General features: G+C 71.7%; 194 protein-coding genes, 5 tRNA genes, 1 pseudogene and 1 riboswitch (1 of these 201 only partly in view). Of the genes and pseudogenes, 99 read left to right on the top strand and 101 right to left on the bottom strand.

All coding sequences use genetic code 11. The features are described 5' to 3' along the window. A pseudogene (locus tag PSH03_RS28885) lies at positions 1-608 on the bottom strand (SDR family NAD(P)-dependent oxidoreductase); the annotation flags it as partial. Between the two features lie 202 nt (positions 609-810). Here PSH03_RS28885 and PSH03_RS28880 point away from each other — a divergent pair. From PSH03_RS28880 to PSH03_RS28870, 3 genes are all read left to right on the top strand, one after another. Continuing rightward, positions 811-1,803 (top strand): helix-turn-helix transcriptional regulator, encoded by a 993-nt coding sequence (locus PSH03_RS28880; RefSeq protein ID WP_238690973.1) that lies wholly within the window; start codon positions 811-813, stop codon positions 1,801-1,803. Between the two features lie 7 nt (positions 1,804-1,810). Beyond that, positions 1,811-2,266, top strand: coding sequence for an RrF2 family transcriptional regulator (locus PSH03_RS28875; protein WP_210785538.1), 456 nt, complete (start codon positions 1,811-1,813; stop codon positions 2,264-2,266). 474 nt (positions 2,267-2,740) lie between these two features. Beyond that, a complete protein-coding gene (locus tag PSH03_RS28870) occupies positions 2,741-2,920 on the top strand; it encodes a DUF4236 domain-containing protein (protein WP_030333600.1) in 180 nt (59 codons plus the stop codon). A 198-nt stretch (positions 2,921-3,118) separates the two neighbouring features. Here PSH03_RS28870 and PSH03_RS28865 read toward each other — a convergent pair whose 3' ends face one another. Then, complete coding sequence (locus PSH03_RS28865; protein WP_210787617.1) at positions 3,119-4,003, bottom strand: hypothetical protein; 885 nt, start codon at positions 4,001-4,003, stop codon at positions 3,119-3,121. Positions 4,004-4,027: 24 nt separating this feature from the next. Continuing rightward, a complete protein-coding gene (locus tag PSH03_RS28860; RefSeq protein ID WP_210787616.1) occupies positions 4,028-4,549 on the bottom strand; it encodes a VOC family protein in 522 nt (173 codons plus the stop codon). A gap of 49 nt (positions 4,550-4,598) precedes the next feature. Here PSH03_RS28860 and PSH03_RS28855 point away from each other — a divergent pair, with 49 nt between their 5' ends. Together PSH03_RS28855 and PSH03_RS28850 are read left to right on the top strand one after the other, a co-directional pair. Beyond that, positions 4,599-5,060: a MarR family winged helix-turn-helix transcriptional regulator gene (locus PSH03_RS28855; protein WP_030333595.1), complete on the top strand. Its 462-nt coding sequence runs from the start codon at positions 4,599-4,601 to the stop codon at positions 5,058-5,060. A 57-nt stretch (positions 5,061-5,117) separates the two neighbouring features. Then, positions 5,118-6,782, top strand: coding sequence for a tetratricopeptide repeat protein (locus tag PSH03_RS28850; RefSeq protein ID WP_238690972.1), 1,665 nt, complete (start codon positions 5,118-5,120; stop codon positions 6,780-6,782). 376 nt (positions 6,783-7,158) lie between these two features. Here the strand turns inward: PSH03_RS28850 and PSH03_RS28845 are convergent, their stop codons facing one another. Further along, positions 7,159-8,532 carry a sensor histidine kinase gene (locus PSH03_RS28845; RefSeq protein ID WP_238690985.1) on the bottom strand — a complete coding sequence of 458 codons (1,374 nt, stop codon included), beginning with the start codon at positions 8,530-8,532 and terminating at the stop codon, positions 7,159-7,161. 74 nt (positions 8,533-8,606) lie between these two features. Continuing rightward, complete coding sequence (locus PSH03_RS28840; protein ID WP_112585109.1) at positions 8,607-9,263, bottom strand: response regulator transcription factor; 657 nt, start codon at positions 9,261-9,263, stop codon at positions 8,607-8,609. 95 nt (positions 9,264-9,358) lie between these two features. Between PSH03_RS28840 and PSH03_RS28835 the strand changes: the two genes are divergently transcribed. Continuing rightward, positions 9,359-10,486 (top strand): LolA family protein, encoded by a 1,128-nt coding sequence (locus tag PSH03_RS28835; RefSeq protein WP_238690971.1) that lies wholly within the window; start codon positions 9,359-9,361, stop codon positions 10,484-10,486. 68 nt (positions 10,487-10,554) lie between these two features. Here the strand turns inward: PSH03_RS28835 and PSH03_RS28830 are convergent, their stop codons facing one another. Continuing rightward, a complete protein-coding gene (locus tag PSH03_RS28830) occupies positions 10,555-11,181 on the bottom strand; it encodes an SGNH/GDSL hydrolase family protein (protein WP_210787038.1) in 627 nt (208 codons plus the stop codon). Positions 11,182-11,327: 146 nt separating this feature from the next. On the opposite strand from PSH03_RS28830, the gene PSH03_RS28825 reads away from it, so the two are divergent. Then, complete coding sequence (locus PSH03_RS28825; RefSeq protein ID WP_502361702.1) at positions 11,328-13,622, top strand: HelD family protein; 2,295 nt, start codon at positions 11,328-11,330, stop codon at positions 13,620-13,622. Between the two features lie 56 nt (positions 13,623-13,678). Here the strand turns inward: PSH03_RS28825 and PSH03_RS28820 are convergent, their stop codons facing one another. After that, positions 13,679-14,098, bottom strand: a complete 420-nt coding sequence (locus PSH03_RS28820; RefSeq protein WP_210787040.1) for a hypothetical protein — start codon at positions 14,096-14,098, stop codon at positions 13,679-13,681. Positions 14,099-14,289: 191 nt separating this feature from the next. Between PSH03_RS28820 and PSH03_RS28815 the strand changes: the two genes are divergently transcribed. Beyond that, the gene (locus tag PSH03_RS28815; protein ID WP_238690970.1) at positions 14,290-16,332 is read left to right on the top strand and encodes a glycerophosphodiester phosphodiesterase family protein; all 2,043 of its coding nucleotides are present in this window, start codon (positions 14,290-14,292) and stop codon (positions 16,330-16,332) included. Positions 16,333-16,510: 178 nt separating this feature from the next. Continuing rightward, the gene (locus PSH03_RS28810; protein ID WP_210787042.1) at positions 16,511-16,888 is read left to right on the top strand and encodes a hypothetical protein; all 378 of its coding nucleotides are present in this window, start codon (positions 16,511-16,513) and stop codon (positions 16,886-16,888) included. Between the two features lie 66 nt (positions 16,889-16,954). On the opposite strand, the gene PSH03_RS28805 is transcribed toward PSH03_RS28810, so the two are convergent. Both PSH03_RS28805 and PSH03_RS28800 read right to left on the bottom strand, forming a co-directional pair. Then, on the bottom strand, positions 16,955-17,902 hold the full coding sequence (locus PSH03_RS28805) for a sporulation protein (RefSeq protein WP_210787043.1): 948 nt from the start codon (positions 17,900-17,902) through the stop codon (positions 16,955-16,957). Positions 17,903-18,049: 147 nt separating this feature from the next. Further along, entirely contained in the window at positions 18,050-19,201 is a 1,152-nt protein-coding gene (locus PSH03_RS28800) for a glycosyltransferase (protein WP_238690969.1), read from the bottom strand. Between the two features lie 46 nt (positions 19,202-19,247). Between PSH03_RS28800 and PSH03_RS28795 the strand changes: the two genes are divergently transcribed. Further along, positions 19,248-19,865 (top strand): TetR/AcrR family transcriptional regulator, encoded by a 618-nt coding sequence (locus PSH03_RS28795; protein WP_238690968.1) that lies wholly within the window; start codon positions 19,248-19,250, stop codon positions 19,863-19,865. Here PSH03_RS28795 and PSH03_RS28790 read toward each other — a convergent pair. Together PSH03_RS28790 and PSH03_RS28785 are read right to left on the bottom strand one after the other, a co-directional pair. After that, a complete protein-coding gene (locus tag PSH03_RS28790) occupies positions 19,862-20,071 on the bottom strand; it encodes a DUF397 domain-containing protein (protein WP_238690967.1) in 210 nt (69 codons plus the stop codon). The two genes, PSH03_RS28795 and PSH03_RS28790, sit on opposite strands and share 4 nt — an antisense overlap. Further along, positions 20,068-20,931 carry a helix-turn-helix domain-containing protein gene (locus PSH03_RS28785; protein WP_238690966.1) on the bottom strand — a complete coding sequence of 288 codons (864 nt, stop codon included), beginning with the start codon at positions 20,929-20,931 and terminating at the stop codon, positions 20,068-20,070. Before PSH03_RS28785 ends, PSH03_RS28790 begins: the two co-directional genes overlap by 4 nt. A gap of 329 nt (positions 20,932-21,260) precedes the next feature. On the opposite strand from PSH03_RS28785, the gene PSH03_RS28780 reads away from it, so the two are divergent. After that, complete coding sequence (locus PSH03_RS28780) at positions 21,261-21,530, top strand: DivIVA domain-containing protein (protein WP_210787059.1); 270 nt, start codon at positions 21,261-21,263, stop codon at positions 21,528-21,530. Positions 21,531-21,604: 74 nt separating this feature from the next. After that, a complete protein-coding gene (locus PSH03_RS28775; RefSeq protein ID WP_210787067.1) occupies positions 21,605-21,853 on the top strand; it encodes a hypothetical protein in 249 nt (82 codons plus the stop codon). A gap of 155 nt (positions 21,854-22,008) precedes the next feature. On the opposite strand, the gene PSH03_RS28770 is transcribed toward PSH03_RS28775, so the two are convergent. Beyond that, a complete protein-coding gene (locus PSH03_RS28770; protein WP_238690965.1) occupies positions 22,009-22,785 on the bottom strand; it encodes a DeoR/GlpR family DNA-binding transcription regulator in 777 nt (258 codons plus the stop codon). A gap of 37 nt (positions 22,786-22,822) precedes the next feature. Beyond that, complete coding sequence (locus PSH03_RS28765; RefSeq protein ID WP_238690964.1) at positions 22,823-24,814, bottom strand: beta-galactosidase; 1,992 nt, start codon at positions 24,812-24,814, stop codon at positions 22,823-22,825. A gap of 284 nt (positions 24,815-25,098) precedes the next feature. Here PSH03_RS28765 and PSH03_RS28760 point away from each other — a divergent pair, with 284 nt between their 5' ends. The 6 genes from PSH03_RS28760 to PSH03_RS28735 all read left to right on the top strand — a co-directional run bounded on the left by PSH03_RS28760 (position 25,099) and on the right by PSH03_RS28735 (position 32,220). Continuing rightward, complete coding sequence (locus tag PSH03_RS28760; protein WP_238690963.1) at positions 25,099-26,427, top strand: ABC transporter substrate-binding protein; 1,329 nt, start codon at positions 25,099-25,101, stop codon at positions 26,425-26,427. 21 nt (positions 26,428-26,448) lie between these two features. Beyond that, positions 26,449-27,405, top strand: coding sequence for a carbohydrate ABC transporter permease (locus tag PSH03_RS28755; RefSeq protein ID WP_238690962.1), 957 nt, complete (start codon positions 26,449-26,451; stop codon positions 27,403-27,405). Beyond that, entirely contained in the window at positions 27,402-28,316 is a 915-nt protein-coding gene (locus tag PSH03_RS28750) for a carbohydrate ABC transporter permease (RefSeq protein ID WP_238690961.1), read from the top strand. Before PSH03_RS28755 ends, PSH03_RS28750 begins: the two co-directional genes overlap by 4 nt. Further along, positions 28,313-30,448: an alpha-galactosidase gene (locus tag PSH03_RS28745; protein ID WP_238690960.1), complete on the top strand. Its 2,136-nt coding sequence runs from the start codon at positions 28,313-28,315 to the stop codon at positions 30,446-30,448. The genes PSH03_RS28750 and PSH03_RS28745 overlap by 4 nt, the downstream gene beginning before the upstream one ends. 104 nt (positions 30,449-30,552) lie before the next feature. Beyond that, the gene (locus PSH03_RS28740; protein WP_238690959.1) at positions 30,553-30,954 is read left to right on the top strand and encodes a YciI family protein; all 402 of its coding nucleotides are present in this window, start codon (positions 30,553-30,555) and stop codon (positions 30,952-30,954) included. Positions 30,955-30,957: 3 nt separating this feature from the next. Beyond that, a complete protein-coding gene (locus PSH03_RS28735) occupies positions 30,958-32,220 on the top strand; it encodes an RNA polymerase sigma factor (RefSeq protein ID WP_255751213.1) in 1,263 nt (420 codons plus the stop codon). 591 nt (positions 32,221-32,811) lie between these two features. On the opposite strand, the gene PSH03_RS28730 is transcribed toward PSH03_RS28735, so the two are convergent. Continuing rightward, complete coding sequence (locus PSH03_RS28730; protein ID WP_238690957.1) at positions 32,812-34,173, bottom strand: cellulase family glycosylhydrolase; 1,362 nt, start codon at positions 34,171-34,173, stop codon at positions 32,812-32,814. 373 nt (positions 34,174-34,546) lie between these two features. Between PSH03_RS28730 and PSH03_RS28725 the strand changes: the two genes are divergently transcribed. Both PSH03_RS28725 and PSH03_RS28720 read left to right on the top strand, forming a co-directional pair. Continuing rightward, positions 34,547-35,509: a TIGR03557 family F420-dependent LLM class oxidoreductase gene (locus PSH03_RS28725; RefSeq protein ID WP_210786659.1), complete on the top strand. Its 963-nt coding sequence runs from the start codon at positions 34,547-34,549 to the stop codon at positions 35,507-35,509. Beyond that, on the top strand, positions 35,506-36,381 hold the full coding sequence (locus PSH03_RS28720) for an alpha/beta fold hydrolase (RefSeq protein WP_238690956.1): 876 nt from the start codon (positions 35,506-35,508) through the stop codon (positions 36,379-36,381). Before PSH03_RS28725 ends, PSH03_RS28720 begins: the two co-directional genes overlap by 4 nt. A 137-nt stretch (positions 36,382-36,518) precedes the next feature. Here the strand turns inward: PSH03_RS28720 and PSH03_RS28715 are convergent, their stop codons facing one another. From PSH03_RS28715 to PSH03_RS28690, 6 genes are all read right to left on the bottom strand, one after another. Then, entirely contained in the window at positions 36,519-37,328 is an 810-nt protein-coding gene (locus tag PSH03_RS28715) for an endonuclease/exonuclease/phosphatase family protein (RefSeq protein ID WP_238690955.1), read from the bottom strand. 11 nt (positions 37,329-37,339) lie between these two features. After that, a complete protein-coding gene (locus PSH03_RS28710) occupies positions 37,340-38,830 on the bottom strand; it encodes a phosphatase PAP2 family protein (RefSeq protein ID WP_210786662.1) in 1,491 nt (496 codons plus the stop codon). Positions 38,831-38,899: 69 nt separating this feature from the next. After that, the gene (locus tag PSH03_RS28705) at positions 38,900-39,901 is read right to left on the bottom strand and encodes a YihY/virulence factor BrkB family protein (RefSeq protein WP_210786664.1); all 1,002 of its coding nucleotides are present in this window, start codon (positions 39,899-39,901) and stop codon (positions 38,900-38,902) included. Further along, complete coding sequence (locus PSH03_RS28700; RefSeq protein ID WP_238690954.1) at positions 39,894-40,898, bottom strand: diacylglycerol/lipid kinase family protein; 1,005 nt, start codon at positions 40,896-40,898, stop codon at positions 39,894-39,896. Before PSH03_RS28700 ends, PSH03_RS28705 begins: the two co-directional genes overlap by 8 nt. Before the next feature lie 93 nt (positions 40,899-40,991). Further along, on the bottom strand, positions 40,992-41,570 hold the full coding sequence (locus tag PSH03_RS28695; RefSeq protein WP_210786666.1) for a Clp protease N-terminal domain-containing protein: 579 nt from the start codon (positions 41,568-41,570) through the stop codon (positions 40,992-40,994). After that, entirely contained in the window at positions 41,570-41,806 is a 237-nt protein-coding gene (locus tag PSH03_RS28690) for an HTH domain-containing protein (protein ID WP_030336062.1), read from the bottom strand. Before PSH03_RS28690 ends, PSH03_RS28695 begins: the two co-directional genes overlap by 1 nt. Before the next feature lie 145 nt (positions 41,807-41,951). Between PSH03_RS28690 and PSH03_RS28685 the strand changes: the two genes are divergently transcribed. From PSH03_RS28685 to PSH03_RS28660, 6 genes are all read left to right on the top strand, one after another. Beyond that, entirely contained in the window at positions 41,952-42,491 is a 540-nt protein-coding gene (locus PSH03_RS28685; RefSeq protein ID WP_238690953.1) for a PadR family transcriptional regulator, read from the top strand. Further along, positions 42,488-43,216, top strand: a complete 729-nt coding sequence (locus PSH03_RS28680) for an ABC transporter ATP-binding protein (protein WP_238690952.1) — start codon at positions 42,488-42,490, stop codon at positions 43,214-43,216. Before PSH03_RS28685 ends, PSH03_RS28680 begins: the two co-directional genes overlap by 4 nt. Position 43,217: 1 nt before the next feature. Then, positions 43,218-44,981 carry an FtsX-like permease family protein gene (locus tag PSH03_RS28675; RefSeq protein WP_238690951.1) on the top strand — a complete coding sequence of 588 codons (1,764 nt, stop codon included), beginning with the start codon at positions 43,218-43,220 and terminating at the stop codon, positions 44,979-44,981. A gap of 103 nt (positions 44,982-45,084) precedes the next feature. Continuing rightward, positions 45,085-45,945 carry a universal stress protein gene (locus tag PSH03_RS28670; protein ID WP_210786680.1) on the top strand — a complete coding sequence of 287 codons (861 nt, stop codon included), beginning with the start codon at positions 45,085-45,087 and terminating at the stop codon, positions 45,943-45,945. A 66-nt stretch (positions 45,946-46,011) separates the two neighbouring features. After that, positions 46,012-48,405, top strand: a complete 2,394-nt coding sequence (locus PSH03_RS28665) for a phosphoketolase family protein (protein WP_238690983.1) — start codon at positions 46,012-46,014, stop codon at positions 48,403-48,405. Between the two features lie 11 nt (positions 48,406-48,416). Continuing rightward, positions 48,417-49,274: a universal stress protein gene (locus tag PSH03_RS28660; RefSeq protein WP_238690950.1), complete on the top strand. Its 858-nt coding sequence runs from the start codon at positions 48,417-48,419 to the stop codon at positions 49,272-49,274. A 237-nt stretch (positions 49,275-49,511) separates the two neighbouring features. Here the strand turns inward: PSH03_RS28660 and PSH03_RS28655 are convergent, their stop codons facing one another. The 4 genes from PSH03_RS28655 to PSH03_RS28640 form a co-directional block, all read right to left on the bottom strand. Continuing rightward, the gene (locus tag PSH03_RS28655) at positions 49,512-49,925 is read right to left on the bottom strand and encodes a hypothetical protein (RefSeq protein WP_210786684.1); all 414 of its coding nucleotides are present in this window, start codon (positions 49,923-49,925) and stop codon (positions 49,512-49,514) included. A gap of 20 nt (positions 49,926-49,945) precedes the next feature. Beyond that, complete coding sequence (locus tag PSH03_RS28650) at positions 49,946-56,878, bottom strand: polymorphic toxin-type HINT domain-containing protein (protein WP_238690949.1); 6,933 nt, start codon at positions 56,876-56,878, stop codon at positions 49,946-49,948. Between the two features lie 108 nt (positions 56,879-56,986). Next, a complete protein-coding gene (locus tag PSH03_RS28645) occupies positions 56,987-60,709 on the bottom strand; it encodes a LamG domain-containing protein (RefSeq protein ID WP_238690948.1) in 3,723 nt (1,240 codons plus the stop codon). Positions 60,710-60,826: 117 nt separating this feature from the next. Further along, on the bottom strand, positions 60,827-61,846 hold the full coding sequence (locus PSH03_RS28640; protein ID WP_238690947.1) for an NAD-dependent epimerase/dehydratase family protein: 1,020 nt from the start codon (positions 61,844-61,846) through the stop codon (positions 60,827-60,829). Between the two features lie 219 nt (positions 61,847-62,065). Here PSH03_RS28640 and PSH03_RS28635 point away from each other — a divergent pair, with 219 nt between their 5' ends. The 4 genes from PSH03_RS28635 to PSH03_RS28620 are packed head-to-tail and all read left to right on the top strand — an operon-like array spanning position 62,066 to position 69,633. After that, positions 62,066-62,998 (top strand): ABC transporter ATP-binding protein, encoded by a 933-nt coding sequence (locus PSH03_RS28635; RefSeq protein WP_210786692.1) that lies wholly within the window; start codon positions 62,066-62,068, stop codon positions 62,996-62,998. Next, on the top strand, positions 62,995-63,705 hold the full coding sequence (locus PSH03_RS28630; protein WP_238690946.1) for an ABC transporter ATP-binding protein: 711 nt from the start codon (positions 62,995-62,997) through the stop codon (positions 63,703-63,705). The genes PSH03_RS28635 and PSH03_RS28630 overlap by 4 nt, the downstream gene beginning before the upstream one ends. Before the next feature lie 7 nt (positions 63,706-63,712). Beyond that, positions 63,713-66,877, top strand: coding sequence for a permease (locus PSH03_RS28625; RefSeq protein ID WP_238690945.1), 3,165 nt, complete (start codon positions 63,713-63,715; stop codon positions 66,875-66,877). Beyond that, positions 66,874-69,633 (top strand): FtsX-like permease family protein, encoded by a 2,760-nt coding sequence (locus PSH03_RS28620; protein ID WP_238690944.1) that lies wholly within the window; start codon positions 66,874-66,876, stop codon positions 69,631-69,633. Before PSH03_RS28625 ends, PSH03_RS28620 begins: the two co-directional genes overlap by 4 nt. Before the next feature lie 88 nt (positions 69,634-69,721). Here PSH03_RS28620 and PSH03_RS28615 read toward each other — a convergent pair. Beyond that, positions 69,722-69,796, bottom strand: a tRNA-Val gene (locus tag PSH03_RS28615). A gap of 26 nt (positions 69,797-69,822) precedes the next feature. Continuing rightward, positions 69,823-69,895 (bottom strand) — tRNA-Gly (locus PSH03_RS28610). A gap of 147 nt (positions 69,896-70,042) precedes the next feature. On the opposite strand from PSH03_RS28610, the gene PSH03_RS28605 reads away from it, so the two are divergent. Then, positions 70,043-70,285 (top strand): DUF6458 family protein, encoded by a 243-nt coding sequence (locus tag PSH03_RS28605; protein ID WP_091400768.1) that lies wholly within the window; start codon positions 70,043-70,045, stop codon positions 70,283-70,285. 158 nt (positions 70,286-70,443) lie between these two features. On the opposite strand, the gene PSH03_RS28600 is transcribed toward PSH03_RS28605, so the two are convergent. Continuing rightward, positions 70,444-71,400, bottom strand: a complete 957-nt coding sequence (locus PSH03_RS28600; protein ID WP_238690943.1) for an NADP-dependent oxidoreductase — start codon at positions 71,398-71,400, stop codon at positions 70,444-70,446. A gap of 46 nt (positions 71,401-71,446) precedes the next feature. Further along, positions 71,447-72,028: a TetR/AcrR family transcriptional regulator gene (locus tag PSH03_RS28595; protein ID WP_112585044.1), complete on the bottom strand. Its 582-nt coding sequence runs from the start codon at positions 72,026-72,028 to the stop codon at positions 71,447-71,449. Between the two features lie 115 nt (positions 72,029-72,143). On the opposite strand from PSH03_RS28595, the gene PSH03_RS28590 reads away from it, so the two are divergent. Further along, positions 72,144-72,878, top strand: a complete 735-nt coding sequence (locus PSH03_RS28590) for a GNAT family N-acetyltransferase (protein WP_238690942.1) — start codon at positions 72,144-72,146, stop codon at positions 72,876-72,878. A gap of 160 nt (positions 72,879-73,038) precedes the next feature. Continuing rightward, positions 73,039-73,524 (top strand): winged helix-turn-helix domain-containing protein, encoded by a 486-nt coding sequence (locus tag PSH03_RS28585; protein ID WP_238690982.1) that lies wholly within the window; start codon positions 73,039-73,041, stop codon positions 73,522-73,524. A 63-nt stretch (positions 73,525-73,587) separates the two neighbouring features. On the opposite strand, the gene PSH03_RS28580 is transcribed toward PSH03_RS28585, so the two are convergent. The 3 genes from PSH03_RS28580 to PSH03_RS28570 all read right to left on the bottom strand — a co-directional run bounded on the left by PSH03_RS28580 (position 73,588) and on the right by PSH03_RS28570 (position 73,853). Further along, positions 73,588-73,662 (bottom strand) — tRNA-Val (locus tag PSH03_RS28580). 13 nt (positions 73,663-73,675) lie between these two features. Beyond that, a tRNA-Cys gene (locus tag PSH03_RS28575) sits at positions 73,676-73,746 on the bottom strand. Between the two features lie 34 nt (positions 73,747-73,780). Further along, positions 73,781-73,853: transfer RNA gene (locus tag PSH03_RS28570), tRNA-Gly, on the bottom strand. A 387-nt stretch (positions 73,854-74,240) separates the two neighbouring features. Here PSH03_RS28570 and PSH03_RS28565 point away from each other — a divergent pair. From PSH03_RS28565 to PSH03_RS28555, 3 genes are all read left to right on the top strand, one after another. Continuing rightward, entirely contained in the window at positions 74,241-74,843 is a 603-nt protein-coding gene (locus PSH03_RS28565) for a TetR/AcrR family transcriptional regulator (RefSeq protein ID WP_210783237.1), read from the top strand. Between the two features lie 83 nt (positions 74,844-74,926). Then, positions 74,927-75,508, top strand: a complete 582-nt coding sequence (locus PSH03_RS28560; protein ID WP_210783235.1) for a TIGR03086 family metal-binding protein — start codon at positions 74,927-74,929, stop codon at positions 75,506-75,508. A gap of 140 nt (positions 75,509-75,648) precedes the next feature. Then, positions 75,649-78,579: a M36 family metallopeptidase gene (locus PSH03_RS28555; protein WP_210783232.1), complete on the top strand. Its 2,931-nt coding sequence runs from the start codon at positions 75,649-75,651 to the stop codon at positions 78,577-78,579. Between the two features lie 43 nt (positions 78,580-78,622). On the opposite strand, the gene PSH03_RS28550 is transcribed toward PSH03_RS28555, so the two are convergent. Beyond that, positions 78,623-79,516 (bottom strand): hypothetical protein, encoded by an 894-nt coding sequence (locus PSH03_RS28550; protein WP_238690941.1) that lies wholly within the window; start codon positions 79,514-79,516, stop codon positions 78,623-78,625. 150 nt (positions 79,517-79,666) lie between these two features. On the opposite strand from PSH03_RS28550, the gene PSH03_RS28545 reads away from it, so the two are divergent. From PSH03_RS28545 to PSH03_RS28525, 5 genes are all read left to right on the top strand, one after another. Continuing rightward, positions 79,667-80,335: a class I SAM-dependent methyltransferase gene (locus PSH03_RS28545; RefSeq protein ID WP_210783230.1), complete on the top strand. Its 669-nt coding sequence runs from the start codon at positions 79,667-79,669 to the stop codon at positions 80,333-80,335. Between the two features lie 9 nt (positions 80,336-80,344). Then, positions 80,345-81,535, top strand: a complete 1,191-nt coding sequence (locus PSH03_RS28540) for a cytochrome P450 (protein ID WP_210783226.1) — start codon at positions 80,345-80,347, stop codon at positions 81,533-81,535. Positions 81,536-81,559: 24 nt separating this feature from the next. Further along, a complete protein-coding gene (locus tag PSH03_RS28535; protein WP_238690940.1) occupies positions 81,560-82,408 on the top strand; it encodes a polysaccharide deacetylase family protein in 849 nt (282 codons plus the stop codon). Positions 82,409-82,497: 89 nt separating this feature from the next. Beyond that, positions 82,498-83,430 carry an ABC transporter ATP-binding protein gene (locus tag PSH03_RS28530; RefSeq protein WP_238690939.1) on the top strand — a complete coding sequence of 311 codons (933 nt, stop codon included), beginning with the start codon at positions 82,498-82,500 and terminating at the stop codon, positions 83,428-83,430. After that, entirely contained in the window at positions 83,427-84,248 is an 822-nt protein-coding gene (locus PSH03_RS28525; protein ID WP_238690938.1) for an ABC transporter permease subunit, read from the top strand. The genes PSH03_RS28530 and PSH03_RS28525 overlap by 4 nt, the downstream gene beginning before the upstream one ends. Before the next feature lie 36 nt (positions 84,249-84,284). Here PSH03_RS28525 and PSH03_RS28520 read toward each other — a convergent pair whose 3' ends face one another. The 4 genes from PSH03_RS28520 to PSH03_RS28505 form a co-directional block, all read right to left on the bottom strand. Then, positions 84,285-84,962, bottom strand: coding sequence for a response regulator (locus tag PSH03_RS28520; protein WP_210783217.1), 678 nt, complete (start codon positions 84,960-84,962; stop codon positions 84,285-84,287). Further along, positions 84,962-86,533 (bottom strand): sensor histidine kinase, encoded by a 1,572-nt coding sequence (locus PSH03_RS28515; RefSeq protein WP_238690937.1) that lies wholly within the window; start codon positions 86,531-86,533, stop codon positions 84,962-84,964. The genes PSH03_RS28520 and PSH03_RS28515 overlap by 1 nt, the downstream gene beginning before the upstream one ends. Before the next feature lie 54 nt (positions 86,534-86,587). Beyond that, positions 86,588-87,292 carry a dethiobiotin synthase gene (gene bioD / locus PSH03_RS28510; protein WP_112585576.1) on the bottom strand — a complete coding sequence of 235 codons (705 nt, stop codon included), beginning with the start codon at positions 87,290-87,292 and terminating at the stop codon, positions 86,588-86,590. Positions 87,293-87,368: 76 nt separating this feature from the next. Beyond that, positions 87,369-88,505: an 8-amino-7-oxononanoate synthase gene (locus PSH03_RS28505; RefSeq protein ID WP_210783213.1), complete on the bottom strand. Its 1,137-nt coding sequence runs from the start codon at positions 88,503-88,505 to the stop codon at positions 87,369-87,371. 320 nt (positions 88,506-88,825) lie between these two features. Between PSH03_RS28505 and bioB the strand changes: the two genes are divergently transcribed. Genes bioB through PSH03_RS28490 form a run of 3 tightly spaced genes read left to right on the top strand, consistent with a single transcriptional unit; the run spans position 88,826 to position 90,529 of the window. Then, on the top strand, positions 88,826-89,821 hold the full coding sequence (gene bioB / locus PSH03_RS28500) for a biotin synthase BioB (protein WP_238690936.1): 996 nt from the start codon (positions 88,826-88,828) through the stop codon (positions 89,819-89,821). A gap of 5 nt (positions 89,822-89,826) precedes the next feature. Then, positions 89,827-90,018 carry a biotin synthase auxiliary protein BsaP gene (gene bsaP / locus PSH03_RS28495; protein WP_238690935.1) on the top strand — a complete coding sequence of 64 codons (192 nt, stop codon included), beginning with the start codon at positions 89,827-89,829 and terminating at the stop codon, positions 90,016-90,018. Positions 90,019-90,022: 4 nt separating this feature from the next. Then, positions 90,023-90,529 carry a GNAT family N-acetyltransferase gene (locus tag PSH03_RS28490; protein ID WP_210783207.1) on the top strand — a complete coding sequence of 169 codons (507 nt, stop codon included), beginning with the start codon at positions 90,023-90,025 and terminating at the stop codon, positions 90,527-90,529. A 1-nt stretch (position 90,530) separates the two neighbouring features. Here PSH03_RS28490 and PSH03_RS28485 read toward each other — a convergent pair whose 3' ends face one another. After that, entirely contained in the window at positions 90,531-91,058 is a 528-nt protein-coding gene (locus tag PSH03_RS28485) for a DUF488 domain-containing protein (protein WP_238690934.1), read from the bottom strand. Between the two features lie 128 nt (positions 91,059-91,186). Beyond that, a complete protein-coding gene (locus PSH03_RS28480) occupies positions 91,187-94,090 on the bottom strand; it encodes a glycoside hydrolase family 9 protein (protein ID WP_238690933.1) in 2,904 nt (967 codons plus the stop codon). 433 nt (positions 94,091-94,523) lie between these two features. Between PSH03_RS28480 and PSH03_RS28475 the strand changes: the two genes are divergently transcribed. Continuing rightward, positions 94,524-96,089 carry an aldehyde dehydrogenase family protein gene (locus PSH03_RS28475; protein WP_238690932.1) on the top strand — a complete coding sequence of 522 codons (1,566 nt, stop codon included), beginning with the start codon at positions 94,524-94,526 and terminating at the stop codon, positions 96,087-96,089. A gap of 62 nt (positions 96,090-96,151) precedes the next feature. On the opposite strand, the gene PSH03_RS28470 is transcribed toward PSH03_RS28475, so the two are convergent. Both PSH03_RS28470 and PSH03_RS28465 read right to left on the bottom strand, forming a co-directional pair. Continuing rightward, positions 96,152-97,228 (bottom strand): GNAT family N-acetyltransferase, encoded by a 1,077-nt coding sequence (locus PSH03_RS28470; RefSeq protein ID WP_238690931.1) that lies wholly within the window; start codon positions 97,226-97,228, stop codon positions 96,152-96,154. Positions 97,229-97,317: 89 nt separating this feature from the next. Then, entirely contained in the window at positions 97,318-98,019 is a 702-nt protein-coding gene (locus tag PSH03_RS28465) for an ACT domain-containing protein (RefSeq protein ID WP_238678849.1), read from the bottom strand. 151 nt (positions 98,020-98,170) lie between these two features. On the opposite strand from PSH03_RS28465, the gene PSH03_RS28460 reads away from it, so the two are divergent. Both PSH03_RS28460 and PSH03_RS28455 read left to right on the top strand, forming a co-directional pair. Beyond that, entirely contained in the window at positions 98,171-99,250 is a 1,080-nt protein-coding gene (locus PSH03_RS28460) for a phosphotransferase family protein (RefSeq protein ID WP_210783195.1), read from the top strand. Further along, entirely contained in the window at positions 99,250-100,461 is a 1,212-nt protein-coding gene (locus PSH03_RS28455; protein WP_238690930.1) for an acyl-CoA dehydrogenase family protein, read from the top strand. Before PSH03_RS28460 ends, PSH03_RS28455 begins: the two co-directional genes overlap by 1 nt. 29 nt (positions 100,462-100,490) lie before the next feature. On the opposite strand, the gene PSH03_RS28450 is transcribed toward PSH03_RS28455, so the two are convergent. From PSH03_RS28450 to PSH03_RS28425, 6 genes are all read right to left on the bottom strand, one after another. Next, positions 100,491-101,537, bottom strand: a complete 1,047-nt coding sequence (locus tag PSH03_RS28450; protein WP_210783191.1) for a LacI family DNA-binding transcriptional regulator — start codon at positions 101,535-101,537, stop codon at positions 100,491-100,493. Positions 101,538-101,619: 82 nt separating this feature from the next. Beyond that, positions 101,620-103,041, bottom strand: a complete 1,422-nt coding sequence (locus PSH03_RS28445; RefSeq protein WP_238690929.1) for a GH1 family beta-glucosidase — start codon at positions 103,039-103,041, stop codon at positions 101,620-101,622. Continuing rightward, on the bottom strand, positions 103,038-103,880 hold the full coding sequence (locus PSH03_RS28440; RefSeq protein WP_210783187.1) for a carbohydrate ABC transporter permease: 843 nt from the start codon (positions 103,878-103,880) through the stop codon (positions 103,038-103,040). The genes PSH03_RS28445 and PSH03_RS28440 overlap by 4 nt, the downstream gene beginning before the upstream one ends. 10 nt (positions 103,881-103,890) lie before the next feature. Beyond that, positions 103,891-104,862 carry a carbohydrate ABC transporter permease gene (locus PSH03_RS28435; RefSeq protein ID WP_210783186.1) on the bottom strand — a complete coding sequence of 324 codons (972 nt, stop codon included), beginning with the start codon at positions 104,860-104,862 and terminating at the stop codon, positions 103,891-103,893. A gap of 109 nt (positions 104,863-104,971) precedes the next feature. After that, a complete protein-coding gene (locus PSH03_RS28430; protein ID WP_238690928.1) occupies positions 104,972-106,261 on the bottom strand; it encodes an ABC transporter substrate-binding protein in 1,290 nt (429 codons plus the stop codon). 314 nt (positions 106,262-106,575) lie between these two features. Continuing rightward, a complete protein-coding gene (locus PSH03_RS28425; RefSeq protein WP_210783183.1) occupies positions 106,576-107,139 on the bottom strand; it encodes a plasmid pRiA4b ORF-3 family protein in 564 nt (187 codons plus the stop codon). Between the two features lie 150 nt (positions 107,140-107,289). Here PSH03_RS28425 and PSH03_RS28420 point away from each other — a divergent pair, with 150 nt between their 5' ends. The 10 genes from PSH03_RS28420 to PSH03_RS28375 all read left to right on the top strand — a co-directional run bounded on the left by PSH03_RS28420 (position 107,290) and on the right by PSH03_RS28375 (position 119,017). Further along, positions 107,290-108,036, top strand: a complete 747-nt coding sequence (locus PSH03_RS28420; RefSeq protein WP_238690927.1) for a pyrimidine reductase family protein — start codon at positions 107,290-107,292, stop codon at positions 108,034-108,036. A gap of 148 nt (positions 108,037-108,184) precedes the next feature. Next, on the top strand, positions 108,185-109,936 hold the full coding sequence (locus tag PSH03_RS28415; protein ID WP_238690926.1) for an ATP-binding protein: 1,752 nt from the start codon (positions 108,185-108,187) through the stop codon (positions 109,934-109,936). Between the two features lie 18 nt (positions 109,937-109,954). Continuing rightward, a complete protein-coding gene (locus PSH03_RS28410) occupies positions 109,955-111,103 on the top strand; it encodes an exonuclease SbcCD subunit D (protein WP_112675573.1) in 1,149 nt (382 codons plus the stop codon). Further along, positions 111,103-113,577, top strand: coding sequence for an AAA family ATPase (locus PSH03_RS28405; RefSeq protein ID WP_238690925.1), 2,475 nt, complete (start codon positions 111,103-111,105; stop codon positions 113,575-113,577). The genes PSH03_RS28410 and PSH03_RS28405 overlap by 1 nt, the downstream gene beginning before the upstream one ends. Before the next feature lie 96 nt (positions 113,578-113,673). Further along, a complete protein-coding gene (locus tag PSH03_RS28400; RefSeq protein WP_238690924.1) occupies positions 113,674-114,633 on the top strand; it encodes a hypothetical protein in 960 nt (319 codons plus the stop codon). Between the two features lie 18 nt (positions 114,634-114,651). After that, complete coding sequence (locus PSH03_RS28395; protein WP_210783176.1) at positions 114,652-115,509, top strand: spermidine synthase; 858 nt, start codon at positions 114,652-114,654, stop codon at positions 115,507-115,509. Between the two features lie 125 nt (positions 115,510-115,634). Beyond that, positions 115,635-116,327 carry a sigma-70 family RNA polymerase sigma factor gene (locus tag PSH03_RS28390; protein ID WP_091400696.1) on the top strand — a complete coding sequence of 231 codons (693 nt, stop codon included), beginning with the start codon at positions 115,635-115,637 and terminating at the stop codon, positions 116,325-116,327. Beyond that, on the top strand, positions 116,324-117,106 hold the full coding sequence (locus PSH03_RS28385; protein ID WP_238690923.1) for an anti-sigma factor family protein: 783 nt from the start codon (positions 116,324-116,326) through the stop codon (positions 117,104-117,106). Before PSH03_RS28390 ends, PSH03_RS28385 begins: the two co-directional genes overlap by 4 nt. Before the next feature lie 203 nt (positions 117,107-117,309). Further along, positions 117,310-117,957, top strand: coding sequence for a hypothetical protein (locus tag PSH03_RS28380; protein WP_238690922.1), 648 nt, complete (start codon positions 117,310-117,312; stop codon positions 117,955-117,957). Positions 117,958-118,096: 139 nt separating this feature from the next. Continuing rightward, complete coding sequence (locus PSH03_RS28375; protein ID WP_238690921.1) at positions 118,097-119,017, top strand: DNA-3-methyladenine glycosylase family protein; 921 nt, start codon at positions 118,097-118,099, stop codon at positions 119,015-119,017. Between the two features lie 20 nt (positions 119,018-119,037). Here PSH03_RS28375 and PSH03_RS28370 read toward each other — a convergent pair whose 3' ends face one another. The 3 genes from PSH03_RS28370 to PSH03_RS28360 all read right to left on the bottom strand — a co-directional run bounded on the left by PSH03_RS28370 (position 119,038) and on the right by PSH03_RS28360 (position 120,390). Further along, the gene (locus PSH03_RS28370) at positions 119,038-119,541 is read right to left on the bottom strand and encodes a DUF1990 domain-containing protein (protein ID WP_238690920.1); all 504 of its coding nucleotides are present in this window, start codon (positions 119,539-119,541) and stop codon (positions 119,038-119,040) included. Positions 119,542-119,592: 51 nt separating this feature from the next. After that, positions 119,593-120,015, bottom strand: a complete 423-nt coding sequence (locus tag PSH03_RS28365; RefSeq protein ID WP_210783166.1) for an SRPBCC family protein — start codon at positions 120,013-120,015, stop codon at positions 119,593-119,595. 162 nt (positions 120,016-120,177) lie between these two features. Further along, complete coding sequence (locus tag PSH03_RS28360; protein ID WP_124858806.1) at positions 120,178-120,390, bottom strand: hypothetical protein; 213 nt, start codon at positions 120,388-120,390, stop codon at positions 120,178-120,180. 135 nt (positions 120,391-120,525) lie between these two features. Between PSH03_RS28360 and PSH03_RS28355 the strand changes: the two genes are divergently transcribed. Further along, the gene (locus PSH03_RS28355) at positions 120,526-121,641 is read left to right on the top strand and encodes an ATP-dependent DNA ligase (RefSeq protein WP_238690919.1); all 1,116 of its coding nucleotides are present in this window, start codon (positions 120,526-120,528) and stop codon (positions 121,639-121,641) included. Between the two features lie 58 nt (positions 121,642-121,699). Continuing rightward, entirely contained in the window at positions 121,700-123,271 is a 1,572-nt protein-coding gene (locus tag PSH03_RS28350; protein ID WP_238690980.1) for an alpha/beta hydrolase, read from the top strand. Here the strand turns inward: PSH03_RS28350 and PSH03_RS28345 are convergent. Beyond that, positions 123,198-123,710, bottom strand: a complete 513-nt coding sequence (locus tag PSH03_RS28345) for an ion channel (protein ID WP_238690918.1) — start codon at positions 123,708-123,710, stop codon at positions 123,198-123,200. The two genes, PSH03_RS28350 and PSH03_RS28345, sit on opposite strands and share 74 nt — an antisense overlap. Positions 123,711-123,784: 74 nt before the next feature. Between PSH03_RS28345 and PSH03_RS28340 the strand changes: the two genes are divergently transcribed. After that, entirely contained in the window at positions 123,785-124,237 is a 453-nt protein-coding gene (locus PSH03_RS28340) for a GNAT family N-acetyltransferase (RefSeq protein WP_238690917.1), read from the top strand. A 227-nt stretch (positions 124,238-124,464) separates the two neighbouring features. On the opposite strand, the gene PSH03_RS28335 is transcribed toward PSH03_RS28340, so the two are convergent. From PSH03_RS28335 to ligD, 9 genes are all read right to left on the bottom strand, one after another. Beyond that, entirely contained in the window at positions 124,465-125,190 is a 726-nt protein-coding gene (locus tag PSH03_RS28335; protein ID WP_210783249.1) for an ABC transporter ATP-binding protein, read from the bottom strand. 11 nt (positions 125,191-125,201) lie between these two features. After that, on the bottom strand, positions 125,202-126,197 hold the full coding sequence (locus PSH03_RS28330; RefSeq protein WP_210783117.1) for an ABC transporter ATP-binding protein: 996 nt from the start codon (positions 126,195-126,197) through the stop codon (positions 125,202-125,204). A 1-nt stretch (position 126,198) separates the two neighbouring features. Then, complete coding sequence (locus PSH03_RS28325) at positions 126,199-128,907, bottom strand: FtsX-like permease family protein (RefSeq protein ID WP_238690916.1); 2,709 nt, start codon at positions 128,905-128,907, stop codon at positions 126,199-126,201. Further along, positions 128,904-132,089: an FtsX-like permease family protein gene (locus PSH03_RS28320; protein WP_238690915.1), complete on the bottom strand. Its 3,186-nt coding sequence runs from the start codon at positions 132,087-132,089 to the stop codon at positions 128,904-128,906. Before PSH03_RS28320 ends, PSH03_RS28325 begins: the two co-directional genes overlap by 4 nt. A 130-nt stretch (positions 132,090-132,219) precedes the next feature. Further along, positions 132,220-132,384: a hypothetical protein gene (locus PSH03_RS28315; protein WP_210787459.1), complete on the bottom strand. Its 165-nt coding sequence runs from the start codon at positions 132,382-132,384 to the stop codon at positions 132,220-132,222. Beyond that, a complete protein-coding gene (locus tag PSH03_RS28310; RefSeq protein ID WP_030336216.1) occupies positions 132,381-132,596 on the bottom strand; it encodes a helix-turn-helix domain-containing protein in 216 nt (71 codons plus the stop codon). Before PSH03_RS28310 ends, PSH03_RS28315 begins: the two co-directional genes overlap by 4 nt. After that, positions 132,596-133,030 (bottom strand): DUF2975 domain-containing protein, encoded by a 435-nt coding sequence (locus tag PSH03_RS28305; RefSeq protein ID WP_238690914.1) that lies wholly within the window; start codon positions 133,028-133,030, stop codon positions 132,596-132,598. The genes PSH03_RS28310 and PSH03_RS28305 overlap by 1 nt, the downstream gene beginning before the upstream one ends. A 106-nt stretch (positions 133,031-133,136) precedes the next feature. Next, positions 133,137-133,751: a YdeI/OmpD-associated family protein gene (locus tag PSH03_RS28300; protein WP_210787457.1), complete on the bottom strand. Its 615-nt coding sequence runs from the start codon at positions 133,749-133,751 to the stop codon at positions 133,137-133,139. Positions 133,752-133,913: 162 nt separating this feature from the next. Continuing rightward, positions 133,914-134,951: a non-homologous end-joining DNA ligase gene (ligD, locus tag PSH03_RS28295; protein WP_238690913.1), complete on the bottom strand. Its 1,038-nt coding sequence runs from the start codon at positions 134,949-134,951 to the stop codon at positions 133,914-133,916. A gap of 47 nt (positions 134,952-134,998) precedes the next feature. Here ligD and msrB point away from each other — a divergent pair, with 47 nt between their 5' ends. After that, entirely contained in the window at positions 134,999-135,403 is a 405-nt protein-coding gene (gene msrB, locus PSH03_RS28290; RefSeq protein ID WP_091400676.1) for a peptide-methionine (R)-S-oxide reductase MsrB, read from the top strand. A gap of 23 nt (positions 135,404-135,426) precedes the next feature. Here the strand turns inward: msrB and PSH03_RS28285 are convergent, their stop codons facing one another. The 3 genes from PSH03_RS28285 to PSH03_RS28275 form a co-directional block, all read right to left on the bottom strand. Then, positions 135,427-136,053: a DUF305 domain-containing protein gene (locus PSH03_RS28285; RefSeq protein ID WP_210787455.1), complete on the bottom strand. Its 627-nt coding sequence runs from the start codon at positions 136,051-136,053 to the stop codon at positions 135,427-135,429. A 64-nt stretch (positions 136,054-136,117) separates the two neighbouring features. After that, positions 136,118-136,858 (bottom strand): lytic polysaccharide monooxygenase, encoded by a 741-nt coding sequence (locus PSH03_RS28280; RefSeq protein WP_238690912.1) that lies wholly within the window; start codon positions 136,856-136,858, stop codon positions 136,118-136,120. A gap of 108 nt (positions 136,859-136,966) precedes the next feature. Continuing rightward, complete coding sequence (locus tag PSH03_RS28275; protein WP_210787453.1) at positions 136,967-137,242, bottom strand: isoamylase early set domain-containing protein; 276 nt, start codon at positions 137,240-137,242, stop codon at positions 136,967-136,969. Between the two features lie 157 nt (positions 137,243-137,399). On the opposite strand from PSH03_RS28275, the gene PSH03_RS28270 reads away from it, so the two are divergent. The 3 genes from PSH03_RS28270 (at position 137,400) to PSH03_RS28260 (ending at position 139,399) form a co-directional block, all read left to right on the top strand. Beyond that, positions 137,400-137,660, top strand: coding sequence for a metallothionein (locus PSH03_RS28270; RefSeq protein ID WP_091400670.1), 261 nt, complete (start codon positions 137,400-137,402; stop codon positions 137,658-137,660). Between the two features lie 82 nt (positions 137,661-137,742). Beyond that, positions 137,743-138,198, top strand: coding sequence for a GNAT family N-acetyltransferase (locus PSH03_RS28265; RefSeq protein ID WP_210787452.1), 456 nt, complete (start codon positions 137,743-137,745; stop codon positions 138,196-138,198). A 118-nt stretch (positions 138,199-138,316) separates the two neighbouring features. Continuing rightward, positions 138,317-139,399, top strand: coding sequence for a lytic polysaccharide monooxygenase auxiliary activity family 9 protein (locus PSH03_RS28260; protein WP_372494897.1), 1,083 nt, complete (start codon positions 138,317-138,319; stop codon positions 139,397-139,399). A 51-nt stretch (positions 139,400-139,450) separates the two neighbouring features. Here PSH03_RS28260 and hemQ read toward each other — a convergent pair whose 3' ends face one another. Genes hemQ through hemE form a run of 3 tightly spaced genes read right to left on the bottom strand, consistent with a single transcriptional unit; the run spans position 139,451 to position 142,767 of the window. Next, entirely contained in the window at positions 139,451-140,152 is a 702-nt protein-coding gene (gene hemQ / locus PSH03_RS28255) for a hydrogen peroxide-dependent heme synthase (RefSeq protein ID WP_196921722.1), read from the bottom strand. After that, on the bottom strand, positions 140,149-141,609 hold the full coding sequence (gene hemG / locus PSH03_RS28250; protein ID WP_238690911.1) for a protoporphyrinogen oxidase: 1,461 nt from the start codon (positions 141,607-141,609) through the stop codon (positions 140,149-140,151). Before hemG ends, hemQ begins: the two co-directional genes overlap by 4 nt. Before the next feature lie 6 nt (positions 141,610-141,615). Then, positions 141,616-142,767 (bottom strand): uroporphyrinogen decarboxylase, encoded by a 1,152-nt coding sequence (hemE, locus tag PSH03_RS28245; RefSeq protein ID WP_238690910.1) that lies wholly within the window; start codon positions 142,765-142,767, stop codon positions 141,616-141,618. Between the two features lie 138 nt (positions 142,768-142,905). On the opposite strand from hemE, the gene PSH03_RS28240 reads away from it, so the two are divergent. The 8 genes from PSH03_RS28240 (at position 142,906) to PSH03_RS28205 (ending at position 150,977) form a co-directional block, all read left to right on the top strand. Further along, positions 142,906-143,478 (top strand): DUF3000 domain-containing protein, encoded by a 573-nt coding sequence (locus tag PSH03_RS28240; protein WP_091400652.1) that lies wholly within the window; start codon positions 142,906-142,908, stop codon positions 143,476-143,478. A 95-nt stretch (positions 143,479-143,573) separates the two neighbouring features. Continuing rightward, positions 143,574-144,905 carry a ribonuclease D gene (locus PSH03_RS28235; protein WP_238690909.1) on the top strand — a complete coding sequence of 444 codons (1,332 nt, stop codon included), beginning with the start codon at positions 143,574-143,576 and terminating at the stop codon, positions 144,903-144,905. A 232-nt stretch (positions 144,906-145,137) separates the two neighbouring features. Continuing rightward, positions 145,138-146,334: a thiolase family protein gene (locus tag PSH03_RS28230; protein WP_238690908.1), complete on the top strand. Its 1,197-nt coding sequence runs from the start codon at positions 145,138-145,140 to the stop codon at positions 146,332-146,334. Continuing rightward, the gene (locus tag PSH03_RS28225) at positions 146,331-148,391 is read left to right on the top strand and encodes a 3-hydroxyacyl-CoA dehydrogenase NAD-binding domain-containing protein (protein ID WP_210785187.1); all 2,061 of its coding nucleotides are present in this window, start codon (positions 146,331-146,333) and stop codon (positions 148,389-148,391) included. Before PSH03_RS28230 ends, PSH03_RS28225 begins: the two co-directional genes overlap by 4 nt. A gap of 171 nt (positions 148,392-148,562) precedes the next feature. Continuing rightward, complete coding sequence (locus PSH03_RS28220) at positions 148,563-149,381, top strand: hypothetical protein (protein ID WP_210785186.1); 819 nt, start codon at positions 148,563-148,565, stop codon at positions 149,379-149,381. A 191-nt stretch (positions 149,382-149,572) separates the two neighbouring features. Beyond that, a complete protein-coding gene (locus PSH03_RS28215; protein WP_238690907.1) occupies positions 149,573-149,881 on the top strand; it encodes an ArsR/SmtB family transcription factor in 309 nt (102 codons plus the stop codon). Beyond that, positions 149,878-150,354, top strand: coding sequence for an SRPBCC domain-containing protein (locus tag PSH03_RS28210; protein WP_210785185.1), 477 nt, complete (start codon positions 149,878-149,880; stop codon positions 150,352-150,354). Before PSH03_RS28215 ends, PSH03_RS28210 begins: the two co-directional genes overlap by 4 nt. After that, positions 150,351-150,977, top strand: coding sequence for a dihydrofolate reductase family protein (locus PSH03_RS28205; protein WP_238690906.1), 627 nt, complete (start codon positions 150,351-150,353; stop codon positions 150,975-150,977). The genes PSH03_RS28210 and PSH03_RS28205 overlap by 4 nt, the downstream gene beginning before the upstream one ends. 123 nt (positions 150,978-151,100) lie before the next feature. Here the strand turns inward: PSH03_RS28205 and PSH03_RS28200 are convergent, their stop codons facing one another. The 4 genes from PSH03_RS28200 to PSH03_RS28185 all read right to left on the bottom strand — a co-directional run bounded on the left by PSH03_RS28200 (position 151,101) and on the right by PSH03_RS28185 (position 153,923). Next, complete coding sequence (locus tag PSH03_RS28200; protein WP_238690905.1) at positions 151,101-151,520, bottom strand: VOC family protein; 420 nt, start codon at positions 151,518-151,520, stop codon at positions 151,101-151,103. Next, positions 151,517-151,921 carry a VOC family protein gene (locus PSH03_RS28195; protein WP_210785182.1) on the bottom strand — a complete coding sequence of 135 codons (405 nt, stop codon included), beginning with the start codon at positions 151,919-151,921 and terminating at the stop codon, positions 151,517-151,519. The genes PSH03_RS28200 and PSH03_RS28195 overlap by 4 nt, the downstream gene beginning before the upstream one ends. A 161-nt stretch (positions 151,922-152,082) precedes the next feature. After that, on the bottom strand, positions 152,083-153,258 hold the full coding sequence (locus tag PSH03_RS28190) for a sensor histidine kinase (protein ID WP_210785181.1): 1,176 nt from the start codon (positions 153,256-153,258) through the stop codon (positions 152,083-152,085). Beyond that, positions 153,255-153,923, bottom strand: a complete 669-nt coding sequence (locus tag PSH03_RS28185) for a response regulator transcription factor (protein ID WP_210785180.1) — start codon at positions 153,921-153,923, stop codon at positions 153,255-153,257. The genes PSH03_RS28190 and PSH03_RS28185 overlap by 4 nt, the downstream gene beginning before the upstream one ends. A 142-nt stretch (positions 153,924-154,065) precedes the next feature. Here PSH03_RS28185 and PSH03_RS28180 point away from each other — a divergent pair, with 142 nt between their 5' ends. Further along, positions 154,066-155,223: a C39 family peptidase gene (locus PSH03_RS28180; RefSeq protein WP_238690904.1), complete on the top strand. Its 1,158-nt coding sequence runs from the start codon at positions 154,066-154,068 to the stop codon at positions 155,221-155,223. Here the strand turns inward: PSH03_RS28180 and PSH03_RS28175 are convergent, their stop codons facing one another. Together PSH03_RS28175 and PSH03_RS28170 are read right to left on the bottom strand one after the other, a co-directional pair. Continuing rightward, positions 155,224-156,507 (bottom strand): outer membrane protein assembly factor BamB family protein, encoded by a 1,284-nt coding sequence (locus PSH03_RS28175; RefSeq protein ID WP_238690902.1) that lies wholly within the window; start codon positions 156,505-156,507, stop codon positions 155,224-155,226. Next, complete coding sequence (locus PSH03_RS28170) at positions 156,504-157,493, bottom strand: outer membrane protein assembly factor BamB family protein (RefSeq protein ID WP_238690900.1); 990 nt, start codon at positions 157,491-157,493, stop codon at positions 156,504-156,506. The genes PSH03_RS28175 and PSH03_RS28170 overlap by 4 nt, the downstream gene beginning before the upstream one ends. Positions 157,494-157,902: 409 nt before the next feature. On the opposite strand from PSH03_RS28170, the gene PSH03_RS28165 reads away from it, so the two are divergent. Further along, positions 157,903-159,789, top strand: a complete 1,887-nt coding sequence (locus tag PSH03_RS28165) for a DUF6311 domain-containing protein (RefSeq protein WP_238690978.1) — start codon at positions 157,903-157,905, stop codon at positions 159,787-159,789. Here PSH03_RS28165 and PSH03_RS28160 read toward each other — a convergent pair whose 3' ends face one another. Next, complete coding sequence (locus PSH03_RS28160) at positions 159,790-161,586, bottom strand: DUF6311 domain-containing protein (protein WP_238690898.1); 1,797 nt, start codon at positions 161,584-161,586, stop codon at positions 159,790-159,792. Further along, positions 161,586-163,460: a DUF6311 domain-containing protein gene (locus PSH03_RS28155; protein ID WP_372494905.1), complete on the bottom strand. Its 1,875-nt coding sequence runs from the start codon at positions 163,458-163,460 to the stop codon at positions 161,586-161,588. Before PSH03_RS28155 ends, PSH03_RS28160 begins: the two co-directional genes overlap by 1 nt. 269 nt (positions 163,461-163,729) lie before the next feature. Here PSH03_RS28155 and PSH03_RS28150 point away from each other — a divergent pair, with 269 nt between their 5' ends. Next, on the top strand, positions 163,730-164,923 hold the full coding sequence (locus tag PSH03_RS28150) for a hypothetical protein (protein WP_372494895.1): 1,194 nt from the start codon (positions 163,730-163,732) through the stop codon (positions 164,921-164,923). 209 nt (positions 164,924-165,132) lie between these two features. Here the strand turns inward: PSH03_RS28150 and dxs are convergent, their stop codons facing one another. The 3 genes from dxs to PSH03_RS28135 form a co-directional block, all read right to left on the bottom strand. Continuing rightward, positions 165,133-167,079 carry a 1-deoxy-D-xylulose-5-phosphate synthase gene (gene dxs / locus PSH03_RS28145; RefSeq protein ID WP_238690896.1) on the bottom strand — a complete coding sequence of 649 codons (1,947 nt, stop codon included), beginning with the start codon at positions 167,077-167,079 and terminating at the stop codon, positions 165,133-165,135. Between the two features lie 115 nt (positions 167,080-167,194). After that, complete coding sequence (locus PSH03_RS28140; RefSeq protein ID WP_210785193.1) at positions 167,195-168,415, bottom strand: class I SAM-dependent RNA methyltransferase; 1,221 nt, start codon at positions 168,413-168,415, stop codon at positions 167,195-167,197. 70 nt (positions 168,416-168,485) lie between these two features. Continuing rightward, positions 168,486-170,570 (bottom strand): APC family permease, encoded by a 2,085-nt coding sequence (locus PSH03_RS28135; protein ID WP_210785174.1) that lies wholly within the window; start codon positions 170,568-170,570, stop codon positions 168,486-168,488. A gap of 163 nt (positions 170,571-170,733) precedes the next feature. Here PSH03_RS28135 and PSH03_RS28130 point away from each other — a divergent pair, with 163 nt between their 5' ends. Next, positions 170,734-171,399 carry a potassium channel family protein gene (locus PSH03_RS28130; RefSeq protein ID WP_210785173.1) on the top strand — a complete coding sequence of 222 codons (666 nt, stop codon included), beginning with the start codon at positions 170,734-170,736 and terminating at the stop codon, positions 171,397-171,399. A gap of 3 nt (positions 171,400-171,402) precedes the next feature. After that, positions 171,403-172,092, top strand: a complete 690-nt coding sequence (locus PSH03_RS28125; RefSeq protein WP_210785172.1) for a potassium channel family protein — start codon at positions 171,403-171,405, stop codon at positions 172,090-172,092. A gap of 43 nt (positions 172,093-172,135) precedes the next feature. Here the strand turns inward: PSH03_RS28125 and PSH03_RS28120 are convergent, their stop codons facing one another. From PSH03_RS28120 to dut, 4 genes are all read right to left on the bottom strand, one after another. Continuing rightward, positions 172,136-172,819 carry a DUF3159 domain-containing protein gene (locus tag PSH03_RS28120; RefSeq protein WP_210785171.1) on the bottom strand — a complete coding sequence of 228 codons (684 nt, stop codon included), beginning with the start codon at positions 172,817-172,819 and terminating at the stop codon, positions 172,136-172,138. Positions 172,820-172,844: 25 nt separating this feature from the next. Continuing rightward, the gene (locus PSH03_RS28115) at positions 172,845-173,225 is read right to left on the bottom strand and encodes an OB-fold nucleic acid binding domain-containing protein (protein ID WP_124816055.1); all 381 of its coding nucleotides are present in this window, start codon (positions 173,223-173,225) and stop codon (positions 172,845-172,847) included. Between the two features lie 114 nt (positions 173,226-173,339). After that, complete coding sequence (locus PSH03_RS28110) at positions 173,340-174,002, bottom strand: DUF3710 domain-containing protein (protein WP_238690894.1); 663 nt, start codon at positions 174,000-174,002, stop codon at positions 173,340-173,342. Between the two features lie 25 nt (positions 174,003-174,027). Continuing rightward, a complete protein-coding gene (gene dut / locus PSH03_RS28105) occupies positions 174,028-174,564 on the bottom strand; it encodes a dUTP diphosphatase (RefSeq protein WP_210785169.1) in 537 nt (178 codons plus the stop codon). Positions 174,565-174,648: 84 nt separating this feature from the next. On the opposite strand from dut, the gene PSH03_RS28100 reads away from it, so the two are divergent. Continuing rightward, on the top strand, positions 174,649-175,182 hold the full coding sequence (locus PSH03_RS28100; RefSeq protein ID WP_372494893.1) for a DUF3093 domain-containing protein: 534 nt from the start codon (positions 174,649-174,651) through the stop codon (positions 175,180-175,182). Positions 175,183-175,201: 19 nt separating this feature from the next. On the opposite strand, the gene PSH03_RS28095 is transcribed toward PSH03_RS28100, so the two are convergent. Both PSH03_RS28095 and PSH03_RS28090 read right to left on the bottom strand, forming a co-directional pair. Next, positions 175,202-176,026 (bottom strand): hypothetical protein, encoded by an 825-nt coding sequence (locus tag PSH03_RS28095; RefSeq protein WP_210785167.1) that lies wholly within the window; start codon positions 176,024-176,026, stop codon positions 175,202-175,204. A 119-nt stretch (positions 176,027-176,145) separates the two neighbouring features. Beyond that, positions 176,146-176,442 carry a DUF4193 domain-containing protein gene (locus tag PSH03_RS28090; protein ID WP_007075406.1) on the bottom strand — a complete coding sequence of 99 codons (297 nt, stop codon included), beginning with the start codon at positions 176,440-176,442 and terminating at the stop codon, positions 176,146-176,148. A gap of 432 nt (positions 176,443-176,874) precedes the next feature. Between PSH03_RS28090 and PSH03_RS28085 the strand changes: the two genes are divergently transcribed. Further along, positions 176,875-177,387 (top strand): LytR C-terminal domain-containing protein, encoded by a 513-nt coding sequence (locus PSH03_RS28085; protein WP_210785192.1) that lies wholly within the window; start codon positions 176,875-176,877, stop codon positions 177,385-177,387. Between the two features lie 123 nt (positions 177,388-177,510). Here the strand turns inward: PSH03_RS28085 and PSH03_RS28080 are convergent, their stop codons facing one another. Continuing rightward, positions 177,511-178,329, bottom strand: coding sequence for an inositol monophosphatase family protein (locus PSH03_RS28080; protein ID WP_210785166.1), 819 nt, complete (start codon positions 178,327-178,329; stop codon positions 177,511-177,513). A 655-nt stretch (positions 178,330-178,984) separates the two neighbouring features. Here PSH03_RS28080 and PSH03_RS28075 point away from each other — a divergent pair. Together PSH03_RS28075 and PSH03_RS28070 are read left to right on the top strand one after the other, a co-directional pair. Next, positions 178,985-180,595, top strand: coding sequence for an RNA polymerase sigma factor (locus PSH03_RS28075; protein ID WP_238690892.1), 1,611 nt, complete (start codon positions 178,985-178,987; stop codon positions 180,593-180,595). 245 nt (positions 180,596-180,840) lie between these two features. Continuing rightward, positions 180,841-181,074: a DUF7455 domain-containing protein gene (locus PSH03_RS28070; protein WP_030489368.1), complete on the top strand. Its 234-nt coding sequence runs from the start codon at positions 180,841-180,843 to the stop codon at positions 181,072-181,074. 145 nt (positions 181,075-181,219) lie between these two features. On the opposite strand, the gene PSH03_RS28065 is transcribed toward PSH03_RS28070, so the two are convergent. From PSH03_RS28065 to PSH03_RS28055, 3 genes are all read right to left on the bottom strand, one after another. Next, positions 181,220-182,953, bottom strand: coding sequence for a DEAD/DEAH box helicase (locus tag PSH03_RS28065; protein WP_238690890.1), 1,734 nt, complete (start codon positions 182,951-182,953; stop codon positions 181,220-181,222). A 191-nt stretch (positions 182,954-183,144) separates the two neighbouring features. After that, positions 183,145-183,807 (bottom strand): trimeric intracellular cation channel family protein, encoded by a 663-nt coding sequence (locus PSH03_RS28060; protein WP_210785165.1) that lies wholly within the window; start codon positions 183,805-183,807, stop codon positions 183,145-183,147. A 40-nt stretch (positions 183,808-183,847) separates the two neighbouring features. Then, positions 183,848-184,066 carry a DUF3039 domain-containing protein gene (locus tag PSH03_RS28055; protein WP_007456912.1) on the bottom strand — a complete coding sequence of 73 codons (219 nt, stop codon included), beginning with the start codon at positions 184,064-184,066 and terminating at the stop codon, positions 183,848-183,850. A gap of 88 nt (positions 184,067-184,154) precedes the next feature. Between PSH03_RS28055 and PSH03_RS28050 the strand changes: the two genes are divergently transcribed. Next, a complete protein-coding gene (locus PSH03_RS28050) occupies positions 184,155-185,090 on the top strand; it encodes a pseudouridine-5'-phosphate glycosidase (RefSeq protein ID WP_210785164.1) in 936 nt (311 codons plus the stop codon). Beyond that, complete coding sequence (locus PSH03_RS28045) at positions 185,087-185,986, top strand: carbohydrate kinase family protein (protein ID WP_210785163.1); 900 nt, start codon at positions 185,087-185,089, stop codon at positions 185,984-185,986. The genes PSH03_RS28050 and PSH03_RS28045 overlap by 4 nt, the downstream gene beginning before the upstream one ends. Positions 185,987-186,039: 53 nt before the next feature. Here PSH03_RS28045 and PSH03_RS28040 read toward each other — a convergent pair whose 3' ends face one another. Beyond that, on the bottom strand, positions 186,040-186,399 hold the full coding sequence (locus tag PSH03_RS28040; protein ID WP_030337423.1) for a DUF3099 domain-containing protein: 360 nt from the start codon (positions 186,397-186,399) through the stop codon (positions 186,040-186,042). 104 nt (positions 186,400-186,503) lie between these two features. Here PSH03_RS28040 and PSH03_RS28035 point away from each other — a divergent pair, with 104 nt between their 5' ends. Continuing rightward, entirely contained in the window at positions 186,504-186,788 is a 285-nt protein-coding gene (locus PSH03_RS28035) for a hypothetical protein (RefSeq protein WP_030489374.1), read from the top strand. Between the two features lie 17 nt (positions 186,789-186,805). Then, the gene (locus PSH03_RS28030) at positions 186,806-187,117 is read left to right on the top strand and encodes a YlcI/YnfO family protein (RefSeq protein ID WP_124858894.1); all 312 of its coding nucleotides are present in this window, start codon (positions 186,806-186,808) and stop codon (positions 187,115-187,117) included. Positions 187,118-187,145: 28 nt separating this feature from the next. Here PSH03_RS28030 and PSH03_RS28025 read toward each other — a convergent pair whose 3' ends face one another. Continuing rightward, positions 187,146-187,736: an HhH-GPD-type base excision DNA repair protein gene (locus PSH03_RS28025; RefSeq protein ID WP_210785161.1), complete on the bottom strand. Its 591-nt coding sequence runs from the start codon at positions 187,734-187,736 to the stop codon at positions 187,146-187,148. 122 nt (positions 187,737-187,858) lie between these two features. Between PSH03_RS28025 and PSH03_RS28020 the strand changes: the two genes are divergently transcribed. The 4 genes from PSH03_RS28020 to dtd are packed head-to-tail and all read left to right on the top strand — an operon-like array spanning position 187,859 to position 192,592. After that, entirely contained in the window at positions 187,859-189,448 is a 1,590-nt protein-coding gene (locus PSH03_RS28020; protein ID WP_238690888.1) for a DUF262 domain-containing protein, read from the top strand. Position 189,449: 1 nt separating this feature from the next. Then, entirely contained in the window at positions 189,450-190,649 is a 1,200-nt protein-coding gene (locus PSH03_RS28015) for a type II toxin-antitoxin system HipA family toxin (protein ID WP_210785159.1), read from the top strand. Positions 190,650-190,685: 36 nt separating this feature from the next. After that, the gene (locus tag PSH03_RS28010; protein WP_238690887.1) at positions 190,686-192,170 is read left to right on the top strand and encodes a DUF7782 domain-containing protein; all 1,485 of its coding nucleotides are present in this window, start codon (positions 190,686-190,688) and stop codon (positions 192,168-192,170) included. Continuing rightward, a complete protein-coding gene (gene dtd / locus PSH03_RS28005) occupies positions 192,170-192,592 on the top strand; it encodes a D-aminoacyl-tRNA deacylase (protein ID WP_238690886.1) in 423 nt (140 codons plus the stop codon). Before PSH03_RS28010 ends, dtd begins: the two co-directional genes overlap by 1 nt. Positions 192,593-192,734: 142 nt before the next feature. On the opposite strand, the gene PSH03_RS28000 is transcribed toward dtd, so the two are convergent. Beyond that, a complete protein-coding gene (locus PSH03_RS28000; RefSeq protein ID WP_210786356.1) occupies positions 192,735-193,523 on the bottom strand; it encodes a sporulation protein in 789 nt (262 codons plus the stop codon). Positions 193,524-193,755: 232 nt separating this feature from the next. Between PSH03_RS28000 and sigB the strand changes: the two genes are divergently transcribed. Together sigB and PSH03_RS27990 are read left to right on the top strand one after the other, a co-directional pair. Then, the gene (gene sigB / locus PSH03_RS27995; protein WP_372494892.1) at positions 193,756-194,772 is read left to right on the top strand and encodes an RNA polymerase sigma factor SigB; all 1,017 of its coding nucleotides are present in this window, start codon (positions 193,756-193,758) and stop codon (positions 194,770-194,772) included. Positions 194,773-194,880: 108 nt separating this feature from the next. Then, entirely contained in the window at positions 194,881-195,288 is a 408-nt protein-coding gene (locus PSH03_RS27990) for a VOC family protein (RefSeq protein ID WP_210786358.1), read from the top strand. A gap of 10 nt (positions 195,289-195,298) precedes the next feature. Here the strand turns inward: PSH03_RS27990 and PSH03_RS27985 are convergent, their stop codons facing one another. Genes PSH03_RS27985 through PSH03_RS27975 form a run of 3 tightly spaced genes read right to left on the bottom strand, consistent with a single transcriptional unit; the run spans position 195,299 to position 199,969 of the window. Beyond that, on the bottom strand, positions 195,299-197,854 hold the full coding sequence (locus PSH03_RS27985) for a bifunctional acetate--CoA ligase family protein/GNAT family N-acetyltransferase (RefSeq protein WP_238690885.1): 2,556 nt from the start codon (positions 197,852-197,854) through the stop codon (positions 195,299-195,301). Between the two features lie 24 nt (positions 197,855-197,878). Further along, positions 197,879-199,060 carry an acetoin utilization protein AcuC gene (locus PSH03_RS27980; protein ID WP_238690883.1) on the bottom strand — a complete coding sequence of 394 codons (1,182 nt, stop codon included), beginning with the start codon at positions 199,058-199,060 and terminating at the stop codon, positions 197,879-197,881. Between the two features lie 48 nt (positions 199,061-199,108). Continuing rightward, complete coding sequence (locus PSH03_RS27975; RefSeq protein ID WP_238690882.1) at positions 199,109-199,969, bottom strand: sulfurtransferase; 861 nt, start codon at positions 199,967-199,969, stop codon at positions 199,109-199,111. Positions 199,970-200,069: 100 nt separating this feature from the next. Between PSH03_RS27975 and PSH03_RS27970 the strand changes: the two genes are divergently transcribed. Next, complete coding sequence (locus PSH03_RS27970) at positions 200,070-200,759, top strand: iron-dependent transcriptional repressor DtxR (RefSeq protein WP_091400569.1); 690 nt, start codon at positions 200,070-200,072, stop codon at positions 200,757-200,759. 32 nt (positions 200,760-200,791) lie between these two features. Here the strand turns inward: PSH03_RS27970 and PSH03_RS27965 are convergent, their stop codons facing one another. Both PSH03_RS27965 and PSH03_RS27960 read right to left on the bottom strand, forming a co-directional pair. Further along, positions 200,792-201,340 (bottom strand): hypothetical protein, encoded by a 549-nt coding sequence (locus PSH03_RS27965; protein ID WP_210786362.1) that lies wholly within the window; start codon positions 201,338-201,340, stop codon positions 200,792-200,794. A 92-nt stretch (positions 201,341-201,432) separates the two neighbouring features. Beyond that, positions 201,433-201,693, bottom strand: coding sequence for a DUF5522 domain-containing protein (locus PSH03_RS27960; protein WP_210786363.1), 261 nt, complete (start codon positions 201,691-201,693; stop codon positions 201,433-201,435). A 148-nt stretch (positions 201,694-201,841) separates the two neighbouring features. Between PSH03_RS27960 and PSH03_RS27955 the strand changes: the two genes are divergently transcribed. Both PSH03_RS27955 and PSH03_RS27950 read left to right on the top strand, forming a co-directional pair. Next, entirely contained in the window at positions 201,842-202,405 is a 564-nt protein-coding gene (locus PSH03_RS27955) for a dihydrofolate reductase family protein (RefSeq protein ID WP_210786364.1), read from the top strand. A 54-nt stretch (positions 202,406-202,459) separates the two neighbouring features. After that, the gene (locus PSH03_RS27950; RefSeq protein WP_238690880.1) at positions 202,460-203,401 is read left to right on the top strand and encodes a MerR family transcriptional regulator; all 942 of its coding nucleotides are present in this window, start codon (positions 202,460-202,462) and stop codon (positions 203,399-203,401) included. Positions 203,402-203,445: 44 nt separating this feature from the next. On the opposite strand, the gene PSH03_RS27945 is transcribed toward PSH03_RS27950, so the two are convergent. Continuing rightward, positions 203,446-204,381 (bottom strand): DUF2332 domain-containing protein, encoded by a 936-nt coding sequence (locus PSH03_RS27945; protein WP_210786366.1) that lies wholly within the window; start codon positions 204,379-204,381, stop codon positions 203,446-203,448. Between the two features lie 144 nt (positions 204,382-204,525). Between PSH03_RS27945 and PSH03_RS27940 the strand changes: the two genes are divergently transcribed. From PSH03_RS27940 to PSH03_RS27930, 3 genes are all read left to right on the top strand, one after another. Then, entirely contained in the window at positions 204,526-205,650 is a 1,125-nt protein-coding gene (locus PSH03_RS27940; protein ID WP_238690879.1) for an FAD-dependent monooxygenase, read from the top strand. 220 nt (positions 205,651-205,870) lie between these two features. After that, a complete protein-coding gene (locus PSH03_RS27935) occupies positions 205,871-207,331 on the top strand; it encodes a glycerophosphodiester phosphodiesterase family protein (RefSeq protein WP_238690975.1) in 1,461 nt (486 codons plus the stop codon). A gap of 97 nt (positions 207,332-207,428) precedes the next feature. Beyond that, positions 207,429-207,510, top strand: a riboswitch (ZMP/ZTP riboswitch). A gap of 13 nt (positions 207,511-207,523) precedes the next feature. Beyond that, positions 207,524-208,423, top strand: a complete 900-nt coding sequence (locus PSH03_RS27930) for a bifunctional 5,10-methylenetetrahydrofolate dehydrogenase/5,10-methenyltetrahydrofolate cyclohydrolase (protein ID WP_238690877.1) — start codon at positions 207,524-207,526, stop codon at positions 208,421-208,423. A gap of 852 nt (positions 208,424-209,275) precedes the next feature. On the opposite strand, the gene PSH03_RS27925 is transcribed toward PSH03_RS27930, so the two are convergent. Both PSH03_RS27925 and nrdR read right to left on the bottom strand, forming a co-directional pair. Continuing rightward, positions 209,276-212,149, bottom strand: a complete 2,874-nt coding sequence (locus PSH03_RS27925) for a vitamin B12-dependent ribonucleotide reductase (protein WP_372494891.1) — start codon at positions 212,147-212,149, stop codon at positions 209,276-209,278. Between the two features lie 67 nt (positions 212,150-212,216). Continuing rightward, on the bottom strand, positions 212,217-212,717 hold the full coding sequence (gene nrdR, locus PSH03_RS27920; protein WP_210786368.1) for a transcriptional regulator NrdR: 501 nt from the start codon (positions 212,715-212,717) through the stop codon (positions 212,217-212,219). Positions 212,718-213,256: 539 nt separating this feature from the next. Here nrdR and lexA point away from each other — a divergent pair. Beyond that, complete coding sequence (gene lexA, locus PSH03_RS27915) at positions 213,257-214,042, top strand: transcriptional repressor LexA (RefSeq protein WP_210786369.1); 786 nt, start codon at positions 213,257-213,259, stop codon at positions 214,040-214,042. Between the two features lie 73 nt (positions 214,043-214,115). Here the strand turns inward: lexA and PSH03_RS27910 are convergent, their stop codons facing one another. Together PSH03_RS27910 and hflX are read right to left on the bottom strand one after the other, a co-directional pair. After that, positions 214,116-215,858 carry a hypothetical protein gene (locus PSH03_RS27910; protein ID WP_238690876.1) on the bottom strand — a complete coding sequence of 581 codons (1,743 nt, stop codon included), beginning with the start codon at positions 215,856-215,858 and terminating at the stop codon, positions 214,116-214,118. 50 nt (positions 215,859-215,908) lie between these two features. Continuing rightward, complete coding sequence (hflX, locus tag PSH03_RS27905; RefSeq protein ID WP_210786371.1) at positions 215,909-217,363, bottom strand: GTPase HflX; 1,455 nt, start codon at positions 217,361-217,363, stop codon at positions 215,909-215,911. A gap of 183 nt (positions 217,364-217,546) precedes the next feature. Between hflX and PSH03_RS27900 the strand changes: the two genes are divergently transcribed. Then, entirely contained in the window at positions 217,547-219,013 is a 1,467-nt protein-coding gene (locus PSH03_RS27900; protein WP_210786372.1) for an NAD-dependent malic enzyme, read from the top strand. Between the two features lie 134 nt (positions 219,014-219,147). Here PSH03_RS27900 and dapF read toward each other — a convergent pair whose 3' ends face one another. Together dapF and miaA are read right to left on the bottom strand one after the other, a co-directional pair. Further along, positions 219,148-219,993, bottom strand: coding sequence for a diaminopimelate epimerase (gene dapF / locus PSH03_RS27895; protein ID WP_238690875.1), 846 nt, complete (start codon positions 219,991-219,993; stop codon positions 219,148-219,150). Positions 219,994-220,000: 7 nt separating this feature from the next. Continuing rightward, positions 220,001-220,565, bottom strand: partial view of a tRNA (adenosine(37)-N6)-dimethylallyltransferase MiaA gene (gene miaA, locus PSH03_RS27890; RefSeq protein WP_372494903.1) — the 3' portion only. It continues 359 nt past the right edge of the window; 565 of the gene's 924 nt are visible here — the last part of the coding sequence; the start codon falls outside the window, past its right edge — the gene reads right to left on this strand; it ends in the stop codon at positions 220,001-220,003.

The raw sequence follows: 220,565 nt of genomic DNA, 5'->3' as shown, positions 1-220,565 counted from the left end.
GGGACGCGAGCAGGTTGGTCTGCGGGCTGGCGGGGCAGATGTCGTTGACGGGGGGGTGTGCACCGGCGGGCTGGGGGGCTGGGGTGGGGGGTGGGCATGTGCACGGCCGCCTGGGTGGCCGAGTACGCGTACACCTCCATCATCGGCACCCGGATGCCGTCGATCGACCCGATGTTGATCACGCGGGTCGGGTCGTCGGCGCTGGCGGCGGCGCGCAGCGCCGGCAGCAGCGCGGTGGTGAGCCGGAAGACGGCCTTGACGTTCACCGCCCAGAGCTTGTCGAACGCGGCCTCGGGGTAGTCCTCCAGCGGTGCGCCCCACGTCGCGCCGGCGTTGTTGACCAGCACGTCGAGGTGGCCGAAGCGCTCGCGTACGGCGGCGGCCAGCGACTCGGCGCCGGCGTCGTCGCTGAGGTCGGCGGGGATTGCCTCGCAGCGCCCCTCGGCGGACAGGGTGGTGGCGACCGCCTCGCAGACGTCCGCCTTGCGGGACGAGATGATCACGTGTGCGCCGGCCCGGACGAAGCCCTGGGCGATCATCAGCCCGATCCCCCGCGAGCCGCCGGTGACCAGAACCGTCTTACCTTCGACCGAGAACAGCTGCGTCATGCCCATCCCATCGCGAGTCGGCGGGTGCCGCCGGCCGGTCGGGTGGCCGGCGGATACCGGTGGATCGCCGACCGACGGCGCTACCGCCGGGTAACGTAGCCCGGCCGTCGGGACCGGGACAAGCCCACAGCTTGCCGCGGATTCCCGCTGCGAACGTCGATCGGGATGCGGTGACCTGCGGTTCGGGCTACCGTCGCAGGCGATGGTCTCCACCGATCCCTCCCCCGCGCCATCGATCGGAACGGCGTCTCCCGTCACCGACGAGATAGCCACGTTCGCGCTGGCCGATCTTGCCGGCGCCCCGGGCTGGCGTCGGCCGGTGATCGTCGAGCGCGAGCTGTTGATTCTCACCACGCGTGGGCACGGCGACGCGGAACTCGACTTTCATCTGCTGCCGTGCCGGCCCGGCACACTGCTGCGGGTCCGCCCCGACCAGGTGCTGCGCTGCGCCGGCCCCCAGTTCGACGCCACAGTGGTCGCCTGGGATGCCGAGACGCTGCGCGGCTTCGACGTCGACCTGACCACGACAGCGACCTGGCGGCAGTTGGCCGGTGAGGACGAGGACGCGGTGATCAGCGAGGTGAGCCAGTTGGCGGTGGACTGCCGGCGGCACCCCGACGGCCCCACCGCCCGCGCGCTGCTCCGGCATCAACTGGCAGTGCTGCTGCTGCGGCTTGCCGTGGCCCACGACGACCGGTCACCGGCCCGCCCCGAGGACGAGACGTTCCACCGGTTCCGCCGCGAGGTGGAACACGGCTACCCGTACACCCGGCGGGTGGAGGACTACGCGGTCGAGCTCGGCTGCTCGGTACGGACCCTGACCCGGGCCTGCCTGGCCGTCACCGGTCGCAGCGCCAAACAGGTCATCGACGAGCGGGTCGCGCTGCAGGCCGGCCGGTTACTGGCCGCGACGGATCAGCCGATCGCCCAGATCGGCCGGCGGCTCGGCTTCTCCGAACCCACGAACTTCGGGCGCTTCTTCACCCGCGAGGTCGGCGTCAGCCCCGGCGCATTCCGGGCCGCCCGGGATCAACCGGTGGCCGGCCGGGTGGTCCGACCTCGACCGCCGGCCGAGTCGACGGGCGTCAACGGCGGCTGGTTCCGCCCCGGCACCCCGGGCGAACCCGCAAACGGCGGGCACGCCACGAGACCCGGGCCGCCCACCGGAGGGCCGGGCGGCACCGGGCGGGCATGATGGCATTGTGCAGATCTCCGCGCGCGGCGACTACGCGGTACGGGCGGCGTTGAGCCTCGCCACCGCGTACCCCTCGCTGCTGTCCACCCAGGCCATCGCCGCGGAGCAGGACATGCCCCGCAAGTTCCTGGAGGCGGTCCTGGCGGATCTGCGCCGGGCCGGCGTTGTCCGCGCCCAGCGCGGCGCCGAGGGCGGCTACACACTGGCCCGTCCACCACGCGAGGTGACCGTCGGCGCGGTGCTGCGCGCCGTCGAGGGCCCACTGGCCGGGGTACGCGGGCTGCGCCCCGAGGAGACCCGGTACGAGGGCTCGGCGGAGAACCTGCCCGGCCTGTGGGTGGCGGTGCGCGCCGCCGTGCGGCGGGTCGTCGACGAGGTGAGCCTCGCCGAGATCGTCAGCGGTCGACTGCCCGCGCACGTCCGCAAGCTCACCGCGCTGCCCGACGCGTGGGAGCCGCGCTGACCTCGGGTCGGCTCACAGCGTCCACACCACCTCCTCGGTGTTGAGCCGGGGCAGCCGCCGCTCCCAGGCGTCCGGGCCGGGCGGCCCAGGTTGAGCAGCAGCAGCGCCTCGTGCCGGCTACCGGGGAAGAACTCGCGGGTCAACCCGGCCGCGTCGAACCCGGCCATCGGGCCGGCGGCCAGCCCGGCTGCGCGTACGCCCACCAGCAGGTGACCGATCTGGAGGGTCGCGCTGAAGCGGGCCTGCCCGGCGCGGGACGGACTGTCGCTCAGCCAGTGGCGGACCTGCGTGTGGTCGCCGGCCGGGAGCGCCCCGACCAGTGTTTACCGTGCCGCAGCACCTATCTGGTGGATAGAGATTGCGGTGCCCGGTGGACGACCGTCCAGGGCGGACAGCGGGAGGGTTTCAAAAGTTGTCGGTTCGGGCATGTTCGATCTCGACACGGCAGGGAACGGTGACGAGGGGAGACCTCCGATGGGCCTCATGTTTCGCAAGCGCAAGAAGTACGGTCCGATCATCCTGAACTTCACCGAGAACGGCTTCTCCTCGTGGAGCATCAAGATCGGTCGCTGGTCCTGGAACTCCAAGGCCCGTGCGCACCGGGTCGACCTGCCGGGTCCGCTGAGCTGGAAGCAGGACAAGTCCCGGTCGTAAGCATCCCGGGAGTCGAGCGGGGTGCCGGTGATTCACCGGCACCCCGCTCGGCGTCTGCCCCCGCCCGCCCGGCCCCGCCCCGCCCGGCCCCGCCTCGGCGATCTTGCAGTTTCTGTCGCTGTTTTGCGTGGAATAACCCTTATGCCGGAGCAGAAAGTGCAAGATCGCGTGGGGCGAGGGTGGGACGGGGGTGGGCGCTCAGCGCGTCAGGGTGATGATCTCGTCGCCGGCCAGCCGCCCGGACTCGCGATCGCGTCGCACGGCGCCGGCGTCGACAAGGTCGGCGAGCGCCTGGTTGGCATCGGCGGCACGGTAGACGGTCGCGGTGAGGGTGTGCCGGCGCAGCTCGGTCACCGGCCGCGCCCCGCCCGCCCGCAACTCGGCCAGCAGCTCGTGGGCCAACGGTTCGAGGTCGGGTTCGCCGACCACGTCGACAGTCGTACCGGTCGGGTCGAGCGGGTCGCGGTAGCGCACGTCGAGGTCCGCGCCGACCGCCCACAGCGCGTCACGGACCGCCTCCAGGCTCCGGTCGGAGCGGCTGCCGAACGCGATCACCCCGGCGGCCTCGCCACCGGGCAGCACCGGTGCCACCTCGGCGACCAGGGGAAACCCGGCGGAGACGAGCACGTCTCGGGCGCTGTCGGTGGTGTGCAGCAGCAGCTCTCCGGTCCGGCCGTTGGTCGTGGCGGTGAGCAGCTTCGGCGTCACCGCGCCGGGCAGGTCCACGAAGGAGAACAGCGGCGCGCCGGCCGCCCCGGCGGCCTTCACCGCGACCGGCAGCCGGTACGGCTCGCCGGCCAGCAGGTGCACCGTGACCTCGGCGGGCAACTCCGCCTCGATCGGGCCGAGTCGGGCCGGCAGGTCGGCGGCGGCGTCGGCCAGCACCAGCACCGTCACCTGCCGGCCGCGCACCTGGTCGCCGTGCGTGGCGACCAGGCGTAGCGCGGCCTCCGCGCTGCCCGCGTCGGCGCCCGCGAGGGCTATGGTGGCCCGCCGGGAGCGGTGCAGGGCCGCGGGCAGCCAGGTCGTCAACTGGCGGACCAGCAGCTCGCGGAGGAAATCATTGGTCCGGTCGGTCGGCATCGGTCCGTTCTACCGTACGGGCGGTCAGGCCGGGACGGAGATCCCCACCCCGCCCCGGGTCTGCCCGCCGTAACGCTGCCGCTCGGCGTCCAGGTCGAGCCGACCAATCTGCTTGCGGGCGGCCAGCGCGGTGTCGTCGAGCAGGTCGGCCGGGATCAGCCAGACCACCTCGAACTCCAGGCCGTCCGGGTCCTTGCCGTAGAGGCTCTTGGTCGTGCCGTGGTCGGAGGTGCCGACCAGTGCGCCGGCTGCGGCGAGCCGCTCGGCGGTGGCGGCCAGCTCGTCGAGCGTGTCCACCTCCCAGGCGAGGTGGTAGAGGCCGACGGTGGACCGGCCGGCGGTCGACCGCCCGGCGCCCGCGCCGATCTCGAAGAGGCCGAGGTCGTGGTCGTTGGTGGAGTCGGGGGCCTGGAGGAAGGTGGCGCCCCGGAAGCCGTCCGGGGTCATCGCCACCGGGCGGAAGCCCAGCACGTCGCTGTAGAACGCGACGCTGCGGGCGAGGTCACTGACGTAGAGGACCGCGTGGTTGAGCCGGTGGATACCCATGGCCCGACACTAGCGCGCTTTAGTTGAACATTCAACCATCGGGAGTATGATGGCGGTCATGACCCGCTGGTTGGACCCTGACGAGCAGCGCACCTGGCGCGCGTACCTCACCGCCTCCCGGGTGCTGATGGACACTCTCGACCGTGAGCTGCAACGCGACGCGGGCATGCCGCACGCGTACTACGAGATCCTGGTCCAGCTCTCCGAGGCCCCCGGTCGGCAACTGCGCATGAGCCAGTTGGCGCAGGCCGCGGGGTCGTCGCGCAGCCGGCTCTCGCACGCAGTGGCCCGGCTGGAGGCCGCCGGCTGGGTGCGCCGCGAGGACTGCCCCACCGACCGGCGGGGGCAGATCGCGCTACTCACCGACGAGGGTTTCGCCACCCTCGCGGCCGCCGCACCCGGCCACGTCGAGGGGGTACGCCGACACCTGTTCGACGCGTTGAGCCCCGCCCAGGTCGACCAGCTACGCCGGATCAGCGAGACCCTGGCCGAGCACCTGACCGGATCCTGACCAATCGACACCGGCGCGGGTCTTGTACTTACCGTCGTCGGATGAGCACGATGGGGCGTGTCTTCCGGCTTCGGTGAACTGACTGATCAGGCGCACCACCTCGTGTCCTCCGGCGATCTTGCCGGCGCACAGCAACTGCTGTCCGACGCGCTCACCGACGCCGACCCCCGCCCGGCCAACGCCACCCCCGAGCTGGCCGAGGCGGCCAGCCTCCAGGCGCGGGTGCTGATCGCTCTCGGTGAGCCGCACTCCGCCCGCGGGTGGGCCGCCTTCGCGTACGCGGCCAGCACCCGCCTGCACGGCCGCGCCGACCCGCGCACGGTGGCCGCCGCGGCGACCCTGGCCGCGGTGCTGCACCGGGTCGGCAGCCACTCCCGGGCGGCGCGGCTCTACCAGGAAGTCATCATCGAGCTGACCGCACAGGACGGCCCGGAGTCACTGCGGGTGCTCGCCGCGCACGCCGACCTGGCCACCGTCGAGTACGCGCGCGGCCAGTGCACTGTGGCCCGCGACCGCCTCCAGGACGCCTGGGAGCTGCACCGCGAGGTGTACGGCGACGGGCACCCCAGCGGCATCAAGATGCTGGCGCGGCTCGGAGCGATGCAGCGCGACTGCGGGCAGTTCGCCGAGGCACACGACAACCTGGCGCTCGCCCGCGAGCTGTGCCGACAGCACCTGCCCGCCGACGACCCGCTGGCCACCCAGGTGGCGGCCCTGGCCCGGGCAGCGGCCAGTCCCGACCACGCCTGTGCCGACGACCCGCCCACGGCTCGGGACACGCCGGTCGTGCCGGCCGCCCGCGTCCCACCGCACGGCGACGGGCCGGCCGAATCCGGCTACCACCCGCAGGCAGCCGCGACCCACCACGCCGGGGCGGTGCCGAACCCCCGGCTGCCCTCCGACGAGGCGGTCGGGTCGTCGGGCAGCAGATGGTCGACCGAAGCGGCGGACGAGCCGTCGCCCCAGCCCACCGACCCTCCGGTGCCCCCGTCGGTGGTCGGGCTGGCCGGCGGCACGCAGGAGCAGCCCGGGGTGTACCGGCTGCACCGACCCGCCGACCCGTACGCGTCGCCCAACCCGAACCCGCCGCCCGAGCAGCACCAACCGTCCGACCCGTACGCCCGGCCAGACCCGGACCACTCATCCGACCCGTACGCCCGGCCCGATCCGTACGCGCAGGTCGAGCCGTACACGCCGTCGCGGCTGCTGCCGGTGCCCGTGCACCGCGCGCCGCCGGAGCAGCGCAACCGGCTGGTGCCGGTGCTGGTGGCCGGCGTCGTCGTGGTGCTCCTCGGCGCGGCAGCGGTGATCGCCGGGGTGGCCCGGGTCGACGGCGACGACGAACCGACCCCGCCGCCGGCCAGCGCCTCTCCCACCGCCGGCGCGCCGGCCAGCACCGCGCCCGCCCCGGGCGGCACGGCACCCACGTCGGCTGCTGCAGCGGCCCCGCCCGGCACCCCACCCAGCGCGGTGACCCTGCGCGACACCCGGGACAGCATCGCGCTGAACTGGACCTATCCGGCCGGCGGCGAGGGCCCGGTGGTCATCGCGGGCGGCCGCACGGGGCAGGCCCACAACATCTTCGCGACGCTGCCCGCCGGCACCACCAGCTTCGTCATCTACGCGCTCAACCGCACCAACGACTTCTGCTTCACCGTCGCCGTCGCCTGGTCCACCGACACCGTGGCCCGTTCCAAGCAGGTCTGCACCCGCCGCCGCTGACCCGCCAGCCGCTGTTCCGCCAGCCACTGCCCCGCCAGCTTTGCCCCCGCCCGCCACTGCCCCGCCACCCACTGCCCTTGCCCGCTACGCCCCGCCCCACCGCTTTGCCGCTACCCCCGCAGACCTCACTCAGCGTGGGCCTACCCGTTGACGAACCTGCCGTGACAAGCCGTCACACCCGGCGCCCCCGCCCACACTCACCCCCAGGCTTTGCTCTGCTTATCTATACGCACCACCTCGGCTGACCAGCTGAAACGTCGTGGCCGTCGCTTCGACACGCGCCGGCGAGCATCACGTTGGGTAGCTGTCGCGTCCGCGGGTGCAGAGCAAAGGGGGCATCGGTGGTCGGTGGGGGGAGGTCGCCGTCACGGCCCGTCTATCTTGGGGGGTCCTCGGCCGGCAACGCCGGCAGCAGCAGGCACACCCGTAGCCCTCGCTGCTCCGGCGCGTCGGTCAGGGTGATGCTGCCGCCCGCGCGTCGAACCAACTCCCGGACGATGGCCAGCCCCAGGCCGGCTCCCCCGTCGTCGCGGGCCCGTCCGTCATCCAGCCGGGTGAACCGGTCGAAGACCCGCTCCCGGTCCGCCACCGCGATCCCCGGGCCGTCGTCGGTCACCGTCACCAGGTGGTACGCCCCGACGCCAGGCCCGACTCTAGAGCCCACCGTCGGTGCCCCCGTCGACGCCGCGAGCACGACACTGCCGTGCGCGTGGCGTACCGCGTTGTCGACCAGGTTGGCCAGCACGCGACGCAACTCCTCGACGGTGCCGATCGTCCAGAGCGGGCCCGCCGGCGGCGTCACCCGCACCGGCGGTGACGGGTAGCGGGCGGCGACCTCGGTCAGCAACGCGCCCAGCTCCACCGGGCCGGTCCCCCGGGCCGGCGGAGTCTCGTCCAGGCGGGCCAGCAGCAGGAGATCGTCGACCAGGCGGCTCAGCCGGTCGGTGTCGGCGAGCAGGTTGGCGGTCACCGCCGTCCAGTCCGTCCGGTCGGCGAGGCGCTGGGCCACCTCCAGCTCGGTCCGGATGTTGGTCAACGGGCTGCGCAACTCGTGCGCGGCGTCGGAGACGAAGGCTCGCTGCCGGACGCGGGCGGACTCCAGCCGGCCGAGCATGCCGTTGAGGGTGACCGCCAGACGGTGGATCTCGTCGGCCGACGCCGGCACCGGCAGCCGGCCGGCTCCGGCCCTCCCGGTGATCTCCTCGGCGCCTCGACGTAACGCCTCGACCGGCCGCAGGGTCGCGCCCACCACCCGCCACGCCACCCCGGCCAGCACGGCCACCAGCAACGGGAAGGCCACCAGCAGGATGGTCCGGACCACATGGGTGCTGTGCCGCACGTCGGCCATCGAGCGGGCGACCAGCACGGTGAGCGGGTCGGCCGCGGTGCCGGCGGGTACGGCGACCACCCGGACCGGGCCGACGAGCCCGACCCGCTCGGCCGGCACCTCAAGCCGCTGCCGACCGTCGCGGTTCAGCCGCTCGGGGCGGACCATCGGCACCAGACGGTCGGCGTCGATCGAGGCCGCCCGGATTCGTCCCTGCCCGTCGACGACCTGCACGCGGACCTGCCCGCCGGCCACCGGCAGCGGGTCGGGCAGCGCGTCCTCGGCGGCGAGCAGGGCGACCGCGTCGGCGGTGCGGAACGCCTCGGTGTCGACAGTGCGTTGGAGCACGAAGCCGAGCGCGCCGAGCAGCACCACCCCGCCCAGGGCCAGCCCGATGGTGAGACCGACCACACCGATCGCCATGAGCCGCCCGCGTAGCCCGAGGACCGGCATCCGGCCGGGCTTGCCCCGACGGGTGGCGGCCGGACCGTCGGCGGTCACGTCGCCAGCCGGTAGCCGGCGCCCCGGACCGTCTCCAGCCGGTCCCGGCCGAGCTTGCGGCGCAGGTAGCCGACGTACACCTCGACGGCGTTCGGCGCGGTCTCCAGGCTCGCGTCCCAGACGTGGTCCAACAACTCGACCTTGGAGATCACCTGGCCCGGCCGGCGCATCAGGTAGTCCAGCAACGCGAACTCCCGCGCGGTCAGCGCCACCTCAGCGTCCGCCCGGGTCACCCGTCGGCGGGCCGGGTCCAACCGCAGGTCACCGACCGCCAGCACGGTCGGGCGCTCCGGCGCGCCCCGACGCAGCAGCGCCCGCAGCCGGGCCAGCAGCACCACGTACGAGAAGGGTTTGGTCAGGTAGTCGTCGGCGCCGCAGTCGAGGCCGTCGGCCTGGTCGTACTCGCCGTCCTTGGCGGAGAGCATCAGCACCGGCAACCAGTGCTGCTCCGCGCGCAGCCGCCGGACCAACTCGTACCCGGAGAGGCCGGGCAGCATCACGTCGAGGATCATGGCGTCGTACCCGCCGTGCCGGGCCGCGTCCAGGCCCGCCGGGCCGGTTGCCGCCACGTCCACCGCGAACCCCTCCGCCTGGAGACCGCGTTGTAGGGCGGCCGCCAACCGGGCCTCGTCCTCCACCACCAGCACCCGCACAGCTCAAGGGTGCCACCCGGGTCAATCGGCGCGGTTCGGTGTCCTCAGCGCGCTCACAGCACGGACGAGGCAAGATGGCCGCAGGAGGTGCCACCATGTCCGTCCTGAGAAGCCGTCCCGTCCTTCGCTGGTTGGTTCCGGCCACCGCGGCCGTCGCCGTCATCGGCGGCGGCGCGGCGATCGGCACGTTCGCCGCCGAGGCCGAGCCGAGCCTGCCGCCCCGAACCGCCGCTCAGCTCCTGGTCGACCTGCAGACATCCCGGCTGGAGGGGTTGTCCGGGACCGTCGTGCAACGCGCCGACCTCGGCCTGCCGCCACTCGTCGGTCTGGTTCCCGGTAACGAGCTGACCACCCTGCTGACCGGCACCCACACCCTGCGGGTCTGGTATTCCGGGCCGGACCAGCAGCGGGTCGCGCTGATGGACACGCTGGGCGAGCAGGACATCATCCGCAACGGCCGGGACCTGTGGACGTGGCAGAGCCGCAGCAACACCGCCACCCACCGCACACTGGGCGGCGACGCCGGGGCCTGGAAGCCCGCCCCCGAACCGGCAGCGAACCTGCCGGCCACCCCGCAGGAGGCCGCCGACCTGGCGTTGGGCGCGATCGACCCGAGCACCGAGGTCAGCGTGGGCCGGTCGGCCACCGTCGCCGGCCGGGACGCGTACGAGTTGGTGCTCCAGCCACGCGACCAGGACTCCCTGGTGCACCAGCTGCGGATCGCCATCGACGCCAAGCAGCACGTGCCGCTGCGCTTCGAGGTGCTCGCGAAGGGCAGCGACCGGCCGGCGTTCGAGGTGGCCTTCACCCAGGTCGACTACCGCCGCCCGGACGCCGACCAGTTCCGCTTCAACCCGCCGCCCGGCGTGACAGTCAACGAGGAGAAGGCCGAGCGCCCGACGGGCAAGCCCGGTCACGTCGAGCCGGCGGGCGACCCGCAGGTCCGCGCGGTGGGCGACGGCTGGACGACAGTGCTGGTCGGCCGCCTCGACGGGGCCGGTGTCGGCCGGAAGCCCGCCACGAAGCCGGCCGCTCCCCCGGCCGGCACCGCACCGGACCTGGACATGTCGAAGCTGCTCGGCGGGCTGCCGGCGGTCAGTGGCGACTGGGGCAGCGGTCGGCTGTTCACCAGCAAGCTGTTCAGCGTGCTGCTCACCGACGACGGCCGGGTGCTCGCCGGAGCGGTGACGCCGGAGCGGCTCTACCAGGCCGCGCGCGGCTGATCTCCGCAGTGTTCGCGCCGGGTCGACCTGACGGTCGGCCCGGCGCTTCGCTGTGGGTAAGACCGAGGTCAGGAGACGCCGAGGGCGCTGAGGTACGCGTCGGCGAGGACCGCGTGGCCGGGCAGGTACGGGTGGACCCGGTCGTCGGCCCAACGCGTCGCCGGACTCACCGCCAGCACCCGGTCGAACGCCGCCTGGTTGGGCACGTGCACCGCGTCGAACTCGGTGGCCAACCCCGCCACGACCGCCGCGTACCGGTCGGTGTCGGCGCGTTGCGGGACGCTCCGGTCGGCCTCGATGAAGAACGGGTCACCGAGGATCAGTCGGCAGCCGGTGGCGTCGACCGCCCGACGGAGCAGGTCGCGCAGGGTGCGCTCGTACTCCTCGATGCCGACGGCCTCATCCGGCCGGTCACCGTAGTGCCGCCAGATGTCGTTGATGCCGATCAGCACCGCGAGCCAGTCGGGGTGCTCGGCGATGGCGTCGTCGTCCCAGCGGGCGGCCAGGTCGCGCACCGTGTCGCCGCCCACACCCCGGTTGACCCACTCCAGCTCCAACTCGGGGTGCCGGGCGTCGACCAGGGCGCGCACGAGACTCACATATCCGCTGCCGTAGGGCGCGGCGACGTCGCGTCGACCACAATCGGTGATGCTGTCCCCGATGAAGACCACCCGTTGCCCGGTCCGCAGGATCATCCGCCGCCACCTCGCGATCACCGGCGCGCCGGACCGCCGGGCTTGGTGAGAACCGGCGGAACGCGCTATCTTCAACAGTTCGAAGGCACAAAAAAGAACGGCTAAAAGCCGTTCCTGCAAAGGAATCTAATCTTTAGGGAGACGGCTTGTCAAGGCACTCCGGCGGTTCCGGCGAATTGCCGCTCGACGACGAGATCGGTCGCGAGCAGGAGTACGTCTCGATGCTCTACAACCGGCTGGACCAACTGCGTGAGCAGGCCGCCCACCGGCTCACCGCCGAGCTGCACAACACCGGCGGCACCCTCCAGGACCGCTCGCAGCGCGACAGCTCGGTAGCGATGTACGCCGATCAGGTCGAACAGTTCTCCGCCGTGGAGAACGGGCTCTGCTTCGGCCGTCTCGACGGCGACGACGACTCCCGCCGCTACATCGGCCGGATCGGCATCTTCGACACCAGTGGTGACTACGACCCGCTGCTGATGGACTGGCGGGCACCCGCCGCCCGCCCGTTCTACCTCGCCACCGCCGCGAACCCGCAGGGCGTACGCCGTCGTCGGCACCTGCGTACCCGGCAGCGCAAGGTGACCGGGCTCAACGACGAGGTGCTCGACATCGACACCGCCTCCCCCGGCGCCCACGAGGAGCTGACCGGTGAGGCGTCGTTGCTCGCCGCGCTCAACGCGGGCCGTACCGGCCGGATGCGCGACATCGTCGAGACCATCCAGGCCGAGCAGGACGAGGTCATCCGCGCGGAACTCCCGGGTGTGATGGTCGTCCAGGGCGGCCCCGGCACCGGCAAGACCGCTGTCGCGCTGCACCGGGCGGCGTACCTGCTCTACACGCACCGCCGGGAACTCTCCAGCCGTGGCGTGCTGCTGGTCGGCCCGAACGCGACCTTCCTGCGCTACATCTCCCAGGTGCTGCCGACGCTGGCCGAGACCGGCGTGCTGCTGCGTACCCAGGGTGATCTCTTTCCCGGAGTGAGCGCCCAACGGACCGAGCCGGCCGGAACCGCGGCGCTCAAGGGCCGGGCGGTGCTGGCGGAGGTGTTGGCGCTGGCCGTCCGGGACCGGCAGTGGGTGCCGGACGAGCCGCTGGAGATCGAGGTCGAGCGGGAGACGCTGACCCTCGACCCGGAGATCGTGCGGGCGGCCCGGGATCGGGTCCGCCGCGCCGAACGACCACACAACCTGGCCCGCGCGTTGTTCGACGTGGAGATCGTGCACGCGCTCGCCGACGAGGTGGCCGAGCGGATCGGCGCCGACCCGCTCGGCGGGGACAACCTCCTCGACGAGGCGGACCGGGCCGAGATCCGCCGCGAGTTGCGCGAGGAGACGGAGGTCCAGGCCGCCCTGGACCGCCTGTGGCCGGTGCTCACCCCACAGCGGCTGCTCGCCGACCTGTACGCCGACCCGGACCGGATCGCCGCCGCCGCGCCGATGCTCAGCGAGGACGAGCGGGCGCTGCTGCGCCGCGAGCCGGGTGGCTGGACGCCGGCCGACGTCCCGCTGCTGGACGAGGCCGCCGAACTGCTCGGCGAGGACGAACGCGCCGCCGCCGCCCGGCGGGACCGCATCCGGATGATGGAACGGGAGTACGCCGAGGGCGTGCTGGAGATCGCCCGGGGTTCCCGCTCGATCGACGTCGAGGACGAGGCCGAGGGCGGTGAGATCCTGGGCGTGACCGACCTCATCGACGCGGATCGGCTGCTGGAGCGGCAGGAGGAGGCCGACCGGCTGACCACCGCGCAGCGGGCCGCCGCCGACCGCACCTGGGCGTTCGGCCACGTGATCGTGGACGAGGCGCAGGAGCTCTCGCCGATGGCCTGGCGACTGCTGATGCGCCGCTGCCCGAGCCGGTCGATGACGATCGTCGGGGACGTGGCACAGACCGGCGCGCTGAGCGGCACGCCGTCCTGGGCGGACGCCCTCGCTCCGTACGTCGAGCAGCGGTGGCGGCTCACCGAGCTGACGGTCAGCTACCGCACTCCCGCCGAGATCATGGCGGTCGCCGCCGAGGTACTGGCCGAGATCGACCCGGCACTGCGGCCGCCGCGCTCGGTGCGGGAGAGCGGCGTACCGCCGTGGGACCGGACGGTGCCCGACGACCGGTTGGCGGCGGAGTTGGTCGCCGAGGCCACCCGGGAGGCGGCCGGGCTGACCCAGGGGCGGCTCGGGGTGCTCGTGCCGGCCGGCCGGGTGGGCGAGCTGGGTGCGGCGGTGACCGCCGCCCTGCCGGAGGCCGCCGTCGGTGAGCATCCGGAGCTGGAGAGCCGAGTGGTGGTGTTGACCGTCGCGCAGGCCAAGGGGTTGGAGTTCGACTCCGTGCTGGTGGTCGACCCGGACCGGATGGTGGCCGAGTCCCCCCGCGGACGAAGCGACCTGTACGTAGCCCTGACCCGCGCCACCCAACGCCTGGGTGTCCTCCGCCCGGCGAGCTGACCACTAAACCCGCCGTCCCCACCGAGTTGCCACTCGGCGGGGGCGGCGGGTGCGGGTTAGTCGTTCGATTTGTCCCTGATGGACTTTGCCGGGCCGGTCGCCGACGTTGACTGGTCGCTGGTGCCGCCGCCCATCGGGGTGCTGAGGCCACCGGTGGTGGCATCACCGGTGGTGGTCGGCGCGACGGTGCCCGGGTGTCGCTCCGGCTGTCGGGCCACCCGGCGTACGCTCGCCGGCCCGGCGGTGCCACCGGTGGTGGTCACCGCGCCCTGCCCGCCGACGGGGCCGCCGTCACGCAGCACCTGCGGGTCGATCCGTTCCTTCGCCGGATCGAACGGGTCGTCGCGCTGGATCTGACTCTCCACATCGGTGCGGGGCACAGTCACCTCGTCGAGGGCGCCCTTGCCGTACACGCCGCCGGCGATCCGATCCTCGGCCTCGCGGGCGGCATCCTGCCGCATGTCGTCCTCACGCACGTCCATCACCTCGCAGAAGCTGTGGAACTGACTGCGTGCCCTGCCACCGGCCGACCAAACCCGGCGTGACCGGAAGGTCGTCCACGGCGGTTCACCAGCACGCCGCCCGCCGGCCGTCCTCCCGCAGCCCGAGATGTCCATGCTGTCCCGCGACCGGTGGGAGATGCCCGCCGGCAGGAGGGGATGACAGCGTGCGCACAGTACGCCGTACCGCCGTCGCGGCCCTGGTGGCCGCGATGGTGACGACCGGGCTCGCGGTGCCCGCCCAGGCGAAGCCACGACCGGACCGGACATTCGACGTGCAGGCCCACCGGGGTGGCCTCGGGCTGCGGGTGGAGAACACTCTCGCCTCCTTCGGCAACGCCCTCCAGCTCGGGGTGACCACCCTCGAACTGGACGTGCAGATCACCGAGGACGGCCAGGCCGTCGTCACCCACGACCGCAAGGTCACCGGGACCAAGTGCGTCGACACCACAGCGGTGACGCCCGGCGACCCGGAGTTCCCGTACGTCGGGAAGTACATCAACACGCTCAGCCTGGCCCAGGTGCGCTCGCTCGACTGCGGCTCAAAGACGCTGCCGGACAAGCCCGGCCAGCTCGCCGTCCCCGGTGCCCGGATGCCGCTGCTGCGTGAGGTCTTCGCCCTGGTCAACCGCTACCGGGCGAAGGACGTGAAGCTCAACGTCGAGACCAAGGTCGAGGCTGGCGCGCCGACCGAGACCGCCCCCCGCGAGCAGTTCGTCCGGGTCACCGCCGCCGAGATCCGCGCCGCCGGGTTGCTCAAGCAGGTCACCATCCAGAGCTTCGACTGGGGCGCGCTGATGCGGATGCGTCAGGTCGAGCCGAAGCTGCCGCTGGTCGCCCTGACCAACTACGACTTCCTCCAGACCGGTCAGCCGGGTGCCTCGCCGTGGCTGGGTGGGCTGGACATCGACGACTTCGGCGGCGACCCGATCAAGGCGATCCGCAGCTTCGGCGTCAGCGCCTTCTCGCCGGTGCACGGGTCCCCGCAGAACGGCACTGTCACCGACCCGGGCTACAAGCCGTACGTCACGAAGGAGATGGTCGCCCAGGCGCACCGCTACGGGATCAAGGTGATCCCGTGGACTGTCGACGACGTGCCGACCATGACCAAGCTGATCGACGACGGCGTGGACGGCATCATCACCGACTACCCGGACCGGCTGCGTGGCCTGCTGGCGCAGCGCGGTTACCGGTTGCCGAAGGCGTACACCGCGCCGTTCGACATCCAGGCACACCGGGGCGGTCGGGCCACCCGACCGGAGAACACCCTGCCGGCGTTCGCGAACGCGCTGTCCAACCGGGCCATCTCCACCCTGGAGCTGGACACCAACGTGACGGCCGACGGCAAGCTCGTGGTGCTGCACGACCGCACCGTCAACGGGTCGCACTGCGTCGACACCGCCCCGGTGCGCCCGGGAGACCGGAAGTTCCCGTACGTGGGCAAGCCGGTGCACGAGTTGACACTGGCGCAGCTCAAGACCGTTGACTGCGGCACGAAGACGCTGCCCGAGCTGCCCGCCCAGGTGCCCGCGCCCGGTGCCCGGATTCCGACCCTGGACGAGGTGTTCGCCCTGGTGAAGGCGAGTGGCCGCACCGACATCGGAATGAACATCGAAACGAAGATCAGCCCGGTGGTGAACGACACCGAGCCGTACCGCAGCTTCACCCGCAAGCTCGTCGACGCGATCCAGCGGGCCGGCTTCACCAGCCGGGCCACCATCCAGTCGTTCGACTGGCGCACCATCACGTACGCCCGGCAGCTCGACCGGCGGATCGGCACTGTCGGCCTGGTCTGGCAGTACGGCCCGGCCGAGTGCGCGACCCTCGCCGACGAGTGCTCGCTGCAGGCGGTCTACGGCAACCCGTCGGTGAAGAGCCCGTGGACCGGTGGGCTGGACTGGTGGAAGTACCAGGACCTGGGCAAGCTGACCCGGGCCGCGGGCGCTGGCACGGTGTCCGCCAACTGGCAGGTGCACGACCCGAAGCAGGGCACTGTCGCCTCGACCGACTGGTACCTGCGGGAGAACCCGGCGTACTTCCACGGACCGGACGTTCGGACCCTGCAGACGCGCTACGACCTGAAGGTGATCCCGTACACCGTTGATGACGCGGCGGTGATGCAGCGGGTCATCGACCTGGGCGTCGACGGCATCATCACCGACGACCCCGACCTTCTGGTGAGCGTGGCGACCCGCAACGGCCTGCGCTGACCCGTCGACCACCCGATCGCCGGCCGGACTTTTCCGGCCGGCGATCGGTGTTACCTGCTCCGTGGCCTCGGGTAGTCGGGGGTTGTCCCCGCCACGAAAGCGAACCGTGCCGTGGCCGAAACGCGGTAGCGGGGCGAGGGAATGCAGGTACGACTCATCGCATCCTGAGGAGGACCAGATGAGCACGCAGGCTGCTTCCACCCGGCCGATGAACCGGCCCATGAACGACCCGCAGAATCCCGCTCAGATGCGGGACATGCAGACCCAGCAGATGCCGGTCATGCATGACGGGCGCCGCAACGACATGCAGGCACCCGGTACGGAGACCAAGCAGGCGTTCAAGACCACCGAGTTCTGGATCTACCTGATCGCGGTGGCCGCCGTACTGGGCGCGTCGCAGGTCGTCGGTAAGAACTCCGCCGGGGTGGACATCTTCCGGGCCGACAACGCCTGGTTCCTGATCACCCTGCTGACGCTTGGCTACCTCGGTAGCCGTGGCCTCTCGAAGGCCGGCAGCAACTGGCGCAGCGGCGAGGAGCGCAAGGCCCGGCACTGACCGGTTCACAGTGCACGGTGGCCTCCGGGAGATCCTCCCGGAGGCCACCGTCATGTTCGTAACGGGCTACTCGTCGCCACCGAAGTCGCCGAAGTCACCCTCGAACGATTCCTCGATCATCTCGCCGGCGATCATGCCGCCGGCGACACCCAGCGCGGCGCCGGCCACCATGCCGCCCATGCCGTGCCCACGGCTGTGACCGTGGCCGTGGCTCGGGCCGTACTGGGAGCGCAGGCTGCCGTAGCGGGACGTGGTCTCGCGCAGCCAGCCGTCGACGACCTGCGCCCAGTCCACCCGGTCAACGTCGGTGTGCGACACCTGGTAGCGGCCGAACGCGTCGTGCCCGGCGCTGAGGAACCCGCCGCGCTTGTCGCACTCCAGGATGACCTCCACACCACGCTGGCTGGTCACGAAGGTCAGCTCGACCTCACGGATGGTGCTCGCGTACTGCGGAGACGCGAAGAACTCGATCTCCTGGTAGAACGGCAGCGTCTGCTGCACGCCCCGGATGTGACCACGCTCCAGGTCGGCGTGCTTGAACCGGAAGCCGAGCCGCTGGAACGCCTCCAGGATCCGCTCGTGCACCGGCAGCGGGTGCACCGCCACCTGGTCCAGGTCGCTCTTGTCGACCGCTCGGGCGATCGCCAACTCGGTACGCAGACCCATCGTCATACCGTGCAGGCGCTGGCCGTACACGTCGGTGATCGGGGTCTCCCACGGCACCGGCAGCTGGAACGGGATCGAGAGCTGCTGCTTCGGGGCGAGTACGAGCGACCCGCTGACCGCCATGCGGTGGAACTCCATCGTGCCCGCGTACTCGGTGTCGTGCCCCTCGACCTCGACCCGGGTGACCAGGCCGATCACCACCTGCTCGATGGCCGCCTCAGCGTCGCCACCGACGAGGTTGACCTGCCCGTCGAGGGTCAGGCCGGGCCGGGTGTTGGGGTTGGTCAGCACGGTGTCCACGCTGGGACCGCCCACACCGAACGCGCTCAACATCTTCTTGAAGACCATCGGAACTCCTGTGCGACGCCGACCGCTCCAGGCTGGAGTCGGACGTGACTCGGACGGCACCCTATCCATCACCCCTGTGAGGTGGCTGTGAAGCGCCGCGCTGCCGCCACGTTCGTTGGCCACGCGATCAGCCCCAGCAGCGGGGCCTTAATAGATGACTTCGGCGCGCAGCCGCTCGGCGACCTGGTCGGGCGACGGCATGGCGACGATCTCGGCGCTGATCCGGCGTGCCCCCTCGGCGAACGTCGGCTCGTCGAGCACCCGGCGCAGGGCCGCCGCGATGGCCGCCGGGTCGGCCTGGCCGGGCATCAGCGCGAGGCCCGCACCGGACGCCGCGACCCGGTCGGCCTGGAAGAACTGGTCAGCGCCCTGGGGTACGACCACCATGGGGATGCCGCGGGCCAGCGTGCCGAGGGTGGTGCCGGCGCCGCCGTGGGTGATGACCGCGTCGGCGTTCTCCAGCAGCTGCGCCAACGGCACGAACGGGCTGAACTCGACCCGGTCGGAGTCGAGCTGGTAGTCCTCCGGCTTGCCGTCGAGGCCGAGCGTTGCCAGCACATCGACGTCGACGTCGGTGAGGGCCCCCAGAAGCGGACCGACGACGGCGGGGTCGGCGAAGACCGTACCGAAGCTCACCAGGACCCGGGGCCGGCCGCCGGCCGCCGGGGTGCCGCCACCGCTCGGGGCGTCGGGCGCCTGGTGGGGTTCGGGTCGCAGCGCGATCCGCTCCATTCCCGACGGTACGGCGAAGTTCTCGAACTGGAGACCGGGCGGGCAGGTGTCCAGCAGCCAACGACCGGCGGGGGTGCGCTCGGGTGCGGGCAGCCCGCGCTCCTCGTAGCGGGAGCGGACGACGGCGGTGAGCGCGTCGGTGAACTCGGCCGGCACCGACGGCCCGAAGGCGAGGGTGGCCAGCGGTACGCCGAGGCTGGTGGCGACCAGTGGTCCCACGAAGTCGACCATCTCGCTGACGATCAGGTCGGGTCGCCAGCTTCTCGCCTGCGCCAACGCCTCGTCGGCGGTCAGGTCGACCCGCACGCCGGCGAAGAACTCGGCGACCGCCTCGGGGGTGGGCTCGGTCGCCGGGTTGAGGCCGAGCTTGCGCCCCACCTCGGCGAAGAGCACGTCCGGCATGGGACCGGCCGGCAGCAGCTCGATCCCCTCGGGGGCGATGAGCGGAGTCATGCCTGCGGCGGTGATCACGGCGACGTCGTGACCCTGGCGACGAAACGCGCGGGCCAGCGGCAGCAGAGGGAGGAAGTGCCCAAAAGCGGGCACGTTTGAGAAGAGGAGTCGCATGATCATCAGAATACTATTCTGATGAGTGCCGCCGTATAGTGCCCTGATGACCGCAGCTCACCCCCGCGCCAGCCGGCGTCAGGAGAGCGCCGAACAGACCCGGCAATTGATCTTGGAGTCGGCCCAGCACCTGTTCCTCGCCCAGGGGTACGCCACGACAACAATCAACGACATCGCCGCGCGCGCCCGAGTAGCCGTGGCGACCGTCTACACAAGCGTCGGCGGCAAGCCGACCCTGCTGCGAGCATTGATCGAGTCGGGCGTCAACGACCCCGAGACCACCCGCAACGTGGCGGCCGTCGCGGTCGCCACCAACCCCCGGGAGGTCCTGCGCCTGATCGGCGCCGGGACCCGGTACGGTCACCAGAACCACCACCAGCAGGTAGCCCTCATGAAGGCGGCCGCCGGCATGACCCCGAGCGCGGCAACCGTGGCGCGGGACGCGGCGGCGGCCTACCGGCAGGCCCTGCGGGTCGGCGCGGTCCGCCTCGACGAGCTGTCGGCCCTGCGGCCGGGCCTCACCGTCGAACAGGCAACCCAGGTGCTCTGGTTCTACTTCGGGCTGCACTCCTGGCCGCAGCTCGTCGACGAGGGCGGCTGGTCGTACGACGAGGCCGAGCGGTGGCTGGTCGAACGGGCCGCCGAGGCACTGCTCAACTCCTAGCCGAACTCGCCCACCTTGACGCCGAGGACGAACGCGGTCCACCCCTCGGCGGGGTAGACGAGTGTTGCCGCCGCACGATCCTTGCTGTCCCGTACCGCCACTCGACCGGAACCGTCCAGGACAGGCCCCGCCTCGACACAGCTACCACCGTTGCTGTCACTCCTGCTGCTGATGTGCCAAGCAACTTCGGACATGCTCTCGCTCATGACAAATCCTCCGCGATGCTCGTGATCAACTTCGTTGACTCGCTCTCGCTGAGCGCAGAATCCAACAGACGACCATAAGCGCGAACGAAGCGCTCGGCCTTCGGCGACTCCAGGTAGAGCCGCCCTCCCAAGGACTCCACGTAGGCAACCGCAGGATACGGCTCTGGCAGACGGAATATCCAGAACGTACCGTCGAGCCCTTGGTGCAGGGCCATGCCGAACGGCATGACTCTGATTGCCACGTTGCCCAGTCGCTGCGCCTGCGAGAGGTGCTGCAGCTGTCGGCGCCACACCTCCGGCCCGCCCACCATCCTACGCAGCGCAGCTTCGTCGATGACCGTAGAAATCATGAGTGGGCGGCGTCGCCTCAGTACCTCTTGGCGGGTCATCCGAAGCGCCACCCAGCGATTGATCGTCGCTTCGGTAACCCCCGGTTCTGCCGCATTGCGAATCACGGCCTCGGCGTATTCACGGGTCTGAAGCAGCCCCGGCACCAGGGTGAGGTGAAAGCAGCAGACCTGCTCCGCGCGACCTTCCAGCCAGGGATATTCGATGAAGGACGCGTCCACGACGTCGCCGTAGTCCTCGTCCCACCGGTCGGTGCGCCAGACCTCCTCGGCAAGCGCCAGCAGGCGAGCCCGCTCGGCCGCGTGGTGAAATCCGTAGAGATCCAGCAGCGCGATCACATCACCCTTGCGGATCGGCCAGTCCGCGCGTTCGTACCGACCAAGCGCGGACATGTCGCGTTGCAGATGCTCGGCGACCAACTTCAAGGTCATCCCCCGTTCCTCCCGCAGTATCCGCAGTTGCTGACCCAGCCATTGCGCACGCAGGGTCCGGATGAACGGCTTGTGCGGCATGGTTCACCTCTCAATTCGTTGGCGACGCCCGCGTAGGAACCATTGCTCCAGTTCCGAGCGACTGGAAACGTGGTCTTCGGGTGAGGGTGATCGCCGGCCCCCGGGGACGCCCGGTGCAAACACGGCAACCGCGGCTGTGCCAACAGCCGAGAAGGTGACGAGAGACGGCCTCGCGAGTGGCAGGCGCATACCGGCTCTCGTCGGGTCTCAACTAGAGCGTCGGGATGTGCGAATCCCGGCTCCGAACCGACTTGACGAATAACTACCACGGCAAAGGGCCCCTTCGCGACCCTGACCCGCCCATCTGTCGACGACACGCGAGGTGATGAATGACCCGAGGCACTCTCTACGACGGCACGCTCCACGGCGGTCGGCTGGCTCGGCTGCACCCGAGCCAGGTCCGGGACCGGCAGTTCACCGTCGTCGGTTTCGGCCGACGAGGCCTGGACCCCGGGGAGGTACGACGGTTCCTGCACCGCGTCGCGCTCGACCTGGCGACGCTGCACCACGATGTGGCTCGGCTCAGCGAGGAGAACGCCCGTGTCAAGCGCGCGCTGCGCGATTGGCAGAGCGCCTGGTCCGACCGGCGTCAGCCGTGAGCCCGGGATGGGAGCACCAGTACAGCGGTCTTTTCACGCCGTTGCCGCGGTTCGCCGTCGGGGCGCACGCGGAGATGCCTCGGTATGTGATCCACCTGCCGGTGGCGGTCACCGACCTGGCCGGAGCGCTGGACCTGGCCCGTACTCTCGCCCGGTCGCTGGCCTCGACGCCACAGGTCGACGTCGCCGGCATCACAGTGTCGGCCGAGGACGCGCAGCACGTACGACATTGGGTCTTCTGCGACCGGATCATGCCCGATCGCCGCCGCTGCGCGCGGCAGGCCGACCACGTGGGTGCCTGCCTACCCAACAACGGCCCCTAAGCCGAACCGCCGCCTTCCGCGATCTTGCACTTTCTGTCCCGACCTAAGGGGCGATCCACGCATTTCGGCAACCGAAACCGCAAGATCGGCGCGGAGAGCGCGGGGGCGCGGGGGCGCGGGGGAGCACGGGGGCGCGGGGGCGCGGGGGCGCGGCATCAGTCGGGGTCCACGATCACCAGTTCGCCGACCTGTTCGCCGATCGTGGTGCGTGCCTCCGGCGGCAGCCCCCGGTCGGTGATCAGCACGTCGGCGGCCTCCAGCGGGGCGATGGTGGCGATGCCGATCGTCTCCCACTTGGTGTGGTCGGCGAGCACCACGAGCCGGCGGGCCGCGCCGATGAGGCAGCGGTTGACGCCGGCCTCCAGCAGGTTGGGCGTGGTGAACCCGGTCCGTGGGCTGAGGCCGTGCACACCGAGGAACAGCAGGTCGACGTTGAGCGCGCTGATCGCCGCCTCGGCCACCGGCCCGGTCAACGCGTCCGACGGGGTGCGGATGCCACCGGTCAACACGACGGTCTGGTCGGCGCGCGGGTTCTGGTAGAGCGCGTCGGCCACCGGGATCGAGTTGGTCACCACGGTCAGCCCGCGTACGTCGGAGAGCAGCGTGGCCAGCGCGGCGGTGGTGGTGCCGGCGGAGAGCGCGATGGCCATCCCCGGCTCCACCATCGTCGCGGCCCGCTCGGCGATGGCCCGCTTCTCCGCCTGCTGGCGGATCGACTTCGCGGCGAAGCCGGGTTCCTCGGCCGAGCCGGGCCCGGCGAGGGTCGCGCCGCCGTGCACCTTGTCGACCAGGCCGCGCTCGGCCAACACCTCCAGGTCGCGCCTAATCGTCATGTCGGACACGCCGAATCGACTGACCAGCTGACTCACCCGCACCCCGCCGCGTTGGCGGATCAGATCGAGGATGGCGGTCTGCCTCTGCTGGGCGAGCATGTGGGGAACCTCCTTCGCGCCGTGACCGTCGTCAGAATCAGGTCCGATCCTCACGGACCACCGCCACCTCACCGGCCGGCAGTGCCAGCTCACCGGCGCAGTGTCCTCCGGTCAACAGCTCGACGCCGTGCGCCGGCAGGCGTACCTCGGTGTCGGTGTGGTTGATCGCGAACAGCCAGGTCCGGTCGCCGTCGCGGCGGCGGACCACCTCCACTCCCGACGGCGCCGACGCCGCCGGGCGGACGTCGGCCTCGGCGAGCAGCCGGGTCATCAGCCGGTCGGTGGCCGGCTCGTCCAGCCGGGTGCCGACATACCAGGCGGCGCCGTCGCCCACCCGGTGGCGGGTCAGCGCCGGCACGCCCGGCAAGGGCCCATCGGTGTACGAGGCGAGCACCTCGGCGCCGTCGGGGTGCACCCACTCGGTCCACACGTCGGCGGTGCTGCCGTCGTCGAGGTTTACCTGCTCGCCCTCGCGCAGCGGGAAGAACTCCTCGGTCCGGACGCCGAGCAACTCCCGGAACGCGCCCGGGTAGCCGCCCAGCCGGATGTGGTCGTTGGCGTCGACGATGCCGCTGAAGTAGGTGACCGCCGCCGTGCCCCCGGCCTCGACGTACCGGTGCAGTGCGGCGACGTCGGCGTCCCGGACCAGGTAGAGGGTCGGCACCAGGACCAGCCGGTAGCCGCTGAGGTCGGTCGACGGGTGGACGATGTCGGCGGTCACGCCGGCCCGCCAGAGCGAGCCGTACAGGGCGTTCAGCCGGTCGGCGTAGGTGACGTCGACGCTGGGGTGCGAATCCAACTCGACACCCCACCACGCCTCCCAGTCGAACAGGATCGCCACGTCGGCGTCCACCCGACTGCCGCGTACCTCCGCGAGGGCCTTGAGGTCCGCGCCGAGCTGGCAGACCTCGCGGAACACCTTGGTGTCCGGCCCGGCGTGCGGCACCAGCGCGGAGTGGAACTTCTCCGCGCCGGCCCGGGAGGCACGCCACTGGAAGAAGAGCACCCCGTCGGCGCCGCGGGCGACGTGCGCGAGGCTGTTGCGGCGCAGTTGCCCGGGCAGCTTGGCCGCGTTGCGCGGCTGCCACTGGACGGCGCTGGTGGAGTGCTCCATCAGCAGCCACGGGTCGCCGCCGGCGACGCCCCGGGTGTGATCGGCGGCGAGCGCCAGCCCGAGGTGCGCCTGCGGGTCGGCCGCGGTCAGGTAGTGGTCGTTGGAGACCAGGTCCACATCGTTCGCCCAGGACTGGTAGTCCATGTGCTTGACGCCCATGCCGATCATGAAATTGGTGGTGATCGGCTGGTGGACAAGCGCCTTCAGTACCTCGCGCTCGGCGCGCAGTTGGGCGCGCAGCTCGTCGGAGGAGAAGCGCAGGAAGTCCAACTGCTGCGTCGGGTTGGCGAAGGTCAGCGCGGTGCGCGGCGGGTTGATCTCGGCCCAGTCGCCGTAGCGCTGACTCCAGAACGCGGTGCCCCAGGCGTCGTTGAGCCGGTCCAGGTCGCCGTAGCGCTCCCGCAGCCAGCCGCGGAACGCCTCGGCGCTGACGTCGCAGTAGCAGTGCGCGTTGTGGCAGCCCAGCTCGTTGGAGACGTGCCACATGACCACGGCGGGATGCTCGGCGTACCGGCCGGCGACCGCGCGTACCAACTCCAGCGACCGCTGGCGGAACACCGGTGAGCTGGGGCAGTACGCCTGTCGTCCCCCCGGCCAGAGGATCGCGCCGTCGGCCCGGCGGGGCAGCGTCTCCGGGTGCTCGTGGGCCAACCACGGCGGTGGGCTGGCCGTGGCGGTGGCCAGGTCGACCTGGATGCCACCGTCGTGCAGCAGGTCCAGCACCCGATCCAGCCAGCCGAACTCGAACCGCCCCGGGGTGGGCTCCAGCAACGCCCAGGAGAAGATGCCGACGGAGACCAGGTTGACCCCGGCCTGGCGCATCAGGTCGACGTCCTCGGACCAGGTTTCCTCGGGCCACTGCTCGGGGTTGTAGTCGCCGCCGAAATAGATGCTGTCACCCTGCCATCGCCGCATGACAGCTGAGGGTGCACCCGCTGGTCCACCGAAGTCAACAGGTTCCAACATCGAGCTTCTTTCCAACGTTTACCAGGTAACGGCCGTGTCACGACTGGGTTATCAGAGGCGAACTGCCCTCTTGACAGCGCACGACCGCAGGGTAGCTTGAGGCCCCAATGGCCGTTCGTGTTCGCCAATGTGGATTCTCGGTGGATCTCAATGTGTGATCACGGCGCTGGACCTGCCTTCACCACCCCCTGAGGCCCTTGGGCGTAGCTCCTTCTCATCCGCAGGAGGCACAGATGTCCCGTCCCCAATCCCAAGCCGAGTACCTGGCTCGGCTCGTACCGCCCTCAGTCGCCGGCATCAACCGACGATCGTTGCTGGCCGGCGCGGCCGGCACGGGCGCGCTGCTCGGCACCGGCCTGCTCGCCGGCTGCGGCGACGACTCCGGCTCCGGGGGGGCCAGCAAGGACGTGTCGCTCGGCTCGAACCAGTCCGACCCGAAACCCAAGGACGTCCTGGTCAAGGTCACCGACGGCTTCAAGACCTCGTCCGGCGTGCAGGTCGCGGTCAATACGGTCGACCACAACACGTTCCAGGAGAACATCAACAATTACCTACAGGGCAAGCCGGACGACGTGTTCACCTGGTTCGCCGGCTACCGGATGCGCTTCTTCGCGCAGAAGGGCCTGGCCAGCGACATCAGTGACGTGTGGGGCAAGCTCTCCGGCTACTCCGACGCCTTCAAGAAGGCATCGACCGGCGACGACGGCAAACAGTACTTCGTACCGGCGTCGTACTACCCCTGGGCGATGTTCTACCGCAAGTCGGTGTGGCAGCAGTACGGCTACCAGGTGCCCACCACCCTGGACCAGCTCACCGCGCTCACCGCGCAGATGAAGAGGGACGGCCTCACCCCCATCGCCTTCGCCGACAAGGACGGCTGGCCGGCGATGGGCACCTTCGACATCCTCAACCTGCGCATCAACGGCTACCAGTTCCACATCGACCTGATGGCCGGCAAGGAGGCCTGGACCTCCGACAAGGTCAAGAAGGTCTTCGACACCTGGGCCGGCCTGCTCCCCGCGCACCAGCCGGACAGCCTCGGCCGCACCTGGCAGGAGGCCGCGCAGTCGTTGCAGCAGAAGAAGAGCGGCATGTACCTGCTCGGCCTCTTCGTCGGTCAGCAGTTCAGCAACGAGGAGCAGAGCGACCTCGACTTCTTCACCTTCCCCGAGATCGACCCGGCCATCGGCGCCAAGGCGCTCGACGCGCCGATCGACGGCTACATGATGGCCCGCAAGCCCAAGAACGAGGACAACGCCCGCAAGCTGCTGGAGTACTTCGGTGGCAAGGAAGCCGGCGACATCACTGTCAAGAACGACCCGGCCACCCTGGTCGCCAACGGCAGCGCCGACGTCAGCGGCTACACCGCATTGCAGAAGAAGGCCGCCGAACTGGTCGGGTCGGCCACCGAGATCGCCCAGTTCCTCGACCGGGACACCCGGCCGGACTTCGCCTCGACGGTGATCATCCCGGCGCTCCAGCAGTTCATCAAGGACCCCAAGGACATCGGCGGGCTCACGTCGTCCATCGAAAACCAGAAAAAGTCGATCTTCACTGACTGACGGCGGAAGGGGGAGGACATCGTGTCCGACCTGCCCCTGATCCAAGCGGATCGCGCCGTGCCGCCGCCGGCCACGACCACCTCCACTGGTGGTCGTCGTCGGCGGCTACGGCTCCTGTCCCGCACCGACCGCGTGGTCATCACGCTGATGGTGCTCGTCCCGCTGCTGCTCGTCACCGGGTTCGTCTGGATGCCGGCGGCGGCGACCGTGCTGCTCTCCGGCACCAACTGGGACGGCATCGGCCCCCTCAACGAGATCGAGTTCGTCGGCGCGCGCAACTACAGCGACGTGGTGAACATCTACCCGCCGTTCGTGCCGGCGGTCCAGCACAACCTGCTCTGGCTGGCGGCGCTGTTCGTGGTCGCCACCCCGTTCGGCATGTTCCTGGCCGTGCTGTTGGACAAGGAGTTGCGGGGCAGCCGCTTCTACCAGACCGCGCTCTACCTGCCGGTGGTGCTCTCGCTGGCGCTCATCGGCTTCGTCTGGCAACTGCTCTACTCCCGGGACCAGGGGCTGATCAACGCCGTCTTCGGCAGCAGCATCGACTGGTACGGCGACTCGAACGTCAACATCTGGGCGGTGATGGTCGCCTCCGGGTGGCGGCACGTCGGGTACATCATGCTGCTCTACCTGGCCGGCCTGAAGGGCGTCGATCCATCGCTGCGCGAGGCCGCGGCGGTCGACGGCGCCTCGGAGAGCCGGACCTTCTTCCGGGTCGTGTTCCCGGTCATGCGGCCCATCAACATCATCGTGCTGGTGGTGACCGTGATCGAGTCGCTGCGCGCGTTCGACCTGGTCTGGGTGGTCAACAAGGGCCGCAACGGGTTGGAGCTGATCTCCGCGCTGGTCACCCAGAACGTGGTGGGTGAGGCGAGCCGGATCGGCTTCGGCTCCGCACTGGCAACGATCATGCTGGTCGTCTCGCTGGTCTTCATCACCATCTACCTGGCGACCGTGATGAGGGAGAACCGGGAATGAGCACCGCGACCGCCACCCGGCGTACCGAGGGCGAGGCCGACGCGCCGCCGCGCCGCCGCAAGCTGACCCCGTTACGGATCCTGCTGCACGGCTTCCTCATCGTCGTCTCGCTGGCCTGGCTCTTCCCGATCGCCTGGGCGGTGCTGACCTCGCTGCGCTCGTACGACTACACCGCCGCGAACGGCTACGTCTCCTTCGGCGGCTGGACCTTCGACAACTACGTCACCGCCTGGCGGACGGCGGAGTTCGGGCAGCACTTCATCAACTCGGTGTACATCACCGTGCCGGCGGTGCTGCTGACCCTCTTCCTCGCCTCCTGCGTGGCGTTCGTCATCGCCCGGTTCAGTTGGAAGCTCAACCTCGTCCTACTCGGGATCTTCACCGCGGCCAACCTGCTGCCCCAGCAGGCGCTGCTCATCCCACTGTTCCGGCTGTTCACCGAGGTGCCACTGCCGGAGTTCATGAGTGACTCGGAACTGCTCTACGACAGCTACTGGGGCCTGATCCTGATCAACGTGGCCTTCCAGTGCGGCTTCTGTGTCTTCGTGCTCAGCAACTACATGAAGGCGCTGCCCCGTGACCTGTACGAGGCGGCGATGGTTGACGGGGCGAGCATCTGGCGACAGTACTGGCAGGTCACCATGCCGCTGTGCCGGCCGGCCCTGGCCGCGCTGGCGACGCTGGAGGTGACCTGGATCTACAACGAGTTCTTCTGGGCCACCGTCCTCATGCGCACCGGCGACAAGTTCCCGGTGACCAGCTCGCTCAACAACCTGCGCGGTGAGTTCTTCACCGACAACAACCTGGTCTCGGCGGGCAGCGTGCTCGTCGCGATCCCCACCCTGGTGATCTTCTTTATGCTCCAGCGGCACTTCGTTCGGGGCCTGACCTTGGGAGCCTCCAAAGGATGACGATCCTGCACCTGCGCCGCGCGCGGACCAGCCTGGTGCTCGACGCGCGCGGCCCGGGGCTGCCCCGGATCGTGCACTGGGGCGGCGACGTCGGCGACCTCGACGACGACGGCCTGCGCCAACTCACCGACGCGACAGTACCGCCGGTGGTGCCGAGCAGCTTCGACGAGCCGACAGTGCTGTCGGTGCTGCCGGAGGCGAGCGCCGGCTGGAGCGGACGGCCGGGCCTGGCCGGGCACCGCGACGGGGCCGACTGGTCCACGGCGTTCCGGCTGGACGGTCTCGACGTCGACCAGCCCGCCGACGGACCGGCGCGGGTGACCGTCCGGGCGTCGGACCCGGCCGCCGGGCTGACGGTGACCATCGAGATCACGCTCGACCCGTACGGCCTGCTGACCGTTCGGCACCGGCTGCGCAACGACGGCGACGGCGCGTACGAGCTGCGGGAGCTGACGCCGGTGCTGCCGGTGCCGGCGGTCGCCACCGAGCTGCTCGACCTGACCGGCCGGTGGTGTCGGGAACGGTCCCCGCAGCGGCACCCGTGGCAGCACGGCGCCTGGGTCCGCGAGGGCCGGCACGGCCGTACCGGGCACGACGCCACTCTGCTGTTGGTGGCCGGCACCACCGGGTTCGGTTTCGGCCACGGCGAGGTCTGGGCGGTGCACACCGCCTGGAGCGGCGACCACGTCACGTTCGCCGAACGTCGGCCCACCGGCGAGTCCACCCTCGGTGGCGGCGAGCTGCTGGCCCCCGGCGAGGTCCGGCTCGACCCCGGCGAGTCGTACGAGACTCCCCTGCTCTACGCGGTCTGGTCCGACGCCGGGCTGGACGGGCTCAGCGACGTGCTGCACACCCACCTCCGGGCCCGCCCCGGGCACCCGCGCTCCCCCCGCCCGGTGACCCTCAACGTCTGGGAGGCGGTCTACTTCGACCACGACCTGGATCGGCTGCGGGCGCTCGCCGACCGGGCCGCGCAGATCGGCGTGGAGCGGTTCGTGCTCGACGACGGCTGGTTCCGCGGCCGGCGCGATGACACCGCCGGCCTCGGCGACTGGTACGTCGACGACGCCGTCTGGCCGGACGGCCTGCAACCGCTGATCGACCACGTCACCGGCCGGGGCCTCCAGTTCGGCCTCTGGGTCGAGCCGGAGATGGTCAACCCCGACTCGGACCTGTTCCGCGCGCACCCCGACTGGGTGCTCGCCGTGCCGGGGCGGCTACCGCCGGCCTGGCGTCACCAGCAGGTGCTCGACCTGGGCCGCCCCGAGGCGTACGACCATGTGCTGGAACGTCTCGACACGCTGCTCACCGACCACCCCGGCATCCGGTACCTCAAGTGGGACCAGAACCGGGACCTCACCGAGGCCGGGCATCACGGCCGCCCGGGGGTGCACGGGCAGACGCTGGCGGTCTACCGGCTCTTCGACGAGTTGCGCGGTCGGCACCCGGGTGTGGAGATCGAGAGCTGCTCGTCCGGCGGTGCCCGGGTGGATCTGGCCATCCTGGCGCGCACCGACCGGGTCTGGGCCAGCGACTGCAACGACGCCCTGGAGCGACTCAGCGTCCAACGCTGGACGGGGCTGCTGCTGCCACCGGAGCTGATCGGCACCCACGTCGGCCCGGAACGCTCGCACACCACCAACCGCGTACACGACCTGGGTTTCCGGGCGGCGACGGCGCTCTTCGGCCACCACGGCATCGAGTGGGACATCGCCTCGATCAGCGCCGCCGAACAGACCGAGCTGGCCGCCTGGGTGGCGCTGCACAAGCGGCTGCGCCCGCTGCTGCACGCTGGTCGGGTGGTCCGGGTCGATCACCCGGATCCGGCCGTCTGGGCGCACGGCGTGGTCGATCACGACAACACCCGAGCGGTGTACGCGGTGGCCCGGCTGACCACCTCGGTGACGCAGGCGCCCGGCGCGGTGCGGCTGCCCGGCCTCGACCCGGGCCGGCGGTACCGGGTGCGACAGGTGTCGGACGTACCGGCTCCGGCGAGCATCGACCTGTCCCCGCCCACCTGGCTGGCGGGTGGTCTCACCCTCAGCGGGGCGGCGCTGGCCCGGGTGGGTGTGCAGCTGCCCGCCCTGCACCCGGAGCAGAGCCTGGTGCTGGAGGTCGACGCCGTCGACTGAAAAGATTCTGGAGAATCTTCGGCTGGGGTGTCGAGAACGGCGGGGCCTGCCTCTACCTCACTGTGAGAGCACCGACGACGGTGCGCAGGCGTGAGGAGCCAACCATGAAGTACATGCTGCTGATGCAGTTCAGCGCCGCCGGGACCGACTTCCCGAGCATCGACACCTGGACGCAGGACGAGGTCCGGGCGCACATCGCGTTCATGGGCGAGGTAAACGCCAAGCTCACCGCCGCCGGCGAGTGGGTCGACGGGCAGGGCCTCGGCGGCCCGCAGCAGGCCCGGATCGTCCGCGCCGGCGAGGGTGGGGCGCCGGTGGTCACCGAGGGACCGTTCGCCGAGACGAAGGAGTTCCTGGCGGGCTTCTGGATCGTCGACTGCGAGAGCCCGCAGCGGGCCGTGGAGCTGGCCGCGCACATCTCCACGGCGCCCGGCCCCGACGGCCGGCCGCTGAACATGCCGATCGAGGTGCACCCGGTGATGTCCGCCCCGGCACAGGAGCTGTGAGGGCTGAACACCGATCCCCGCATCGAGGACCTGCTGCGCGAGTTGGCGCCGCAGGTCCTCGGCGTGCTGAGCCGCCGCTTCGGTGACTTCGCCACCGCGGAGGACGCGGTGCAGGAGGCACTGCTGGCCGCCGCCACCCAGTGGCCGACCGAGGGGCTACCGGCGAACCCCCGTGGCTGGCTGATCCAGGTCGGCTACCGGCGGATGATCGAGCTGGTCCGCGGTGAGCAGGCCAGACGCCGCCGGGAGGACCTGGTCGCCCGCCAGGATCCGGACGACCAGCGGTACGCGCCAGCCCCGGACGAGGAGTTGACCGCCGAGCGGGACGACACGCTGGTCCTGCTCTTCCTCTGCTGCCACCCGGCGCTCGCGCCGACGTCGGCGGTGGCGCTGACCCTGCGCGCCGTCGGTGGGTTGAGCACCGCCGAGATCGCCCGCGCGTTCCTGGTGCCCGAGGCGACGATGGCGCAGCGGATCAGCCGGGCCAAGCAGCGCATCAGGGCATCCGGGCTGCCGTTCCGGATGCCCGAGCCGGCGGAGCGGGCGGACCGGTTGGTCGCCGTACGACAGGTGCTCTACCTGGTCTTCACCGAGGGACACACCAGCACCACCGGCCCGGACCTGCGCCGCGTCGACCTCGCGGCGGAGGCGATCCGGCTGACCCGCGCACTGCACACGCTGCTGCCGAACGACAGCGAATCGGCCGGGCTGCTGGCGTTGATGCTGCTCACCGAGGCACGCGGCCCGGCGCGGACCGGGTCCTCCGGCGAGCTGATCTCGCTGGCCGATCAGGACCGTAGCCGCTGGGACGCGACGGCGATCGCCGAGGGCGTGGCACTGGTCACCCGGGCCCTGCCGCGCGGGCCGGTCGGTCCGTACCAGGTACAGGCCGCCATCGCCGCCCTGCACGCCGAGGCGTCGAGCACCGAGCAGACCGACTGGCCGCAGATCCTGGCGCTGTACGAGGTGCTGGAACGCTTGGCCGGCAGCCCGGTGGTGGCCCTCAACCGGGCCGTGGCGACGGCCATGGTGCACGGACCGGCCGCCGGCCTGGCCGCCCTCGACGCGTTGGCCCACGACCCGCAGTTGGCCGGACACCACCGGCTGGCCGCCGCCCGCGCCCATCTGCACGAGATGGCCGGTGACCAGGCCCAGGCGATCGTCGACTACCGCATCGCCGCCGCCCGCACGAGCAGCCGTCCCGAACAGCTCTACCTGACCATGCGAGCTGCCCGGCTGGCCGCCGAGCCCGCAGATCTCCCGTGAAGACAGGAACCAGCTGGTCCCGCGCGGCGCGACCCCGGCAGCTTCACCCCTGCGGACCTCTCCCGGGCCACTACCGGGGGCGGCAGCACGGGGAACAGCGGCGCGACCCGCCGCGGCGGCGTGGGTGGGTGGGTGTGCTGGGCCGGCTTTGGAGCTGATGCCGTAAACGATTCATCCACTGGTCCGGGCGCCGGGCGCACGGCCAGTCCGATGGCGAAGTCTGGTTCGTCAACGGGGGTCTGATTCGTGGCGAAGTCCGCTTCGTCGCCACAACCGATTCGTTTGTGACATCAGCTCCAAAGGCGTTCTGTGATAGCTGCCGAGGTCGTACGGACGCCACTTCACGGGCCGTACGGACGCCACGCGACGGGTCAGCTCGACGTCGATCGGACGTGGGCGGGCCGGCCGGGCGGGGGCGTCGCCGGCACTAGCCCGGAGCGGTGTTCCTGGGTGAGTCGGTGGGGCTCGCCAAGCTCACCGGCATCGCACTGATCATCGCCGGGGTGGTCATCGTGAACCTGGCCGGGGAGCACTGACCACTACGGTGTCCGGTGGCCGGGTCCGGCGCGGACCCGACCACCGGTCCGACGGTCAGCTCGCCGTGCAGCTCACCACCGGCAGGCTGTTGGTGCCGGTCCAACTGCCGAGGAAGCCGAAGCTGGCGCTGGCACCGGCGGCCAGCCGTCCGTTGTAGTCGGTGTTGCGGGCGGTCACCGTGGTTCCGCTGCTGGTGAGGGCCACATTCCAGGACTGGGTGACGCGCTGGCCGTTGGCGAAGGTCCACCCGGCGGTCCAGCCGGTGATCGCCCTCGCGCCGGCGGTCACCCGTACCTCACCCTGGAAGCCGCCCTGCCACTGGTTGGTCACCGTGAACGTCGCCGTGCAGCCACCGTTCGGCGGGGGCGTCGTCGGTGGCGACGTCGTCGGGGGTGGGGTGGTCGGCGGAGGCGTCGTCGGCGGTGGGGTGCCGCCGAAGACGCTGGCCTCGCGGGAGGTCTGCCGGATGCCGTTGACTCCGTTGAAGAGGCGCTGGCCCCAGTCGCTCAGGCTCGCCGGATTGAAGTTGGTGGCCAGGTCGAGATACTCGACGCCGCCGCCGTTGCCGCTCCACGACCAGCCCAGCCAGCCGATCCCGTTGGCCTGGCTGTAGGCGAGGATGGCGTCCTCGTCCGGGTTGCCGTCGGAGTGGTTGAAGCCGAACTCACCGACCACGATGGGCAGCCCGGCGGTACGGAACCGGCCCAGGTAGTCGCTGATCTCCGCGGCGGTGTCGAACACCCCGTACATGTGGATGGAGAACACGGTGTTGCGGGCCGGGTCGGCGGCGAAGACCGACGCGGCGTTGTCGCGCATGGTGAACGACCAGTCCTGCCCCCAGTTCGGCGCGTCCACCATGATCGTGTGGGTCAACCCGCCGGCCCGCAGGCGCTTGATGGCATTGGCGCTGTCGGTGGCCCACGAGGCGTAGTTCTGGTTGCCGTACGGCTCGTTGCCGATGTTGACGATGACGTACCTCTCCTGGCCGGCGAGGACGTCGGCGAGGCTGAGCCAGTAGTCGACGGCGCGGTCGAGGGTGATCGCGCCGCTCTGCTCGCCGTACCCGGTGGTGTCGTGCACCTCCAGCACGCAGATCAGCCGGTTGGCCTTGCAGAGCGAGATGACGTTGGCGACGTCGGCGTTGGTGTTGCGGGTCCACCGGTCGCCGCTGGAGAGCACCACCCGCACGGTGTTCGCGCCGAGGGCCTTGACGTCGGCGAAGGAGCTGGTCTGCTGCGGGTACCAGGTGTGCGCGTGGTTGACGCCGCGCATGATGAATTCGGCGCCGTTGGCGTCGTACAACTTGCCGCCAGCGACGGAGAAACCAGCCGCGGCGTGCGCCGGCTGGCCGAACGCCAGCACTGTGACGAGCAACGCGAGAAGTGTCGCGCCGGCGGCGGAGAGTCGAGTCTTCATGGCCTTCCTCAGGGAGGACCCCCGGTGCCCGACAGGGGTGGGACGTGACAGGGGAAGGCGGCTGCAGCCCGGCAGCCGCGCCCGGCTCCGGCGCAGGCATCAGCGTAGGACGATGGATTGGTCCCCGCAACCGGTTCAGTAGACGGGCCCGCAGCCCGGACAGCCGCAACGGCCCACGCGGACGCAGGCCGTCACGGGGCGGTCATCCCCACCACAGGATGTGCGCCACACCCGGCTCTTAACCGGTTAAGAGCGACGGTAGGCAGGCGGCCGGGATCCGTCAAGCACTACGGCAGCCGAACCGGACGGGAGGGTTGACCGCCGTGCACCGGGGTATCCCGGGAACGATCCGTCAGCGAGAGGGGATACCAGGATGGTCAGCGTCGGCTACACCCTGATGAGCGAGCAGGCCGGGCCCAAGCAGCTGGTGGACCATGCCGTACGCGCCGAGGCGGCTGGTTTCGACCAACTGGTGATGTCCGACCACTACTACCCCTGGCTGGACTCCCAGGGCCACTCCCCGTACGCCTGGTCGGTGCTCGGCGCGGTCGCCCATGCCACCTCCCGCGCGGAGCTGATGTCGTTCGTGACCTGCCCGATCCGCCGCTACCACCCGGCCGTGGTCGCGCAGAAGGCCAGCACCATCGGGGCGCTCTCGGACGGCCGTTTCACCCTCGGCCTGGGCGCCGGGGAGAACCTGAACGAGCACGTGGTCGGCGGCTGGCCACACGTCCAGCAGCGGCACGAGATGTTCGAGGAGGCGTTGCAGATCATCCGCCCGTTGCTCAACGGGGAGACGCTGACCTTCTCCGGCAACCACTTCGACGTGCCCGACGCGTACGTCTGGGACCGCCCGGAACGGCCGGTGCCGATGGCCATCGCCGCGTCCGGTCGACAGTCCGCGACGCTGGCCGCCGAGTACGGCAACGGCCTCATCTCCACCGAACCCGACCGGCACATCATCGAGATGTACGACGACGCCGGGGGCGCCGGCCAGCCGCGCTACGGCCAGGTGGCCATCTGCTACGGCCCCGACGAGGCGGAGTGCCGCAAGATCGTGCACGACCAGTTCCGCTGGTTCGGAATGGGTTGGAAGGTCAACGCCGACCTGCCCGGCCCGGAGTCCTTCGCCGCCGCCACCCAGTTCGTCCGCGAGGAGGACGTCGCCGAGGGCATCTCCTGCGGTCCGGAGGTGGACGCGCACGTCGAGGCGTTCCGCAAGTTCGTCGACGCCGGCTTCACGCACGTGGCGATCATCCAGGTCGGTGGGGAGACCCAGCCGATGTTCCTGGACTGGGCGCAGGAGCAACTGCTGCCCCGGCTGCGCGAGCTGTGAACCGAGGTGCGGCACCTCGGCCGCCCGGATCGACCCGCAGCAGCGCCGTCGGCCGGTTCGGGCCGGCCGAGCTGCGGCTCGCCATGGCCGCGCCCCGGCCGGCCGGCGGGCTGACCAGCGAGTGGCGGGTCGTCGACGGACTACGCACCCACACCCGCCGCAGCGCCGACCCGGGGACCGGGGCGCCGCCAGTGGTGCTCGTACACGGCCTGGCGGTCTCGCACCGGTATCTCACCCCGCTGGCCGTCGCGCTCGCCGCCACCCATCAGGCGTACGTGCCGGACCTGCCCGGCTTCGGGCTCACCGAACACCCCCGGGGCGCGTACGACGTCCGCCGGCACGCCGACCACCTGGCCGCCTGGCTGGCCGCGTACCGGTTGCCGCCGGTCTGCCTGCTCGGGCACTCGTTCGGCGCGGAGGTGGCCGCCGCGGTCGCCGCGACCCGCCCCGACGCGGTACGCGCGCTGGTGTTGGCCGGGCCGACCAGCGACCCGGCGGCCCGGTCCCGATGGGACCAGTTCGGTCGTTGGCTGGTGGACAGCCTGCGCGAGGCGCCGCTACAGGCCCCGATCCTGGTACGGGACGTCTGGAACGCCCGGCCCTGGCGGGTCCTCGCCACGCTGTCGCACTCGGTCCGCAACGCCATCGAGGTGGACCTCGTCCGGGTCAGCGCGCCGACCGTCGTCGTGACCGGCGGCCGCGACCCGGTCGTGCCGCGACGGTGGCGGGACGAGGCGACGCGGCTGGTGCCGCAGGCGGCCCTGGTGGTCGTTCCCGGTGCCGCGCACAACGTGGTCACGACCGCCCCGACTGCGGTCGCGGACGCGATCCGGCACCTGCTCGCCCCTCATCCCGCACTCACGGACAGGTGAACGTCATGCGCTTCGGCAACACGGAGATCCGCCCGCTCGGCGGGGGCCTCGGCTGCCTCCTGATGATCCTCTTCTCGATCGTGGCCTCGGTGGTGCTGACCGTCCTGCTGAATCTGGTGCTCTGAGCCCCGCGCGTCTCAGCCGGGAGACAGCTCCAGCGTGGCGAGCAGTGGATAGTGGTCGGAGGCGGTGGCCGCCGCGCCGTCGCGGATCACCCGACAGTCGTGCGTGCGTCGCGCCACCGCCGGGCTGCCGAGCAGATAATCCAACCGCATCCCGGCGAACTCGGTCCCGCCGAGCCGGGTGGGCACGGTGTGACCGGCGACCTCCGGTGCGTCGACATTGCCCGACGGCCACAGGTCGACAAGGCCGGCGGCGAGCAGCCGGCCGATCGCGCGGGTGTCCACGGCGCCACCGGAGCGACGCAGGTGCCGCCGCCGGTACAGGGTGGGCATGCCGGCCAGGCGGGCGGTGTGGTCGACGGTCGGGTCGAGCGAGTTGAGGTCACCGGTGACCAGCGTCAGCGGCCCCTGGTCACGGCGCATCGCGGCGACCAACCAGTCGACCTCCATCCGCCGCCGACCCCCGGAGTACGGGTAGAGGTGGGTGCCCAGCACTGTGAACGGGCCGGCGGACGTGTCCACCACGACGCGGGCGGCGGCGTGGTGGAACGGACGACGCACCGATCCCGCGTCGACGACCCGGTACGGCGGCCGGACCAGCACCGCCACCGGCTGCCCGAAGCAGGACCGGGCCAGGTGGGGAATCATTCCCACCCGGCCCGCCACGCTGGCCATCAGCCCGTCCCGGTCGAAGCCGCGCAACTCCTGCAGGGCCAACACGTCCGGCGCCTGCTCGTCGACGACCTGGACCACCTGATCCAACCGGTCGAGTCCGCCGCGATCCCGCCCGCCGGTGCGGATGTTCCAGGTCATCACCCGCAGCACGACGGCGGCGCCTAGTCGGCTCGGCCGGCCCGCGCCAGCTCGTCGTCGAGGGTGTCCACGTCCTCCGACTCGATGGCCGGCCGGTTGCCTTCCTTCAGGTCCTCGTTGGGGCGGATCACCAGGTAGAGCAAGCCGATCCAGAGCGCGGAGAGCAGGATCGCGCCCATGAAGTCGGTCGGGTGGTGCATCCCCCGGTACATCCGGGACGTGGCCACCCCGACCGGCATGAGCACTGCCAGCGCCACGAAGATCCAACGCCACCACCGGTCGGTACGCGGGAAGACGATGAGGGTGATCGCCAGCCAGACGCAGATCGTGGCCGCGATGTGCCCGGACGGGAACGACGAGGTGGGCATCTGCCCGTCCAGGTTCTCCACCGGCGGACGCGGCCGGTCGATCGCGCGGGCAGACGCCAGGAAGAGGGTCAACTCCCCCACCATCGCCAGCGCCACGAAGAGCACCGGGCGCCAGCGCCGCCACACCGCCAGCACCAGCGGGCAGAACACCAGCGAGATCAGCAGGATGGCATGGGTGTCACCGAACTTGCTCCACCACCAGCTGACGTCGGTCAGCACCTCGGTGTGCCGCTCGGCGAACCACTGCGGCACCTTCGTGTCGAGGGTGTCGAAGAAGGTGCCCTTGGCGTGGTAGCTGACGTACGTGCCGAAGCCGTACAGCGCCCCGAACACGATCACCCAGCCGACCAGCAGCTCGGCCACCGCCGAGCGGGGATGGGCCAGCACGTGTTCCTCGGCCGGGGCGGGGGCGATGTCGTGCCCCGCCTCCGGCTCCAGGCCCTCGGTCAGCGGCGGCACCGGCCGCCCCCGCTCCCGCCGCCACAGTCGGAAGGCGTACGCGGTGACGCCCAGCCAGGCGGCCCCGAGCAGCCAGGCGGCCAGCACGTCGGAGACGAAGTGCACGCCCAGCGCGATCCGGGTCAGCCCGACCAGTGCCACCAGCACACCGACGCCGACGATGGCCGGCTTGCGCCAGCGGGGCGCCATCGCCGGCAGGAACACCAGCAGCAGCGCTCCATACGCGACGAACGAGCCGAGCGCGTGCCCGCTCGGGAAGCTGTTGCCGGGCGCGCTGGCGATCGGCACGTCCACTACCGGGCGGAGCCGGCCGACAAGCGTCTTCAGTGACGGGTCCAGGATCAGGCCACCGACCCCCGTGATGATCAGATAGACGGCGAGTCGGGGCTGCCGCCGGATCAGCAACCCGACCACGGCGATGGTGACCAACCAGATGAGGATCGGTCGGCCGCCCAGGTCCGTCACCGCCTGAAGGACGGTGACCAGCGCGTGGTGCGGGGCGACGAGCCCGTTGAACCACTCGGCGAGCCCGTGGTCGACATCCTGCAACGGGCTCCACTGCACCCGGACGAGCAACAACAGCAGCCCGAAGGCCACCCCGGCACCGGTGACGGCCACCAGACCGGCAATGCTCCGTTCGGCGAAATGACCGATCGGACGGTGCGCCACCTCTTTGACCGCGGTCACCCCGCACCTCCCTTGTGTGTCTGGCGAGGCGCTTTACCCGATCCGCGTCCGTCGTACACGCCGGTGCTGCTAGAGCGCCGACATGTCCCCGGTGTCGTACAGCTCGGCGCGGTCCGGGTCGGGCTCCCACAGATCCGGTTGGGCGGGCTCGCGCGCACCGATGCGCAGCGCCTCCAGTTGGGCGGCGAAGGACAGCCCGCCGAAGAGCGCCATCCCGGTCAGGTTGGCCCAGAGCAGCAGCGCCATCATGCCGGTCAGGGCGCCGTAGGTCTGCCCGAAACCGTCACTGAACCGCACGTACGCGGCGAGCAGCAGGCTGGCCAGCCACCACAGCGCCGTGGCGATGCCGGCACCGAACAACAGCCAGGACAGGCCGGGCTGGTTGCGGCGCGGCGCGTGTCGGAACAGCACGGCCACGGCGACCACGGTCAGCCCGAGACTCAGCGGGAAGCGGATCACGTCCCAGATGCCGTGGGCGAGTTCGCCCCACTCGTAGTGTTCGCGGACCGAGTCGCCCATCGCGCCGCCGCCGACCAGGATCAGGAAGCCGGCGAGCGCGGGCAGGCCGGCGGTGACGGCCAGCACGGCGGCTCGCAGGTACTTGCGCAGCGCCGGGCGGTCCCGCTCGACGCCGTAGATGCGGTTGGCGCCCCGCTCGATCTGGGCCATCGTGGTGGTGAGCGCGAACAGGCCGGTGAGCAGACCGAGGGTGAGCGCCAGCTCCCCGGCGTCCTCGACACGCTCGCCCTCGCCGAGCAGCTCGCCGACCATCTGCGAACTCTGGCCCGGGGTGAGCGCCAGGACGGTGTCGGCGACCACCTGGCCGCCCTCCTCGACGCCCAGCTCGCTGATCAGGCCGGTGAGGGCGATCAGGAACGGCACCACGGCGAGGCAGAGTTGCAGCGCGAAGGCCCGGGAGTGGCTGAACCCGTCGCCGTAGCGGAACCGGATGAACGCGTCCCGCAGCAGGTGCCAACCGCCCTGTCCGCGCAGTGTGTGCCAGGCGTCGTCGGCGGACAGCTCCTCGTCGGCCATCAGCCGGGTCTCCGGCACGATCCGGGTACTACTCACTGCGGGCTTCCTCGATCAGCTGCTCGCCCCGCTCCCCGGCACCTTGCGCGTCGACGGCCAGGTCGGGGGCGTCCTCGGGCTGGGGGACGCAGAGCCAGAGCGCCTGCGGCCGAACCTCCGCCCGCAACTGCCGGCCCGGGGAGATCAGGTCGCCGTCCAACTCCCGAGGTTGCGCCCGGTTGCTGGTGACCACCACCCGCCGGCCCCGGAAGATCTCGAGCTGCGGCACCTGGCCGCTGCGGCGGACCACCGCCCAGCCGAGCGCGAGCCAGTGCCGCAGGTTGCGCGGGGTGAGCACGGCGACATCGAGCCAGCCGTCGTCCGGCTCGGCCTCGGTCAACAGGGTCACGCCGCCCTGCAGCCGGCCGACGTTGGCGATCAGGACCGAACGGGCCCGGCGGCGTAGCGGAGGCCGGTCGTCGATGCGGATCTGCACCCGCATCGGCCGGTCCCGTAGGTGGCGGGCGGCACCCATCACGTACGCCGGCCAGCCGATGCGGGCCTTGGTGGTCTCGTTTGTGGCTTCGAGCATCTGGGCGTCGAAGCCCATGCCGGCCATCACTGTGAAGTACCTGTCCTCGACGGCGCCGACGTCGAGCAGCCGTCGGCCGCGTTCGACGGCGACCTGCAACCCGGCGGCGAGGTCGGTGGAGAGCCCCAGGTTGGCGGCGAGCAGGTTGCCGGTGCCCTGCGGCAGCACGGCGAGGGCCACGTCGGTGCCGACCAACCCGCTGACGCAGGACATCACTGTGCCGTCGCCCCCGCAGGCGAAGACCAGGTCGACGCCGGCCTTGACGGCCTGCTCGGTCTGGCCACGCCCCGGGTCGTCGACTGTCGTCTCGTACCACTGAGGCGCGGGCCAGCCGGCCGCGGTCAGGGCGTCGTCGACGGTACGGCGCAACTCGTCGAGATCGTCGACCTTGACCGGGTTGACCACCACAGCGGAGCGCAACCCGCCGTCGCCGCCCGAGGGCCGCCTGTCCTGTCCAGCATCCACGGCGCCAGTGTGCAGCACCCGGACGGCTTCAGCGACCCGGCGACCGGCGCACGTCGGAAGTGCCACAGACACGTTTCAACCCGGCCCCACCCGTCAGGCCGCCGCCCGCAGTGCAAGCTCCACCCGCCGGCGCAGATCGTCGAGGTCGACACCGGACTCGGTGAGCACCAACGCGCCCAGCCCGTTGCCCTCCCGGAGCACCCCGAGCAGGATGTGCTCGGTGCCGATGTGCCGGTGGCGCAGCCGCAGGGCCTCACGCAGGGACAGCTCCAGCACCTTCTTCGAGCGGGGCGAGAACGGGCCGCCGAGGTACCGCCTACGCCCCCAGCGGCGGCGTGGCGCCGGCACCGCCTCCCGTAGCGCGTCCGGGCCGAAGGACTGCTCGATGCGGGCCACGATCGCGGCCAGGTCGATGCCGATCTCCCGCAGCGCTGCGGCGTCCGCGTCGCCGAGGCCCGCGCCGCCGCTGGCGGTGTGCCGGCGGACGCGTTCGCGCAGGTCGTCGGCGCGTACCCCGGCGTCGGCGAGCACCCGGCTGGCCAGCCCGGCCTCGTCGGCGAGCAGGGCGAGCAGCAGGTGCTCGGTGCCCACCGGCCGCTGGCCCTCGACCCGTGCCTCCTCCAGCGCCCGCCGCACCACGTCGCGCGCCCGGTCGGTGAACCGTTCGAACATCACGCCTCCCAGGATGAGTTGACCGCCGGTCGCCCGGCGTGCTTCTTGTGCACTGCCTGCCGGCTGACCTCGAGCGTGTCGGCGATCTCCTGCCAGGACCAACCCTGTCGTCGGGCGTTGTCCACCTGGACCACCTCGAGCCGCTCGAGCAGCCGGCGTAGCGCGCGGACGGCGCGCAGCCCGACCCGGGGGTCGGTGCTGCCGGCTGCCGCCGCGAGTTCTGTCGCCTGACTCATGCCGTCAACATACGTTGACAGCGCGTCTCGTGTCAACCCTGGTTGACGAACGCTTGCCTGTTCCGTCCGCCGCACCCCACCCACCGACTTGACAGCGCTATAGCTAGCCGTTATCCATTAACGATCTAGACGAAGGATGTGCTCCGTGCAGGACGTGGTGCTGGCCATGCTGGCCAAGGAGCCGGCGCACGGATACCAGCTGCGCAGCCGGCTGCGTGCCGCGCTGGGCCCGCTGGGCGAGGCGATGAACGCCGGGCAGATCTACGTGACGCTGACCCGCCTCGGCAAGGCAGGGCTGGTGACCTCGCAGCGGGCCGAGGGCCTACCGGACCGGCCCGAACGCCGGGTGTACGCGCTGACCCCGGAGGGGCAGCAGCGAGTCGCCACCTGGCTGGCCGAAGTGAACTGGCCGAAGCCGGACCTCGCGGAGTTTCACCTCAAGCTGGTCGCTGCCGCGACAGCCCGGCTGGCCGATCCGGTGGCCCTGGTTGACGCCCAGCGGCGTGAGGTGCTGCGCCGGCTGCGCGACGCCCAACGGGCCGCGTTGGAGCGATCGGTGGATCCGGTTGCCGGGCTGCTGCTGGAGGGTGTCGTGCTGCGGCTGCGGGCCGACCTGGAATGGCTGGAGGCGTGCGAACGCCTATGGGCTGAACTTGATCCGACCGGACGGAAGGCGGGGGCGTGACCGGGTCGACGGTATTGCAGGCGCATGGCCTGAGCATGCTTTACGGCGACGAGCACGCGCTGGTCCGCGCGGTCGACGAGGTCGACCTGAACGTGCCGGCCGGGCAGTCGCTGGCGGTGATGGGGCCCAGCGGCTGCGGCAAGTCCACCCTGCTGTACCTGCTCGGCGGGCTGCAACGCCCGACCGGCGGTGAGGTGTGGCTGGCCGACCGTCGGATCGACACGATGAGCGAACGGGCCCTGGCCCGGCTGCGGCGTGACAGCCTCGGGTTCGTCTTCCAGTCGTTCCACCTCATGGACGAGCTCACCGCGGTCGAGAATGTGGAGCTGGCCGCGCTGCTGGCCGGCCATTCACCAGGCAGGGCCCGCAAGCGGGCGATGTATCTGCTGGACCGGGTGGGGCTGGCCGACCGCGCCACGCACCTGCCCTCGGCACTGTCCGGTGGGCAGCGCCAGCGGGTCGCCATCGCCCGCGCGTTGAGCAACGAGCCGCTGGTCGTGCTGGCCGACGAACCCACCGGCAACCTGGACAGCGCCGCCACCCTGGACGTGCTGCGGCTGTTCGAGGAGCTACGCACCGCAGGACAGACCCTCGTGGTGGTCACCCACGACCCCCGCATCGCCGCGGTCGCCGACCGGGTGATCGCCATGCGTGACGGCGCGTTCGTCGACGACAACCGACTTGCCAGCACCGCCACCGGCACCCTCTACGGCGGGCGGAGCTGACATGGCCGGCCGCCTCCTGCTCGTCTGCCGGCTACTGATGCGCGACCTGCGCCGTCGCCGAACCGAAACCGTCCTGCTTCTGACCGCGATCACCGCCGCCACCGCCACACTGACCGTCGGCCTCACCCTCAACGAACTCGCGGACCGGCCGTACCAACAGACCCGGACGGCCACCGCCGGCCCGGACGTGATCGTGACACCCCGGGCCACCGGCCAGGCCGCACTGGACGAACTCGCATCGCTTAGCACCGGGGCCGGCGTCACCGATCACAGCGGCCCCTTCCCGATCGCCTACCTGACGATGACGGCCCACGGCAAGTCCGCGCACACCGTCGTGGCGGGCCGGGACACCGCACCCGCATCGATCGACCGGCCCGCCGTGACCGACGGCACCTGGGTACGCCCCGGCGGCGTGGTCGTCGAGCGCGCCTTCGCCGACGCCCTCGGCATCCGCATCGGCGACACGGTCAACATCGGCGGCCATCCGCTGCGCGTGATCGGGACCGCGGTCACCGCCGCGAGAGCGACGTACCCGTACGCCGGGTGGCACTATCCCGGCAGCGTCCTGGTCGAGCGCGGCGGCCTGGTCTGGGTCGACCACAGCAACATCGCCACGCTCGCCGGCAGCCAGCCCCTGTCGTACACCCTCAACCTCAAACTCGCCGACCCGGCGGCCAGCAGCACATACCCCATCGGCGACCAGCTCACCACCTGGCAGGCGATCAGCTACCTCAACGGTCGGCTGTACAGCGACGCGCAGATCGCCCTGCTCGTCGGCAGCTGGCTGCTCAACGGCCTTGCGCTGGCCGGCGTCGCCGGCATCGTCGCGGGCCGGATCATCGGCCAACGTCGCCGGGTGGGGCTGCTCAAGGCCGTCGGCGCCGGCCCGGCCATGATCGCCGCCGTCCACCTCGCCGAGTACCTCGTGATCGGGCTTGCGGCCGCCGCCGCGGGCTTGGCCGCGGGCTGGTTCGCCGCACCCGCGCTGATCCGCCCCAGCGCCGGGCTCATCGGCTCCGTCAACGCCCAGCCACCTGCGCTACGCATGGTGGTCGCCGTCGTGGTCCTTGCCCTCGCGATCGCTGTGGCGGCGACTCTGGTGCCGGTGTTGCGCGCCGCCACCACCAGCACCGTTCACGCGCTCGCCGACGCCGCAACACCACCGCGGCGTCGGCGGTGGCGCATCTGGCTGTCACGGCGGCTGCCCACCCCCCTGCTGATCGGGGTACGCATCAACGCGCGCCGGCCGCGCCGCGCCCGGCTGGTCACCGTGAACGCCCTGATCACCACAACCACGCTCGTCGGCGTTTTCATGGTCAACAGCCAGGCGGTGCACTTCGACCTCGGCTACACCGAACTCGCCAACCCCCGGGTGGAACGGGGCGAGCAGGCCACGCTCGTGCTCACCGTCGTGCTGTGCATTCTCGCGCTCATCAACGCCGTCGTGAGCGCCTTGGGCGCGGTCCTCGACGCCCGGCAGCCACTGGCCGTCGCGCGGACGCTCGGTGCGACGCCCGCGCAGGCAGGCCTGGGGCTGGCGGTAGCGCAACTGCTTCCAGCCATACCCGGCGTCGCAGTGGGGATCCCGGCCGGCGTCGGGCTCGTTACGTTGGTCAGCACCGGCGAAGTCCAGTACCCACCCGGTTCCTCCCTGCTCGCCACCGCGCTCGGAGTCCTGCTCGCCATCGCCGCGCTCACCGCCATCCCCGCGATGGTTGCCGCACGGCGTCCGGTTGTGGACACACTCAGGTCCGCACCGACCTGACCGGCCGAGCCATCCGATCCCGCCCGCCGCCACGCTCATCCGACTACCCTCGGTCAGGGACAGCTTGGTCGTGCCGGGCGCGACGCCCGGGAGGTGATATCGGATGGCCGCACCCGCCGACGCAGCGGTGCTGGTCGGCCTCGGGTCGGAACTCGACCTCCCGGTCGTCGAACAGGCCGCGCAGGAGGCCGCCGGACACGGCCGGCCGCTGCACCTGCTGCACACCTTCGACTGGCGCGCGGCCTTCGCCGCGGACACCGTCGCCGCACCCCGCGACCAGGCCGAAGAGCTGATCACCCGCGCCGCCCAGCTCGCCCACCAGACCGAGCCGGGGCTGACCGTACGCGGGGAGATCGTCGAGAGCGCCATGCTGCCCACCCTCATCCGCCGCTCGGAGGGCACCTTCCTGCTGGCCGTCGGCGACAGCGGCATGGCGGGCAGCGGCCAGTGCGTTCCGGCCGAGACGACCGCCGTGCAGTTGGCCGCACGCGCCGGCTGCCCCCTGTTGGTGGTCCGACGTGAGCCGCCGCCGCAGGGCCCGGTGCTGGTGGGCGTCGACGGCTCGCCCAGCTCCCACCTCGCCCTCCAGTGGGCCGTGCAGTGTGCGGCCCGCCGGGGCGCTCGACTGCTGGCGCTGCGGGTGGTCGAGTACGACGAGGACACCGACGCGGTCGCCGAGCAGCTCACCGAGGCACTGGCCCGGCACACCGGCCGCGACAGCACAGTGCCGACCGAGTGTCGCGTGGTACGCGGCGACCCCGCCGAGGTGCTGATCGACACCTCCCGCAACACGCAGGTGGCGCTGGTCGCCGCCCGCGGCGACGAACCGGGGCGGGCCATGCTGGGCGCGGTCGCCCAGTCCCTGCTCTACCACTCCCCGGCCCCGGTGGTAGTGGTCCGCGGTCTGGCCGAGGCGCCGCTGACCGGGCCCGACGCCCACCCGGCGCGAGACCAACGGCCCTGACCCGGGGCGTCCGCAGCGGCCAGGCTGGACACCGGACGCCCACTCCTACCCGCGAGAGGCAGCATGATGGAGACCGCTCTCGACGTGCACCGCGCCCTCACCGACGACGAGCTGCGCCGGCTGGACGCCTACTGGCGCGCCGCGAACTACCTCACCGTCGGGCAGATCTACCTGCTGGACAATCCGCTGCTACGCGAGCCGCTGACCCCCGACGACATCAAACCCCGACTGCTCGGGCACTGGGGCACCAGCCCCGGCCTCAACCTGATCTACGCCCACCTCAACCGGGTGATCGTGGCGCGCGACCTCAACGCCATGCTGGTCACCGGCCCCGGTCACGGCGGGCCGGCCATCGTGGCCAACACCTGGCTGGAGGGCACCTGGTCGGAGCGCTACCACGACGTGGCCCGCGACGAGGCCGGGATGTCCCGACTCTTCCGCCAGTTCTCCTTCCCGGGCGGCATCCCCAGCCATGTCGCGGCGGACGTGCCGGGTTCGATCCACGAGGGCGGCGAGCTCGGGTACGCGTTGAGCCACGCCTACGGCGCCGCGTTCGACCACCCGGACCTGCTGGTGGCCTGCGTGATCGGCGACGGCGAGGCGGAGACCGGGCCGCTGGCCGGCAGTTGGCTCTCCGACGTGTTCCTCAACCCGGCGCGCGACGGCGCGGTGCTGCCCATCCTGCACCTCAACGGCTACAAGATCGCCAACCCGACCGTGCTGTCCCGGATCCCCGAGACCGACCTGCTCGACCTCATGCGCGGATCCGGCTACCAGCCGTACGTGGTGGCCGGTGACGAGCCCGCCCGGGTGCACCGGACCCTCGCCGCGACCCTGGACCGTGTGCTGAGCGAGATCGCCGAGATCCAACGGCGGGCCCGTTCCGGAGGCGTCGTCGAACGCCCCCGCTGGCCGATGATCATTCTGCGCACGCCGAAGGGCTGGACCGGCCCGCGTGAGGTCGACGGCACCCAGGTGGAGGGCACCTACCGCGCCCACCAGGTGCCGCTGTCGGGCGTACGCGACAACCCGGCGCACCGGGCCGAGCTGGAGCGCTGGCTGCGCAGCTACCGGCCGGAGGAGCTGTTCGACGCGACCGGCGCGCCGGTGGAGGAACTGCTGACGCTGCCGCCGCGCGGTGACCGACGGATGAGCGCCAACCCGGTCACCAACGGCGGCGTGGTGCTGCGCGACCTGACCCTGCCGGACTTCCGCGACTACGGCGTGGAGGTACCCGAACCGGGTACGCCGATCGCCGGCGCGACAGGGGTGCTCGGCCCCTGGATCCGCGATGTCATCAGCGCCAACCCGGAGACGTTCCGGCTGTTCGGCCCGGACGAGGTCGCGTCCAACCGACTCGGTGCGGCGTTCGAGGTGACCGACCGGGCCTGGGTGGCCGCCACAGTGCCCGGCGACGACCACCTCTCCCCCGACGGACGGGTCATGGAGGTGCTCTCCGAGCACCTGTGCCAGGGCTGGCTGGAGGGCTACCTGCTGACCGGCCGGCACGGCGTGTTCACCAGCTACGAGGCGTTCATCCACATCGTCGACTCGATGCTCAACCAGCACGCCAAGTGGCTGAAGGTGACCCGGGCCATCCCCTGGCGGCAGCCGATCGCCTCGCTGAACTACCTGCTGTCCAGCCACGTCTGGCGGCAGGACCACAACGGCTTCTCCCACCAGGACCCGGGCTTCATCGACCACGTCGTCAACAAGAAGGCCGAGGTGGTGCGGGTCTATCTGCCGCCGGACGCCAACACCCTGCTCGCCACGATGGACCACTGCCTGCGCAGCCGGCACTACATCAACGTGGTGGTGGCCGGTAAGCAGGCCGCCCCGAACTGGCTGACGATGACCGAGGCGATCCAGCACACCCGGCGTGGCCTGGGCATCTGGGAGTGGGCCAGCAACGACGGCGACACCGAACCAGACGTGGTGCTCGCCTGCTGCGGAGACGTGCCCACACTGGAGACGTTGGCCGCTGTCGAGCTTCTGCGCCAGAACCTGCCGACGTTGAAGGTGCGCCTGGTCAACGTGGTCGACCTGATGCGACTCCAGCCGGACACCGAGCATCCACACGGTCTGACCGACAACGAGTTCGACACCATCTTCACCCAGGACCGGCCGGTCATCTTCGCGTACCACGGTTATCCGTGGCTGATCCACCGACTCACCTACCGCCGCACCAACCACGAGAACCTGCACGTGCGCGGTTACAAGGAGGAGGGCACCACCACCACTCCCTTCGACATGGTGATGCTCAACGACCTGGACCGCTTCCACCTGGTCATCGACGTCATCGACCGGGTGCCCGGGCTGGCCGCCAGCGCCGCGCACCTGCGCCAACGGATGGCCGACGCCCGACAGGCGGCCCGCGACTACACCCGCCAGTACGGCGAGGACGACCCCCAGGTCGCCGAATGGCGCTGGGTCCGCGAAACCGACCCGACCACCCCCTGAAGGAGGACGACGTGCGCGACGCGGAGATCCTGGTCGGCTACGACGGCTCCACCGACGCCTCGGTGGCCCTGAACTGGGCAGTGGAGGAGGCGCGGCACAGCGGCCAGCCGGTGCGGCTGGCGTACGTCTTCGAATGGCTGACCGTGGCCAGTTGGGTCGGCCCGGGCGTGGCCCCCGGCGTGTGGCCGGACGACACCGCCCGCCGGCAGGTCGAGGACCTGGTCCGCAGGGCCGCGGCGGACGCCACCGCGGCAAACCCCGGGCTGACCATCACCGGCGAGGTGTACGACGGGCCGCCCGCGCTGGTGTTGCAGGAACGCTCGGCGGAGGCCGGGATGCTGGTGCTGGGCAGCCGGGGTCACGGCGGCTTCGGCGGCCTGCTGGCCGGGTCGACGGCGGTCTCGGTCGCGGCACACGCCCACTGCCCGGTCGTGGTGGTCCGGGACGGGGCCGACAGCGCCGCTACCGACACGTCGGGCCGCCCGGTGGCGGTCGGGGTGGACGGTTCGCAGCCTTCGCTGGTGGCGCTCGGCTTCGCGGCCGAACGGGCGGCGCAGCGGCAGCTGCCGCTGCGCGTCCTGCACGCCTGGACACCGGGCCCCGGCGGGGCGGCCGGGGTGCCCGCCGAGCGGGCCGCCGTGGAACAGGCGCTGGAGCCGTGGCGGCGAACATTCCCCGAGCTGGCGGTGACCGTCGACCTGGAGTCGACAAGCCCGGCCGCGATGCTGATCGAGGCGAGCCAGGACGCGCGGCTGGTGGTGGTCGGCAGCCGCGGCCGGGGCGGCCTCGCGGGGATGCTGCTCGGCTCGGTCAGCCAACAGGTGATCCAGCACTCCCACTGCCCGGTCGCGGTCGTCCGAGAACGCTGACCGGAGCCTCAGGCCATGAGCGTGCGGCGCCTGGTGCTGGCGCGAACTCGGACCGAAATCCTCATCGCTCAAGATAGCCAATCCCGAGATCGGCCTCGCGGTCAGGCTTCTGCGGCTATTCGCCGAGCCAAGCGTTCATACACGGGAGCGGCAAACGCCTATTCGACATCTGCCGCTCCCACTGTCATCGGGCCGACAAACGCTCCCGAACAACCTTATTAACAAGATCAATTTCGACTAGATTAACGGTCCGTCAAGAACATCGTATTCACAGTAGAGACCGACCAGGTATTGCTTCGAGTATTCCCCTCCCTGCGCGATGTTCTGCGGCAACCATTCGTCCGGTCCGGGATCGAGGTCAACCACGCATCGCCCGGAAGAACAGTCAAGATTCAGCCCATCCGACAAAACTGTGTACGAGTACTTGGCGCTCGAAACGAACTGGTACTCACTGACTCCCTTGACGATCAAGCGGACGAGTCGCCATTCGTTAGCGCTTGCGTCCATCGCCTGAATTTCAACGGAAGCGGTGCGATCACCGATCGGAACACGAGGTAGGTGCAGGCGAACTCCAGTGATAACGCCATCCTCGAAGCGAATAAACCGCTCCAGGAATGACTGGACATCGCGTTGTTCGAGCCGCGCAGACACCTAAATACCCTCCTGTGAGCTCATGGCCTCAGATTCCACCCGGGCGGAAGGTCCGGACCTGGAATATGCGGAGCACCCGCACCATGCCCACCACCGGGAGTGCCGGGCGGGTCAATGATGTGGCCATGCGGACCGCCTGTTCCATGGTCCTTGAAATCATAGTGCCCAAATGCATCGCCATCCCCATTGTAGATCGTGTTCTGCACTGGGGTTCCATCTCCGCCCGTACGGGTGTAAACGGAATTCGGCTCCCCGCCGGTCCACGGGGGCCGACCCGTTCCGGACATATGACCACCTATTGGAAGCCCATCGTCGCCGAGTGGGATCCTGGCATCGACCGGGCCATATGGTCGATCCGCCATCGACGGTGCGGGCGTGAAGCCGTCACCGCAGTTGTGAACCAGGACCGGCGTTTTGCCCGCCACCACATAGTACGTGTGGATGTCCGCGACCGTGAGGTCGTGCATCGACTTCAGGCCGGCATACGACCGGACGGCCTGGACGGTTACCGCCTTGCCATCCAGGGCCCGCAGCGACTCGCCGACCTGCACATCCGCGGCATCGATCCAGTCCTTCCGGTCCTCGCTCCAGAACGGGTGGTGCTGCGTGGTCTTGATGACGGAAGGCTCGGCGCCGGCCGCCACGACCGTCAGGTCCGTCAGGTCCGCATCCTCGTTGCGGTGGGTGCGGGTGACCTCACGAGCCGCGGTCTCGCCGGTCTCCGGGTCGGTGGCCAGGACCAGGTCGCCTTCTTGCAACTTCTCGATGGCTTCGTAACCACCGCTGGCCAGCACCACCTTCGTTCCCGGCGCGAAGCTGTGTCGTTTGACCAGGCAACTCTCGGCTGCCTTCAGGACGTTGTCGGCCCATTTCGTGTCCTCGGACCATTTCAACAGGGCCTTGCCGGCCCTGGCGATCGTGTTGGCCATCGGCTTGGCCTTGCGGAGGAACTGGAGGGCCTTGGTCGCCGGCAGCATTCCGGCGAGTGAGAAGGCGCAGGCCATCAGATCGCCGTGGATGCAGTCCAGGATGTCGTTGATGCCGAAGAAGTCGAGCAGAAGCTTTCCGCCGGCCTGGATGATGATCGAGATGGCGTTCTGCTTCTTGACTTCCTTGGCCCGCTTGATCTCCTCGTTGGTCGGGCCGCCGTTCTTGCCGCCGCCCCTGCCGCCCTTGTCGCCACCGCCGCCGTTGCCGCCACCAGCATCATGCGCGGCGTGCGCCTCTGCCCAGTCGTCGTCGCCACAACTGCCACCACAACCGTCGTTGTCGCCCGCGACCTCGACGTAATTGCCGTACATGTCCTCGTAGTCGGCGCCCGGGCCGCAGGCGTCGTCCGAGCAGGACCGGAGGCCGCTCGGGTCGGAGAACGTGATCGGGCTGTTGTTGCTGTAGGCATAGGCGTTCCACTGCTGCGGATCGGCCAGGTCCTGCACCGGGTCGACCGAGATGAACCGCCCCAGACCGGTGTCGTACTGCCTGGCTCCGATGTTCGTCAGGCCGGTCGGGTCCTTGTCGCCTCCGACGAAGCCCTTGTTGTTGGTCCACTGCGGCTGGCTGCCGCGAGGATCGCCGTACGGGGTCTGGCGGCGTACGGTGACCGCCTGCGACGCCGCGTTGATGCCGGTCTGCTGGGTGCCCTGGTGGTCGGAGTAGAGCCAGGTCAGCGCGCTCGGCGTACGGTTGGCGACCATCTTGCCGGCGAAGCTGTAGTAGCGGGTGCCGGTGATGACGGAGTTGTTGTCCCGCCGGATCTCCTGGCCCGGCAGGTAGAGCGTGCTGCCGGTGGCGTCACGCCGGATCAGGCGCGCGCCGTCGGCGTCGTAGATGTTGGTCTCGACGGTCTGACCGCCGACCTTCACCGTGGCGAGCTTGCCCTCGGCGTTCCACGTGAGGGTCTGCGAGTTCGCCGCCGTCGCGCAGTTGTTCGCTGTGGTGGCCGCCGGTCGGCAGGTCATGTTGCCGACGTTGTCGTAGGCGTACTGGGTCGTGACGGCGGGTTGGCCGGGCGCCTCCGTGGCGACCGAGGTGACGGCGTGCGGCCGTACGACGTCCTTGCCGCTGGTCGGCGTCGTGTAGTCGCGCTTGGTGTCGCCCGCCGCGGTGTGCACCTTCTCCGTGCTGCGGTTGCCGACCGCGTCGAGGGTCCACTCGTGCCAGTACGGTGCCGGCCCGCCCAGGTTGGGCACGCTCGGATCCGCCGCGCAGTCGACACCCGTCTTGGGCGTCCAGGCGTTGGTCATCCGACGCAGGTCGTCGTAGCGGAAGCACTGGGTGTCCGCCGTACCGACCTGCGGGGTGTCCTTGATCCAGAGGATGTTTCCGATGGCGTCACGCTTGTAGTTGGCGTCCACCACCGTGCCGGCGCCGGTCTCCGGCTTGACCGTCATCCGGTCGACGCGCCGGGTGGTCAGGTCGTAGTAGGTGTTGTCCTCGACGTACACGCCGCCGTCGGTCTTGCGGGTGGTGAGGGTCGGCTCGCCGTACTGGGTGTACTGCTGGCCGATCACGTAACGGCCCACGTTGATCAGGTTGGTTGCCAGCTCCGTGGGCAGACCCGTCGTCGAGTCGTACTTCGTCTCCACCTTCTCGGTGGTCAGACCGCCGCCACCGGGATAAATGATCGACGTCGGGCTGCCGTTGTACGGGGAGTATCCGTAGGCGTAGGACCAGGTGCCCGCGAGGTTCTGAGCCTCGTTGGTGGGGATGACGTAGTTCGCGCCGTCCGGCTGGTAGCGGTCGGTGAAGTCGCTCACCTGCCACTTGTAGGCGTTGGCCGATCCTGCGGACTCGTACCGGATGCTCTCGGTCAGTTGACCGCGGACCGTCTTGCCGCTGTAGAGCTTGTCGTACTTCCACTCGGCCAGCTTGTTGCCGGCCGCGACGCTGCCGGCGTAGAGGCCCTTGCGCCGCCCCATGGCGTCGTAATCGTTCACCAGGACGTTGTTGGCGGCGTCGGTGGTCCTCTCCACCTGGTCGTACTGGGTGTACGACATCGTGGTGGTGCCCTTGTCCGGGTCCTTCGCGCTGATCTGGCGACCCTTGATGTCGTACGCGTTCACCCACTCGTTTCCGCCGGTGTCCCGGACGAGGGTGAGCTGGTTCTTGCGGTTGTAGGTGTAGGTCGTCACGATGTCCGGCTTGACCTGGGTCTTGTCGGCCCGCTGCCGCAGTTCGATCGTCCGACCCTGCACGTCGGTCTTGGTGGTGGTGACGGTGCCGCCCTCCGGCGGGTTCACCACTGTGGAATCGCCGAGGTACTCGGTCCTGGTGCGCCACTTCTCGACGAGGTTGGTGATCCCGTCGGTTCCGAAGAACACCTGGTCGGTCGTGCGGGAGGCGTTGTCGTAGACGGCCTTCGACACGGCCGGCACCGACCACTCCGGCTCCCACCAGAGCGCGCCGGCGGGCGCGCCCGGCTCGGCATGCGCCTGGTAGGTGGTCACGGCCCGACCGGTCGCGTCGTAGAGCGTGTCGGTGACCACCCGGTCGCCGCCGACCCCGGCAATCTGTGTCTGGCGGGGCCGCAGGAAGGCGTCCTTGATGTCGTACGAGGTCAGGTAGCCGCCGCCGGCGTTGAGCACCCGACTTCTGGTGTACGGGTAGGCGTCCCGGTTGGGCGCGTACGAGTAGGTGTAGTCGACCGACGGGCTGGTCGGGTGGGCGGTGCGCGGCCAGCCGACCGCCCAGCCCTTGGCGAGGCGACCCATCGGGTCGTACTCCATGTCGGTGAGCCGACCGTTGTAGTCCTTGGTCTGGATCGGCTGACCCCAGTAGGGCCGCGTCTCGATGGTGTTGACCCAGTCGACGCTGCCGCCGTTCGGATCCGGGGTCTTGGTGGTCACCGTCATGACCGGCCCACCGGTCGCAGGGGTGTACGCCGTCGTCACCGTACGGCCACGCGCGTCGGTGGCGGTCTTCGGCCGCCCGTACACGTCGAAGGTGGCCTGGCTCAGGGTCTGCCAGACGGTGCCACCGCCGACCGACCAGTCCTGGAGCCGGTCGATCCGGGTGACCTCACCCCGGCTCGGTGGGGTGTCGACGCTCGTCGCGCCGTCGTAGAACTTGCGCTCGTCGGCGACGATGTCGTCCTGGCTGGCCGGCGCGGTGGCGCAGGGCACCGCCTTGACGGTGATCTGCTTGACCGTCTGGATCAGGTTGGCACCGGTGTTGCGGTTGTAGAGATAGGTGGTGCACGTCTCGTCGCCGGTCTTGGCCACGTCACCGTCGGACTGGATCGTCTTCGTGCTGCCGTAGGTGCCGTCGAAATTCGACACGCTGCGTGACGTCCGCCAGCCGGAGGCGCCGTTGACTCCGAGCGCCACGGCGTTGTAGGTGATCGCCGTGTTGACGTACCGGGCGGTGACCGTGTCCTTGTTGATGGTGCGGGTCGCTGTCGCATCCGAACGCCACGGCACATTGACCGTCTTGCTGACCGGCTTGGTCTTGGTGCCGTTGTAGACGACCTGCTCGCGGACCATGCCGGCGAACTGGTCCTCGTCGTACACCGTCTCACCGCCGAGCGAGGCGCCCACCGTGACGGTGCGGGTGTCACCGTTCGCGTTCAGCCGGTCACCGTGCATGCCCCGCAGGAAGGTCGTCTCGGTCAGGGTCTGCGCCGGAGCGTCGCCCTTGCGTACCTGCACCTGGCCGTAGCCGCGGAACTGGTTCCACGTCTTGCGTTTCGGCTTGACCAGGCCGTTGTCGTCGGCGTAGTGCCAGGCCGGGTTGCCGATGTAGTCGTAGTACGTGTTCTGCACCGGCTGGCCGTGGTCGGTGCCGCCGACCTTGACCATGATGTCGGACTCGGAGACCTGTGTGACGACGTACTTGTGCCAGTACTCGGTGAGTTCCTTACCCGGTTCGTACGGGTCCGGTCCGACCACCGGGTAGCAGAGGCGGGTGTTGTTCTCCGGGGAGGACGGCAGGCTGCTGCTCTTGCAGTCCTCCTGGCTGTACGTGACCTGGATCTTCCCACCGGTCTCGGTGATGATGTTGCCGATCCGCATCCGGTTGTTGCTGGTGTTGTTCTTGCTCAACACCCGGTTCCGCTTCGAGATCGGCTCGAAGGTCACCGGCGGCATGACCTCCGTGCCCCCGACCAGGCCCTTGTGCACCAACGAGTCCAGCCACATCCCGGCGTGGTCGCTGCCGTCACCGACCGGCGGGTAGGTGTGGCCCAACGTCCAGGAGTCGACCGGCTGCCAGTCGTCGGGCGTCTTGGTGGTGTCCCAGACCTTCGTGGTGACCGCCGACAGCCGCTTGGTGGTCCAGAACGTCGGGCCGTAGTTCTCCTTGCAGTCCGCCGCCGCCGCCGTGCACTCCTGGTCCCAGGGAACGTCCTTCCAGTTGCCCCGGTTCGTGCAGTCGACGGTGCAGCGGTTCGCGATGTCGAGGACGACCTGGGCCAGCGGCTGGACCGAGCGATCGGTGCTGCCACGGTCCCAGGTGCCGTAGTCGATCCGCCGCAGCGAACCGCCCCGGGTGTAGAGCGCCTTGTTGGTGGACGTGGCGTTCTTGGCGTAGTAGTTGTCCTCTTTCTCGTACCAGTACGACAGCGTGTTGCCACGGGGGTCGACGACGTAGTCGAGGTTCCACCGCCAGGTCTGGTTGCAGAACGACGAGGCGAACGTGCCCGCGTTGCACGGCTCGTTGGTGTGGTTGCCGGCGACGGGGACGTTCCACGCGGAGTTCGTCGTGGTGCTCTGCCCCGGCAGGCTGTTGAGGCCGAAGAAGTACTGCATGCCGTCGGGCGTCGTCACCTTCCAGTGTTCGCCGTCGTCATCGCCGTTGGCGGCACTGAGCTTCTTCTCGATCTTCGAGCCGTCCTCGTTGCGGCTGTGCCAGCCCTTGCCGGTTTCGAAGATCAGCTCCCCGCCCCGGCCGTTCAGCGACATGGTGGCGTTGTCCGACCGCCAGCACTGGTCGCCGGTACGGTTGGTGCTGTTGTTTCCGCCGCTCATGTCGTCGGCGCACGGCACGTAGCTGCGCTCGATGTAGCCGGACCAGAGGCTGAAGCCCTCGCCGGCCCAGGACGGCTGACTGTTTGACGCGTCGGACTGTCCGTCGACGGCGTCGGAGGTGTAGGAGAGGCCGAGGCTGGGTGCCGGGCCGCCGATCGCCGGCGGCATCCGCATCGGGTACGACCAGGAGAAACCACCGGTCGACGTACCCGCCGACCAGGTGGCGCTGGCCGCCATCGGCGTGGCGGAGAAGTCACCCTCCGGACCCGAACTGCCCGCGGCGAGCGCGACCAGTGTGGACGCCGCCCCGGTGGAACGCGCCGTCGAGGCGCCGGCGGTGACCGGCACCTCGGCGCTGACCGAGCCACCGTCGTTGTGGGACACCAACGGCGTGGCGGCACAGTCGGCCCGCTCCGGGGTGCGCAGTCCACACTCCGGCACCTGGAACAGCCGCAACCGGGATGCCCAGTCGCCGCCGAAGGCGTCCCGGAAGCTCCGGTAGTCCACCGAGACGGTGGCCGCACCCGGCTGACCGAGGGCTGCGGACGAGGTGGTCGCCGAGCCCTGACCGGCCTCGTCGACCCGCAGCACCAACCCGTCGCGCCACCGCGCCGGCACCGTCGCCCGGTTGAGCAGCTCGACCGAGACCGCAGAGGTCCGGGCACCCGCCGCACCGGCCGCTCGGGTGACCGACACCGGCAGCGCACCGACCCGTACCGCCGCCGGCGCAGACCGGCGCTGCCCGGTCGGGGCCTCCGCCGGGAGCGTCACCGTGGCCTTGCCCGGCTTCGGCCACACCGGCGCGGCCGGCTTCGCGCTCGGCACCTGCCGGGTGGGCCATGCCTGACCGTCGGCCGTGGCGCCGTCCTTGTCGAGCTTCTCCCGTTGACCGGTCTGGGGCTTGGGGCTGGTCGGCGCGGCCTGCGCCGGGACCGACAGCCCGGTGACGACGAGCGCCCCACTGAGGATCCCTGCCACGATCGCGTGCATCCGGCTATGCGGCTTATATGTCATTTTGGCCAGTTTTTTGGGGTAGCGAGTCACCATGCCTCCACTCACGAGGTGTCGTGCTGCGGGTAGCTGAGGGGTACGAGAGCGTCAGTCCTCGGGTGCTTCCACCGACTCCGGTGACTCCGCGTCGAAGAGCGTCTTGACCGCCACGTCGGTCAGCGCCCCCTGATAGAGGCCGAGCTTGTCGATGTCGCCCTGCCAGAGGTCGCCCCACCGCGGCGTCCCGCCCACCGGGGTGAAGCGGGCGGCACCGACGACGAGCGGACCGGTCGCGTTGAAGGCACCGGTGAAGGCGCCGCTGCCGTAGCCCTTGATGCCCTCCTGCTTTCCGTTGACGTAGAGCCGGACCTCGCGCCGGGACGCGTCGTAGACGGCGACCAGATGCGTCCACCTGGCCCGGTCGTCCTCCGTTATGACCCGCGACGACATCGGGACCTCGACGGTCTGGCCCGAGATGACGTCGTCGTCGACACCGAAGACGCTGAGACACCACCGGTATTCGGTCGTGCTGCCCACCGTGAAGGCCCGCTGGCCGAGGTAGAAGGCCGACTGTTGACTGCCGGCCTGGCTGACGGCGGTCATCGTGCCCAACGCCTCCGCGTCGGGTCGCACCCAGACCGACACGCTGAAGGACTGATCGGTACGCAGCACGCGGCCGTCCTGCCAGACCGGGTTCTGCGGCTCGGCGAGATTGTCCTGTGAGCGCCCGTACTCCACGGTCTGCTGGGCGGGATCCTCGATGCCCTGCCGGTCCAGCGCCAGGAACTTGTCATCGGACAGCGAGCCGAAGTCGACGCCCTGGGTCAGCGCCAGTCGGCGGCCGAACTGGCCGTCCTCCGGCGCGCTGCACAGCGTGGGGTCGGACGACTCCTCGTAGCAGGCCATGCCGTTGGCGAAGCTCCAGTCACCCACCTTGATCGCCGCGAGCATCCCGGGCTCGTCGAAGCCACCGGAATCCGGGTCCTCGGCGAGCTGACCGGTGAAGTCGTGCGCGACCAGCACCCGGTCATAGACCTGCACGTCGGCCAGGTTGCCCTTGAACCAGTTGATCGGAGAGCCCGCCCACCCGCGGCCGACGGTGAAGATACCGCCCGCGCTCCAGGCCGTCGCGGTCCGGTCCACCTCGCCGGTGAGCGTGCCGTTGACGTACAGCCGGACCTTTCCGGCGGTCTTGTCATAGACGCCGGCGAGGTGCGTCCACCGACCGACGTCCGCGGCGGTCAGGGCGGTACTGACAGCGGGTCGGCTGGTGCTGGTGGTCAGGTCGGTGTCCTTCATCATGAACGACCAGCGGGGCGTCGCCGGGGAGCCCTCCAGTCGGGTCCCCAACTGGAACCCCGTGGTGCTGGTGCCCGCCTGCGCGGCGACGACCATGTCGCTCGTGGTCGGCAGCGCCCCCAGTCGCACCCAACCCGCCACGCTGAACGACCTGGTGGTGTCCAGCACCGGTCCGGCCGTCGCCAGGGCCGACGAGGTGCCGTTGAACGAGGCGGTCTCGCCACGGATCATCCGTAGGTCCCCCGTCCACGAGACGCTCCCCGAGGACAACGGGGTGCGGCCCGACGGCGGGGACTGCTGCATGTCGTCGAGCGCGTTCGCCGCCGTGACGCCGGGGTACGTCTCCAGACCCCAGCGGGCGACAGCCGGCGCCGCACGCGCGGCGGTGAACTCCAGCGAGCCATGCCCGACGTTGCCGGCACCGTCGGTGGCCGAGACGTAGAGGGTGTTCAAACCGTACTTCGGCACCACGAGCGAGACGACCGCCTGCATCACGCGGATCGGGGCGTTCGGTGGCACGTTCACAAGGCCGCTGGTCGCCGCGAGCTGCGTGGTGGCCGGGCTGGCCCAGCCGTACGCGACCTTCGTCACCGTGAGGTCGGTGGACCGGATCGTGAAGTTGGCCGTGCTGCCCGGCACCGTCGATCCGCCGCTCAGCACGGCGGTCACCGGTGGGACCTTGGTGTCCGCCAGGAAGGTGCACCAGTCGGACCAGACGCTGGTCTGGCTGTACGGCGCGGGGTCGGTGGCCTTGGCACGGAACGCGTACTTGACGCCCTCCCCGGCCGTCACCGCGGCCGTGGTCGAGCGCCCTCCGGCGGGGACCGACGCCCCGGCGGGAGCGGCCCGGCGGGGCGTCGAGGCGTCGATCAGACCGTTGGCGGGCACCTGGACCCACTCGTACCCCGTCGTCAGCGCCTGCGTGCCGTCGGCGTCCGGGAAGATCGCGGAGAAGATCGGCTTCAGCGTGCCGATGACGAGCGTCGTGTTGGCCGGGCAGGCCACACCCGCGATCTGCAGGTTGTTCGGCTTGCCGGGGATCGAGTCGAAGTCGACCACCAGCTTGGCGTTGCCAGGAAAGAACTTCTTGTACCGGTCGGTGGTGCTCTCACCCGAGCCGTCGGTGGCGCTACAGGCGCAGAAACCGAAGGTGATGTTTGTGGCGCTGCTCGTCGCGGACGACTGGATCACGCTGGTCACCGCGGACCCGGTGAAGTTGACGGTCATGTCGGGTTGCGGAGAGTCGGAACACCCGGAGCCCTCGTTGGCGTGCGAACTGGCCGAGGACTTCAGGCCGATCAACTTCGGTGCCCACTTCGTGCGCGGCGTCGAGGCGATGACCCCCGAGTGGTAGAGGTAGGTCGGGGTGTTGCCGCAGGACCAGGAGTGGTCCACCTTCATCTGCACGTACGCCGACTCGATGTGCTTACCCCGGACAGTGGTCAACGGGAAGTCGAAGTAGGACCGGTACAGTTTTCCCGAATCCGGGTCTCTGCCCACCCGGGCGACCGAGGTGTCGGTGTTGTTGCTGTTGTTGTTCGTCGAGTACGCCCAGCGTGACTTGCCGGTGGACCAGGCGGGGTCGATGTAGACCGGGAAGGTGGCGTTCCCCGGTGCGAGCAACGTGGTGTCCGGACGCAGCAGCAGGTCCCCGTCGGCGACCTCGACAGCGACGGCGGCGGTCCGTGCCGCGTCACCGGGCGCCGCCGCTGACGACGGCCCACCACCGGAGCCCGAATCCGCCGCCGAGGTCTGCGCCGAGCGGCTGCCCGCCGGCCCGGTAGCGGAACGGGAGTCCCACATGACGGCGTTCTCCGCGGCGGCGAGGACCTCGCCGTCCGCCATGGCGGACAGGTTGCCGTCGCGCCCTCGTACCACCCGCGCGTCTCCACCCAGGTCGAAGCGGAGTTCGCGCAGGCGCGGATCCGCTGCCGCCTCGGGGGTCTTGACCACGAAGACGTGCGTGAAGCCCGTCCGGGTGGCGCGCAGCACGAGGTCCGTGCCCGGCAGCACCTCCACGTAGGTCGCGGCGTCGCCGGACACCGACGGGCGCGGAAGGCCGCCGGGCCACGACAGGGAGAACGACCTGCCCTGCCGGGACAGGATCACCGCCGGGGCGGCTCCTCCGGCGGAGAAGCGCACGTCCGCGACCGACGCGGCGGGCCGCCAGCCACCCGAATCCTCGATGAGCGTGAGGTCCACGTCAGCCCAGGAGCCGTTGGGTCGGTGCACACGCTGCGGCTGTACCGCCATTTCGGCGGTGAAGTCACCCGACGGATTCGCGAAGACCTGGGTCAGCTCGGTTCGGGCCGACGCCACCTCCACCCGCTGGCCCGAGCGGCGCGCCGCAACCGCGGCGGACCCCGCGTCGGCCGCCTCGGAGACCCGGGTGGGCGGCTGTGCCGCGGCGGGCGGTGCCGCCTGCGCTGGCACCGCGAGGCTCGACGCGCCGAGCAGCGCGACCACGGCACCAACAACCGGTCGAGATTGTCTGGAAAGGAACGCAGGCAGCAGCCAGCGGCTAGCAGTCATCAAAAATCCCCCGTGGCAATGAGAACTAGTCGGCCGAACTGTAGGGATGCCGCACATGTTTGTCTATGCCGTTGACCATGCGTTATGGCAAATGGGACGAGAGCCCTTAATGATCACTCAATCTGCACCCGGCGTCACCGATTCCTGGGCGGCGAGCACCGCCGCCTCCCGGGTCGGGTCCAGCCCGATGGAGCTGCGCTGCGGTCGTCCGGCGCGCGGCGGAACCGCACCGACCTCGCGCAGCCAGCGCCAGGTGTCGCCGACGGTCTCGGCCACCGGCCGACAGGTCAACCCGGAGGCCAGGGCGCGGGTCACGTCCTGCTCCAGCAGGCCTCGGTACGGGTGGCCGCGCGGCAGCCAGATCGGCAGGTCGCTCCACGGCTGCACCCCGGCGGCGAGAATCGACGCCGGATCGGTCCAGCGGAGCCGGGCGTCGGACCCGGTGGCGGCCACGCACGCGTGCAGCAGCTCGCCCATCGTGGTCTGCGCCGGAGGACCGACCGCGTTGAACGTGCCGCCCACCTTCCGGGCGCCCGCGTCGAGCACCCACCCCGCCAGGTCGCGGACGTCGACGTACTGCACCGGCAGGTCGGCCGGCGCGGGGGCGAGCACGTCCCCGCCCCGCTCGATGCGCCGCAGCCACCAGGGCAGCCGACCGATGTCCTCGCCCGGGCCCAGGATCAGGCCGGCCCGGGCGACCAGCGCACGCTGATCGAACACCTCCCGCACGGCACGCTCGGCACCGGCCTTGAGCTGCGGGTAGTCGCCGTCGACGGCGCCCGGGTCGGCGTCCACCACCGGGGAGTCCTCATGCAACCCCGCCGCGGCATGGTCGGTGTAGACCGAGCCGCTGGACACGTACACGTAGTGGCCGACCGAGTCGACCAGGGCGCGGGCGGCGTCGCCGGCGGCCCGCGGCGCACCGTCCCAGGTGTCCGCCGCGACGTCCCACTCACCGCCGGCCAGCGCGGCCAGGCCGTCCGGCGCGGTGCGGTCACCCCGCAACCGGTGTACGCCGGACGGCACCGTGCCGTGCAGCCCTCGGTTGAACACCGTCACCGACCAGCCGCGGCGCACCGCCTCGGTGACCGTCGCCCCGCCCACGAAGCCCGTACCGCCCAGCACCAGCAGTCTCATGCGCGCCACCCTGCCGGCACCGGCCGGCGAAGGGCACCCCTGTTCACCGGCAGCGGATCTGCCAGTGGCAGAACCGGACGCTGGGCGGGAGGGTGCGGGCGTTCACGCTCACGCGGACCCCGTCCAGAATGCAGGAAAGCCACCCCGGGCATGGTCAACGGAGGCGCCGATTGCGAAACTGCTTCAATCTGCGTCAGCACAACCCGGACGGAGCAGGGAATGTCCAGCACACCGCTGTCCCTGCCGCAGCCATCCGCGCGGGCACCCGAGTTCGGCCGGGACGCTCTCATCGTCTGCGAGAACCTGGTGCGGATCTACCAGACCGGTTCGATCGAGGTGCAGGCACTGCAGGGCCTGGACCTGGCCGTGCAGAGCGGTGAGCTGGTCGCCGTCGTCGGTGCCTCCGGGTCGGGCAAGTCGACACTGCTCTCCATCCTGGCCGGCATCGACGCCCCCACCGCCGGGCGGGTCCGGGTCGACCGGTGGAACCTGCTGGCGATGTCCCGCGCGGACCGGGTGGACTACCGGCGGCACACCGTCGGGTTCGTACGGCAGCAGACGGCGAGCAACCTGATCCCTTACCTGACCGCACGGGAGATGGTGGACCTGCCGATGACGGCTGCCCGTACCGGCAAGCAGGAACGCCGGGAGCGCGCGGCCGAGCTGCTGGACAGCCTCGGTGTCGCCGACTGCGCCGACCGCCGCCCCGGGCAACTCTCCGGAGGGCAGCAGATGCGGGTCGCGATCGCTGTGGCGCTGGCCAACCAGCCGCGGGTCCTGCTCGCCGACGAGCCGACCGGCGAGCTGGACGCCGCCACGTCCGCGGAGGTCTTCGGTGTGCTGCGGGACGTCAACCGGCGCTACGGCGTCACAGTCGTCGTGGTGACCCACGATCCGGAGGTCAGCGGCCAGGTCGAACGGACCGTCGCGATCCGGGACGGGCGCACCAGCAGCGAGGTGCTGCGCCGCACCACCACCGACGCGGAGGGCGACACCCACCTGATCGCCGAGGAGTACGCCGTGATGGACCGGGCCGGGCGGGTCCAGGTGCCCCGCGAGTTCCGCCAGGCGCTCGCGCTGACCCGACGGGTCCGGCTGGCCCTGGAACCCGACCACATCACGATCCACCCCGACTCGGAAAGCGGCGAATGAGCAGCGAGCCACTGCTGAGTGTGCGCGGCGTACACCGGCGCTTTCGCACCGGGCCGACCGTCGTGCACGCCCTGAACGGCGTGTCGTTCGACGTGGCCGCCGGTTCGATGGTGGCGCTCGTCGGCCGGTCCGGCTCGGGCAAGACCACCCTGCTCAACGTCATCGGCGGCCTGGACCGCCCGGACGCCGGCACCGTGCACGTCGACGGCACCGACGTCACATCGCTCGACGAGGACGGCCTGTCCCGGCTGCGGCGCGAGAAGGTGTCGTACGTCTTCCAGAGCTTCGGGTTGATCCCGGTGCTGTCGGCCGCGGAGAACGTCGCGGCCCCGCTGCGGATGGCCCGCGTCGCCCCCACCGAACGCGAGCGGCGGGTCGAGTTGCTGCTGGAGCTGATCGGCCTGGCCGACCACGCCCGGCAGCGGCCGGCCGAGCTGTCCGGCGGCCAGCAGCAGCGGGTGGCGATCGCCCGCGCGCTGGCCGCCTCACCCCAGCTTCTGCTCGCCGACGAGCCCACCGGGCAACTGGACGCCGAGACAGGCCTGTCGGTGATGGCCCTGCTACGCGGGATAGTGGAGTCCGAGGGCGTCACCGTACTGGTGTCGACGCACGACGCGGTGATGATGGCCCTGGCCGACCGGGTGATCCGCATCCACGACGGGCACCTCGACGAGCAGGCGGCCAGGCAGCCGTCGGACGCCGGATGACGCGACGATGAGGCTGGTCAGCCGGCGCGCCCGCGCGCAGTGGCCGCTGCTGGCAGCCCTCCTCGGGGTCGTCACGATCGGCGCGACACTGCTGGGTACCTGCACCCTGTTGGTCACCCGCACCGCCGAGCGGGCGCTGGAGGTCGCCATGGCCCGCGCCGCCCCCGCCGCCGTCGACGTGACCGTCTACACCGGCACCGTCGAGGGCCGGGACACGTCGTCCGTCGCCGCCGACACCCGCACCGTGGTGGCCTCCACGCTCGCCCCGTTTCCGGTGACGACAACCGCGCGGGCGTCGACGGTGCTGCGGGCGCTGCCGCCCGCGCTCGCCGCTGGCACCACAGTGCCGGCCCAGGCCTACCTGTCCGGGCTGGACGACCTGCCGACCCGAGCCGAGCTGGTCAGCGGGCGCTGGCCACAGCACCCAGGCGACGCGGTGCTGCTGGAGTCCACCGCACAACTGCTCGGCCTCACCCCCGGCCGCCGGGTACGCCTCGGCGCCGAACTGGCCCACGCGCCCGTCCCGGCCGTCGACGTGGTCGTCGTCGGTGTGGCGCGCCCGCTGCCGGGGCGCGGCTGGGACCGCGACCCGCTGGCCGCTGCCGGCTCCGCCACCGGCTACCGGGACGGACGCTTCCAGCAGCCGGTCAACGCCTACGGCCCCTTCCTCGTCGACCTCGCCGACCTGGTCACCACCGGTGCCACAGTCGACCGGCTGGAGGTCACCGCCCATCCGGACCTGTCCGACAGCAACCGCCACGACCTGGAAACCGTGGCCGGGGCCGTCGGCAGTGCCGACGACCGGCTGGCGGGCACCCTCGGCGACCGCGTCCGGCTCGCACGTGTCGCCTCCGAACTGCCACTGACCCTGCGGGCCGCCGACGACCAACGGCACGTCACCGCCGCCGTCGTGCTGGCCATCGCCGTCCTCGGCGGTGTCCTGGCCGCGACGGCACTCGTCCTCGCCGGTCGTCTGACCACTGGCATACGTGCCGACGAGACTGCCCTGCGGTCCGCCCTGGGCACCAGCCGTCGCCAACTCGCCGCCACCGCGACACTCGAGGCCGGGCTCGTCGCCGCCGTCGCCGCCGCGATCGCGATACCGGCCTCGTCGGCCCTGCACGCCGGCCTGACCCACCTGCCGCCGCTGGACGGTGCCGGCCTGACCGTCCGGCCGGCGATCGCCGGTGCCCAGGTCCTCGCGGTCGCCGGCGGCGCGCTGGTGCTCGCCGCTGTACTCATCGTCCTGGCCGTCCGGCCCGTCCCGGCAGCCGGCGACCAACGAACCCGCCGCGAACTGCTGGCCCGATCCGGCGCCGACCTGATGCTCGCGGTGTTCGCCGCCGCCGGCTGGTGGCAGCTGTACGCGCAGTCCACCGCCGCCAGCCCACGCGCCGACGCGGTCCGGGTGCTCGCGCCGGCGCTGTTGCTCATCGCAGGCGCCGCCCTGGCTCTCCGGGTGGTACTGCCCGCCCTTCGCGGCGCCGACCGGCTGGCGTACCGCGCCCGCGGGCTGGCGCTTCCGCTGGCGGTCTCCGAGGCCGCCCGCCGGCCACAAGCGGTCGCCGCCGGACTGCTCGTCGGACTGGCCTGCGCGGCCGGAACCTTCGGCCTCGCCTTCGACGACACGTGGCACCAGTCGCAGCGCGACCAGGCCGCGCTCGCCGTCGGCACCGACCTCGCACTCACCCTCGGCACGGCGCCGGTGGCCGGAGACGGCGCGATCGTCAGCGCGGCCACCGCGGGGGCCGTGAGTCCGGCCCTCGACCGTGGCACCGCCGTCGGTCAGTGGCTCGGCAGCGCCGGCGACGCGCCGCGCCTGGTCGCCGTCGACACCACCCGCGCCGACGCGCTGCTGCGCGGGCGGCTGGACAACGACCGCGGATGGGCGGACGTGGGCGCCACGCTGGCCCCACGCACCCGGGTCGACGGCCTCGCCGTTCCGGCTGGCGCCCCACTCGTCCTGACCGGGACCGCCGCCGGCGACACCCCGCTCTCCGTGACGCCCCGGCTGATGCTGCAGGACGCCACCGGCCTACGCACATCCTGCACCGGTCCCGCCGTACCGCTCGACGGCCAGGACTTCCGGCTGCCCGCCTGCGCGACGGCTGACGGGCTGCGCCTCGTCGCGGTCGCCCTGCCGGTCACCGCCGACGCGGTCGGCGGACCCGTCGCCGTCGCCGTCACACTCACCGTGCCGCCCGCCGGGTCGGTGGAGAGGCCCACTGACGGATCGGAGTGGACCGCCACGTCCGCGCCGCCGGTCCCGAGCAGGTTGAGCGACCCGACCGTCACGGTGTCCGCCACCCCGACGGGGACCACGCTGCGAATGGCCGCGACCGTCGACCTCGGCGGCGCCGAGGACGCCGCCCGGACCCTCGTCGCCACCGCCTTCCCGGACCCCGGCCCGGTGCCCGTCGCCGTCTCCGCCCGCTTCGCCAGCGAGGTCGGAGCCGAGAACGGCAGCAAGCTCAGCGTCACTGTCGGCATCACGCCCGTCCCGGTCGTCGTCACCGAGGTCGTGCCGACCGTACCGTCCGCCCCCGGCGCCGTCGCCGTCCTTGCCGACCTGGACACGCTGTCGCGCGCACGTGCCGTCACCGGCGACCTGACGTTCCCGGTCGACGCCTGGTGGGTCGGCCACCCAGCCGGCCCCGGTGCCGCCGAGCGGGCCACCGCCCTGCACCTGGGCACCGTCGCGACCCGCGAGGCGGAGACCGCCCGCCTCACCGGCGGCCCGCTGCTCGCCGGGCTGCCGGCCGCGCTGCGCCTCATCGTTCCGGCCGCGGCCCTGCTGCTGCTCGCCGGCGTCGTCCTGCACGTCACCTGTGACCTCCAGGTCCGCGCCGTCGAGGTGACGCGGCTGCGCGGCCTGGGGATGTCCCGGCGCGGCATCCGGGCCGTGCTGCTCGGCCAGCACGCCGGCGTTCTGCTGCCCCTGCTCGCGGCGGGCGCGGCCGTCGGCGCGCTCGCCACCCGCGTCGTCGCTCCCCTGCTCGTGCGCTCCGAAACCGGTGCCGCGCCCGTCCCGGCCACCCAGCCACACTGGCCGTGGCCGGCCGAGGCCGCACTGCTCGCCGTACTGCTGGCCGGATGCATGCTGGCGGTCGCCGCCGTGGTCACCGTCCAGGTCCGCCGGGCCGACGCCGCGCACCTGCGGGTGGCCCCGTGAACCGGTGGCTGACCCGCCGGTGGCCGGCGCTGCACTGGCCCAGCATCCGTGGCCGTGGCCGTACCGACGCCGGTCCGCTGCTGCTCGCCGCCGCCGTCATCGCGGCCGTCGCGCTGCTCGCCGGGGCCGCACCGGCGCTGCTCCGCGCCGCCGCCGACAACGCCGTCCAGGACACGGTCCGCCGCGCCGGCAACGACGCGAACGTCCTCGTACACGCCAACTGGGAACGCGACGACGGGCCGACCGGCGGGCGGGTCCGGATGCCCAGCCTCGCCGAGGACCTCGACAACTTGCGCGCCCGGGCGACATCCGCGCTCGGGCCCGATCTGGACGCCGCGCTGCTCCCGCCCCTCGCCGCTGTCAACGGCCCGATCCTCAACATCACCGACGGCAGCGCGCCACGTACCTTCCAGTTCACCTACCTGGCCGGTGACGCCGGCGGCCCGGACGTGACCTGGGTCGCCGGCAGCCCGCCCGGCCCCGCCGTCTCCGACGATTACGTCGAGGTCCCCTACGACGGACCGCCCTGGCCGGTGCAGGTCGGCCTCTCCGAGGCGGACGCCGCCGCACTCGACCTCGGCCCCGGCGATCGAATCCCGGTCACTGACGGCAAGGGTCGCGACAAGGACGTCCGGATCAGCGGGATCTACCGACCCACGGACAGCGCCGACCCGGCCTGGCGGCTCGCCCCGGCGCTCCTGCGCCCCGTGCCCGGTGCCGACGGCATGGGAACCACCCGGTTCGGCGGCCTGCTGTCGCGCGAGTCGTTACCGGACGCCCGGCTCGCCGTCGACGAGGACCAACTGCGGCGCGCCGTCCACTTCGCACCCGTTCCCGGCGCGCTCACCTGGGACGCCACCGCGGCGCTCGCCAGCCAGGTGGTCAAGCTCAAGGCGACGTCCGGCTCATCAAGCGACCGCGAGCAGTCCCTGAAGTGGGAATCGCAACTCGACACCGCCCTGCGCGACGCCCGTGTCCGCAACAGCGCCGCTTCCACACAGGCCGCCGTCCTGCTCGCCGGGGTACTGACCGCCACGGTGCTGGTCCTGCTGCTCGCCGCCGACCTGCTGGTCCGCCGCCGTACCCCGGTGCTGAGCGCCGCCCGGCAGCGTGGCGCGGCGCTACCCGACCTCGGCGCGGAACTGATCATCGAGTCCACAGTGGTGTCGGTGTCGGCCGCCGCCGTCGGGCTCGCGCTCGCCCGCGCGGCCGCTCCGGGCGTCTCCTGGACCTGGGCCGTTCCGGTGGTCCTGGCCGGCGTCGTCGCCGGGCCGGCGTTCGGCATCCTCGCCGCCGCCCGCGCCAGCCGGGACCGGCGCCAACCCGCCAACCCGGCCGCTCGGCGCTGGATCCACGCCACCGGTCAGTTGCGCCGCGCCGCAGTGGAAGCCGCTGTCCTGATCGCCGCGGTCGCCGCCTTCGTCACACTGCACCAGCGCGGGCTCCTGCCCGTCGCCTCCGACGGTGACACCGGTGAGCTGACCGGCGACCTCGTCCTGCCGGTCAGCGCCCTCGCTCTGGGTGCGCTCGTCGGCGCGCTCGTCCTGCTCCGGCTACTGCCCCTCGGGGCGCGGTTCGCGCTCCGCCAGGCCCTGCGCTCGCGCCGTCCGCTGGCGGTGTTCAGTGCCGCCCAGGCGACCACAACGGCCGGACGCGCGCTGCCGCTGCTGGTTCTGGTCAGCACCACGGCGCTCGCGTCGTTCGCGCTCATCCTCGGCGCCACAGTCACCCGAGGGCTGACCGACGGCGCGTGGAGCACCGTCGGCGCAGACGCCCGCCTCGACGTCGGCGCCGACGCCGAGGCCGCCACGCCCGCACTCGCCGAGCGCATCGCCGCCGCACCAGGGGTAGAGCGGGTTGTCGTCGCACAGGTGACCGACTCGGCACGCGTCTTCGCCGAATCGACGCTGCTCACCCCACGCCTGGTCATCGTGGACACCGCCGCGTTCCAGCGCCTGCTGGCCACCACTCCGCTGCCCGACGCGCCGGCGTTGGCCCGGCTCACGGCTCCCGGTCCTGGCCCCGGGGAGGTCCCGGTGCTGGTCCGCTCGAGTGGCGGCGATCTGCGCACCGGCACGCGGCTGCAGCTACCCCGGGACGGCGCCCCGACCATCCGGCTCGCCGCAGTCGGTACCGCTCCCTCCGTCGGCGGCGCCGACGACGTCGTCATCGTGGACGCCGCGGCCCTCGCCGACGCCGGGCTGCCCGCCGTTCCGAACACCGTCTGGGTGACCGGCCCCGGCGCGGGGCGGGCCGTGTCGAACACCGGAGTCACCTCCGACGTCGTGCTGCGTGCGGACGTCCTGCGGGCGCAGCGGGTGGCTCCGCTGACGGCAGGGCTGGTACGGCTGTCGTGGACGACCGCCGCGGTGCTGCTGGCGCTGGGGTTGCTCGGCCTCACGCTCGCCGCCGCCGCCGGCGCCTCGGAGCGGTGGCAGACCCTGACCCGGCTGCGGACCCTCGGCCTGCGGCCACGCGACGCCCGCTGGGTCGCCGCCGGAGAGCTGCTGCCGCCGGTAGTGGTCACCGCGGTGTACGGCCCGCTACTCGGGGCCCTGCTCGCACGCCTGACGCTCGGCCCGCTCGACCTGCGGCGACTCACCGGCCAGGCCGCCGACCCGACGGCGGTCCTGCCGTGGTGGCTGCTGGGCCTGGTGAGCGTGGCGCTGCTGGCGACGGCCGCCACCGTCGTACCTGTCGAGTCGGCGCTGCGGCGCCGCGACCGGCTGAGCGAGGTGCTCCGCGCCGGGGAGTGACCGATGGTCTCTCCGCCCGTGCGGGAAGCAGAAACGCCGAGACCCGTTACCGATATCGGTAACGGGTCATCTGATCCGCTTGCATGGATGGTGGGCGATACTGGGTTTGAACCAGTGACCTCTTCCGTGTCAAGGAAGCGCGCTCCCACTGCGCCAATCGCCCGTGGCGGCCCCGTGGGGCGCATCGCGAGCGGACGACGGGATTCGAACCCGCGACCCTCACCTTGGCAAGGTGATGCGCTACCAGCTGCGCTACGTCCGCACGTCCCCGGCAAGCGCCGGCGACAGGTGAACTCTACCCGATGCCAAGATCGCTTGGAACGGCACCCTGGCCGGTCGCGGTTGCGCTGGTACCCGCCGGGGTACTGAAGGGCTCGACAGCGCACCACACCCCCTTAAGGAGGCTGTCGTGGGTATCGGCACCAGCATCTTCCTGATCGCGCTCGGCGCGATCCTCACCTTCGCACTGGACGCGAGCGTCGGCGGTATCAACCTCGACGTGGTCGGCTGGATCCTGATGGGCGCCGGCGTGCTCGGCCTGATCATGACCACGCTGATCTGGGGTCGCCGCCGCCAGGTCGTCACCACCACCGAGCAGCCGGTGGAGTACCGCCAGGTCGAGGAGCGGCGGGACATCGCGCCGCCGCTGTGACCCGGCCAGCTCCACCGCTGGCGGAACCGCCAGACCACCGTGATTCCGGGCCGGCCGCCTCGCCGAAGGCGGCCGGCCTTTCGCACCGACAACCCCGCGCCGGGCAGGCGTCGCGTCGGCGATTGGACCACAGTGCTCCGGTGGTGCCGGCGGCGGAATCAGAACTCGATGACCAACCGGCCGCGTACCCCTCCCGCTTCCAGGAGTTGATGCGCGCGGGCCGCCTCCTGCGGCGGGAACCGGCCGGCGACCCGCAGGGTCAGCACACCCTCCTCGGCGAGTCGCCGAAGCAGGTCGAGCTTGTCGCGGCGCCCGTCGTACTCGTGCACGTACGCGGAAACCATGGCGATCCTCCGCTGGTCGGCCTGCGCCCGCAGCACCGGATCGGGCCCGCCGCGCAGCAGCGCCACGGCACCACCCTCGCGCACGGCAGGCAGCAACGCGCCACCGAGCAACGCGGTGTCGACAGCGGCGTCCACCCCGTCCGGGGCATGCTCGCGGAAGCGGTCGGCGACGCCCGGACCTCGGGTCACCGTCACGTCGGCACCGAGCGCGGCGACCAGTTCGGCGTCACCCGGCGCCGCGTCGGCAAACACCCGGTGACCGGCGGCCTTGGCGAGCTGTACCGCGTACCCGCCGACGGCACCGGCCGCGCCGGTCACCGCGAGGGTGCTGCCGGGCGGCAGCCGCAACTGGTCCAGGGCGTGCAGGGCGGTCAACCCGTTCAACGGCAGGGTGGCCGCCTCGGCGGGTGACACGCCCGCCGGAGCCGGCACCACCCAGGCTTCCGGGAGCACTACCCATTCGGCGTACCCGCCACCGGCCGCCCTCGTCGGGTTGACCATGGCCATCACCGGGTCACCCGGGACGAGTACGCCACTGGTGTCGGAGCCCACCTCGTCGATGGTGCCGGCGATGTCCTGGCCGGGCAACAGCGGGTCGCTGCCGCGCAGTCGCACCGGCGTCATACCGGCCCGGATCAGCGTGTCCGCCGGGTTGACCGCCGCGGCGCGTACCCGGATGCGGACCTCACCGGGGCCGGCGTGCGGCGTCGGAAGCTCGACCACCCGCAGCACCTCGGGCCCGCCGTAGCGCAGCAGTCCGACCGCTCTCATGCTCGACTCCTCATTCGGGTGACCGGCCGACCACCGTGTCCGGCGGTCAGTTCAGGCAGGTGAGCGCGACCTCGGCGTACCGCGTCAGCGCCGCCCGGTCCGGGTTGATGGCACCCATCACCCGCAGGCCCTGGAGACTGGTGACCAGGAAGCCGGCCAGGTCGGTGGCGCTGCGGTCGGTGGTGATCTGACCCCGCAACTGCGCCTCGGCGAGCAGGTCGTAGAGCGCCAACTCCAGGGACTGGGTGGTCGAGCGAAGCCGCTCGGCGACCCGCACATCCTGGTGCGCCCGTTCCATCGACGCCCCGACGATGAGGCAGGAGAGGTGCCGGCCGTCGCCGGTGATGTCGTCCACCGTGCCGATGAACACCTCACGGATCACCGCCCGCGCGTCGTTGCCCGAGCGCAGCAGATCGACCATCGGTGTGGCGTAGCGCTGCCGGTACAGGTCGAGCACCGCCAGGTAGAGGCCGTCCTTGCTGCCGAACGCCGCGTAGATCGAGCCGCTGCCCAGGCCGGTCGCCTCGGAGAGGTCCCGCATGGAGGTGCCCTCGTAGCCCTTGCTCCGGAACACGTCCATGGCAGCGTCGACCGCGGCGTCGAGGTCGAACTCACGGGTGCGGGCCATGGCTGAACGCTACCCGCTATCTGGAACGATCGACAAAGTACCGCCGGTCACAGCCGCCGATCCGAGCCGTTTCCGCTGGCCGTGGGCGTGCCGACCCCGCGTTACGATCCAGATCATGGAGCCTCTCGACACGGTGCTGGCCGCGCACCGGGCGTACCTGCTCGGTTGGAACATCGGTGTCGCCGGCGGGCGGGACCTCCCGACCTACCGCAGTGACGTGCCGCACGCACCCCTCAACGGCGTGCTGCGGGTGGTCGGGCGCACCCCGTGGGACGCGCTCACCGAGGCCCGGAAGCGCCTGCACGGCGTACCCCGGATCTGGTGGGTCGGCCCGGACAGCGACGCCGGCGCCGCGGACGGCCTGGTCTCCCTCGGCGCGGTGCAGGTCGCCCGCATGCCGATCATGACCGTGGGGATCGGGTCGGTGGCCGAGGCGCCGACTCCGGCCGGCGTGCAGATCGCCGAGACCACCGACCTCGCCGCGTTCGTCCCGGCCTATGCCCGGGTGTCCGGAATCCCGGCGGACGGCGTGGCGGCGACGATCGAACGGGAGAAGGCGTTCACCGGCGACGGCACCGTGCTCCGGCTGGCCGGTCGCCTCGACGACGGCCGGGTCGTCGCGACGGCCGTCGCCTGGATCAGCCACGGTCTGGTCACCCTCTACTTCGTCGGCACCCAGCCGGAGCAGCGCCGCAGGGGCATCGGCGCGGCCATGACCAGGGCCGCGCTCCATCTGGCTGGCGAGCGGGGCGCCCGCACCGCCGCCCTCACCTCGTCGGCCGTCGGCGAGTCGGTCTACCGCGGCCTCGGTTTCCGGCCGGTGGGCGAGTTCCGCCTGTTGACCTTCTGAGAGCGAGCGCGCTACCCGGCGAGCCCGAGTGGATCACGGGGGTGGCTGTCCGCCGGAAACCATTGACTACAGGGTTCGGACAGCGTTGTCTTTTACTGGCGCCTGGGGAGGTACGACAGTGATCGACGATGTGTCCCTCGTGTTCTGCGTGACCGCCGACGTGTCGGTGCGCGAACGGATGGTCCGACGCCTGGACGGACTGGGCACCCTGGTCATCTGCACCGACCTCGCGGAGCTGCAGGCGATGATCGGCGGGCCGGTCATCAGCGGACCGGGACGGCTCCCCAGCCCCACCACGGCGTCCGCCCCCGCTCCAGCCCCAGCCGCTCCAGCCGTCGGCGTGGCCGGCCAGATCAACCTCGGTGACCTCACCATCGACCCGCTCGACCATCGGGTGACGTGGCGCAAAGAACCGCTGGCCCTGACCCGACTCGAGCGCAACCTGCTCACCCAACTCGCCACCGCACCGGTCGGAGTCTGGACGTACCAGCGGCTCTTCGAATCGGTCTGGGGCTGCGCGTTCCTCGGCGACACGTCGATCCTGCACTCGGCCGTGAAGCGGTTACGGCGCAAACTGCACGCCGTCGACGACGCCCTGTGTGTGCACACCGTGCGAGGCATCGGCTACCGGCTCAGCGTCGACTGATGACGTGGCGCCACAAGCGAAACGGCTCGTCACCGGGTCTTCCGGTGACGAGCCGTTCTCCTCTGGTGGGCGATACTGGGTTTGAACCAGTGACCTCTTCCGTGTCAAGGAAGCGCGCTCCCACTGCGCCAATCGCCCGTGCTTGTTGCCGAGGTGGGGACGGGATTTGAACCCGCGTACACGGCTTTGCAGGCCGTTGCCTCGCCTCTCGGCCACCCCACCGAGGTTGCCCCCGTCATACGTGGCGGCAGCTCCGAGCGGACGACGGGATTCGAACCCGCGACCCTCACCTTGGCAAGGTGATGCGCTACCAGCTGCGCTACGTCCGCACGCCCCCGGACGTTCCCGGGTGACGGATGAGAACTTTAGCCGAGTGGGTGTTTGACTGCCAACTCGGGGTCGCCTCGGCGCGTCCCGGGTGGCCGGGGCTGGAGCGGAGTCACTCTCGGCCGGCTTCCTAGGTGGCTGGCCCGGTGCCGGGATCCAGCACTGACCGTCACCCTCAGACATTCCTCGGCAATGATCGTCATCATCGCGTCGCATGCCCGACCGTCGACGTCTCCACTACCCGACACCGGGCAGCGGACCTCGACGAACACTCTCCGTGGAACGACCGACGACACCCGAAAGAAGTGTCCGGCTTCCGACTGTCACCGCGTGAATCGGCGCGTGGTGGTAACTGTTCGTGTTCGGTCGGATGGGCTACGGTAACGGTCGTGACGAGACGTGCGGCCGAGATCCGCCTGGATGCCCTGCTGCGCACCGCCTGCGACGTGATCGTGGAGCGCGGTCTGGCCAACACCCGGACGGCGGACGTGGCGAATGCCGCGGGCGTGAGTCAGGCGTTGGTCTTCTACCACTTCGCCACCAAGGAGCGGCTGCTCGCGCAGGCCTTCGCGTACGCGGTCGAGCAGGATCTGGCCCGCCTGGACGCGGTGACCCGCTCCTCGGCCACACCGCTGACCAAGCTCCGCCGGATCCTCAAGCTCTACACCCCGGCCGGGCGGGCGACCTCCTGGTCCATGTGGATCGACGGCTGGTCCGAGTCGCTGCGTACCCCCGAGTTGGAGAAGGTCTCCCGGCGGCTCGACCTGCGCTGGCGACAGGACCTGGCCGCCGTGATCACCGCCGGGGTGGCCGACGGCACCTTCCAGTGCGCCGACCCCGACGGGGCCGCCTGGCGGATCAGCGCGGTGATGGACGGCCTCGCCGTCCAACTCGCCGTGCACGACCGGGTGATCTCCCGCCGCCAGTTCGGCGAGTGGGTCCGGCTGGTCACCTCCCGAGAGCTCGGCCTGGACCCGGCCGACCTGGACTGAGCTGGGCAGCCAGCACCGATCCCCCCGCACCGGGCCGGGCAAAACGGGCTCAGTCCGCCTCGTCGACCGGAACAATCGGCAGCATGGACCTCCTGGAGGCGTACCGCCGGAGCCTGGCCGAATTCATCGACCGGGTGGATCAGATCGAGCCCGGCCAGTGGTCCGACCCGACACCCTGCTCGGACTGGGACGTCCGCACGCTCGTCAACCATGTGGTGACCGAGGACCGGTGGAGCGTTCCGCTGCTCGCCGGCCGGACCATCGACGAGGTCGGCGACCGGCTCGACGGTGACCAACTCGGCGCCGACCCGATCGCGACGGCCCGGGAGGCCGCCGCGCAGGCCGAGATCGCCGCCACCCACCCCGGCACGATCGATCGCACAGTGCACCTCTCCGGCGGCGACACCCCGGCCACCGAGTACCTCCAGCAACTCCTCGCCGAGCACCTCGTGCACAGCTGGGACGTGGCGGTGGCGATCGGCGCACAGCCCCGGCTCGACCCGGACGCGGTGCACGCCGCCGCCCAGTGGTTCGCCGGCCAGATCGACGCCTACCGGCGCAACAAGCTCGTCCACACCGGCGTACGGGTGCCCGACGACGCCGACGAGCAGGACCACCTGCTGGCCGCGTTCGGCCGCGACCCCGACTGGGCGCCGAGCGACTGAGCAGATCTCGATCTGTTGGTGCGACAGCGGCTCGGGACCTTGCCGTGACCTCGGGAGACTGATATCCACAGATGCGCATGCGTCACCGCGCATCTGTGGTCGGCGACTGGCCGACCATCTCGCTCCCACGAGGAGGTCCCGTGCCACAACCGGAGTGGTCACCCCCGATGAGCCGGCGTCGACGCCGGCTCATCGCCATCCTGGCGACGACGGCGACGGTCGCCGCGCTGCTCCCCACCGGCGTGAGCACCGCGGCCCCCACCGGCGGCGCGGCGTCCACCGAGCGCCGGTCCGGGCCGTTCGCCGAGGGACACACGCCCGCCGACGCCGACAACCGCACCGGTACGGCGGCACCCGACGCCCGCCAACGCGGCCTGGCCCGCGCCGTGGACCCCGACGTCCGGTGGAACCGGCTCGGCACCCCGCAGGCGCTCGGCCCCGGTCGTACTCCGCTCGCCAGCGGGCTGCCCGCCGACCCGGAGGCCGCCGCCCGCGCCTACCTGGCCGCCAACCGCTACCTGTTCGGCATGGACGCCGCGACGGTGGACAGCATGGAACGGGTGCTGGTCCGGCCGATCGGCAGCGGCACAGTGGTCACCCTGAGGCAACGCTTCGGGGACCTGCCCGCCGGGCCGGACGGCCTCGTCACCCTCGCGGTCGCCGACGGCGCGGTGCTCTCGGTCAGCTCCTCACTGGCCCGCAACACCGGCACACCAGCGCCGGCGACCCGCACCCCCGAGCAGGCGTACGCCGCCGCGCTCGCCGACGCCAAGCTGACCGCCGACACGGTGGCCAGCCACACCATCCGGTCGGTGGCAGTGCCCACACCGCTGGACGGGCCACGGGCCGCCTACGAGGTGACCATGATCGGCGCGGACACCGAGCACCCGGCCGCCTTCACCAGCTATGTGGACGGCAGCACCGGGCAGGTGCTGGTCCGCGAGGACCTCGTCGACTTCGACTCCGACAATCCGAGCTGGGCGGTCTTCCCGGCCACCCCGCCCCGCGACCTCGGCCCCGGGCAGGACCCCCGGGTGCGCTGGTGCGGCGACCCGGCCCCCGGCTGCCAGGCCGCCTGGCGTGACCCGGCCACCGGCCAACCGTGGGACGTCGACGCAGCCACCGGCACGCCGACCTTCACCTCGCGCGGCAACTCGGCCAACACGGTGCTGTCCTGGGGTGCGAACACCCCGGTCGTGCCGGCCCCCACCAGCCCGGAACGCCGCTACGAGTACCCCTTCACCGACCAGTGGCACCAGGCCAAGTGCAACCCGAGCGTGTTCACCTCGACCCAGCGCAACGACGCGGACGCGTCGATCGCCAACCTCTTCGCCATGCACAGCCGGATGCACGACTGGTCGTACCAGCTGGGCTTCACCGAGTCGGCGTGGAACCTCCAGGCGGTCAACCTCACCCCGTCCGGGCTGGGCGGTGACGCCGAGCAGGGCCGCGCCCAGCAGGGCGCGCTGAGCGGCAACCGGAACAACGCCAACCAGGGCACCCCGCGCGACGGGCTGCCGCCGACCACAAACATGTACCTGTGGCAGCCGCAGGCGGGCGGGCCGTACCCGCCGTGCGTGGACGGCGACTACGACATGACGGTGATCGGTCACGAGTACACCCACGCGATCACCAACCGGATGATCGCCGGCCCGGACAGCGGGATCAGCGGCCACCAGGGCGGGGCGATGGGTGAGTCCTGGGGCGACCTGCTCGCCGCCGAGTACCTCTACCAGCACGGGCTGCGCGCGCCCGGCGAGACGCCCTTCATCACCGGCGGCTACGTCACCGGCAACCTGGTCAGCGGCATCCGCAACTACGACCTGAGCCGCAGCCCGCTCAACTACTCCGACATCGGCTACAACACCGCCGGCCCGGCGGTGCACGCCGACGGGGAGATCTGGGGCGCCACCAACTTCCGGGTCCGCTCCGCCCTGGTGAAGCGGTACGGCCTCGGCACCCCGCAACGGCAGCTCGACTGCGCGCTGGGCAAGGTCGCGGCAGATCAGTGCCCGGGCAACCGGCGCTGGTCACAGCTGGTCTTCGACTCGTTCCTGCTCCAGGCCGCCAGCCAGGTCAGCATGCTCGACATGCGCGACAACATGCTCACCGCCGACCTGCTCCGCTTCGGCGGCGCGAACCAGGACCTCATCTGGGCCGAGTTCGCGCGCTCCGGGATGGGCCGGGACGCCGCCACCAACGGTGCCGGCGACACCGACCCGACGCCGAGTTTCGCCTCGCCGCGCGGTGGCAACGCGACGCTCACCCTGCGTCCGCGCGGGGACAGCGCCGAAGCACCTGTCCGCGTGTACGTCGGCGCGTACGAGGCGCGGGCCGTGCCGGTGGCCGACACCGACCCGGCGACGCCGATCCCGGACACGGTGGAGATGGTGGCCGGCACGTACGACCTGCTCGCCGTGGCCCCCGGGTTCGGACACCAGCGGCTCAGCGTGGTCGCCAAGTCCGGTCAGGACGGGTACGTCGACCTGCGAATGAGCCGCAACCTCGCCTCCACCGCGTCCGGCGCCACAGTCACCGGCGACGGGGTCAACCTGGACCGGGTCGTCGACGACACCGAGGCGACGAACTGGGCCAGCCTGGACGGGGTCGCCGGCCGGCAGCTCACCGTGGCGCTGCCGGGCGACGCCCCGCAGACGGTCAAGCGGGTGAACGTCAGCGCGATGCTGCGCCCGGCGATCACCGGTGACGCCGACACCGGCGCCCAGAACGCGCTCAGTGCCCTGCGCTCGTTCGCGGTGTCCGCCTGCAACGCGACGACCACCGACTGCACGGATCCGACGCGTTGGCAACGCATCTACACCAGCGCGGGGGACGCGTTCCCCGGCGGGGCGTACCGGGCGTACAGCCGCGACATCAACCTCCGGACGTTCGCGGTACCCACCACCCTCGCCACCCACCTGCGCCTCGAGGTGCTGGCGAGCCAGTGCACCGGCGGCCCGAACTACGCGGGCGAGCAGGACGACGACCCGGCCACGACGACGGACTGCGCGACTGCCAGCCCGGCCCGGAGCCAGGTCAGGATCGCCGAGTTCCAGGCGTTCTCGAAGTGACACGGTGGGGCCGGCGGATGTCCGCCGGCCCCACCGTGCTCGATCAGCGGTGCGCCCGACGCCAGGGGTCGGCGACGGCCGGGCGCTCCCAGCGCCGGTCCACCGGGGGGTCGTCGGCCTCGTCGGCGTCCCCGGCCACGGCCCGGGTCAGGTGTCGCAGCCGCAGCAGCAGCCCCACCCCGAGGAAGAGCAGCAGACCGCCGAGCAGGAAGGCGACCTGCACCACGCCGAACGCGCCGGACTGCGAGACCGGGCGGTTGGCCGCCGGTGGCGCGGCGTCGGCGGCCTGCTCCGCGACCGGCTCCTCCGTCGCCGTACTCTCGCCCTCGGCCGGAGCGCTCGCGGATTCGGTGGGCTCCGGCGGGGTCGCCGTCGGCTTCGGCTTGCTGGTCGGGGCACCGCCCACCCCCACCACCGAGCGGGTGGCGGTCTGCCGGGCCAACAGGCGCAGGTTGGCGTCGTACGCCTCGGCGGCGAGGGTGACCCGCCCCTGGGTGACGTCCTCGTCGAAGGCCACCCGGTAGCGGGCCGTGACAGTGCGGCCCGGGCAGAGCGTGCCCGGGTCGAGCTGCCGGTCGGTCAACCGGGCCACGTCACCCTCGGTACGGATCTCCAGCGGAAAGTCGCCGGTCTCCTCCACCCGGTCCATCTTCACCTGGTCGAGCCGGAGGCCCCCCTGCACGGTGAGCACCATCGACCAGCGCACCTTCGCGCACCTGGCGCGCCGGTCGGTCTGGGAGACCACCGCGGAGATCGTCCGCACCTGCTCACCGGCGGTGAACCGTCCCGGCAAACCGCTCATCTCGGTGGTGAAGGCCGCCTGTGCCGGGGCGGCCACCGCCAGCTCCACCCCGCTCAGACAGGCCAGCACCACCCCTGCCCTCAGCGCATACCGCCACACCGTCACCACCGCCGTCCTCCGTTCGGTCGCCTCCACCCCGCAACGCTAGAAGCGGGGCACCGCGCCGACCAGACGGGTGTGTTCGCACCGGACGGCAAGGACGGGGTGGCTTTTCACCGACCGTGGTGAACCGGTCACCGCTCCCCCGCGACACGCCGGGAGTCGGGCCGCTGGGAGAATCGCACCGTGTCCGAGCTCTCCAGCACGTTCGTCCGGCTGCACGCCCGGCTGGCCCCGGTCCCCTTCGTTCCCGAGGTGCTGCTGCACCAGGCGGACGAGCCGATCGGCCTGTGGGAGCTGACCGAGGGCGAGTTCTCCAGCGACCGGCCGCCGCCGTTCTGGGCGTTCGCCTGGGCCGGCGGGCAGGCCCTCGCCCGTCACGTCACCGACCACCCGGAGCTGGTCGCCGGCCGGCGGGTGCTCGACCTCGCCTCCGGCTCCGGCCTGGTCGCCATCGCCGCCGCCCGCGCCGGCGCGGCGTCCGTGCGGGCCGTCGAGGTGGACGAGCTGGCGGTGGCGGCGGTCGCCCTCAACGCGGAGGCCAACGGGGTACGCGTCGACGCCGAGTTCGGCGACATCCTCGACGGCGACGCCGGGGACGCCGAGGTGGTGCTCGCCGGAGACGTCTTCTACAGCGACGCGATGGCCCGCCGGGTGCTGCGGTTCCTGCTGCGCGCCGCCCGAGCCGGCGCGCCGGCGCTGGTCGGTGACCCCGGCCGGGCGTTCCTGCCCCGGGACCGCTTCGACGAGGTGGCCGGGTACGACGTGCCGGTGCCGGAGGCGCTGGAGAGTGTGCGGGTGAAGCGCACCACCGTCTGGCGGCTGCGGGCCGGGCTGCCGAGGGCCTCCGGCTAGCGTGTCCGGGTGCTGTTCCGCAGCTGGGCGCAGGTGGCCGACGCCGCATGGCCGGACGTGGCCCGGGTGCCGGACCACGTCGGCGGCACCCACCTGGTCGTGACCCGGCACCCGCTGGTCCGCCAGGTCCTCGCCGACCCGGTGACCTACCGGCCGGACAACGCGCTGGACGCGGTGACGCCGATGCCGGTGACCGCGCTGCGGGTGCTCGCCGGGCACCGGTTCCGGTTGCCGCCGACCCTGGCGAACAACTCGGGTGTCAGCCATCCGCAGATCCGGGCGATCGTCGCGCAGGCGTTGCACCCCGCCCGGGTGGCCGCCCAGCGGCAGTGGCTCACCGCGCTGGTCCGGGACCGGGTCGCCCGGATCGGCGCCGCGCTCGACGCCGGCGAACCGGTCGACCTGTACGCGGACCTCGCCGCCGACCTGCCGCTGCTGGTGCTGGCCCGGCTGGTCGAGTTGCCGGACGCGCCGGTCGGCGCGGTCAAGGAGTTCGCCCGCGCCGCGCTGGAGTTGTTCTGGGCACCGCTGGACGCCGACCGGCAGGTGGCGCTCGCCGCCGAGGTGGGCCGGTTCCACCGGGTACTGCGGGACTTCGCGGCCGTCGGTGGCGGTCTGGCCGCTGAGCTGCGCGCGGCCGGGCACCCGCCGGACGTGGTGGTCGGCGCGCTCTTCTTCCTGTTGGTCGCCGGGCAGGAGACCACCTCGCAGTTCCTCACCCTGCTCCTGCACCGGCTGGCGAACGAGCCAGTGGTCCGGGCCGGCCTACGCAGCGGCGAGGTCGCGGTGGCCGACGTGGTGGAGGAGGGGTTGCGGCTGGAACCACCGATCGTCACCTGGCGGCGGGTGGCGACGACGGAGAGCACCCTGGGCGGCACGCGGGTGCCGGCGGGCAGCAGCCTCGTGCTGTGGCTGGGCCGCGCCGGTCGGGACCCGGCGGTGGTGGAGTCGCCCGACGAGTTCCGTCCGGGTCAGCGTGGATCACGCCGGCACCTGGCGTTCGGGGCGGGGGCGCACCGCTGCGTCGGGGACGTGCTGGCCCGGATGGAGGCGGCCGTGGTGGTGGCCGAGGCCGCGCCGCTGCTGGACGGGGTGACGGTGCTCCGTCCGCCCTGGTGCCCGGACAATCTCACCTTCCGGATGCCGGACGCGTTCGTGGTCCGCCGCTCGCCCGGGGTCACCGGGCTGACCGGATCCTGACATCCGCTCGGTATGTTTCCGGGCGTGTCAGCCATCCCCACCCGTCGGATCCCTGCCGTCGTAACGCTTCTGGTCCTGCTGACGTTGACTGCCTGCACGGTCGGTCCCGGTCACCCGGCGCACGCTCGGCAGGTCACCGCGGCCCAGCCGACTCCGTCCGCCTCGGCGCCGACCCCCTCGGCCTCGCCGTCCCCGACCGCGAAACCCGCGTTCAAGAGCCTGGCCTGGTACGTGTCCCAGGTGCCGACGTTTCCCGAGGCACCGCAGCCGCAACCGGTGACGCTGCCCGCTACCGGTTCGGCGGCGTTCTGGCATCGCCTGCCGACCGACCAGAAGGTCGCCTTCATCACCATCGACGACGGTGGGCTGGCCCGCCCGCCGGAAGTGATCGACTTCATCTGGGAGGCGCGTATCCCGGTGACCATGTTCCTCAACTCGCCGGCGGCGGCGGAGCACACCGACTACTTCCGGCAGATCGAGGCGGTGGGCGGGGTCGTGGAGAACCACACCATCAGGCACAACTCGCTGGCCGGCCGGTCGTACGACTACCAGAAGCAGGAGATCTGCGGTGCCGCCGACAAGCTGGAGGAGCTGTTCGGCAAGCGACCCACCCTGTTCCGCCCACCGTTCGGCGAACATGACAGCACCACGCTGCGGGCCGCGCACGACTGCGGCGCGAAGGCGGTCTTCCACTGGACCGAGACCGTCCACGAGGGGAAGGTGCGCTACCAGACCCCGGAGAAGGTGGTCCAACCCGGCGACGTGCTGCTGATGCACTTTCGACCGGCGCTGATGGACGACCTGCTCGCGGCGTTGAGGGCGATCCACCGGGCCGGGCTCACCCCGGCACTGCTGGAGCAGTACGTACGGTGATCGGCCCGTCGCCGACCTGACGAAAGTCAGGGGTGGGTGGTGCCGTTCGGGCGCGGTGGGGTGGCAGGTCGCTCGCCTAGCGTCAGCGCATGATCACACTACGTGGGTTGACGAAACGGTTCGGGCCGACAGTCGCGGTCGACGCGTTGACAGTCGACATCGCGCCCGGCCGGGTCACCGGCTTCCTCGGCCCGAACGGCGCCGGCAAGTCCACCACCATGCGGATGATCCTCGGGTTGGACCGACCCACCGCCGGGCAGGCCCTGGTGGGCGGGCGCGCGTACCGGGAGCTGCGCCGGCCGCTGCACGAGGTGGGCGCGCTGCTCGACGCCCGGGCCATCCACCCGGCCCGGTCCGGCCGGGCGCACCTGCGCGCCATGGCGCACAGCAACGGCATCCCCGCCCGCCGGGTCGACGAGGTGCTGGACACCGTCGGGCTGGACGGACGGGCCGCCGGCAAGCCCGGCCGGGCCCTCTCCCTCGGCATGGGCCAACGACTCGGCATCGCCGGGGCGCTGCTCGGTGACCCGCCGGTGCTGATGTTCGACGAGCCGGTGAACGGCCTCGACCCGGACGGGGTGCGCTGGGTGCGGCAGCTGACGCGCTCACTGGCCGACGAGGGACGGACGGTCTTCGTCTCCAGCCACCTGATGAGCGAGATGCAGCTCACCGCCGACCAGCTCGTGGTGATCGGCCGGGGACGACTGCTCGCCGACGCGCCGATCGGCGAGGTGATCGCCCGCAGCACGGTAGCGGTCCGGGTCCGCAGCCCACACCCGGACGGGCTGGCCGCGCTCGCCGCGCGCCTCACCGCCGCCGGGGCGAGCGTCGAGACCGCCGACCGCAACGAGCTGACCGTCACCGGCGTCACCGCCGACCAGGTCGGCGACCTGGCCCACGAACTGGGAGTACGACTGCACGAGCTGAGCGCGCACGCCGCGTCGCTGGAGCAGGCGTTCATGGAGCTGACCGCCGACAGCGTCGAGTACGCCGGCGGTCCGACCGAGGGTGGGCAACGATGAGCACGCAGACCGACGCGGGCACCCGCCCCGCCAGCACGCCGGCCGCAGGTGCGCCGGCCGCCTTCCGGGGGGCGGTGGCCGCCGAGTGGACCAAGCTCTCCTCGGTGCGGAGCACCTGGTGGACGGCACTGGCCGGGCTGCTGGTGATGTTCGCGAGCGCCGGCCAACTGGCCATCTACGTCGCCAACGACAACACCAACGACGACCCGACCGACGACCGGGGGATCGTCACCGTCGGCAGCGTGCTGATCGACTCGGTCGAGCTGACCCAGTACGTGGTGCTGGCGCTGGGCCTGCTCGCGATCACCGCCGAGTTCACCAGTGGCACCATCCGGACCACGTTGCAGTGCACCCCGTCGCGCGGTCGGGTGCTGCTGTCCAAGGCCGCGGTCGCAGGGGCGGTCACCTTCGTCCTCGGGCTGGTGCTCGGCGGCGTCGGCACCCTGGTGGCCCGACCGGTGCTCGGCGAGTGGGGCAGCGCCCCGGCCGCCGACACGATCGGCGACATCGTGGCGGTGGCGACCTACCTGGCGCTGGTCGGCGTGCTCGCCCTGGGCCTCGGCGCCGCGTTGCGCAGCGCGGTGCTCACCCTCACCGTGCTCCTCGCCACCCTGATGATCGTGCCGCTCTCCCTTCAGGAGCCGGACATCGACGTGCTGAACCGGATCGCCGACGTGTTCCCCGGCGTGGCCGGCGGGCACTTCCTGGCCGGCGACACCGAGCCGTACCCGAGCGTGGTCGGGCTGCTCCTGCTCGCCGGGTGGGCCGCCGCCGCGCTGCTGCTGGGCCGGGCCGCACTGCGCCGCCGCGACGCGTAGGGCCGGCGAGCTGGGCGGAGGCCGACCGGCCCCCGCTCAGCCGTCGACCAGCCCCGCCTCGTACGCGAGGATCGCCGCCTGCACCCGGTTACGTACGTCCAGCCGGGTGAAGATGCTGGTCAGGTAGCTCTTCACGGTGCCCTCCACGAGGTGCAGCCGGCGGGCGATCTCGGCGTTGGAGAGGCCCGCCCCGACCAGGGCCAGCACCTCCCGTTCCCGCTCGGTCAGCCCGGCCGTCCGGTCCCGGGCGGCGGGTCGGCGGGCCAGCCGGCCAGCCCCCAGCTCGATCACCCGGCGGGCCACCCTCGGCGACAGGTACGCACCACCGTCGGCGACGGCGTGCACGCCCGCGATCAGCTCACGTGGGTCGCCGGCCTTGAGCAGGAACCCGCTGGCGCCGTGCCCGAGCGCCCGGGCCACGTGGTCGTCCTCGCCGAAGGTGGTCAGCATGATCGTCGCGGTGTCCGGCACGACCCGGCGGATCTCGGCGGCGGCGGCCAGCCCGTCCAGCCGCGGCATCCGGATGTCCAGCAACGCGACCCGGGGTCGGTGGGCCCGGACCAGCTCCACCGCCGCGTGCCCGTCGCCGGCCTCGGCGACCACCTCGATGCCGGGATCGCTGGCGAGGATGGCCCGGACGCCGGCCCGGACCATCGCCTCGTCGTCGGCCAGCACCACCCGGATCGGCGGTGCCCCGGTCGTGTCGGTGTCCACTACGCGATCCACTCCTTGCTGACCAGCCGGCCATCGGTGAAACAGAGTCGCCAGGTCGGCGCCGCGAGGGGGAAGTTGCCGTCGGTGTAGTACTCGCAGCCGGCCCGGTCGACCGGTGTCTGGCGATCCAACTGCCGCCGGGGCAGCCCGACCAGCTCGGACCGGGCCGCGCCGACGCGCATCTGGTCGAAGGTGGCCCGGTCCAGCACCGTCCCGGCGGTCGCCACCGGGTAGTAGACGAACGAGAGCACCAGGGCGAAACCGACCGGGGCGACGAGCGCCACCAGCAGGCTGCGCCGAACCCGCCGCCGGGCGTCGTGCAGCCGCCGCTCGGCGTCCACCGGCCGCTCCGCCGGACCCGGGCGCTCGTCGGACCAGGACGCAAGCCCGGCCTCGGCCGCCGACCCGATCGCCTCGGACGCCGCCGCGGTGGCCGGCAACACCGCCCGTACGGCGAACCCGCCGTCGGCCCGGTGGCCGGCGTCGAGCGTCCCGCCGGCGAGGCGGACCCGCTCGGCGAGGGCGAGCAGCCCACTGCCCTGCGAGGGCGGAGCGGGCAGCGGCCCGGCCGGCGGAGCCTCGTTGACGACTGTCACCTCGACCCGGTCACCGTCGCGGGTGAGGCGTACGTCGACCGGGGCGCCCGGCGCGTACCGGGCGGCGTTGGTCAGCGCCTCCCGGACGATCCGGTGCGCCGCGTGACCGGTCATCGCCGGTAGGTCCGCGACCGCCGGGGCGGCGTCCAGCCGTACCGCCATGCCGGCCTCCCGGGCACCGTCGACCAGGTCGGCCACGGTCTCGCCGCTCGGACGCAGCGACGCGCCAGCCTCCTCGCGGAGCACCCCGATGATCTCGTGCAGTCGCTCGGTGGCGGCGGAGACGCTGGCCCGCAACTCCCCCGCCGCGGCCCGGTGCCTGTCGTCCAGGTCGGCGGCGACCTCCAGGGCTGCGGCGCGCAACGCGATCAGGCTGAGGTCGTGACCGAGCGAGTCGTGCATCTCCCCGGCGATCCGGGCCCGCTCACGCAGTCGGATCCGCTCGGCGGCACCCCGCTGCTCGCGGGTCAGCGCGTCGACGTGCCGGCGACCGGCGTCGGTCAACTCCTGCTGCTGGCGCCGGTACCGGCCGACCAACCAGGGGAACACGGCGGCGAAGAGCAGCACCGAGGCGAGTAGGAACCAGGTTGCCGCGCCGGCGCCGAGCAACCCCAGGTTGAGCGCCGTGCCACCGGCCGTGATCAGCACGAAGACCATGATCGCCGGACCCACTGTGGCGCTGCGCCGCCCGGCGAGATAGCTGAAGACCGGAATGGCGAACACGAAGTTGCCGTCGACCAACGACCCGAGCACCGCCAGCACCAGGGCGACCAACGGTTGACGTCGACTCGCCACCACCGCCACACCGAGCAGCAGCAGCTTGCCGACCAACAGCGGAAACGTGTACCGCGTATAGGGCGGGCTGGCCTCGGCGTAGCCGACCGGGGCGGCCACCACCGCCCAGAGCAGCACGTCCAGCAGCAGGCGACGCCGCCGGTGCAGCCAAGCCGGCGGCGGGGAGTCGAGGATCCGCACGGCGGTCAGGCTACCCACGCCCGACCTGCGCGGACACCGACGAAAGTCAGGTGTTCAGCCGCTCTCCTCGGCCCAGACCCGCCAGTCGTCAAGCACGCCGTGCAGGGCCGGGGTGAGCCAACCCGGCGCGGACCGCCGGAACACGCCCGGGTCCATCGCGCCGGCGCCGTCCGGCAGCGCGCCGAGCAGATTCGGTACCAGGTCGGTGAGGTTGGTCCAGTGCACCAACTCCGGCCGGGCCGGCCAGGCTCCGATCACCACACCGGCCGGCACCGCCCTACGGTCCAACGCCTCCAGGGTCAACGCCGTGTGGTTGAGCGTGCCCAACCCGGCGCGGGCGACCACCACCGCTGGCGCGCCGAGCGACACCGCCAGATCGGCCATCGTCCACGGCTCCCCCGACGGTCGCAGCCCCATCGGAACCAGCAACCCGCCCGCGCCCTCGATCAACACGAGGTCGTGCTTGTCGGCCTCCGCGCGGACGGCGTCCACCGCCGCGTACAACTCCAACGGCGGCAGGTCGGCCACCCGCGCGGCGGCCAACGGGGCGAGCGGATCCGGGTAGCTGGCCAGGGTCCGACCGGTCAGCGGCGCAGCCAGCCGATTCACCGCGTCCACATCGCCGGGCTCACCGCCGGCCGTACCGGTCTGACCGGGTTTGATCACCGCCACCCGCAGCCCGGCGGCCTGCGCGGCGGCCGCGATCGCCGCGGTCACCACCGTCTTGCCGACCTCGGTGTCCGTCCCGGTAACGAGCACCGACCCCGCCCACCCGGTCACGGCGCCACCTCGGTTCGCGACTGCGGGGCTCGCAAACCCCGCTCACTCCTGGCGCTCACGGCGCGGTGTCCACTATGACGTCCAGCGCCCGCTCGAACTCCGCCCGGGGCACCCCCGCGCTGACCGTGAGGCGCAGGCGGGAGCGGCTGTCCGGGGTGGATGGTGGCCGGAAACAGCCCACCGCGACGCCCCGGTCCCGGCAGTCCGCGGCCCACGCGGTCGCCGCCTCCGGCCCCGGGGCGGTCACCGAGATCACCGCCGCGTCCGGGGCGGAGACGGTCAGCCCGGCCGCCCGCAGCCGACCGACCGCCAGTCCCACCCGGTCGGAGAGTTCGGCGCGCAGGTCGTCGCCGGCCTGGGCGAGCCGCAGCGCCGCGTGCACACCGGCGGCGACCGCCGGCGGCAGTGCCGTGTCGAAGATGAACGTGCGCCCGGTCTCGACCAGATGCCGGACGAACTCGGCCGGGCCGGCGACAACGCCACCCGCGCCACCGAGCGCCTTGGACAGGGTGGCGGTGACCACCACGTCCGGCTCGCCGGCCAGCGCGGTGGCCGCCACCGCGCCCGCGCCGGCCGGGCCGGTCAGGCCCAGCGCGTGCGCGTCGTCGACCAGCAGCAGCGCGCCGTGACGGCGGGCCACGGCGTGCAGCCGAGCCAGCGGGGCGAGGTCACCGTCGACCGAGAAGACCGACTCGGTCACCACCACCGCCGGGCGGCCGGGAGCGGCGGCGAGCGCGGCGGCCACCGCGTCGACGTCGGCGTGCGGGGTGACCACCGTCTCGGCACCCGAGATGCGGCAGCCGTCGATCAGCGACGCGTGGTTGTGCGCGTCGGAGACGAGCAGCGTCCGAGGTTGGACGAGCGCCCGCAGCGCGCCGAGGTTGGCCAGATAGCCGGACGAGAAGACCAGGGCGCCATCGGTGCCCAGCCAGCGGGCCAGATCCTCCTCCAGCGCCCGGTGCGCGTCGGTGGAGCCCCGGACCAGTCGCGACCCGGTAGCCCCCAGCCCGTACGCCGACAGGGCCGCCGTGGCCGCGGCGATGACGTCCGGGTGGGTGGCCAGGCCGAGGTAGTCGTTGCCGGCCAGATCGGTCATCTGATCGTCGGCCGGACGCGGATGCAGTCGCCTGGTGAGCCCGGCCTTCGCCCGCAGCTCCGCGCGGCGGTCGAGCGCCGCCAGCCAGTCCGCCACCGTCACCCTCCCCCGCTGTGCGTGCCGGTCAGCCCGACACCCGCCGGGCGAAATTACCACCCGCCGGCACCAGCCCGACGATTCCACTCGGTGCGAGTGCCGACCGGGCCGCCAGGGCATTCCGGCTGATCGGGCGGCCCCAGGCCTGTGCGAGAGTCCCCGGCCGGCCTACGACGGACCCAGACAACGACCGGCCGCGTTGGATGTTCGTCTGGATACAACACCGGTATCCAGACGAACATCCGCCTTGCCGGACCGCCGCCTGGACTCCGTCTCGGCTCGACCGGGGGCTCTCGCGCAGGCCTAGTAGGGTACGAGCCATGTCAGAGATCCTCGACCAGGCCCGGACCCAGGTCCTGGGTGACGGTGTCGGCCTCGATCAGGCCGGCATCCTCGCCGTGCTGAGCCTGCCCGACGAGCACCTGCCCGCCGCCCTCCAGCTCGCTCACGACGTGCGGATGCGCTGGTGCGGCCCGGAGGTCGAGGTCGAGGGGATCGTCTCGCTCAAGACCGGCGGCTGCCCGGAAGACTGCCACTTCTGCTCGCAGTCGGGCCTGTTCACCTCGCCGGTGCGCTCGGTCTGGCTGGACATCCCGTCGCTGGTCGAGGCGGCGAAGCAGACCGCCGCGACCGGGGCGACCGAGTTCTGCATCGTCGCCGCGGTCCGCGGTCCGGACGCCCGGCTGATGAAGCAGATGCGCGAGGGCGTCGCCGCCATCAAGGCGGCTGTCGACATCCAGGTCGCCGCGTCGCTGGGCATGCTCAGCAAGGAGCAGGTCGACGACCTGGTCGACATGGGCGTGCACCGCTACAACCACAATCTGGAGACCTGTAAGTCGTACTTCCCCAACGTGGTCACCACGCACTCGTGGGAGGAGCGCTGGGAGACGCTGCGGATGGTGCGCGACTCCGGCATGGAGGTGTGCTGCGGTGGCATCCTCGGCCTCGGCGAGACCGTCGAGCATCGGGCCGAGTTCGCCGCGCAGCTCGCCGAGCTGAACCCGCACGAGGTGCCGCTCAACTTCCTCAACCCGCGTCCCGGTACTCCGCTCGGTGACCGTCCAGTGGTGGAGGGCAAGGACGCACTGCGGGCCATCGCCGCGTTCCGGCTGGCCATGCCGCGCACCATCCTGCGGTACGCCGGTGGTCGCGAGATCACCCTCGGCGACCTCGGCACCCGTGACGGTCTGCTCGGCGGCATCAACGCGGTGATCGTCGGCAACTACCTGACCACGCTGGGTCGACCGGCGACGGCAGACCTGGAGCTGCTGGACGAGTTGAAGATGCCGGTCAAGGCGCTGTCCGCCACGCTGTGACGACAATGACGACGACGGAGCTGTGGTGTGACCGGTGCGGTGAGTCGGCGACGGCCACCGCCCATCCGGCCTGCGCGTCGGCCCGTCAGTTGGAGCCGCCCCGGTTCTGCCCCCGCTGCCGTCGCCGGATGAAGGTGCAGGTGCTGCCGGTGGGCTGGGCGGCGGTCTGCGTCGAGCACGGCGAGATCCGGGGCTGAGCCGGTGCTGCGGGGGCGGGCGGTGACACTACGACCGGCGACGGTCGCGGACGTGCCGGCCCTCGCGGCGATCCGGGCCGACCCGGAGGTACGCAGGTGGTGGCGGGGCGGCGACGACCTGGCCGACTCCGTGCGCGCCGACCTCGCCGACGACGACCTGCACGTGTACGCGATCGAGCACGACGGCCGGGTGATCGGCGCGATCCAGTGGTACGCCGAGGCGGACCCGGACTACCGGCACGCCAGCCTGGACGTCTTCCTCGACCCGGAGGAGCGCGGCGCCGGCCTCGGCGGTGACGCCATCCGCACCCTGGCCCGACACCTGATCGACGAGTACGGCCACCACCGCTTCACCATCGACCCGGCCGCGGCGAACAGCGCCGCCATCCGGGCGTACGCGAAGGTTGGTTTCCGCCCGGTGGGGGTGCTGCGCCGCTACGAGCGTGGCGCGGACGGCCGCTGGCACGACGGCCTGTTGATGGACCTGCTCGCCGACGACCTGGTGGAGTGACTCAGGCGTCCCACAGCAGGTGGCCGTCGGGCAGTCGGCGGGCGCCCTCGGCCGGCCGGTGCGGGCTGATGCGGCCGTCCGGCATCAGGTGCGCCACGGGGACTCCGCCGCCCAGCGTCGCGACGTCGGCGATCAACCGCCGGTGGCAGCGCCACCACACGCTCTCGCTGCACATGATCGCGGTGGTCCGACGGTCCACCCCGGCGAGCACCTCGGCGAGCGCGTCGTCGAACTCGGCCGTCCGCGTGTGGGCGGCGTACGCGCGGAACGCCGCGACCGTCCACCAGGTGTCCGGCTCCGGCTCCCCGGCGGGGACGTGGCGTCGTCCGCCGAGCCGCGGCTCCCAGCGGTAGTCGACGCCCCACTCGGGCAGCCACCGTTCGAGTTCCTCGCGGCGGACGTCCGGGTTGGTGCGGCTGGCTGGGTATCGCCGCACGTCCACCACCTGGGCGATCCCGGCTCCGGTCAGCAACTCTCCCAGCCGGCCCCGATCGGCGCCGCCGTGCCCGACGGTCAGCAACTCCCGCACGGTGTTGGCTTGCCCGGAATTCCGCCGACCTATCCCACCCGAGTCCGCCCGCGAGGGCCGGGCGCCGCAGACCTTGGACAGTTACCGCCCGCCAGCGGTAACTGTCCAAGATCTCGTCGCGGTGTCGGTCAGGCGATGGCGCACTGGGTGTTGTTGACGGTGAAGGCTGTCGGTTTCGGGTTGGCGCCGCTGTACGTGCCGTTGAAGCCGAAGCTCACCGACGCGCCCGGGGCGATCGTGCCGTTGTAGGACAGGTTCGTGGCGGTGACCGCCGCGCCGCTCTGGCTGATCGTCGCCGACCAGCCCTGGCTGACGCTCTGCCCACCGGGGAAGCTGAACCGCAGGGTCCAACCGTTGATCGCGGTGGTGCCGGTGTTGGTGATCGACACGTTGGCGGTGAAGCCGCTGCCCCAGTCGGTGGTGGCGTACCCCACAGTGCAGGTGCCGCCGACCGGCGGGGCTGCTGTGGTCACCGCGACCGGCGTGGACGCCGCAGAGGTGTTGCCCGCCGCGTCCACGGCCACCACGTAGAACTGGTACGCGGTCGAGGCGGTCAATCCGGACACCGCCTGGGTGGTGCCGGTCGGCGAGCCGACCAGCGCGTCGGTGGCGCCGGCCTCGCGGTAGACCTGGTAACCGGCGACGCCCACGTTGTCGGTCGACGGGGTCCAGGCCAGTGTGAGCCCGGTGGCGGTGACGGCCGAGGCGACCGGCGTGCCGGGGGTGCTCGGCGCTGTGGTGTCGGCGGTGCCGGTCGGTGGCGTGGTCACGCTGAGCTTCGGCGAGGCGGCCGACTCGTTGCCCGCGCCGTCGCGAGCCACGATGGTGTACTCGAACGTCCGCTCCGGCAGCAGCGTGGTGATGGTGATCGAGTTTTCGGTGACCCGTCGGGTCGCCACCACGTCGTTACCGACCATGAACTCGCGGACGTCGTACCCGGCGAGGCCGCTGCCGCCGCTGTCAGTGGACGGCGCCCAGGTCAGGGTGACGGTGCGGGGGCCGAGGTTGGACGCCACCGGGGTGCCGGGGACGGTCGGCTTGGTGGTGTCCGGTACGACCGGGCCCGGCTCCTCACCCCAGACGCGGGTGGCGCCGGAGTAGAGCGGGACCTTCCGGTTGGGCCCGGCGGTGGCCTGGTACGACGGGTCGTTTGTCGGGTCCCAGGTGCCGCCCTCCGGCACACCGATCTTGAACTGGACCTCCATCCGGTGCTGCGACTGACCCGCCGGGGCGATGGTGTGCCCGGCGCAGTCCACCTCGACGTACCAGATGTCGCCGCTGAACTGCTTGGCGGTGGTCGGGGACGGGCAGCCCTGGGTGTAGCCGGCGGTGACCTGCACCGGGCCGGTGCCGTCGGGCCGGAAGTAGTACCGGAACCGGCCGTCGGTCAGCGCGCGGGCCGGGAACGCGGACTTGTTGTAGACCATCACCTTGAGCCCGGTGGCCCGAGGTTCGGCCTGCGTAACAGTGGTCTCGACTGTCAGCTCGTCGATGTCCGGCGTCTCGGCGACCGGGAAGTTCGCCAGCGGCGTGCCGCCGTACTCGGAGGTCAGCCGAACCAGCGCGGACGTGAAGCCGGCGTTGTAGTCGGTGGCCACCTCGTTCATCACGTAGTCCGAGCGGCTGTCGCTGTACGCGTCGTTGGCCGAGGACGGGCCGCCGACCAGCGCGCCGTAGAGGGTGTGCCGGGTCTCCACCGGCACGGTCTGGCTGTCCCACCAGGAGCCGTGTGCGGTGCGGTGGTGCGGGTTCTTCGGTGCGTTGGCGCCGAACCCGATGACGTAGCTGGAGTTACGGGGGTTGTCGCCGAGCGCGTAGTTGATCTGCCGGACGGCGAAGTCGTGGTAGCGCGCCTTGCGGGTGGTGTCGGTGGTCTTGTCGCTGTAGACCAGCGCGGCGAAGGAGGTGTTCGCGGCGTAGCGCAGCGCGCCCCAGGAGTCGAGCACCGCCATCCCGCCCGGCGAATACGGAACCCGCTGCCCGTTCACGCCGACGGTCCAGTAGTCCAGCCACCGGTTGGCGTCGTCGACGTACTTCTGCTTGCCGGTCAGGTTGGCCAGCAGCACGTACGCGCCGAACTGCTTGTTGTCCCAGGCGATGGTCCACTTGTAGGAGCGGGTGGTGGACTGGTTCTCCGTGCCGAGCTTGTCGTACTCACTCTCGGCCTTGGTCAGGTAGCTGGCCTCGCCGGTGGCCCGGTGCAGCCAGATCGCGGCCCAGACCAGCTCGTCCTGCCAGCCGCTCCACGAGCGGTAGAAGCTGGTGGCGTCGGTGATGCACTCGTGGTAGGCCTTCCGCACCGTGTCGGCGAACGTGTAAAGCTGCCGGGCGTGCCCGAGCAGCTTGTCCGCGTAGGCGGCGTCGGTGGGCCGGAACACCATCGAGGAGGCGGCCATCGCGGCCGCCGTCTCCCCCGCCAGGTCCGCGCCGCCACAGCTCGCATCGATCTTGTACGCGGGCCGCGCCATCGGCATCACCTCGGCCGGACCCCACCACTTGTGGTCGTCGTCGCCCTTGCCGACCTGTCCGTAGAGGACGTTTGCCGACGGGTGTGCCTTGATGAAGTAGTCGTTGACGAAGCGCAGGTTGTTGAGCAGGTGCGGCAGTTGCCCGGAGGAGGTGTAGCCGCTGCGGTACTCGACAGCGCCCCAGGCGAGCATCGTGGCGCTGAACGCCATCGGGAAACCGAACTTGACGTGGTCGCCGGCGTCGTACCAGCCGCCGGTGAGGTCCACACCCGCGCTGGCGCCGTCGGTGAGGGCGCTGTCTCCGCGCCAGGAGACCCGGTTCCAGTCGGGCAGTCGACCGGACTGCTGCGCCTCGTAGAAGAGCAGCGACTTCTGCAACGCCTCGGCGTAGTTGTAGGTCGCCGCCGGCGCGGCAGCGGCGGGCCCGGACGGTGGCGCGGTCACCGCGAGGGACGCGCCGGTGAGCAGCGCGACGCCGAGGGCCAGCAGCCGCCGCGGCCAGGGCTGGTCGGCGGCCGGCGACCGGCCGGGCTGGCCGCTGAACGGCCGGGTCAGGTGGCGCATGGCGGACTCCTGTCGGAGGCGCCGCCGGCGGTCGCACCGACGCGGGACGGCGTACGGGCGGCACGGCCACCGGCGACAGCGGGGTGGCGGTGTGACCACGGGTCATGGAAGCGCTCCCATGGATAACCGACAATGTAATGGGCGGGTCGCTGGTTGGGAAGCCTGCCAACCGGGGCCGGTGCGTGCGACGCCGCTTCCGTACTCGCGAGTAACCAGTGCGGACCATTTCACACCATCGACGCACTTCGATTAGTGCTCGCCGTTTGCGCAGCTCACGACGGGAGCCTCCGCGAAGACTGTCGCGGTGTTCGAGCGCTCCGGCGGCCAGCCAGACGAACGTACTGTTGCTGACCCACTACCAAGCGCGAGACAGTACCGCTCACCAGCGGTGCCGTCGACGCCGCCGCTCCCTGGTCAACCCTGAGGAGAAGCGATGGCACCACGACTCGCCGACGACACCGCCTGGACCGACATCCTGGCCCGCGCGGTGGCCGCCACCCCGGAGGCGTTCGGCGCCGAGGTAGACGGCGTCACCACACTGCACAACCTGGTCGAGGGCGAATGGCGGGCGGTCGGCCAGCCCACCCCGGTCCGCACCCCGGTGGACAACACCGTCCTCATCAACCTGCCCCGGGTCGACGCGACCACCGCGCGCGCCGCGGTCGCCCACGCCGCCGCCGCGCACCGGGCCTGGGCCCAGACCCCGCTGGCCGACCGCAAGGCCCGGGTCGCCGAGGCCCTGGACTCGCTCACCGCCCACCGCGACCTGCTCGCCCTGCTGCTGGTGTGGGAGATCGGCAAGCCGTGGCGGCTGGCCTGCGCCGACGTGGACCGGGCGCTCGACGGCGTCCGCTGGTACGCGGGCGAGATCGACCGGATGCTCGCCGACGGCCGCGAGCCGCTGCCCGGCCCGGTCAGCAACATCGCGTCGTGGAACTACCCGATGAGCGTGCTGGTGCACGCCGAGCTGGTGCAGCTCCTGGCCGGCAACGCGGTCATCGCCAAGACTCCGTCCCAGGGCGGCGCGGTGTGCCTGACCGTCGCGCACGCGCTGATGCGCCGGGCCGGGCTGCCCGCCACACTCGTCTCCGGCAGCGGCGGGGAGCTGTCCGAGGTGCTGGTCCGGGCACCCGAGATCGGCGCTGTGGCGTTCGTCGGCGGTCGGTCCAACGGCGGCAAGGTGGCCGCCGCGCTGCTCGACAGCGACAAGCGGCACTTCATCGAGCAGGAAGGTCTCAACGCCTGGGGCATCTGGAACTTCTCCCAGTGGGACCTACTCGCCACGCACCTCAGGAAGGGCTTCGAGTACGGCAAGCAGCGCTGCACCGCGTACCCCCGGTTCGTGGTGCAACGCGACCTGGTCGACGAATTCCTCGACATGTACCTGCCGGTCGTCCGCTCGGTCCGCTTCGGTCACCCGCTCGCCGTCGGCGACGACTGGGCCACCGGTGACCCGCTGCCCGAGCTGGACTTCGGTCCGCTGATCAGCGCCGCCAAGGCCGACGAGCTACGCCGCACCGTCGACGAGGCGGTCCGCGGCGGCGCGATCCCACTGCACCGGGGCAAGCTCACCGGCGCGCCGTTCCTGCCCGGGCAGGACACCTCGGCGTACGTGGCACCGTCGGTGCTGCTCGCCCCGCCCGGACGGTCCCGGCTGATGCACGCCGAGCCGTTCGGTCCGGTCGACACGATCGTCGTGGTGGACACCACCGACGAGCTGCTGGCCGCCATGAACGCCTCCAACGGTGCGCTGGTGGCGTCGCTGGCCTCCGACGACACCGACGAGGCCGGCAAGCTCGCCGTGGACCTTCAGGCGTTCAAGGTGGGCATCAACAAACCACGCTCACGCGGTGACCGGGACGAACCGTTCGGCGGCCGGGGCGCCTCCTGGAAGGGCGCGTTCGTCGGCGGCGACCTGCTGGTGCAGGCAGTCACCGTCGGTGGCGACAGGCGGCTCTACGGCAACTTCCCCGACTACAACAGCTACCCCACCACCTGAGCACCGCAACGGGAGAGTCCCCCTTGTGGACGCTGGCGCGCACAAGGGGCCCTCGTCGGGCCCTAGACGCCCGGCGTGACGAACGCGGCCTTCCGGTCCGCCGGCGCGGCGACAGCGAGCGGGACGGTGAGGGTGAGCAGCCCACCGTCGCGCTCCGTCGCGGCGGGCCTGCCCAGCCGGTGCAGCGTACGCAGCATCGGGTCGTTGGTGGCCTGCACGTGCAACACCAGCGCCGCGTACCCGGACCGGTCGGCGTGCTGGACCACCCGGCGCAGCAACGCCGAGCCGAGCCCGCGCCGCTGCCAGTCGTCTCGCACCAGCAGCGCCACCTCGGCCTCGTCGCCCTCGCCGAGCAGGTTCGCCATGGCGACCACCGACTCGGCAGTGCCGTCGGCGCCGGTGGTGCTGGCGATCAGCGTCAGCCCTCGGCTCGGCTCCAGCAGTCGACGCAGGCGGGCCGGCTGCGGCAGCGCCGCGCCGCCCAGGTAACGCCGCTGCCGAGTACGGGGTGAGCACGCCTCGTGCAGCTCCGCCACGCCGGACAGATCGTGGGCGCTGGCCGGCCGGACGGCCACCTCCGCGCCGTCGGGCAGCACCACTGTGACCTGTTCGGCGGCCCGGCGCGCCACTGTGGCGGCCAGCTCGACAAGGGCCTGCGCCCGCGCGTACTCCGCCGGGGTGAAGTCGGGCGCGGCCCGGCGCAGCGCGAACGAACCGCCCGCCGGGTCGGCCAACAGCATGGCGGCCCCGGTGATCCCCCGCTCGCCGCCCACCGACGCCGGTCGCCAACTGACGACGTCGGCGGCGAGCAGGGTCCGCAACGCCTCGCCCGTCGCGTCCGGGTCACGCACCAGCCGGTTGGCCAGCCCGAGCACCCGGGTGGGCTGGTCGGCCAGACCACGCGCCTCACTGCGCGCCACCCAGCAGTCCCGGCCCCGACCACGCTCGACCGCGGCGATCAGCTCGGCCTCGTCGAGCGCGTCCGGCGCGTCGACCAGGAAATCGTCCACCGCGCCCTGCTCGGTGGGCTGCACCTGCACGGTGAGGATGTTGACCCCACGCAGCGCGAGGCTCGCCGTGAGCACCGACAGGTAACCCGGTCGGTCGTCCACAGTCGCTCGGATCCGCCACAACGTCATGGTTGGCTCCCTTCCCCGGTAAGAGCCTCATCCCCGCCTGTTGCCGCCCGGTTGCCCGGCGGTGTCGGCCCGGGAACTCCTCGGGTCGCTCAGGGGCCGGCGACCACCGGCGGCGCGCCGACGAGATCGAGTCGGTCACCGAGGATCACCGCGCAGGCGCGGACGAGCTGGGTGAGCCGATCCACCTCGGTGCTGTGGAACGCCGCGGCGGAGAGGGTCTCGCTGCGTTCACGGGCCACCACCAGCACCAGGCCCGCCCGGCCGAACGGCGCGATCGCGTGGTGGGTGCCGTCGGGCGTGGTCATCGACCGGCCGCGCAGCGGGGTCACCTCCGGCAACCGCGGGGGTACGGGGGCACGCCAGCTCGCGTGCCCCACTGTCGCCCCACCGCCCCCGCTCCGCGAGGCCCAGTCGACCGGCACCACGGCGGCCACGGCCCAGTCGGCGGCCAGCAGCCCCGGCACCGCGTCGACCAGGGTGGCCAACCCGTCGGCCGGGTTGGCCGCGACCTGGGCCAACAGCTCCGCGTCCTGGCCGGTGGTGGTGGGCGCGCCGATCGCCCGCCACACACCGTCCACCCGCACTCCGGGGATCGCCGCGAGGCCAGCCAGCAGCCGCTCCACCCGCGCCGCGCCCGGCCAGACGACAGTGAAGTCGTCCACGGCACGCCCGCCGAGCCGTTCGAGGACCACCACCTGGACGATGTCCGCCCCGGAGACGCCCAAGGTGCGGGCGACCTGACCGAGGGTGCCCGGACGGTCCGGCAGGGTGACCCGAACTCGCAGCAACATGTCTGTCCCTCCGCTCGGCGGGCCGGCAAAAAGAGCGGCCGGCAGGCTGACCCCAGCCTGGTAGTTGACCATTTCGTCCCTGTTGCAGGGGCATGTCCCGAGCGGAAATTCTGACCTTGACAACGTGAGCGGGCTGCCATCAACTAGTCGGATGAGCGATCCGGCCGTCGACGCGTCACGGCCGAGGGCCGATTCCGTCTCCCCGGCGGGGCTGGCCCTGGACCGTCTCGCCGACCATCTGGCAACGCACCGACCCGAGCTGGCCGTCGGGCCGCTGCGCGCCCAGCTGATCGCGGGCGGCAAGTCCAACCTCACCTACCTGCTGCGCCTCGGCGACCGCGAGGTGGTGCTGCGCCGCCCACCGCTGGGGCACGTGCTGGCGACCGCGCACGACATGGCACGCGAGTTCCGGGTCATCTCGGCGCTGGCGCCGACCGAGGTGCCGGTCCCGGGCGCGCTGCTGCTCTGCACCGACCCCGAGGTGATCGGCGCGCCGTTCTACCTCATGGAGCGGATGCCCGGCGAGGTGTTCCGCACCCGCGCGCAGACCGACCCGCTGGGCGACGAGCGTCGCCGGGCCCTCGCCATGGCGATGATGGACACGCTCGCCGCGCTGCACAGTGTCGACCCGTCCAGCGTCGGGTTGGCTGACTTCGGCCGCCCCGAGGGCTACCTCGCCCGGCAGGTCCGCCGCTGGGCCGGGCAGCTCGACCGCTCCCGCAGCCGCCCGCTGCCCGGCATCGACGAGCTGCGTGACCTGCTCGCGGCGACCGCCCCGGAGGGCGCGAACGCCGGCCGGATCGTGCACGGCGACTACCGACTGGACAACCTCCTCGCCTCGGCCGACCCGGTCGCCGTGCACGCGGTGCTCGACTGGGAGATGGCCACCCTCGGCGACCCCCTCGCCGACCTGGGGCTACTACTGACGTACTGGGACGTGCTCGGTGGCAGCGACACCGCCGCGGGCAACCCCGTCGCCGACGGGCTCGGCCCGCGCGCCGGCTTTCCCACCGGCGGCGAGCTGATCGACAGGTACGCCGGTCGCAGCGATGTCGACGTCGGGCCGCTGCACTGGCACGTGGCGCTGGGCTGCTTCAAGCTCGCTGTCATCTGCGAGGGCATCCACTACCGCCACACGCTCGGGCAGACGCTCGGCGAGGGCTTCGACCGGATCGGCGAGATGGTGGCACCGCTGGTCGCGCACGGGCTGACCGCCGCCAGGGAGCGGTGATGGACTTCTCATACGACAGCCGGACCGAGGAACTGCGCGCCGAGGTGACCCGGTTCCTGACCGAGCACGTCTACCCGGCCGAGGCCGTGCACGCCGAGCAGGTGGCCACCGGGGACCCGTGGTCGCGTACCCCGGTGTTGGCCGAGCTGAAGGCGGAGGCCCGCAAGCGCGGCCTGTGGAACCTCTTCCTGCCCGACCCGCGCTACGGCGCCGGTCTGACCAACCTCCAGTACGCTCCCCTGGCCGAGCTGACCGGGCGCAGCCCGCACCTCGCGCCGGAGGCGGTCAACTGCGCGGCACCGGACACCGGCAACATGGAGCTGCTGGCCGAGTTCGGTTCGGAGGCGCAGCAGAAGCGCTGGCTGATGCCGCTGCTGGAGGGTGAGATCCGCTCGGCGTTCTGCATGACCGAGCCCGACGTCGCGTCCTCCGACGCCACGAACATCGCCACCCGGATCACCCGCGACGGCGACGAGTACGTGATCAACGGACGGAAGTGGTGGTCGTCCGGGGCCATGGACCCGCGCTGCGAGATCTTCATCGTGATGGGCAAGACCGACCCCGCCGCCGACCGGCACCGCCAGCAGAGCATGGTGCTGGTCCCCCGGGACACCCCCGGGGTGACAGTGCGCCGGGGCATGACCGTCTTCGGCTACACCGACGGTTCTCACGGCGGGCACGCCGAGATCGACTTCACCGAGGTCCGGGTGCCAGCGGAGAACCTGATCGGCGCCGAGGGCACCGGCTTCGCCATCGCCCAGGCCCGGCTGGGGCCCGGCCGGATCCACCACTGCATGCGATTGATCGGAATGGCTGAGCGGGCATTGGAGCTGCTCTGCCGCCGCGCCAACGAACGGATCGCGTTCGGCCGACCGCTGGCCGAGCAGGGCGTGGTCCGGGAGTGGATCGCCGAGTCCCGGGTCCGCATCGAGCAGGCCCGGCTGCTGGTGCTCAAGACGGCCTGGCTGATGGACACCGTCGGTAACAAGGGCGCGCACACCGAGATCCAGGCCATCAAGATCGGCACGCCGGCCATGGCGGAGTGGGTGATCGACAAGGCCATCCAGGCCTACGGCGGCGCCGGTGTCAGCCAGGACACGCCACTGGCCGCCCTCTGGGCGCAAACCCGCACCCTGCGCCTCGCCGACGGCCCCGACGAGGTGCACCGCAACTCCCTGGCCAAGCGCGAACTCCGCCGCTGGACCCCGTAACCCCCTTCCCGTGTGGGGGTGGTGGTGGGTTAGGCGGAGGCTCGGTGGACCAGTTGGGTGTCCAGGAGGATGTGGGAGGCGGGTAGCTCCTCGCCACGGATCCGGGCCACCAGCAGGCGGGCCATCTGCCGGCCCATCTCCTCCACCGGCTGGAACACAGTGGTCAACGGCGGCTCCGCCCGCAGGGCGATCGTCGCGTCGTCGAAGCCGATCACCGCGACGTCCTGCGGCACCCGCCGGCCGGCCTCGCGCAGGGTACGCAGCGCACCGAACGCCATGAGGTCGGAGGCGACGAAGACCGCGTCCAGGTCCGGACAGGCGTCCAGCAGGCGACGCATGGCGGCCGCGCCGCTGCCCTCGCTGAAGTCGCCGTACGCGATCAGGTCGGGGTTGACGCCGGCCCCGGTGGCCTTGACCGCCTCGGTGTAGCCGGTCAGCCGGGCCAGGCCGACGCCCATGTCCTGCGTTCCGGCGATGGTGGCGATGCGCCGCCGCCCCTGCCGGGCCAGGTACTCCACCGCCTGCCGGGCCCCGCCAACGTTGTCCACGTCGACAAACCAGGCCGGTTGGGCGCCGGGTTGCAGCATCCGGGCGGGCCGACCGCCGAGCACGGCCGGCAGGCCGCGCTCCTCCAGCAACGTCGGCAGCGGGTCGGAGTCGTGCAACGACAGCAGCAGTACGCCGTCGACGTGCTGGTTGGTGAGGTGGTGCTCGACCCGCTCCCGTTCCACCGGCGACTGGGCCATGGCCAGCCAGAGCTGCATCGGCGTCTCCAGCAGCCCGGAGCTGATCCCCCGCACGATGCTGGCGAAGAACGGCTCGGTGAAGACCCGCTCGCCGGATTCGGACACCACCAGCGCGACGGAGTCGGTCCGCTGGGTGACGAGCGCACGGGCGGCCCGGTTCGGCACGTACCCCAGCTCTGCGATGGCCTGTTGGACCGCGGCCCGGGCCTCCGGGCTGACCTGGGGCGAGCCGTTGACCACGCGGGAGACCGTGCCCCGACCGACGCCGGCACGCGCCGCGACCGCGTCGAGGGTCGGGCGCCCGAGCGACCGGGTGCGCTGCGTTGTCATCGTCTGCTCCTCCGACGGCGGGCGGACCCGGCGCCACCTGCGAGAGGTGGACGCCGGGGCCGTCCTGATGGCTGGCCCGAGCCTATTGTGCGGCCAGACCGTTGCGCCGGATCACCGAGGCGTACCACTTGGCGCTGGACTTGGGGGTGCGAACCTGGCTGTCGTAGTCGACGTGGATCATGCCGAACCGCTTGGTGTAACCCCAGGCCCATTCGAAATTATCCATCAGCGACCAGGCAAAGTATCCCCGCAGAGGCACTCCGGCGTCGATCGCCTCGTGGGCGGCGCGCAGGTGGGCGTCGAAGTAGGCCAGCCGGTCGACGTCGTCGACCTGCCCGTCGACCACCGAGTCGACGAACGCGGAACCGTTTTCGGTGACGTACAGGGGCAGGTCGGTGTAGCCGTTCACCCGACGCAGCGTCTCGGTCAGACCCGGGGCGTCGATCTCCCAGCCCATGTCGGTGACCGGAACGCCACGGGTGACGAACCGGACGTCCTCGCTGCCCGGCCAGCACGAGGGGGCCGGGTCGGCCGCCACGCCCTCGACCGGCGCGGCGACCACGTGGCGGCTGTAGTAGTTGACCCCGACCAGGTCCAGCGGCGTGGAGATGGTCGCCAGGTCGCCGTCGCGCACGTGCTCGAAGTCGGTCACCGTGCTGAGGTCGGCCACCAGGTCCTCCGGGTACGACCCGCGCAATAGCGGATCCAGGAAGAACCGGTTGGCCAAGCCGTCGATCCGCCGGGCGGCGTCGGAGTCGGCGGGACTGTCACTGGCCGGGTCGACCGGGTAGAGGTTGACGGTCACGCCCACCTCGGCGGCCGGGCGGGCGGCCCGCAGTGCCTGCACGGCCAGGCCGTGACCGAGCATCAGGTGGTGTCCGGCACGCACCGCGTCCGCTCCGTCGGTGCGGCCGGGGGCGTGCACGCCGGAGCCGTAGCCGAGGAACGCCGAGCACCACGGCTCGTTCAGCGTGGTCCAGTAGCGCACCCGGTCACCGAGCGCGTCGGCCACCAGCGTCGTGTAGTCGGCGAACCGGGCGGCGGTGTCCCGCGCCGGCCAGCCGCCGGCGTCTTCCAACGGCTGCGGCAGGTCCCAGTGGTAGAGGGTGAGCCACGGCTCGATGCCGTTGGCCAGCAGCTCGTCCACCAGTCGCCGGTAGAAGTCCAGGCCGCCCGGGTTGGCCGCGCCGGTGCCGGTGGGCTGCACCCGGGACCAGGAGACCGAGAAACGGTACGACTTCAGGCCCAGCTCGGCCATCAGCGCGACGTCGTCGCCGAGGCGGTGGTAGTGGTCGCACGCGACGTCCCCGGTGTGCCCGGCGACGACCCGACCCTCGGTGTGGCTGAAGGTGTCCCAGATCGACGGGGCGCGGCCGTCCACGGCCGCCGCCCCCTCGATCTGGTACGCCGCCGTCGCGGCCCCCCAGAGAAATCCGGGTGGAAAGGTCAGCCCGGGGCGCTCGTCGAGGACGTCGACGGCGGGTGGGCTGGCGGGGTTGCTCACGACTTGACGGCACCTTCCATGATCCCGCCGATGATCTGGCGGCCGAACACGAGAAAGACGATTACCAGGGGGATGGTGCCGATCGCCGTGGCGGCGAACACCTGGGAGTAGTCGGTGTAGTAGGCGTACGAGAGGAAGGAGAGCGAGACCTGGAGGGTCGGGTTCTCCGGGGTGAGGATGGCGTACGGCCAGATGAACGAGTTCCAGGTCTCCATGAAGGTCAGCAGACCGAGCACGCCGGCGGCGGGACGTAGCGCGGGCAGCACGATGCTCCAGTAGATCCGGAACGTGCTCGCCCCGTCGACGCGGCCGGCCTCGATCAGCTCGTCGGAGATGGCCTGGCTGGCGTACTGCCGCATCATGAACACGCCGAAGGCGCTGACCAGGAACGGCACGGTGACCGCGTAGAGGGTGTCGTACCATCCCAGGTCCTGCATCATGGACCAGAGCGGGATGAGGCCCATCTGGGTCGGGATCATCATGGTGACGATGATCGCCAGCAGGAGGGCGTTGCTGCCCCGGAACTTCAGCTTGGCGAAGGCGAACCCCGCCAGTGAACCGGTGAGCACCACCGACACGGTGACCACCGAGGAGACGATGATCGAGTTCATCATGCCGGTGAGGAAGTTGGCGGCGTCGTTGTCGAGCACCCGCCCGAAGTTGTCACCGAACGCGCCACCGGGGGTCAGCGGCGGCGGCACGTCGTTGATGTTGTCCAGGCTGCGACTGCCGATCACCAGCATGTAGTAGAACGGGTAGATCGACAGCAGCGCCGCCAGGACGAGCGCCAGGTAGGTCAGCGGGCTGGTGCGCCACAGACGCTGGGAAGCCGAGATCATCGATCTCTCCTCACTTCGCCGAGCGGCGGACGAGTAGGAAGTTGAACAGCGACACCACGATGATGATCATGAAGATCGCCCAGGCAACCGCTGCTCCGTAGCCGGCGGTGTTCAGGTTCACGATGCCCATCTCGTACATGTACATGGCCAGCGTCTGGAACTCCCGCTGGTTGCCGCCGATGATGTTGCCGTTGCCGAAGAGCAGGGGCTCGGTGAAGAGCTGCATGCCGCCGATCGTGGACAGGATGACCACGAAGATGAAGGTGGGCTTGAGCATGGGCAGGGTGATCTGCCAGAACTGTCGCCACGGGCTGGCGCCATCGATCTCCGCGGCCTCGTAGAGGTCCTTCGGGATCGCCTGCATGCCGGCGAGCAGGATCAGGGTGTTGTACCCGGTCCACCGCCAGTTGACCATGGAAGAGATGGCCGTCCAGGAGCTCCACCGGTGCCCGTCCCAGTCGACCGGGTCGACACCGACGAAGCTGAGCAGCCAGTTGAACAGGCCGAACTCCCGCTGGAACAACATCCCGAAGACGATCGCGACCGCGGCCACCGACACCACGTTCGGCATGAAGATGGCCATCCGGAAGAAGGTCTTGGCGCGCAGGAGGGTCCGGTTGAGCAGGTTCGCCAGGAAGAGGGCGAGCAACAACTGCGGGATGGTCGACAGGGCGAAGATGCCGAACGTGTTGACCAGCGCGTTCCAGAAGTACTCGTCGGACACCAGCCGGGTGTAGTTGTCGAAGCCGATGAACGTGTGCTCGCCGATCATGTCCCAGTCGTGCAGCGACATCCAGGCAGTACGCAGCATCGGGTACAGCCCGAATAAGCCGAAGATCAGGAAGAACGGGGCGATGTAGAGGTACGGCGAGTACTTGACATCGAGGCGGTTGAGTAACCTTCCCCGTCGACGTCGGCGGTCGACGTCGGGAGAAGGCGGTGCTGCTGGCGACGGCCGTGCCGTCGTGGCCGACAGGCTCATGCGAGTTTCCTTTTCCGGCGAGGCCCGGGGGCCCTCGCGCAGGGCGCTACGCGGAGGGGACCGGCCGGTGGCGTCCGGGAAGCCCCGAACGCCACCGGCAGGGAATCACTCAGAAGGCACCCTGAGTCTTGGCGTCCTTCGTGAACTGCTCCCAGGCCTTGGCCTTGTCGGCCTGCCCGTTCTCGAACGCCCGCAGGGCCGGCTCGAGCGCGTTCTCCTTAACCGCCTGGTGCTTCGGGCCCAGGTGGATCGGCTGGATCTTGGCGACGCTCTCCCCGAAGATCTTGCCGGTCGGCGCGTTGCTGAAGTACTCGTTGGTGTAGCTGAGGAAGGCGTCGTTCTTCAGCGCCTCCAGGTTGGTGGGCAGCGGGCCCTTGAGCTTGAAGGCCTCGACCTGGCTCCTCGCGTTGGTCAGGTACTCGGCGAGCTTCGCCGCCTCGCTCGGGTACTTGCTCTGCGCCGGAACCGCGAGCCACGAGCCGCCCCAGTTACCGCCGCCGCCCGGCACGGACGCGACATCCCACTTGCCCTTGTTGGCCGGACCGGAGTTGTCCGACACGATGCCGAGCATCCAGGACGGGCAGAAGGTCGCCGCGAAGGTGCCCTGCTTGAAGCCACCCGACCACTCCGGCGACCAGGTGGACGCCTTGGCGGAGATGTCCGCCATCGAGGTGGCGGTGTCCCAGGCGTTCTTCACCGCGGGGCTGGTGTCCGCGATGATGTTGTCTTCCTTGTCGTAGAACAGGTCACCGTTGCCCTGGAAGAGCACCCCGTTGGAGACGGCGGTGATCGAGTCGATGAACGCCTTGCCGCCGCTGCCCTGCTTGTACTTCAGACCGGCGTCGTGGAAGCCCTTCCAGTCCGGCCAGAGCGCCGACACCTGGTCGCGCTCGGCGGGCAGGCCGGCCGCCTGGAACAGGTCCTTGCGGTAGCAGACGGCGAGGCTGCCGACGTCGGTCGGCAGGCCGATCAGCCGGCCGTCCGGCGCCTTGCCCAGCTCCCACTTCCAGGGCAGGAATTCCTTCGAGTGGTCGGCGACCAGCGGAGTGAGGTCGGCCCAGTTGCGCGCGTTGGGCTTGAACTCGTTGAGGATGCCCTCTTCCAGGGCGGTGACGTCCGCCGCGCCCTTGCCGGTGGCCAGGTAGCGGACCAGCTTCGGCCGGTACTCACCGAGCTGCGCGGTCTTGCGCAGCTCGACCTTGATGCCGGTGTCCTTCTCGTACTGCTTGACGAGCTCGTCGTAGCCCATCTCGCCGAAGGTGTCGACGACCAGCTTGGCCGGCTTCTCGCCGGCCGCCGGCTTGTCGTCGTCGTTGCCGCAGGCTGCGAGACCGCTGACCGCGGTGATCGCGGCCAGGGCAGCGGCCGCCAGGCGGGTACGCCGCGTGGTGACACTCATTCGCTGACCCCTCTTTCCGGTGGTGAGGCTGATGTGTGTGGTGGGGGGTGCTCATCGCGCCGGGCCGGGGTCCGTGAGTGACACACACCACCTCCGGGAGCGCTCCCATGAGATTGCCGGCGGGTAACGGGAGTGTCAATAGGGCGTTGGGAGCGTTCCCAGATCGTTACCGCTGACCACTCCCACCGCACCCACCCCAACCACACCCCCCGCCCTACCTCGGTGATCAAGAGGTTTCGGTCAGGAAAGGTGGCGCCGCTGACGCAAACTTCTTGATCAACAACACCCGGCCCCGGAGGGCCGGGCGGGGGCGGTCAGCAGAAGCGGCGCAGGAGGGTGGTTGCGCGGGTGGGGTCGAATCGGGACGGGTCGAAGGTCGAACCCGCCCAGTCGCGCAGCATCGCGTGGCGGGAACTGGCGGGGTCGGCCGTGGCGTCCTGGTCGTCCAGGGCTTCCAGGAGCGCCTGGTAGCCCAACGGCCCGCCGACACCCTCCGGCGGGCAGGCCCGCTCGCCGGTCAGGCAGACCGGATACCGCTCGTCGGGGTCGGCGGTCAACGCGTCCTCCACGACCAGGTCGTGTTCCCACCAGTCGCCGAAGTCGTACGTGTAGGAGAACCGGCTGCCCTTGCCGAGCACCGCGTCGAGCCGCACGTCCAGCTCGTCGTGCAACGCCAACTCCCCGTCCGGGTCCGGCTCGCCGTACTGCATCGCGTCGATCTCGAAAGAGTGCAGGTGGCAGTCCCGCCAACCCATCGCGTGCTGCACCACCCGGTGCAGCCGGTCCAGCGTGTAGCCGGCCGGCACGAGCACCCGGCGCCACACCGGCGGGCGGGTCCCGGCGAGGGACATCTTCAGCTGGAAGATCTGACGCGACATGCTGTCCTGTCCTCCCGCGGCTTAGGCTGCCAGCATGATCTGCCGAGCGTGCCGGGCCCGGCGACACGACGACTGCCCGGGCCGGAACTGGTGCGACTGCCAGCACCGTACCGCCGAACCCACCCCTCCGGTCACCGGTCCGGCCGGCGAATGACCGTCGGAATTCCGATCCGACGGCTCTGGCCCGAGCCGTCGACACAGCCGCTTGACGACGCCGCGCTGACCGCCCTCTACGGCCGCGCCGACGAGCCCCGACTGCGGATGAACTTCGTGACCAGCCTGGACGGCGCGGTCACCGTGGACGGCTACTCGGCCGGGCTCTCCGGCGAACCGGACAAGCGGGTGTTCGGCCTCCTGCGGATGACCTGCGACGCCCTGGTCGTGGCCGCCGGCACACTCCGCCACGAGGGGTACCGGGCGGTCCGGCTCAACGAGCGCCGCCGCGCCTGGCGTCGCGAGAACGGGCTGACCGAGTACCCGACGCTGGTGGTCGTCTCCGGTTCGCTCGACCTGGATCCGGCACAGGCCGCCTTCGCCGACGCGCCGACCCGCCCGGTGGTGCTCACCCACAGCGCCGCCGATCCGCCGCCCGGGCTGACCGACGTCGCCGACGTGCTGCGCTGCGGCGCCGAGCGGGTCGACCTGGCCGCCGGCCTCGCCGAGCTGCACCGCCGCGGGCTCACCCAACTGCTCTGCGAGGGCGGCCCACACCTGTTCGGCGCACTCACCGCCGCCGACCTGGTGGACGAGCTGTGCCTCACCGTCTCGCCGCTACTGGCCGGGCCCGGCCCCGGCCGGATCACCGCGGGAGACGCCGCACCTCCCCGGCACCTGCCACTGCGCCACGTGCTCGCCGCCGAGGACGGCGTCCTCCTGCTCCGCCACGCCCGTCCGTGACCCGCCGTCGCCCGATCGCACACCCACCGTCGTGAGTGTGACGGCGCATGGTGTCGTCCGCCGCGTCGCGTGGCGACCTGTCGTACTCCTCGGGCAGGATGCAGGGCATGCGCGCCGACCGTGATGCCCGACCGACCCGAGCCGCCCGATGACCGACGCCGAGCTCGACAGCCCGGGCGAGGTGGTCGGGCGGGTGCTGGGCACCGCCGACGCCACCCCGTTGCAGTTCTGGACGGCCGTGGCGCCCGGCAGTTACCTCCAGCTCGACGACGTGGTGGTCACGCGACGGGAGCTGCCGGACCGGGAGCCGGTGACGATCGCCGGGGTGGTCACCCAGGTCCGCGCTCGGCACGAGGGTGCCCAGTTCGACTCCGACGTGTTCGCCATCGCCGACGGCACGCTGCCCGCGCAGGTGCAGGAGGCGGCCGAGGTGACCACCACCCGGGTCGATCCCGAGCTGTACGTGCCGCCGACCCCGGGCGCGGTGGTGCACCGGGCCGAGGGGGACGCCCGGGCCCGCGCGCTGCACTTCGACCGGATGGAGCGGCGCATCCCGATGGGGATGGGTCGCGACGGGGTCCCGGTCTACCTCAACGCCGACTTCCTCGACGGCAGTCGGGGTGCGCACGTCTCCATCTCCGGCATCTCCGGGGTGGCCACCAAGACCAGCTTCGCCACGTTCCTGCTCTACTCGGTGTTCCGCTCCGGCGTGCTGGGCGGCGACGCGGTCAACGCCAAGGCGCTGATCTTCAACGTCAAGGGTGAGGATCTGCTCTTCCTGGACCACCCCAACACCCGCCTCGACGAGCCCACCCGCGCGGCGTACGCGAAGCTCGGGTTGAGCGCCGGCGCGTTCCCCGACGTGCGGGTGTACGCCCCGCCGCGCCCCGGCGACTCGGCCGGCACGCCGGATGTGAGCAGCCGGCTCACCGGCGTCGACAGCTTCTACTGGACGCTGAGCGAGTTCTGCACCGACCGCCTGCTGCCGTACGTCTTCGCCGACGCCGACGACGAGCGCCAGCAGTACACGATGGTGGTCCACTCGGTGGCCGCGCACCTGGCCCGTTACGCCCAGCCCGCCGACGGCGGGGTGAGCATCGACGGGGTCCGGCTCGGCTCCTACGGCGATCTGGTCGACCACATCGTCGATCAGCTCAACGACGACGAGACCCGCTCCGACTGGGCGGGCAGCGCGGTGGGGCTGGGCACCGTCAACGCGTTCGCCCGGCGGTTGATCGGCAGCAAGAAGGACCTGGCCCGGCTGATCCGCGGCGACCTCGCCACCCGCCGCCCCCACTCGATCAACACGAGCGAGTCGGCCCAGGTCACCGTGGTCGACCTGCACAACCTTCCGGACCGCGCGCAGCGGTTCGTGGTCGGTGTGACGCTCAAGAGCGAGTTCGAGCGCAAGGAGAAGTCCGGCACCGCCAAGCCGCTGCTCTTCGTCGTCCTCGACGAGCTCAACAAGTACGCCCCCCGGGAGGGCTCCTCGCCGATCAAGGAGGTCCTGCTGGACATCGCCGAACGGGGCCGTTCGCTCGGGGTGATCCTGATCGGCGCGCAGCAGACGGCGAGCGAGGTGGAGCGGCGGATCGTCACCAACTCGGCGATCCGGGTGGTCGGCCGGCTCGACCCGGCCGAGGCGTCCCGCCCGGAGTACGGCTTCCTCCCGCCCGCGCAGCGTCAGCGGGCGTTGCTGGCCAAGCCGGGCACCATGTTCGTCAACCAGCCGGACATCCCGGTGCCGCTCTGCCTGGAGTTCCCGTTCCCGGCCTGGGCCACCCGGGTCTCCGAGGCGGGCCGGGCACCATCGGAGACGCTGCGCTCGATCACCCAGTCCGCCGACCCGTTCGCCGTGGTGGGCTCCGGCGGCGGCACCGACGACGACATCCCGTTCTAGCTAGGGGCCGGCACAGCGATGAAGATCCTGCACACCTCCGACTGGCACGTGGGAAAGGTGCTCAAGGGGCAGTCCCGGGCCGACGAGCACAAGGCCGTGCTGGCCGGGGTGATCGAGATCGCCCGTGCCGAACAGCCGGATCTGGTGATCGTCGCCGGTGACCTCTACGACACCGCCGCGCCCAGCTCGGAGGCGACCCGCCTGGTCACCAGGGCGTTGACGGCGCTGCGGCGGACCGGCGCGGACGTGGTGGCGATCGGGGGCAACCACGACAACGGCCCGGCGCTGGACGCGCTGCGCCCGTGGGCCGACGCCGCCGGCATCACCCTGCGCGGCGGGGTGCGGGAAAATCCGGACGAGCACGTCATCGACGGCACCACCGCCGGTGGCGAGCGGTGGCGGCTGGCCGCGTTGCCGTTCCTGTCCCAGCGGTACGCGGTGCGCGCGTTGGAGATGTACGAGCTGACCGCCGCGGAGACCAACCAGACGTACGCCGACCACCTGGGCCGGGTGCTGGGGCGACTGACCGAGGGTTTCACCGAACCGGACCGGGTGCACCTGGTCACCGCGCACCTGACGGTGACCGGTGCGGCCACCGGTGGTGGCGAGCGCGACGCGCACACCGTGTTGGGCTACGCCGTTCCGGCCACCGTCTTTCCGGCCACCGCGCACTACGTGGCGCTGGGTCACCTGCACCGGGCGCAGCGGGTCGCGGGCCCCTGCCCGGTGCGGTACAGCGGCAGTCCGCTCGCTGTGGACTTCGGTGAGCAGGAGAACATCCCCTCGGTGACGATGGTCGAGGTGACGGCCAGCACCGCCGCCCGGGTGCGGGAGGTGCCGGTGACGGCGGCGAGCGCGCTGCGGACGGTGCGGGGCACCCTGGCCCAGCTCGCCGAGATCGAGGCACCGGACGCGTGGTTGCGGGTGTACGTGCGGGAGCAACCCCGCGCCGGCCTGCGCGAGGAGATCCAGGAGCTGCTCCCCCGGGCCCTGGAGATCCGGATCGACCCGGAGCTGTTGGCCGCCCCGGGCAGCGGCGCGCGCATCGCCCAGCGCTCGGGGCGTTCGCCCCGGGAGTTGTTCGCCGACTACCTGGACAGCCGGGGCCACGCCGACGAGGGTGTCCGGGAGCTCTTCGACGAGCTTTTCGAGGAGGTCGAGCACTGATGCGTCCGATGCGGTTGGACATGGCCGGGTTCACGGTCTTCCGGGACGAGACCACAGTCGACTTCACCGACGCCGACTTCTTCGCGCTGATCGGCCCGACCGGTTCGGGCAAGTCGACGGTGCTGGACGCGATCTGCTTCGCCCTCTACGGCATGGTGCCCCGCTGGGGTGGCGCCCGGGGGTTGGCGAACGCGCTCGCGCCGTCGGCGACCGAGGCGCGGGTGCGGTTGGTCTTCGAGTCCGGCGGCGCCCGCTACGTGGCGACCCGGGTGGTCCGCCGGGACGGCCGGGGCAACGTGAAGACCGCGAACGCCGGGTTGCAGCTGATGCCGGCCGGCTTCGACGTGACCAAACTGGACACCGGGTTGAGCCCGGACGACCTCGGCGAGGTGGTGGCCGGCACCCCCGCCGAGATGGAGCAGGCGGTGCTGGAGGCGGTCGGGCTGCCGTACGAGCAGTTCACCAGCTGTGTGGTGCTGCCACAGGGGCAGTTCGCCGACTTCCTGCACGCCAAGCCGGCGACTCGGCAACAGATCCTGGTCAACCTGCTCGGCCTCGGCGTCTACGAGGACGTGCAGAAGAAGGCGACGGCGCGCGCCGCGCAGGCGGAGGCCCGGCTGGAGGCGGTCGATCAGGTGCTCGCCGGGTTGACCGGCGTGGACGACGAGGCGTTGGCCGAGGCCGACGCCCGGGTGGAGCGGATGGCCGAGCTGGCGGCCGCGGTGGCCGAGGCGGTGCCGGAGCTGGCTGCGGCCCGGGTCACCGCACGGGAGGCCGCGGCGGCGCTGACCGCGCTGGACGACGAGCTGACAGTGCTGACCGGGGTGCGCGCGCCGGCTGGGGTGACCGCTGTCGCTCGCGCGGTCGCGGCGGCGCGGGCCGACGCCGAGGCGGCTGCGGCGGGGGTGTCGCTGGCCGAGGAGCGGGAGGACAAGCTGCGCGGCGAGCTGGCCGCCGCCGGTGACGAGAGCGCGCTGCGACTGCAACTGCGGGCGTACGACGATCGGGATCGGCTGTCCGGCGAGGCCGACACGGTCCGGGCGACGGTACGCGCGGCGAGTGACGAGCACGCGGCCGCGGTGGCGGCGTTGGCCGCCGCGCGGGTGGTCGCCGAGCGGGCCGACGTCGAGCTGGAGGCGGCCTTCCGGGCGCACGAGGAGGCGAAGGCCACCGACCTGGCGGTGAGTCTGCGGGTACACCTGCATGCCGGTGCCGCGTGCCCGGTGTGTGAGCAGCCGGTGGCCGTGGTGCCGGCGGTGCCGGCCGATTCGGCGGTGGCCGCCGCGACGGCGGCGGGCAAGGCCGCGCGGGCCGCGACAAAGGCCGCGCAGGCGACGGTGCAGGAGCGGGACACGGCGGCGCGGGAGCTGGAGCGGCTGCTGGTGCAGGCGCGCGCCCGGCAGGAGCAGATGGAGGCCCGGCTGGCCGAGCTGAACGGGCAGCTCTCCGGTGCGGCCGAGCCGGCCGTCTTGCGCCGGGAGTTGGCGGAGCACGCCCGGCTGCGACGCGCGTTGGAGGAGGCGGCGACAGCGGTCCGGGCCGGCCGCGAGGCCGCTCGGCAGGCCCGGGCCGCTGTGGACGCCGCCGAGGAGCGGCTGCGGGCGGCGTGGCGGGCCTTTGACACCGCCCGGGACGGGTTGGCCCGGTTCGGCCCACCGGCGACCGATCGGGACGACGTGGCTGCCGCGTGGGCGGCGCTGACCGAGTGGGCGACCACCGAGGCGGACCGCCGCCGCGCCGAGCGGGCCGGTCGGGCCGCCGCCGTGGCGCAGGCCGAGTCGGTGGCCGACGGCGTGCAGCGGGCCATCACGGGCATCTTCGCCGCCGCCGACGTGCCGGTCGGGGACGACCCGGTGCACGCGGCGACGGTGGCGGTGGAGCGGGCCGACGCCGACCGGCGTCGGCTGCACGAGCGTCGCGAGCAGGCCGGGACGTTGCGCGAGCAGCGGGCGGGGCACGAGCGGGAGGCGCAGGTGGCGCGCGCGCTCGCCGGGCACCTGCGGGCCAACAACTTCGAGCGGTGGTTGCTGGCCGAGGCGCTGGACCTGTTGGTCGACGGCGCGTCGGGGATCCTGCGCGAGTTGTCCTCCGGGCAGTACGAGCTGGTGCACGACAAGGGCGAGTTCGTGGTGGTCGACCACCATGACGCGGGGCTGCGTCGCGGCGTGCGCACCCTGTCCGGGGGTGAGACGTTCCAGGCGTCGCTGGCGCTGGCGTTGGCGCTCTCCGAGCAGTTGGCGGGGATGTCCACCACGGCGGCGAGCCTGGAGTCGATCGTCCTGGACGAGGGTTTCGGCACGCTCGACGCCGCCACCCTGGACACGGTGGCGGCGACCCTGGAGAACCTGGCGGCCCGGGGCGATCGGATGGTCGGCGTGGTCACCCACGTGCCGGCGTTGGCCGAGCGGATCCCGGTCCGCTTCGAGGTGCGCAAGGATGCCCGGTCCGCGCGCGTGGAGCGGACGGGCCGGTGAGCGCGAGGAGTGCAGCGCAGCGGAGCCCCGCAGTCGCGAACGAAGGGCCAGCCCGGTGAGCGCGAGGGGTGCAGCGCGGATGGGACGGTCCGGCCGGTGAGTGACGCCGCGTTCTTCGTGGATTCGTGGGATCCGGCGTACGGGGCGTCGTTCGAGGCGTCCGCCGCCGGGCCGGCCGCGCCGAGCAGCGCGCAGGTCGACGCGGACGTGGAGGTGCCCGCCGTGGACTGGCGGGCGATCGGGGTACGCCCCGGGGTGCGGGCGCCCGACGTGGTGTTGCTTGTCGACGGGGTTCGCCGCATCGACGCGAGCATCTGGACGGCGGAGACCGACGGCCTGTCGTTCCCCGGATTGGCCGCCTCGTACGCGGCCGGGGTCGTCCGGTGTGACCTGGGGCGGGGTGCGGCGCAGTTGGCGGGCACCCGGGTCGGTCGGGGCCTGTTCACGGCGAGCCCGTCGGCGCAGGACGTGGTGGCGGGAGCGATCCGTTACCCGGTGCACCGGGTGGGTGGCACCGGTGAGCTGGCGAAGTTGCCGGCCGCCGTGCAGGGCCCGCTGACCGCGTTGGAGGTGGCGGTGTCCGACGCCGCCCGGGTCGACGGTGACCTGTTGGTGGTGGACGGCCCGCTGCGCAGTCGTCGGCAGTTGCCGCGCACCCTGGGCTACATCAAGACGCAGCACAGTCAGTACCTGGATGCCCGGCTGACCGCTGTGGTGACGGGTATGGCGTCGGGTGAGCGGTCCCCGGTGTTCCGGCTCGGCACCGCCTGGGGTGGTTGGTCGTGGTATTTGCGGCTTCCGGTGGCGATCGGCGCGCCGTGGGCGGGCGTCGTTCGGGTGGAGTGCTCCGCCGACCTGCCCGTCGAGGCGGCGATCGAGCTGGCCGACCTGTCCCTGGTGACCCTGCCCCGCTTCGCTTCCACCCCGTACAAGGATCCGCGGGCCCCGCAGAACCTGATCCCGATCGCCGGCCTGGAGCGCCGACTGCGGGCCCTGCTCGGCGACTCCCGGCTGCTGCACCGTGCGTTGACCGCCGCGGCCCGCGCCGCCCGATGAGCGCGGATACTGGTTCCGGTGGGGCGTAAACGGGCGGGTGACCGGGTGGTCGAGCAGGTGGACACCGGGCTGGCGGAGTTGGTGCCGGATCCGGACCGGGCCGGCTCGTGGACGCTGCTGCTGGACGGCGCGCCGCAGTCGCACGTCGACCTGAATGACCCCACTCACCTCGAGTTCGAGTACGTGCGACGGTTGGCCGCCGCCGTGGATCTGATCGCACCGGCCGGTGCGCCGCTGCGGGTGCTGCATCTGGGTGGCGGCGCGCTGACCCTGCCCCGGTACGTCTCCGCCACCCGACCCCTGTCTACCCAGCGGGTGTCCGAGGTGGACGGTGCGCTGGTGGAACTGGTTCGACGGGCGCTGCCGTGGCCGTCCGACGCCCGTTTGCGGGTACGGGTGGAGGACGCCCGGGCGGTGCTGGCGTCCACCCGGGAGGCCAGCTACGACGTGGTAGTCGCCGACGTGTTCGCCGGTGCGCGTACGCCGGCCCACCTCACGTCGGTGGAGTACGCGGCCGAGGTGGCCCGGGTGCTTCGCCCCGGCGGTTGGTACCTGGCGAACCTGGCCGACGGTCCGCCGCTGCGGCACGCCCGTGGGCAGGTAGCCACTGTCCGTTCGGTGCTGCCGCAGGCCTGTCTGGTCGGGGACGCGGCGGTGCTGCGGGGGCGCCGGTACGGCAATCTGGTGCTGGTCGCCGGGCGGTCCACACCACCGGTGCCGGAGCTGACCAGACGCGCTGCCGGCGACTGGTTCCCCGGCCGGGTGGTGGCCGGCGACGACCTGGACCGTTTCGTCGGTGGCGCGCAGGTGGTGCGGGACGCCGACGCGACCGGCTCCGATCCGCCACCGCCGGGGCTGTTCTCGGTTCGCCGCTGACCGTCCACTCGACAGCGGCGGGGAAGTTTTTTCGTCGTTCGTTGATCCGCTGGGGTCGGCGCTGCGTACCACCGGGCGGCCCACCTCGTGGGCCGGCGTTGGTCACGGACATCCCGGAGGTCTGCATGCACGCGGTGGCGGCCGGTTGGCATGGCGACGCGGTACGCGCTGACTGGTTGTCGGCGCGACCCTCGTCACGGTCAACCTCGTCTGCCCGGGGGGTCGACGCGCGGGCGACGCCTCGCCAGAATGGTCCGGTGACGCCGCGACCGGCGCCCGGGCGCCATCAGGCGACGACGACCGAGGCCAGCCACTCCGACCAGTTGATCCGTCAGCTCTATGCCGAGCACGCCGGCCCGTTGCTGATGTTCGTCATGCGCCTCACCGGGGGGGACCGGCAGCGCGCGGAGGACATCGTCCAGGAGACGCTGCTGCGGGCCTGGCGCAACGCGCACCGTCTGGGCACCCAGGGGCAGGGTTCGCTGCGGCCGTGGCTGGTCACTGTGGCCCGCCGCATCGCCATCGACGAGCACCGCAGCCAGGAGGCCCGGCCGCCGGAGACGTACGACCGGGACCTCACCGCGTTCGCCGAGGCGGACAGCACCGACCGGGTGCTGCGGACCATGACGGTGGCGGACGCGCTGCGGACGCTCAGTCAGTCGCACCGGGAGATTCTGATCTCGACGTACTTCCGGGGGCGGACGGTGCCGGAGGCCGCCGAGGAGTTGGGCCTGCCGCTCGGCACCGCCAAGTCGAGGGTCTACTACGCGCTGCGCGCGCTGCGCACGGCTCTGCAGGAGCGGGGGGTGACAGAATGAGCCGGCCGGACCACATGGACGTCGCGGCGTACGCGCTCGGTGTGCTCGACGAGCAGGACACTGAGCGGTTCGAGGAGCATCTCGCCACCTGCTGGGCGTGCGCGGCCGAGTTGGAGACGATGGTGCCGGTGGTCGGGCTGCTGTCCGACATCGACGGCGAGACGATGATGGCGCTGGAGCAGACGGCGACCGACCCGGCCCTGCTGGACCGGACGCTCGGCGCGGTCCGGGCCGACCGGCGGCGTACCCGGTTTCGTCACATGCTCGCGACGGCCGCCGCGGTGGTGATCTTCGGCGGTCTGACCGGGTACGGCTTCGTCAGCGTGACCGGCAACGGGCAAGCGCCGGGGGTGCTTGCCGAGTCGACGCCGAGCGCGCCGAACGACCCGCCGACGAGCGTGCCGACGGCCGCGCCGAGCGGCCCGGGTGTGGGCGGCACCGAGGTGGAGGGCGACCAGGTCGAGGCGACCGACCCGACCACCGGTGTGCAGACCACCATGTTCCTGGTGACCAAGGACTATGGCACCCGGATCAATTTCAGCCTGCGGAAGCTGCCCGGCCCACGTATCTGCCGACTGGTGGTGGTACGCAAGAACGCCACCACCGAGGTCATCTCGACCTGGTCGGTGCCGGAGGGCGGCTATGGCACCAACACCCGGCCGCAGGGTCTTGAGCTGAGCGCCTCGACGTCGGCTCTACCGAAGGACATCAAGCAGCTCCAGGTGCAGTCGGTGGATGCCAACGGCGTGGCGAGTCCGCTGGTCACCGTACCCATGTAAGAGTGCCTACCGCATCGGCGCCGGTCATTGTGACAATGACCGGCGCCGATCTGTCGTTGGGCGCAGGATCCCTCGCGGGGGCGTACGCATGGCGGCCGGAAACGGTTCAATCGGTTTACGTGAAATTGACCACTGTTACTACTTCAACCTTGACAGCCTGCCCGCCGTACCTATGGGTGAACTGTCAAGAATGAGGAGGGCACGTGGCACAGATGAAGCGGACCGTCATCGTCGCGAGCGCGATGGTCGCACTAACGGCCTGCGCTCCCGCGGGTTACGACGGGGCGAACTCGAGCGCGGCCGAGCCGGTCGCCGTCGCCGCGGCCGAGCCCACCGCGACGGTTGAACCTGAGGCATCGGCTTCCGCGGAGGCGCCCGCCGCCGACGCCCCGCCCGCGGACGTCGACCTGACGGAGAAGTTGGTCGGTAAGAGTGTCGCCCGGATGGGCAAGGTGGTCACCGACCAGGACGGCTGGATCCTGTACCGGTTCGACAAGGACACCGCCGACCCGCCGTCGTCGAACTGCGTCGACAAGTGCGCCGAGGTGTGGCCCCCGGCACTGACCGACGGCAACCCGGAGCTCACCGGCGTCTCGGACGACAAGGTCGGCAGCGTGACCCGGCAGGACGGCACCCGTCAGCTCACCATCGCTGGCTGGCCGGTCTACCGCTACATCGGTGACAAGAAGCCCGGCCAGTGGAAGGGCCAGGCCGTCGGTGGCACCTGGTTCGTGGTCCAGCCGGACGGCAAGAAGAACCTGAGCTGCCTGCCCAAGGGTACGCCGAAGGCGGTCGCACCGCCGGCGGACAGCGGCTCGAACGACGCCGGCGGCGCGGGCTACTCGTACTGAGCCTGGTCGCCCACGAGGGCACGGTGGTCGGTCGTCGCCGGGGAGGGCGCGACCGGCCACCGTCGTGTCCGGGGTGGGTTCCCAGGCCGGACCGGTACGGCGGTCGCCAGCCCCCACGGTGACCTGGCAGAGTGGCGGGGTGACCGCTACCGAACCCGCCGCGACCAGGGTGCTGCACCCGCCGGTCGGCTACCGGCTGTCCGCCTCGGTCCGCGCGCTCACCTTCAGCCCGTACGATCCGTGCGCCCGGGTGGCGGCCGGCACCTTCTGGTGGGCCACCCGCACCCCGGACGGTCCGGCCACGCTCGCGCTGCGACCGACTGGCGGCGAGTTGCTCGCGGAGGGGTACGGCCCCGGCGCGGAGCACGTCCTCGCCCGCGCCGACGCGATCGCCGGGCTGCGCGACGACCTGACCGGCTTCACCGAACTGGCCGCGGCGCACCCGCTGGTCGCCCGGCTGGCCCGGGAGCACCGGGGCCTCCGGATGCCCGCCACCGGGGAGGTCTTCCCCCGACTGCTGCGCGCGGTCTTCGAGCAGAAGGTCACCGGCAAGGAGGCCTACCGGGCGTACTCGGCGATGGTGCGGCACTTCCGGGAGCCGGCTCCCGGCCCGTTACAGCCGCTGCTCCTGCCGCCCGAGGCAGCCACCGTCGCCGCAGCCCCGTACTGGGTGTTCCACCCGTTCGGGGTCGAGCAGCGCCGAGCCGACACGCTCCGTCGCGCCGCGGCGCTCGCCGACCGCCTGGAGCGCAGCACCGACGCCGCCGACGCCACCCGCCGGCTGACCGCGATCCCCGGCATCGGGCCGTGGACGGCCGCCGAGGTGGTCCGGATCGCGTACGGCGACCCGGACGCGGTCAGCGTGGGCGACTACCACATCCCGAACACCGTGGCCTGGGCGCTCGCCGGCGAACCGAGGGGCGACGACGGCCGGATGATGGCCCTGCTGGAGCCGTTCCGAGGCCACCGGGGCCGGGTGTGTCTGCTGCTGGAGGCGGCCGGCATCCGGGCACCGAAGTACGGCCCGCGCGCCCCGATCCGCTCGTTCGCCCGGTTCTGAGTCGCTCCGGCGCCAGGTGTTCAGCGACCCGCACAGAGCCGACGCAGGGTGCGGCCGAGCCACCAGGCGTACGTGTGCTGCACGGCCCGGACCGCCGGGCCTCCGACGCGGGTGAACCAGCGGTCCGGCAGGCTGAACGCGCGGACCTCGAACCAGACCGCGCCGCTGTCGTCACGGACGACCTCGAACGCCTCCTCGCCCCGCTCCGGGTGCCCGGGCAGGGTGCCGTAGCCGAAACCGGCGAGCGTGGGCGAGTCCGCACTCCAGACCACCTGGCACGGCCCCCAGACGCGGGCCGGGCCGACACCGAGGCCGGAGGTCACCAGCACACCGGCGGTGGCTCTCGGCGCGTCGGTGCGGATCCGGACGCCGGCGGCGCGGTGCAGCCGCCAGCTCAGCACCGCGTCGGCGGCGGTCTCGAAGCAGCCGCCGGGCAACGGATACCGGTGGCGCAGGTGGTGGTACCCGCCGGGCAGCGGCCCCTGCCGGGTCGACCCCACCTCCGGGTACGTCAGCTCGGCCACCGTTGCCCCCTCGACCTCGACCGGACACGGGTCAGGGTACGACCGGCGCGGTCAGCCCCGCTCGCAGCGACGCCTGAGCCCGTCGGCCTCCATCCGCACATAGCGGCGGAACCGTCCGCCGTACAGCCAGCCGATCAGGCCGGCCAGCGGGCCGGACTGGCTGAAGGCCAACTCGACGCGGGTACGCCCGTCGGGCAGCGGCAGCAGCCGGTGCTCTGCGGTGGTCCGCACACCCGGCGCGTCGGAGACCCAGACGAACTCCCGCCGCTCGGTCAGCTCGGTGACCCGCCAGACCGCCGGCCGCAGCTTCGGCTGGGTCAGTCGTGCGGTAGCGCCGACGGTCAGCGGCCCCGGCTCCCCCCGCTCGGCCCGGGTCGCCGAGTCCGTCCACTCGGGCCAGCGGGGCACATCGACAAGCACCGCCCAGACCTGCTCGGCATCCGCGGCGATCTCGGTATCGGCCTCGAACCGCATGGTGTCCCCTCCCCCGCGGCGCCGCTCGGCACCGCCACGGGTGCAGACGAGGCCGCCGGGAGCATTGTGACACCGGCGTTCAGCGCCGTCCGTCTCTCCTCAGTGGAGGCACCCGGGCCCGACACCCGGTAGTTCCCGGCCGCACGACGCCGCCCGCGCCGATCAGGCGGCCTCGCGCAGGTCGGCCAGGGTGAGCGGGGTACGCCGACGCAACAGCTCCTCCAGCTCGGGCACCGAGCCGACCTCGCCGAGCACGTTCCGGCCGCCGCCGAACCGCTCCGGGTAGCGGCGGGTCAGCCGGAAGCGGTAGCGGCCCCGGATCAGCTCGACGCTCACCCGCCACCGCCCGCAGCAGTCACAGACCCACTCGGACACCTCGCGAAAGTAGCGCTGACCTGGGGTTGTTCGATTCGCCCGGTGGGGACGAGCGACGCGGAGGGGGACACGCCGCCCCGCCATCCACGGTGATCTGCCTCACGACTGTCGGCACCGTCTGATTGACTGGTCGGCGTGGACCTGCCGATCAACCCTCCGGTCGAGCCGATGCTGGCCAAGAGCGTTCCCAAGCTGCCCACCACGCCCGGGGTGACCTACGAGCCCAAGTGGGACGGGTTCCGGTGCATCGTGTTCCGCGACGGCGACGAGGTCGAGTTGGCCAGCCGGGGCGGCAAGTCGATGACCCGCTACTTCCCCGAGGTGGTCGAGCAGGCCCGCCGGCAGTTGCCGGAGCGCTGCGCTGTCGACGGGGAGTTGATCGTGATTCGACGCGACGGGCCGAGCGGCCAGCCCCGGCTGGATTTCGAGCTGCTGGCCCAGCGCGTCCACCCGGCCGCGTCCCGGGTGAAGATGCTGGCCGAGACCACCCCGGCCGACTTCGTCGCGTTCGATCTGCTGGCGATCGGTGACGAGGCCCTGCTCGACCAGCCCTACCCGCGCCGCCGGGAGCGGCTGGTCGAGGCGCTGGCCGGGGTGCGCCCGCCGGTGCACGTCACCCAGGTCACCACCGACCCGGACACCGCGCGGCGCTGGTTCGACGTCTTCGAGGGCGCCGGGCTGGACGGTTTGATCGTCAAGCCGGCCGACCTGCCGTACGAGCCGGGCAAGCGACTGATGTTCAAGGTCAAGCATGCCCGCACCGCGGACGCGGTGGTGGCCGGCTTCCGCTGGCACAAGTCCGGCCCGGTGGTGGGCTCGCTGCTGCTCGGCCTGTACGACGACGCCGGGGTCCTGCACCACGTCGGCGTGAGCGCGTCGTTCAGCATGACCCGCCGCGCCGAGTTGCTCGACGAGTTGGCGCCCTATCGGGACACCGGCGGCGAGCATCCGTGGGTGCACGGCGACCACGAGCGTGGCCAACGCATCCCCGGTGGGGTCAGCCGGTGGACCGGCACGAAGAACCTGGAGTGGGAGCCGGTGCGCCCCGAGTTGGTGGTCGAGGTGGGCTACGACGCCATGGAGGGCGAGCGGTTCCGGCACACCGCGCAGTTCGTTCGGTGGCGCCCGGACCGCGACCCCCGATCCTGCCGCTACGACCAGCTCGACCGGCCGATCCGCTTCGACGTGGACCAGGTGTTGCGCGGCGACCCGGCGGCCACCGTGGACCGAGCCGCCACCGGCTCGGCGTAGCCTGGCCGTCGACCCGATTCCGGAGGACCACGTGACCCGCACCGCCGACCAGCCTCGGATGGCGTCCAGCCGCCGGGTCCGTCGCACTCTGGCCGCCTTCGTCGTCGCCGCGCTGCTCACCGCCGGTTGCACGCTGCCGGCGTTCGCGCCGCGCACCGAGGTGGAGGGCGCGGCCGCCCCGACCGGCAGCTCACCGAACTGGCGGCCCTGCCCGGAGGTGCCCGACGAGTTGGTCGGGCGGAGCGCACCGAACATGCGCTACGAGTGCACCCGGATCGCGGTGCCCCGTGACTGGGGCACCGGCGGCGGGGCGAGCGCCGGCCCGGGCGCCGGGCAGACCTTCGAGATCGCCCTGCTGCGCGCCCGGTCCACCAAGCAGCGCGACCGGGTGGGCTCCTTGGTGATCAACCCGGGCGGTCCGGGCGGTTCCGGTGTCGACACCGCCGTCTACCTCTCCTTCGGCTCCCAGTTCGGCGGGCTGCCCGCCTCGATCACCGAGCGCTTCGACATCGTCGGCTTCGACCCGCGCGGGGTCTCCCGGTCCAGCCCGGTCAAGTGCATCTCCGACGCCGACCTGGACGCCAGCTTCGGTTTCGACCCGGACCCGACGAGCCAGTCGGCATTCGACGGCTTCGTCGGCCTGAGCCAGCGGATCGGGCGCGGCTGCGGCGACCGCTACGGCGACCAGTTGCCGCTGTACGGCACCGAGCAGGCCGCCCGCGACATGGACGCGGTACGCGCCGCCGTGGGCGACGACAAGCTCACCTACCTGGGCTACTCGTACGGCACCCTGCTCGGCGCCACGTACGCCCAGCTCTACCCCCAGCGGGTGCGGGCGCTGGTGCTCGACGGCGCTGTCGACCCGCAGCAGCGGCTGGTCGAGGGCTCGGAGAGCCAGGCCCGCGGCTTCGAACGGGCCTTCACCAACTTCACCCGCTGGTGCGCGGCGAACGCCGGCCGCTGCCCGATCGCCCCGGACGCCCGCGCCGCAGTCACCTCGGCCATCGACAAGGCCAAGGTCTCCCCGGTACGCGGCGACGACGGGCGGGAGGCCACCGCCGGCTGGGTGTTCTACGCCGTCATCTCCTCGCTCTACACCGAATCCGGCTGGCAGGAGCTGGCCCAGGCGATCGACAAGCTTGCCGAGGGCGACCCGAAGGACGTGTTCCGACTCGCCGACGCGTACGCCGGCCGGGAGGACGACGGCCACTACTCGAACCTGTTCGACGCCAACCTGGCCATCAACTGCGCCGACGAGACGGAGAAGCCGAGCCGGGAGCAGATCCGACGGTTGCAGTCCGAGTGGCGCGGAAAATACCCGCTGTTCGGGCCGGCGTTGGCGGTCGGCATGCTGAGCTGCGTCGAATGGCCGGGCGGGCGTGACCCGTACCCGACCGGGAAGGCGAACGGCGCACCGCCGATCGTGGTGGTAGGCACCACCGGCGACCCGGCGACACCGTACGAGCAGACCCCGCGGCTCGCCTCGATGCTGGGTGTCGGTCGGGTGCTCACCTGGGAGGGCGAGGGACACACCGCCTACCCACAGACGTCCTGCATCACCAACGCCGTCGACGCGTACCTGATCGACCTGACGGTGCCACCGGAGGGGCAGCGCTGCCCGGCCCGCTGACCGGCTGGGTCGGCGGCAGTGGGGGCAGATCGATCCCCTGCCGGGCGGCCAACTCCTCCAGCAGCGCCCGCATCCGGCGCACGTCGGCCTTGAGCTGCTCCTGCTCCTCATGCTCGAAGGCGTTGTCGTCGACGATGAGCCGGCTCGCGAAGTGCGCGGTGATCAGCGGGATGACCAGCAGCACCATTGTCGAGATGAGCAGCGCGGCCAGTGTGCGGCCCGCCCAGGTGGTCGGCGAGATGTCGCCGTATCCGACGGTGGAGGCGGTCACCACAGCCCACCAGACGGCGTCGGCCGGGCTGCGCTGCTCGACCTCCCCGTAGATGACCCCGGCGACCACGATCATCAACAGGTACGAGGTGATCAGCGTGCGGGGCGAGTTGGCGAACCACACCAACGCCTGGTACACCCAGCGGAATGGCAGTAGCACTAGCTCCATGCCGCCCCATGCTGCCCGCTGCCCGCAACCGGCACAGGCCCATTCGCCGGTTTCGCTGTGCCAGGATCACCGGCATGAGCGACGTGACCTACCGGGAGGCGGTCCGGGCTGACCTGCCCGCCGTCATCGCCCTGCTCGCCGACGACGTCCTGGGCAAGGCCCGCGACTTCACCGAGGTCGACGAGGCCTACGAGAGGGCGTTCGCGGACATCAGCGCCGATCCGCGCAACCAGCTCATCGTGGCCGAGCAGGATGGCGTGATGGTCGGCTGCCTGCAGATCACCTACATCCCCGGCCTCGGTCGGCACGGCGCCGAACGGTCCCTGATCGAGTCGGTCCGGGTCCGCTCCGACCAGCGTGGTCAGGGGCTGGGCCGGGAGCTGATGACCTGGGTCATCGACCAGGCTCGCCAGCGTGGCTGCGCGCTGGTGCAGCTCACCACCGACAAGACCCGCGAGGACGCGCACCGCTTCTACCTGGGCCTTGGCTTCACGGCCAGCCACGAGGGCATGAAGCTCGCACTCTGACCAGCGGCGCTGACGTCTCGGGCGGCCTCCGCTACTGCTGGACGGACGCTTTGGAGCTGATGTCGCAGACGAGTCACCCGTCCGGCGATTCGTTCACGACATCAGCTCCAAAGCGAGCGCGGACCGCCATCGGCCGCCCAGCGTCCCGAAGGGAGCCGGCGCCCTACGTCACAGTTGTAGGCTCCGGCCGTCGCGGGGCACCGTCGACAGCCCGCCCTCCGGCGGGGTCAGCCGTCGACCAGGCGGCCGTCGCGCAGGACGAGCACCCGGTCGGCGAGGTCGATCAGGGCCGGGTCGTGCGTGGCCACCAGGGCCGTCATGCCGCGGGCGTGCACCACCGCGCGCAGCAGGTCCATGATGGATCGGCCGGTCTCCGAGTCGAGCTGACCGGTTGGTTCGTCGGCGATGAGCAGGTCCGGCTCGTTGGCCAACGCACGGGCCACCGCGACCCGCTGCTGCTGGCCACCGGAAAGCTCGTACGGGCGCTGCGCGGCGTGCCCGCCCAGGCCGACCAGTTCCAGCAGCACCGCCACGCGCTCCTCCCGCTGCGCGGCCGGCACCTGCGCCAGCCGCAACGGCACGCCCACGTTCTCGGCGGCGGAGAGGATCGGCACCAGCCCGAAGGTCTGGAACACGAACCCGACGGTGCCCCGGCGCAGCCGCAGCAGCTCCGCCTCCCCGGCCGAGGTGACCTCGTGCCCGGCCACCACCACCTGGCCGGTGTCCGGCCGGTCCAGCCCGCCGATCAGGTTCAGCAGAGTGGTCTTGCCGGCCCCGGACCGACCTCGGATGGCGACCAACTCGCCCCGGTTGGCAGTGAACGACACGTCCCGCACGGCGTGCACGGCGTGCTCACCACGACCGAAGGTCCGGCTGACCCCACTGACCCGGACCACCTCGTCGGGGTGCACCGAGGGTGCACCGCCGAAGCCGGCCGCGCCGGTCACCACCATGTTCTGCCGGCTCATGCCCGCGCCCCCCGCTCGTCCGAGGCCCGGTTGCCGGGCCGTACCTGCACATGGTCCGGCTCCAGGTCGAGCCGGACCCGCTCCTTCAGCGAGAGCGCGTCGACGAACGCGGCGGGCAGCTGCATCCGACCGTTGCGGTCCAGCACCGCGTACTCCTCGCTGACCAGTTCGGTGTTGCCGTCCGCGTCGATCCGCGCGGTCCGGCGTACCTCGGAGGCGGTCCGGCCGTCGCGGATCGCGACGGTCCGGCGGACCTGTGTGGCCACGGCGTGGTCGTGGGTGACGACCACGATGGTCACGCCCAGTTCCGCGTTGATGGTGCGCAGCGCCGCGAAGACCTCCGCGCCGGTCGCCTCGTCCAGCTCACCGGTCGGCTCGTCGGCGAAGAGCACCTCCGGGTCGTTGGCCACCGCCACCGCCACCGCGACCCGTTGCTGTTCGCCGCCGCTGAGCTGCCCCGGGCGCCGGTCTGCGCAGTAGCCCACACCGACCAGGTCGAGCAGTTCCCGGGCCCGCTCCCGGCGGGCCTTGCCGCTGCGCTTGCCGGCCAACTGCATCGGCAGCTCGACGTTCTCCAGCGCGCTGAGGTACGGCAGCAGGTTGCGGCCGGTCTGCTGCCAGACGAACCCGACCAACTGCCGGCGGTAGCTCAGCCGTCGCTTCGCGGAGAGCGAGAGCAGGTCGTAGTCGGCCACCCGGGCGATCCCGGCGGTCGGGGTGTCCAGGCCGGAGAGGATGTTGAGCAGGGTCGACTTGCCCGAACCGGAGGCACCGACGATCGCCACCAGCTCACCCCGGTCGATGACCAGGTCGAGCCCCTGCAGGGCGACCACCTCCACCCCCTCGGTCTTGAAGATGCGCACCAGGCCGTCGCAGACGATGTGCCCGCGTAGGCGGTCCTGCCCGCCGGCCCGCTCGGCGGCGCGTTGCGCTGCCCGCTGTTGCAGGGCGGCCAGGTCAGGCACCAGTGGAGTCTGGGCGGTAGCGGTCATCTCAGCTCTCCTCTCCGAGCCGAAGCACCTCTCCGAGGCGCAACCGGCGGTTGTTCAGGGCTTCGACGGCGACCGCGAAGCCGAGGGCGACCGCCCCGAGCGCGAGCACCGCGGCGACCAGGCTGGGCTCGAAAGCCACCCGGACCGGCACGCCACTGGTGAACGCGGACAGGCCGAGCACCGGGTTGAGCAGCAGGGGCAGCACCGCACCGACCAGCGCGCCGGTCAGCACCGACACCGCGACCAGCGGGGTCAACTCGACCAGCAGCAGCCCTCGCCACTGCCGGCGGGACAGGCCGAGGGTGCGCAGCCGGGACAGCACCTGGCCCCGGGCCCGCGCGCCGGCCAACACGGTGAACGCGATGGCCAACAGCCCGAGCACTGTGCCCCCGGCGGCGCCGGCCACGAATCCGAAGGCCAGCACCCCGTTCGCCCCGCCCTCGCCGAGATCCCGGCGGACGTCCGCCCGGGTGTCGACGGTGACCCCGATGATCCGTTCCCGACCGGTGACAGTGCCGTCCCGCTGGTAGCGCTCCTGCCCCTGGTCGCCGGCGACGCGCAGCGCCTCGGCGTCCAGCGAGTCCCCGGCGATCAGCAGGCTGGTCGGCACGGGTGTGGTGGTACGCGTCGGCAGGGCCTGCCAGGGCAGGATCACGAACCGGCTGGCGTTCGCCGCCAGCATCGGGAAACCGTCCTCCGTGCCGGCCACCCGGAACTCGTACCGCTGGCCCTGCACGGAGATGAAGGCGGAGTCGTCCAGCCCGGCCTTGGCCAGGTCGGCGGCGACCGCCGGTGAGACGATCGCCGGCAGCGGCAACGGGCCGGGCCCGGCGGTGCGCAGCGCGGCCGGAATCGACAGGTCCACCTGGGAATCGCGGGCCACCTTGTCCAACCCCGGGCCGTCGACCAGCAGCACGTCCGTCTGCCCGATGAAGGCGTCGGTGCCGACAGCGTCGGACGCCAACCGCTCATCGTCCTCGTACAACACCCGGGTGACGGCCCGGACCCCCGGCAGACGGCCCAGCTCGTCGATGGTGTCGGGTGCGAAGCGCTCCCCGCGGATCACCGCGTCGGCGGGCACGATTTGCGCGGCGGCCCGTTCCCGGCTCGCGTCGACGCCGGCGGCCACGACCGCGCAGAACGCCGCGGTGCCGATCGCCAGCACCACCACGACCAGCGGGGCGGCGACCGCCGCGCGGCCGGCGCGGGCCGTGCCGAGGAAGGCCACGCTGCCCCGGGTCCGCGCGGCAAGCCGGCTGACCAGCAACAACGGCCAGGGGTACGCGCGCAGCGCCAGCACCGCCGCCGCGACCGCGAGGAGCACCGGCACCGACACGAGCAGCGGGTCCACCTCGCCGAGGGTCAGGCCACGCCGACGCAGCAGCACCGCGGCGAGCCCGGCCAGGAGCAGCAGGGAGACCTCGACGGTGAGCCGACGGGCCGACGGCCGCACCCGGATCAGGTCCCGGCGCCCCGCTCCGCCGGCCGGTACGGCCAGCGTCGCCAACGGCAGTGCCAGCGTGACCAGCACGGTCACGCCGACGACGTACGGCGTGGTCGGGTCCGGGGCACCGGGGAACAGGGTGCCCAGCCACCAGCCCAGCACGGCGGCGACCGGCACCACCAGTACCGACTCGGCGAGGCTACGCCGGGCGCCGGCGGTGGCCCCGCCGCCCCGGGCGCGCAACAGCGCGAACTCCGAGCGACGTCGTCTGATGGCGAGGCTGGCCGCGAGCACGATGAGCCCCGCCAGGGTGGCCAGGACGCCAGCCGCGATCACCGCGAGCAGGGTCCGGACGGCGTCCATCTGGGCGGCGAACGCGCGCAACGGAACGTCGGCGCCCTGGGTCAGGGTGATCCCCGCCGGCTGGTTGCGCTGCATCACCTGAAGGCCGTCGATCATCTTGTCCAGCTCGCGGGCGTCGATCCGGTCGACGCCCAGTCGGTACCGCCAGTTGGACTGGATCGGCCAGCCCTCCGCGGCCCGCTTGTTGAGGGGCGACTGCGCGACGACGCCGACGATGACGAACGGCTGGCCGTCACCCTGCGGTTCGATGATCCGCAGCAGCTGTGGGAGCCCGTCCCAGATGCCGTTGGCGCGGTCGACGGGGCGGAACAGCCCGGTCACCACCAGCGGCACACCGTTGATGAGTCTGCCCTTGTCATCGGTATTGCCGATGCGCAGTTGGCTGCCGGCGCGCAGGTTGAGCTTGCGGGCCACGTCGACGTCGAGCGCCACCTCGATCGGCCGGTCGGGAACGTAGGTCTCGCTCGGCCACGCCCCCTCGACGAGGGTGCTGGCGCCCTGTATGTCGGGCATGGCCCGCAGGCCCATGTCGACCAGCAGGTTGCGGGCCGCCAGGTCCGGTCCGACCACGCGGGCCTCGGCGGTCTCGACGCTGTACCACCGCTCGGTCACAGCCGTTCGCACCGGCGGCGGCATCTCCGCGGCCAGGGCGTCGAACCGTTCGGCGGCGTCGCCCATCGCCGTCCGCCGCGACGTCGCGGGCTCAAGGCTGGTGGTGTACGAGATGTCCCGGCGGGCGGCCGGCTCGCTGTTGAGTTGTGCTCGCAGCCCCTGTTCGGCGAGCCGGTTGACCAGCCGGGGCACTCCACTGATCAGCAGCGTGACCACCAGGGTCAGCACCGCCAGCAGCAGGAACTGCCCCCCGTACGCCCGGACCCGCCGGACGGCCGCCCCGACGCTCATCGTTCTCCCCCGATTCGCAGCTGTACCGCCGCCACCCGCTGACGGATGCCGGTGGCGATGAACGCGCTGAAGGCGAGCGCCGCCAGCAGCAGACCGACAGCGGTCAGACCGATCGGCACCCAGGGCAGCACGAACGCCGCCGGGGGTGTCGGCCGGCCGGCGGCCGGGGTGAGGATGACCAGTGGGGCCATCGTCGCGCCGACCGCGGTGCCGAGTAACAGCCCGACGCCCACGCCGATGCCGGCGAGGAACGTCTGTTCGGCCAGCAGCGCCCGGGCCATCAGCCGGGGCGTGGCGCCGAGGGTGTGCAGGACCGCGAACTCGCCGAGCCGACGCCGGGCGGTGGCCCACACGTCCACCATCAGGCCGACGAGGGCGAGCAGCACCGCGCCGAGCGCGGCGGCCAGCATGCCGGTACGCGAGCCGCGCCAATACGGGTCGTCGGCGGCCGCCTCGATGGCCGCCTCCCGGTTGAGCACTGTGACGCCCGGGAGCGCGCTGACAGCCTGGGCGGCGGCGTTCGCGTCGGCGGCGCCGACCCACCATTCCGGTACGGGTCGCACCGCGCCGCTGCTCCGGATCATCGCGTCGACAGCGGCCGGCAGGTCCAGCAGGACGCCTTCGCCGGTGGTGGCCGGCACGGCGTCCAGCTCGCCGACCAGGTGCACCGGCAGCGTCGCCCCGGACAGGGTCAGGTCGACGGTGTCGCCGACGCGCAGGCTCAGCGCGTTGCGGACCCCGGAGGTCATCAACACCGGTACGGGCTTGTTGTCTCCGCCCGCCACGACAGCGAACCGGGTGGGCGGCTGGTACGCGAACTGCCCGCCGGGAATCACCTCCACGGCGTGGACCGCTGCGAACCCGGCCCCGGTGGTCTGCACCGGCGTGGAGTTCACGCCGGGGGCCGTCAGCGCCCAGCCGCCGCTCAGCTCGGCGGGTCGGGTCGTGCCGTCGCCGTTGACCACCGCCAACCCGTCCAACTGGAGTCGGTAGGCGTTGCCGGCCGCCAGCCCGCCGTCGGCTTCGAACCCGGCCAGCCGCAGTCGCGCACCGCCCAGGTCGGGCAGTTGTACGGAGAACCGGGTGGCCCGGCCGTCACCGTCGGCGTTGGCCGCCGGCAGCCGCAGGGCAAGCCCGTCGGGGGTGGTGACCAGCAGCGTCACCGCGACCTTCAGCGACCGGGCGGCGTTGCTCACCGGGGTACGGACCGTGCCGGTGATCTCACGCGCCCCGGCGGGCAGTTCGACACCGGCGGGGGCCCCGCGCTCATCGATCATGCGCTGGTACTGCTCCGACGCCGATCCGTCGCCGAGGCGGTCGGCGAGCCGGACGACGCCCGGGGCGCTGGCCGGGTCGACACCGATCACGGTCGCCGGCAGGTTCTCCCGTCCGACCCGGATCTCGTCGCGCCACGCCGGCAGTACCCGGTCCACGCTCGGCAGCGCGGCGAGTTCACCGGCCCGGTTCGGGGGGGCGCCTCCGGTCCGTTCGGTCACCCGGAGGTCGGCGCCGACAGTGTGGCCGGCCTGCTCGACCTGGGACCGCTCGCCGGTGCTGATCAGCGACCAGGCCAGGGTGCTGCCGCCGACGGCGAGGGCGAGCAGCAGCACCGGGCCGGCGTGGGGACGCCGGCCGGCCTGCCACATGCCGAACATGGTGGCGGTCCAGGGACGTCGGTCGACGAACCGCTCCGCGAACCGGGTGAGCGGCGGGAGCACCCGCAACGCCAGTACGGCACCGGCCAGCACGCCGAGCGTCGGGGCGGCGACCAGCAGCGGGTCGAGCCCGAGCTGACCACCCGAGCCGGCCAGCGGGGAGGCGTACCGGCGTAGCTGCACCCAGGCGAGCACGGCGAGCGCCACGAGCACCAGGTCGACGCTGGCACGTTGGACGCTCGCGGCCCGGTTCGGCCGGGATCGGGCCGCCATGTCGGCGACGTACGTCCCGGCGCCACGCAGCGTCGGAAGGACCATGGCGACGAGGCAGCCGGCCGCGGTGGCCGCTGCCGCCGCCCAGACCAGTGTGGTGTTGCCTCCGGCGGTGTAGAGGTCACCCGACCCGCCGGGTCGGATGTACCGCAGCGCCTCACCGGCGATCAGTGGACCGAGCACGGCGGCCGGGGCGACCACCAGGGTCGCCTCACGGGCGGCCAGGCCGGCCAACTGCCGACGGGCGGCGCCGCGGGCGCGCAGCAGCGCGGTCTGTGGGCGGCGGTCCTCGTGCAGCAGCGCGGCGACCAGCACCAGCGCGTACCCGGCGAGCACCAGGATGAGCAGCAGCGGGGTGGCCAGCGACGAGCGACCCACCAGGTCGGCGCGGCCGATGCGGTCCAGCAACTGCGGCATCTTGGTCGCCGTCTGCCCGGAGCTGCCCAGTTGGGCGGCCTCGGGCACGGCCGTGACCGCCTCGGTGAGGGCTTTCCGAACGGCGGGCAGGTCGGCGGTGTCGACGGCGCCGAGGTCCGGTTGGGCCAGCCAGGACGCCGACACCGAGCCCGGGAAGGTGGCCGCGAAGTCGGCCGGGTCGAGCGTGAACGGCCCGTACGAGGTGCCGGAACCGGCGCTGCCCGTCCCCACGCCGGGGGCCAGCAGCCAGTACGCGTCCGCCGGGTCGCGGGGCCGCCAGGTGCCGGCGAGCACCAGTTCCCCGCGTCGTTCGGTGGCCCGGTCGCGCACCGGGACGCGTTCGCCGACGGTCAGGCCGAGGGTGCCGGCGACCCGCTCGGGCAGGCTCACCTGGACGGGGTTCGCTCCGGGGGCGGGCCAGGCTCCGCTGGTCAGCTCCGCGTGGCTGGCGAGGTCGGTGAACGTGGCGAGGTTCGCGAAGACCGGTTCGTCGGCCGTACGCGGGATCTGCCCGAGGTCGCCGGTCAGTTCCCGGCCGGTGCCGTAGCGGGCGGCGGTGACACTGACCGGGACGCCGCCGAGCCCGGTGGCGAACTCGGCTCGGACCGCCTTGTCCCGGGTTGCGAACTCGGCCGCGTCCCGCCCACCCGAACCACTGACCAGAAGGCCGCGCTCCTCGGCGGGCGAGGCGGCGACCAGTGCGCGCTGCCCGGCGTCCACCGCCCGACGGTTGTAGTCGGACAGCCCAGTGACCAACGCGACGGCGACGAGGGCAGCGATCACCGCCGCGACCAGCAACCCTCGCGCCTCGCGGGCCCGCCTCCACACCAGCTTCATCCGACGCCTCCCCTGGCCCTGGCGGGCCGACGACCATCAAGACAGGCCACCTACCGGGAAAGGTTCGCGCCCGTTACATGATCGTTATTACGGGAGGGGTCAGCTCGGGCCGGCCAGCGCGCCTGGGCGGCTAACTCCCGCCGCGGAGGTTGCGGATGCCGAACACCACAGCGCCGAGTACGAGCACGACGCCCAGGAGTTGAAGGCCCGGCGAGTCGTCGGCCTCCCCGTGCACGATTCCGGCGACGCCGAGGGCGACCACGAGAACGGCGACGACGGTCAGGACGTACTTCATGGGGTTTCCTCCTCGACCCACTCCAGCAGGTCTCCGGGTTGGCAGTCGAGCACTCGGCACATCGCTTCGAGGGTGCTGAAGCGGACCGCCTTGGCGCGGCCGTTCTTCAGCACCGCCACGTTGGCGGGGGTGAGCCCGACGCGCTCGGCGAACTCGCCGACGCTCATCTTGCGCTTGGCCAACTCCACGTCGATGCGGACGACGATGGGCATCAGATCACCGCTTCCATGTCGGTCCGCAGGGTGGTGGCCTGCCGCAACAGCGCCCGCATCACCACCATGAGGAGCCCCAGCACGCTGACTCCCACCGTCAGCAGGAACAGCAACAGCGGCAGCCCCGGGTCGTCCGCGTTGAACCCCACGTAGAGGAAGACACCCACGAGCACCACCCACGCGGCGGCGATGGCCCACACGATCGCGTCCACCCACCTCAGGGACGCTTCGGTGAAGATGCGGTCACTCTTGACCAGGCTGAGCAACTTCCAGGTCGCGACGATGACGACCTGGACGCACAGCACCCAGAACACCGCCACGACGGTGGCCGGCCACCGGAGGTAGGCGTCCTGCGGCGATTCCGCGGCCATGTGGGCGAACTGTCCGGGCAGGGAGAAGGTCTGAAACAGGACCAGGACCCCGAACAGCACCACGAGGAAAACTCTGAGAGCGGCAACCGCTCGATGCTCCGTAACCATGCATCGAGTTTCGCTCGTTAGCTATCGAAAGTCAATCGGTCACCGGGACGTTGGCGCCCGCTCACGACGACGTCGGCCCGGGTGCCGGCCTTGCCTTCTGGGGATGGAACGTCTCGTGACGGGCCAGCATGGCGACGAATTCGCCGATCTTGCGCTCGCGGGTCTCCGCCCGCTTGACGGCATTGAGGCGATGGATGAGAGCGAACCGGTTGGCCTTGGTGAGCACGTCGAGCATGGCCTGGGCGGCGGGCTCGGCGGCGATGGCGGCGAGCAGGTCGGCCGGCACCTCCGCCTCCGACGGCGGGGCGTAGGCGGCCGCCCACCGCCCGTCCGCCTTCGCGGCGTCCACGGCGGCACGGCCGGCCGGCAACATCCGCCCCTGCTCCTCCAGCCGGGCCACGTGCCCGACGTTGCGCTGGGACCAGGAACTGCGGGGCCGACGCGGGGTGAACCGGATCCAGGACGACTCCTCATCCCGCTTGCGCGCCTGCCCGTCGATCCAGCCGACGCACAGACCCTCGTCGACCGCCTGTTGCCAGGTCAGCGTCGTGACCGTGCCACCCTTCCTGGTCAGGGCGAGCCAGACGCCGGGCGACGTGGCGTGGTTGGCCGACAACCACGCGCGCAGGGCGTCGGCGTCCGCGACGATCAACTCATCCAGCTCGGTGCTCGCCATGACGGCAGGCTAACCGCTGGCGCCGACACCGCGGCTCCGCTGGTCGGCCCGGGCCAGACCGACGCGTCGACACGTTCCGCCGAATGCTGTTCGCGATCATCGGCACGGCGGTGGACCCGGGGTCGTGCCTGTGATGCTCGGCGAGCACAGATGGCTCGGCGCTCAGGCGCTCTCGTCGCCAGGGGTGCGCTTGGCTCGGCTCGGCTGCACCCGCTTGGGTTCGCCGGGCATCTTCGGGTGGTCCGGCGGGTACGGCAGGTCGCCCTGGCCGGCGGCGGCGTCCCGCTCGGCCCACTCCAACAGCGGGGTGATGTCCCACGGTGCGTCGTCGATGCCGGCGTGCGGATCACCTCGCTCGGCGAGCCGGGCCGGCACGGTGCGCAGGTCGAAGTCGTCCGGGTCGACGTCGGGTAGCTCGTCCCAGGTGACCGGGGTCGAGACGGTGGCCCGCGCGTTGGCCCGCAGCGAGTACGCGCAGGCGATGGTGCGGTCCCGCGCCATCTGGTTGAAGTCGACGAAGACCCGGCGGCCGCGCTCCTCCTTCCACCAGGCGGTGGTGACCAGGTCGGGGTTGCGGCGCTCCACCTCCCGGGCCAGCGCGATGGTGGCCCGGCGCACCTCGGTGAACGTCCAGCGGGGTTGGATGCGCAGGTAGACGTGCACACCCCGGCCGCCGGAGGTCTTCGGCCAGCCGGTCGCGCCCAGCTCGTCGAGGAGCGCGCGGACCTCGCCGGCGGCCCGCGCGGCGTCGGCGAAGTCGGTGCCGGGCTGCGGGTCCAGGTCGATGCGCAGCTCGTCGGGGCGGTCGACGTCGGCGGCCCGCACGGGCCACGGGTGGAAGACGATGGTGCCCATCTGCGCCGCCCAGGCCACGTGCGCCAGATCGGTCGGGCAGAGCTCGGCCGCGTTCCGACCGCTCGGGAAGGTGATCTGCGCGGTCGTCACCCAGGGCGGCACCCCCCGGGTGGGCACCCGCTTCTGGAAGAACGCCTCGCCTTCGACGCCCTCGGGGAAGCGTTGCAGGGTGGTCGGTCGGTCCCGCAGGGCGCGCATGATCCCGTCGCCGACCGCGAGGTAGTAGTGGAAGACGTCCGCCTTGGTGAACCCCCGCTGCGGGAAGATCACCCGATCCGGACTGCTCAGCCGGACGGTGTGCCCGGCCACCTCGACCTCTGCGGCCGCAGCCTTGGTGCCACCCATCCCGCGACCTTATGCCACGCCCCCGACGTTCGACGTACCGTTGACGGGTGAGTCTTGACGACAACGAGCTGCCCCGTACCGACGAAGAGTGGCGGGTCCGACTGACCCCCGAGGAGTTCCACGTTCTACGGGAGGCCGGCACCGAACGCCCGTGGACGGGCGAGTACGTGGACACGAAGACCCAGGGGGTCTACCACTGTCGCGCCTGCGGGCTGGAGCTGTTCTCCAGCGACACGAAATTCGACTCGCACTGCGGCTGGCCGAGCTTCGACGACGCCATCCCGGGCCGGGTCAAGGAAATCGAGGACCGCACCCTCGGCATGGCCCGTACGGAGATCCGCTGCGCCCGCTGCGACAGTCACCTCGGGCACGTCTTCCACGGCGAGGGCTTCACGCCCAAGGACACCCGGCACTGCGTCAACTCGGTCTCCATCAAGCTGGAACCCCGCTGACCCGCGTGACCGCGTGACAGTGCTCAGGGCGTACCCGTACCCCTGAGCAACTCGACCTCGGCGGTCCGGGACTGTTCGATCCGCCGGGCCAGGTCGCGGACCCGCTCGTTGCGGCCGACGCCGACGTGGGATCGGGCCAGGTCGGCGGCCGATCGCTGGTGGTCGGCGAGCACGTCGCGCAGCACTCGGTCGACGTCCGCGTCCGGCGCGGTCCGCAGCCTGTCGAGCGCGGCGTCGTCGCCGTGCCCGTCGTGGTGTGCGGCCGCGCTGGCACCCGGCCCGGTCGTGGGCAACCAGCCGCGCATGGCGGCCAGTTCGTCGGCCTCGGTCGCCTCGACGGCGGCGGCCAGGGTGCGCAGCGCGTCGTCGCGCACCCGGTCCCGGGCCAGCCGGACGATCTGCAGGGTGCGTTCGCTGTGCCCGACCATGGTGCTCAGGAACACCACGTCGATCCCGCTCATCGCGTCCGCCTCGGTCGCGGACCCGACGCCCCCGGAGCCGGCCGCCGCGTCCCCGGCCGCCGCCGAGCCGGCCGGGGACGCGGGGGCCGGCTGCGGCAGGGCCGACGGGGTCGACGTGGGCGGTCCGGCGCAGGCTCCGGTGAGCAGCAGGGCCGCAACGAGGGACGCCAGCGGGGTACGGCGGGACATGCCGGTTGCTCCGTTCACGCGAGGGCGGCGACACGGGTGCGACCAGGAGGCCGCACCCGTGCGGTCAGACCTGGAGCCAGAGCGCCGGCACGTTCGGCGGCTCCCAGCCCGGGATCGCGGTGTGTGCCTGCCGGCACCGGTACGTCGCTCCGCCGTAGGTGACCTGGTCGCCGACCTGGTACGCCCGGCCCGTCGTCCAACTGCCGCCCGGCGCGGGCGGAGTGGTCGGCGTGGTGGTCGGGGTGGGCCGTGGGGTGGGTGAGGTGGTGGGGGTGGGCGTCGGGTTCGACCCTCCGCCGCCGATCTGCACGTCGACGCAGGAGTAGAAGGCGTTCGCCGTGTCGGAGATGTTCCACACCGCGAGGATCTTCTGCCGGCCGGAGAAGCCGCCGAGATTGACGTTGTGCGACACGGTGGCGCCCGGCTGCTGGCCGTTGCCGTTGACAACGCCGACCCGGGTGTTGCCGATCCAGTACTCCCAGTTGCTGGTGGCGTGCCGGGCGGTGTTCACCCAGGTGAAGGTCAGCGAGCTGCCCACCGAGGTGGCCGGCCAGCCCCGACCGTCGTCGTTGAGGACGGCGAACTGGGCGATTCCGGCGTTGCAGCTGCGCAGGCCCTTGGGCCCTTCGACGCTCTGCGGCTCGTACTTGATCTGCCCGCAGTCGGGCACCCGGCCCTGCGCGCAGAGCGCCTGCCGGCTCGGTGGGGCGGAGACGTAGCCGTGCGCCTGCGCGGGGGCGGCGACGGTGAGGGTGGCGGCGACGGCGCCCGCCGCCACCAGCGGGACGGTGATTCTTCGACGCATGGGGGCAGCTCCTTCTCCAGGTCCGGTGAGGTGCCCCCAAGGTAATTTAAACATTGTTAACAGTAAAGACTCTCATCGATAAATCCATCGATGGCGGCAGTTTTCTTCTCAGAGCCGGAGCAGGCTGCCCCGGTCGTCGACCTGGTCGGCCGACTCGTCGTCCAACCAGACGCCGCCGGCGCCGAGGTACCGGAACCGGTACTCCCCCGGCGGCAGCTTCACTGTCACCGTCCTGGTGCCGTCGCGACGGGCCACCAACTCGTGTCGACCCGGCTGCCAGCCGTTGAAGGAGCCGACGACGCTCACCGGGCCGGGCGGGACGTCGCGGGGCAGACAGAAGGTGACCCGGGTCTGGTTGCCGAAGAGCCTGTTGCGCTTGATCACGGTGATCCTCCGGGGGTTGCGGCGGTTCACCAGGCATAACGGGCAACACGCCGACGCCGACACGCCGCCACCGTGGCCAGACATCGACGTTCCGCTCCCACGTCGAGGCCATCTGAGGGATTCTGTAAGCACTTGTCCACATAACGGAGGGTTTTCGGTGGCAACCTGCGAGGTCTGCGGCAACGACTACTGGATGGCGTTCGAGGTGCACACCGTCAGCGGCGACGTGCACACCTTCGACTCGTTCGAGTGCGCGATCCAGCGCATGGCACCGATCTGCGAGCACTGCCAGGTCAAGATCGTCGGGCACGGCGTCGAGGTCAACGGCCGCTTCTTCTGCTGCGCGCACTGCGCCCGCGCTGTCGAGGGCGCGGTGGGCGCCGAGATCCGCGACGCCGTCGGCGCCCGCCCGGCCTGACCGCGCCCGCCCGGCCGCCGCCACCTACCTCGCACCCGACCGGGCGAACCCCAGGTGAACCCGCCCGACCTACCATCGGTGGATGCCCCAGCAGACCACCGAACTCCGGACGGCCTCCTTCGCCGACCTGAACGCCCGCACCCTCCACGACCTGCTCAAACTGCGCATCGACGTGTTCGTGGTGGAACAGAACTGCCCGTACCCGGAGCTGGACGGGCGGGACGTCGAGCCGGGCACCCGGCACGTCTGGCTCACCGACGGCGGCGCGCCGCTGGCGTACCTGCGGATTCTGGCCGACCCGGACGGTGTCGCCCGGATCGGTCGGGTCGTGGTGGCCCCGACGGCGCGCGGCGGCGGACACGCCGGCCGGCTGATGACAGCGGCGCTCGAGGTGGTGGGCAACCGGCCGTGCGTGCTGGACGCCCAGTCGCACCTGGTCGCGTTCTACACCCGGCACGGCTTCACGGTCAGCGGCCCCGAGTACGTCGAGGACGGCATCCCGCACACCCCGATGCGGCGCAAAGCCATTGACGGCTGACGATCGAACTGGCATCGTGCCCGGGTAGAGCCATCGCGGGAGCCAGCGATCAGGCACGGGAGTGGGCACTCCCGGCGATCCGGGTGTCGACGTCCGACCTCATCCCCCCGGGGGCTCCATGTCCACTCTCACCCGATCACGACGCGTGCTCTGGCTGTTCGCCATCGTGGCGACCACCACGCTCCTTTTGACGACCGCAGTGACCACCATGCGGGCCGATCCCGCCTCTGCGCACGGTTCGGTCGTCGACCCGGCCTCGCGTAACTACGGCTGCTGGCAACGCTGGGGCAGCGACTTCCAGAACCCGCGGATGGCCACCGAGGACCCGATGTGCTGGCAGGCCTGGCAGGCCGACCCCGCCGCCATGTGGAACTGGAACGGCCTGTACCGCGAGGGTGTGGGAGGCAACCACCAGGCCGCCGTCCCCGACGGCCAACTCTGCAGCGGCGGACGCACCCAGAGCCCGCGCTACAACGCGCTGGACACCATCGGCGCCTGGAAGACCACAGCGGTGTCGAACAACTTCCGGCTCCGCTTCGTCGACCAGGCCCGTCACGGCGCCGACTACATCCGGGTGTACGTGACCAAGCAGGGCTTCAACGCCGCCACCCAACCACTCGGCTGGGGCAACCTGGAGTTGGCGGGACAGATCGGCAACACCCCCGCCTCCCAGTGGAGCCCGGACCCCAGTGGTGTCTCGATCCAGATCCCGGTGAGCGCGCCGGGCCGCACCGGACGGCACATCGTCTACACCGTCTGGCAGGCCAGCCACCTGGACCAGTCGTACTACCTGTGCAGCGACGTCGACTTCGGCGGCGGGTCGACCACCCCACCCACCGATCCCCCGCCGACGACCCCGCCGCCCACCACTCCCCCGCCGACCACCCCGCCGCCGGCCGGTGCCTGCACGGCTACGTACCAGGTGACCGGTCAGTGGTCCGGCGGCTTCCAGGCCGACGTGAAGGTGACCGCAGGTGGCTCACCCACCCAGGGCTGGTCGGTGAGCTGGAACTACGGCAACGGCCAGCGGGTCACCTCGTCGTGGAACGCGACGGTCAGCACCAACGGCACGCTGGTCACCGCACGTAACACCAACAACAACGGCACCCTTGCCGCCGGAGCGAGCACCACGTTCGGTTTCCTCGGCTCGTGGAACGGCAGCAACCCGGTTCCGCTGGTCTCCTGTACGACGACCAGTTGATCCCCGTCCGGCGCCGCACCCGGGCGGGGGTGCGGCGCCGGCCGGCGGGGGTCAGACCAGGCAGTTGACGATCTCGGCCACCGAACGGCGGCGGCCGGTGTAGAACGGGACCTCTTCGCGGACGTGCCGGCGGGCGCCGGAGGCGCGCAGGTCCCGCATCAGGTCGACGATCCGGTGCAGTTCGTCGGCCTCGAAGGCGAGCATCCACTCGTAGTCGCCGAGCGCGAACGAGGCGACAGTGTTGGCCCGCACGTCCGGGTAGCCGCGGGCCATCTTGCCGTGCTCGGCCAGCATCTCGCGCCGCTCGGCGTCGGGCAGCAGGTACCACTCGTAGGAGCGGACGAACGGGTACACACAGATGTAGGGGCGAGCCTCCTCACCGGCCAGGAACGCCGGGATGTGGCTCTTGTTGAACTCCGCCGGCCGGTGCAGCGCCATCTGCGACCACACCGGGGTCAGCGCCCGCCCCAGGGTGGTGCGGCGGAACCGCAGGTAAGCGTCCTGGAGCGCGTCGGGGGACGCGGAGTGCCACCAGATCATCACGTCCGCGTCGGCGCGCAGCCCGGAGACGTCGTACACGCCCCGGACCACCACGTCCTTGCCGGCCAGCTCGTCGAAGAGGGACACCACCTCGCCGGTGACGTTGTCCCGCAGCGACGGCAGCGGGGAGCTGGCCCGGAACACCGACCACATGGTGTAGCGGATGCTGTCGTTCAGCTCCCGCAACCGGGCCGCGTTGGTCTGCTCGGTCATCTCGCCGATCCTCCCAGTGCTGTGATGATCTCTTCGGCCGCCGTCTCGCCGGAACGGACGCAGACCGGGATGCCGACGCCGTCGTAGCCGGCGCCGGCGAGGACCAGTGTGGGGTGCGCGGCCCGCAGCGCCGTCCGCGCGGCGTCGAGCCGGTCTGCGTGCCCCGGCGCGTACTGCGGCAGCGCACCGCCCCACCGCTGCACGTGCCCGTCGACCGGGGCGGGCAGCGGGGTGCCGAGCACCGCCGACAACTCCCGGTGCACGGTGGCCGCCAGGTCCGCGTCGGGGCGCTGAAGGTGCGTCTCCTCGCCGTACCTGCCCACCGAGGCGCGCACCAGCGCCAACCCGTCCGGCCGGCGCAGGTGCCCCCACTTGGTGGTGAAGAAGGTCGCCGCCTTGATCAGCAGGCCCTCGGTGCTCGGCACCAGGAAGCCGGACAGCTCGGGCAGTCGCGGGTGCGGCAACGCCATGGTGACCAGCGCGACGCTCGCGTAGTCCAGCGCGCCGACGCCCGCCGCCACCGCCGGCGCGGGGCCGGCGAGCAGACGCGCCGCCGGTCGCGCCGGCACCGCCAGCACCACGGCGTCCACGTCCACCATCGACGACTCCAGCTCGGCGCGTCTGCCGCCGCGCCGCGACCTGGAGCCGTCGTCAGGGTCACGGGTCGGGCCGACGGTGAGCCGCCAACCCGTGTCGGTCGCTGTCAACTCGCGCACTGCGGCGTCCCGCCATACCGTCGCGCCGCTGGCCGTCACGGCCGCCTCGACCAGGGTGCTGAGCCCACCGACGAGGGTGCCGAAGACCGGGGCGCCGGGCGCACGCGGCGCGGCGGCCTGCGCGGCCCGGACCGCGCCGACCAGGGTGTGCTCCACCCGGGCCGTGCGGGCCAGCGCCGGCATCGTCGTGACCAGTGAGAGATCGTCGGCGCGGCCCGCGTACACGCCGCCCAGCATCGGGTCGACCAGCCGCTCGACCACCTCGTTGCCGAAGCGGGACCGGACCAGCGCGCCCACCGAGACGTCCGCGTCCGGCCCGACCAGCGGCCGACCACCGTCGGTGTCGGCGTCCGCGGCCGGGCGGGCGACAGTGGCCACCCGATCCAGATCCCCGGGTACGCCCACCAGGGTGCCGCCCGGGATGGGGCGCAGCCCTCCGTCGATGACCAGCGCGGCCTGCCCCACAGTGGGGTGCACGATCTTCTCGGCCAATCCGAGCCGGCGGGCCAACGCCACCGCCGCGCTCTCGGCGCCGGTCGGGTCGCGCATCAGGAACGACTCCGCGCCGAACTCGACCGGCTGACCAGCCAGCTCCCCGGTGCGCAGCTTCCCGCCCAGCACGCCGGACTGCTCGTACACAGTGATCTCGGTGCCGGCCGGCGCTCGGTCACGCAGGCGGACCGCGGCGGCCAGACCGGCGATCCCGCCGCCGACCACCGCCACCCGCCAGGGCCGCCGCATTCCCGGTCAGCCCTGGTCGGCTCGGCGGCTGGACAGCTCGTGCACCAGCGCGACCACCCGGGTCAGCACCTCCGGGTCGGTCTCCGGCAGCACCCCGTGGCCGAGGTTGAACACGTGCCCGGGAGCCGCCCGGCCCTGCTCCAGGATGCGGCGCACCTCGGCCTCGACGACCGGCCACGGGGCGAGCAGCACGCACGGGTCCAGGTTGCCCTGCACCGCCTTGTCCGCGCCGATCCGGCCGGTGGCCACGTCCAGTGGCGTACGCCAGTCGACGCCGACCACGTCGGCCCCGGCCTCGCCCATCGCGCCGAGCAGCTCGGCGGTGCCCACCCCGAAGTGGATCCGGGGCACCCCGGCATGCGACGGCTCCGGCTCGGCGCGTCCGTCGCCGCGCCCCGACCCGGAGCGGTCGTCGACCAGCCCACTCAGCACTGCTGTCGAGTGCGGCAACACGAAACGGCGGTAGTCGGCCTCGGAGAGCGCGCCGGCCCACGAGTCGAACAGTTGCACGGCGGAGACGCCGGCCTCGATCTGCACCCGCAGGAAGGCCAAGGTCACCTCGGCCAGCCGGGCGCAGAGCGCGTGCCACAGCTCCGGGTCGCCGTACATCAGGGCCTTGGTCTTCGCGTGGGTGCGCGACGGCCCGCCCTCGACCAGGTAGCTGGCCAGCGTGAACGGCGCGCCGGCGAAACCGATCAGCGGGGTGTCGCCCAGCTCGACCACCAACTGCCGGACGGCCTCGTCCACGTACGAGACGTCGTCGCGGGTGATCTGGCGGATCCGTTCCACGTCGGCGGCGGTGCGGATCGGCTCGGCCACCACCGGGCCGGTGCCCGGCACGATGTCCAGGTCGATCCCGGCCGCGGCGACGGGCACCACGATGTCGCTGAACAGGATCGCCGCGTCCACGCCGTGCCGGCGCACCGGCTGGAGGGTGATCTCGGTGACCAGATCCGGGCGGCGGCAGGACTCCAGCATCGGCACGCTCGCCCGGATCTCCCGGTACTCCGGGAGGGAACGGCCGGCCTGGCGCATGAACCAGACCGGGGTGTGCGGGACGGGCCGACGTCGGCAGGCCCTGATGAAGGGCGAGTCGGCCGGTCCGCCGGGGCGGGAATCTCCGTCTCGGGCGACAGTGCCCGTGGTGTCCGTGGTCATCGCCGCAATCGTGCCACGCCCGCCACCCCCAACCGGGTGGGGGTGAGAGGAAGGGCACCGTTCCTTACGCCCCGGTGCCCTTCGTGAGCGTCGGCGCGCCGTCGAAGCGGGCGACGGACGGCGGCATAGGCTGCCGACATGGCCCCCCCGATCGCGCTCCCGGAGACGTTCGCCCGCGCGGTCGCCGGGCTGCGGTCGGCCGCCCCGCGGCCGGAGATCACCCTGGAGGAGGTCGGCGCCCCCCAGCGGCTGGCCCCGTACGCGTTCGCGCTCGCCGCGACGGTGCTGCGCGACGACGACGAGGTGGCGACCGGCCGACTGATCCTGCTGCACAACCCGGTCGGGCACGAGGCGTGGCAGGGCACCCTGCGGCTGGTCACCTACGTGACCGCCGAGTTGGAGGTCGATCTGGCCGCCGACCCGCTGCTGCCCGGGGTCGGCTGGACGTGGCTGACCGACGCGTTGGACGCCCAGGACGCCGGCCACCGGGCGATCGGCGGAACGGTGACGCAGACCATGTCGACCCGGTTCGGCGATCTCGCCGGGCCACCGACAATCGGTGACATCGAGATCCGTGCGTCCTGGACGCCGATCGACGACGACCTGACCCCACACCTGCTCGGCTGGTGCGCGTTGCTCGCCTCGACCGCCGGCCTCCCCCCACCCGGCGTCACCGCCCTCTCCGACCGCCGCCCGGCCGGCGCAGCCTGACGTTCGGCCCTCGGGAGGACACTTTGCGGACACCTGATCGACACACGCCGGACCGGCTGCACCCGCCGGATCTCCGCGCGCACTAGGGTTGGCAGGTGACCGACGAACCACCCCTGCGCCGTCGGCCCACCGAAGAACTTCCGGGAAACGCACCCCAGCACCCGCCGTCGGCCCAGCCGCAGCCGGCGGGCGAGGGGGCCGACCCGGCCGACGGTGGGCCCGTTCCGCTGATCGCCCCGCGTGACGGCACCCCCGATCCGGTGGCCGCCCCGGCCGAGCTTGCCGAGGTCGTGGCCCGCTTCGCGGCGGGCACCGGCCCGGTCGCCCTGGACGCCGAACGGGCTTCCGGCTACCGCTACAGCCAACGCGCGTACCTGGTGCAACTGCGCCGGGCCGGTGCGGGCACGGCACTGATCGACCCGCTGCCCCTGCCCGACCTCAGCGCGCTGGACGCGGTGATCGGTGAGGCCGAGTGGGTCCTCCACGCGGCCAGCCAGGATCTGCCCTGCCTGGCGGAGGTGGGGTTGCGTCCACGCCGCTTGTTCGACACCGAGCTGGCGGCTCGGCTGGCCGGCTTCGAACGCGTCGGGCTGGCCGCGCTCACCGAGCAGCTGCTCGGGTTCACCCTGGAGAAGCACCACTCGGCGGCCGACTGGTCGAGCCGACCGCTGCCCGAGTCGTGGTTGACGTACGCCGCCCTCGACGTGGAGCTGCTCACCGACCTGCGCGACGCGCTCGACGCCGAGTTGACCCGGCAGGGCAAGTCGGCCTGGGCCGCGGAGGAGTTCGCCGCGCTGGTCCGCACCGGGGCACGCCCGCCCCGGGTTCGGGCGGAGCCGTGGCGGCGTACCTCGGGCATCCACCGGCTGCGGGGGGCGCGGGCGCAGGCCCGGGTCCGCTCGATGTGGTATGCCCGGGACCAGATCGCTTCCCGGCGGGACGCCGCTCCGGGTCGGGTGCTGCCCGACTCGGCGATCATCGCCGCGGCCGAGTTGGACCCGAAGGACGAGAAGACCCTGCTGACCCTGCCCGGTTTCGGTGGTCGGTCGGTCCGTCGACTGGCCCGCACCTGGCTCGCCGCGCTCGACGACGCGCGGCAGCTGCCGGAGGATTCGCTGCCGGTTTCGCCGGCAGTGGAGGGCCCGCCCCCGCCGCACCGATGGGCCGAGCGGGACCCGGTGGCGGCCGGTCGGCTGGCCCGCTGCCGGGAGGTCGTGATCCGCATCGCCGGCGAGCACAACCTTCCGCCGGAAAACCTGATCACTCCGGATTCGGTCCGCCGGCTGGCCTGGACCCCGCCCGAGGAGATCACCGAGGAGTCGGTGGCGGAGACCCTGCGTGGCCTCAACGCCCGCGAGTGGCAGATCGGCCTCCTCACCCCCGACCTCACCGAAGCCCTGACCCCAAAAACCCCACCCCCCTCCTGATTCACCCCTCCCGCTGTTGATCATGAAGTTATTGCCGCACGCACCGGCGTGTCTCGGCAATAACTTCATGATCGACCGTAGGCGGGTGTGGGGTGGGCCACAGGCGGGGGTGGGGACGGGGTTGGTTACTGGCGAGTAGCATCCGAGGGAACGTGCCCGTGTCGGCGACCCTTGTTCGGTCCGACGTGCCGCCCGGCGCGAAGGCCGAATCACGGTCGAATAGGAGGCTCAAGTGCCCCGTGAAGTTCGCGACGTCGTCTTCGTCGACGGCGTCCGTACCCCGTTCGGCAAGGCGGGTGGCATGTACGCCAACACCCGCGCCGACGACCTGGTGATCCGCTGCATCCGGGAACTGCTGCGTCGCAACCCGCAGCTGCCCCCGGAGCGGGTCGAGGAGGTCGCCATCGCGGCCACCACCCAGATCGGCGACCAGGGCCTCACCATCGGCCGCACCGCCGCCCTGCTGGCCGGGCTGCCCAAGACCGTTCCCGGCTTCGCCATCGACCGGATGTGCGCGGGGGCGATGACCGCGGTCACCACGGTGGCCAGCGGCATCGCCATGGGCGCGTACGACATCGCCATCGCCGGTGGCGTCGAGCACATGGGCCGCCACCCGATGGGTGAGGGCGTCGACCCCAACCCGCGCATCATCGCGGAGAAGCTGGTCGACCCGTCCGCGCTGGTGATGGGCTCCACCGCGGAGAACCTGCACGACCTGGTCCCGCACATCACCAAGGCACGCACCGACGCGTTCGCGCTCGCCTCGCAGCAGAAGACCGCCAAGGCGTACGCCAACGGCAAGCTCCAGGACGACCTGGTGCCGATGTCGATCCGCGACGCGGAGGGCGGGTGGGGTCTGGCCACTGTGGACGAGGCCCCGCGGGACACCTCGCTGGAGAAGCTGTCCACCCTGAAGACCCCGTTCCGCCCGCACGGCAAGGTCACCGCGGGTAACGCGGCCGGCCTGAACGACGGCGCCACAGCGAGTCTGCTGGCCGACGAGGCCACCGCCCGCGAGCTGGGCCTGCCGGTCGCCATGCGGCTGGTGTCGTTCGGCTTCGTCGGAGTCGAGCCGGAGGTGATGGGCGTCGGCCCGATCCCGTCGACGGAGAAGGCGCTGCGCCTCGCCGGGCTCAGCATCGACGACATCGGCCTGTTCGAGCTGAACGAGGCGTTCGCCGTGCAGGTGCTCGCCTTCCTCGACCACTTCGGCATCGCCGACGACGACGCGCGGGTCAACCCGTGGGGCGGTGCGATCGCCATCGGTCACCCGCTGGCCTCCTCCGGCGTACGGCTGATGACGCAGCTGGCCCGCCAGTTCGCCGAGCACCCCGAGGTCCGGTACGGCCTCACGGCGATGTGCATCGGCATCGGCATGGGCGGCACGGTCATCTGGGAGAACCCGCACTGGGAGGGTGGCAACAAGTGAAGGCACCGAACGAGGTCGTCACCCGGGCGCTGCTGCGCCAGGTGAACGTGCCGGGGCTGGACCGGCCCGCCGCCCTGATCACGCTGGACAACGGCTTCGACCACACCAAGCCGAACACCTTCGGCCCGGGTGGGTTGGCCAGTCTGGACGAGGCGATCACCGCCGCGCTCGCCGCCGACCCGGCGTTCATCGCGGTCACCGGCAAGCCGTACATCTTCTGTGTGGGCGCGGACATCGTGGGTCTGCCGCAGCTCGCCGACCGCGCGCAGGCGCTGGAGATCGGCCGGCTCGGCCACCGGGTCTTCGCCCGGCTCAAGGACAGCAGCGTCCCCACCTTCGCGTTCGTCAACGGCGCGGCGATGGGCGGTGGCCTGGAGCTGGCGCTGCACTGCCACTACCGGACGCTCTCCGGCGGTGCGGCGGCCCTCGCGCTGCCTGAGGTCTCCCTCGGTCTGGTGCCCGGCTGGGGCGGCACCCAGCTGCTGCCGAACCTGATCGGCATCCCCGCCGCGACCCAGGTGATCATCCAGAACCCGCTGATGCAGAACAAGATGCTCAAGCCGAAGCAGGCGGCCGAGCTGGGCATCGCGGACATCCTGCTGGAGCCGGCGGACTTCCTGGAGCGGTCCCTGGAGTGGGCTGCCGGCGTGGTCCGGGGTCAGGTCACAGTGACCCGACCCGAGGTCGACAAGGACATGTGGGCGGGCGTGCTCTACTTCGCCCGCGAGACGCTGAACCAGCGGCTGCACGGCGCGGTCCCGGCCGCGTACAAGGCGCTCGACCTGCTGGAGACGGCGAAGGACGGCGACTTCGCCGCCGGCACCGCCGCCGAGGACGAGGCCCTCGCGGACCTGGTCTTCTCCGAGGAGCTGCGCAGCGGCCTGTACGCGTTCGACCTGGTGCAGCGGCGGGCCAAGCGCCCGGCCGGCGCACCGGACAAGGGCCTGGCTCGCACGATCACCAAGGTCGGCATCGTCGGCGCGGGCCTGATGGCCAGCCAGCTGGCGCTGCTGTTCGCCCGCCGCCTCCAGGTGCCGGTGGTGATGACCGACCTCGACCAGTCCCGGGTGGACAAGGGCGTCGGCTACGTGCACACCCAGATCGAGAAGGCCGTCACCAAGGGCCGGATGGACAAGGGCACCGCCGCCAAGCTGTACGGCCTGGTCAGCGGCACTGTCGACAAGAGCGCCTTCGCCGACGCGGACTTCGTCATCGAGGCAGTCTTCGAGGACCTGGGCGTCAAGAAGCAGGTCTGGGCCGAGTTGGAGAAGATCGTCTCTCCGGAGGCGGTGCTCGCCACCAACACCAGCTCGCTGTCGATCACCGAGATGGCCGCCGAGTTGGAGCACCCGGAGCGGGTGGTCGGCTTCCACTTCTTCAACCCGGTGGCGGTGCTGCCGCTGCTGGAGATCGTCCGGGGCGAGCGCACCGACGACGTCACCCTGGCGACCGCGTTCGCCGTGGGCAAGCAGCTCAAGAAGTCGAGCGTGCTGGTCAAGGACGCTCCGGCGTTCGTGGTGAACCGGCTGCTCACCCGCTTCCTGGGCACCGTCTTCGCCGCCGTCGACGCGGGTACTCCGCTGGACGTGGCGAACAGCGCACTGGACCCACTGGGCCTGCCGATGCGTCCGCTCGCCCTGCTCCAGTTGGTCGGGCCGGCCGTCGCGTACCACGTGGGCGGCACCCTGCACGCCGTGTACCCGGACCGGTTCTCCGTCAGCGAGAACCTCAGGCGGATCGCCGACTCGGGCCAGCCGCTCGTGGTCGACGACCAGGTCAACGAGGAGGTCGCCAAGCTGCTCGTGGTCGGTGACCAGCCGCTGACCGCCGAGCAGGTACGCCAGAACGCCCTCGACGCGCTCGCGCAGGAGATCCGGCTGATGCTGGACGAGGGTGTGGTCGCCGAGGCACAGGACATCGACCTGTGCATGATCCTGGGCGCCGGCTGGCCGTTCCACCTGGGCGGCGTCACGCCGTACCTGGACCGGACCGGCACCTCCGAGCGGGTCACCGGTCAGCGGTTCCTGCCGCGCGGCGCGGCGAGCCTGCCGGCCTGAGAAAAGCGCAGTACCACCGTCGCGGTGGTCGGGCCGTCCCTCGTGGACGGGCCGGCCACCGCGACCGTTTGTGATCGGTCGATCGCCGGGTGGGGCTCGCCGCAGGGACAACGGCGGGCTCCGCACCGGGTTAGGATCACGCGTTTTGCACACCCATCTTGGAGCTGACTGATGTCCCAGCCGCCGGCCAATCCCTACGGCCCGCCGCACGATTCCCCCGACCCGTCGCAGCAGCCGGGCCAGCAGCCTGGCGGTTGGCCGCCGCCGCAGCAGCAGGGACAGCCGCAGCAGCCCGGTGGTTTCCCGCCCGCGCAGCCTGGCTTCCCGCCCGCGCAGCCGGGTTTCCCGCCCGCGCAACCGGGTCAGCCGTACGGTGACCCGAACCTGGCCGGCGGCCCTCCGCCGGCGAAGAAGTCGAACGTCGGCAAGATCGTGCTGATCGTGTTGGCCGTGGTGCTGGTGCTCTGCGTCGGCGGCGCGGCGATCACCTGGCTCGTCGTCAAGGACGACGTGGGTGCCGTGGTGGACGCCAGCAAGACCCGGGTGGTCGCGCCGGCCACCCTCGCCGACCGGCCGAAGCTCACCAACCCGGAACTCCTGACGGCCGCCGAGCAGGCGGTCGCCGGGATGAAGACGGCGGCGGGGAACGAGACCAGCACGGTCGCCGCCTTCTACGGCGACCCGACCAAGCAGGACCTCGTCATGATCGCGGGCGTGTCCGGGCTGCTGTCGGACCCGAAGAAGGAGCTCGACGCCTATGTGGACGGGCTGTCCAAGCAGCTGACTGTGGACAAGATGACGGCCGTCGACGCCGGCCCGCTCGGCGGTGAGGCGCGCTGCGGCGACGGCAAGGCCGATACCGTGCCGCTGGGCATCTGCGTCTGGGCCGACCGGGGCAGCCTTGGCATGGTGGTGATGTACTTCAAGTCCGCCGACCAGGCGAAGGCCGAGTTCATCACGATCCGGGGCCAGGTCGAGCAGCAGTCCTGATCCGTACGCGACCGGGGCCCCGGCCACCCTCGGGTGGCCGGGGCCCCGCTGCTGTCCTGAGGCGCGTCGGACCAGCCGCCGTCGCTACGGCAGCCACCCCCTGAGGCCCGCAAATACTTTGCCCTTGCGCTAAGTGTCACCCCGGGGTAACACTTAGCCTTATGGCACAGTATTCGGCGCAGCTCGACGGCGTGTTCGTCGCCCTCGCTGACCCGACCCGGCGCTGGGTCATCCGACGCCTCGGCCACGGTCCGACGAGCGTCGGCGACCTCGCCCGCGAATTTCCGATGACCCTTCCCTCGTTCATGAAGCACGTGCAGACGCTCGAATCGAACGGACTGATCCACACGACCAAGTCCGGCCGGGTGCGCACCTGCGTGCTCAACCGCGAGCGCCTCGCCGTCGTCGACGACTGGCTCGCGGAGCAGCGCCGGATCTGGGAAGAGCGCACGGATCGCCTGGAACGCCTCGTCACCGATCAGCAGGAGAACCAGCAATGAATCCCGACCTGGACCTGACCATGGCGCGGGTCATCCGCGCCCCTCGCGCCGCCGTGTGGAGCGCCTGGACCGACCCGTCCCGCTTCGAGAAGTGGTGGATACCGGCACCGGCCCTGTGCCGCGTCGATCGTTTGGACGTCCGGCCCGGTGGGGCGCTAGTGACCCGGCTGAGCGAGGACGGGGTGGAGTTCGTCCCGCACCTCGACGCGTGCTTCCTCGTCGTCGACGACCTGGAACGGATCGTGTTTACCAACGTGATCGACAGCGCCTGGCGGCCTGCACACCCAACCCCGGTCCCGATGACCGCGGAGATCACCATGAAGGACCATCCGGACGGCACGGACTACCGGATCATCGTCCGCCACGGTGATCCCGCCGCTCGTGACCTTCACGAGAAGATCGGCTTCGCGGACGGCTGGGGCTCGGTCACCGAACAACTCGCCGGGCTCGCCGAGAGCCAGGGGGCGCTGTGAAGATCGTCCTTACCGAGTTCGTCACTCTCGACGGCGTCAGCCAGGGGCCCGGCTCGCCGACCGAGGACACCAGCGGCGACTTCACCCGGGGCGGCTGGCTCGTGCCCTACCTGGACGAGGTCTTCGTCCGCCGGACCTCTGACTGGTTGGGTCTCGCCGACGGTCTGCTGCTCGGACGGCGGACCTACGAGGCGTTCGCTCGCGACTGGCCGCGGATCACCGACCCGGACGATCCGTTCACCGAACGGATGAACTCACTACCGAAGTACGTCGTGACCAACACCCTGGCGGAAGGTAGCTGGCACCCGACGACGGTGCTCCACGGCGACCCGATCCACACCGTCGGGGAGCTCAAGGCACAGCCAGGACGGGAGCTCCAGATCCACGGCAGCGCACGACTTGGCAAGGCTCTGTTGTCAGCCGGCCTCGTCGACACACTCCGACTCGTCGTGGCCCCCACCGTGGCCGGTTCCGGGCGGCGGCTGCTCGACCATCCGAACGCATCCGTCGGCCTCCGGCTGGTTCATCACGAAGCGACGGCGAAGGGCCTGCTCCTGCTCGAGTACGAGCATGTCGGCGCCGCCCCGGTGGCGGAGTACGAGGGCGCGACGGCCTTCGTCTAGTCACCCGCGCCACGGCACGGCCCGGCCACGGCCTGAATCTCGCGGCCAGGTTCCGCCCCGGCAGCGCGGCACCGGGCACCGGCCACGCGAAGGTGGCCGGTGCCCGGTGCCGTACGTCGACGGTCAGGCCGGTTCGGCTACCGCTGCCGCGGCCCGCGCCGCTGCGGCGGCCGCCCGCTCGGCGGCGTTGCCGAGCACGCAGAACTCGTTGCCCTCCGGGTCGGCGAGCACCACCCAACCACCACCGGTCGGGCCGACGTGGTCGGCGACGAGCGTCGCGCCGATGCCGAGCAGCCGCTCGACCTCCTCGGCCCGGGTACGGTCAGCGGGTTGCAGGTCCAGGTGCAGCCGGTTCTTCACCGTCTTGCCCTCGGGCACCGCGATGAACAGCACCTCCGGGCCACCCGGCGGCAGGAGCATCGCCTCCGGGTCGCCGGGGAAGTCGTCGGGCTGCCGTGGGCAGTCGAAGACCTGCGCCCAGAAGCCGGCCAGGGCGTACGTGTCGTGACAGTCGATGCTGATGTTGTGGATCGTCGAACTCATGCTTGGTCCTCCACAGTCGTGTCGACCCGCTCCCCGGCGCTGCGGACCACGCAGAACTCGTTCCCCTCCGGGTCGGCCAGAACCGCCCAGCCCGTCCCGTCGGTGCGCCGCTGGTCGGTGATCATGGTGGCCCCGAGGCCGAGAACCCGCTCGATTTCCTCGTCGCGGGTCCGGTCGACCGGTTCCAGGCAGATGTGGAGCCGGTTCTTGGTCACCTTGTCCTCCGGCACCGCTTGGAAGAACATGTTCGGAGTGGCACCGTCCGGCGGCAGCAGGGCAGCTTCCGGGTCACTCGGAAGGTCCTCCGGGAGCCGGGCGTAGCCGAGCACCGCCGACCAGAAGCCGGCCAGGGCGTACGTGTCGTGACAGTCAAAACTGATGTTGCGGATCCGTGGATACACGGGTGTTCCCTCCGTGCGGGATGGGACGCTCCGCTTCCGGGAGTCAGCCGGCGCAGACCCGGGGCGCGGAGTCATGATTGGCGGACATCGACGCACCCCCCTTCGCTTCTTGGGCTGACGCGGCGATCTTGCCATCGGCCGAGCCTCCTCCGCAACCCCGTTCAGCCGGGGCTGGGCACCGCGCCGTTGACCACCGGGGCGTCCGACGACGGCAGGGTGACAGTCACCTCCAGGCCGCCGCCGGGCTGCGCGACCACCCGTACGCTGCCGCCGTGCGCGGCGCAGACCGCCCGGACGATGGACAACCCGAGGCCGGAGCCACGGGCTCCGGTGCGTTCCCGGCCACCACGGCGGAACGGCTCGAACAGCCCCGGCACGTCGGCCTGGTCCACCTCGAAGCCGGTGTTCCCCACCACCAGCCAGGACCGGTCACCGTCGGTCCCGGTACGCACCCAGAGTCGACCGTGCAGGTGGTTGTAGCGGACCGCGTTCTCGATCAGGTTTCCGGCCAGCCGGTCGAGCAGCCCCGGGTCACCGACGACCGGCGCGGACTCCAGCGACGTCTGCACCCGCAGGCCGATCCGTTCCACCTCGCGGCGCATCGCCGACAGCGCGTTGGCGGTGCCCGCGGCGAGGTCACACTCGGTACGCCGGCCCAGCTGCCGCCCCGCCTGCGCCTCGCTGCGGGCCAGCACCAGCAGCGCGTCCACCAGGCCGTTGGCCCGCTCGGAGGCGTCGCGGACCACTGTCGCCATCCGGCGGTACTCGGCGGTGTCCGCGTCGTCGTCGCTGAGCGTCACGTCGATCTCCGTCCGCATCACGGCGAGCGGGGTACGCAGCTCGTGCGAGGCGTTCGCCACGAAACGCTTCTGGGCCTCGAAGGCGGACGCGATCCGGTCCAGCATGGCGTCGAACGTCTTGGCCAGCTCGGCCACCTCGTCGTCGGCACCCGAGTAACCGATCCGCTGGTCCAGGGTCGCCTCACCGAGCCGCTGGGCGGTCGCCGTGACCTGGTGCAGAGGGCGCAGCGCCCGACCGGCCACCGCGTACGCGCCGGCCACCCCGACCACGCTGATCGCCAGCAGCGCGACCAGGCCCTTGGCCAGCAGCTCCCCCGAGGCGGCGTCGACCAACTGCCGCTGCCACTGGGCGGCGTCCATCTGCCGGCCGTCGGAGAGCAGCACGATCGTGCCGGGCACCAACTCGTCGGTGGGGCGCAACGCGTCGCGGACCAGCAGCCAGGCCAGCAACACCAGGATCGCTCCGGCCCCGATCAGCAGCACCCCGTTGAGCAGTGTCAGCCGCAGCCGCAGGGTGGGTCGCAGCCGCCGGCTCATGCGCTCACCTCGGCGGTGCGGTAGCCCGCCCCGACCACCGTCTCGATCAACGGCGGGTCGCCGAGCTTCTTGCGGAGCGTCATCACAGTGACCCGGACGATGGTGGTGAACGGGTCGGTGTTCGCGTCCCAGACCCGTTCCAGCAGCTCCTCACTGGAGACCACCGCGCCACGCGCCTTGAGCAGCTCGCAGAGCACCCCGAACTCCTTGTTGGTGAGGTCCACCGGCACCCCGGCGCGGGTGGCCACCCGGCGGGCCGGGTCGAGCACCAGGTCGGCCAGTTCCAGCACCGGCGGCGCGGCCGGGGTGGCCCGCCGGCCCAGCGCCTGCACCCGGGCGACCAGCTCGTCAAAGGCGAACGGTTTGGGCAGGTAGTCGTCCGCGCCGAGCTGCAACCCCTCCACCCGATCGGCCACGGTGCCACTGGCGGTGAGCATCAGCACCCGGGTCAACGCGCCGGAGGCCGCCAGGTCGGCGCAGATCTGGTCGCCATGCACACCCGGCAGGTCGCGGTCGAGCACCACCACGTCGTACCGGGTGATGAACGCCGCCTCGTGGCCGGCGTCGCCGTCGTACGCCACGTCGACCGCCATCCCCCGCTTGCGCAACCCCCGTGCGATCGCGTCGGCGAGGTTGCGCTCGTCCTCGACCACCAGTACCCGCATCCCGGCCTCCTCGCTGCTGACCACCGACAACCTAGTGCCGGCCGGCAACCATCGTCCCTCGCCGTCCGCGCCGGCCGGCGTTGCGGGCCACCACGGCGTACGCGATGCTGGCCGGCGGTATCGAGCGACGGACGGACCTGGCATGACCACTGCGGCACCACCCACCCGGCGAGACATCGCCTACCGGGGTTTCCACCTGCCGGCCGACACGACCAGCGGCAGCGGCGACGGCGACGGCCTGCTCGCCGACGGTCGAGGGCTCGTCCTCGACGGCGTCGCCGAACGGGGCACCTGGACGTCGCCGCCGGTGCCTGTCGGCTTCGCCGTCGCCGAGGTGGTGCCGTCCTGGACGGCCGACACCCCGGACGGCTGCTGGATCGAGGTCGACCTGCGCGGCTGGCACGACGACGCGCCCAGCACCGACTGGTACCGGCTGGCCCGCTGGGCCGCCGACGACCACACGGTACGGCGCACCTCGCTGCCCGGACAGCGTGACAGTGGCGCCCGGGTCGACACCGACACCCTGATCGTGACCGGAGCGACGGTCACCGGTTGGCAGACGCGGGTGACCTTGTGTCGGCCCGCCGGCAGCCCGAGCGGCCCGGTGCTGCGCAGCATCGGCGCGGTCGCCACCGGCCCCACGACGGCCGACCACTGGTACGCGGCGGAGCCCGTCTCGTCCGCCGCCCGGGGCCGGGTGCTGGACGTGCCCCGCTACTCGCAGCGGCTGCACGCCGGCCAGTACCCGCAGTGGGGCGGTGGCGGGGACTCCTGGTGCAGCCCCACCTGCACCTCGATGGTGCTCGCCTACTGGGGCGCCGAGCCGACGCCGGACCGCTACGCCTGGGTGGAGCCGTCCGGCCCGCGTCCGGTGGTGGTACACGCCGCCCGGCACTGCTACGACCACGCGTACGCCGGGGCCGGCAACTGGCCGTTCAACACCGCGTACGCCGGTCTGCACGGGGTGGAGGCGTTCGTCACCCGGCTGCGGTCGCTGGTCGAGGCGGAGGCGTTCGTCGCCGCAGGCATCCCCCTGATCGTTTCCGCCGCGTTCCGGGCCGACGAGGTGCCGGGGCTCGGGTACGACACCGGAGGACACCTGATGGTGCTGGTCGGCTTCACCGCCGACGGCGACCCGGTGCTCAACGACCCGTACGCCCCGGACGACGACGCGGTCCGTCGCACAGTGCCCCGACAGCGGTTCGAGGCGGTCTGGCAACGCGGCAGCGGCGGGGTGGCGTACGTGCTGCGACCCGCGTCGGTGCCGCTGCCCCCGCCGCCCGCCCAGCCGAACTGGTGATCAGTCGGTCAGTTTCCAGAGCTGGTACGAGCCGGTGGTGGTGGCAGTGCAGACCAGGTAACCGGTGACCGCCTGACACCCCCCTGTGACATCGGGCAGCGCGTCCAGGATGTGCACCTTCCCGGCGGCGATGTCCAGCTCGCCGACGAGCACCCCTCCGTCGGGATGCCTGCGTATGCCGACCAGCCGGCCGCCGACACCGAGTTGGTACAGCTCCCACCGGCCCAGGTCGGCCAGTTGCTGGCCGGTCAGCGCATCGAGCACTACGTACTGCTCCGACGGACCGACACCGCTGAGGTTGGCCAACAGCCGGCCGTCGGCCGGCCAGGCCCACCCCCACTGGCTGCTGCGCCAGCGCACCTCGCCGGTCGCCGGGTCGAGCGCCTGTAGTTCGTTGTTGCCGGTGCGCAGACACAGGACGGGGCCACAGTCCAGCGCGAAGTCGATGTGCACCCTGGCGCGGGTCCAGCGGGGCTTGAGCTGGTCCAGCTCGTACGCGGTGACAGTGCCCGAGCCTCTGTCGATGGACAGCAGCAGGTCCTTGGTCAGGTCCAGTCCGATCCGACCGCCGTCGGGTGGGCGCAGGTCGGCGCGGGCCAGCACCGCACCGGTGATCGCGTCGCGTACCTCGACCGGCCCGTCCGACTGGTTGAGCACCACCCGGTCCACCCCGTGCCCGGTGTCCCGCACCCTCATGTCGGGGCTGAGGCCGGACAGCTCCCAGCGCACTGTGCCGCAGCACGGATCCACAGCGCGCAGACTGGACGGTACGGTCTCGCCGCCGTTGCGCAGCAGCAGATTGCCGTCGGTCAGCTTGGAGACGGCACCCGGCTGCTGCCACCGGTACACCCCGGTCGCCCGGTCCAGTGCGACGGTGAGTGTCTCCCGACCCTCCGGGCCGATCTCGTACCCGGTGGCCAGCAGCATCCCGGCCAGCGGAATCATCCCCCAGTACCGAGCTTCCGCCGGCAGCGTCACCTGCCAGACCGGCTCGACGCCGGGCAGCCGATACGCGGCCAGCCGCGCCTGCCGCGCTTCGGTGATGGCCGGCTCCATGACCAGGAGAAGGTCACCATCGACCATGACATCCGACCCGGGCCGGCCCGGCAGCGTCAACGGGGCCGGCCGGGGCGGTACGACGGCGGAGGCGGCGAGCGTGACCAGCGCGAGCACCACGACCAGCGCGCAGCGCAGCGGGCGACCGTGGCCGCGAGGTGGGCGGGGCGTCGACTCCGGGTCCGGGGCGTCCCGCAGCTCGCCGAGGTCAATCACCGAGTCGGTCACCGCGTCAACCTCCACAGAGCGGTAGTGCCGTCGAGGCGCTGGCAGAGCAGAACCGGCAGGGACGCCTGGCAACTCCCGGCGATGCCCGGCAGCACGTCGACGATCCGCGTTCGGCCGGCCACCAGGTCCAGCTCGGCGACGACCATCCGACCGTCGTCACCGCGCCGCACACCGACCAGCGGGTCGTCCGGGCGCAGCACCGGCATCAGACTCCACGCGCCCAGTTCGGTCCGTTCCTGCCCGGTGGCCGCGTCCCGCACCGCGTACCCCTGGCCGGGCCGGGCCATCAGCAGCCGACCGTACCGGACGTCGGCCAGGACGTCCTGGCCCGGTTCCGACCACCGCACGGCGCCGGTGGCCGGGTCGAGCACCTGGAGGCCGCCGGTCTGCGGTACCGCGCAGAGCAGACCGCCGCATTCGAGCACATGCGACACCAGCGTCACCTCCGCCGTCCACAGTGGCTCCAACTCGGCCAGCCCGAAGCTCACCAGCCGGGTGCTGCCCGGCGGGACGAGCAGCAGCAGGTCGTCGACGACCTGCACCCGCTGGTACGCCGACCGGTCACCGGGCAGCGTGTCGATGCTGCGCAGCAGTTGGCCGGTGCCGGCGTCGTACACCTGCACCTCGCCGGTCGGTTGCAGGAGCACGAACCGGTCGACCTGCCCCTCGGGCGTGAGATGGAAGGTGGGGCTGGCGGCCGGCGGGATCGGCGCCGACCAGAGCACCAGGCCGGTGTCGGGTTCAACCCCGCTCATCGCGCCCGACCCGTCCTCCCGACCATTGGTCACCAGCAGGCCACCGCCGGTTGTCGGCTGGGGAGCACCGGGATGCTGCCAGCGTTGCCGGCCCGTCGCGATGTCGAAGGCGGTGGTCTGGAACAGCCGGTTGGGGGCGTTGACAGCCATCGCCAACACCAACCCCTGCTCGACCCGGACGTCGAGGTAGTCACCGGTGCGGGCCAGCGGCGCCTGCCACCGCCGCCGCACCTCGGCGCCGGTCGGGCGTACGCGGTCAGGTACCGGTCCCGGTCGGGTGTCGGCGGATCGACGACGAAGACGCCGTCCCCGGCCAGGTACGCGGTGGCCGTCCGCGACGCCGGCACCACGCTCACCGTTCGCTGCGTCGTCGGCGCGGCACCGGCCAGCACCACCAGGCTGAGAAACAGCACAGTCGCGCTGCGCAGCGGGCGACCGACGGCGCGCGGGCGGTGAACCGGGGGCGCCGACGCGGGCTCGTCGCGAATCTCGCCCAGCTCGATGATCGACAAACGACCGTCCTTCCGTCACCAGGTAAGGCTGGCCGACGGGTCACCGTCCGGCAAACCGACCGTCAGCGCACCGGCCCGGCAAACGTGACGGAACCCCGCCTGTACGATGGCGCGTCGTGGCTGTGCCGGTGGTAGACCCTTCGCTGAAACCCGTTACCGACGCCGACCCGGCCGAGGCCGAGTCGACACGGCGGCCTCGACGCCGTCCGGCCCGAGCCGACCTGTTGGCCCTCGGAGCCTATGTGCTGCTGGGCGTCTTCGTCTGCCTCAACTACTGGGGTGACGTCAACGGCCGGGTCTCCTCGCACCTGCCCACCGATCACAGTTGGTTCGAGTGGCTGTTCGCGCACGGCGAGTACTCGGTGCGGCACCTGGAGAACCCGCTGTTCACGGCCCGTCAGAACGCCCCGGACGGGGTGAACATGATGGCCAACACCTCACTGCTCGGGGTGACCCTGCCGCTGGCCCCGCTGACCATGCTGCTCGGCCCCCAGGTGATGTACGCGCTCTACCTGGGCGCGGCGCTGGCGGCGACCGCCGGCACCGGCTACTGGATGCTCTCCCGTCACCTGGTGCGCTCCCGGGCGGCGGCGTTCGTCGGCGGCGCGTTCCTCGGCTTCGCGCCGGGAATCATCCACCACGCCAACGGCCAACCGAACTTCGTCTCCAACTTCCTGCTCCCGCTGATCGTGGTGCGGGTGCTGACCCTGGGTGAGCCGGGCCGGTGGCGCCGCAACGGGCTCGTGCTCGGCGCGCTGGTGGCGTACCAGATCTTCATCAACGAGGAGATGCTGCTGCTCACCGCGCTGGCCTGCCTGGTCATCGTGCTGGCGTACGCCGTGCAGCGGCCGCGGGCCACCCGGGCCGCCGCCGGCACGTTCCTGGCCGGGCTCGGCGTGGCCGGCGGACTGGCCCTGGTGCTCACCGCGTACCCGATCTGGTTCCAGTTCAACGGCCCGCAGTCCTACCGGGGCCTGCAGGGCGGCGTGTTCCACAACTGGGGCGAGGACCTGGTCGCCTTCGTCACCTTCGCCCGCGACACCTGGGCCGGTGACCCGGCCGTGGAGAAGACGATCGGTCTGACCGAGCAGAACACCTGGTTCGGTTGGCCGCTGGTGCTGCTCTCGGTGGTGGCTCTGGTGCTGCTCGTACGCCGCTCGCTGGCCGCCCGGATCGCCGCGGTGCTCATCGTGGTGTTCAGTGTCGCCGCGATCGGGCCGTTCGTGCGCTTCAACGGCGTGGAGACCGGTGTGCGCGGCCCGTGGTCGTACGTGTCGGACGACCTGCCGCTGGTCGAGATGATGATGCCGACCCGGTTGACGCTGGTGGTCGCCGCCGCTGTGGGCGTACTGCTCGCGTTGACCTGGGACGCCGCGCACCGCCAGGGGCGCCCGGTGGCCGACCGGCCACGGGTGCCGGCCCAGCGGGTCGCCGAGGCGACCCCGGCGACGTCCGACGACGAGCCGGCCGTGCCGGCCGCCACGCGCCGTCGGTGGCTGCGCCCGGTGGGGTACGCGGCGGTCGCCCTCGCCGTGCTGCCGCTCTTCCCCCGCCCGCTGCCCGCCCAGCAGATCGACCCACCGCCGCACTTCATCACCGCTGGCGGCTGGCGGCCGTATGTGCCGGCGGGTCGAACCCTGGTGCCGGTGCCGATCCCGAGCAACGTGCACGGTCTGCCGACGCTGCGCTGGAGTGCGCTGACCGGGCAGGAGTTCCCCGTTCCGGGCGGCTACTTCATCGGCCCGAACGAGCTGGGTGAGGGGGTCTTCGGTGCGCCGAACCGGCCGACCAGCTCCCTCATCTACTCCACCATGGACAGCGGCACGGTTCCGGTGCTGACCGACGAGAACCGCCGGCAGGCCGTCGAGGACCTGCGGTTCTGGCGGGCGTCGGTGGTGGTGCTCGGGGCGCACCCCCGCGAGGCGGTGCTCCGTGATCTGGTCACCGCCCTGCTCGGGCCACCGCAGCGGGTCGACGACGTCTGGGTCTGGGACGTGCGCGCCCTGGTGAGTTAGTTAGCCGACGTGGTCCCGGACGTCCCACAACCAGCCGCCGTCGACCGGTCGGCCCGGGCCGAGCAGGTCGTCGACGGTCCGGCGGACCGGGTCACCGTGCTCCACCTGCCCGAGTACGACCACCGCGGCACGCCAGTGCCGCAGGTCCTCGACGGCCTGGCGGCGGTCGGCGTCGGTCAGCACCGGCACCGCGCCGGTCTCGGCCACCTGCCGCAGCAGCACCGACGTGGGCCGGTCCGGCGCGCCCCAGCGGGCCGCCGGGTCGTCCGGGCCGCTGGGGCCGATGAAGTAACCGCCCGGCGCGGCGAACCCCAGACCGGTACGGGCGGTCCAGAGCATCACCGGGCTGCGCGCGGCACCGGTGACCGGGGGCACCGCGACCACCGTCCGACCGGGCGGCACCAGTGGACGCCAGCCACCGGCGGCGAGAAACGCCGGCACCGGCGCGACCGGCACCACGCGGATCGGCGTCGGGAACAGGGGCAGCAACGCGGCGGCGACCGCGCCGGCCCACAGCAGCCGCACCGGTAGGCCCGGCGCCGCGTTCGGCGCGCGCGCGGCCCGGACCCGGTCCAGGGACAGCGCCACCAGCACACCCAGCACCGGTACGCAGATCAGCGCGAACCGGGCCGGCACCGCGAGATCGAGCAACGGCAGCCCGCCGACCAGCCGGTACGGCCCCGGAATGCCGGTGGCCTCACCGTCCACCCGCAGCTCGTGGCCGAGCGAGAGCAGGGCGAAGACCACGCCGCAGGCGGCCAGTGCCCGGACCAGCGGTCGTCGCCACTGCCAGATCACGATCACCACGGCGAGCACCAGCAGGCCCGGGCCGAAGAACGAGTTCTCCTCGGTCGGATTCGGCGAGAGCAACCCCGGCAGCCAGTCGTCACCCAGCACGGTCTGCCGGGCCGACGCGGTGAACGAGGCGACGTCCAGTTGGAAGCCCTGGGTGGCGAACGCCATCCCGGTGTAGTGCTGCGGGCCGTGGAACTGGAACCACAGCGGGTACGCCAACGGCACCGCCGCCACGCCGGCCGCCACCGCGAGCCGACCGAACAGGGCCGGCGCCAGCCGCCGTGCGGCCACCCGGTCGGCGAGCGCGTAACCCAGCGCGAAGACGCCGGCCGCGAGCACCAGGAAGACCAGCACCTCCTCGCCGATGAAGACCTGCCAGACGAGCAGCAGCCCCAGGCCGACGCCGGGCCGCCACACGCTGTGTCGCGTCGTCTCCGAGGCGGGCCGGAACACCAGGGCGAGGATCGCGGGCACCAGGAACTGGGCGGCGATGTGCAGGTGGGCGCCGGCCTGAGCGATCATGCCAGGGGCGAAGCCACAGATCAGCCCACCCACCGCGGCCGGGGCCCGGGTGCCGACCAGCCGGCGGCGCAGCAGCACGTACCAGGCGACGGCGGTCCCGGCGAGGCAGCCGACGACCGCCACGCAGAACGCCACCTGCGAGCCGAAGAGCAGGGTGACCGGGGTGAGCGGGACACCCAGGCCGAGCACCGAGGTGTTCGCCATCAGGTTGACCCCGTCGGGCGCGTTCAACCCCGTGCTGAAGAGCGGGTTCTCCCCCTCGACCACTGCATGCGCCGCGTGGGCCAGCATCCACTCGAAGAGGATCTGGTCACCCGCCTGGTGGAACAGCCGCCACGGGTGACCCCACTGCCCGCTGGTCACCAGCACGGCGAGGCCCAGATAGCCGGCCACCACCAGCGCGTCCCGCAGCCAGGCCGCCCGGAACGCGCCGACCGTCACCGGGGGCGAAATGTTCGGGGACGTCGTCCCGGTGGTCATCAGACCGAACGGTCGGTGAGCGTCCGGACGTCCCAGACCCAGACGTCCAACTCCTGGCGGCCCGGGCCGACCAGCTCCTCGACCGTACGTCGCAGTGGCTCGGCGTTCTGCTGCCGCACCGGCAGCACCAGGATCGCCGCCCGCCAGTGCCGCAGCTCGTCGGCGAAGCGCCGACGCTGCCGGTCGTCCAGCTTGGGCGTACGGCCGGTGGTCGCCACCTCCTCCAGCATCTGACCCACCCCGCTGGGACGACCGCCGAACCGGCCCGGGTCACCGGTGTTTCCGTTGCGGGGCGCGAGGAAGTAACCGCCGGGGATCTTGAAGTCGAGGTTGGTGGCCGCCGCCCAGCGCATGCCGTGCGTGTTGCCCATGCTGGGCACCGGGATCGGCACCAGCGTCTGGTCCGGCCCGACGTACGCCCGCCACCGGTCCGCCGTGATGAAGTCCGGCACCGGGGGCCGGGAGACCATCCGCAGCGGCATCGGTGCGATCGGCAGTAGTGCGAAGGCCAGGCCCGCGGCGGTGAGCACGTGGACGGTACGGCGGTCGGCCGGCCGCAGCGCCCAGGCCCGCTCGACGGCGAGCGCCAGCAGCAGGCCGATCACCACGCTGGTGATGAGCCCGAACCGGGTCGGCACCACAGCGTCCAGCAGCGGCAGGTGGACCAACCACTGCCACGGCCCGGTGATCAGCTCGCGGTCCCACCAGGAGACCCGCTCGCCGAGGGAGAGCACGGCGAAGAACACGCCGGTCACCGCGAGCGCCCGAACGATCAACTCGCGGCGCAGCCAGACCACGATGCCGATGGCCAGCATCGACAGGCTCCAGCCGAAGAAGGCGTTCTCCTCGGAGTAGTTCGGCGCCAGGTTGATGTTGGCTCGCTGGTTGCCGCCGAGGGTGGGCGAGCCGGGGGCGAAGAAGGCGGCGATGTCGTTGCCGTAGTCCTTCACCGCGTCGCTGAGCCCGTGGTACGCCATCGGCCCGGCGAACTGCACGTAGAGCGGGTACGCCAGCAGCGCCCCCGCCAGCAGCGCGCAGGTCAACACGCCGACGCCCAGGGGTCGCCACGCCGCCCACCACCGGGCCGGCTCCTGGACCAGCACCGCCAGCAGGAAGACGCCGCAGGCCAGCGCCGTGAAGAGCAGGATCTCCTCGTTGATGAACGCCTGCGCGGTGACCAGCAGGGCGAGCAGGGCCCCGTCCCGCACCGGTCTTCCGGAGCGGGTGAGCACCAGCACCCGCCACACGATGAACGGCAGCAGGAACTGGCTGATGATGTTCGGGTGCCAGCTGGCGTGCGAGAGCATCGCGGGCGAGAACCCGCAGAACCAGCCGCCGACCGCCGCCGCGAGCGGGGTACGCACCAGGTGGCGGGAGAGCATCAGGTACCAGGCCATGGCGGTGCCGGCGAGACCGAGCGTGACCAGCACCACGAAGGAGACCGCCGGCCCGAAGAGCAGCGTCACCGGGACCATCGGGATGCCCAGCGCCAACACGGCCGTGTTGGCCATCAGGTTGACGCCGTCCGGGTAGTTGAACTGCTCGGTGTAGAACGGGTACTCGCCGTGCAGCACCACGCGTACCGAGTGGGCGAGGAAGAACTGCACCTGCGCCGGGTCACCGGTGTAGAGCGAGGCCACCCGACCGGACGGGTCCAGCCAGATCCGGCTGGTCACCCAGAGTGCGGCGAGCAGGAACAGGCCACCCACCGCCAGGTGCTGCCGACGCCGGGTCCACCGACGCCACCGCGCCCGTGTCGGCACCGCGCTCTCGGCCGGCGCTCCAGGCTCGACCGGCGTTTCGGGCTCAACCGGCGCCGTGGTGGGGGCGGCCGGCGCTTCGGGCTCGGCCGGCGCTGTGGTGGGGGCGGCCAGCGCGGGCGGGCCGGCGAAGAGGCCGGCCGGTGTGCGGTAGCTCACCAGCTCGGCGGAGTCGGCTACCGCCTCCGGGTGCGGCGCGGGCAGGGCGCGGGACTCGGCAGGCGTCACAGTCGGCGGAGTCTACCGGAGCAACCAAAACACCCTAAACCCCCGGTGCTGTCCACTATGGTGCTTCGGGTGCCGGCCAACTGAGGCGCCGCATCGGACATCTCGTACTATGGCGCTTTCCCACAGCGACGGTGAGGCGATCGGGGGCGGGCCAGGTGACTCCAGGCCGTCGGTACGGCAGGGCGCTTCCCGTCCTGCTGAGCGCGCTGCTGGCTGGCACGGCCTGCGGTCCGGTAGCCGAGCGGAAGCCGCAGGACCTCCGGGTCGGGTACGACAGCCTGGACGGCACCCTCGCCGTGTGGCCGCCCCGGGGGGACCTCTCCGGGGACGCGACGGCGACGGCGGCGGTCACCGCGGCGGTCCGGGGCTGGCGGTCGCCGGCCGACGACCGCGCGCACCTGCCCTCGTCGGGCATCCTCTTCTCCGGTCGGGTCGACGGCGCCCCGGTGGCGCTGGTGGCCGCCGACGTGCCCGGCGAGAGCGCGTCCTGGCTGCTGCAACTGACTCGCGAGGGCGACAGGTACGCGGTGACCCGCGCCACCGAGTACACCGATCCGGGTTATCTCGTCTACTCCGACGTGCTGCCGGTGCAGACGGCCGGCGGCCGGCGTTACCTGGTCTCGGCCCGGGTGCAGAGTCTCCTCGGGCCACAGGACCGGACGTTGACCATCGCGGATGGTCTCAGCGCACCGGTCGACGTGCCGTCCTGCACGGCCGTCGGCGTGACGGCGACCCTGCGGACCACGGAGTCCCTCCCCCGTGGGCGGGCCGCCGACCGGCTGATCGACCTGGGCACCGGCACCGTCGACCCGCGCTACCCGTTGGTCCGCGACGAGTCCGGCACGGGCCGGCGGGCGCTCACCGGCCTGGACACCTGCGTGCTGTCCGGCGATCGGGGCCCCTTCGGCAGCATCCCGCGCCGGATCGGGGACCGGGACGCCCCACGCTCGGTGCCGACATCCTGGCCGATGGCGAAGCTCACCGTGCGATCGCTCGGCGAAGTCGCCCTCGGCGGCGGCGAGCCGGCCGAGTTGCAGCAGCTCAGCTGGGACACCGACGCCGGCGCGATGACGGCGGTGATCTATCGACCGGCCGACGGGAGCGCGCCCGTCGTCTCACCCGCCGACCGGGCCACCCCCTTGCAGGCGTACCAACTGCCGGTGCCCGGTCAGCCGCTGGTGGTGCTGAGCTGGCGGGCCACCCGGGACAGCTCCCTGTCCGTCCCGCCGGGCACTCCCCTGCTGGTCGACCGTCCCGGCCTGGCGGTCATCCCGACCCCGTCCCGCTCCCAGACCTACAGCCTCGCCAACACCGACAAGACCCACTACCGCTCAATCTCCCCCCGCTAACCACCCCACCCCGCCCCGCCCGCCACTCCCCGCCTGCTCGATCTTGCACTTTCTGTGCCGACAGATCAGCGCGCAAGGTGCATAACGCCAATCGAAAGTGCAAGATCGGCGGAGGCGGGGCGAGGGCGCGTCGCGGCTAGACCGCGACGCGGCGATGGGGTACGCAGACGGCGGGCGCCCCGAGGGACGCCCGCCGTTGTTCGTTCTCGTCAGTTCTGTGCCGCCGCGTCGCTGGGGGTGAGGCGGTCCGGGGTGGCATCAAGGCCGGAGATCCAACCGGTGACGTTGCGGGCCACGTCCTGAGCGGTCAGACCCAGGTCGGCGAGGATCTGCGCGCGGGTGCCGTGCGGGTGCCAGTCGGCCGGCACACCCAGGTCCTTGAGCGGCACCCGGACGTCGGCGTCGCGCATCGCCTGGGCGAGCGCGTCGCCCACCCCGCCGACCCGGACGCCGTCCTCGACGCTGACCACGAGCCGGTGGCGGGCGGCCAGGTCGACCAGCTCCGCCGGGACCGGACGCACCCAGCGGGGGTCGACGACGGTGACGCCGTACCCCTGCTCGGCGACCCGCGCGGCCACCTCCATGCCCAACTGGCCGAAGGAGCCGACGGCGACGAGCAGCACGTCGGTACGGGCGGACTCGGCCAGCACGTCGACAGTGCCGACCCGGCGCAGCGCCGGCAGGTCCGCGGCGACCGCACCGGTCGGGAACCGCACCACTGTCGGGCCGTTGTCGACGGCCACCGCCTCGCGCAGCTCCTCCCGCAGGGTGGCGGCGTCGCGGGGAGCGGCGATCCGCAGCCCCGGCACCACCCCGAAGACCGACATGTCCCAGATGCCGTAGTGGCTGGGCCCGTCCGGGCCGGTGATGCCCGCCCGGTCCAGCACGAAGGTCACCGGCAGCTTGTGCATCGCCACGTCCAGCAGGACCTGGTCGAAGGCGCGGTTGAGGAAGGTGGCGTAGACCGCGACCACCGGGTGCAGGCCACCGAGCGCCAACCCGGCCGCCGAGGTGGCCGCGTGCTGCTCGGCGATGCCCACGTCGTACACCCGCTCGGGGTACTTGCGGGCCAGCTTGGCGATGCCGGTCGGCTCGGCCATGGCGGCGGTGATGCCCACCACGTCCGGGCGCTCGTCGGCGATGGCCAGCAGCTCGTCGGCGAAGACGTGCGTCCACTTCACCGACGGCGCGGCCAGCAGCGCGCCGGTCTCGACGTCGAAGGCGCTGCTCGGGCCGTGCAGGCAGTCGGCCTCGTCCTCCTCGGCGGGACGGTAGCCGTAGCCCTTGCGGGTGACGGCGTGCACGATGACCGGGCCGCCGAAGTTCTTGGCCGCGCGCAGCGCCGACTCGACCGCGACCACGTCGTGCCCGTCCACCGGGCCCACGTACTTGATGCCGAGGTCCTCGAACATGGCCTGCGGGGCGACCGCGTCCTTGATGCCCTTCTTGACCGCGTGCAGCACCTCGTACATCGGCTTGCCGACCAGCGGCGTGGAGCCGAGGGCGTCCTTGACGGTGTCGAGGACCTTCTCGTAGCCGGGGTTGAGCCGCAGCGAGGAGAGGTGGTCGGCCAGCCCGCCGATGGTCGGCGAGTAGGACCGGCCGTTGTCGTTGACCACGATCACGAGGGAGTTGCCGGCGGTGGCGATGTTGTTCAGCGCCTCCCAGCACATGCCGCCGGTCAGCGCGCCGTCGCCGACCACGGCGACGACGCTGCGCGCCTCACCACGCAGGGCGTACGCCTTGGCGAGGCCGTCGGCGTAGGACAGCGCTGTGGAAGCGTGCGAGTTCTCGATGAGGTCGTGCTCGCTCTCCGCCTGACTGGGGTAGCCGGAGAGGCCACCGCGCTGGCGGAGCTTGTCGAAGCCGGCCTGACGCCCGGTAAGGATCTTGTGTACGTACGCCTGGTGGCCGGTGTCGAACAGGAGCCGGTCCCGGGGGGAGTCGAAGACGCGATGCATGGCGAGCGTCAGCTCGACCACACCGAGGTTGGGCCCGACGTGCCCGCCGGTACGGGAGACCTTGGTGATCAGGAAGTCCCGGATCTCGGCGGCGAGGACGTCCAGTTCCTCGCCGGACATCCGCTTGACGTCCTGCGGACCGCGAACCGTCCCCAGCAGCCGGCCGTGGTTGGCCGTGTCCTCTTCAACACTCATGACCGGAGAGTCTATCGGCCCCCCGGTACTCCGCAGCTCGGCCCGAGCCCCACGCACCCGGGCCGGGCGGGGAGTGGGCGGCTGAGCACCCGGTCAGGCGCCGACGCGGGGTGTTCTACCGCCCGTCCGGGGGAAGCAGCAGCCCGACCTGCTCGACGTGCTGCGTCATCGGGAAGAGGTCGAAGCCCCGTAGCGCCGCCAGCCGCCAACCGAGGTCGGCGAAGGTACGCACGTCCCGGGCGAAGGCGGCCGGGTCACAGGCCACGTACGCGACCGCCCGCGGGCCGGCGGCTGCCAGCGCGCGGACCACCGGGGCGCCGGCCCCGGAGCGCGGCGGGTCGAGCACCACCACGTCGACCGGGCCGGTGATTCGTCGGCGGGCCAGCGCGGTCTCCACCCGGGCCGACACCACCTCGACGCTGGGCAGGTCGGCGAGGTTCTCCCGGGCGGCGGCGACACCCTGCGCCGCCGCTTCGACCACTGTCACCCGGCCGGTCGCGCCGACCCGTGCGGCCAGCCCGGCGGCGAACAGCCCAGCGCCGCCGTAGAGGTCCCAGGCGACCTCGCCCGGCTGCGGGTCCAGCAACTCGAACACGGCCGTGGAGAGGGTGTCTGCGGCGGCCGGGTGCACCTGCCAGAACGCGGACGCGGGCAGCGTCCAGTCCCGTCCGGCGGCGACCTCGCGGACCTCGGTCGGGCCACTGACCGGGGCGGGCACCCCGTCGCGGATCTCCGTGACGGTCACGTCCCCGCCGGTGCTGGCGACGGTCTCCACGGCCTCGGCGGCCGGCCAGCGCGCACCGGTGGGGGTGAGCACCGGCAGCTGCTGGATGGCCGGGTGGGCGATCCGGCAGCGGTCGATCGGCACCACCTCGTGTGAGCGGTGCTTGAGCAGGCCGGCCCGGTCGGCGGCGTCGACCGCGTAGCGGACCCGGGAGCGCCAGCCGAGCAGCCCACCGGGCAACGCCTCGACCTGGACGCCGAGCCGGTCCAGCTCGACGTCGGTCAGCCCACCGAGGCGGACCAGTTGCTCGCGGATCACGGCGGTCTTCCAGGCCAGCTGCGCGGCCGGTGCGACGTGCTGGAGGTCGCAGCCCCCGCAGGCACCCGGCTTCGCGTACGGGCAGGGCGGCTCGACCCGGTCCGCTGAGGGCTTCAGCACTGTCACCGCATCGGCCCGGACGAACCCGCGGTGCACCTCGGTGACCTCGGCGATGACCCGTTCACCGGGCAGCGCGTGCCGGACGAAGACCACCTGCCCGTCCACCCGGGCGACACAGTGCCCACCGGGGGCGACCGCGTCGACGGTCAGCTCGACCCGGTCGGTCTCGGCCAGCCCCCGCTCGAACGTCGACGAGGTCGACGCCGACGGCGTCCTGGGTGTCGCGGTCCGCGGACCGCCCGGCTCAGTCACGTGTGTTCCTCATCGTTTCGCTGTTCTCGGGCCCGCCCTCGCCGGGCGGCGCGGCGGCCACCGGCGGGGCGGCGACCAGCGGTGGCACGGCGCTGCGTGGCCCACGCGCCGGGGTCCGGGACAGCGTGGCGTCCAGCCGGTCCAGGTTCTTGCTCGCCGTCGACGCGAGCTGCCACGGCACGCTGACCACCATCACCCCCGGTTCGAAGAGCAGCCGGCCCTTGAGTCGCAGGGCGCTCTGGTTGTGCAGCAGGTTCTCCCACCACCGGCCGACCACGTACTCCGGGATGAACACGGTGACCACGTCCCGGGGCGACTTGCGACGGGTGGAGGCGACGAAGTCCAGGATCGGGCGGGTGATCTCCCGGTACGGCGAGTCGATCACGGTGAGCGGGATTGCCATCTCCCGTCGCTCCCAGTCGGCCTGCAGGTCCCGGGTGTCCTTCTCGTCAACGTTGACGGTCACCGCGGTGAGCGTGTCCGGTCGGGTGGCGCGGGCGTAGGCGATGGCCCGCAGCGTCGGCTGGTGCAGCTTGCTGACCAGCACGATGGCGTGGTTGCGGGCGGGCAGCACGGCCCGACCCTCGTCCGGCGGGGTCAACTCGACGGCGATCCGGTCGTAGTGCCGGCGGATCGCCAACATCAGCGCGTAGATCACCGCCATCGCGGCGATCGCGATCCAGGCGCCGAGCAGGAACTTGGTGATCAGGACGATCACCAGCACCGTGCCGGTCAGGCCCATGCCGAAGGTGTTGATCGCCCGGGAGCGGACCATCCGGCGGCGCGCCTCCGGGTCCCGCTCGGTGCGCAGGTGCCGGTTCCAGTGCCGGATCATGCCGGCCTGGGAGACGGTGAACGAGACGAAGACCCCGACGATGTAGAGCTGGATCAGCTTCGTCACCTCGGCCTGGAAGCCGACGATCAGCACGATCGCGAAGAGGGCGAGGAAGGTGATGCCGTTGGAGAAGGCCAGCCGGTCGCCCCGGGTGTGGAACTGGCGGGGCAGGTAGCGGTCCTGGGCCAGGATCGAGCCGAGCACCGGGAAACCGTTGAACGCGGTGTTCGCGGCCAGGAAGAGGATCAGGGCGGTCACCCCGGCCAGCACGTAGAGCAGGATCGATCCGGAACCGAAGACCGTCTCGCCGAGCTGGGTGGTGACCGTCTTCTGCACGTACCCCTCGGGGCCGGAGACGATCTGGAGGTTCGGATCCTCGACGAACTGCAGGTGGGTGAGCCGGGCCAGCCAGATGATCCCGATCAGCATGCTCACCGAGATGGTGCCGAGCAGCAGCAGGGTGGTGGCGGCGTTGCGGCTCTTCGGCGCCTTGAACGCCGGCACCCCGTTGGAGATCGCCTCCACGCCGGTGAGCGCGGCGGCGCCCGAGCTGAACGTCCGCAGCAGCAGGAAGACGAGCGCGAAACCGGTCACGCTGTGCTCGGCCTGGATCACCAGGTCGGCGCTCGGCGCGCGCAGTTCGTCGCCCAGCACGAAGACCCGGAACAGCCCGGTGAGCAGCATCCCGAGCATCACGATCACGAAGCCGTAGGTGGGGATGGCGAACGCCGTGCCCGACTCGCGCAGCCCGCGCAGGTTGACAGCGGTGAGCAGGACCACCGCGCTCACCGCGATCAGGACCTTGTGGGTGGCCACGAACGGCACCACGGAGCCCAGGTTGGCCACCCCGGAGGAGACCGACACCGCCACCGTGAGCACGTAGTCGACCAGCAACGCGCTGGCCACCCCGACGCCGAACTTCGGCCCCAGGTTGACAGTGGCCACCTCGTAGTCGCCACCACCGGACGGGTAGGCGTGCACGTTCTGCCGGTAGCTCGCCACCACGGTGAGCATGACCACGACCACGGCGAGCGCGATCCACGGCGAGAAGAAGTACGCGGACGCACCGGCGATGGAGAGGGTCAGCAGGATCTCGTCGGGCGCGTACGCGACGCTGGACAGCGCGTCGGAGGCGAACACGGGCAGCGCGATGCGCTTCGGCAGGAGGGTGTGCTGGAGCCGGTCGGACCGGAACGGTCGACCGAGAAGAAGCCGCTTCAGCAGCGAGGTGGGACTGGCCACGAACGCCAAGAGTACGACCACCACGGCGGGGGCGCGGGGGTGGGCGATCACCGCTGCTCGCGACGGCGGGGTACGGTCGGTCCCCGCTAGCGACCGGGACGTGGCAGGCTCGCACTCGAAGGTCACCGGCAGCGGAAGTGGTACGCACCTTGGGAGGGACAGCGTGCACGTCGTGATCATGGGATGTGGTCGGGTCGGGTCGACCCTCGCCCACAGCCTGGAGTCCCGAGGGCACTCGGTGGCGGTGATCGACCAGGACGCCGACGCCTTCCGCCGGCTCGGCCCCGACTTCGCCGGGATCACGGTGACCGGGGCCGGTTTCGACGGCGAGGTGCTCAGACAGGCCGGCATCGAGCGCGCGGACGCCTTCGCGGCGGTGTCGAGCGGCGACAACTCCAACATCATCTCGGCCCGGCTGGCCCGCGAGACGTTCGGCGTGTCCCGGGTCGCCGCCCGCATCTACGACCAGCGCCGGGCGCAGGTCTACGAGCGGCTGGGCATCCCCACCGTGGCCACCGTGCGGTGGACGGCGGACCGGATGCTGCGACACCTGGTGCCGGAGGGCAACGTGGAGATCTTCCGCGACCCCACGAGCACGGTGTCGATCGTCGAGGTGCCCGTACACAAGGACTGGATCGGCCGACCGGTGCGGACGCTGGAGGACGCGACCGGGGCGCGGGTGGCCTACCTGATCCGCTTCGGCATCGGCACGCTGCCCACCGGCTCCACCGTCATACAGGAGGGCGACCAGGTGTTCATGCTGGTCAGCGATGACATCGTGGCGGCGGTCACGTCGGTGGCGGCGACGCCGCCGGAAGGAGGGCACTGAGCCATGCGGGTCGCCATCGCGGGCGCGGGCAACGTGGGCCGCTCGATCGCCCAGGAGTTGATCGACAACGGCCACCAGGTGATGCTCATCGAGCGCCAACCCAAGATGCTGCGCCCGGACCGGGTGCCGGCCGCCGACTGGGTGCTGGCCGACGCGTGCGAGCTGAGCAGCCTGGAGGAGGCCAACATCGCCGGCTGTGACGTGGTGGTCGCGGCGACCGGCGACGACAAGACCAACCTGGTGCTGTCGCTGCTGGCCAAGACCGAGTTCGCGGTGCCCCGGGTGGTCGCCCGGGTCAACCGGGCCGAGAACGAGTGGCTGTTCACCGAGCAGTGGGGCGTGGACGTCGCGGTGAGCAAGCCGCGGGTGATGGCCGCGCTCGTCGAGGAGGCGGTCACCGTCGGCGACCTGGTCCGGCTGATGACCTTCCGACAGGGCGAGGCGAACCTCGTCGAGATCACCCTGCCGCCGACCGCCCCCTACGTCGGTCAACCGATCCACGCCGTGCCGCTGCCCCGCGACTCCGCCCTGGTGGCGATCCTGCGCGGCAAGCGGGTCCTGGTGCCCAGCCCGGACGACCCGATCGAGGCCGGCGACGAGCTGATCTTCGTCTGCACCGCCGAGGTGGAGGACCAGGTCCGCCAGGTGATCCTCGGGCCGGACAGCGTCGAACGGACCCGCAGCTCACGCTGACCCCCGACGGGCGCGCTGAGCGGTCCGGGTCGCCCGGCCTCGCTCAGGCGCTGGGCAGCGGGGCCGGCGGCGACTCCCGGGTGACCCGGCGCACCGTCCAGACCGTGATCAGCAACAGCAGCGCGTACGGCGGGTAGCCCAGCGCCAGCCGGGCCACGCCCAGGGCGGTGTCCTGGTGGGCCAGGTAGAGCCCGGCCTGCACGCCCACCTTGGCCAGCCAGACCACGCCCCAGAGCACTGTCAGCTGGGTGAAGGTGCGCACCAGCTTCGGGTCGGACCGCCACTCCGAGCGGCCCTTGGCCACCAACACCGACCAGATCCAGCCCACCAGCGGCTGGCGGATCGCGGCCGAGATCAGCAGGGCGATGCCGTAGCCGATGCCGTAGAGGATGCCGGGAAGGTAGAAGTCGCGCTCATCGCCGGTGCGCCACGCGATGGCCGCGCCGACGCCGACGCCGAACAGCCCGTTGACGGCGTGCCGGATCGGTCGACGCTGGGCCAGCCGCAGCCCCGCGATCAGCACGGCGACCGCGATCGACGCGATCACCGCCGGCCGCAGCTCGCCGATGATGTTGGCGACGACGAACACCACGACCGGGATGCTCGACTCGACCAGCCCGCGCCAGCCGCCGAGCTGGTCGGCCATCTGCTCGGCGATCGTCGGCAGCGGCTCCTCGTCCTGAGGGTCGGTATCCGGCTGTGCCGCCCGGTCCTGTCCCGTCGTCATCGCTGGCCTTCCGTCCGCAGTGCCGTCACTTGGGCGAGTCCAGCTCGTAGTAGGGGTTGTAGATGACCTTGCGGTCGTCCCGCACCGCCACCCGGCCGCGGGCGGTCAGATGCCGGCCCGGCTCGATCCCGGCGATGTGCCGCCGACCCAGCCAGACCAGGGTCACCACGTCACTGCCGTCGTACAGGTCGGCCTCGAGGGTGGGCAGATTGGTGCGCGGCGTGTAGACCACAGTGCGCAGCCGGCCGGCGACCGAGACCAGCTGGCCCCGGGAGCACTGCTGGGCGGGGATCCCGCCGCACTCGGCGCTCTCCCGACGCAGCTCCTGCGCGTCGATCTCGGCCTCGCTGGCGGTGAACCTCTGCAGGATGCGCCGCAGCGACACCCGGCCCTCGTCGGTCGTCATGACCTCCGCGTCACCCTCTCCACGCTCGCCGTCCCCGGCCGGCCCCGGCGGCGCCGGAACCGTGCCGCCAGCGTACGCCGACGGGGCTGGTTCCGGCGGGCCGGTGCGCGCGGGTCAGACCTGACGCGGCGCGGCGGCGGCGTCGCCCGCCTCGGCCTCGGCCTGGTCGGCGACCTCCCGGGGCAGCCGCAGCGGCAGCGGCTCGCGGACGGGCTTCGCCTCCTGCCCACGGTCGACCACCAGGCCGTCCAGGCACTCGACGAGCGATCCGGCCATCGCCGGATCGGTGGCCACCGGGCCCTGGAACACGCCCCGGACCATCCAACGCGGCCCGTCGATTCCGACGAACCGCAGGTTCGTCACGCCGTCCGGGGTGTTCACCTGGGCGTGCAGCTCCGGGCCGTACTCGCCGGCGACCTCCTGCGCGCTCGCGCCGTCGCGGAGCAGCGACTGCCGGATCTCCTCGCGCACCTCGTCCCAGATCCCCTCGGAGCGGGGGGCGGCGAAGACACCCAACTGGAGCGCGTTGTCACCGTGCACCAGCACCACCTGCTGGACCACACCCTGCGGGTCGGCCTGCACCCGCACCTCGACGTCGGCGATCGCCGGGATGTGCAGGCTGCCCAGGTCGAGTCGCTGCACGTCGTCGTAGCTCTCGGAGATGTCGTACGGGCCGCGCTCCAGCCTCGGCGTCGCATCACCCTGGTCCGGGACCTGGGTAGCCCGCTCGTCACGGGTCTGCCGCTCCGCATCGGCCCGCTTTCGGGAGAAGATCACTGCGCCTGCCCTCCGCTGTTCACACTCACCCTGCCACCTCTTCCGTCTGCCCGCGGCCCGGCTCGCTCGGCCGCCGCTCGACCCGGTCCTGGCCCGTCGGCGACGGCACCAGCCCGGCGTGCCCACCGGTGGACCCGTGCCCACCGGTCCCGCGCCGGGACGCGGGCAGCTCGACCACCGGCTCGAACCGCGCCCGCGCTACCTGCTGGACCACGAGCTGCGCGATCCGATCGCCGCGGGAGATCTTCGCCGGCACCTCCCGATCATGATTGATCAGGTTGACCAGGATCTCACCCCGGTAGCCGGCGTCGACCGTACCGGGCGCGTTGAGCACCGTCACGCCGAGCCTGGCCGCCAGACCGGAGCGGGGATGGACCAGTCCCACGTACCCCTCCGGCAGCGCGATGGCCACGCCGGTGGGCACCAGGGCCCGGCCGCCGGGTGGCAGCTCCACGTCCGCGGCCGCCACCAGGTCGGCCCCGGCGTCGCCGGGATGGGCGTACGTGGGCAACGGCAGCTCCGGGTCGAGCAGTTGCACAGGCACGGGTACGACGTCGGTCACGGGTCCCCTCTTCCGTCCGGTTCGCGGGGTGACCCTGCCATCCTGCCGGTTCGTCGAGCCGCCGTGCGCCGTACCCTCGCAGGAGTGAGCATGTCGCCCTCCCCGTCCGCCGATCAGCCGCCGGCCGCCGCCCGCTCGGCGTACACCGAGCGGCTGGATCTGCCCTGGTGGCTGTGGCTGGCCGGGCTGGTGGCCGCCGCGTTGCTGGCCGTCGAGATCTGGATGGGCGCCTCCGGCGTCCGCACCTGGCTGCCGTTCGCCGTGCTGGTGCCGCTCACCGCGGTCGGGCTGTGGTGGCTGGGCCGGATCCGGATCGGGGTGGCCGACGCCGAGCTGCGGGTGGACGACGCCCGCCTGCCGGTCCGTTTCGTGGCCGACGTGGTGCCGCTGGACGTGGCCGGCCGACGTGAGGTGCTCGGCGTCGGCGCGGACCCGCTCGCCTTCGTGGTGCAGCGACCGTGGATCGGCGGCGCGGTGCAGGTGATCCTCGACGATCCCGCGGATCCGACCCCGTTCTGGGTGGTGAGCACCCGCCACCCGGTCGAGCTGGCCGAGGCGGTGCTGACCGCACGGGACGCCCTGGCGGCCACCCACCCGACGGCCGGCGAGCCGGGCTGACCCACCGGCGAGGGCCCGCTCAGGTGCCGGTCGGCGGGCCCGGGAGGGCCGCCGGTGGCGCGGGCCGGGCGATGCCCCGCCGGCGCAGGTCGACCTGGAGTTGGTCGGCCATCTGCTGGGTGGCCCGGCGGTTGAGGAAGCTGGCCACCGCCGCGCCGGTCAGGAACGGCCCGAGTGTGGTGAGGTTGCGACCGAAGCGCCTCAGCAGCATGTCGCGCAACTCCTTGCGGGCGGCGGTGCCGAGCACCGCTCCCACTCCCACGCCGGGCACCATCGGGTTGACACCGCGTTGAGTGGCCCAGGAGTGCACCAGCGCGACCGCCCGTTGGCTGCCGGCGGCCGGTAGTGCCACGCCGTGGATCTCGTGCAGCTCGCCGACGAGTTTCAGCTCCACCGCCACCACGGCCACGGTCTCGGCGGCGAGCAGCACCGGCGCGGAGAGCAGGGTCGGAGCCACCGTCCACTCGACGGCGGCGACGCCCCCACCGGCCGCGCCGATCGCGGCGGTGGTCCTCGACGCGTTGCGGATGAGCCGGTCGGCCAGGGCGGCGTCGTCCAGGCCGGGGAAGTGCTGGCGCAGCGTGTCCAGGTCCCGTACCGGCACGTGCGGGGCGATCTCGGCGACGGCGTCGACCATCCATCGCACGGCGGCACGGGGCTTGAACAGGTCGGAGATGCCCCGCGCACGGGCCTGCCCGACCATCCGGGTCAGCAGTTGGCGGCGTCGGGCCGGCGCGATGTCGTCCGCGGTCAACGCCGCGACGGTGGCACCGAGGTCGTCCGTGCCACCGGTGGCACCAAGGCCGTCCGTGCCGCCATCGGTGGTGCCGCCTCGATCGCTCATCGGACCTCCCGGTGCTGTGGCTACCCGCTACGAGTCAAGCAGGTACCCACCGCTGCCGCATGCCTACACCGGCAGCGGCGACCCCGTTCAGGAGGCCGCCGCCGGTGTTGTTGTGGTTGTCAGACGCACTCGCGGCAGATCAGCTCGCCGTTACGCTCGACCGCCAGCTGGCTACGGTGGTGGACCAGGAAGCAGCGGGCGCACCGGAACTCGTCCTGCTGCATCGGAAGCACCTTGACCGTGAGCTCCTCGTCGGCCAGATCGGCACCGGGCAGCTCAAAGCTCTCGGCCACCTCGGCCTCGTCGACGTCCACCGCGCCCGACTGTGAGTCGACGCGCCGTGCCTTGAGCTCTTCCAGGCTGTCCTCGCCGAGGTCGACCTCGTCGCGACGCGGGGCGTCGTAGTCGGTGGCCATCGGTTTCACTCTCCCATATCGATGTTGTCGCTTCCGGTTGTAACGCCGGACGACGCTGTTTCGGTTCCGCTGGCCGGCCACCACTTGTGTCGGGCACCCGACCCGAGGACCGAACGGGTCGAGCTCGCCGGGGCGACTCCCCTGCGAGCGCGGAACCTTACCCCCCCTTGGGCGAGGCATGTATACCGCCCTTGCGGCTGAGATGTACGCCCCCGCACGCGAAGTTGTTCCCAATGTGATTCAGGCGACACGAAGATAGGGGTAGTAGTACCCGGTTCGCGGTCGGCGCGCCGGCATGTCGGGCTGTTTCCACGCGACGGCCGGACAACCGTTAACCTCAGCGGCGTATTCGACGGCCGGCGGCCTGAGCGATCGTTCCTGGCCGCCACCACCCACTGAGGTCCGGGGAGTGCCCTGATGAGTTTTGCGCGCGTGCGAGCACTCGTCGTCGTCGGCCTGCTGGCGATCATCGCCCTGGTCTTCGTCGTCGTGGCCGTGGTCCGCGACAGCCAGGGCAACGTGGGTACCGCGGCGGGTTGCCCCGAGGGCTGGCCGCTGGCGGATCTGACCCTGCGCGAGCGCAAAGACGTCAAGATCAACGTGTTCAACGCCACGGATCAGCCCGGTCTCGCGCACACCGTCGCCGACGAGTTCAGCAATCGACAGTTCCAGGTCAAGAAGACCGGGAACGAGAAGAAGATCAACAGCGTCGCGGTGCTGCGGTACGGTCCGAAGGGCGTCGGGTCCGCGCACCTGCTCCAGGCGTACTTCCTCAACAACGCCACCCCGGGCTACGACCCGAAGCGCACCGACGACACCGTGGACGTCGTACTGGGCAACAACTTCCAGCAGCTCGCCACCACGACCGAGGTCAACCAGTCACTCGGCGACTCGGGTCCGCCGGAGGCTCCCAAGGGCTCCTGCCCGTCCCCACCCGCCAAGTGACTGCGTAACCGACCCGCCTCAGCGCCCGGTCGGCGACCGGCACCGACCTGGCCCCACCGGTTGGAGCCGGCCACTCAAGAGGCCGGAGCCGGTCGCTCAGAGCCGGCCGACCTGGTCCGCCGGTCAGGGACCGCCGGCGGCGTCCAGCGCGGCCAACCGGTCGTGCAGCGGCGCGAAGAGCGCGGGCGGGGCCGCGACCACCAGGTCCGGCCCTGGCGGTCGACCGGCCAGGCCGGCGACCCGAACCCCCGCCTCGGCGGCCACCAGCCCGCCAGCCGCCAGGTCCCAGGCCGCAAGACCCTTCTCGAAGTACGCGTCGAGCCGCCCCTCGGCGACCAGGCAGAGGTCCAGCGCCGCGGCGCCGAGCCGGCGGATGTCGCGTACGTGTGCGATCAGCCCGGCCACCACCTGCGCCTGGTGCGCCCGACGGCCGGCGTCGTAGCCGAAGCCGGTGCCGACCAGCGCCTGCCCCAGATCGACCTCGCCGGAGCAACGCAGCCGGACACCGTCGCGCCAGGCCCCACCGCCGGCTGTGGCGGTCCATTGCTCTCCGGTGTTCACGTTGCGCACCACGCCGGCAACCACCACCCCGTCCACCTCGGCGGCCAGCGAGACCGCTGAGTGCGGCAGTCCGTACAGGTAGTTCACAGTGCCGTCGATCGGGTCGACGATCCAGCGCACACCGCTGCGCGTCGCGCCGGAAGCTCCCTCGCCGTACTCCTCGCCCAGCACCGAGTCGTCCGGGCGCAGCGCGGCCAACGCGTCGAGGATCTGTCGCTCGACCGCCCGGTCGGCGGCGGTGACCACGTCGGTGACGGTGCTCTTGGTGGCGGCGACGACGACCCCCTCGGCGCGCATCCGGTACGCGGTGTCCGCCGCGTCCCGAGCCACCTCCACCGCGATGGTCAGCAGCTCCGACGGTGTCGTGGCCGAGTTGGTCATGATTCGCCTCTTTCCGCACTCCGGGCGCATGTGGGTGGGTGAAACTACCGAAGATCATCGTTCCCGACGCCGCACGACGGCACCAGAGCAGGATCTTTGGCGCCTGGGATTTGCTGCGAGGTCGGCGCGCCCGCACCGCCCTGGCGACTTGAGCGGCCGACCTCCGCCAATATGCCCCTTTCGGTTGGTAATGTCGCTTAAGTGCTTACCGCCCCGTCCATGCTCGGCTCACAACCGTTGCCCAACCGCGACCTGGTGGGGACGCCACCGGCCGGACCGACAGCGACCTCGGTGATCCACACGCGCACCCTCGCAATCGCCATGTTGACCTCGTACTGCCTGCTCAAACGGCAGTTCGGACACGTTCGGCGCGCCACCGGCCTCGACGACGGAAGCCCTTCGCCGGCCACGCGGCTATCATTAGCGCGAAGCCCATATCTCCGCCCCACCGACGGTCCCCACCGGCGGTACGCGGTGCGGAGCAGGATGATCGCCGCAGACGGCGTTACAATTCACCCCTGCCCACGCGGCACGGACCGCCGACCACCGGCCGGACCGTGACACGAGGGTCCCTCAACCACATCGCCCGGCACGGTAACCCTCGCTGCGCTGGACGAACCCGCCGTGCCCGCTCTTCGCCTCCGGAAGGTCATTCGTGACAGAACCCCGCCAGCCCGGCGCCGACGTTCGCTCGCTCACCGACACCCTGATCGCCCACGCGCAGAGCGCCGGTGGTCAGCTCACGTCGGCTCAGCTCGCGCGCACCGTCGAGTCCGCCGAGGTGACTCCGGCCCAGGCCAAGAAGATCCTGCGGGCGCTCTCCGAGGCCGGAGTGACCGTCGTGGTGGACGGCTCGGCGAGCACCCGCCGCCGCGTCGCCGCGGCCCGCTCGACCACGCCAGCGTCCCGGGCCACCACCGCCAAGACCACCAAGAAGGCCGCCGCGCCGGCCCCGAAGCAGGCGCCCGCCGGCGACGACGCCCCGGCGACGTCGGCCCCGCGCAAGGTGGCCGCTCGCAAGGCGACCGGCACCGGCGCCGAGGCCGCCACGGCGACGCCGGCGAAGGCGACCAAGTCGACCCGAGCCACCAAGGCGACGGTGGCCGCGGCTGCCGGGGCCAAGCCGACCAAGGCTGGCGGCAAGACCAAGGGCGAGGGCGCCGAGGGCGAGATCGACCCGGAGGAGCTGGCCGCCGCGATCGAGGACGTGGTGGTCGAGGAGCCGGCCGAGCTGGCCCAGGCCGCCGAGACCGACGCCGCCGCCTCGGCGACCGACAACGACTTCGAGTGGGACGACGAGGAGTCCGAGGCCCTCAAGCAGGCGCGACGCGACGCCGAGCTGACCGCCTCCGCCGACTCCGTCCGGGCGTACCTGAAGCAGATCGGCAAGGTTCCGCTGCTCAACGCCGAGCAGGAGGTGGAGCTGGCCAAGCGGATCGAGGCCGGGCTCTACGCCGCCGAGCGGCTGCGTGCTGCCGACGAGGGCGAGGAGAAGCTCGTCCGGGAGATGGTCCGTGACCTGGGCTGGATCTCCCGCGACGGCGAGCGGGCCAAGAACCACCTCCTGGAGGCGAACCTCCGACTGGTGGTGTCGCTGGCCAAGCGCTACACCGGCCGTGGCATGGCGTTCCTCGACCTGATCCAGGAGGGCAACCTCGGTCTGATCCGGGCCGTGGAGAAGTTCGACTACACCAAGGGCTACAAGTTCTCCACGTACGCCACCTGGTGGATCCGACAGGCCATCACCCGCGCCATGGCCGACCAGGCCCGCACCATCCGCATCCCGGTGCACATGGTCGAGGTCATCAACAAGCTCGGCCGCATACAGCGTGAGCTGCTCCAGGACCTGGGCCGCGAGCCCACTCCGGAGGAGCTGGCCAAGGAGATGGACATCACACCCGAGAAGGTGCTGGAGATCCAGCAGTACGCTCGGGAGCCCATCTCACTGGACCAGACCATCGGCGACGAGGGCGACAGCCAGCTCGGCGACTTCATCGAGGATTCCGAGGCCGTGGTCGCGGTCGACGCGGTCTCGTTCTCGCTCCTGCAGGACCAGCTCCAGCAGGTGCTGCAGACGCTCTCCGAGCGTGAGGCGGGTGTGGTACGTCTGCGCTTCGGCCTGACCGACGGCCAGCCGCGGACGCTCGACGAGATCGGCCAGGTCTACGGGGTGACCCGGGAGCGGATCCGGCAGATCGAGTCCAAGACGATGTCCAAGCTGCGTCACCCGTCCCGGTCGCAGGTCCTCCGGGATTACCTGGACTGAGCGGGTTTCGTCAACCGAACGTGTCGTTTTGACCACCTGGTGTGCAACACCAGATGGTGATCGTCCGGATGCACGAATGTGATCGTTGACGTGGCACCCTTGGTGCACGGCACACTGTCCCTTCCAGGTGTGACCTCGGTCCCCCGCGGGCACACAGGGAAGGCAGTGCCTAGTAAGGGTGTTGCACGATAGGTGAGCAACGACCGAAGAGATTGTTCATCGGTGACGACCAGAGGAGGAAGGCGATGACCCCGACCCTCACGCCGCCGCCCGTGACGGCGGCTCCCCCAGCCGCCGATGAACGGTGCGACCGCTGCAATGCTGCCGGGAAGCTCCGGATCACTCTCACGGGTGGGAGCGAGTTGGTGTTCTGCGGGCACCACGCGAACAAGTACGCGGAGGATCTTGTAAAGATCACCGAGCGGTTCGCGACGGAGCCCGATTTCAGCTGGCGTGGCGCCGATCTGATGGCGAACTAGATCCGCAAACCGACATAGCTGACCGGAGGCACCCCGAGGGTGCCTCCGGTCAGCTCTTTCTGTCTGGACTCCCCCGCGCCCGCGCCCCGCGCAAAGATCCGAGCAACTTCCCTGATGTTGCTGCCTCCGACCCGCCGGAGACGGTCTAGAGGGTCTGCACGGTGGCGATGCGTTCCTCAAGCTGCTCGATGGTGGCCTGGGCGCTCGGCGGGCCGCCGCAGAGCCGGCGCAGCTCGGCATGGATCTTGCCGTGCGGCTGACCGGTTCGGTGGTGTCGGGCGGCCACCAGAGCGTTCAGTTGGCGCCGTAGCGCCACGCGACGCTGGGCGGCGCTCATGGGTGCGGGTGGCGCTGCCGTGGCCGCAGCGGCCGGCTGAGCGGCCCCGTCGGCCGTACGGCGGCGTTGGGCGGCGAGCTGTGCGGCCTGCCGCTTGGTCAGTAGCAGCGAGACCTGGTCGGCGGTGAGCAGACCGGGCAGGCCGAGGTATTCCTCTTCCTCGGGGGTGCCGGCCTGGGCCGCGGTGCCGAACGACGCGCCGTCGAAGATCACCTGGTCCAGCTCGGCGGTGGCCGAGAGCGCCGCGAACCGCTTCTCCAGTTCCCCGCTGGCCTGGTCGTCGCGCTGCGCGCGTTCCAACAGGTCGTCGTCGAAACCGTCGGCTTCCTTGGGTTTACCGAGTACGTGGTCGCGCTCGGTCTCCATCTCGCTGGCCAACCCGAGCAGGTGCGGCACGCTGGGCAGGAACACCGACGCGGTCTCCCCGGGCCGGCGGGCCCGCACGAACCGGCCGATCGCCTGGGCGAAGTAGAGCGGCGTGCTGGCGCTGGTGGCGTAGACCCCGACCGCCAGTCGGGGGATGTCGACCCCCTCGGACACCATCCGCACCGCTACCAACCACCGCTGGTCGGACGCCGCGAACGTCGCGATCCGGGCGGACGCGCCCTGGTCGTCGGAGAGCACCACGGCGGCCTTCTCGCCGGTCACCTGCTCGATCAGCTTGGCGTACGAGCGGGCGGTCTGCTGGTCGGTGGCGATGATCAGACCACCGGCGTCGGCCATGCCCGCGTTGCGCAGCACTGTGAGTCGGGCGTCGGCGGCCCGCAGCACCTGTGGCATCCAGTCGCCGGCCGGGTCCAGGGCGGTGCGCCATGCCTGGGCCACCAGGTCCTGGGTCATCGGCTCACCCAGCCGGGCCGCCAGCTCCTCCCCCGCGTTGGTACGCCAGCGGGTCTCCCCGGAGTACGCGAGGAAGAGCACCGGCCGGACCACCCCGTCGCGCAACGCGTCGGAGTAGCCGTACACCGAGTCGGCGCGGGAGCGCAGCAGCCCGTCCCCGCCCCGCTCGTAGCTGACGAACGGGATCGGGTTGTCGTCGGAGCGGAACGGCGTCCCGGTGAGCATCAGCCGGCGTACGGCGGGTTCGAAGGCGTTCTTCACCCCGTCGCCCCAGGACCGGGAGTCGCCGGCGTGGTGGATCTCGTCGAGGATGACCAGGGTGCGTCGGGTCATGGTGCGTCGCCGGTGCACCTGCGGTGCCATCCCCACCTGCGCGTAGGTGACCACCGCGCCGTGGAAGTCGGCAGCGGAGTGCAGGTCGGCGTTGCGGAAGGCGGCGTCGAGTTGGACGCCCACCCGGGCCGCGGCGTCGGCCCACTGGTTCTTCAGGTGCTCGGTCGGCGCGACCACGGTGACGGCCTCCACGGTGCCGTCGCCGAGCAGCTCGGCCGCGATCCGCAGGGCGAAGGTGGTCTTGCCGGCGCCGGGCGTGGCGACCGCTGTGAAGTCCTCACTACGGCGACGCAGGTACTCCACCAGCGCCTTGCGCTGCCAGGCGCGTAGCGCCGGGAACGTCTCGAGCACCGGCGTCCGGGCTGCCACGCGAAGCTCCTCTCCGACCGCACGATGGCGGACCCCGGGCGAGGGCCACGAGGATCCGCCGCCCATGAAAACGCCTCCGCGCAGAAGCTGCCGCGAAGGCCGACTCAGCATAACCAGCACGGGCCGCCGGGCCCAGGCGACGCCACGCTGGTCACAATCCCGCACCCGAACGAGCGGCGGCCCGACCCGTCTCACCACTCCCGGTCGGTGCGTGGATCCGCCCCGTCGGCGCGGGGCGGGCGCAGCGTGGCCACCGGCGCGGACCAGCGTCGACGCAGCGCGATCAGGCGTAGCCCGAAGACCAGGACGGCGGCGGCGGTGAGCGGCGCGGGCCCGGTCTGCCCGGTGACGTACAGCAGCACCACCAGGACCGAGCCGGCCAGCGCGGCCAGCGCGTAGATCTCCCGGCGCAGCACGACCGGGATCTCGGCGGTGAGCAGGTCGCGGCCGAGCCCGCCGCCGATGGCGGTGAGCATGCCGATCAGGCAGGCCCCGACGGCCGGCACCCGGGCGTCGAGCGCCTTGAGCGTACCGGTGACGGTGAACAGCGCCAGGCCGGCCGCGTCCAGCACCAGCACTGTGGTGCGCAGTCGGGCCAGTTGCGGGTGCAGCCAGAAGACGGCGAGCGCGGTGATCGCGGCGGTGGCCACGTACCGCCAGTCGGCGAAGGCCAGCGGCGGCACCTCGTCGATGACCAGGTCCCGGAAGATCCCACCGCCGAGGGCGGCCACGAAGCCGACGAACGCGACGCCGAACAGGTCCAGTCGCTTGGCCACCGCCGCCGAGGCCCCGGACGCGGCGAACACCGCCACCCCGGTCAGGTCGGCGAGCAGCAGGGCGGTGGAGGTGGTCACCGCCGCAGGCTACGTCGCCGGCCGGAGCACCGGCCGAGGTTCACTCACGGTACGAGTCGTAGATCTCCTTGCACTTGGGGCAGACCGGCGAACCCGGCTTGGCCGCCTTGGTGACCGGGAAGGTCTCGCCGCAGAGAGCGACGACGAAAGTGCCCATGACGGCGCTCTCGGCGATCTTCTCCTTGCGGACGTAATGGAACATCTCGGGACCGGTATCGGCGTCCTTCAGCTCCGGACGCTCGAGAACCTCTGTGCTCACGTCTGCACCTCCAACCGACAAGTTTGGCAGGTCATCACGGCTGGGTCCACTTGAGGCCGGCCGAAGCCCCACCCCGTACGGTGCCCGTGTGACTGACTTTCACATCAGCTACGGCACCGAGGTCGCCGTTGCCCTGCGCGACGGCCGGCCCGTCGTCGCACTGGAGAGCACCATCGTCTCGCACGGTCTGCCCCGACCGGAGAACCTACGTGTGGCCAGGGAGATCGAGCGGACGGTTCGGGACGCCGGGGCCGTTCCGGCGACGATCGGCATGATCGCCGGTGAGCTGGTGGTCGGCCTGGACGACGCCCAGCTGACCCGGCTGGCCACTGTCGACGGCGTGACCAAGCTCTCCGTCCGCGACCTCGCGGTGGCCGCCGCGACCGGCGCGGACGGCGCGACCACGGTGGCCGCGACCAGCGCGGTGGCCGCCGCCGCCGGCATCGGCGTGTTCGCCACCGGTGGGCTGGGTGGGGTGCACCGGGAGGCCGCGCACACCTTCGACGAGTCGGCGGACCTGGTCACCCTGGCGCAGACCCCGATCGCGGTGGTCTGCGCCGGGGTCAAGTCGATCCTCGACGTGGGCGCGACGCTGGAGCGCCTGGAGACCCTCGGGGTCGCTGTGGTCGGCTACCGCACCCGCCGGTTCCCCGGCTTCTACCTGACCGACGCCGGCTTCGACCTGGACTGGTCGGTGGACTCGCCGGAGCAGGTCGCCGCGGTGCTCGCCGCCCGGGACGAACACGCCGTGCACACCGGCGGGCTGCTCATCGCGAACCCGCTGCCGGTCGACGAGCAGCTCGACCCGGAGCTGCACGACCGGACTCTCACCGAGGGCCTGGCCCTGCTGGAGCGGGACGGGATCACCGGAAAGGCCGTCACGCCGTACCTGCTCGCGCACTTCCACTCGGCAACCGAGGGCGCCAGCCTGGCGGTGAACGTGCGGATCATCCTGCGCAACGCCGACCTGGCCGCGCGGATCGCGGTCGCCTCGGTGGCCCGCGGCACCGCCGTCCCGGCATGACCCGACCGGCCCGGATGGTCGTCGTCGGCGACGTGATCACCGACGTCGTCGCCGTGTTGTCCGGGCCGCTCGCGGCCGGCTCGGACACCGGGGCCGCGATCAGTCTCGGCGGCGGCGGTCAGGCGGCCAACACCGCCGCCTGGGTCGCCGCGCAGCGGGTGGACGTCACGCTCGTCGGGGCTGTCGGTGACGACGACGCCGGGCGGGACCGGGTGGCCGAGCTGGAACGGGCGGGCGTCGACTGTGCCGTCGAGCGGGTCGAGGGCGCCCCGACCGGCACTGTCATCGTGTTGGCCGCCGACGACGAGCGCACCATGGTCAGCCAGCGCGGCGCGAACCTGCGGCTGAGCGCCGCGCACGTCGAGCAGGCCATCGCGGCGGCGCCCGGCGCCGGGCATCTGCACCTGTCCGCGTACACCCTGTTGGACGCGGAGTCGCGCGGCGCGGGGCTGCGGGCGTTGGCCGCCGCCCGCGAGCGCGGGCTCACCATCAGCGTCGACGCGGCCTCCGCGGCGCCGTTGCGGCGGGTCGGCGCGGCGGCGTTTCTGAGCTGGGTACGCGACATCGACCTGCTCCTGGTCAACGCGGACGAGGCCACGGTGCTGGCCGGCGGGCTGGACCCGGCGGCGCAGGGGCGGGTGCTGTCGGCGACGGCTCGGCGGGTGGTGGTGAAGCGCGGCGCGGCCGGCGCGGTCTGGGTGGACCGCACCACGCCGGTCTGCGTGGCCCCGGCCAGCCGGGTGGCGGTGGTGGACGTCACGGGCGCTGGCGACGCCTTCGCGGCCGGTCTGCTCACCGCGTGGCTCGCCGGTGCCACCCCGACCGCGGCACTGGGCCGCGCCACCGACCTGGGCGCGCTGGCCGTCTCCACCGCCGGGGCTCGGCCACAGGCGTAGCGGCCGGCGCACGGCCACAGCCCCGACTGCTCGAACCCTGGCCCGTTCGCGGGTCAGGGTTCGACGTCGATGACCTTGTGTGGGCGCTCCTCGGCGGTGAGGCTCATCGGCGGGGTGTCGTCCTGTTGGCGGGGGTGGAACCGGTTGGCCAGCCGGTGCTCTTCCTTCGGCGGCCGGTCGTTGGCCAGCAGCACGGCCAGCCAGGGGATGAGCACCATGCCGAGGCCGCACAGTGGCAGCCAGAGCCAGAGCAGTGGGGCGTTCGCACCGACCAGGATCGCGCCGACGATGATGCACAGCACCCGAATGCCCATCATCAGGACATAGCGGCGCTGGCGACTGTTGAGCTGATCGTCCTGGCTGCGCGAGGCGTCGGTGATCAGAATCGGCTGGTACGCCTGACGCTTCACCATGGACCTCCTCGAGGGGGTTACGCCTCATCCTGTCACCGCAGGTCCGTGATCAGCGAACTTCGACTCATCCCGCCGCGTGTTACGCCCGTGGTACGCTCCGCGCTGTGGGCAGCAGGTTCAGCTTCACCGACGAGGCGTTGGCCAACCTGAGGGTCTACGACGTCACACCCGGGGAAGTCTGGGAGGCGCTGCACAGCGCCCGACGGGTCATCCGTCATCTGGGTGACGACGTGATGGTGGTCTACGCCGCCGCCCGTCGGGGCCGCAGGCTGGCGGTGCTGCTCGCCGAGGCCGATGGCACCGACAACGACTGGGACATTCTCTCCGCCCGCGAGTTGAGCGACGTCGAGTCCAAGCGCTACGACGAGGCCGTGCGGAGATCTCGGTAGATGAGGAGGCCGTGACGATGCACCGTAACGACGCGACCAAGCAGTTCCACGGCGGCGGCGAGCGAATCGCCGAGCTGATCGACGAGAGCCCGGCGGCGGAGCTGCCCACCCCCGACAGCGACGTACCGATGGTGAGCCGCTCGGTTCGGCTGCCACTGGACACCTACGAGCGGGTCCGCGCCGCCGCCGACGCCCGGGGCATCGGGGTCACCACGCTGATGCGCCAGTGGATCGAGGCCGGCCTGGCCGACCTGGACGACTCGGCGACCGTCTCGCTGGCCGACGTCCGGCGCGCGCTGGCCTCGCTGGCGCACCCGACCGCCGCCTGAGCAGACCGCCCCTCAACAGGCCGGTCGGTCAGCCGCCGGTGGTCTTCGCCTTGGCCGCCGCCTTCATCTGCTGCTTGAACTCCCGCACCCGACGTAGCGAATCGGCGTCCGTGACGTCGGCCACCGACCGGTACGCGCCCGGGTCGCCGTAGTCTCCGGCCGCCTTCCGCCAGTCCTGCGGGGTCACCCCGAACCGCTTGCCGAGCAGGGCCACGAAGATCTGCGCCTTCTGCTTGCCGAAGCCGGGCAGCGCGGAGACCCGGCGCAGCAGCTCCGGCCCGTCGGCGACCTCGGCCCAGAGCAGCGCCGCGTCCCCGTCGTAGCGCTCCACCAGCACCTGGCAGACCTCCTGCACCCGGGCCGCCATGGCCTTCGGGAACCGGTGCAGCGCGGGCGGCTGGGCGAAGAGCGCGACCAGGGCCTCCGGGTCGTACCCGGCCAGCTCCGCCGCGTCCAGCTCATGGCCGAGCCGCTGCTGGAGCACGTACGGCGACGAGAACGCCTTCTCCATCGCCACTTGTTGATCAAGAACCATGCCGACCAGCAGGGCCAGCGGGCTACGCTCCAGCAGGCGGTTGGCCTCCGGGTCGATGGGCAGAACGAGCGTCATGCGGACCATCCTGCCTGGCCCGTCACGGGTGGGCGGATGCCACCCTGACTTTGCCACGTCTCACCGGCCACGTAGCTGGGACCAGGGACCTGTTGCCGATACTCTCGGTGGGTCCTGGAAAGGAGGTGGCCGTGCCGAGCCTGGAGAGGCCACGCGTCGAATACCGCACGCCGGAGGATCTGGTCCGGGACGTCACCACCGGACTGGTCCGAATACCGCCTTTCCAGCGGTCCTTCAAGTGGGAAGCGTCCGACATCGTCCGACTTTTTGACAGCCTGCTGCGGGGCTTCCCGATCGGAAACCTGCTGCTGTGGCGACGCCCAGCGCCGGCGCAACGCCTCCAGGTTGGCCCACTCGAAGTCGTGGCACCCGAGACAGCAGCGGCTCTCTGGGTTGTTGACGGTCAACAGCGCATCGTGTCTCTCGTCGGTGCTCTGACCCGGGCCGACCGCTCGGTCGATCCACGTTTCCGGGTCCATCTCGATCTCGATACCGGCGAGTTTCACACCATCGGCAACCGTCAACGACCGCCGCGGTCCTGGGTGCCCGTCAGCTCTCTGCTGGATACCGCGGTCCTGCTCCGCTGGATGCGGGATAACTCCGACTGGCTCTCCGATGAACAACTCGCCCTCGCCGACCAGGCGGCCAAAGCGATACGCGAGTACCAGATTCCGACGTACGTCGTTCACTCGGCCGACGAGAACGCCCTACTTGAGATCTTCACCCGAATGAACACCACCGGAAAGCGGCTCACCAAGTCAGAAGTCTTCCAGGCGTTACACACCGGTGCCGTCAACGACGAACTGAGCAGCCTGCACGGCCTTGGCCAGGTTCCGGCCACGCTCGGCTTCGGAACGCTCGACGATCGGCTCACCCTGCGCTGCGTCCTCGCGTATCGGGGTGGCGATATTTTCCGAGAGGACTTCCGGCAGGAGTTCGGGCCCCAGGACGACCCGGCCGAAACGCTCCGCGAGGTCGCGGCACGACTGAGGGAGGTAGTCGAGTTCCTACGTGGCGAATGCGGCATTCCCCACATCAGGCTCTTGCCCTACTCACACGTGCTGCCGATCTTGGTGCGGTTCGTCCGCTTGCACGGCACACCGAGTGGTCGACCGGCGACGTTGCTGCGTCGCTGGGTCTGGCGCAGTGCTGTCGCTGGCACCCGCGCCCGTGGAGTCAGCGTGGCCGACGTCCGCAATCAGGTGGAGTCGGTGGACGCGCCCAATGCGTTGACCGCTGCGACAAACGTCTTGCGACAGGTGCAGTCCTTCCCGGACTTCGCCGCAGAGTTGGACAAGGTGCATTTCAACCACGCAATGACCAAGCTCAACACCCTGGGGCTCCTCGCGGCCGAGCCTCGTGATCTCGACAGCGGCGAGATCATCGACATCACTCGGCTGCTGGAGCAGGGCAGTCCGTTACGTCCCCTACTGCCGGAGAGCGGCGACAAGGCCCATGGCACGATCGCTAACCGGTTTGTGCTCCCCCCCGGGGAACGTCTCACCCGCTCGCTCCTGGTAGCCGCCTCGCCAACCGTCGCAGCCAGCCATCTGATCAGCGAGGATGCTGCGGCCCTCGCGCTGCACGACGACTGGACCGCGTTCCTGGAACTACGGGCGCAGGCATGCCTCCGCATCATTACTGGCCACGTCAATCGAATGGCCGAGTGGGGCGCACGGGACGGGCAATCATTGGCGGACGTTCTGCGAACGGCCGCGTGACATGGCAGGAACGACAGCCGAGGTGCGGCTACATGGTCGTCGGGTCGGTGAGCTCCAGTTTGTTCAGGGCGGTTCCGAATTCATCTACGACGATGACCTTTCCTCTCCCGATCATCAAGTTCTTGGCCAGATCTTCGAAGACGATCCGCGATCGGTCCGACGTACACGCGTCGGCCTGCCGCCCTGGTTCGCCAACTTGCTACCCGAAGGCGCCTTGCGGCGTCAGATCATCCGTGAACTCGGGGGCGGAAGAGTGGGCGACTTCACCCTGCTACTCAGAGTGGGCAGCAACCTGCCAGGTGCCGTAACCGTGCATGCCGACAGCGAGCCGGAGGACGATTTTCTCCCAGACTCAGGGGAGCAGATCGACCACCCGCTACGCCACTCGCTGGCCGGTGTCCAGCTTAAGTATTCGATCTCAGCTGACCGACTCACCGTGCCAGTCAGCGGGCAGGGCGGTTGGTGGATCGTAAAACTGCCCGACCAGAGTCTGCGTGAGCTACCCACCAATGAGTATCTGACCATGAGATGGTTGGCAGCAGCCGGATTCCCAGTTCCGGCAGTGGATCTCCTGCGTGCGGACGAGGTCAAAGGTCTCCCCGATGGGCTAGTCCGCCCGGCTGATCTCGTCTACGTCATTCAACGGTTTGACCGCGCATACGGGGAACGCATCCACGTGGAGGACTTCGCCCAAATCGCGGACGTCGATCCTAAGTTCAAGTACAGCGAATCGGGTGCCTCGTACGACGGTTTGGCCGCAGCGATCCGGCAGCTTACCGGGGACGGCGGGTACCACGACTTCATTGCTCGTCTTGTTGCCCTGCTGGTGGTTGGCAATACAGACGGGCATCTGAAGAACTGGGCGATCAGATACGCGGACGGACGGACTCCCCACCTCGCCCCTGTTTACGACTTCCACTCTCTGTCGCTCTATTCCAACTTTCGTTGGGCTCCGCTGGCGCTCAGCCTGAATGCTGAGACAGTGCCGAGCGCCATCACCGGCGACCACTTTCGGCGCCTGGCAGAGCGAGCTGGTGCGGACCCGGAGCGGACCTTTGAGACGGTGACGCAGACCGTGGCGCGGCTGCGAACGGCGTGGACCACGGTTATGGCAGACGAGGCCCGAACACGATTCGACGCGTTGGCGGCTCATTACACGGAGCGGCTCGACACCCTGACGATCTGCAAATCGGTCGGGTGACGCGATCCGGGACGCGACGGGAGGCAGGATGTCGGGGTGGACGAACACGACATGCTGCTCTCCCCCGCCGGTGTCGACGCGCTGCGCAGCGCACTGACCCGGACCGGATTCACCAGCCACGGCATCGCCGAGCGGCTGGGCGCCCAGGCGACCGCGGCGGTCGCCCGCAACGACTATCGGGCCGCGCTGCGCGCCACCGAGGACGGCGACCCGCTCGGCACCCTGGTCCGGCTGTTCATCTGCGCCCAGACCGAATCGGAGGCGGCGGTGGCCGCCGCGCTGGCGCCGCTGAGCCTGGCCGAGGCCCTCGCGGGCGGGCTGGTCGAGCGGTACGGCGACGGCCTGCGTGCCGGCATCGACCTGGAGCCGTACGGCGAGGACTGGTGGGTGCTCGCCGACGTGCCGGCCAGCGCCCGCCCGGGTCGCCCGTTGCACGCCGAGCACGTCCTCGGCGTCGGCGGGGCAACTCACACCCTGATCGGCGCGACCATGCGCCGGCCGGTCGACACCGCACTGGACCTGGGCACCGGCTCCGGCATCCAGGCCCTGCACCTGGGCACCCACGCCAGGTCGGTGACCGCCACCGACCTCTCCGAGCGGGCGCTGCGCTTCGCCGCGACCACCGCCGCCCTCAACGGTCAGGAGTGGGAACTGCTCCGCGGCGACCTGGTCGCCCCGGTGGCCGGTCGGCGGTTCGACCTGGTGGTGAGCAACCCACCGTTCGTGGTCGGCCCGGGCACGACCACGCACGTGTACCGCGACTCCGGCCGGATCGGTGACGCGATCGGCGCCGAACTGGCCGCCGCCGCCCCGGGCCTGCTCACCGAGGGCGGCACCATGCAGTACCTGGCGAACTGGGTGCACGTCGCCGGCGAGGAGTGGGACGAGCGGGTGGCCGGCTGGTTCGCCGGGACCGGTCTGGACGCCTGGGTGATCCAACGCGAGGTGGCCGACCCGATGGCGTACGTCGACCTGTGGCTCACCGACGTCGGCGAGACCGCCGACCCGCAGCGGATGGCCGCCTGGCTGGACTGGTTCGACGCACACAAGGTGGAGGGCATCGGCTTCGGCATCGTGTCACTGCGTCGGAGCGGGCACGCCGACCCGGTGGTGCGGGTGGAGGATCTGCGCCAGCGGGTGCAGCCACCGCTGGGCGACCAGGTCGCCGCCTGGTTCGACCGCCAGGACTTTCTCCGGGTACGCGACACCGAGGCGTTGCTCGCCGAGCGCTACCGGGCCGCCGAGGGCCTCCAGCTCCGACAGGAGGCCACCATGGGCGACGAGGGCTGGGGGGTGGACCGGCAGGTCCTCGCTATGCCGCACGGCCTGCGCTGGACCGAGGAGATCGACCCGCTGGTGCTGGCGCTGGTCGGTGGCGCCGACGGCCGGCCGCCGCTGCGTGACCAGCTCGCCCTGCTGGCCGCCGCGCACGACGTCGAGCCCGACGAGATGGCCGAGGCCGCCGGCCCGATCGTGGCGCACCTGGTGGAGCGCGGCTTCATCGAGCCGGTGAGCGCCTGATGCGGGCGGTGGTGCAGACCGTCGGGCGGGCCAGCGTGACGGTGGACGGCGAGGTGGTCGGCGCCATCGAGAACGGCCTGCTGGTGCTGCTCGGCGTGACCCACACCGACACCGCGGAGACCGCTCAGACGATGGCCCGCAAGGTGCACGAGGTACGCATCCTGGACGGTGAGCGGTCCGCCGCCGACACCGGCGCGCCGATCCTGGTGGTCAGCCAGTTCACCCTGTACGGCGACGTCCGCAAGGGCCGCCGACCGAGCTGGACCGCCGCCGCCCCCGCCGAGGTCGCCGAGCCACTGGTGACAGCGGTGGTCGACGCCCTACGCGCACGAGGAGCGAAGGTGGAGACCGGCCGCTTCCGCGCCCACATGCTGGTCGAAAGCATCAACATAGGCCCCCAAACCCTCCTCCTAGACCTCTAACCCACCCCCGCCCCACCCCCCTCCCCTCCCCGGCCCGGCCCCCGGCCCACCCCTCCCTCGTTGATCATGAAGTTATTGCCAACCGCAGCGGCGTGTCGGGGCAGTAACTTCATGATCAACGGAAGGAGGGTGGTGGGGAGGGTTAGGAGAAGAGGCCGCGGCGGGTTAGGGACTGGCGGAGCCAGTTGTCGAGTTCGGCGGTCCAGTCGGTGCGGTCGGCGGTGGCGTGGTCGACAGTGAACCGGCCGAAGGCGTCCCGGCCCTCGGTGAAGACACCGCCGCGCTTGTCGACCTCCAGCACCACCTGCATCTGCTGCGCGTCGGCGATGAACGTGACCTCCAACTGGTTGATCGAGCGGGCGTACTGCGGGGCCGGGCTGAACTCGATCTCCTGGTAGAACGGCAGCGTCTGGCGTACACCGTAGATGTGACCACGCTCCACGTCGGCGCGTGCGAACCGGAAGCCCAGCCGCAGCAGCGCGTCCAGCAGTCGCTCCTGCGCCGGCAGCGGGTGCACCGACACGGCGTCCAGGTCACCCTTGTCGACAGCGCGGGCGACCTCCAGTTCGGTACGCAGGCCCATCGTCATCCCGTGCAGGTGCTGCCCGTACAACTCGGTGACCGGTGTCTCCCACGGCACGTCGAAGCGGAACGGAAGGTCGTAGCGCTGCCCCGGCTCCAGCCGGAACGCGCCGGTGACCTGCTGGCGGTGGAACTCCTGAGTGGTGTCGTAGTCGTTGTCGCCGCTCTCCACCTCGACCCGGGTGACCAGGCCGAGGGCGACGTGGTCGATGTCGACCTGGTGGTCGCCGCCCAGCACCTGGATGCGGCCCTCCAGCGGGCCGCCCGGGCGGCAGTTCGGGTTCGCCAGCACCGTCTCCACCGACGGACCACCGACGCCCATCGCCTTCATGAGCCGCTTGAAGACCACACCGTCCTCCAACTGTCGTTTCGGCCGACCTGAGGTGGCCGGCCGTCCGCAACGTAGCCGGGGCGGGCAACCACACATTCCGACGACACACCGCACCAGCGATCCGACGCAATTCCTGTCGGGTGCCCGATCGCCTCACTCCCGTTTTACGCCCCGCCCGCCAAGCTGTTGTTCACACCGGCACCACTGGGCCGGGAACACGGCACCGACGTGGAAACGGGGAGAGACAGAGATGGTTCTGCAGATGACGGAACACCGGACGCGCCCGGCCACCACGACCGACAGTGACGGGACCCCCGAGGCCCTCGTCGACCTGGACGCCACCGACGAGCGCGGCATCTCCACCGACCTGGTCCGGGCCTACCTCAACGGAATCGGCCGGACGAAGCTGCTGACCGCCGCGCAGGAGGTCGACCTAGCCCGGCGTATCGAGGCCGGCCTGTTCGCCGACGAGAAGCTGGCCACCTGCACGCCGGTCTCCGCGGAGCTGCGAGCCGACCTGGAGCTGATCGTCGCCGAGGGGCGGGCGGCCAAGGACCACCTGTTGGAGGCGAACCTGCGGCTGGTGGTCAGCATCGCCAAGCGCTACACCGGCCGTGGCATGGCGTTTCTCGACCTGATCCAGGAGGGCAACCTCGGTCTGATCCGGGCGGTGGAGAAGTTCGACTACGCCAAGGGCTACAAGTTCTCCACGTACGCCACCTGGTGGATCCGACAGGCCATCACCCGCGCCATGGCCGACCAGGCCCGCACCATTCGCATCCCCGTGCACATGGTCGAGCAGGTCAACCGGATGGTCCGGGCCCGCCGCGAACTGGCGGTGACGCTGGGCCGTGAACCGACTGTCGCCGAGGTGGCCCGCGCACTGGAGATCCCCGAGATCCAGGTCATCGAGCTGATCTCCTACGACCGGGAACCGGTCAGCCTGGACCAGGCCGTCGGCGACGACGGTGAGAGCGCGCTCGGCGACTTCGTGGCCTCGGTGGACCCGCGCACCGAGCAGGGCGACGCCGCCGCCCAGGGCGAGCTGCGCAACGAGGTCAGCATCGTGCTCTCCACCCTGTCCCAGCGGGAGCAGGCGGTCATCCGCCTCCGGTTCGGCCTGGACGACGGCCGCCAGCGCACCCTGGACGAGGTCGGTCGGGAGTTCGGCCTGTCCCGGGAGCGGATCCGGCAGATCGAGAAGGTGACGCTGCTGAAGCTGCGCGCCCCGGAGCGGGCCCAGCGCCTGGAGGCGTACGCCTGCTGACGCACCCGGTTCCCACGGAAGGCCCCGGCGGTTCGCCGGGGCCTTCCGTGCTGTCGGGGTGCTTGACTGGGACACCGTCCGCTGACCGACGACGCGAGGAGAGCGACGATGAACTGGACGCTGGAAGTGGTGATCGTGCCGGTCTCCGATGTGGACCGGGCGAAGAAGTTCTACGCCGACCAGCTCGGCTTCACGGTGGACCACGACACGGTGATCAGTGACGACGCGCGCATCGTCCAGCTGACGCCGCCCGGCTCGGGCTGCTCGATCGTGATCGGCAAGGGTGTCGTCCCGGAGATGCCACCCGGCTCACTCAAGGGCCTGCAACTGGTGGTACCCGACCTGAAGCGGGCCCACGAGGAGCTGGTCGGGCGGGGTGTGGAGGTCAGCGAGATCCAGGTGGTGGGTCAGAACCCCCGGCCGGTGCCGGATCCGCTGGACAACGTGGGCTTCGTCTTCTTCGCCGACCCGGACGGCAACACCTGGGGCGTCCAGCAGATCTCCAGCCGCGCCTGACCGGGCACGCTCACAGGCGGCGGGGGCCGGTGTCCGGGCGGGCGGCCACGCCGCCCACCCCTACCTGCGCGTGCAGGATCGAGATGCCGTCCGGGCGGGCGAGCACCGGGTTGAGGGTCAGCGAGCGCACCCGGGGCTGTTCGTCGGCGAGCTGACCCACCCGTAGCAGCAGATCGGCCAGGGCCGCCCGGTCGACCGGCGCGGCCCCCCGGTGCCCGCGCAGCAGCGGCGCCGCCCGAGGCTCGTCGACCAGTTCGGCCGCGTCCCGGTCGGTCAGCGGCACCGCCCGCCAGGCCCGATCGCCGAGCAGCTCGGTGGCGACCCCGCCCAGGCCGAAACCGACCACCGGCCCGAACGCGGGGTCTTCCACCACCTCCACCACGCAGGCCACGCCGGGCGGGACCATCGGCTGGACCAGAGCGTCCGCGCCGAAGGTCGCCGCCAGGTCGGCGTACGCCCGGCGGAGGGTCGGCTCGTCGGGCAGGTCCAGCCGGACCGCGCCGAGGTCGAGCCGGTGCCGCAGCCCGGGGGCGGCCGCCTTGAGCGCCACCGGGAAACCCAGCCGCGCCGCCGCGTCGACAGCAGCGTCGACCGAGTCGACGGACACCGAGGCCACCACGTCGATGCCGTACGCGGCCAGCAGCGCACCCGGATCGGTGGCGTCGGCCCGGAGCGCTGCCTGCGCGGCAGTCCGATCGAGGTCGGGCAGCTCCGGTGCCACCCCGGGCGGGCGGCGAAGCCACTCGGCGTACCGGTGCGCGCGGGCGAGAGCGCGGACGGCCTCCTCCACGCCGCCGTATGCCGGCACCCCCGGTGGCAGCCGCCCGACCAGGAACGTCGCCACTGTCGGCTTGCCCAGCGCGAGGGCGGCCGGCAGCGCGGCGGTCACGTCGGCGTCCACGTCGGTCAGCTGGCCGGGTAGCGGCGGGGCGAAGACCACCACAAGGGCGTCCACCCGTTCGTCACCGGCCGTCTCGGCGAGCGCGGCGGCGAACTCGGCGGCGCCGGCGCTCGGCCCGACGTCGCGGGGATAACCGTCGGCCACGCTCAGGCCGTGCCCGACGCAGGCGGTCGCGGCGAGCCCGGTGAGGGCCGAGGAGTTGCCGACCACACCGACCCGGCCGCCGGCCGGCAGCGGCTGGTTGGCCAGCAGCACACCCACGTCGAGCAGTTCCGGCACAGTGTCCACCCGGATCACCCCGGACTGGGCGAAGAGCGCGGCCACCGCCACCTCGTCCGGCCCGGCGGCGTCACCGACCCCGGGCGGGCGGGCCGGCGAGGCGAGCGCGACGACCGGTTTGGCGCGGCCGATCCGCCGGGCCAGCCGGGCGAACTTGCGCGGGTTCCCGAAGGTCTCCAGGTAGAGCATGATCACGTCTGTGCCGGGGTCGTCCTGCCAGTACTGCAGAAGGTCGTTGCCGGAGACGTCGGCCCGGTTGCCGGCCGAGACGAAGCTGGACAGCCCGAGGCCCCGCCGGTCCGCCTCGGCGAGCAGCGCCACCCCGAACGCGCCGGACTGACTGAAGATGCCGACCCGACCGGCCGGCGGCAACGCCGGGGCGAGGGTGGCGTTGAGGCGTACCGTCGGGTCGGTGTTGGCCACGCCGAGGCAGTTCGGGCCGACGACCCGCATCCCGGCCGCGTGCGCCGCGCGGACCAGCGCCCGCTGGGTGGCCGCGCCCTCCCCGCCGGCCTCGGCGAAGCCGGCCGAGATGACCACCAGGCCGTGCACCCCCGCGGCGGCGGCGTCGGCGACCACCGCGGTCGCCGCCTCAGGCGGGACCGCGACCACCGCCAGGTCCACCGGCGCTCCGGCATCAACCGCCGACGGGTACGCGGGCAGGCCCGCCACTGTCGACGCGCTCGGATGCACCGGCACCACCGCACCGGTGAACCCGCCGTCGCGCAGGTGCCCGAGCACCGCCGCGCCGACGCCCTGGCCGGTGGCGCTGGCACCGTAGACGACGATGCCGCGCGGGGCGAGCAGCCGGGCGATCGAGCGGGCCTCGGTGCGGTGCTCCCGGCCGCGCTGCACCTCCAAGCTGGCCTCGGTGGGCGCGATGGGGAAACTCAGGTGGACCACGCCGTCGGCGTACTCGCGCTGGACCTGGTAGCCGAAGTCGGCGAAGACCCGAAGCATCGTCCCGTTTGCCGGCAGCACCTCCGCGACGAAGCTCATGATGTCGTTGCGGCGGGCCGCGTCGGCCAGGTGCTCCATCAGCACCGAGCCGATGCCCCGCCCCTGGTAGGCGTCCTCCACCACGAAGGCCACCTCCGCCTCGGGGGCCTGCGGGCCGAGCCGCTCGTACCGGCCGACAGCGACGATCTGGTCGGCGGCCAGCACCACGAACGCCTCCCGGTCGTGGTGGTCCACCGTGACGAAACGGATCAGATCCCGCTCGGGGATTCGCGGGTACGGCGAGAAGTACCGCAGGTAGCGGGTGCGCTCGGAGAACCGGCTGTGCATCGCCACGATGCCCGGCGCGTCGGCCGGGTCGATAGGTCGCAACTGGACGGTGCTGCCGTCGCTGAGCAGCACGTCGACCGGCTGGTCCACTGTCGTCACCGGAACGCCCTCCCCCGGCCCGGCTCAGTCCCGTGGATCGTGCGGGTCGAGCCCGAGCAGCGGGAAGACCGTCTTGCGGGTGGCCGCGATCGCCCGGTCCACAGCGTTCGGCTCGCCGGTCGGCTGCCACGGCTCGTACGACGGGTCGGCGTCGTCGGTCATCCGCAGCGGTATCTCCCGGCCCAGACGTCGGGAGGCGACCAGGTCCCGCCATGCGGGTGGGGTGAGCGTCGCCGGGTCGATCGGGTCACCGGTGGCCACTGCCAGCAGGTGACTCCAGGCCCGGGGCACCACCTCGACGAGCGCGTACCCGCCGCCGCCGGTGGCGACCCACCGGCCGTCGCACAACTCGTCGGCGAGCGCCCGCAACGCCAGGTAGGTGGCCCGCTGCCCGTCCACCGTCAGGTTCAGATCGGCGAGCGGATCCAGCCGGTGGCCGTCGGCGCCGCACTGGCTGACCAGCACCTGCGGCCGGAACGCGCGCAGCACCGACGGCACGATCGCGTGGAACGCGCGCTGCCAGCCGCTGTCGTCGACACCGGGCGGCAACGGCATGTTGACAGCGGTGCCCTGCGCACCCGGACCACCCGTCTCGTCCGGGAAACCCGTGCCCGGGAAGAGCGCCAGCGGGGTCTCGTGCAGGCTGACAGTCAGCACCCGCGGGTCGTTCCAGAAGATGTCCTGCACCCCGTCGCCGTGGTGCACGTCGACGTCCACGTACGCGATCCGCTCTGCGCCCAGGTCGAGCAGGCGGGCGATGGCCACCGCGGGGTCGTTGTAGACGCAGAAGCCGGAGGCTCGGGCGGACATCGCGTGGTGCAGCCCACCGGCCACGTTCACCGCCCGCCGGGCGTCGCCACGCCAGACCGCCTCGGCTGCGGTCACCGTCGCGCCGGCGATGAGCGCGCTGGACTCGTGCATCCCCTCGAAGACCGGGTTGTCGGAGGTGCCCAGCCCGTACCCGGCGAAGAGCGGGTCGCGCGGCGCGTTGCGCACCGCGGCGAGGTAGGCCGGCGCGTGCACCCGGGTGAGCAGGGCATCGTCGGCGGGCTCCGGCTTGACCATCCGCACCCCTGGCCGATCCAGGATGCCCAGCTCGCGGGCCAGCGCGATGGTCAGCTCCACCCGGACCGGGTCGAGTGGATGGTCACCCATGTCGTAGGCGAGCAGCGACTCGTCCCACACCACCACAGTGTCGTCGGACATGAGGCCATCGTCGCACGAGGATCGGCGCCGGCCCACCGCACGCGCTGGTCAGCGGCCGGGTGTCGACCCGGAGGCGACCGGTCGGGCCGGGTCCGCCACCCAGTTGCTCCACGATCCGACGTAGAGCGCGGCGTCCGTGCGGCCGGCCAGGTGCAGCGCGAGCACCGCCTGGGCGGCGGTCACCCCCGAGCCGCAGTACGCCCCGACGGTCCGCCCCTCGGTCACCCCGGCGGCGGTGAACCGCTCACCCAACACGTCGGCGGCCAGGAAACGGCCGTCGGGCCCGACGTACTCCCCGGCGGGCAGGTTCGCCGCTCCCGGCACGTGCCCGGCGACCGGGTCGATCGGCTCGACCTCGCCCCGGTAGCGGGGCGCCGCCCGTACGTCGAGCAGCACGGAGTCGTCCGCGGCGGCCAGCGCGGCGGCCTGCCCGGCGTCGAGCACCGGGAGATCACCGGCGCGGACCACGACGTCACCGAGGGGTGGGGCGGGCGCGTCGGTGGAGACGGGCCGGCCGGCGGCGACCCAGGCCGGGTAGCCGCCGTGCAGCAGGCGCACCGGCCGGTGACCCGCCCAGCGCAGCGTCCACCAGGCCCGCGAGGCGGCCATGCCGTCGCCGCCGTCGTACACCACCACCGGGTGACCGGCGCGGACGCCGGCGGCCCGCAGCGCGGCCTGCAACGCGGCCGGGTCGGGCAACGGGTGCCGGCCGCCGGCACCCGGCGCCCCACAGAGCGCGGTGTCCAGGTCGACGAAGACCGCCCCGGGCAGGTGGCCGGCGAGGTAGTCGTCGCGTCCGGGCGGGCCGATGAGCCGCCAGCGGACGTCGAGCAGGGTGGGCGGATCGACCTGGCCGAGCTCGGCGACGAGCCGACCGACCTCGACCAACGGTTCCTGGGTACCGGACATGGCGACCATCCAACACCATTCGCGTAGACGGCACGCGGTTCGGCGAAGGTCACCAGCCGTTCGCCGAGGTAACATCGTGCACCGGAGGGCCGCTGACCTTATGAAGTCTCACGACCTGGTCGACACGACCGAAATGTACCTGCGCACCATCCTCGAATTGGAAGAAGAGGGGGTGCCGCCGCTGCGTGCCCGGATCGCCGAACGGCTGCAGCAGAGTGGCCCCACTGTGAGCCAGACAGTCGCCCGAATGGAGCGCGACGGGCTGCTCACCGTCGAGGGAGACCGGCACCTGACGCTCACCGCCCTGGGTCGCGGCAGCGCCGTGTCCGTGATGCGCAAGCACCGCCTCGCCGAACTGCTGCTGGTCAACGTCATCGGGATGCCCTACGAGGAGGCCCACGAGGAGGCCTGCCGCTGGGAGCACGTGATGAGCGACGCGGTGGAGAAGCGGGTCTACGACCTGCTCAACCGGCCGACCCGTTCCCCGTACGGCAACCCGATCCCGGGGCTTCAGGAGCTGGGTTCGCCGGCGGCGGAGACCACCGAGGCCGCCGAGGGCGAGCGCAACCTGGCCTTCCCCGGCCTCTCCGGGTCGGTAGTGGTACGCCGGATCTGCGAGAGCGTGCAGAAGGACGCCGACGTGCTGCGCCAACTGCACGCCGCCGGTGTCGACCCGGGCGCCACTGTGACAGTGGCCCAGGAGCGCGACGGGGTGTCGATCGACCGCTCCGGTGACCGGGTGCGGCTGCCCCGCGAGGTCGCCTCCCGGGTCTTCGTCGCCGCCAACTGAGCAAACGGGCTGAGCAACAGGGCACCCGGGCGTCACAACGCCCGGGTGTCCACCTTTTTCGCCAACGCGGTCAGGTCACCGGTCAGCTTCTCCACCGCCGAACGCTCACTGCCACGGGCCGTGGTCCAACTCACCGTGGCCAGCCGTCCGTCGCCGGCCAGCCAGCCCACCTCGGCAACCGGCCCGTGCCCGCTCGCCGCGGCGGTGGTCCGCTTGTACGCCTGCTGACCCAGCCCGGTGACCTTCGCCGCCTTGTCCGGCACCACGTCCGCGCCGAAGCTGGCCTTGTCGACAGTGGTCTCGGTCACGCTGAGCGTCAACTCCGGCAGGGTGGCGCCCGCGGCCCGGACCACACAGGTGTGGGTGTCACCCTGTTCGCTGGCCGCCGCCACGTCGAAGCGGACCTTCACCACCTGCTCGATCACCGCGAAGTCCAGCAGACGGCAGGCGCCGCCCGAGGAGGCCGCCGCCACGTCCACAGCGATCGGCACCGGCGGCGGCACCGCCACCGGTTCCGCCTCGTCGGCGCACCCGCTCACCAGCAGACCGGCCAGCCCGGCGACCACGATCCGACCGCGCACACTCCACCCTCTCGCCGACCCACGGCGGAAGGCGCCCGCCAGATGTCCGTCGGACACCGTACGGGGTGTCGGTGTCGCGCGGAAGTCCTCGTTCACGCCGATCCCGAGGGTGGATCATCCACGTACGGACAGTGCCGGCAGCCGCGCCCGCAGCACGTGCCACGGCGGGCCAGGAAACCGGCGCTGAGCACGAACAGTCCGCTCGCCGGGTCGAGGTAACCGGCCTCACCGGCGGCCAACGCGGCGGTGTGCGCGGCGAGGATCCGGGCCCGGTCGGGGTGTTCGGACGGCAGCCGGGACGGGTGCGGCTCGGTGAGCGGCCGGTCGGCCAGGGGTAGTCGCTCTCCGGTCACCGCAGCAGTCTAGGGACGGTTCGCGGTCGGCCGTCCGCTGCCTGGCTGCGCGACATGCACCCGGCGTCGTCGCGGCGAGCCGTCGTTTCGTCGTACGGTCCGACAACGATCGGGGTCGACACCTGTCGACGCGTACGGAGGGGAAACCATGCGGAAGATCGTTGTGCAGATGAGTCTGTCGTTGGACGGGTTCTTCGAGGGCCCGGGTGGCGACATCGGCTGGCACCAGGTCGACGAGGAGTTGCACCAGCACTTCAACGACGTGATCGCCCCGATGGGCGGGTTCCTCAGCGGCCGGGTCAGCCACGAGCTGATGGCCGCCTACTGGCCGACCGCCGATCAGGACCCGGCCGCCAGCGGCCCGGAGCGCGAGTTCGCCCGCATCTGGCGGGACATGCCGAAGATCGTCTACTCGCGCACCCTCGACCACGCCGACTGGAACGCCACAGTCGTGCGCGAGGTCGACGTCGAGCAGGTCCGCAAGCTCACCGCCGAACCGGGCGGCGACCTGGCGCTCGGCGGGGCCGACCTGGCCGCGACGTTCGCCCGGTTCGACCTGATCGACGAGTACCGGATCTACGTCCATCCGGTGCTTGTCGGTCGGGGCCGTCGACTCTTCCCCGAGGCCGAGACTCCGACCGGTCTGCGGCTGGTGGAGAGCCGGGTCTTCGGCAACGGGGTGGTCCTGCTCCGCCACCAGCGGGTCCGCTGACCGATGAGCGCAGCGGCTTGAGTCTCCACCGGGGGGAGACGCGAGGGTGGGGGCATGAGCGGGCAGACGTTTCACACGATCGGCGACCTGGCCCGACGGACCGGCCTGAGCGTCAAGACCATCCGGTACTACGCCGACAGCGGGCTCGTGCCGCCGACGGACCGGAGCCCGGCCGGCTACCGGCGGTACGGCCCGGCGGCCGTGGCCCGGTTGGAGCTGGTCCGGACGCTGCGTGACCTGGGCCTGGATCTGGCCACCATCCGGCGGGTGGTGGCCCAGGAGGTACCCCTGCCCGAGGTGGCCGCCGCGCACGCCGAGGCGTTGACCGTGCAGATCCGGGTGCTGCGGCTGCGCCAGGCGGTGCTCACCGTCGCGGCGAGGCGCGGGTCGGGCCCGGCCGAGGTGGACGAGCTGCACCGACTGGCCCAGCTCACCACGCGCGAACGCGGGCAGTTGGTGGCGGGCTTCCTGGACGGCGTCTTCGCCGGCCTCGGCGACCAGCCCGCGTACCCGGGTGTGATCGTCTCGTTGACACCGGAGCTTCCCGAGGACCCCAGCACCGGGCAGATCGAAGCCTGGCTGGAGCTGGCCGAGTTGTGCCGGGACCTGGATTTCCGGGCCCGGATGCGGCGGCTGGTGCGGCAGCACGCCGCCGACCACGACGTCCCGGGGCTGCCCCGCCCGGACGCCGTCGCGGTGGTCCGGGACGCGGTGGCCCCCGCCCTCGCGGCCGGTCTCGACCCGAGCAGCCCGGACGCCGATCCGGTGGTCGCAGCCGTCACCAGCCGGTACGCCAGCCTGCACTGTCACTCCGACGAGGCCGACCTGCGTCGGCGGTTGCTCGATCGGCTGGTGCCGGCCAACGACCCCCGCCGGGACCGCTACCTCGACCTGTTGGCGGTGCTCAACGGTTGGTCGACAGGCGATGCGACGGCACCGGCGGTGGACTGGTTCATCCGGGCCCTGCGCCACCGGATGCCCGAGCCGGTCTGTTGAGCTGACCGGGCCTGGGGCTTGGCGGCCGGGTCGGCTCGGCGGCGTCAGCCGAACCAGGTCAGCGACTGGCCGTGGCCCCTGGCCCAGGCCACCGGCTTTCCGTCGAGCGCGAGGACGTTGTGCAGTACGTCGCTCGGCGGGGCGGGCAGCCCGTCGTACCGGAGCACCTCCGGCCCCTCGTTCGCCACCCAGTGCCCCGGCAGCTCGCGGACCAATCGGACGAACGCGTCCCGGCGCGGGGGCGCCACCTGATAGAGCACCGACGTGTGGAAGACCACCAGCGTCGCGTCGGACGGCGCCCGCGCGGCCAGCGCCGGCAGGTCGTCCACCAGGTCTCCGCGGACCAGCAGCGGCGGGTCGGCCGCTGCGACCGCCGCCGCGGCGCGCAGCCGGGCCCGCCGGTGGGAGTGCTCCGGCCAGATCAGCGCGTCCAACCAGGACACGTCGTCGCTGTCGGTCACGTCGAGCGGGTTGAGGTCCAGGCCGGCCCGCCACGCCACCTGGGGTACGCCTGCCGGCGGCACCAACCCGTTGGCCGCGCAGTCGAGGACCAGCTCACCGGAACCGACCTGATGGTCGCCGTAGCGGTACGCGTACCGGTCGGGGTAGAGGCAGAGCCCGGCCGACGCACCGACCTCCAGCAGGGCGAGGGGCTGCGGCAGCGCGGCGAGCACCGGCAGCAGGACGGCGCACCGGCCCGCCTCGTTCGTCTGGGTGGCCCGGGTGAGCATCTGGGTCTCGACGGCCGGCCAGTGCGTCACCACGTAGTCGTGGAACGCGGCCGGGTCGTCGACCGGGCCACCGAGCCAGCGGACGACGCCGAACAGCAGATTCGGCTGCCGCTTGGCCGGCGGAAGCCCGTCCAGCAGGGTGAGCAGCTCGTCGTCGCGGGCCACCGCCTGCGACAGGCGCTCGTACGTGGGCGAGACCCCGTGCGCCTCGCGGCTGCCGAACTCGGCGTACGCCTCAGCGGTCGTCATGCCCTCATCGTCGCAGCCCATTCCTCGGTAGTTCAGCCCCCGTTCCCGTGCGCTGACTCACCCGCCTCGTAGAGTGCTGCGGCGGCTGGACCGTTGAGCAGCAGCTCAGCGGGGTCGGGCAGGGGCAACGGGGAGGAACGTGTCGTGCGGGGTGACGGTGTCCGGGTACTGATTGTCGGTGGAGGTGTCGCCGGACTGGCGACGGTGGCCGCGCTACGCGAGTGGGGTGCCACTGTCGAGGTGGTCGAGCGGGCAGCCGGGCCGACCGACTCCGGCACCGGCACCGGCACCGGCATCTACCTCACCGGCAACGCGACCCGGATGCTCGACGTACTCGGTCTGGCCGAGCCGGTCGTCGACGTCTCCGTGGAGATCACCCGGCAGCGCAGCGCCAACCAGCGCGGGCGTCGGCTCTTCGACATCGACGTGGCCGCGCTGTGGCGGGGCGTCGGGCCGTGCGTGTCGCTGCCCCGGGCGCAGCTGCACCGGGCGCTGCTCGCCGGCGTCGGCGACACCTCGATCCGCTGGGGCCGCCAACCGGTCGCGCTCCTTGCCGAGGGCGACCAGGTCGCCGTCGAGTTCGACGACGACAGCAGCGAACGGTACGACCTGGTGCTCGGCGCGGACGGGGTGAACTCGACCGTCCGCCGGCTCGCCTTCGACGGCCAGGCGGCCCGCGACCTCGGCCAGTACGCGTACCGGTGGGTCGCTCCCCGCGTCGACGACGAGCCGGTCTGGTCGGTGCAGTTGGGGCGCGGGAGGCAGTTCCTGACCATCCCGATCAGCGCCGAGCAGACGTACTGCTACTACAACGACGGCCCGGTGGCCGACCGGCCCGGCTGGCGCGACGAGCTGATCGCGACGTTCACCGAGCCGGTGGCCACCATGCTCAAGGCCCTCGACTACGACGACAGCACCCTGCACGTGGGGCCGAACCAGGAGGTCGTGCTCGACTCCTGGTCCCGGGGTCCGGTGCTGCTGATCGGCGACGCCGCCCACGCCACCTCGCCGAACATGGCCCAGGGCGCGGCGATGGCCCTGGAGGACGCGGTCGTGCTCGCGTCGTCGTTGGCCACCGCCGGGTCCGTTGCCGAAGCCCTGCGCGGGTACGAGGCGCGGCGCCGCCCGCGTACCGAGTGGGTGCTCAGCCAGACCCATCGCCGCGACAAGGCCACCGGGCTCCCGCCCGCGCTGCGCGACCTGGTGATGCGCCGCCTCGGCGAGCAGATCTTCCGTTCGAACTACGGCCCCCTGTTCGTCCAGCCCTGACCTGGGGCGAGCCCATCACCTCTCCGGGCAGCTGGCCCGGCCGGTCGACCCGGAAGGACCGGGGCCGTGCATGGTCAGATTTCCATGATCCTTCGCGGGGATTCCATGATCCGTTCAGCCGTCGCCTCGCCTGGTTTACCAGGCTGAGTGGACGGTCGTACCAGCTGAGATCCGGCCGGCAGCAGCGGACCTGGGAGTGGAACCAGTGCGTAGACAGTGGATGAGCTGGGCCTTTGCCGCAGTGGCGACCGGTGTCGTGGTGGGCCTCGTACCGCCCGCCGTGGCCGGCGCGATCGGAAACGCGACGACCGCGACGGGCGCGAGCGTCGAGGGTGACCGCCCGAAGCCACCCGCTCAGACGATCGAGCAGGTACGACGTCAGTACCTCGACCACCGGCCGGACGCTCCGGTGATGGTGGTGGCGCACCGCGGCTACTGGCGGGGCGCGCCGGAGAACTCCGTACCGGCGATCGACCTGGCGATCAGGAACGGCGCGCAGGTCGTCGAGATCGACGTGCGGCGGACCTCCGACGGCCAGCTCGTGGTCATGCACGACACGTCGGTCAACCGGACGACGAACGGCACCGGTGAGATCTCCGGCATGACCCTGGCGCAGATCAAGGCGTTGCGTCTGCGCGCCGGGCTGGGCGGCGGGCAGGCACCGCTGACCGACGAGCAGGTGCCGACGCTGGCCGAGGCGCTCGCCGTGGTGAAGGGCCGCGCGCTGGTCAACCTGGACAAGGGCTGGCCCGTCCGGGACCAGATGTACGACCTGCTGGCTGCCACCGGCACCCTCGACCACGCCATCTTCAAGAGCTCGGCGCCCGTGGCAGAGGTGGAGACATTCCTCGACCGGGATTCGCACATCCTCTACAGCCACGTCGTCGACGACGGCAACGCGGCCAGCATCGGCGCCTTCACCCGGCACCAGCCGCCGTCGTACGAGCTGGTCTTCGACCGGCTCACCGACGCGCAGATCCAGCCGGCCGCCGTCGCGCTCGCCGGCAAGGACGCCCGGACCTGGGTCAACAGCATGTGGTACGGCCTCGCGGCCGGCTACACCGACGAGGCATCGTTGATCGATCCGGCGAACGGCTGGGGCGCGCTCGTCGAACGCCACCGGTTCGACATCATCCAGACCGACAACCAGGACCAACTGCTGGACTGGCTGGCAAGCCGCCGTGAACACGGCCCGAAGGCGCAGTGGCCGGCTCTACCGGACGGCACCGTCCGCGTTCAGGCCGAGGAGTACTCGCGCGACGGCAAGGACGTCGGTTACCACGACGCCGAGGACGACAACAAGGGCGGGGCGCAGCGCAAGTACGAGGGCGTCGACATCTGCGACCAGAACGGCGCGATCGACGTGTGCTGGATCCGCGGCGGCGAGTGGATGAGGTACACCGTCGAGGTGCCGAAGGCCGGCACCTACGAGGTCGCGGCCCGGGTCTCATCGCCGTACAGCCCTGCGGGACGGTTCACCCTGACGTTCGACGGGGCCCGGACCACCGCCCCGGTCGACGTGCGGACCACGACCTCGCACGACGCGTTCACGCTTCAGCCGCTGCCCGAGACGCAGTACCTGACGCGGGGCACCCACGAGTTCGTGATCAGCATGGATGCGTCCGCGTACCAGAACTTCAACATCGACTACTTCGACTTCCGGTACACCGGCAAGCACTGACCCACCGGCCGGCGACCGTCAGGGACCGTGGGCGCGGCGGGGTCCTCCCCGCCGCGCTCCCCCTCGCTGGGCAGTTGCCCTGGTGATGCGGCATTATCGAACCACCGGCGACTGGCGGCACGGGGATGGTGGAACCATCGGGGAGCCTCTCGCGGGCGTCGACCGCCTGGGCGCCTGCGTCGAGGAACCGTCATGACCACGACCAGCCAATCCGCCGAGCAGCACACCCCCTCGGGCACGGCCCGGCTCCTGCCGGGTGCACCCGTCGCCGAAGCCGTCCTGGCCGAGACGGCCGCCGCAGCCACCCGCCTACGCAGCCGCGGGATCACCCCGAGCCTCGCCACCATCCTCGTCGGCGACGACGACGCCAGTGCCGGTTACATCGCCATCAAGCAGCGTCAGGCCGCCGCGCTCGGGTTCGCCTCCCCGCACGTGCATCTGCCGGCCACCGCCACCCAGGCCGAGCTGCACCTGGCCATTGCCCGATTCAACAGCGACCCGGCCGTACACGGGCTGCTCGTGCAGTACCCCGTTCCGGGGCACCTGGACTACGACGCGGCGTTGCAGACCATCGACCCGGACAAGGACGTCGACGGCATGCATCCGCTGAACATGGGGCGTCTCGCCGTCGGCCTGCCCGGCCCGCTGCCGTGCACCCCCGCCGGCATCGAAGCCCTGCTGGCCTACTACGAGATCCCCGTCGCCGGTCGTGAGGTCGTCATCCTCGGCCGGGGCGCCACCCTTGGCCGCCCCCTGGCGATGATGCTCGCCCAGAAGCGCCCGACCGCCAACGCCGCCGTCACCGTCGTCCACACCGGCGTGCCGGACTGGGGCCGCTACACCCGCCGCGCCGACATCCTCGTCGCCGCCGCCGGCGTACCCGGGATCGTGCAGCCCGAGCACGTCAAGCCCGGCGCCGTCGTCATCGGCGCCGGCGTCCGCTACGAAGGCCGGCGCCTCCTGCCGGACGTGGACGAATCGTGCGCGGAGGTAGCCGGCGCCATCACGCCCCGGGTCGGCGGGGTCGGGCCGACCACCGTCGCGATGCTGTTCCGCAACGCCGTACGCGCCGCCGAGCGAGCGAGCCAGTAACCCGGTTCCGCCGCCATCACCAAGATCACTTGATGCTGAGCAGTCAGAACGGCTCGTCCACACCTACTCAGCATCAAGTGATCGAGGCGGCTACCTGCGCGTCTCGCCGGATGAGGTCACCGGACCCAGCCCAGGAAGCGCCGGTGCAGCAGCCCGGCGGGCACCAAGGCCAGGTCCTCGGCCGCCCAGACCAGGTACGACCCCATGTAGAGATTCAACGACACAGCTGCGCCCCCTGTTCAACGTGTCGCGTCAGCCAGTACTGCAGATCACCCGTCGCCCCGGCTTCCCTGAGCCGATCGCGCGCCTGATCGGAACGACGATCTCGAACGCTGACGAGGTAGACGAATGAGCCAAGCACAACCACCCACCCACCCACCACGCCCAACCGAGGGGCGACGACGACAACCGTCGTCGTACGACTGACCCGAGCACCGTCCGGTCCACTGTGATCAAGTGATGAAAAGTAGGTCAGAGATGACCCCTCGGACCTACTTTTCAACACCGTCACCTTCGGCTGCCGAGCCCACCCGCGCCGATCTTGCAGTTTCCGTCGCCCAGATGCGCGGAATGCCCGCTACGCCGCGACAGAAAGTGCAAGATCGCGGCATGCAGGCGGGCCGCCCTCGTCGATCATGGGGTTGTGGTGCCTGGTTTGGGGTTCTCCGAGCGCTTTATCAGTCACCACAACTCCTTGATCGACGAGGCGGTGCAGGTGACGGATGGCCACTGCGCCTAGCGCAAGGGTGTTTCATCACTTGATCATGGGGGTGCCGTCATGACGAGCAACTGGAAACGGCGCTGCCCCGACTCCCTTGAGGGAAGCCGGGGCAGCGCCGCGTTTCGCGTACGTCAGCTGCAGCCGCTGGTGGAGCCGCAGCCCTCGCAGACGTAGCAGCTACCGGCGGGCCGCATCTTCGTACCGCAGGTGAAGCAGAGCGGCGCGTCGGCGGCCTTGCCGATCACGGCCTCCAGCAGTTCGGTGCTGGAACCCACGCTCGGAGCCGGCTTGGCGGCGGCCACGTCGGCCATCTCCTGGGCCGGCTGGGCGACAGCCTCCGGCTTGGCCGGGGTCTCCACCGGCGCGGACGACGCCATCGCGGTGAGCTCGGCGCCGGTGACGCCGGCAGCCTCCGCGTCGGCCTCGGCCCGCAGCTGCGCCGCCCGCTCCGAGGCGGTGAAGATGCCCAGCTCGGCGCGACGCTCGTAGGGCAGGAAGTCCAGCGCCAGGCGACGGAAGATGTAGTCCATCACCGAGGCCGCCATCCGCACGTCCGGGTCGTCGGTCATGCCGGCCGGCTCGAAGCGCATGTTGGTGAACTTGCTGACGAACGTCTCCAGCGGCACGCCGTACTGGAGGCCGATGCTGATGGCCACCGAGAAGGCGTCCATCACGCCGGCCAGGGTCGAGCCCTGCTTGGACATCTTCAGGAAGACCTCACCGAGGCCGTCGTCCGGGTAGGACGACGCGGTCAGGTAGCCCTCGGCGCCACCGACGGAGAAGCTGACCGTCTCGGACGGGCGCTTCTTCGGCAGGCGCTTACGCACCGGCCGGTACTCGATGACCTTCTCGACCGCGGCCGGCGCGGCCGCTGCGGTCTCGACGGCGGCCGACTCGGTGGCCTTGTTGGACTTGGCCACCGAGAGCGGCTGGCCGACCTTGCAGTTGTCCCGGTAGATCGCCAGCGCCTTGAGGCCGAGCTTCCAGCCCTCGAAGTAGATCTTCTCGACGTCCTCGACGGTGGCCGCCTCCGGCATGTTGACCGTCTTGGAGATGGCGCCGGAGACGAACGGCTGGATGGCCGCCATCATCCGCACGTGACCCATCGGGGCGATCGTCCGCTCGCCCATGGCGCAGTCGAAGACCGGGTAGTGCTCCGGCTTGAGGCCGGGGGCGTCCACCACGTGGCCGTGGTCGGCGATGTGCTCGACGATCGCCTCGACCTGCTCCTCGGGGTAGCCGAGGCTGCGCAGGGCGCGCGGCACCGTCTGGTTGACGATCTGCATCGAGCCGCCGCCGACCAGCTTCTTGAACTTGACCAGCGCCAGGTCCGGCTCCACACCGGTCGTGTCGCAGTCCATCATGAAGCCGATCGTGCCGGTCGGGGCGAGGACGCTCGCCTGCGCGTTGCGCCAACCGTTCTTGTCACCGATCTTGTTGCCCTGGGTCCACTGCTTGGTCGCCTCGCGGACGATAGCGGTGGCCACCGGGCTGGTCGGCTTGATCTCGTCGTTGGCCGCGGCGTGCTTGCGCATGACCCGCTTGTGCGGCTCGGCGTTACGGGCGTAGCCGTCGTACGGGCCGACGACGCCGGCCAGCTCGGCCGAACGGCGGTAGGCGGTGCCGGTCATCAGGGACGTGATCGACGCGGCGACCGAGCGGCCCTGGTCCGAGTCGTACGGCAGGCCGGTGGCCATCAGCAGGGCGCCCAGGTTGGCGTAGCCGATGCCGAGCTGCCGGTAGGCGCGGGACGTCTCACCGATCTTCTCGGTCGGGAAGTCCGCGAAGCAGATCGAGATGTCCATCGCGGTGATGACGAACTCGACGGACTTGACGAACTTCTCCACCTCGAAGCCACCGTCGGCGCGGAGGAACTTCATCAGGTTGAGCGAGGCCAGGTTGCACGAGGAGTTGTCCAGGTGCAGGTACTCCGAGCACGGGTTCGAGGCGGTGATCCGCCCGGTCTCCGGGCAGGTGTGCCAGTCGTTGATCGTGTCGTCGTACTGCAGGCCCGGGTCGGCGCACTCCCAGGCGGCCTGGGAGATGGTGCGGAACAGCTTCTTGGCGTCGACGGTGTCGATCACCGAGCCGTCCAGCCGGCCGCGCAGGTCGAAGCCCTTGCCGTTCTCGACCGCCGACATGAACTCGTCGGAGACCCGGACCGAGTTGTTGGCGTTCTGGTACTGCACGCTGACGATGTCGGAGCCGCCGAGGTCCATGTCGAACCCGGCGTCACGCAGGGCGCGGATCTTGTCCTCCTCGCGCGCCTTCGTGACCACGAACTCCTCGATGTCCGGGTGGTCCACGTCGATGATGACCATCTTGGCCGCCCGGCGGGTCGCGCCGCCGGACTTGATGGTGCCGGCGGAGGCGTCCGCGCCGCGCATGAAGCTGACCGGGCCGGAGGCGGTGCCGCCGGAGGAGAGCAGCTCACGGGACGAGCGGATGCGCGACAGGTTGACTCCGGAGCCGGAGCCGCCCTTGAAGATCAGCCCCTCCTCCTTGTACCAGTCGAGGATCGAGTCCATCGAGTCGTCGACGGCCAGGATGAAGCAGGCGCTGACCTGCTGCGGCGACGGCGTGCCGACGTTGAACCAGACCGGCGAGTTGAAGCTGAACACCTGGTTCAGCAGCATCCAGGTCAGCTCGTGCGCGAACACCTCGGCGTCGGCCGGGCTGGCGAAGTAGCCGTACTCCTCACCGGCGGTGCGGTAGGTGGTGACCACCCGGTCGATCAGCTGCCTGAGCGACCACTCGCGCTCCGGGGTCCCCACCGCTCCCCGGAAGTACTTGGTGGTCACGATGTTTGCCGCGTTGACGCTCCACGACTCCGGGAACTCCACCCCACGCTGCTCGAAGTTGATCGAGCCGTCCCGCCAGTTCGTCATCACGACGTCACGGCGCTCCCAGGAGACCTCGTCGTACGGGTGGACCCCCTCGGTCGTCCACACCCGCTCGATCTTCAGCCCCGCGCCTGCCTTGCTTCGTGAACGGCTAGTAGTCACGCCGTCGCCCCCCTCGTCTGCGCGGTCACCCACCGCGCGTCCCAATCTCTTGAAAAACTGTGAAGACTCAGCTGGTACGGCCGGCGGCCTCGACCGCATCGGCCCGGCCCTGCTCCCGGGCTTGCGCCGCGGCCCGCAACGTCTCGATCTCGCGCTCGAAGTCGGCAAGCGAGTCGAACGAGCGGTAGACGCTGGCGAACCGCAGGTAGGCGATCTCGTCCAGGTCGCGTAGCGGACCCAGGATCGCCAGGCCCACGTCGTGGCTGGGGATCTCGGCGGCCCCCTTGGCCCGGACCGTCTCCTCCACCCGCTGCGCGAGCAGCGCGAGTGAGTCGTCGTCCACCGGCCGGCCCTGGCACGCCTTACGCACCCCGCCGATGATCTTCGTGCGACTGAACGGCTCGGTCACCCCGCTGCGCTTGACGACAGCGAGGACCGCCTCCTCGACGGTGGTGAACCGCTTGCCGCACTCCGGGCAGGACCGCCGCCGTCGGATGAGCTGGCCGTCGTCGGCCTCCCGCGAGTCGACCACCCGGGAGTCAGCGTGCCGGCAGTACGGACACCGCATCGCCCACCTCCTAATAATGATCAACTGCGAGCACACCGGACACCCCCGGGCACGACTCACCGCGACGGTGCCATCCTCGGATGGCGCTCGCCGTGATCGACGTTACGGGAGTGCGGTCGGTAGTCAGACCCAACCTGTAGGCAACTTACGCCCGTGTCACTACTACATCTAGGGGTCGACCGTATGTCGCTGGGGAAGCCGGGTCAAGTTGGCCGGCGTGTCCGGCGCGTCACGGACCATCCGGTCACCCACGCACCGCACAGCGCCCGAAGACCCAACGTCACGATGCCGCCCGGGTTACCGGCCAGCCGGCCGAACGCGGCCGGAAAATGGTCCAGGATCGAACACCAGTGCTACCTGACGTACCATTTATCAGAACATCCGTACGACGGGAGCGCTTTTTCACCCCGACACGCCGGTGAGAGGTCGTACAGATGTTTGAAAATGACTGATCTCACCTATACGGTCATGAACAACGTGGCACCACCGCACGCACCACGAGCCGACGAGGCACCCAGCGCCGACCAGGGAGGACGGACGTGACCGAGGACCGGGCCAGCCGGCCGAAGAGCCCGCAGCAGATCACCGAGGCGGGCCCGCCGGCCACCCGACGCCGCAGCGCCGCGCGCAGCCGGACGGGTCAGCCCGCCGTGCGCCCGGTCACCCCGGTGGTCAGCGCCTTCCCCGACCCGGTGACGGTCGACCTGACCGCCCGCCAACGGCGCATCCTGGAGTTCATCCGCAACTGGGTGGAGCGCCACGGCTACCCGCCGAGCGTCCGCGAGATCGGCGAGGCGGTCGGCCTGGTGTCGCCGTCCAGCGTCGCCTACCAGCTCAAGGAGCTGGAGAAGAAGGGCTTCCTGCGCCGCGACCCGAACCGGCCGCGCGCGGTGGACGTCCGTGCCCCCAGCGAGGCGATCGACGACGAGCTGTCCAGGGCACAGCGGCCCACCCCGGCATACGTGCCGATGCTCGGTCGGATCGCCGCCGGTGGGCCGATCCTCGCCGAGCAGGCCGTGGAGGACATCTTCCCGCTCCCCCGCGAGCTGGTGGGTGAGGGCGAGGTCTTCATGCTCCAGGTCAAGGGCGACTCGATGCTCGACGCGGCGATCTGCGACGGCGACTGGGTGGTGGTCCGGCAGCAGCCGACCGCCGACTCGGGCGAGATCGTGGCCGCCATGCTCGACGGCGAGGCGACAGTGAAGACCTACCGGCGGCGCGACGGGCACGTCTGGCTGATGCCGCAGAACCCGGCCTTCGACCCGATCCCCGGCGATGACGCCACCATCATGGGCCGGGTCGTGGCGGTGCTACGCCGGATCTGATCGATCGGCGGGTGGGTGCCGACAGCGCTCACCCGCACCGCTCGGTCAGGACGAATGAGCGCTTCAGCGCCGATCAGTAACGGTCGCCCCGGGGACCGCGACCGCCCCCGGGATACTGCCCGTACGGGTCGATGGGCGCGTCGTCGTCACGTCGCCGGCCGGGCCGCTGACCCCGGTAGTCGGGCTCCTGCCCGCCGCGCCGGGGCGGCTCCGCGCGACCGGGCTGACCGCCGTCGCCGCCGTAGACGCCACCGCCAGGACGGCCACCGCCGCCCTGCGGACGACCGCCACCACCACCCTGCGGACGACCACCGCCACCAGCCGGGGGGCGACCGCCGCCACTGGCGGGAGGACGACCGCCGCCGCCAGCCGGGGGACGACCGCCGCCGCCGTAAACGCCAGCACCGCCGCCGTCCGGTCGCGGCGCACCGTAGCCACCGTCAGCCGAGGCCGGCCGGCCGCCACCGCCGTACACGGCACCACCCGCCGGGGCCGGGCCACCACGACCCGCACCACCCGCCGGGGCCGGACCGCCGCGAACCGCACCACCGCCGTAGACCGCGCCGCCGGCCGGGGCGGCGCCCCCGTAGACACCACCCCTGCGGTCATCGTCGGCCGGGAACCCGTCAACGGCACGGCCCGCGCGCGGGCCGAACGGCTCATCGTCCGGACCCGACGGGTCGGACGCGTCAGCGGTCGGCGGCCGACGGCGGGCGCGAACGATGCCGAAGATTCCGGCGGCGACCAACAGCAGGCCGATCAGCCCGACCGCCCCGACCAGGTACGTGATGTCGTCCAGGCTCAGCCCGTCGGTCCAGGACTTCGACGCGGCCGGTTTGGCGCCGTCCTCGGCACTCAGTGGCACGGCGGTCGACGTGGACGGGGTGTAGCCGAGAATGTCGACCGGCTCGTCCTCGGTGAACCGGCCCGCGTCGGAGACGGTGAGGAACGACTTTCCGTCCGAGGTGTAGCTGATGGCCTCGCCGAACGGGTCGGCCAGCGGCGTCACCCTCGGCTTGCCGGTGGTGAGCGCACCCACGATGTCGCCACCGGTCACGTCGAACTCGAAGGCGTCCGCGTACGTGCGCAGGACCACGCGGGAGCCGTCCGGTGCCCGGGATGCGCCGGTGATGGCGATCCGGCCGAACGTGTTGAGGGTGTTCTCCGTCTGGGTCTTCGGCAGCGTGAGCTCGCCGGCCTTACGCATCGGCACCGGGTCGGTGTCGCCGCTCCTGAGGGCCGCCGACGGCGTGTAGATCTCGGCCTTGCCGCTGGTCACCTTGGTGATGATCAGCGGTTTTCCGTCGTCGCCGATGAGCAACGCCTCAGCGTCGTGCGGTTTGGCCTCCGGGTAGGAGAGCCGGTGCAGCGTCGGCTGCTTGGCGCCGGTGACCGGCATCGACCAGAGTGCGACGCGGCTGCGGCGCTCCTTCGAGTCGGGGTTGTCACCGGTGTCGGCGATCCAGAGGGTGCGGCCGTCCTTGGACAGGGCGAGATCCTCGGTGTCGAACGGACCCTGCCCCGAGTAGCGGACCGGCTCCTTCGAGATCTTGCACTTACTGTCGAGGAAGAACACCCGCTTGCGCGCCGCGACGTCGGTGCCGTCGTTGATGACGATGTAGCCACTCTTGGTGGCGACCAGCCCGGACAGCTCCCGTAGGCGCTCGTCGGTGATCGTGCATCGCTTCTGGCCAGGGTTCGCGGCGGGCGGCCCCGACGCCCCAGGGGCGGGAGCCGCTGCGGCGACTCCGGCGAGCGCCACGGTTGCCCCGAGCAGGCCGAGGGCAACCGTGACCGAGGAAACAACGCGGCGCATTCGGCCAGTGTCGCATGCCGCGCGTTTCCGGTGGATGACGCCGTGGCCGCTCAGGACCGGCTGCCGGCCGCCTGCCCCTGCCGCTCCACGTCGAAGGCCATCAGCTCCGCGGCAAGCTCCGCACCCACTCGGACGTGCAGCAGAGTGCCCTCCGGCAGGTGCGACGTGCTGAGCACCTCACCGGTGCGGTGCGCCCGAGCCACCAGGTCGCCCCGGTCGTACGGCAGCACGGCCCGAACCTCCACGGCCGGACTCGGCAGCCGCTCCTCGATCGCCGCGCGCAGCTCGTCCATGCCCCGCCCGGAGTGCGCGGACACGAAGATCGCGTCCGGCCAGAGCCGCTTGAGCCGCAGCAGAGTGTCCTCGTCGGCCGCGTCGGTCTTGTTGACCACCAACAGCTCGGGGAGCCGGTCCGCGCTGACCTCGGCAAGCACCGCGTGGACCGCCCGGACCTGCTCCTCCGGATCCGGGTGGGTGCCGTCCACGACGTGCACCACCAGATCCGCCTCCGCGACCTCCTCCAGCGTCGAGCGGAACGCCTCGACGATCTGGTGCGGAAGGTGTCGGACGAAGCCCACCGTGTCGGAGAGGGTGTAGAGCCGCCCGTCCGAGGTGGTGGCCTTGCGGGTCGTCGGGTCCAGCGTGGCGAACAGCGCGTTCTCCACCAGCACGCCCGCGCCGGTCAGACGGTTGAGCAGGCTGGACTTGCCGGCGTTGGTGTAGCCGGCGATGGCCACAGCGGGAACGGCGTTGCGGGAACGCCGGGCGCGCTTGGTCACGCGTACCGTCTTCATGCTCTTGATCTCGCGACGCAGCCGGGAGATGCGGTGACGGATGCGCCGCCGGTCGGTCTCCAGCTTGGTCTCACCGGGACCACGAACACCCACACCGCCGCCGGCGCCGCCGCCCCGGCCGGAACCACCGGTCTGCCGGGAGAGCGTCTCACCCCAACCGCGCAGTCGCGGCAGCAGGTATTGGAGCTGGGCCAGCTCGACCTGCGCCTTACCTTCCTTGCTCTTGGCGTGCTGGGCGAAGATGTCGAGGATCAGCGCGGTGCGGTCGACGACCTTGACCTTGGTGCGCTGCTCCAGGTTGCGCAACTGCGACGGGGACAGCTCACCGTCACAGATGACAGTGTCGGCGCCGGTGGAAAGCACCACCGCGCCAAGATCGTCGACCTTGCCGCGGCCGATGTACGTGGCCGGGTCGGGTCGGGTACGACGTTGGATGAGCCCTTCGAGCACCTGCGAACCGGCGGTCTCGGCCAGCGCGGCAAGCTCGGTCAGCGAGTTTTCCGCGTCGGTGACAGTGCCTTCGGTCCAGACGCCCACCAGGACGACCCGCTCCAGCCGCAGCTGGCGGTATTCCACCTCGGTGACGTCGGTGAGCTCGGTTGACAGGCCCGGGACGCGTCGGAGGGACTGCCGCTCCGACAGCTCCATCTCGCCGGTGGTGACGTCGTCGAGCTCGTCCTCGACGGGGACAAAGCTCTCCTGGTCTCGCAAGCGGTTCTCCTGTCCGTTTTGATAAGTAGAACGTAATCCTGACATGACACAACGCCGAACGCACCTGCTATATGCCCATGGTGAAGGTCGCCAAAAGTGGGGGCGAATGCTGGTCGGCCGCGACAACCCGGTAGAAATGCGGGCGGCGGCCGAACGGCCGCACAGCCGTTACGGAGGGATCCCGTGGCCATCACCCGAATGCCCAGCGCCGGATTTTCGATCACCATCCGGATCGCCGTGACCGCGGACGCCTCCTCGATCGGCCGACTCACCACCTCCGTCGGCGAGGCCGGGGCGATCGTCACGGCGCTGGACGTGGTGGACTCGGACCCGACCCATGTGATCGTCGACCTGACCTGCGACACCGCCGACTCCGGTCACGCCGACCAGGTGGTCGACGCGCTGACCGCGCTGGACGGCGTGGACGTGCGCAAGGTGTCGGACCGGACGTTCCTGCTGCACCTGGGCGGCAAGATCGAGGTGACCTCGAAGGTCGCGCTGCGCAACCGCGACGAGCTGTCCCGCGCGTACACCCCGGGGGTGGCCCGGGTCTGCATGGCGATCGCCGAGAACCCGGCCGACGCCCGGCGACTGACCATCAAGCGCAACACCGTCGCTGTGGTCAGCGACGGCTCGGCGGTGCTCGGCCTGGGCAACCTCGGCCCGGCCGCCTCGCTGCCGGTGATGGAGGGCAAGGCCGCGCTGTTCAAGCGCTTCGGCGGGGTGGACGCCTGGCCGGTGGTGCTGGACACCCAGGACACCGACGAGATCGTGCAGATCGTCAAGGCGATCGCGCCGGCCTACGGCGGCATCAACCTGGAGGACATCGCCGCGCCGCGCTGCTTCGAGATCGAGGCCCGGCTGCGCGAGGCGCTGGACATCCCGGTCTTCCACGACGATCAGCACGGCACCGCGATCTGCGTGCTGGCCGCGCTGACGAACGCGTTGCGGGTGGTGGGCAAGCGGCTCGAGGACGTCCGGGTGGTCGTCTCGGGCGCCGGCGCGGCCGGCACCGCGATCATGAAGCTGCTGCTGCGCCAGGGCGTCGGCGACATCATCGCGTGCGACCGGGAGGGCGCCCTGCACCGCGGGCTGACCGGGCTCAACTCGGCGTGGCAGTGGCTGGCGGAGAACACCAACAAGGAGAACTACTCCGGCGACCTGCCCGGCGCGATCCGCGGCGCCGACGTGTTCATCGGGGTCAGCGCGCCGAACCTGCTCACCGGCGACGACATCGCGCAGATGGCGAAGGACTCGATCGTCTTCGCCCTCGCGAACCCGGACCCGGAGGTCGACCCGCGGGAGGCGCGCAAGCACGCCGCGGTGGTCGCCACCGGCCGCTCCGACCAGCCGAACCAGATCAACAACGTGCTCGCGTTCCCCGGGGTGTTCCGCGGCATGCTGGACGCGCACGCCGAGGAGTTCACCGAGGAGATGGCCATCGCCGCCGCCCGGGCCATCGCGGACGTGGTCGGCGAAGAAAAGATCAACCCGACGGTGATCGTGCCGAGCGTCTTCGACTCCCGGGTCGCCCCGGCGGTCGCCGCCGCCGTGCGCGCCGCCGCGCACAACCCGAGCCCGCTCCCGGCCGCCGACCCCGGCCCCGCCGACCTCCCCGAGATCGCCGCAAGCGCCAGCGCCACCCCGTAACGCGCCAACGACCCACCCCCACCAACCGCGCCGTTGATCAAGAGGTTTGCGTCAGGAAGTACCCGAAACTTGACGCAAACCTCTTGATCAACACGGGTGGGGGTGGGGCGTGGGGGTGGGGCGTGGGGGGGCCGTTAGGGGCGGAGCACTGTTGGGTTCAGTTCGCCGGTGGCCACCAGGACGGCGGGGCCGGAGAGCCAGCAGGAGCCGGACGTGACGGTCACCGTTAGGCGGCCGCCGGGCACGTCCACGGCGACCACGCCGGTGTCCCGGCCGGCGTCGCGCAGCGCCACGGCACCCACCGCGCAGGCACCGGTGCCGCAGGACAGGGTCTCGGCGCTGCCGCGCTCGTACACCCGCATCAGGCTGTGCTCGTCGGTGCCGTCGACCGGGTCACCCGCCACGATGAACTCGACGTTCACCCCGCCCGGGAAGACCGCCGGGTCGAACCCGGGCGCGACGGTCAGGTCCAGCGCCGACAGCTCCACGCCGGCCGGCAGCACGCAGACCAGGTGCGGGTTGCCGACGTCCACCACCGCACCGGTCAGGGTCAGCCCGCCGAGGGTGGCGGCTGAACTGTCGTACACCTGGGGTCGGCGCATCTCGACGGACACGACGTCGCCCTCGACCAGCGCGCGCACGACGCCGGCCCGGGTGGCCACCGGCAGCGCCGCGCCGGCCGGCGTGGCCAACCCGGTGTCGAGCAGGTAGCGCACGAAGACCCGGGCGCCGTTGCCGCACATCTCGGCGAACGAGCCGTCGGCGTTCCAGTAGTCCATGAACCACTCGGCCTCGCCGGCCAGACCCGCGCCGTCCGGATGCTTGGCCGCGCGGACCACCCGCAGCACGCCGTCCGCGCCGATGCCCCGCCGCCGGTCACAGAGCGCCGCGACCAGCTCCGGGGTCAGGTCGAGCTGACCGTCCGGGTCGGGAAGGAGGACGAAGTCGTTGCCGGTGCCGTGGCCCTTGGTGAACTCCACAGCCCCATCATCGCGCAGCCGCCGGCACCAGACGCAGTGCGGCCCCGATCAGGTCCGGGGTCGTCGAGTCCAGCCAGTGGATCCGCGGGTCGCGCCGGAACCACGACCGCTGCCGGCGGACGAAGCGCCGGGTCGCCCGGACCGTCTCGTCGTGCGCCTGCGCCTCGGTCAGCTCACCGGCGAGCAGGCGCAGCACCTGCTGGTAGCCCAGCGCCCGACTCGCCGTCCGCCCCTCGGCCAGCCCGCGCCCGACCAGCTCACGGGTCTCCGGCACCAGGCCGTCGGCCCACATCCGGTCGACCCGCAGCGCGATCCGCTCGTCCAGCACGCCGGTGTCCAGGTCGACGCCGAGCTGCACCGACGGGTAGTACGGCGTCGGCTGCGGCAGCGAGGCGGCGAACGGCGCGCCGGTGAGCTCGATCACCTCCAGGGCCCGCACGATCCGCCGGCCGTTGCCCGGCAGGATGCCCTCGGCGGCGACCGGGTCGGCGGCGCGCAGCCGCGCGTACAACGGGGCCGGACCGACCTCTGCCAACTCCCGTTCCAGCCGCTCCCGCAGCGCCGCGTCCGTG

Source organism: Micromonospora salmantinae, from assembly GCF_022230905.1.
GTDB lineage: Bacteria > Actinomycetota > Actinomycetes > Mycobacteriales > Micromonosporaceae > Micromonospora > Micromonospora salmantinae.
Note: the sequence above shows the minus strand (reverse complement) of the source record. Positions and strands in the feature narration are given on the sequence as shown.

Excerpts from the sequence above, each read along its gene's own strand:
- PSH03_RS28830 (WP_210787038.1), bottom strand. The coding sequence starts at position 11,181 with ATGATCCTGCGGACCGGGCAACGGGTGGTCTTCATCGGGGACAGCATC.
- PSH03_RS28180 (WP_238690904.1), top strand. The coding sequence starts at position 154,066 with ATGACCACTGCGGCACCACCCACCCGGCGAGACATCGCCTACCGGGGT.
- PSH03_RS28240 (WP_091400652.1), top strand. The coding sequence starts at position 142,906 with ATGGCCCCCCCGATCGCGCTCCCGGAGACGTTCGCCCGCGCGGTCGCC.
- PSH03_RS28410 (WP_112675573.1), top strand. The coding sequence starts at position 109,955 with ATGAAGATCCTGCACACCTCCGACTGGCACGTGGGAAAGGTGCTCAAG.
- PSH03_RS28430 (WP_238690928.1), bottom strand. The coding sequence starts at position 106,261 with ATGAGTGTCACCACGCGGCGTACCCGCCTGGCGGCCGCTGCCCTGGCC.
- PSH03_RS28320 (WP_238690915.1), bottom strand. The coding sequence starts at position 132,089 with ATGAAGCTGGTGTGGAGGCGGGCCCGCGAGGCGCGAGGGTTGCTGGTC.
- PSH03_RS28045 (WP_210785163.1), top strand. The coding sequence starts at position 185,087 with ATGACCCGACCGGCCCGGATGGTCGTCGTCGGCGACGTGATCACCGAC.
- nrdR (WP_210786368.1), bottom strand. The coding sequence starts at position 212,717 with ATGCGGTGTCCGTACTGCCGGCACGCTGACTCCCGGGTGGTCGACTCG.
- PSH03_RS28870 (WP_030333600.1), top strand. The coding sequence starts at position 2,741 with ATGGGCCTCATGTTTCGCAAGCGCAAGAAGTACGGTCCGATCATCCTG.
- dtd (WP_238690886.1), top strand. The coding sequence starts at position 192,170 with ATGCGGGCGGTGGTGCAGACCGTCGGGCGGGCCAGCGTGACGGTGGAC.
- PSH03_RS28200 (WP_238690905.1), bottom strand. The coding sequence starts at position 151,520 with ATGAGTTCGACGATCCACAACATCAGCATCGACTGTCACGACACGTAC.
- PSH03_RS28440 (WP_210783187.1), bottom strand. The coding sequence starts at position 103,880 with ATGATCTCGGCTTCCCAGCGTCTGTGGCGCACCAGCCCGCTGACCTAC.
- sigB (WP_372494892.1), top strand. The coding sequence starts at position 193,756 with ATGGTTCTGCAGATGACGGAACACCGGACGCGCCCGGCCACCACGACC.
- PSH03_RS28080 (WP_210785166.1), bottom strand. The coding sequence starts at position 178,329 with ATGACCAACTCGGCCACGACACCGTCGGAGCTGCTGACCATCGCGGTG.
- hemE (WP_238690910.1), bottom strand. The coding sequence starts at position 142,767 with ATGACCACGGACACCACGGGCACTGTCGCCCGAGACGGAGATTCCCGC.
- PSH03_RS28090 (WP_007075406.1), bottom strand. The coding sequence starts at position 176,442 with ATGGCCACCGACTACGACGCCCCGCGTCGCGACGAGGTCGACCTCGGC.
- PSH03_RS28670 (WP_210786680.1), top strand. The coding sequence starts at position 45,085 with ATGGCCGCACCCGCCGACGCAGCGGTGCTGGTCGGCCTCGGGTCGGAA.
- PSH03_RS28190 (WP_210785181.1), bottom strand. The coding sequence starts at position 153,258 with ATGAGCCGGCGGCTGCGACCCACCCTGCGGCTGCGGCTGACACTGCTC.
- PSH03_RS28435 (WP_210783186.1), bottom strand. The coding sequence starts at position 104,862 with ATGAGCCTGTCGGCCACGACGGCACGGCCGTCGCCAGCAGCACCGCCT.
- PSH03_RS28185 (WP_210785180.1), bottom strand. The coding sequence starts at position 153,923 with ATGCGGGTACTGGTGGTCGAGGACGAGCGCAACCTCGCCGACGCGATC.
- hemQ (WP_196921722.1), bottom strand. The coding sequence starts at position 140,152 with ATGACCGAGCAGACCAACGCGGCCCGGTTGCGGGAGCTGAACGACAGC.
- PSH03_RS28160 (WP_238690898.1), bottom strand. The coding sequence starts at position 161,586 with ATGACCACCGGGACGACGTCCCCGAACATTTCGCCCCCGGTGACGGTC.
- PSH03_RS28125 (WP_210785172.1), top strand. The coding sequence starts at position 171,403 with ATGCGGGTCGCCATCGCGGGCGCGGGCAACGTGGGCCGCTCGATCGCC.
- PSH03_RS28835 (WP_238690971.1), top strand. The coding sequence starts at position 9,359 with ATGTCCGTCCTGAGAAGCCGTCCCGTCCTTCGCTGGTTGGTTCCGGCC.
- PSH03_RS28765 (WP_238690964.1), bottom strand. The coding sequence starts at position 24,814 with ATGCGGCGATGGCAGGGTGACAGCATCTATTTCGGCGGCGACTACAAC.
- PSH03_RS28070 (WP_030489368.1), top strand. The coding sequence starts at position 180,841 with ATGACCCCGACCCTCACGCCGCCGCCCGTGACGGCGGCTCCCCCAGCC.
- PSH03_RS28855 (WP_030333595.1), top strand. The coding sequence starts at position 4,599 with ATGGCGGTCATGACCCGCTGGTTGGACCCTGACGAGCAGCGCACCTGG.
- PSH03_RS28730 (WP_238690957.1), bottom strand. The coding sequence starts at position 34,173 with ATGAAGACTCGACTCTCCGCCGCCGGCGCGACACTTCTCGCGTTGCTC.
- PSH03_RS28640 (WP_238690947.1), bottom strand. The coding sequence starts at position 61,846 with ATGAGACTGCTGGTGCTGGGCGGTACGGGCTTCGTGGGCGGGGCGACG.
- PSH03_RS28780 (WP_210787059.1), top strand. The coding sequence starts at position 21,261 with ATGACCCGAGGCACTCTCTACGACGGCACGCTCCACGGCGGTCGGCTG.
- PSH03_RS28810 (WP_210787042.1), top strand. The coding sequence starts at position 16,511 with ATGAGCACGCAGGCTGCTTCCACCCGGCCGATGAACCGGCCCATGAAC.
- PSH03_RS28595 (WP_112585044.1), bottom strand. The coding sequence starts at position 72,028 with ATGGCCCGCACCCGTGAGTTCGACCTCGACGCCGCGGTCGACGCTGCC.
- PSH03_RS28260 (WP_372494897.1), top strand. The coding sequence starts at position 138,317 with ATGTCCACTCTCACCCGATCACGACGCGTGCTCTGGCTGTTCGCCATC.
- PSH03_RS28460 (WP_210783195.1), top strand. The coding sequence starts at position 98,171 with ATGAGCGATCCGGCCGTCGACGCGTCACGGCCGAGGGCCGATTCCGTC.
- PSH03_RS27990 (WP_210786358.1), top strand. The coding sequence starts at position 194,881 with ATGAACTGGACGCTGGAAGTGGTGATCGTGCCGGTCTCCGATGTGGAC.
- hemG (WP_238690911.1), bottom strand. The coding sequence starts at position 141,609 with ATGCGGCGGCCCTGGCGGGTGGCGGTGGTCGGCGGCGGGATCGCCGGT.
- PSH03_RS28695 (WP_210786666.1), bottom strand. The coding sequence starts at position 41,570 with ATGTTCGAACGGTTCACCGACCGGGCGCGCGACGTGGTGCGGCGGGCG.
- PSH03_RS28265 (WP_210787452.1), top strand. The coding sequence starts at position 137,743 with ATGCCCCAGCAGACCACCGAACTCCGGACGGCCTCCTTCGCCGACCTG.
- PSH03_RS28455 (WP_238690930.1), top strand. The coding sequence starts at position 99,250 with ATGGACTTCTCATACGACAGCCGGACCGAGGAACTGCGCGCCGAGGTG.
- PSH03_RS28450 (WP_210783191.1), bottom strand. The coding sequence starts at position 101,537 with ATGACAACGCAGCGCACCCGGTCGCTCGGGCGCCCGACCCTCGACGCG.
- PSH03_RS28015 (WP_210785159.1), top strand. The coding sequence starts at position 189,450 with ATGGCAGGAACGACAGCCGAGGTGCGGCTACATGGTCGTCGGGTCGGT.
- PSH03_RS28415 (WP_238690926.1), top strand. The coding sequence starts at position 108,185 with ATGACCGACGCCGAGCTCGACAGCCCGGGCGAGGTGGTCGGGCGGGTG.
- PSH03_RS28095 (WP_210785167.1), bottom strand. The coding sequence starts at position 176,026 with ATGAGCGATCGAGGCGGCACCACCGATGGCGGCACGGACGGCCTTGGT.
- PSH03_RS28365 (WP_210783166.1), bottom strand. The coding sequence starts at position 120,015 with ATGCGGTTCGAGGCCGATACCGAGATCGCCGCGGATGCCGAGCAGGTC.
- bsaP (WP_238690935.1), top strand. The coding sequence starts at position 89,827 with ATGACGACGACGGAGCTGTGGTGTGACCGGTGCGGTGAGTCGGCGACG.
- PSH03_RS27935 (WP_238690975.1), top strand. The coding sequence starts at position 205,871 with ATGAGCTGGGCCTTTGCCGCAGTGGCGACCGGTGTCGTGGTGGGCCTC.
- PSH03_RS28220 (WP_210785186.1), top strand. The coding sequence starts at position 148,563 with ATGTCCCAGCCGCCGGCCAATCCCTACGGCCCGCCGCACGATTCCCCC.
- PSH03_RS28030 (WP_124858894.1), top strand. The coding sequence starts at position 186,806 with ATGCACCGTAACGACGCGACCAAGCAGTTCCACGGCGGCGGCGAGCGA.
- PSH03_RS28630 (WP_238690946.1), top strand. The coding sequence starts at position 62,995 with ATGAGCAGCGAGCCACTGCTGAGTGTGCGCGGCGTACACCGGCGCTTT.
- PSH03_RS28465 (WP_238678849.1), bottom strand. The coding sequence starts at position 98,019 with ATGTTGCTGCGAGTTCGGGTCACCCTGCCGGACCGTCCGGGCACCCTC.
- PSH03_RS27980 (WP_238690883.1), bottom strand. The coding sequence starts at position 199,060 with ATGTCCGACGACACTGTGGTGGTGTGGGACGAGTCGCTGCTCGCCTAC.
- PSH03_RS28390 (WP_091400696.1), top strand. The coding sequence starts at position 115,635 with ATGCACGCGGTGGCGGCCGGTTGGCATGGCGACGCGGTACGCGCTGAC.
- PSH03_RS28740 (WP_238690959.1), top strand. The coding sequence starts at position 30,553 with ATGAAGTACATGCTGCTGATGCAGTTCAGCGCCGCCGGGACCGACTTC.
- PSH03_RS28530 (WP_238690939.1), top strand. The coding sequence starts at position 82,498 with ATGATCACACTACGTGGGTTGACGAAACGGTTCGGGCCGACAGTCGCG.
- PSH03_RS27930 (WP_238690877.1), top strand. The coding sequence starts at position 207,524 with ATGACCACGACCAGCCAATCCGCCGAGCAGCACACCCCCTCGGGCACG.
- PSH03_RS28785 (WP_238690966.1), bottom strand. The coding sequence starts at position 20,931 with ATGCCGCACAAGCCGTTCATCCGGACCCTGCGTGCGCAATGGCTGGGT.
- PSH03_RS28645 (WP_238690948.1), bottom strand. The coding sequence starts at position 60,709 with ATGACTGCTAGCCGCTGGCTGCTGCCTGCGTTCCTTTCCAGACAATCT.
- PSH03_RS28745 (WP_238690960.1), top strand. The coding sequence starts at position 28,313 with ATGACGATCCTGCACCTGCGCCGCGCGCGGACCAGCCTGGTGCTCGAC.
- PSH03_RS28690 (WP_030336062.1), bottom strand. The coding sequence starts at position 41,806 with ATGAGTCAGGCGACAGAACTCGCGGCGGCAGCCGGCAGCACCGACCCC.
- PSH03_RS28405 (WP_238690925.1), top strand. The coding sequence starts at position 111,103 with ATGCGTCCGATGCGGTTGGACATGGCCGGGTTCACGGTCTTCCGGGAC.
- PSH03_RS28480 (WP_238690933.1), bottom strand. The coding sequence starts at position 94,090 with ATGCGCCACCTGACCCGGCCGTTCAGCGGCCAGCCCGGCCGGTCGCCG.
- PSH03_RS28845 (WP_238690985.1), bottom strand. The coding sequence starts at position 8,532 with ATGGCGATCGGTGTGGTCGGTCTCACCATCGGGCTGGCCCTGGGCGGG.
- PSH03_RS28625 (WP_238690945.1), top strand. The coding sequence starts at position 63,713 with ATGAGGCTGGTCAGCCGGCGCGCCCGCGCGCAGTGGCCGCTGCTGGCA.
- PSH03_RS28315 (WP_210787459.1), bottom strand. The coding sequence starts at position 132,384 with ATGAAGTACGTCCTGACCGTCGTCGCCGTTCTCGTGGTCGCCCTCGGC.
- PSH03_RS28120 (WP_210785171.1), bottom strand. The coding sequence starts at position 172,819 with ATGACGACGGGACAGGACCGGGCGGCACAGCCGGATACCGACCCTCAG.
- PSH03_RS27950 (WP_238690880.1), top strand. The coding sequence starts at position 202,460 with ATGAGCGGGCAGACGTTTCACACGATCGGCGACCTGGCCCGACGGACC.
- PSH03_RS27970 (WP_091400569.1), top strand. The coding sequence starts at position 200,070 with ATGAAGTCTCACGACCTGGTCGACACGACCGAAATGTACCTGCGCACC.
- PSH03_RS27945 (WP_210786366.1), bottom strand. The coding sequence starts at position 204,381 with ATGACGACCGCTGAGGCGTACGCCGAGTTCGGCAGCCGCGAGGCGCAC.
- dxs (WP_238690896.1), bottom strand. The coding sequence starts at position 167,079 with ATGAGTGTTGAAGAGGACACGGCCAACCACGGCCGGCTGCTGGGGACG.
- PSH03_RS28025 (WP_210785161.1), bottom strand. The coding sequence starts at position 187,736 with ATGGTCCGCATGACGCTCGTTCTGCCCATCGACCCGGAGGCCAACCGC.
- PSH03_RS28880 (WP_238690973.1), top strand. The coding sequence starts at position 811 with ATGGTCTCCACCGATCCCTCCCCCGCGCCATCGATCGGAACGGCGTCT.
- PSH03_RS28805 (WP_210787043.1), bottom strand. The coding sequence starts at position 17,902 with ATGGTCTTCAAGAAGATGTTGAGCGCGTTCGGTGTGGGCGGTCCCAGC.
- ligD (WP_238690913.1), bottom strand. The coding sequence starts at position 134,951 with ATGGGTGGCACCAAGGCTGCGGCCGCAGAGGTCGAGGTGGCCGGGCAC.
- PSH03_RS28280 (WP_238690912.1), bottom strand. The coding sequence starts at position 136,858 with ATGCGTCGAAGAATCACCGTCCCGCTGGTGGCGGCGGGCGCCGTCGCC.
- PSH03_RS28600 (WP_238690943.1), bottom strand. The coding sequence starts at position 71,400 with ATGAGAGCGGTCGGACTGCTGCGCTACGGCGGGCCCGAGGTGCTGCGG.
- PSH03_RS28335 (WP_210783249.1), bottom strand. The coding sequence starts at position 125,190 with ATGGTGGTGACCGGCGCGGCCGGCTTCGGCGGTGCACCCTCGGTGCAC.
- PSH03_RS28770 (WP_238690965.1), bottom strand. The coding sequence starts at position 22,785 with ATGCTCGCCCAGCAGAGGCAGACCGCCATCCTCGATCTGATCCGCCAA.
- PSH03_RS28345 (WP_238690918.1), bottom strand. The coding sequence starts at position 123,710 with ATGGAGCTAGTGCTACTGCCATTCCGCTGGGTGTACCAGGCGTTGGTG.
- PSH03_RS28650 (WP_238690949.1), bottom strand. The coding sequence starts at position 56,878 with ATGCACGCGATCGTGGCAGGGATCCTCAGTGGGGCGCTCGTCGTCACC.
- PSH03_RS28385 (WP_238690923.1), top strand. The coding sequence starts at position 116,324 with ATGAGCCGGCCGGACCACATGGACGTCGCGGCGTACGCGCTCGGTGTG.
- PSH03_RS28790 (WP_238690967.1), bottom strand. The coding sequence starts at position 20,071 with ATGAGCGAGAGCATGTCCGAAGTTGCTTGGCACATCAGCAGCAGGAGT.
- bioB (WP_238690936.1), top strand. The coding sequence starts at position 88,826 with ATGTCAGAGATCCTCGACCAGGCCCGGACCCAGGTCCTGGGTGACGGT.
- PSH03_RS28285 (WP_210787455.1), bottom strand. The coding sequence starts at position 136,053 with ATGTCCCGCCGTACCCCGCTGGCGTCCCTCGTTGCGGCCCTGCTGCTC.
- PSH03_RS28425 (WP_210783183.1), bottom strand. The coding sequence starts at position 107,139 with ATGTCGCGTCAGATCTTCCAGCTGAAGATGTCCCTCGCCGGGACCCGC.
- PSH03_RS28340 (WP_238690917.1), top strand. The coding sequence starts at position 123,785 with ATGAGCGACGTGACCTACCGGGAGGCGGTCCGGGCTGACCTGCCCGCC.
- PSH03_RS27955 (WP_210786364.1), top strand. The coding sequence starts at position 201,842 with ATGCGGAAGATCGTTGTGCAGATGAGTCTGTCGTTGGACGGGTTCTTC.
- PSH03_RS28475 (WP_238690932.1), top strand. The coding sequence starts at position 94,524 with ATGGCACCACGACTCGCCGACGACACCGCCTGGACCGACATCCTGGCC.
- PSH03_RS28310 (WP_030336216.1), bottom strand. The coding sequence starts at position 132,596 with ATGCCCATCGTCGTCCGCATCGACGTGGAGTTGGCCAAGCGCAAGATG.
- PSH03_RS27975 (WP_238690882.1), bottom strand. The coding sequence starts at position 199,969 with ATGTCCGGTACCCAGGAACCGTTGGTCGAGGTCGGTCGGCTCGTCGCC.
- PSH03_RS28775 (WP_210787067.1), top strand. The coding sequence starts at position 21,605 with ATGCCTCGGTATGTGATCCACCTGCCGGTGGCGGTCACCGACCTGGCC.
- PSH03_RS28800 (WP_238690969.1), bottom strand. The coding sequence starts at position 19,201 with ATGCGACTCCTCTTCTCAAACGTGCCCGCTTTTGGGCACTTCCTCCCT.
- PSH03_RS28725 (WP_210786659.1), top strand. The coding sequence starts at position 34,547 with ATGGTCAGCGTCGGCTACACCCTGATGAGCGAGCAGGCCGGGCCCAAG.
- PSH03_RS28350 (WP_238690980.1), top strand. The coding sequence starts at position 121,700 with ATGGCGTCCAGCCGCCGGGTCCGTCGCACTCTGGCCGCCTTCGTCGTC.
- PSH03_RS28330 (WP_210783117.1), bottom strand. The coding sequence starts at position 126,197 with ATGACCGCTACCGCCCAGACTCCACTGGTGCCTGACCTGGCCGCCCTG.
- PSH03_RS28420 (WP_238690927.1), top strand. The coding sequence starts at position 107,290 with ATGACCGTCGGAATTCCGATCCGACGGCTCTGGCCCGAGCCGTCGACA.
- PSH03_RS28760 (WP_238690963.1), top strand. The coding sequence starts at position 25,099 with ATGTCCCGTCCCCAATCCCAAGCCGAGTACCTGGCTCGGCTCGTACCG.
- PSH03_RS28750 (WP_238690961.1), top strand. The coding sequence starts at position 27,402 with ATGAGCACCGCGACCGCCACCCGGCGTACCGAGGGCGAGGCCGACGCG.
- PSH03_RS28470 (WP_238690931.1), bottom strand. The coding sequence starts at position 97,228 with ATGACGTTGTGGCGGATCCGAGCGACTGTGGACGACCGACCGGGTTAC.
- PSH03_RS28300 (WP_210787457.1), bottom strand. The coding sequence starts at position 133,751 with ATGGCGAGCACCGAGCTGGATGAGTTGATCGTCGCGGACGCCGACGCC.
- PSH03_RS28665 (WP_238690983.1), top strand. The coding sequence starts at position 46,012 with ATGGAGACCGCTCTCGACGTGCACCGCGCCCTCACCGACGACGAGCTG.
- PSH03_RS28115 (WP_124816055.1), bottom strand. The coding sequence starts at position 173,225 with ATGACGACCGACGAGGGCCGGGTGTCGCTGCGGCGCATCCTGCAGAGG.
- PSH03_RS28040 (WP_030337423.1), bottom strand. The coding sequence starts at position 186,399 with ATGGTGAAGCGTCAGGCGTACCAGCCGATTCTGATCACCGACGCCTCG.
- PSH03_RS28325 (WP_238690916.1), bottom strand. The coding sequence starts at position 128,907 with ATGAGCGTCGGGGCGGCCGTCCGGCGGGTCCGGGCGTACGGGGGGCAG.
- PSH03_RS28795 (WP_238690968.1), top strand. The coding sequence starts at position 19,248 with ATGACCGCAGCTCACCCCCGCGCCAGCCGGCGTCAGGAGAGCGCCGAA.
- PSH03_RS28590 (WP_238690942.1), top strand. The coding sequence starts at position 72,144 with ATGGAGCCTCTCGACACGGTGCTGGCCGCGCACCGGGCGTACCTGCTC.
- PSH03_RS27910 (WP_238690876.1), bottom strand. The coding sequence starts at position 215,858 with ATGCGCCGCGTTGTTTCCTCGGTCACGGTTGCCCTCGGCCTGCTCGGG.
- PSH03_RS28635 (WP_210786692.1), top strand. The coding sequence starts at position 62,066 with ATGTCCAGCACACCGCTGTCCCTGCCGCAGCCATCCGCGCGGGCACCC.
- PSH03_RS28860 (WP_210787616.1), bottom strand. The coding sequence starts at position 4,549 with ATGGGTATCCACCGGCTCAACCACGCGGTCCTCTACGTCAGTGACCTC.
- PSH03_RS28675 (WP_238690951.1), top strand. The coding sequence starts at position 43,218 with ATGGCCGGCCGCCTCCTGCTCGTCTGCCGGCTACTGATGCGCGACCTG.
- PSH03_RS28210 (WP_210785185.1), top strand. The coding sequence starts at position 149,878 with ATGAATCCCGACCTGGACCTGACCATGGCGCGGGTCATCCGCGCCCCT.
- PSH03_RS28865 (WP_210787617.1), bottom strand. The coding sequence starts at position 4,003 with ATGCCGACCGACCGGACCAATGATTTCCTCCGCGAGCTGCTGGTCCGC.
- PSH03_RS28525 (WP_238690938.1), top strand. The coding sequence starts at position 83,427 with ATGAGCACGCAGACCGACGCGGGCACCCGCCCCGCCAGCACGCCGGCC.
- PSH03_RS28560 (WP_210783235.1), top strand. The coding sequence starts at position 74,927 with ATGGACCTCCTGGAGGCGTACCGCCGGAGCCTGGCCGAATTCATCGAC.